This window comes from Clostridium thermosuccinogenes, assembly GCF_002896855.1.
GTDB classification, from domain to species: Bacteria; Bacillota; Clostridia; order Acetivibrionales; family DSM-5807; genus Pseudoclostridium; species Pseudoclostridium thermosuccinogenes.
Map to the genome: position 1 here is coordinate 922744 of NZ_CP021850.1, position 230686 is coordinate 1153429.

Below are 230686 nucleotides of genomic sequence, written 5' to 3' on the forward strand. Positions count from 1 at the left end.
GCATACTTATGAATGAAGTCGAATGGTTTCTTGCCATACATAAAAGCGAAGTAGAAAATCTCTCAATACTGGCTGCCGGGGAGATATTAACTGAGCCTGTGGAGGCCCTCGCATCGGATCATATGAAATATCTTATTGAGGTACTGCGCAGAGAGTTTGACTATATAATCCTGGATACCCCACCTTTGAATCTTGTGACGGATGCCTGCGTCCTGTCGGAATACATCGATGGATATATCCTCGTGGTCTATTCCGGCAAATCGAGCAGATATAACACATTAAAAGCAAAAAAACTCCTGCAGTTTGCAGATGGTAAAATTCTTGGAATAGTATTGAACGGATCAAAAGAGGCGGACATTTGTAAAAAGTATAAAAAGCTGGCAAGGATTCAAAGAAGAAGGGCAGGAAAAAAGCATGTACCGGACGCTGGTGAGTATGATGTTAATGGCATGAACGAGCAGATTACGGTGTTCCCTTCCCCAAAAGCAAACGAAAGCTAGCAGGTCGGATTACCTAAAACTGTTAATATTGCCCGGACAACTTGCATAGATATAAGTAAATTCAGGAAGGCTGTCATTTGTGGGGGTATGTAAATGAGGGACAGCAAGAGAATATATTTATCTTCACCGCATATGGGCGGATTGGAGGAGCAATTTGTCAGGGAAGCCTTTAATACCAACTGGATAGCTCCCTTAGGTCCACATGTGGATATGTTTGAAAGGGAATTGGCCGAACTGGTAGGTATAAAACATGCTGCAGCGCTGTCTTCCGGTACTGCGGCAATCCATCTGGCTTTGAAATATCTAGGAGTAAAAAGAGGGGATAAGGTCTTTTGCTCATCCCTTACCTTTGCAGCCAGCTGTAATCCAATATTATATCAAGGTGCAGAACCGATATTCATAGATTCAGAACCTGAAAGCTGGAATATGTCTCCCAGAGCCCTCAAAAAGGCTTTCGAGGATAGCGCTGCTGAAGGAGTAATGCCCAAAGCGGTAATAGTGGTCAACCTTTATGGTCAAAGTGCTGATATGGACAAGATAAAGGAAATTTGCGCCTGCTACAACGTACCGGTGATAGAGGATGCGGCAGAATCCTTGGGAGCTACTTACCGGGGAAAATACAGCGGAACCCTTGGGTATTTCGGCATATATTCCTTCAATGGGAACAAAATCATTACGACAGCAGGTGGGGGCATGCTGGTATCCGACGATGAAGAGGCCATAAAGAAAGCCCGTTTCTGGGCGACCCAGGCCAGGGATGCTGCAAGACACTATCAGCATAGTGAAGTGGGATATAACTATAGGATGAGCAACGTGCTGGCAGGTATAGGCAGAGGACAGCTAAGGGTGCTTCACGAAAGAATCCGAAAGAAGAAGCATATTTATATGGCATACAAGGAAGGCCTGTCGGATTTGGAGGATATTGAATTTATGCCGATAGCCGCATATGGAGAGCCCAATTACTGGCTGACGGTGATCACTCTGAAGCAGGGATGTGGAGTTGAACCGCTGGACATACTCCAGGAGCTGGAGGACAACAACATCGAGTCGCGGCCGGTATGGAAGCCCATGCACCTGCAGCCTGTATTCAAGAGTTGCCGATTCTATCCTTTTAGCGATTCAGGTACAAGCATATCTGAAGATATCTTTAACCGGGGGCTATGTCTGCCTTCCGACACCAAAATGACGGATGAAGATTTAAACAGGGTTATGAGCGTAATCAGGAAGCTCTTTAAAAAATAGTTTAGGGTGGAAATACATATGCTTGCCAAAAGGTTTTTAGACATAGCCTTGAGCCTGGTGGCCGCAATACTGGGTATGCCATTGATTATCGCAATAACGGTGCTGGTTTTAGTCAAGCTGGGACGCCCTGTGCTGTTCACGCAGGAAAGGGTGGGCAGAAAAGGCAGGATATTCAGGATATATAAGTTCAGAACCATGGTGGATGCAAAAGACAGCAATGGAAATCCACTTCCGGATGCAGAAAGGCTGACGGGTTTTGGAAAATGGCTTAGAAGCACGAGTCTGGACGAACTGCCGGAGCTGCTCAATGTCATAAAGGGAGATATGAGTCTTGTGGGTCCGAGGCCTTTGCTGGTAGACTACCTGCCCCTTTACAACGAAAGGCAGATGAAGAGGCATGATGTCCTTCCCGGCATAACCGGCTGGGCACAGGTAAACGGGAGAAACCTCATCAGCTGGGAAAAGAAGTTTGAACTGGATTTGTGGTATGTGGACAATTGGTCGTTGTGGCTGGACATAAAGATTATTCTCATGACAGTTGTTAGGGTATTGAAGCGGGAAGGCATTAACCAATCCGGTATGGTTACGGTGGAAAGGTTTAATGGATATAACTGATTTGGAGGGCTGGAACGTGAAGGATTTGGTGATTATAGGAGCCGGAGGGGTAGGCAGGGAAACGGCAATGGTGGTGGAACAGATAAATCAGGCAGGCGCTGAATGGAACCTGCTGGGATTCATTGATGATGATGTACGGCTCCACGGAGCTTTGGTAAACCGGTACAAGGTTTTGGGAGGAATGGACCGGATTGATAGTTTCAAAGAGGCTTATGTAGTATGCGCAATAGCCAATTGTGCCGTCAGAAAAAGCATAATCTGCGCTGTCAGGCAAAAGGTTAAAGGATTCGCCAATATCATCCATCCGTCGGTATATCTATCCCCTGATAACTCCATTGGCGAGGGAAACATAATTTACCCCGGTGTGGTACTCTCAACAAACGTAACCATAGGAAACCATGTGATTATCAGCCCTAAGTGCGGGATAGGACATGACGCGGTAATCCGGGATTACTGCTCCCTGCTTTGGAATGTAAACGTTTCAGGTCATGTGGACATTGGTGAAGGAGTAACCATGGGAAGCGGATCTACCGTCATACAGAACCGGACAATAGGAGAAGGCACAATTGTTGGGGCCGGAGCAACCGTGATCCATGACCTTCCTCCATATTGCACCGCTGTAGGTGTACCGGCAAGGGTGATAAAAAATAACATAAAACCGGCATAAATCATCGGTGGGGAAACATAAATTTATTTATATGGAACCGGTATGAAAAATATGGAGGGGTAAATGCGTAAAAAAATTCTTTATTGCGCGACCGTGGACTATCATTTCAAGGCTTTTCACCTTCCGTACATGAAATGGTTTCAGGAGCAGGGCTGGGAGGTCCATGTCGCAGCCCGGGGAGATATGAAGCTTCCCTATTGCGACAGGAAGTACAACATCAGCATGGAAAGGTCTCCTATAAAGCTTGGAAATGTTAAGGCATACAGAGATCTAAAAAGGATCATGGACCAGAACGGATACGATATAGTCCACGCCCATACGCCGATGGGCGGGGTATTAGCCAGACTCGCCGCCAGGGACGCCAGAAAGTCCGGCACAAAAGTTCTTTACACTGCTCACGGTTTCCACTTCTACAAAGGATCTCCTCTAACCAACTGGATTGTATATTATCCGCTGGAGCGATGGCTGTCCCATTATACCGACTGCCTTATAACCATCAATTATGAAGATTACCGCCTGGCATCGAAACATAAATTCAAAGCGGGAAGCATAGAGCATGTGCACGGGGTGGGGGTTGACACCGTGCGCTTTAGCCCGGTAAGCCATAGTGAAAGAAACAGGCTTAGGGAAAGGCATGGATATAGAGAAGAAGACTTTTTGCTGTATTATGTGGCGGAGCTCAACAAAAACAAAAACCAGGGGCTGCTTATAAAAGCTGTGGCCAAAGCCAGGCATAAAATACCGACTATCCGGCTTTTGCTGGTTGGTGACGGCCATATGGGCAAATATTACAGGAAGCTGGCAGAAAAGCTTGGTGTCAATGATGTGGTTGATTTTCTGGGATTCAGGAAGGATGTGGATGAGTTCGCAAAAATGTGCAATGTGGCAGTGGCCGGCAGCTTGAGGGAGGGCTTACCGGTTAACATAATAGAGGCGATGGCCTGCGGCAGACCAGTCATAGCCAGGGACAACCGGGGACACAGGGAACTGGTTATGGATGGTGTGACCGGCCGACTGGTCTCGGAAAACTCTGCCGACAGGTTTTCCCAATATATTATAGAGCTTTATGAGCATAGGGATAAAATCGAGTTTATGGGCGAAAAGGCACGGGAGCGTGTATTGAACACATACAGCCTGGACAGCGCTGCAGGGGAAATGATCCGAATATATCAAAGATATGGGTGTGAAGCTGATGAAGCCGTTGGTCAGTGTGATAGTACCTGTGTACAATGTGGAGGAATATCTGCCGGAATGCCTGGACAGCATCCTGTCACAGACATTAAGAAAAATTGAAATTATTGCTGTTGACGACGGATCTACCGATAACAGCGGCAGCATTCTGGATGATTATGCAAGAAAAGATAAGAGGCTGAAAGTAATTCACAAGGAGAATGAAGGGGTTTCCGAAGCAAGAAATGAGGCATTAAAGCATGTGCGGGGCAGGTTTGTAGGGTTTGTGGATTCCGACGACTGGATAGACAGGGAAATGTATGAGGTCATGTACCGGATGGCGGCGGACAAAAAGATGGATATAGTTATGTGTGGCTATGTAAGGGAATTCGCCGGTCACTCCCGGGTGAAGAACATGGGCATTAAGGATGGTACCGTAATTAAAGGGAAAGACGGATGCAGGCAATTTTTGCGCAAAATGATAGGCCCTGCTGCTGGAGAAATACCGGTTACGGAGAGCCTTGACATGCACGGCGTAATATGGAACAAGCTTTACGATGCGCGTCTCTTAAAGGATATTGCATTTTGCTCCCTGAAAGAGATCGGCAGCTGCGAAGACCTGCTGTTCAATTTATATGCCTTTAATAATGCCGAATCCATCATGTTCATTGACATGCCTTATTATCATTATAGAAAAACTTCCCGGGTTTCTGTCACCGGCCGGTACAGGCCCAACCTGGTGGAGCAGAGAAAGAGATTGATAGATCTGATCCATGACTTTCTTTGTCAAAACGGCTATGCTCCAGTGTTTTATGAAGCCTTGAACAACAGGATCTGCCTGGGGGTAATGGGGCTGGGACTTAACATAATTGCCAAGGATAACAAAGCCGGCTGCATTAAAAAGGTCGGACAGATGAGGGAAATGCTTTCGGAGGAATATATTGCAAACGCCTTCAGCAAGTTTGATATTACAGAGCTTCCCCTGCACTGGAGAGTGTTCTACCGGTTTGCGAAAAACAAGAATGGCATGGGCTTTTATATCATGGTCAAGGCCATAAAGCTATTGATAAATATCGTAAGATGAGTCGGGGGTAATGTATGGAGCCGATAAGGGTATTGCAGGTGGTTACCGTCATGAACCGCGGGGGCGCTGAAACCATGCTTATGAACATATATAGGAACATTGACCGCAGTAAAGTTCAATTTGATTTTTTGACCCACAGGCTTGAGGAAGGAGCCTATGATCAGGAAATTCAGGAGTTGGGAGGAAGAATATTTAGATTTCCGCCCATCAGGCCTCAACGGTATGCAAGATATTTCAGAGAACTGGATGAAATTTTTTCCCATCATCCGGAATACAGGATTGTCCACTCGCATATAAATGAGAACAGCAGCTTTGTCCTACGGGCTGCAAAAAAGGCAGGAGTACCGGTAAGGATAGCTCATAGCCATACCAGCAATCTACCTTTGGATTACAAACTGCCTTTCAGATACTACGGCAGATTTTTTTTCAGGGAAAATGCCACCCATTGCTATGCCTGTTCGACTGAGGCAGGAAAGTGGCTGTTTAAAAGATATGCCGCACAAAACAGCGGAGTTGAGATATTAAAGAACGGAGTGGATTATGACACCTTCAAGTACGACCATGAGGTAAGAAGTAAACTGAGAAGGGAAATGGAGCTGGAGGATAAATTCGTGGTCGGGCACGTGGGACGGTTTGACAAGTCTAAAAATCACGCCTTTTTGCTGGAGGTATTTAAGGAGATTCATAACGTCAGGACGGATTCAGTTCTGCTGCTGGCAGGGGATGGATATCTGAGACCTAATATCCTAAAGAAAATCGAAAAGCTGGGGCTTACAGGTTCGGTAAGACTTCTGGGGATGCGCAGCGATGTTGCCCGGCTGTTGCAGGTCATGGACATTTTCTTATTTCCATCGATTTTCGAAGGCCTGCCGATGGCGTTGGTCGAAGCCCAGGCTGCCGGACTTGAGTGCATCGTTTCCGACGCAGTTTCCAAAGAGTCGGATATCGGGGCAGGCCTGGTCAGATTTGTGAGCCTTAAGGAGCCTCCTAAAGCTTGGGCTGAAAAAGCGCTGAACGTAAGCTTGAACCGTGTGGATTCAAAGGAAGCCTTGATAAAAAGCGGATTCGACATTGTCCATATATCACGGTCAATACAGGACTTCTATATACATAACGCGGAGAATTACGGTGAGCTCGGAGCAGTTGATGTGCTTCCGGGCAATGCGGGTGCATAGAGGTGGTCATGTATGAAGCCTACACTTACTGTTTTCACACCTACATATAATAGGGCGTATATCCTTGGACGCTGCTATGAGAGCATGAAAAGGCAGACTTGCAAGGATTTTGTCTGGCTCATTATAGATGACGGCTCCACGGATAATACAAAGGAGCTTGTGGATGGTTGGATTTCAGAAGGCAAGGTGCCAATACTGTACCATTACCAGGAAAACCAAGGCATGCACGGAGCTCACAACACTGCTTATGAGCTTATTGATACGGAGCTCAATATATGCGTTGATTCCGATGATTATTTAGCCGATGATGCGGTGGAGAAAATCGTAACCTTCTGGAAGAGATATGGAAGCGATAAAGTAAGCGGTATTATAGCTTTGGATGCCCGTACGGATGGAAGCATCATCGGGAGCCGTCTTCCGGAGCGGGTCAGAATGGCAACTCTTTTCAGCATATATAATGTTTATGGGGTCAAGGGAGACAAAAAGCTTATTTACAGGTCCGAACTTACCAAAAAGTATCCCTATCCTGTGTTCCCGGGGGAAAAGTATGTAAACCTGGCCTATAAATATGCCATGCTGGACAAGGAATATGAGCTGTTGATCATGAACGAGGTGGTCTGCTATGTAGAATACATGGATGACGGTTCCACAAAGAACATGCTGAAGCAATATCTTAAAAACCCTAAAGGTTTCGCCTTCTGGAGAAAGGAAGCGATGAAGCTGCCGTATGGAAGCATGTTCTACAAGTTCAGACAGGCCGTGCATTATGTATCCAGCAGTTTTATCTCAAAGAATCCGGCTTTCATTAAAGAGTCACCCTGCAAGCTCCTTACTATCCTGGCAATCCCTTGGGGCATGCTGCTGTATGCATATATCCTGTGGAAGGTAGACGGAATGAAAAAATCCTGTTGAAGGGATGATGAGGCAAAATGAGAAAAGAAAAAGGGAGAGCCTTAAGAGCTAAAAGATCCGAAATAGGCGGAATAACCGAAAAAGTGAGAGGACCCGGAATAACTGAACAGGAGGAGGGAGCCGGGATAAACGCAAAAACCGAAAGAACCGGAAGAAAAGTGAGGATTTTGCAGGTCACCGGAGGTATGAACATCGGTGGTGCGGAAACGATGCTGATGCATCTTTACAGGAAGATTGACAGGAGCAGGATCCAATTCGATTTTGTGTCCTTTACCACGAACAAATGCCACTATGATGATGAGATCAAGGCATTGGGCGGACGGATATTCTATGTTGCACCTCCCAATGTATCAAATCCGGTAAGGTTTGTAGCAGATATGAAGGATATAATCGAAAGATACGGTCCGTATCATGCTGTTCATGCCCACACCCTTTTCAATTCCGGTCTCGCCCTGCTGGCTGCAAGGCTGGCTGGAGTGAGGACGAGAATTTGCCACTCCCATAACACGCAAGGAGATCATGGACACATATTTATAAGAAAGATTTATTTTATACTGATGAGGATTCTGATAAAACTGAACGCCACCGAAAACGTAGCATGTACAAAAGCGGCAGGCCGGTTCCTGTTCGGAGAAAAATCCCTTATGAAAGGGAAGGTGGATATTTTATACAATGCTGTGGATCTGGCACCCTATAAATCCGTTAAAATTGATGAAATAAACGATTTGAAAGCGAAATTGGGTATTGGTGAGGGCACCCTGGTGCTAGGGCATGTGGGTAAGTTTGGAGAACAAAAAAACCACGCATTCTTGGTTAAATTAGCTGAATTCCTAGTCGGCAGAGGACTGGACTTTAAGCTTGTGCTGATAGGAGAGGGAGATTTAAGGGAGCGCATTGAAAAGGAAGTAATGGATAAAGGGCTGGATGGATATGTAAAATTCTTGGGAGTTCAGAGAAACATCCACCTGTACATGCGCATGTTTGACATATTCGTCTTTCCATCGTTGTATGAAGGGCTGGGGATAGTTCTCATAGAAGCACAGGCAGCAGGCACTCCCTGTGTCATATCCGATACCATACCTGATGAGTGCGATATGGGGTTGGGACTCATAAAAAAGGTTAGCCTTGGGGACAGTCTGGATTCATGGTACGAAGCAATAATCAGCAGCCTGAAAAGGGAAAGGATTCCTCCGGAGGCTACCACAAAGGCCATATCAGAAAATGGATACGATTTGAGGACTACCGTAAAGACTCTTTACAATATCTATGGCTTGCAAATGTGATGGGGCAAAAGCACAGCTAAACCAAGGCGCACATGGATAGAGTAAAACCGGCCCAGCTATGTAGTTGTGGATTGGCATCGGCTGATATCAAGTGCTAAGAGTAAAGTTCAGCAGCATGTTATCTGCAGTCATTTATCCTATATAATTTAGGAATGAATTCAGCTAATAATGGATGCATTGATTGTGTAGAAAGGATTCATACTTAAGAGCATAGCTGCAAGGCACCAAAGTACGTATAAACGACTGGAAATGACCTGTGAGACAAGACTTCACAGTGTACAGGCAAACTCGGTGATTTTAGGCAATACCGTATGTGCTTTGAATCCTTTCGGAACAACAATCATCCATTTCAATTAGCTGAATTCAAACTGATTTTATATAAATCATATATGATGCATGTGCTCAAAATGCTCATGAAAGAGTGCCACACACTTCAGAAGAAAGGTGCATATATGATATACGTTTATTATGGAGCTTTAGCTATAACCTATGTGATTGCTTACCTGGGAGCTAACAGTAAATATAACTCGCCGGTATTGTCAAGGGTGAGCAAGCTTTTGATATTTGCTGTACTTGTGATAGTATCGGGATTCAGATCAGAATACAGCATCGGGGATACATCAGCCTATGCCCACTCCTACAGGCTGCTGGCATCAAACCCTGAGATCGATATCCGATCCAGAGATGCAGGTTTTGGCCTTTTGATGCTTGCTTTGCTTAAAATATCAGACAACCCTCAGATTCTCATATTTACTACAGCCTTTATTACAAATCTTTTTATTGTTTTGACGCTCTATAAATATGCAAAACCCTTTGAGCTTGGCATATTTTTGTATTTCGGAACAGTGCTTTATTATGTCAGTATGAATGGAATCCGGCAGTCGATGGCAGGAGCCATATGTTTTTGGGCTGTAAAATTCATATTGAAAAGGGATGGTTTAAAATATTTTCTTGCGATATTGGTGGCATCCACGTTCCATCAGTCGGCTCTTTTGCTGCTGCCGGTTTATTTTCTGGCCGGGAAAAAAGCTTGGAGCAAAACTTTTTGGGCTATTGTGGGGATTTCCACAGGGTTGGTGGTGGTATTCAGGCCTTTCATAGAATTTTTTGTAAAGCTGGTGGAGAAAACATCCTATGCCGGCTATGGCCAGGATATACTCAATAACAGCGCTTCCACCAATATACTCAGGATTTTTGTAGCGCTGATACCCATAGTTATGGCTTTCATTGTCCGGGACCGGCTGCAGAAGGAATGGCCGGAAAGCAGCATCTTCATTTTTATGTCCCTGTTCAACCTGATATTTTATATGTTCAGCACCCAATACCTGTATTTTTACAGGCTTTGCATATATTTTGATCTGTTTAACCTGGTGCTCATACCACGGTTGCTGGCTTTCTACCCGCGGAAAAAGAGCGTTGTGATCTATGCCGGAATCATCGTCTTCTATCTGGCTTTCAGTGGGTACCAGGTTGTCGGTTGGAGCGACTATTATAGGAATGTCCTGTTTAATTAGTACTGCATTGCTGCGATGGAAAACAATCACGATAGCAAAATTAGGTTGATGTATGCGAATATTGCTTACATTCCTGTATAAAGTTGATTCTTCAATTTAAGCAGTAGATTTGCGGTTGTGCTATTACACGAGCAGCTTGGGACAACAATAGCTGTATGCTGGTTTCTTCCTGCATTAACTGAAAGAGCAAGATAGTTATTTTATATATGATCGGAGGACAGTATGGTGCAAATTCTGATATCTGCTTTCGATATGGAGATAGGCGGGGTTGAAAGAAGCCTTATAAGCTTGCTGGAGAGCTTTGATTACGGCAGATTTGATGTCGATCTTATGCTTTTCAGGCATCATGGGGAATTTATGGACTTACTGCCGGAAGGCCCCAACTTGCTTCCTGAAATACCGCAATATGCCTCTTTCAGAAAGCCTGTATCCGAAGTGCTGAGAAGCGGACATCCGGCAATTGCTCTCTCCCGGATAGCGGCTAAATATTTGGGACATTTGGCTGCCATCCGGAAGGGTTACAAGGAGTCAGGCCTTATTCCGATGCAGCTGGGATGGAAATTTTCCCTCCCGGTGCTTCCGCGGCTTAAAAAGCAATACGATGTCGCCATCAGTTATTTATGGCCTCATTATTTTATTGCACAAAAGGTCAATGCCAGGAAAAAGATAGCGTGGGTGCACACGGATTATTCATGCCTGGAGATTGACAACAAACTGGATGCGGAAATGTGGGGAAAGTTTGACCGGATAGCAGCTGTTTCTGACGGGTGCAGGACAGCATTTCTAAAAAGGTATCCCCAGTTTGAGGAGCGCACGGTGGTCATTGAAAATATAACCTCTCCGGATTATATAAGAAAAATGGCCAAGGAGGATGTATCCGGAGAGATAAATGATAATGACCGGGACATCAAGCTGGTAACGGTGGCAAGGCTTGCCTTTGCCAAGGGGATTGACGACGCTGTAAGGGCATGCAGAGTGCTGCTGGATCAAGGATATAAGGTTAAATGGTATGTTGTCGGATATGGATGCGAGGAAGCTTGCATCAGGGACTTGATCAGAAACCTCGGCCTGGAGGATAAATTTATTTTGCTGGGTAAAAAGCTCAATCCCTATCCGTATATAAAAGCCTGTGACATATATGTTCAGCCGTCCCGTTACGAGGGAAAGGCCGTAACCGTAACCGAAGCCCAGGTGCTGGGGAAGCCAGTTTTGATCACCAACTATCCCACAGCTGCCAGCCAGGTGAGAGATGGCTTTGATGGAATCATCACAGAGCAGGGAGTTGACGGCATTGTGAAGGGGATAAAGCTTCTGATTGACAATCCCGGAATGAGAAGGAAGCTGGAGGAAAATACCTTGAGTACAAGTTATTTCAATGTCTATGAAATAGAGAAATTATATGGATTGATGGAAGCATGACGGTATAGGATCACCGACATTTTGACAAAGGCATTCTGTGAAAAATGTGATATGGAGCTATCATAAGGCAAGCCGGGAGGAAATACCCATGGAAAAGGCAAAAAAGATAGTAAAAGGACTGCTTGATGAATGCAGGCAGAGGGGAGCGTATTACTTTTTCATAATGTATCTTACAAACAGCATAGCGATTTTCAGAGCTTTGATATACAAGATGCTTTATTTCAGAAATATAAAAGGAGGCCTTTACTTTTTGGGGGCGAGAAGCAGGATGGATGTATACTGCAAAAAATCAAAGATTACCATAAATCCCTTTGTATTCATAAGAAAGAATGTCACCATCCGGGTGGATTTCGACAGCGAGCTGGTTCTGGGGGAGAAGGTTTTTATCAATGATAACTGCAATATAAACTGTGTAAGAAGGATATCCATCGGCAGTTATACAAAAATAGGGCAGAATGTTTGCATATACGATCATGATCACAATTACCGGAAAGAGACAACTGACAGGCTGCTTACCGGTGAAGTGGTAATAGGAAGCAATGTGTGGATCGGTTCCAACGTTGTCATCCTTAGGAACACCCATATAGGAGACAATGCGGTGATTGCTGCGGGCAGCATAGTTAAAGGGGATGTGCCGCCCAACTCTGTTTTTCTTAATAAAAGGCAAAGGGAGATCATCCCATATGAATGAGATAAAAGATTCACCTTTTGATGGGCAGATGCAATCCAATCAAGGACTTCCTTATCCGCAACGATGGCTTTTTCTGGTTTTTCAGCGTCGATTAAGTCACAACTCAATGGAATTTATCGGTACATGTCCGCATATTATAGCATATGTATTGAAATGTTATCTGCGGCACAGTTAAGGTGGTTTATGAAAAAAAGATTATTGTTTGCAATGAACAATCTCGGGTGCGGTGGAGCTGAAAAAAGCCTGGTTACACTGCTGAACTGCATTGATTACTCCTCCTTTGAAGTGGATTTGTTCCTGTTTGATGCCGATGGATTGTTCCTGGAGCTGGTGCCGCCGGAGATTAACCTCCTTCCGGGCCCTGAGTATTGGAAGGTAATGAACAGTTCCTTTGCGAGTTCCATGAAGACTCTGGCAAGGCAAGGAAGGCCTGACCTCATGTTGTGCAGGGTGATGCAGGCAGCATTGTGCAGGACATTCAGTTCCCCGGAGCGGGTGGAGCAGCACTTGTGGAGGTATGTCCGGAGAGCTTTGCCGGCATTGGATCATCAGTATTATGCCGCCATAGGGTATATGGAAAAGAACCCGGTTTATTTTATCGCAGACAAGGTGAAGGCCAGCAAAAAAATCGGATGGGTCCATACAAACTATTCCCGGCTTGATATAAATAAAAGGATTGAAGACAGGTATTTTTGCAAGCTGGATTATATAGTTACCGTTTCGGAGGAATGCGCCAGGGTGCTGAAAGACATGTTTCCTGCCCATAAGGACAAGGTGATGATAATTGAGAACATCCTGCTGCCGGAACTGATCAGAAGGATGGCGGGTATAAAGGAGATGGATGAAATAAAAGAAACAGAGGAGCTCAATGGAGTGAAAGGGGAGAAAGAGCCACAGGAAGCCGAAGGGGAAGCAGAAGTAAAAGAGATAAGGACAGAAGAAGCAGAAAATGCTAAAGGGACAGCAGAGATAGAGGTAATAAAAGAAACAGGGAAGGAAGTAGAAGATAATGAGGCAAAGAGGGTAAAAGAAGGGAAGAAAGGAATGGCAGCCCAAGCTGCCCTCAAAAAACCGGTGAAGCTGGTTACTGTTGCCCGGTTGGCTTATCCCAAAGGAATAGATATGGCGCTGGAGGCCTGCCGACTGCTGATAAACGGTGGACATGAGGTTATCTGGAGAGTTATTGGTGAAGGTCCCCTTAGGGCAGAGCTGGAGAAAAAGATAAAGGAATACAATCTGGAGAAATACTTCCTGCTGGAAGGCTCAATGCAAAATCCTTATCCTTGCATGAAAAATGCGGATATATATGTGCAGCCTTCGAGGTATGAGGGCAAATCCATTGCCGTTGAAGAAGCCAAGGTGCTTTGCAGGCCTGTTGTGGTTACCTGCTATGGTACAGTTAAAGACCAGATCAAGGATAAGGTTAACGGGCTCGTGTCGGATATGAGCCCGGAGGGGCTCTGTGAAAGCATAAAGCTTTTAATGGGCAGCAAAGCCTTGAGGGATTCGCTTGTATCCAATTTGCAAAAGGAGAGCAGCGGAAACAGGAGTGAAATTAACAAGCTTTACAGGTTGATAGAGGGGTAGAAACCAGTGGTTGACGTTAAGAGGAAAAATATAAAAGTGAGCGTTGTTATGCCGGTTTTTAATGCCGAAAGATATTTGCCTGAAGCGGTGGATTCCCTGCTAAACCAGACGTTGGAGGGTATGGAAATAATACTGGTAAATGACGGCTCCACCGATGGCAGCGGCAGAATTGCGGAGGAATATGCTTCCCGGCATGAAAATGTGACTGTTATACATCAACAAAACCAGGGTGTCAGCGTAGCCCGCAATGCCGGTATAGCAAGAGCAAGGGGTGAATACATAGGTTTTGCGGATGCGGATGACTGGTTGGAACCAAATGCCTATGAGAGAATGTATGAAGCGGCAAAAGCATATAATTGTGACATAATATCCTGTGACTTTTTCACGGTAAATCCCGGAGCAATGTCCCGGAAAGTCAATACCTTTCCATTTGATAAAGGCAGATGCATATATACGGATGGAATACGGAAGGAGATCCTGCCCTTTTTTATCAGGAGCGATGCCTTTGCTTCCCCGTTTAATAAAATATACCGGCTTGATTTCATAAAGAAAAACGGGACTCTGTTCCCTGAAGGCATCCGGATTGGTGAGGATTATCTGTTCAACATGATGGCTTTTACCAGGGCATCGACTTTTTTTCACATACCTGAGGCTCTGTATAACTATCGCATTGTTGAAGGAAGCGCAACAAACAATATCAGAAACATTGGCATAGATAACTATATCAGTTTATTTTCTCTAAAGAACTCCATCATTAGAGAATGGGATTTTATCAGTTTTGAAGCCAAGAGGGAGCTGGCAGCTCAATGGTTTGTCAACGCAGCTCTTACACTTATCTGCCGGAAAATCTACTACGGAGGAATGTCAGGAATTATTGAAGCTCGCCGCCTTACGGGCGATAGGTTCATAAGAGACAGGATAAAAGAGCTGAGTCGGCCTTTATTCTATGAGAGCCGCTTTATGAACTATGTTTTTCATGCTCTCTACAGCAAGTCATGCCTGAAAATTGCTTTAGCTGTATATTATGTAAAGTATATAAGCCCATTGGTGGCGAAGATGAGAGGTAATGGTGATGAAAAAAAGGCTGCTGTTTGTAATAGATAGCCTGGGTTTGGGAGGAGCGGAAAAAAGTCTGATAAACCTGCTTCACAGCCTGGATTATGAACAGTATGAGGTTGACCTGTTCCTCTTTTATAAAAAGGGCATGTTTTTAGATCTGCTTCCGTCCCAGGTAAAGGTGCTGGAACATACAAGGGAATGGGCGGCTTTCCAACTGCCATTTTTAAAATCCCTGGCAAGCTTGGCGGCATATTTAAGGTTTGACCTCGCTTATCATAGGGCTATGCTTTCTATAAAGTCAAAACTGTGCCGCATGACCCAGCCCAGGCAGCAAAAACTCTGGAATCATTTATCTCCGGCTGCTCCCTTCATTTATGATGAGTATGACGCGGCAATAGGATACCTGGAAAAATACCCGGACTATTTTATTGCGGAAAAAGTCAATGCGAAAAAAAAGATTGGATGGATACATATAGATTACATAGCTTACGGTCTGAATTCTGAGTATGACAGACCCTACTTTGAAAAGCTGGATTACATAGCCGCTGTGTCCGACTCCTGTGTTGAGGCTTTAAAGCAGTGCTTTCCGGATATGGAAGATAAATTTGTATTGGTGGAGAACATTTCATGTCCCAAGCTGATAAAGGAGATGGCGAATCATGCGGCAGACATCGATGCAAAGGATACCTTGATTGTTACGGCGGCAAGGCTGGCAGAACAGAAAGGGATAGACTTATCTATCGAGGCTGCGCGGCTTTTGCAAAAGGATGGCTATGAATTCCGGTGGATTATATTGGGGGACGGACCTCTCAAGGAGGAGTATTCCAAAAGGATTATCAAATATGGCCTGGAAGGAAAATTCATCCTGAAAGGTGCGGTTCCCAATCCATATCCGTATATGAAGGCTGCGGATATTTACGTGCAGACTTCGCGCTTTGAAGGCAAATCCCTATCCATAGACGAGGCTAAAATACTGGGAAAACCCATAGTGGCAACCCGGTTTCCTACCGTATATGACCAGATTCATGACGGTTTGACGGGAATCTTGTCCGATATCGATGCAATAAGCATATATGAAAAAATCAGGTTTTTGATAGACAACCCAGATGCAAGGCAAGCATTGCAGAATAACCTTTCAAAAGAGAAGACCGATTATGAGAGTAAAGTGAAGGGGTTTTACCGCCTCATCGGGTAACAGGAACAAAGGATGGTGGAATCAGTGAGCAAAACCAGGATATTGATGTTTGGACACGGGGGATATGGCAACCGCGGATGCGAAGCAATCGTCAGAAGCACAGCAAAAATGATAGCCGACAGCTTCGAATACCGGGAGATTAAATTAGCCTCTCATGATTTTGAGAAGGATTCGCAATCAAATCCGGCTCAAATTGATATGCATATTCCCCATAATACGGCAATTGACAGGTATACATGGCCATGGCTCAAATATGTGTTCTATAACCGGGTGCTGAAAGACTATGAGGCCTCCTTTGAGATTTCCCAAAGGGAAGTCATAGATGCGGCAGCTTCCAGTGACATATGCCTTTCGGTCGGAGGAGACAATTACTGCTATGGAGAACCACTGCATCTGTATGCCCTGGATCGGGCAATAAAGAGGATGGGAAAAAGACTGGTATTGTGGGGAGCTTCCATAGAGCCTGGCAGTGTAAGCGAGCGGATGAAGGAGGATCTGGGGCAGTTTGATGCTTTGTTTGCAAGGGAGTCGGTTACATATCATGAACTAAAGAGGCTGAATATAAGTAAAAACATATTTCTATACCCGGACCCGGCATTTAGTATGGAAAAGGAAGACGTACCGCTACCGGCAGGATGGAAAAGCGGCAAAATGGTGGGAGTGAATTTAAGCCCCCTTATTATGAATTATGAGAGCCGGAAAGGAATGGCTTTTGCATCGGTTTCAAAGCTGATTGATGAAATCATACATCTCACGGATTTTAACATCGCCCTTATTCCCCATGTGGTCACTGAAAAAAGCAGTGATTATGCTGTGTTGAAGATGCTGTATGACAGATACAGGGACAGCGGGAGGTTGGTTCTTGTGGGTGACGGCTACACAGCTCCCCAATTGAAAGGCTTGATTTCCAAGTGCAGGATTTTTGTGGGGGCGAGAACCCATTCCACCATAGCAGCATATTCCTCTTGCGTGCCTGCCCTTGTACTGGGATACAGCGTTAAGTCCAGAGGGATAGCCCGGGACATTTTTGGTGGGGAGCAGAACTATGTGCTGCCGGTGCAGGAGATGAGCAAGCCGGAACAGCTTTGCAAGGCTTTCAGGTATTTTTTAAAAAACGAGCACAACATCCGAAAACATTTGGAAAAGGTCATGCCCGCATACATAAAAAATGCAGGTGAAGCGGCCGTAATGCTGAAACAGGTAGCAGCAGGAAGGGGCAGGTTGTAAGCATGAAGAGCAGACTTTCCGTCAATATGATGGCGAACATGGCATCCTTTGCCATATCACTGCTGATATCCATGTGGCTTACTCCGTATATCATCAACTCCCTGGGAGCTGAGGCATATGGATTCATACCTCTGACACAGCAGCTGGTAAATTACATGTCGGTGATGACTGTCGCTTTAAACGGTATGGCTTCACGCTTTTTCACCTATGCGGTAAAATCCGGGGATAGAGGTTTAGCGGAACAGTATTTTAATACCTCCCTGGTATCCTCCTCCGTATTGGCTGCTTTTATCGTGATTCCTCTGGCTTTAATGACTTGCTTTATAGATAAAATAATGAATGTGCCGGATTACCTGCTTTCCGACGTGCAAACAAGCCTTGTCCTTTACGGTGCCGTATTTATCCTTTCTTTGATGGGCACGGCCTTTGGAATGGCGATGTTCTGTGAAAACAGGCTTGACATAAGCGGTATACTGAGCAGTGGTAATACGGTGCTGAGGTCTTTGGCCATACTCCTGCTCCTTTATATGTTTGCACCGAAAATGTGGTTTGTAGCCCTGGGAACGCTTATAGCCTCGGCAATTTTTTTTGTCCAGAATATATATTTTTTCAGAAAGCTGCTGCCGGACATATCTTTTCGCCCATCCAGGTTCGACTTGGCCAGGCTTATGGAGCTGTTGTCCTCCGGAATATGGAATTCGGTAAACTTCGTCGGGGCCACCCTTTTTTTGCAGATCGATCTTTTGGTGGCAAACTGGGCTTTGGGAGCCAAAGCGGCAGGGGAATACTCGGCGCTGCTCCAGCTTTCAAACCTTCTCAGGGGGTTTGTGGCTTCGGTGATTGTAGTATTCAACCCTACCATGGTGGATCTGTATGCACGTAAAGATATACATGGCCTGGTGGAGTACTCCAACAAAGCGGTTAAAATCACGGGAATTATGATGGCTCTGCCTGTCGGCCTCGCCTGTGGTTTTGGCGGCCAGCTCCTGGCTTTGTGGCTGGGGGAAGGATTCAGGGATTATGGCTTCCTTTTCGGCCTCATGACGCTGCACCTTTCCGTCAACCTTTCTGTTCAGTCTCTTTTTGGCATATTTTCTGCCGCCAACCGGGTGAAGATACCGGCTATCGTCACTTTGGCAATGGGCATGGTCAATTTTACCCTGGCAGTGGCTCTCAGCATGGCCTTGGACATGGGAGCCTTCGGGATCGTCATTGCCGGCATGACTGTATTGACTGCAAAGAACCTGGTATTTACCCCTATATACAGCTCAATTATTACTAAGCAGCCGCTGACTGCCTATTATAAGGGAATATTAATGCCAGCTGCCGGAGCAGCTTTTGTTGTTTTGACAGGGGCAATATTACAGAGGATGTTTCCTGTGGAAAGTTGGTTTGGGCTTTTTTCATTATCGGGGGTTGTATCAGCCATATATTGCATAATGATATTTTCTGTAGTACTGGAGGAAGGCGAACGCAGGAAAGTGAAATCCATCATGCTGCAAATGTTCAATGTTCACCGGAAGGAGGTATAGGTGTTGATCATAAGTTTTAAATCAGCAATGGAAATTGTGCTTTATGCGCTGCTTTTCTTGCTTGCAGCCGCAGGATTGCTGCTTATCCTGGTGAAGGGGTATGATTATTATCTGATAAAGAAGGAAGTCCTATCAAGAAAAGGTATAGGGGATTTCGCCAGCTTTGAGGAATGGAAATCTGCGGTTAGGAATAAGGTTTTGCAATGGATTGCCCATATGCCTGCGGTTCAGGTCAGCGATAATATGAGATTTGTCCTGCTGGAGAAGATGTCCGGAAAATATTCATACAATGCGCTCCAGGCATGGCAGAGGGGAGGCTTGCTCCTGGGCTTGAGTTATTATCTTGAGGAGCGGCCGGAGGATAAAAAAGCATCGGACGCTGCCAGCTATGCGATAAAGGAGCTGTTTGACAGAAAAAACGACTGGAAAACAGTCCCCGGCAATATCGACTACGGCCTTTTAGCCTATGCGGTAATGAGGCTTCCCCATTATAATAACCGTCTTTATTATGACGGAATGAAGAAGGTGGCGGATCTCATTACGGAGCATACAGGCGAAGATGGCACTGTTTTTTACAGAAAAGCAATTGCAAATTACCGGCTGGTGGATACGGTAGGCTTGATTTGTCCCTTTCTGATACGGTTTGGAACGGTTTATAACAAGCCGGAGCTGGTGGATCTGGCTTTACAGCAGATAGAAAATTATTCTGCCTTTGGCCTTCATCCGTCCACCGGCATTCCGGCCCATGCCTATCATATAAAAAACAAAGTGCCCCTGGGCATTTATGGATGGGGGAGAGGTGTGGGTTGGTATGCGCTGGGGTTGATAGATTCCTACGAAGAGCTGCCCCAAAACCATCCCCGAAAGGAGTTTTTGGGCAAAAGCATCATGCTGTTGGCGCAATCCTTTATCAGATTTCAGAGGCCGGATGGTGGCTGGGGCCATTCCTTTTTCATGGATGACAACCAGTTTGATTCATCGGTGACGGCAATGCTCCTCTATTTTATAAAAAAATCCCTGAAGCATGGCATCATTGGTGGGGATGTATACCTGAAAGCAATCGAAAAGGGGATGCAGAAGCTCAAAATGTCCACAAGGAAAGACGGCACAATAGACTTCTCCCAGGGAGACACCAAGGGGATCGGAATCTATTCGACGGTATTTAGAGAGTTTCCTTTCACTCAGGGAATCGCCCTGGCTGTCTTGATGATGCCATAGCAGAGGGATTTTATTTTATGTAAAGGTATCAATCATCAACAGGAGGGGTACCCAGGGATGAAAAAAAAGAAAGTTCTGTATATACTGCATGGCCTGGCACCTGGTGGAATAGAGTCCTTTGCCATCAATGTGGTGGACAATATAGACCGGGAGAGGGTGGAAATAAGCTTTGCCCTGGCAACGGAAGGAAAGCAGTTTTATGAAGACAGGGTGATCAATGCGGGATGTAAGGTATATAAGACGAGCGACCTGAATGGATTGAAAAATATAGTCAGGCATTTTACAAAGCTGGTGGAATTGCTGAAAAAAGAAGGCCCCTTTGATGTTGTACACAGCAATATTGATTTCTTTAACGGAGTCAATCTGCTGGCCGCTTTTATCGCAGGAGTTCCGGTAAGAATAAGCCATGCCCACAGCACGCACAGTGTGAATGCCACCAGTGTGCATGCAACTCTGTCTACGAAATTTTACCGCCTGCTGATGAAATCACTGATACGATTGTTTGCAACCCATCTCTTAGGTTGTTCCAAACAAGCTAACGATTATATGCATAAGTGGGGCCGGGTTGATCGGAGAGACAGCAAAGTGATTTTCAACGGTATAAATGTAGATAAGTATCGCATGGAAGAACACGATAAAAAGCTATGTCGAGAAAGTTTGGGCCTGCCCCGGGACAAGATATGCTTTTTGACTGTGGGAAGGATGTGTGAAGCAAAAAACTCTCTGTTTATAGCTGACGTGGTAAAGGAGCTTTTAGAGATTAGGAAGGATATCCACTTTATCTGGGTAGGTACCGGGAGGTTGGAGCAGCAAATCAAAGAACGAATAGAAAAATATGGCATTAACGAAGCCTTTTCCTTCCTTGGGAACCGGACCGACATCCCCCAGATCATCGCTGCAGCCGATTACTTCTTGTTTCCGTCGCTGTGGGAAGGTTTGCCGGTTGCTTTGATAGAAGCTCAGGCTGGTGGCCTCCATTGCTTTATTTCCGATGCCATTACTGAGGAGGCGGATATTGGTCTATGTACGGCAATTTCCCTGAAAAAGGATGCGAAAGCATGGGCAGAGGAAATTTGTGAGCATATGGTCAATAAATTCGGAAAAAGGCCTGTTGACTGTCGAAGGTTGAAAAGATTTGACATAAAAGAGACGGTTAGAACACTGGAAAATATCTATTGCTCCGGATAGGCAGGAATATTGGCCTTTAACACTATTGAGAACTTCAGGGAAATGGCGGAAGGAAAGGGAGAAGGTACGTTGGTCATCAACGGCTGTATAGGGAAAGCAAGAAGGAAAGCAAGAAGAAAAGCATTGAGAAAAACATGAAGAAAAGCAAGCTATCAAACTTTGAGTTTTGTTGTCTTCAAGCATAACTTGAATCGGCTTCTTTTCCTGTCATATAAACATAAGGCATGAAATATAATTTATATGTAAATTTACAGGGAAAGCTTAATACGAAAAACAGGATATCCGGTATAGCACCGGTATCCATTTTGGAATTACGGTATGGTTATCAGCCATGGAGAAAAAGAGTATGGATAATGTACAGGCTCAGTTTGTAGAACTGTTATCCTGTGCCATAAGAGGCAAAAAGGTTGATGAAAGGGCCTTGGGCAAATACGATTGGAAAGAGCTTCTAGAGTACGCAGATGTCCATCATGTGATAGGCTTGGTCTATTCAGCCCTTCCTAAAAGCAGAGAATTCACAGGCGCAGATGAAAGATTGCTTGAACAATTTAAGAAAGAAACTGCCCTCACCATTGTGGGACAAATACAGCATATAAGGCAGGTAGCCTATGTCCTTGGAAAATTCAAAGAAGTCAACATACCTGTGATTTTGCTAAAAGGCCTTGTTGTAAGAGGGCTATATCCACTGCCGGAACTCAGGACCATGTGCGATGCAGACATATTAGTCAAAGAATCCGACCTGGGTAAGGTGGATGAATTGATGAAGAACATAGGATATGCCGAAGGGGAAAAATCACCGGTGCACGTCTCCTATTTTAATAAGGACTACAATCGCATAGAAGTGCATTGGACCATCGAAGACCGCCGATTCTTCAATGACGAGTATGGTCTGGAAGAGGACATGTGGCAAAGGGCGGAAAAAACAAAAATTGGCGAAATTGAAGCCCTTTCCTTTGCGCCGGAGGACCTGGCATTGCATTTGTGCATACATATGGCCGTCCACATTATAACCGGCGGTTTTGGGATACGCCAGTTATGCGATCTGGTTTTGCTGGTGGAGAAAAAGGGCTACTCAATAAATTGGCAATCTTTTTGCGAGAAAATGGAGAAATGGGGGATTGAGAAGTTTGTCTCAGCATTATTTATGCTCTGCAACCAGCTGTTTCATATGCCCATACCGGATGAAATAGAAAAAAACACTTCCCGCATTGATATGGACATAGTGGACAATCTGGCTGAGGACATAATATCCGGTGGAGTATACGGCAAAAAAGACCTGCCTTACATATTTGCCAATGAAATGGCGTACGATCACGAAGGAAGGCATGCCGGAAGCACAACAGGAGTCATGATGCGTTTGTTGAAACTCCTGTTTCCGCCCTGGGACAGACTGTCAGACCAATATGCCTATGCCAGGAAATATAAAATATTGCTGCCGGTGGCATGGCTTCATCATATCATATCCGGCATAAGGAGAAGGGAATATGGATGGAATGAGAAAATCAGGTTCCTTAAATCAATAATATTCATTTCTAGAAAACGGCATAAGCTGCTTAAACGGCTGGAACTGTAATGAGGCTATCAGATGTCCCCACCTCTATAGGCGGTGGACATATGTTATTTTTTGCATGAAGTAAGCAAATCTTTTGCTTATTGAGTGTGTTATTTCTATGAAAAAATACTTTATTATTGAAAAATACTCAGGGGTGGTCTTGTGAGCGCCATATGGGGAGTAATATACAGGAATGGAAAAAGGGTTTCGGAAGAAGCAAAAAGATCTTTAGTTGATAGGTTGAGCTTATATAAGGTTGATTCAATAAATACCTGGGAGAAAGGCAGCATATATCTTGGCTGCGGACTTCAGTACATAACTCAGGAATCGCTGCAGGTAATTCTACCCTTTTATGATCGGGACAAGGGACTGGCTATTACTGCAGATGCGATCATAGACAACAGGAGTGAGCTTTTCAAACAGTTGAAAATTCCGAAGGAAGCCCAGCCCTGCATTACCGACAGCGAGCTGATACTTTTGTCCTATGAAAAATGGGGTGCTGACTGCCCCAGGTATTTGATCGGCGATTTTTCCTTTGTCATATGGGATGAGAAGAAGGACGAATTGTTTTGTGTCAGGGATCATGTGGGCAAGAGAACGTTTTACTACTACTGTGATGATAACACTTTTGCCTTCGGCACCCTTATAAAGCCTATATTTGACTTGGTTGGAAAAAAGCCGGATTTGAATGACAAATGGATTGCTGACTTTCTGGTGTTGAAAGGGCCTGTACTAAGTGTTGAATACGCTGAGAGCCCATATGAGGGTATATATCAGCTGGAGCCTGGCCATTCCTTGACAGTGGATAAAAAAGGCCGGACCAAAAGGAGATATTGGGACCCCTTAAAAGAGGTTAAACCCTTAAAATTAAAATCTGATGAAGAATATATAGAGGAGTTTAAAAAAGTTTTTTTTGAAGCAGTTCGCTGCCGTCTAAGAAGCATTTCCGATGTTGGGATTATGATGAGCGGAGGGCTGGATTCGGGGTCGATAGCGTGCGTTGCAGCGCAAGAGCTGTCGGGTGAAGGAAAAAGGCTTAGGGCATTCAGCTCAATCCCCATGGAAGGGTATGAATTTAATGATAAGAAGTACCGGCATTTCATCCCCGACGAGAGGGAGTACATAAGGACTATTGGAGAAAAATACGACAACGTGGATATTGAGTACTGCAGAAATGAGGGGAAAGATTCCGTAAAAGATATGGATAAATATATTGACATTTTAGAGCAGCCCTATAAAACCATCGAAAACTCCTTTTGGGTTTTTTCTATGGCAGAAAAAGCTGCTAAAAAAGGATGCCGGGTTTTGCTCTCAGGCCAGTCCGGGAACACTACAATATCCTTTGGAGATTTTGATGTGCATATTAAAACACTGTTTGGCAAAGGCAAATTAATAAAAATGAAAAGGGAAATAGACAGCCTGGCCAAGTTGTATAACCTCCCCAAAAAACGCGTTATAATGGAAGTTATCAGGGTGTTGCTGCCCTATGGCCTAAGAAAAGTCGTAAGCAATCGGGTACGAAAAAATATCAAAGATTATGAAGCATTCCCGGTGAACCCTGAGCTGGTGGAAAAATGGAATGTCAAAAAACGACTGGAGAAAAAGGGGTATAACCTAAAGCCGGAAAAGTTCTATAATTTGAAAGACATACATAAGTATATTGTTGATAATGTTTCCTTCTCTCAGGTAGCCATACCTGAAACAAAAGCTTCCCTGGCTTATGGAATAGTAGAGAGGGATCCTTCCAGGGATAAGAGGGTAATAGAATTCTGCCTCAGTCTTCCCAGCGATCAGTTTGTGAGAAATGGAGTGGAAAGACGGTTGATCCGGGAAGCGATGAAAGGCATACTGCCGGAAAAAATAAGGAGCAATTGTACCAAAAGAGGATTGCAGGCTGCGGATTGGATACAGAGACTTAAACCGTCATGGCAGGATATATGTGTTGATATCGAACGAGCTCTGGAAAATGAGCATATCAAGAGATATATTGACACCAGTAGGCTGGAAAAAGAACTGGAGTTATTGAAATACGGCCCGGACGAGGATAAAGGACGGTGGATAAAGATGCTTTTGATTGCCCTTGTACTGTCGAAGTTTCTTGAAAAGCACTATTCCGCAGATACCATACGGATTTGATTACCAAATATAGCTTGCTTTGCTGTGCTGAGGCAGCAAGTTGTATATAATTGCATCAAGAATTTAAAGTAAAGGTCTCAAAACAGTTGTTTAGACTGTAGCTCCAGAGGAAGGGGGGTGCTGTATGGAAAAGAAAGTGTGGCGTAAACCGGAAATATTCCAGTTGGATATCCAAAACACAGAAGCTTATGTTTTACACTCAGAAAACTGTGATAAAGAATGGATAGGAGAAGATAATGTAAAACACAGGACCTATTCTTGAACCAAACCGGTTTGCATAAAAAATATCCCAGGAGCAAAACTTCTGGGATATTTAAATGCATGAAGATGCATATCTTTCCTCAACAGTTTCCGGCATGCTGTTATCTGAGTATATTTCATACAGCATACCTTTCTCCAGCTTGAAGATCCTATTGCATAGGGCGAGGGCCGAAGGCCTGTGGGTAATTATTATGCAAGTGGGTTTATGCTTTAAATCCCGTATTGATCTTAGTATTTTGGCTTCTGTTTCAGTATTCAGGGAAGAGGTGGCTTCATCCAGAACCAGTATGGGTTTTTTCCTTAAAAAAGCTCTGGCGATAGCCAGTCTTTGGGCCTGGCCTTCCGACAGCCCTGATCCCTTTTCTCCTATAACTGTCTCATACTTATCCTTAAGCTGCTCTATGAAATCTGCGGAGCAGGAGGATACGGCAGCTTCATGGATATCCCAATCCGAAGCCGTCAAGTTCCCATGGAGCAGGTTGCTCTTGACGGTGCCGGAAAAGAGGGTGTTGCCCTGGGGGACATAGGAAATAAACCTGCGGCTGGACGGACTGACCTGGTATTTTCGGCCTTTGTATTTTATGAATATATGTCCTTTATCAGGAGTGACTAGTGCAAGCAACAGCCGAACTATAGTAGTTTTGCCTTCGCCGGAGGCTCCGATAAGCCCTACGATTTCCCCGGCTTTTACCGTAAAGGACAGATTTTTCAGCAAGGATTCATTCTTTTTGTATGAAAAGCACACATTTCTGAATTCTATGTCCAGGAGGGAATTGTCCGGGATAGGGCAGCAGGATTCCATATCAGTGTTGTCCTCCACCTCTTTAGGTATGCTTGTCAATTCCATAAGCCTTTCGGCAGACCCGACCGATGCCACCAGCTCCGGAACGGACGAAGCAAGGCCATAAAAAGGTGCTTGTATGCCGGATATCAGCTGAAGCAGAGCTGTTAATGTGCCAAAAGCGGCTACCCCACCGGAAAGGTTATTAGCCCCCCAGCAGAATATGATAAAGAAAGTCGACCATGATCCTAAGCGTATCACCGTGTTGGATAGGGTATTTATATATCCTTTCTTTACAGCCAGGCTGATTTTTTTGTCCTGGAGCCGGGACAAACCGGCATAATTCTCCCTTTCCAGACAAAAGGTTTTCAATATGAGAATGTTCTGCACGGACTCCTGCAGGAAGGAACGACATAGGGCATCGGCTTCCTGGGAATCCTTATAAACACCTTTCAGTTTGCTTCCATAGAGCTTGCTGAAAAATATGCAAACCGGGGAAATGATTATAGCAGCCAAGGCTACTGCAGGCTCCAAGTATAAAAGGGCTGTAAAGGAGGATGCCAGCAGTACGATTAATGTAAAAAGGTGTGGCATGGTATTTGTTACTGCGTTGGCGACTGCATCCGCATCATTGCAGAGGCGGGTCGACAGGCTGCTGCTGTGATATCCGGACAGCTCCATCCACTGGCAGTTCAATATATGGTCGTAAATTCTTTTTTGAATACTGGCGCTCAGCTTTGACCGGCATCTTGCCGACAGGATGGAGTTAGTGGAGCTTAAGCATATCTCCGCAATGATCAGGATTGCGAGAAGTATCAGCAGTGTGGTTGTTTGAGGTTTGCTGCCTAAGATGGCGGTGTCAACCAGCTTCTTTGATGCAATTGCCCTGTAAACGCCCAATATCGACAGTAAGCCGCCTATCAGCATTAAAATAAAAGTATATTTGAGATATCCCCTGCTCTGTGTCAATATCCACCTAAAGGTGCCGATCGGTTTTTTCAAAATTATCTTCCTTTCCAAAAAAAGTGCAAGGATATCGCATAACAATGCAGTGCAGCGCTTTAGTCCAGCATCAAAAAAAATCGAAAGGTTATGGTAATAGAAGATGCTGCTTATACATAGATATGAATGTAATAAAAAATAATGATTATTTTTACCGGAGATTTGCATGATATACGCAAAGGATAAGAAACAGGAATATGTCTACAGCATTTATGGATTGAATATAGCCTCGGAGATTCCGATGCCTGAGCTGCCCGCTATAGACAAAAAGACAATGGAAGGCATAGATGCCTCCGTTGCCTTGGGCAAAGCAAACGGGAACATCGAGGATGGGGTGGTAATAAACGAATTCTTGAAAGTTTCCGGAAGGGAATTTTACCTTCATATAGAGGGAACCGCCCGTTACTATGTAGCCGATGGCAGCAGGATTATCGTGGAGCCTGAAACCTGGGACGACATGGATGAGCTTAAGACTTTTCTTCTTGGAAGCTGTCTGGGGATGCTGATGTATCAAAGAGATATTGTGGCAATGCATGGAAGCGGGGTAATGGTAGATGGGCAAGGCATCATAATTACCGGACATACGGGAGCGGGGAAATCCACATTGACGTCGGCGCTAAGAAAGGAAGGATGTAAATTCCTGGCTGACGACATATCTGCCTTGACAATGGATGATGACGGCAGCATCTTAATGCATCCCGCCTGCCCCCAGGCAAAGCTTTGCAGGGATGCGATGGTAAGGATGGGCTATAACCCGGATGAGTACAAAAAAACCGATAACTTCAGGGACAAGTACATAATTCCTTTAAAAAAGCATTTTTTGGGAAATCCTGTACCTTTGGACGGAATTTTTGAAATAAAAACCGGAGATGTTGACAGGATGGAGGTAATGGAAGTAACAGGGATCGAAAAGATCCGGCTTGTATTGAGGAATATATACCGTATAGAAATTATCCGTTATCTGGGCCTGAAGCCCTCGTATTTCCAAAAATGCCTGGTGTTAGCCAGCCGGGTACCTATGTACAGCATAACGAGACCCAAATCCTGTTTTACGGTTGACGAGCAGGCAAGGCTGATTAGAAGCACTTTGGCAGGCTTGAAAGGAAGCCGGAGTAAAAATGTATAGAACGATGAAGGTGTAAATTTGGAAAGACAGAGTTATAAAATAGCTTTGTGGGAAATGAAAACGGAATTTCCATAAAAATAGAATGAATAAAGCGGTACATGGAGGCATATGAAAAGCAAAAAATTGCGTTGTAAAATAGAAAAACAAAGGAGTGATACTCATGAAATATACGAAAACCATCAGTATCGACTCGTTGGTCAGGCGGGCGGAATATATAGATGCTGCCGACTTGAACGGAGAGAAAGTGATGATGAACCTCGACAAAGGCCGATATTTTGCACTCAATGAAGTGGGAAGCAGGATATGGGATATGATGGATAGGCCTTTGACGGTCAGGGATATAGTTGATGCAATGACAAGGGAATATGAAATTGATGAGCAATCATGCGCAAAGGAAGTTTTGGCATTTCTGGGCAAGATGTATGATGAGGAACTCATTAGCGTTGGTTAGGAAAATCATAGCCTTTACCTGCACAAAGCGGAGCGACAGGCTGATGCTGATGGAAGCATTTGTCCTTACAGGCATATACAGGACTATGATCTTCCTGCTTCCTTTTAGTAAATATAAAAGGCATATTGGTATACATAATATGGAAACTCCCTTCCAAATCGGTACAAAGGAGTATGCGGTTGTGAAAAAAGTTTCCTGGGCTGTAGAAACTGTGAGCAGATATACGCCCTGGAAGAGCAAGTGCTTTGTTCAGGCCCTTGCAGCCCAGAGAATGTTGAAGAGGCGGGATATTGACAGCACTATGTATCTGGGTGTAAGCAGGAATGGCGACGACGGCATGAAAGCTCATGCGTGGCTTAGGTGCGGGAATGTATATGTGACCGGAGGAAATGGCAGCAGGGAGTTTACAGAGGTGGCCAGGTTTGCCAGCAGGCGCTTTTGACGTGCTTTTCCGGTGCCTAATGCTCCTTTTCATTGAGCTTCTGCTCTTTTTGCAGGTTCATATAGTACTTTTTAGGAGAAGAGCCAAACATCTTTTTAAATGCTCTCACAAAGCTTGAGTAATCTCCAAACCCGCATTCAATGCTGGTTTCCATTGCAGGTACTCCCTTTTTTATGAGTTCATTGGCTGCAATCAGCCTCTTTTGCAATATATAATTGTACAATGAATAACCGGTCTGGTTTTTAAATTTGTGCATGAGATAGTATTTGCTCATGAAGAACCTGGATGCTATATGCTCTATGGACAAGTCTTTTCCTAAATTTTCATTGATATAGTCCAGTATGCTGCTTATGCTTTCGTCAAACTCGATATCGCTGGATTCGATATTTTTCCGGGTGCTTATGAGTTTTCTGTTTATTTGGACGATAAACTGCATGAACAATGAATTCTTTAGGATGTGGCTCCCAAACTCGTTGCTCTTGCATGCTTCTTCCATATGGGAGAGTATGGTTCTTATATCTTTAAGTTCTGAAGGATCAAATCTTATCAGGTTGAATTTTTCATTGTATGCTCTATCGAAGCAGCTGGACAGGTCGCAGTCAGGGTTGCTGTGCCTTGTCAAAAAGTCTGTGTTAACCCATAAAACTATGCGTTCGTACACTTCTTCAGCATCGATAATAGGCTTATGAACTTCCCTGCTGCTTATGAGAAGGACATCCCAAGGCTTAAGCCTGTATGCCTTGCCTTCGATTAGATATGTAACCTTGCCGGATATGAATATGATTATCTTGTTAAAGTCATGGTAGTGAAATTCAAACTGGAGGTTTTTCTGGTCCTTAATATGAAAAAGCTCAAAATCCCTGTTTAGATATCCTCTCTTATTGTGCGTGTTTCCTGCTTCATTTTTCACAATATCACCTCCCTTGATCTACATCCATTATTCTATAGCAGTTTTTGCAATATATCAAGCAGTATTAACAATAAATATAGGAAATGTTATGAGTATAATATAAACGGACGCAAAAAAGGATACCGGTGAGGCAAATTGGATTTAAATTTATGCCTGTGTTTTGCAATTCATGCCAAGTGGTCTTTGATTATTTGGATCGGTATCGTTTTTTAGGTTAACTCATTAACACGAAATAAGTGATGTTATTTTCATTATTGCTTGCATCATGCGAACATGGGTGGTTGTGCCGGCATTTTCTATAGAAGAGCTCCAACGCTGTCTCTATTTAGCTGGCACGGCAAATTAAGTTTAAATGCTAAGAAAGCACATGAAAAAGAAAGATGGGAGAGGATATGATGGGTTTTGTAAGAAAGAATAAAGCTACGTTTTTCCTTTTGATAAATGCGTTTTTATGGGGGTCATCATATATTTGGTCCAAGATGCTGCTAGGTTATTTGCCCAGGTTTGCCATACTTTTTATATGCTCGCTGGGAGGTCTGGTTTCTACAGCATTGTTTTTCTTTCCTTCCATAAGAGAGATGAAAAAAAGCGCTATTTTGCCCAGCATGCTTGTGAGCGTTTTTTCAATTATCAGCAATACCCTGTCCATGTTTGCGCTTCAGTATACCAGCAGTTCAAATGCGGCCTTTATTGTCCAGATGTCTGTTGTCATCACTCCTTTGATAATGGCCCTTCTGGAAAGAAAGATACCCAAAATGGGAACAGTTGCCGGTGTTGCTGCCGCAATGACAGGGGTCTTTATGCTCACTTGCGATTTTAGAGCATTCTGTTTTAATACAGGGGATGTATTTGCTCTTGGAAATGCGCTTTTCTTCTCTCTTTTCCTGGTGGGACAAAAGGTTTTTTCAGGAAAGGTTAAGACCATACACTTTGCGTTTATATACCATATGACCAATACGACAGCCTTCTTTATACTGTCCTTTGCCTTTGAGAGGCATATTATCGATTTTGGAAGGATGGCATCACCTGTTTTCGGACTTTTGGCTTTAGCCGGCATATTTGTTTCGGTAGTAACCGCTTTGCTGCAAACTGCCGCAATAAAGCATGCAAGTCCGGAAAAGGCAGCACTTGTCTATACGGTAGAGCCTGTTACCACCCTCATATTAGGCCATCTTCTTCTGGGAGAAACAATTAACGGTATAAAGCCCGCTGTTGGATGCTTACTGATACTGATTTCCGTATTGTGCTCCGGCTTCGGTACGAAATCAGGGGAAATGGAACCAAAGTCCCGGGAAAATCCTACCGTGACCGTAAGCTGAACCATTGAGCAGGCAGGATATCTGTAAACAGCATAAGACAAAACAGAATTAGGATGAATATACTGTGAATCAGGATAAAATATACAGTCGAAGCCTTATGCTTAAGAATTGATATCAGCTGCTAAGCCTCAATGCTTTTGCCCGAAGGTCCGGAGAGGCTCCTGCGGCTTCCTCCCTGCGCACCACAGTCAAAATTTATCCCGGTTTTCCAACCTCTTTCTTGAGAGAGAGGTTTTTTATTTTGCAGAAATATTAATGTCTTGTCAATTAGTGTTGAGTATTTTTAAAATTCCACTTATAATGTAATAGTAATAATTTTCATGATATTATTTTTATGGATAAAAAGGTTGTTTTCACTAAATTAGCCGGAGCAGGCCTGTCTACCGGCACTGGTTTGTGGCTTTGGAAGGGCATCGTTATACCATCCGGCTTTTCCAGAAAAGATGGTCTATGAGTAAGGTGATAGTATGAGTATACAGGAAATGGAAAAGTATTTATGCCAGGTCAGATCTGTCCATTCTTGCAAGATACTGCAGGATGACAGTGGGGAGATCCAGGAAGTACATATCATATCTGATACCGGCAGAAGTCCCAAGCAAATTTCAAGGGATATACAATCCGTATTCATGACAAAATTCGGGGTAAACCTTGATCACAAAAAAATCAGCATTGCCCAGATAAAATCTGAGGACATGGAATATGGGGACTTCCGCTTGAAATTCAAAGCTCTTGAGTGCTTGATCGACGATAGGAGATCGGAAGTCAAGGTGATTTTGGAAAAAGATGATGAGCTGTATGAGGGCATTGTCTCCGGACCTAATACTGCCGGCAATGCATTGAGAATGCCAGCCAGGGCAACCCTTCATGCTGTGGAGAATTTTTTCGGTTTGGAGGATAGCTTTATTCTGGAGGATATAAAAATAATATCCCTTTCAGGCAGGGATACTGTCGTTGTTGCCGTAGCTTCCGTGCTGGGTGACAAAGAACAGATGCTCTCAGGCTCTGCCGTAGTTGAAGGTGACATGAAAGAGGCTGCCGTAAAAGCTGCTTTAAGCGCAGTAAACAGGATTATATGCAAGTTTTCGCGTTGATATCAAAGCCGGTCTGAAAATCAGTTAAATCAATTCCAGCGTAGCGGATATAGCGTGCTGTCATAGCGAGATGGCATAGAAACCTGAAAAGGAGGCTATATTCGATGAAAAGAATTATAATGTTGGTTGCAAGCTTGATTTCTCTTATTCTTGCTGCAGGAGCTAATTACTCCTGGCGTTAATTAACGACAGACCGGCTTGATATATATTAGGGGGTCTCATAGTGGATATTCCAAAAAAAGCAATAGTATACATAATAGCAATCCTATTAATTGCAGTTCCTGTAACATACTACCTCGCAACAACATGGAGCATTGACAGCTGGCAGGCGTTAGTCTTCTGGGCCGCCCTTGCAGTTGTGTCGGAATCACTGGGGATAACCTTACCTAATGGCATGGGTATATCAGTTGGCTTTGCCATCACCATTGCTTCCCTTATAGTGGGTGGGCCGTTGATGTCAGCTGTTGTAACAGCTTCCGGTTTAACCTTCATGATAATACACAGGCAAGGCAATGAATATGCGCATATATTTAATACTCCCATTTATAAAACTCTGTTCAATGCCGCGTTGGGAATCCTGTCGGCAGGTATATCCGGCATGGTTTATACGGCTGTCGGAGGCGAAATTGCAAAGTTTTCCGTTATACCGGTCATAATTTCCCTGATAACATATATTTTTCTAAATAGCACTATTATAGTGGGATTGATGTCGCTGCTGAACCATCAGAGTTTTATCAATATGTGGACAGGCAGCATCAAAGGAACCCTGCCCAGTTCTCTGGCAGTGGGTACAATCGGCATTATAATCGCTCTTGCGTGCATAAGCTACGGGCATGTGGCTGTGCTGCTGTTTTTCGGACCGCTGCTGCTGGCCCGTTATTCGTTTAAGCAGTATGTCAACATGCGCGACATTTACATGGAGACCATTCACGCCCTTAATAAAACAATGGAGGCCAAGGATTCCTATACCAGTGGTCATGCCGCGAGAGTCGAGGAATATGCTGTTAAGCTCGCAAAAGCATTGAAAATTCCTCATCAAAAGGTCGAGAACATTAAAACGGCGGCGATTCTTCATGACATAGGAAAAATAGGCATAGATGACAGCATATTGAGGAAGCCGCTGCCCCTTACCCAGGCCGAGTATGAGGAAATACAGCGCCATCCGGTAATCGGAGCGGAAATCATAAAGGATGTAGCTTTCTTAAAGGATGTGGCCGACATCATAAGGCACCATCATGAGAGATATGACGGCAAGGGATATCCCGATGGGCTTAAGGGAAGCGAGATATCTTATGAAGCATCGATATTGGCCATTGCCGACGTTTTTGATGCCATGACATCAAAACGCCCATATAGGGAGCCATTGTCAAAGGAAGCTGCTCTCGAGGAGATACGGTTGAACGCCGGAACCCAATTTAATCCTGAGCTGGCATGTAAATTTATTGAAATAATGAAATAGATTTTGATCCCTCAAAGGCTTTTCCCAAATTCCCAGAATAAAGCATAAATTTTTATTGACTAAATATGTTATTATTAGTAAAATAATAAATGAATATTGAAAATGATATTTATTATCAATATCTATGGAGTCGGTCAGATTTATGTTGATGAGGAGGGGTAGAAATGCCTTTAACGATGTTGACACCAGGTAAGGAAGCGATTGTAAACATCTGCAGAGCTAAGGAATCAACCAAAAAATTCCTGGAGGGACTGGGGATTATTCCTGGAGCGCCCATATCGGTAATATCGGAAGTAAACGGAAATCTCATAGTATGTGTAAAAGGAGCCAGACTGGCCTTGAATAAAGGAATTGCCCAGCAGCTGCTGGTGCAGGTATAGGGAAGAAAGGAGCGATGTATTTTGGAGAGGTCTTTAAAGCTGCTGAAACCAGGTGAAAAAGGCATCATTGTAAAGATTAACGGTGAAGGAGCGGTGAAGAGGAGACTGATGGACATGGGTGTTACCCGTGGAGCGGAAGTTTTGGTAAGAAAGGTAGCACCTTTGGGAGATCCTATAGAGGTGAATATCCGCGGGTATGAGCTGACTTTCAGAAAATCGGAAGCAGAAAACATATTGGTGAAATAAACAGAGCTACTTAAATTCGTAAAGTAGCGTTTTTTTGGACAATCAGTTGATAATGATTATCAAAATCAAGAAAAGGGGATGTCAAATGCAATATAGGTTTGCTCTGGTGGGAAACCCCAATTGTGGTAAAACCACGATGTTTAATGAAATTACCGGAAGCACCCAGTATGTCGGAAACTGGCCCGGAGTAACCATTGAGAAAAAAGAGGGCAAAGCAAGAAAATTCAAAGAAGATATAAGAATCATAGATTTGCCGGGGATTTATTCCCTGTCTCCCTATTCAATGGAGGAAATCATAGCCAGGGACTATATCATCGATGAAAAACCGGATGTGATTATCAATATTTTGGATGCCACCAATATCGAAAGAAATCTGTACCTTACCACCCAGGTTATAGAGCTGGGAATACCAGTGGTGGTAGTGCTGAATATTATGGATGAAGTGGAGGCAAGAGGAGATAGCATAGATACAAAGGAGTTGGAAAAATTCCTTGGTACCCCTGTTTTGTGCACATCCGCCAACAAAGGCAAAGGGGTTAGCGATGTGGTGCAAAAAGCACTGGAACTAGCTCAGACAGCAGCTGTAAAGGCAGCTAATGAGCGTGTATGCATATTTGATGAAAAAATTGAAAAATGTATTACTGAAGTAGAAGGAAAGATTTCTTCCTATCTTAAGGAGAAGCATTATTCCAGGTGGGCGGCTATAAAGCTTCTGGAAGGGGATGAAAAAGCAAAGGAGAAGCTCAACATTCCTTCAGAGTTATTGACTGAAATAGACGAGTATAAAGATAGGCTTGAAAAAGAATACGACAATGACATGGAAACGATGGTCGCCGACAACAGGTACAGATTCATATCCCATATTGTCGGGAAAACGGTTAAAAAGAAATCCGGCAGGGGAGAGCTTACCCTTTCCGATAAGATCGACCGGGTGGTAACCAACAAGTTTCTGGCCATACCTCTGTTTCTTGCGGTCATGTTTGCCGTATTCCAGGTGACTTTCGGAGCCATCGGATCTTTTACCATCGACTGGGTGGATGCTCTCATCAATGATTCCCTGGCAGGATTGGTATCCGGCTGGCTGGAAGCTGCCGGTGCATCGGAATGGCTGCATGAATTGATTGTTGGCGGAATCATCGGTGGAATGGGAAGCATGCTGGTGTTTGTCCCTCAGATCATGATACTGTTCTTTTTCATATCGTTACTGGAAGACAGTGGTTATATGGCCAGAGCAGCCTTCGTCATGGACCGCCTTCTGAGAAAGTTTGGCCTTAGCGGAAAATCCTTTATACCTATGTTTATGGGTTTTGGATGTACTACACCAGCCGTCATGGCTACCAGAACGCTGGAGAATGAAAAGGATAGAAAGCTTACCATCATGCTCACCCCCTTCATGTCCTGCGGTGCCAGGCTTCCGGTTTATGTGCTGTTTGCTGCTGCCTTCTTTGCTAAAAACCAGAGTATTGTAATATTTTCCATCTATGTGCTGGGTATTGTAGTGGCAGTGTTGTCGGGAATCATACTCAAAAATACAATTTTAAAAGGCGATGCGGAACCATTCGTTATGGAGCTTCCTCCTTACAGGATTCCTACCCTCAAGGGTATCTCAATACATATGTGGGATAGGGGAAAGGCATTTATAAAGAAAGCAGGAACGGTGATATTCGCAGCATCGGTGGTCATCTGGTTTTTGCAGTCCTTCAGCTTCAACCTCCAAATGGTGGAAGACCCCGCAGACAGCATATTCGGATATATAGGAAAAGCCATTGCACCGTTGTTTGCTCCTTTGGGTTTTGGTGACTGGAAGTCTTCCGTTGCCCTCCTCACAGGACTGGTGGCTAAGGAAGTAGTGGTTGCCACCATGGGCATACTGCATGGGATAGGAGAAGTAGCCGAAGATTCGGTGGAATTGGCTGCAGCTTTGCAGGCTAGCTTCACTCCTTTAAAAGCATACGCCTTCATGGCTTTCACATTGCTTTATGTACCATGCGTAGCTGCATTTGCCGCTATTAAGAGGGAAATGAACTCATGGAAATGGACGTTGATGGCTGTCGGATATCAGACGGGAGTAGCGTGGATTGTTGCTTTCATAATCTACCAGGGAGGAAGATTGTTGGGATTGAACTAACAGGAAGAAAAACAACAGTATTGAAATAGAAAAACATGACTGGTTTCAGATGGCGACTGTAGGAAGAGGTGGCTATCGAAGCAAATGATTGGAAACAGGAATGAAGTGAATTTTAAAAGGAGGTGCCGGAATGATAGACTGGATTATAGGTGGCATCATAGTAGCTTTGACTGTTTATATAATAGTGCGGACGGTTATACGCATGCGAAAGGGTGAAAACTGCTGCAGCGGATGCAGTGGATGCAGCGTTGGCGAACAAAGCCGATGTGGCTGTAATACTAAGCCGTGAATAAAGGGGACACTCCCGGTTACTCGGGAATGCCCCCTTTATATAATATTCTTATCAAGCTGCCGTACATTTGGAGGTATGTATGGCGTTTTTGAAGGTAGGCAGAGGAAAAATCGCCTGCTTTTTGATTCCTTTAAAGCTGCCTCTCAAGGATTATTCCTTTGAAGCATCCTCTGACTCAGCCTTTTTTGCGTACAACTCCACGATTTTTACAATCACTTGAACAGCCTTTTCCATGGATTCTACAGGTATATATTCAAACCTTCCGTGAAAGTTGTGCCCACCGGTAAATAGGTTTGGTGTAGGCAATCCCATATAGGATAACCGGGCACCGTCGGTACCTCCCCGTATCGGCCTTATTAAAGGAGTGATGCCCAATTCCTCCATGGCTTTTTTTGCCGTTTCCACTATATGCATCACCGGCTCAATCTTTTCCTTCATGTTGTAGTATTGATCTTTCATTTCCAATGTTACGGTATTCTTGCCGTATTTATCATTGAGATATTCTGCTATTTTCTCCAGTTTGTTTTTTCTCTCTACGAACTTTTTCTTGTCATGATCCCTTATGATATATTGCAATGTGGTTTTTTCAACGGTTCCGTTGATCCGGGTCAGATGGAAGAAACCTTCATAGCCTTCGGTATGCTCCGGAGTTTCATGGGGAGGTAGCATTGAGTTGAACTCCATTCCTATCAGGGTCGAATTGATCATTTTATTTTTGGCAGTTCCGGGATGTATATTGATTCCATTTATATTCACATTGGCTAAAGCGGCATTAAAGTTTTCATATTCCAGTTCTCCCAGTTCCCCTCCATCCACTGTGTAGGCGAAATCAGCGCCAAATCTTACTGTATCAAAAAGATTTGCGCCATTGCCGATTTCCTCATCGGGGGTAAAGCATACTTTTATTGTGCCGTGCTTTATATGGGGATTATTTACAAGATATTCCATTGCAGTGATGATTTCTGCTATCCCGGCCTTATCATCGGCTCCCAAAAGAGTGGTTCCATCCGTGGTAATGATGGTTTGCCCGGCATAATCCAGAAGTTTTGGATATACGGAAGGGGACAGCACTATGTTTTTTTCCTTGTTCAGGATTATATCTTTTCCGTTGTAATTTTCTACCACTTTAGGCTGAACATTAGCTCCGCTCATATCCGGACTTGTGTCCATATGTGCTATGAAACCTATGACAGGAGCTCCGCTGCAGTTGGCGGGCAAGGATGCCATTACATAACCGTTTTCATCAATGTTTGCGTCTTCAAGTCCAACTTTCTTTAGTTCGTCTACCAGGTGAAGCCCAAAATCGTATTGCTTTCTGGTACTTGGGCAGGTACTTGAGCTCTCGCCGGACTGAGTGTCATACCTAACATAATCTAAAAATTTTTCGACAACTTTACTCATAAATACATCTCCTCATAGAATATGCAATAGCAAGCGAAGTCTAATCTATTTTTCTTTCTATATGTGCGCTTCGCCAATTTCGATGGCAGCTATTGCTGTTAATTGTTAATGCCCGTCGTCAGGCAACAATATTAGTGTATACCAATTTTCCTTATTTTTCAAGGCCTGTAGTGACAAACGGGCAAATAGCGTGATAAAATCAAATTATGGGAAATACATCTTTAGGGCAACAGCAATATAATATAATTATTAGTCGAATGTGGGTAAAGAATACCGATGTCACGGCAATTCACAAAAAAATACGGCTTGTAAATGATAACGTGTCATCGCGCATGGCTTGCCGACGGAGAGTTTAATCCAGGAGGTATCAAAAATGATCAGGTTGTGGGAAAAGGAAATTCCGGGTTTTATGAGTGAGTTAAACGGTGAGATACCCTGTATGGTTCCCTATTTATTAAAGACCGCCAACAAAAACGGAGCAATTATAGTTGTACCGGGAGGCGGATATGAACATAGGGCTCCCCATGAGGCGGAACCGGTAGCATTATGGCTTAACAGTATAGGATTGTCAGCTTTTGTTCTTCACTACAGGGTTGCGCCATACAGGCATCCCTATCCGATGCTGGACGCACAAAGAGCTATAAGGCTTGTGCGATATAATGCGGAAAAATGGAATGTGGATAGTGAAAAAATAGGCATATTGGGTTTTTCTGCCGGTGGACACCTGGCCTCAACGGTGGGAACCCATTTTGACGAAGGAGATGAAAATTCCGAAGACCCTGTGGACAGGATGAGTTCAAGGCCGGATGCCATGATCCTTTGCTATCCTGTAATAAGCTTTGGTGACTACCGCCATGACGGTTCGATGATAAACCTTATAGGTCCGAATCCTCCGGAAGACCTTCGCATAAGCCTTTCCAATGAGATGCAGGTATCCGGCAACACACCTCCGACATTCCTGTGGCATACAGCGGATGATGCCGGCGTGCCGGTGGAAAACAGCCTGATGTTTGCTTCTGCCCTGAGCAGGCATAAAGTGGATTATGAGCTGCATGTATTTCCTAGTGGCGCCCATGGCCTTGGCCTGGCAGAAAGCCATCCTGTAGTATCCGCATGGACTGGGCTTTGCGAAAAGTGGTTGATAAGCATAGGTTTTTTGAAGCAACCTCAGGATGTTGATTATGTAGATTATTAATATAAATTTATAGATGCTATTAATATGGTTAGTCCTTTATGGAGTTTGGCTTAAAGCAAAGGTTTGATTAAGTAAACAAGGGTAATGGATTGATTTTATTCTGCATAGCAGGATAATTGTCATTAAGAGCTAAAAGAGCCCAAAGGGTCTGGCGGGTATTAAAAGACTAAAGAGCCTGAAGCCCTTAAGCGCTAAATACCAAAAGAATGAATAAAAAATAAAAGAGTTAGAAGAAATAAAAAGTTAATAGAGCCTGAATACCCTAAAGAGTCTAGAAAATCCAAGGAAGATAAAGACTTAAAGACTCATAAATCATCCTATGCGCTGAAATGTTGCATGTAAAAAGGTGAAGTACATATGAAAAAGACCAACGCGGCAAGAATTCTTGATGGATTGAAGATCAAATATGAGCTACGGGAATATGAAGTGGATGAATCCGATTTGGGAGCAAAGAATGTGGCTGAAAAAGTTGGCATGCCCATAGATCAGGTCTTTAAGACGCTGGTCGCACGAGGTGATAAAACCGGTATATTGATGGCTTGCATTCCAGGCTCCGGAGAGTTGAATTTAAAAGCCTTGGCAGCTGCCAGCGGTAATAAAAAGGTTGAGATGGTACATCTGAAAGAAGTGCAGCCTCTGACCGGATATATTAGAGGAGGAGTATCTCCTGTCGGGACAAAAAAGCCCTATCCGGTTTATATTGACGAAAGCTGCATGAATTTCGGACAAATATCGGTAAGTGCAGGTATGAGGGGACTCCAGATGATTATTGATCCCCAGGACCTGGTGAAGGCTGTGTCAGCTGTGATAGTACCAGGCTTGTCCACGGTTCCTGTATAAAAGGGGCGGTCATGCAAATGGCCGCCCTATACAATATTCATCTCAATACCTGCAGTAGATCGGTGTCTGTCCGGATGCCTACCATAAATCAATATTCACTCTGCTGTTTGACACATATCAATGACCGTCACAGGAATTTTTCGAGCTTTTCCGGTCCGGCGACTACTTCTCTGGTTACCCGCAGCACGCCGTAATGGTCTGTTGCTACAAACCAGCTAATAAGTGCAATTTCCCCTTCCTGAATTTCAATACCGGTAATGAAGTTCGGATGGACGCAGCATCCGGCATTAAAATAAGGAGCATCTCCATCCCGGGGAAACATCGGGCGGTGAGTATGCCCTGCGATTACCATTCTTTGATTGCTTTTTATCCAGTTTATTATATTTCTCTCAATAGTACCTTTTCTGGTATGATTCCTTGCAGGGCTGGTGGGGTTCTTTATGCCTATCGTTTCCAGAGGCTTCCACACATACCTTACCAAAAACCTGGCCAGCCGCCACAGGCGGTCATTAATCAGATCACCCTGATGGCCATGAACCACCAATATATCCTTGTTGGTGGGGGTATGCTTTAAAACCAATCCTTCATGAACTTCAGGATTTTCAAACAGGTTTACATATTCTTTGTCCCGATAGCTGTAATACCGGTAAAATCTGCTTCGCCTGTACTTTGGACCGGATTTTGCCGCATCATGGTTTCCATATATCATATATAACCTGTTATCGAGGTGGAATTTATGCATGATCCGGAAAGTGTCTTCATGGCTTTGTATTATTTCTGCCATACTCCTGTTCTCCCAGAGCTCGTCCCCGTCCCCGACCTCTATATATGTGAAACCGCGATCGTAGTAATAGTTTAGTGCATGGTTAAACAGGTTCTTATTGCTTATAAAGTTGTCTGCCCAGCTTCCGTTGCCCCGGTGGCAGTCGCTGAAAAATATTATTTTTGAATTATTGTCAAAAGGTATCACTTTGGACTTTTTATAGACTGTGGTGAGACGTTTCGCTGTGGACATTCATAGCCACCTCCTTATAGCAGATGAATAGATTGAATTTGTGAGCTCCGGCATAAATTCTTCAATTTTTGCTACTACCAAAATATGTGGGGAAATGGTGTTTTGCCACAGAAGAATGGCTTTGCCGGCATAAGGATAAAATTAGAGGAATTTTTTTGATTTAACACTTTACTAATTTAGTTAACTAAATTATAATAGTCTTATCCATAATCCTTTGATGATGAAAAATCACGTATAAAAAACGCAGTTTATTGCTGTCAAGGGAAGAAGAAATGAACTTTTACGGGGGGCTTTTTTTATGAGGAAAAAACTAGTTATGTTTTTAACGATTGCAGTGATCGCAGGAATATTGATTTCCGGATGCACCTCAGCCAACAGTGGATCCGGTAAAGATGAATCATGGGAGTACATAAAAAATAAGGGAGAGTTCATAGTAGGCTTGGATGATGCTTTTCCGCCGATGGGTTTTAAAGATGAAAACGGAGAAATAGTGGGCTTTGATATTGACCTTGCCCGGGAAGCTGCGAAAATACTCGGCGTAGAAGTGAAGTTCCAGCCGGTTATATGGGAAAACATAGCATCAGAGCTCAGCAATAAAAATGTGGATGTTATCTGGAACGGGCTTTCGGTAAAGGAAGAAAGAAAAAAGAACATGCTGTTCACAGATCCTTACATGGAAGACCGTCAGATGATCGTAGTGGCCAAAGGCTCCAGCATTAAAGGAAAGGCAGACCTGGCAGGTAAAACCGTCGGACTTCAGGCCGGCAGCAGCAGTGAGGATGCTTTGAATGCCGACACAAAGACAAAGGAATCCCTGAAGGAGATTGTGCCTTACACGAGCAATGACCAGGCATTGATGGACCTTAAAAACGGCAGAGTGGATGCGGTCGTGGTGGATGAGGTTGTCGGCAGGTACTACATTTCCAAGTATATGGATGACTATACTATACTCGAGGATCATTTCGGAGTCGAAGATTTTGCGGTAGGCCTAAGAAAAGGAGATAAGGCTTTTGCCGCAGAACTGAACAAAGCGCTTAAGCAGCTGAAGGAAAACGGCAAAGCTGAAGAAATATCAATCAAATGGTTTGGAGAAAACGTAATAAAGTAATATAAGGGCTTTAATATTAGTTTAATTTGTTGTGTGCTGGCTAATTTGAGATAGCTCTCTAACTCAGAACTTTGCTATCGAAATGGCTGGCACAATGAGTTAACTTATATTCTAATTTTATTTAGTATTTTATAAGAAAAATAATATTCGATATAGCATTTATTAAAATAATATTTTAAAATAGTAAACAGGCTGATGGCGAGTGGTCACTAGCCTATATTTTTTTGAATGAGGGAGAACCGGATGCAATATTTGATAAATATTACGAGAGCTATTCTGGAAGGCAGCTTAGTAACGGTTAAGCTTTTTTTCATCACCCTTGTCTTCTCCATACCATTAGGGCTTCTGGTAGCCTTGATACGGGTTTCGAATCAAAAACTGGTGAAGTATATAACGGATGTATATATATGGCTGGCTAGAGGGACTCCCCTTTTGCTGCAGATATTCTTTGTCTATTATGGCCTGCCCAGCTTCGGGATAGTCCTGGACAGGTTCCCTGCTGCAATTTTCGCCTTTATCCTTAACTATACGGCATACTTTGCCGAGATTTTCAGGGCGGGGATACAGTCCATAGACAAAGGACAGTATGAAGGGGCCGATGTTTTGGGCATGACCTATTGGCAGACCATGTTGCGCATCATCCTGCCTCAGATGACGAAACGCGTCCTGCCTCCGGTGAGCAATGAGGTAATAACCCTTGTCAAAGACACTGCCCTTGTTAATGCCATAGGGCTTGTGGATCTTCTCAGGGCTGCCAATATTGCGGTGGTGCGGGACTTCAACATACTTCCCTTTGGTATTGCAGCAGTATTCTACCTGCTGATGACCCTGGTGCTCACCAGAATTTTTGGCAAGCTGGAACAAAAATTCGCTCTGCATGAATAGGAGATCTATGGTATGAATATGATTAGAGCCTTGAACATATATAAGAGATTCAAAAACCTGGAAGTACTGAAAGGTATATCCCTTGAAGTTGAAAAAGGTGAGGTTGTGGCTATTATAGGTCCTTCCGGATCAGGCAAGAGCACATTTCTCCGGTGCATTGACCGTCTGGAGATAATAGATGGGGGAAGCATAGAGATAGAAGGAGAGGCCATGGTAACTATGGATAGCTCCGGAAAAAGCCGTTATGCAAAGGAAAGCGACATCAGGAGAATACGCAAAAAGATGGGCATGGTATTCCAGAGCTTCAACCTGTTTCCGCACCGCACCGTGCTGGGCAATATCATAGAAGCCCCGATCATAGTAAATGGTGAAAAAAAGGAGGAAGCCATACGGAAGGCTGAAATGCTTCTTCGCAAGGTGGGGCTTATAGATAAGAAAGACTGTTACCCTTCCCAGCTTTCCGGAGGACAAAAGCAGCGTGTTGCAATAGCCCGAGCTCTGGCTATGAATCCCGATATCATGCTTTTCGACGAACCTACATCAGCCTTAGACCCTGAGCTTACCGGTGAGGTGCTGAAGGTGATGAGGGATTTGGCCCAGGAGCATATGACCATGCTGGTGGTGACTCATGAGATGGGTTTTGCCAGAGAAGTGGCCGATAGGGTTGTGTTTATGGATAACGGAGAAATCATCGAGGAAGGCAAACCGGAAGAAATTTTTCAAAATCCGAGGCATGAGAGGACCAAAGCCTTTTTAAGCCAGGTGCTGCAGTTGTAAATAAGCAGAGGATGGCAGTGGTAAAAGGATTATAATAGGTAGGCAGCCTGTCATTCAGTTTGCCATCCGGGTGAATGCCCCGAAAAAGCCATTTTGACGGTTCAAAACCGCCAAAGCAATGTGGAAGTACACCGGGAGCAGGTTATTTCCCGGCTCTGCACTCATGCTGCATGCATTTTCAGGGGAAGATATTGCCGGGATTCAGGCTATGTGGTAGAATTTTCTTGTATTTGTTGGAATGCCTGTGTGAGGGTTAAGCAAGGTGTTCTTGTATCTATTTGAATGGCAAGGCTATAAAGGAAGAAGGAGTGCATTTAAATGTTCGAAGCTTTAAAAGGTCTTAATTTTACAGACCCGGGATTTTTGATTCCCCTGGTGGTAGTGGCGGTTGTTTTGCTGATTGTTGTAAGTGTGGCTAAAAAACTGATAAAGCTGGCTATTTTTATATGCATTGCAATATTGGCCATAACTGTATATTTGAACATGCCATCCTTTAAGATTGAAGACTCAAAGGCAGTTTTAAAGATCCAGGGCAATGAGTATACTCTGGATGCCAAAGATATAAAAATAGAGAGTGAGAAGCAGGGCGATTCTGACAAGGTATTTCTTGTTTCCGGTTCCACCAGGATTGAACTGCCTTTTAGCAAGGAGTTTGCCGAAAAATTCATAATGGATAAATTGAAAGAGCGTCGTTAGAGGCTCTTTATTTTGATTTATTGCGGCTTTGTCAATCCACATCAATATTGTTGACGATATCCCATACTTTGTTGTATTATTAACAATAATAATCCGGATAAAATTTCTATCAATTCTTAAAATTTGGTTATAAAGGAGCAGGACATATGGAAAAAATCAAAATGCGAGTTCCGCTGGTGGAGATGGACGGGGATGAAATGACCCGGATCATCTGGAAGATGATAAAGGATATTTTGCTTATACCTTATATAGAGCTTAATACGGAGTATTATGATCTCGGGCTTGTAAAAAGGAATGAGACCGATGATCAGATAACCGTAGATGCAGCTTTGGCGACAAAGAAATATGGTGTGGCTGTGAAATGTGCCACCATTACCCCAAATGCGCAAAGGGTGGAGGAATATGGCTTAAAGCAGATGTGGAAAAGCCCCAATGCAACCATCAGAGCCATGCTCGACGGCACGGTTTTCAGGGCTCCCATAATCGTAAACAGCATAAAACCCTTTGTAAAGACGTGGAAGAAACCCATCACCATAGCAAGGCATGCTTACGGGGATGTTTATAAAAATGTTGAGTACCGTGTGGAAGGTGCCGGAAAAGCGGAGTTGGTTTTCACATCGGAAAGCGGAGAAACAGCAAGGCAGACTATTTTCGATTTTAAAGGGCCTGGAGTAATTCAGGGTATACATAATACCGACAAGTCAATAGAGAGTTTTGCCAGAGCTTGTTTCAATTATGCCCTGGATGTAAAACAGGATCTTTGGTTTGCCACTAAGGATACGATATCCAAGACCTATGACCACAGGTTCAAAGATATTTTCCAGGAAATTTTCGATTCGGAATACAAGGATAAATTCAATGCAGCAGGGATAGAGTACTTCTATACGCTGATAGATGATGCCGTAGCCCGCATAATCAGATCTGAAGGCGGCATGATTTGGGCATGCAAGAATTATGACGGTGATGTAATGTCCGATATGGTAGCCACCGCTTTCGGAAGCCTTGCCATGATGACTTCTGTATTGGTTTCTCCTGAAGGCTATTATGAGTATGAGGCTGCTCATGGTACTGTTACACGGCACTATTACAAGTACTTAAAAGGCGAGCAAACATCCACCAACCCTATGGCCACATTGTTTGCCTGGACAGGGGCTTTGAGAAAGCGTGGAGAACTGGATGGCCTGAAGGACCTTGTAGAGTTTGCAGACAAGCTGGAGGCCGCTTCCATCAATACTATTGAAGCTGGAGTAATGACCGGGGACTTGGCCGGACTTTCCGAATTAGAGAACAAAAAGATAGTCAATACCGAAGACTTTTTAAAGGAAATTGCAAAGAATTTGGAGCAAACCCTTTGATAGGGAGCGCTGAAGATGGTACGGGGCTTTTCTGCAAGAGATGACGGCAGAAAAGCCCCATACTTTTTGGGAAGATAATGGCTATGTTATGCAATTATATGCAATTTCTTGGATGCTATCTGTGTATAGAAAAGGCTCGAATAAAAAATAATAATAATTTACCCCGATTATCAATAAAAATATATTGTATATTTATACATAATAAATTATAATATCACTTGTACTAAACATAAATAACGGAGATGAGGCAAAATGAAAAAAGTAACAGCGCTTTGCTTAATGTTGATTATGGCAGTATCCCTGCTGGCAGGTTGTGGCACGGAAAGCAACAAGATTGTAATGGCAACCAATGCTCAGTTCCCACCTTTTGAATATAAGGATGGTTCTGAGATTGTAGGCATTGATGTCGAAATAGCCAAGGAGATAGCCAAAGATCTCGGAAAAGAACTTAAGATTGATGATATGGAATTTGAAGCAATAATAACAGCAGTATCCAGCGGTAAAGCAGATATGGGTATTGCTGGTATGTCGGTTGATGAAGAACGTCTTAAGAATGTTGACTTTTCCGACACCTATTTTGATGCTAGCCAGGTGGTAATTGTAAAGAAAGGAAGCGACATAACGGTGGATAATCTGGACGGTCTCACGATAGGTGTACAGAGTGGGACAACCGGAGATGATTATGTGGTAGAAAACCTTACGTCATCCAAGGTAAGCAGATTTGCATCAGCAATTGACGCAGTAATGGCTCTGAAAAGCGACAAAATCGATGCCGTAATAATTGACAGCTTTACTGCTAATGCACTGCAGAAGGAAAATGCTGACGCTGTAACCATCCTGGATAAAGAGCTTACATCAGAAAAATATGCGATTGCAGTAAAGAAGGGCAATAAGAAGCTCCTCGAATCAATAAACAAGACACTGGCGAGGATAAAGGAAGACGGAAGCCTGGACAAGTTTATCAGTGAGCACATGTCGGAAGAGTAAATCCTGCATGATATGAACGGTGGCCGGACTGGTCAAAAATTAATGGTTAAAGAATAAAGGTTATTTGAATGTATCAGTAGCAATTAGTTTTTGCAACTTAATTGACTTTAGCGTATACAGTATCTAATACGGCAGATATTATTATCTGCCGTATTTAAAGTATGGGGGATAAGATGGGTTTTTTTGGAGAACTTCAAAGAAAGTTTATTGATGATTTCATAGTAAAAGACAGATATATGGAGTTGGTTACCGGCCTTAGAAACACGGTCATAATCACCATATTTTCTCTCATATTGGGAGTTGCGATAGGACTCATCCTGGCGCTGTTTAAGATTGTGGCAAGGCAAAACAGGAAGTTCAAGGTGCTGGATATCATAGCCGATGTGTATATCACTGTTATTAGAGGCACTCCGGTTGTCCTGCAGCTGATGATATGGTTTTATGTGGTGCTGTTTTTTGTCAGTGAGCCTATTCCTGTGGCTATTTTGGGTTTTGGTATAAACAGTGGTGCATATGTGGCCGAGATATTCCGGGCGGGTATACAATCTATTGATAAGGGACAAATGGAAGCAGGCCGCTCTCTGGGCCTTTCCTATTGGGCTACAATGCGCTACATCATACTGCCCCAGGCGTTTAAGAACGTGCTCCCTGCATTGGGAAATGAGTTCATAGCGCTGCTCAAGGAAACCTCCGTAGCAGGTTATATTTCGGTGCATGACCTCACCAGAGGAGCTTACAATATTCGAAATATGACATATGATTCATTTCTTCCGCTTATTGCTTCGGCAACGATATATCTGATAATGGTAATGATAATATCTTCATTGCTGTCTGTTCTTGAAAGGAGGTTGAGGCAGGGTGATAGAAGTTAAAAAACTCGTGAAGGATTTTGGAGGTCACAGGGTTTTGGATGGTATTGACCAGTCGGTAGAAAAAGGGGAGAAAATAGTTGTTATAGGTCCTTCCGGTTCAGGAAAAAGCACATTTTTAAGGTGCCTCAATCTGCTGGAAACTCCCACAAGCGGAGAAATCCTCTTTGAAGGTGAGAATATTACCGATCCAAAGGTTGATATAAATAGAGTTCGCAGAAAAATGGGAATGGTGTTTCAGCATTTCAACCTGTTTCCGCATATGAGTGTTATGGACAATATAATTTTTGCCCCTACTCATCTTAAGCTGATGAGCAAGGACGAAGCCCAGGCGAAAGCGGAAGCCTTGCTGAAACGTGTAGGTTTGCAGGATAAAGCCAAAGCTTATCCAAATCAGCTGTCGGGTGGACAGAAGCAGAGGATTGCCATAGTCAGAGCCCTTGCCATGTCACCGGATTTAATGCTTTTTGACGAGCCTACTTCAGCTCTCGACCCGGAAATGGTCGGGGAGGTTCTGGAGGTTATGAAGGAGCTGGCGCAAGAGGGCATGACTATGATCGTCGTCACCCATGAAATGGGGTTTGCCAAAGAAGTGGGAACCCGGGTATTGTTCATGGATGAGGGTAAAATCGTTGAAGATGCGCCGCCGGAGGAGCTGTTTGGAAATCCTAGAACCGAAAGGGCAAAAGAGTTTTTGAGCAAGGTTCTGTAATGCTGATGCTTGTAATATATGCATCTTTTATAATCGGATTAGAATGCTGAAAGAGAGTGAAGTGCTTAGACGGCCGGACTATTATTTTCCGGCCGTTGTATTTTTCTCTAAAGCATATTAAAATGACAATAATAAAAGATAATGACAGCATATGAATGCAAAATTAAAGTCTTATGCTTTCTAAGAAAAATAACTGACTTTCATGCTCTTTTGCAGGCTTGCTATTTAACGTGTTTTATCATATAAATATCATTATTATCAGCAAAGCTATCAAGAAATATCGTGGGTATATTTCCAGCTTTTTGCCGATAAGGTTCATTATATGTATTTTGGAGGAATATATGAAAATTTTGATTATAGGTGATGGGAAAGTCGGATATAGTCTTGCCGAGAACCTATCAAAGGAGGATAATGACGTTACAATTATTGATAAGAATGCCGAAGCCTTAAAAAAGGCGGAAGAGAATCTTGACGTCATGTGCATAAAAGGAAATGGTATAAGTGTAAACACTCTTCTGGAGGCAGGAGTGGATGATACTGATCTCCTTATTGCGGTGACAGCCAGCGATGAGCTCAACATGGTATGCTGCCTTACGGGCAAAAAGCTGGGAGCTGCCAGGACGATAGCCAGGATAAGGGATCATGAATATGCCAGCGAGCTTGCACTCCTCAAGGAGAGAATAGGTCTTGACATGGTTATAAATCCTGAGCAAGCTGCCGCTGACGAAATAGCCCGCATATTCAGGTATCCGTCGGCCATCAGTGTCGACAGCTTTTCCAGAAGAAAAGTCGATATGGTGGAAGTAAAGATTACAAGCGATACACCGGCTGTGGGTCTCAAGCTTAAGGATCTGCCCTCAAAAGTTGCCGGCTCGATACTCATATGCGCGGTAGTGAGAAATGATGAGGTTTTCATTCCCAATGGAGATTTCAGAATAGAAAACGATGATATCCTATGTATCATAGGAAAACCGTCTAATGTGTATGGCTTTTATAAATATCTGGGGAAATGCACCCAGAAGATAAAAAATGTCATGATGGTAGGTGGCGGACGTATAGCTTACTATCTGGCCAATTTATTGAAGGAAATGGATATCAGGGTGAAGGTAATTGAAAGCGACAGGGAAAGATGTGAGGAGCTGTCCGAACTGCTGCCGGATACCTTGATAATCCATGGCGACGGCACTGAAGAAGACCTGCTGAAATCGGAGAATATCGGTGAAATGGGTGGTTTTATAGCAATAACCGGAAGAGACGAGGATAATCTTATGTCTTCTCTTTTGGCAAAGCAGTACGGGGTTCAGACGGTTGTAACCAAGATAACAAGAATGAATTACTCCTCAATACTGAAAACTCTCCATCTGGATAATATTGTAAGCCCAAAACATATTACGGCAGATATCATCCTAAGATATGTAAGGTCTCTAAAGAACGCCAGAGGAAGCAAGATAGAATCCCTGCACAGAATAATAAACGGACAGGCGGAGATTGTGGAGTTTATTGCTAACGATTCCACAAGCTATTTAAACATCCCGTTAAAGGACATCAAATTTGCAAGGGACACATTGATTGCGGTCATAGTCAGAAAAAATGAGATTATCATACCCCATGGTAATGATGTCATCAAAAAGGACGACAGAGTTATTATAGTAACAAAAAATAAAGCGGTATTGGATTTGAACCAATTAGCTTCAACAGGAGGTTTACAGAATGAATTACAGAATAGTCTTAAGAACATTGGGCATACTCCTGTTGTGTGAGGCGGCAGCTATGCTGCCGTCACTGGTGACTGCCATTTACTACCGGGGTAACGATATTGGTGCTTTTGCTGTAACCATATTACTTTTACTGCTTTTTGGAGTATCCATGGTAAAAGTCAAGCCAAAAGTGAAAGAGATATATGCACGGGATGGTTTTGCAATTGTCGGCATAGGTTGGATACTGATATCGGTATTTGGCGCCATGCCCTTTTATTTCAGCGGCGCGATCCCAACAGTGATAGATAGTTTTTTTGAATCAGTTTCAGGATTTACGACCACGGGAGCGACTATCCTAAAGCAGGTTGAAGACCTGCCCAGGGGCATTTTATTTTGGAGAAGCTTTACCCACTGGATAGGCGGAATGGGTGTGCTGGTGCTGACTCTCGCCATTTTGCCATCGGTAGGAGCACGCACTTTGCATATTATGAAAGCTGAAAGCCCGGGCCCTGCTCCTGGAAAGCTTGTTCCCAGGATTGGACAAACTGCTAAGATTCTGTATGCTATATACTCCTTGATGACTATTGTACTGGCCATACTGCTCTTACTGGCGGGCATGCCTTTGTATGATTCTCTGATACATGCCTTCGGTACGGCAGGTACCGGTGGTTTTTCCATCAAAAATACCAGTATTGGGGCTTATAATAATATATATATTGATGTAATAATCACAATCTTCATGTTGATGTCCGGAGTGAATTTCTCGGTTTACTACTTTATATTTAAAGGCAGCCTGAAGGCGGCGTTGAAAAATGGAGAGCTGCTGCTCTATTTAGGAATAGCTGCGGTTTCAACGGTCTTTATTGCAATAAATATACATGGCAGCATGTTTGACTCAGTAGGTCAGTCATTGAGACATGCAGCCTTTCAGGTATCCTCCATTCTTACCACTACAGGATACAGCACCACTGATTTTAACCAGTGGCCAGAACTTAGCAAAATGATACTTTTAGTTTTGATGTTTATAGGAGGTTGTGCCGGTTCCACTGCCGGTGGAATCAAAAATATAAGGCTCCTGATATTGGGTAAGACCATAAAAAGGGAAATGGTAAGGATTGTGCATCCTAAAGCAGTCTATACGATTAAGGTTGATGGGAAAGTGGTTGATGAAGAAACGGTATCCGGGGTAATGACCTTTTACTTTGCATTTATGGCTATATTCACAGTTTCCCTTATACTTGTTTCCATAGATGGAAAGGATATGGTGACTACCATTTCGAGCGTTGCCACATGTATAGGAAATGTCGGCCCTGGACTGGGTATGGTAGGTCCTTTGGGTAGCTTTGCGGATTATTCGGTTTTCAGCAAGATCGTTTTAAGCTTTTGCATGATTGTCGGAAGGCTTGAAATATTCCCGGTTTTGCTCTTATTGATGCCGCATTTTTGGAAGAAAGTCAGTATTTGACTAAGTTTGTGCCTATTTGGTGACATATGCAGAATGTGTGAAAAATTATTTACATGTAAGTATTGTTTCACTTATAAGAGTGTTATATAATAGAAATAGACAGTCGTTTGCTGCCTGCATGTCCAAGCTTATCCCGGCAGCTCAAATAAAAAGAAGAGGTTTCTTATCATTTTACGTGATAATGACGAATAAGAGTGATGAAAGTGATAACAAAGCGTATTTTTGAACAAGTCAGAGAGTTAATTGAAGCAGAAGCTCGAGATAAAAAGCCCGGAGAACCGATCGATACCGAGGCTAATTATGCGCGGCGTTTTGGAGTGAGCCGTCCTACGGTTCGAAAAGCTGTTGAGGATCTGATTCGCATAGGAATGATAAAGCGTGTTCCGGGAAAAGGTCTTGTTATGGCAAGATTGGACGAGGTTCCCTACCGGGGTAAGCTTTTGATAGCTCTGCCTCACGATGTGGGAGACGGATTCCTTTTTCGCGTTATGCTTGGTTGTGTTGAACAGGCCAACTTGCTGGGCTTTGATTATAAGATTCTGAGCCTCAAGGATTCCAAAGCTCGTCTGGAACAAGTAAAGAAGGAATATCTTGATGATTTTGTCGCGGCTATCACGTGCTGCTATGAGGTGGACTATGAATATGAGCTGTTGGAATATCTTCAGAATGCAGGATTGCCGGTAATGCTGATAGATAATCCTCCCAAAATGTCCGATGTTCCCTGTGTCACCTGTGATGACTATGACGGCGGATACAAAATGGGAGCGTATCTGGCTAAAAAAGGCCACCGCAACATCATAAACATATCCACATTAAGGCCCGTGCAAACTGTCGACCGGCGTGATCGGGGTTTTGTGCAGGCTTTGAGGGATGCCGGTATAGATTATGATACTTCTCTGATATTAAAAGGCCATAATTATACTTCAGAATTTATATCCCGGTTTACACCGGAGGATTTTAAATCCGGCAGATATACGGCAATATGCAGTCATACCAGTCTTGCTATTGTCGAAATAAGTCGCTGGCTTTATGAAAATGATCTGAGGATTTATGATGATGTATCAATCATCGGTTACGGAGATCATCCGTATCTACCCATGCAAAACATGCCATTTACGGCTATTGGAGTTCCGAGCATAGAGATGGGAAAGAGTGCGGTGGATGAAATAAGTTCAGCTCTGCTGGAGAAGCGGCCGATGAACAGCATACAGCATGAAGTGTGGCTCGAGAAAAGGCATACTGTTAAAAGTATAGTATAGATCCATAGCAAGAAACTCCAGAAAACATCGAATTCAATATCCAGAGATATCAAATATATGATTGATATCTCTGGCAAACTGGTACAAAATTATACAGTTAGAGACATTTACACATAAAGAAAATTTACATGTAAAAAAAGTTGACTTTTTCTTAATGTTCACATATAATATATTATATAAAACGACATCGTACACGATACAGCACAAGTTACTGCAGCTTAAGCAATGCTACTCTTTTTATACAAAGTACTTCAAAGAAATTCAAACTTTTTGGTATTATTTATTTTAATATATTAAATAATAGAAGTTGTTGTGATCATAGCAGCGTCCAATGTCAATAACTTGAAAAAAAGGAGCATGTTTTATGTTGATGGAGAAAACCCAACCGATCAAACGTCGTATGACTTTTCGCAAGCTGTTATCAAAGTATGGGCCTTTTTATTTATTTCTAATTCCGGCAATTGTATGGTATGCAATTTTCGCGTACTATCCTATGAGTGGTATATTGATTGCTTTTAAGAAGTTCCAGTATTCATTGGGGATTTTCGGAAGCCGTTGGGTAGGGCTCCGTTATTTCAAGGATTTTCTTAGTGATCCGCATTTCTATGAAATTATACGAAATACCGTAGTAATCAGCCTTTCAAAACTGATTATAAACTTTCCGGCACCGATTATACTGGCCCTTATGTTTAATGCCGTGCGCAAGCAGTTTTTCAAGAGAACCATACAGACAGTTTCTTACCTTCCGTATTTCGTTTCCTGGGTTGTTGTGGCAGCCTTAATACATAAGTTCTTCTCACCTACCAGTGGATTGCTCAACGATATAAGGATTGCCAATGGATTAGAGCCTATATACTACCTGGGGAAAAGGGAATTGTTCCTTCCATTCATAGTTCTTTCCGACATGTGGAAAGGTGTGGGTTATGGTTCAATTATATATTTAGCAGCATTAACATCAATTGATCCAACATTGTATGAAGCAGCAGATATAGATGGAGCAAATGGCCTCCGCAAGCTCTGGCATATCACGCTGCCTGGAATCAAGCCAACTGTGGGCATCATGTTCCTGCTCAGCCTGGGAGGGTTGTTTGGTGCCAACATGGAACAGATACTTCTTTTGCAAACCCCTGCTACCTTTGACGTATCTGAGGTAATTGACACATATGTTTTAAAACGTGGTCTGAACATGAACCAATTCGATTACGCTACGGCTGTCGGACTTTTTAGAAGTGTGATCAGCCTTGTATTAGTGGTTTGTACGAACTATATGTCTAAGAAGCTTACAGAAATATCGTTGTGGTAGGGGGTGAGAATAATGACAACAAATGCAAAGCAGCTAGAAAGTAAACATTATAAACCTAAAAAAATCAAGAGATCCCTTTCATACAAGATCGGGCAGGGCATAAACTATACAGTGCTGACTTTATTAGGCATAATTACACTTTACCCATTTTATTACTGTTTGGTTCTATCCTTTAATAATGGATTAGATACGCTAAAAGGAGGAGTTTACTTTTTCCCGAGGATGTTCACTCTGGAAAATTACGTAAAAGCCTTTCAGCATCCGCTCATATATAATTCCTTTATAATTTCGGTTGAAAGAACAGCGCTTTCTGTCGTGCTTTCCTGCTTCTTTACGGCACTGATGGCTTATGCGCTGACAAAAAAGGATCTTCCGGGACGTTCAGCGATAATATTCTATTTTTACTTCACCACATTGTTTTCCGGAGGACTAATACCGACATATATAATGTACCGTCAGATAGGATTGCTCAATAACTTCTGGGTATATATACTGCCAGGCATCTACAGCTTTTTCAATGCGATCATACTGAGGACATTCTTCTATAGCATACCGGACAGCTTGCAGGAATCAGCGAGAATTGACGGATGTTCTGAATTGGGAATATTCTTCAGAATCATGCTTCCGCTGTCACTGCCGGCAATGGCAACAGTTGCCCTGTTTGTCGGTGTTGGTAACTGGAATGACTGGTTCACAGGAGCTTATTTCGTTTCCCGTAGAAGGGAGCTGCATCCTGCGGCTACATTGCTGCATGATCTTCTCTCCCAGGCCCTATTTGAGAATTCGCTCAGCTCTACAGGAGAAAAAGGACAGATAAATGAGCAGCTTATGAGCAGCGTTATGCAGTCCACTACGCCGGAATCCCTTAAAATGGCTTTTCTTATAATACTGACCACACCTATAATGTGCATATATCCTTTCTTGCAGAAGTACTTTGTTAAAGGTGTTATGATTGGCTCCATTAAGGAGTAAAATCCTTATTTGAGATATCAAATAATAAAAAAGGAGGATCTTACATGATTAAGAAGATCATTGCAGTCATGGTTGCTCTCGCGTTGCTTTTTTCCGTAGCAGCCTGCGGTGGCAGCTCAAAGTCTTCAGATGATTCAACAACAAAGACTTCAACAGGCTCGACTTCCGGCGGAGATTCAACCACAGGTGAAAATACTGCTCCCAAGGACATAATCGAGTATACCTTCCTCAACTGCTGGAACGGCGGTGGCGGAGATTTTCCTGACGGATTTGAAAACTCTGAGCTTGTACAAAAGCTGACAGAAATAACCGGAGTTAAGCTGAAAGTTGAAGTAATCACCAGCTCCGAGAGAGAAAAGCTAGCAACAGTGTTTGCCAGCGGCGACCTGCCGGACATCACCAACGCTCCTCACTGGAACACCAACCCCGGCGGTGAAGGTGAGTTGATCAAGAATGCTGCTGTTGAAGGATTGCTTCTGCCTCTCAAGAATCTGATACAGAAATATCCCAACATCATGCGCTTGTATGAAATAGGGGCTATTTCTCAGATTTACAAGGAAAGGGATATCGAACATCCTGATTATAACGGCGAGATTTATGTAATACCCACTCAGACCGGACGTACTAAGGAAGACGTAACTAACTGGGCTTACAATCTCTTTGCTCGTTCCGACATCCTTGAAGCTCTGAACATAAAACCCGAAGAGGTTAACTCCACAGAGGCAATTTATGATCTTCTGGTTAAGATCAAGAACGGTAACTTTACAGACATCAACGGCAAACCGGTTATTCCTGGTGGAACATGGCACAATGGTTGGAGCTATGGCGAATTCCAGCGTGGTTTCCAGACCGGAAACGTTACAGGCTGGGTAATGCAGGATGGCAAGCTCATAAATGGAATATTCACCCAGAATGAAATAGACAAGGCATTGTTCATGCGCAAGCTGGTAGCAGAAGGTCTTTTTGACCCTGAATGCTTCACTCAGACAGATACTATGGCAAAAGAAAAGATGATCACCGGCCGTGTTGCAGTGTTTGGATGCCACTATCCTAACCAGTATGGTTTCTTTAAGGGAACATTGTATCAGACAAATCCTGAGATGAAGTATGTTCCGTTAGGACCTATTCTCAACCAGAAGGGCGAAGCACCGGCTCAGATAGAGCGTGTTGGTAGAACAGGTTCACCGGTTCTCTTCTTCTCCAAGAACATAAAAGATCCTGACAGAGCTTTGGCATTCGTAGATTACATCAACTCTGATGAAGGTCTCGAACTGGTTACTTTCGGTATAGAAGGTAAGCACTACACTAAAGAAAATGGTGTACCTAAGTACACTGAAGAATGGAAGAACATAAAGAATACCGACAGTAACAAGTTCAAGCTCGAAGGTTTCGGACTCGGTGGTTCTTTCATAGGAGCTGACCCACGTAAAGGTTGGGGTTGGGAAGAGGAGTACATGGAAGAAGGCTATGTAAAAGCTAGAGAAATCAACCCACTCAAGTTCATAGATTACAAGACTGCTGATGACGTAGTAGATACTTGGCCGGGTAAAGCAGCTTATGATGAGAAGATGTCCACCACCAACTGGGGTGATGAGCTGAAGAAAGCTTATCTCGCTAAGAGCGATGAGGAAGCTATAGCTATCATAGAAGCTCAGAGGAAGCGTATGATCGATGCAGGATATCTGGAAATGGAAAAATTCCTGAACGAAGAATATGCAAAAGATCCTAAGATAATTTACTAATCTTGACGGAATTTGCTTAACATTCTAAAATATTAAGAGGTTCGCAGCTATTGCGAACCTCTTAATACATATCGCCATATTAAGTAGTGCATATCGTCGATATGAATCATTACAGCTTGATCGCTGGCTTCTTTCGAAGCTGATTAAGCTTTTGAGCGAAATATGCATATGTAGTAACATTTCGAAGTAAAATTGAGAATTGTGGGAGGAGACAACTTATATGTCCAAAGAGACGCTTGAGAGCTTTAAAGAGCTCGAAAGAAAGGCTAAAGCTGTGGTTTATAAGCCATTAGCGGATCTGGATGCAGAAATGTGGTGGAGTGAGGAGCCATTATCCTTTGCAGATAGGATGAAAGGCAAATACTCCAAGCTGAAAGTAGGAGATTGTTGGGGAAAGCTTTGGGACTGTGCATGGTTCCGATTCACAGGGGTTGTACCGGCTGAAGCGGCAGGCAGCAAAGTGGTTCTGCTTATCGATGTAGGCGGTGAAGGCTGTGTTTTTGATGAAGAAGGTACTCCCCTTAGAGGCTTGACCTGTGTAAATTCAGAATTCGATCTTTCCCTGGGGCTGCCTGGAAAAAGAGTTCTGCAGTTTCTGCCTTGTGCTGCCGGGGGAGAAAAGGTAGATATATGGGTTGAAGCCGGAATGAATGATCTTTTCGGTAAATATAAAAATGACGGCAAGCTGGTGGAGGCTTCCATTGCTACCTGTAATGATGCTGCACGTGCGTTGTACTATGACATCCATGTTTTGGTGGATTTGTATGGTTCATTGGATGACGGCTATCGTAAGGATGAATTGGCGGGAATTCTTGGCCGTGTCAATGCAATACTGGATGAATTCACACCGGAAAAGATGGAAGCTGCCAGGAAAGTGCTTGATTATGCATTGGAGCAGAAAAATTCCGATGCCATTACTTTTTCAGCGATAGGCCATGCCCATATTGACCTGGCCTGGTTATGGCCGATAAGGGAAACCATACGTAAAGGCGGACGCACGTTTTCCACTGTCCTGGAACTGATGGAGCGTTATCCCGAATATAAGTTTGGCGCCAGCCAGGCTCAGCTTTATCAGTGGATGAAGGAAAGGTATCCCAAGCTTTATGAGAAAGTAAAGAAAAGGGTTGCCGACGGCCGCTGGGAGGTACAGGGAGCATTATGGGTAGAGTGTGATACGAATGTGTCAGGAGCTGAAGCGATGGTAAGGCAGATCCTGTATGGTAAGAAGTTCTTCCGGGAGGAATTCGGAGTAGACGTAAAAACCTTCTGGCTGCCGGATGCTTTCGGATTTTCAGCTGCAATACCACAACTAATGAAGCTCAGCGGCACTGACTACTTCACGACAATCAAGATGACCTGGAACTATGTGAACATCTTCCCCTACAACACCTTCATATGGAAAGGGCTGGATGGTTCGTACGTGTTGGCTCATATTCCACCTGAGGGAACATATAACAGCTCCGCTAGGCCATCGGCCTTAAGAAAGGCAGAAAAGGAGTTTAAACAGAAGGACATCAGTTCCAATGCTCTTATGCTTTTTGGTATAGGTGACGGAGGAGGAGGTCCGGGTCCTGAACATCTGGAACGTATAGCCCGGGAACACGATCTTGACGGAGTACCTCGTGTGTGCTATGAACACGCTGTTGACTTCTTCAAGCGCCTCGATCCTATACGCCCGAATTTGCCGGTTTGGAGAGGAGAAATGTATCTTGAAAATCATCAGGGTACTTTCACATCCCAAGCTAAAAACAAATATTACAACCGAAAACTGGAGCTGGCACTTCGTCAAGCAGAGGCAGCCTGCCGGATGGCAGAGCTTGTGACTGGACTTAAATATCCTGAGGATGAACTGGTGAGGATATGGAAAGAAGTGCTGTTGTATCAGTTCCATGATATACTGCCTGGTTCCTCAATAAAACGGGTATATGATGAGTCCTGCGAGCGCTACGCAGTAATGCTTGAAGAAGTAAATAAGATAAGCTCCGGTGCTCTTACTGCTTTGGCTGATTGCATCGATACCGGTGAGACTTCAGCGCCGGCTATAGCTTTCAACAACACTTCTTGGGAACGTACCGAGTGGATAAAGGCTGAAAATGGCTGGATGAAAGTAAACATGCCATCGACGGGATATTCAGTATTCTCTAGAGAGGCTGTTGAAAACGGCAGCTATTCGGTAAGCATCCAGGATGGCGTGGTTGAAAATGACAAGGTGAAGGTTGTTCTAAATGACAATGGTTTCATCGACAGTGTTCTGTTGAAATCCAACGGAATGGAGATGTTGAGGGAAGGATGCCAGGGTAATGTGATGACGGTACATCAGGACAGTGGAGATGCTTGGAACATAGATCCCAAATATCTGAAGCTGCCGATAGAGCATCCGAAGCTGGTTTCCCGCAGTACTTACATCGACGGACCTAAAGCCGTGGTAAGACAGACCTTTGAGTATGGTGCATCCCGTATAGAACAGGATATGGTTCTGGTTGACGGAAGCGCCCGGATAGATTTCGTAACTAGGGTTGATTGGCATGAGAACAAAAAAATGCTGAGAGTCAGGTTCCCTGCTTCCATTGATGTTCCTGAAGCAGCCTGTGAGATACAGTTCGGGCATGTAATGCGCCCAACTCACAGCAATACTAGCTGGGATCTGGCTAAGTTCGAGGTGCCCCATCACCGTTTTGCGGACGTTTCTACACCAACAGCCGGGCTTGCTTTGTTGAATAACTGCAAGTATGGTATTAGAGTTCATGATTGCGTGCTGGATTTGAATTTGATCCGCAGTACCGAATATCCTGGCGTGGAAGCCGATTTAGGAGCTCATGAGTTTACCTACGCGCTTTACCCACATGAAGGGGACCTTGTGGCAGGAGGAGTGGTTCGGGAAGGATATTTCCTGAATGTGCCGGTGGAGATAATGACGGTCAATCCTCATGGCGGTTGCCTGCCGGTAAGGAACAGCCTTGTTGCTGTATCTGATGAAAATGTGGTAGTGGAATCGGTAAAACGGAGCGAAGACGGTAAAGCTACAGTAATCCGACTTTATGAAGCGTCCGGAGCATACCGTAAATCGACTGTGAAGTTAGGAATTCCTGCCGCAGAGGTGAAGGAAGTCAACCTGATGGAGGAGAACCCGATACCTGTGGAGATAAATAAGGATTCTGTGGAATTGCAATTCCATCCTTTTGAGATAAAAACTTTGTATGTGAAAAAGCCATAAAGTAAATTTTATGGCGGAACGAAAAAGATCTGAAAAAGAATTGATATAAAAAAGTGAACAAGCTGAAACATAAGCTCTATGTCTAATAAATTAATCGACTTGAGCTTATGTTTTTTTTTCATATTATGGTATACTTTTATTATCAATATTTTATAAATAATTCATTTTTACTTGACCATTAGGGAGGACTCTTTCTACAAATGAAAAGACAAAATACTAATGCTTACGGAATGGATAGAGCAAAAAAGACGAAAAAAAATTATTTGAGTAAACTTAATGCGCTGGTAGTTTTTACTGTGGTGTTATGGATTCTGACAGCCGCTATTTTTTCCTTTATCAATTCCCGGGGATTTATTATAACTCTTTTGATGGAATTGCCGATAGCCGTTGGTTTTTTTGTGCTGCTTTCGTATTTGATGTCTTTACGGACAACAAAGTCAGCAACAGGAAAAAGAAAGTCCCAGATGTCGGCGCAAGCTGGAAAGCAAAAAACATCGGGACAGGCAAAAATGTCAAAAACCCTCGTAACAACAGGAAAAATAAGGAAGGAAGGAAAACATCAGCTGCATACAGTAGGTAAAGTGACTTCACAAGAAAGAACAGGCAATTTTGGTTACAGATCGGCGAGAAGGGAATGCAGGCCGATAAAAAAGAATTATAATTGGGTTTTGGTGGACAGCGATAAAAGCGGTCTGAAAGCATCCAGCAGTTTTAAGGAGCATAAGGAAGAGGCGGCTCCTAAGAAGTTTACACCTTATAGATCGCCTTTTGTCAGCACTGTCCCACCTGCCAAAAACGATGAAGCAAAGGTAGTATATAGGGATTCATCCATCGGTGCAGCCAATCCTGAAAAAAAAGACGGTATATTAGAAAAGGCAGGCAGCGTTGATGTCGCAAAGGGAGCAGAACCGAACACAAATCTAGATGAAAAAGCAGCAGCTTCGGAAAACGCGAGGGACGCTGAGTATGCAGTTGGTATGGAAAATAGCGTTAGTATGGACGGCAAGATTAGCACAGGGAGCACTTGTGATTTAGACAACATAGAGAATGCAAGCAGCACATATGCTTCAGGCATCATGGATAAGGAAGGCGGCGCAGAGGACATAGGCAGCACATATACCTCAGGCATCATGGATGAACCAAGCAACATAGAGAACATAAGCAATACATATGCCTCAGGTATGATAGATGACCCAGGCAGCATAGAGAACATAAGCCGTACATATACCTCAGGTATGATAGATAACCCAGGCAGCATAGAGAACATAAGCAATACATATACCACAGATGTAATAGAAGGCCCAGGTAGTATGGAGAGCACAAGCAGCACGTATGCCACAGGTATAATAGATGACCCAGGAAACATACAGGATACAGGCAGTACCTATGCCTCTGATATAGATAACATAGACTACATAGATAGCATAAACAGCATTGATGACTTGACTAATGCAAATGAAATGAACGTGGACACTAACATGCGCAACACTGGGGACGCTCCGATTCCTGCGGATTGGACAAATACGGATGATGCTGTTTATATGGGAAACATATTGAACACGGAACATTCAGGAGATACGGAAAACACAAATGATGTTGGCTTTCAGGCTTACTCCAATGCCGATGATGCCGATTATATAGAATACATGGAAGATCTGGCATATATGACCGATGAAGATACTACGGCATATGGAGGAGATATCGACAATATTGGTGATGTGGAAAATTTCGAAATTTCGGAAGGCTTGGGAAATCTGAAGGTTATAAGCGGTTCTGACAAAATTGATGCAGAATCGGATGATTATAGCCTATATGGGATTTCTGCGGATGCTGAAGCCGATGAAAAAGCATTCTATTCTGGCATGGACAGGCTTCAGGAAAAGTCTGGCATACGGCATATTCCGGAAATTTCTAGCGATTCCGAGGCTCAGTATTTGCATATGCCGCAAGTTTCAAAAGGTTCTGTGAGTCAGCATAGGTATGTCACGGAAGCTTCAAATTCCTCTGGGAGTCAGTATGGGTATGCTTTGGAAGCCTCAAAAGGTTATGAGACTCAGCAAGGGAATGCTACAGGAATCTCAAAAGATTCAGAGATTCGGTATGAAAATACTCCGGAAGTTTCAAAAGTTTCTGAGGTCCAACATAGGCATGCCATGGAAGCTTCAAAAGCACCTGGTGTTCATCATAGTTACACCACAGAACTCTCAAAAGGCTCTGGGATTCCATATGGGCATGGTGCGGAATCCTTAAAAGATTCTGTAACTCAAAAAGGCTATGATACCGAAGCATTAAAAGCTCCTGGAGTTCAGCACGGTTACTTCACGGAAGCTTCAAGAGCTCCTGGGACTCTATACGGGCATGCCACGGAAATTTCTAAAAATGCCGGACCTCAGCATGTTATGAAAGCTGCAGTAAAGCTTAATGATTATGCGCTCCCTCCTCTGGACCTGCTGGAAAGCAATAATATAAAGCCGGACGAAAGAGCAACCCATACCCAGGTGGAGCAGAATGCCAAGAAGCTTGTGGACACCCTGGCAAGCTTCGGAGTTGGTGCCAAAGTTGTGAACATCAGCAAAGGCCCGGCGGTTACAAGGTACGAGCTGCAGCCCAATGTAGGGGTCAAGGTAAGCAAGATAGTAAACCTTGCGGATGATATAGCATTGAACCTGGCTGCGACCGGTGTCAGGATAGAGGCTCCCATACCGGGGAAAGCGGCAGTCGGGATTGAAGTGCCCAATAAGGAAGTGACACCGGTATTCTTAAGGGAGGTAGTGGAATCCGACGAGTTTATCAGGCACCCCTCCAGGCTATCCTTTGCAGTGGGAAAGGACATTGCGGGCAAAACTGTGGTGGCGGATATAGCAAAGATGCCCCACTTGTTGATTGCAGGTGCAACAGGTTCCGGTAAGAGTGTGTGTATAAATACATTGATTGCCAGCATACTTTATAAAGCCTCACCTGCGGAAGTGAAGCTGCTTATGGTTGACCCCAAGGTGGTAGAGCTGAGCATATACAACGGGATACCACATCTTTTGATACCTGTGGTGACTGACCCTAAAAAAGCGGCAGGAGCCTTGAATTGGGCGGTGGTGGAGATGACGAACCGTTACAAGATGTTTGCGGAGAATAATGTGAGGGACCTGAAGGGATACAATTCGTTGCTGGCGCAAAGAGGAGAAAGCACCTTGCCCCAGATAGTCATAATCATCGATGAGCTGGCCGACCTCATGATGGCAGCTCCCAACGATGTTGAGGACTGCATCTGCCGTTTGGCCCAGATGGCCAGAGCAGCGGGAATGCATCTTGTCATCGCTACCCAGAGGCCGTCTGTAGATGTAATAACCGGGGTGATCAAGGCAAATATTCCATCGAGGATATCCTTTGCCGTCTCATCCCAAATTGATTCCCGTACGATCCTGGATATGGCAGGTGCCGAAAAACTGCTGGGCAGGGGCGATATGCTGTTCTGCCCCATAAGCGCGCCTAAGCCTATCAGGGTGCAGGGAGCCTTCATATCCGACAGGGAGGTGGAGAGTATCGTTTCCTATATCAAATCCAGGTATGATATGACGGAAGGATATGATGATGAAATACTGGCAAGAATTGAAAGCCAGACCGAATCCCGTGCACAAAATGAATCAGATGACGAAGATGAGCTGCTTACCCAAGCAATTGATATAGTCATAGAGCAGGGCCATGCTTCCACATCCCTCATACAGAGAAAGCTGAAAGTAGGTTATGCCCGAGCCGCCAGAATTGTAGACCAGATGGAAGCCTTGGGCATAGTGGGGCCCCCGGAAGGGAGCAAACCAAGACAGCTTAAGATAACGAAGCAGGAGTGGCAGGAGATGAATTCCTAAGCTCCTGCCTTTCATTTTCTGTATGAAATTGCTCAGAAAGCGAGAGGAAATAGATGGTTTCATCGGCGTAAATAACCATGTGGACGGCAGACATGAACAAATGATATAATGTCGATGGGTTCATTATTTCAAAAGATGGGGCGATTTGCATTAAAAGAATTCTTGATAAATTTTTTAGCCAGTTTTGTTCAGGTCAATACAAGAAGAGCCAAATATTGCTGATTATTGACGGAATTCTCATAAACGCAGCCACTGTGTTGACCAACGGTGTATTCCTTTCAGGATACATAGTTTATCTTAAGGGTTCGGATTTCCTTGTGGGCCTTTTGAACAATTCGGCCGCATGGGCATCTATTATCGCTATTCTTTCATCCTTCATTTATGAAAGGATGAATAAAAGGAAAAAGTTCCTCATATCCCTTAATATAATTTCACGAGCCTTGATTTGCTCTATAGTTTTTTTACCCCTGATTTCCAATAACCGTACCTTCGTCTTAAGTGCCGTTTCCTTCATGGTTATCCTGGGGAACGTATTGTGGTGCTTTTATGGCATTGGTTCTACCGTCTGGATGATGAACCTTGTTTCAAAAAGAGCCCGAAATGAATATATCAATATACGCATGCTTTTCTTAAGGATTTCCTTTACCCTTGCATCGTTTCTGATGGGTATTGTACTGGATTTGTTTAATAAAAGCTATATGGGATTTTTAGTTGTATTCACCGTCAGCCTGGTATTTTCCATAACGGATGTCATTGTGTTATCCAAAGTTGAAGAACCTGAAAACAGGGTGGCAGAGAAAGGCAGAATCTCCCTTTCCGGATCATCCGAGCCGCTTCGTAATGCAAAATACAGAGCATTCCTGGTGTTCATATTTTTCTATTACTTGAGTCTTACCATGTCGTCCGCCTATACTTCCTTATATCAGATAAAGTATGTGAAGCTGGACTATTCCTTTATTTCTGTCGTAAACGTTATAGCCAATATAATGATGGTTACCTGCACCCGGTTGTGGTCAAGGGTTGAGCGCAGCCGGGGATTGTGGTTTGTGCTGAGGGTTTCATCCATTTTTGCGGCCGGTGAATTTCTCATATACAGCTTCTTGACGGAAAGGACATACTATATACTGTTCTTTGCTCCCATACTTGCGGGGATAGGCAACAGTGGCTTTAATATTGCCATTCTTTCATACAGGTATGAGCTTATGCCTGAAAACAACAGGACTGCTTATGAAGGCTGGTATGGCGCGACTTATGGGCTAAGCACGCTTTTGGCTCCGGTCATAGGCAGCTTTCTGATGGGCAAGCTCCCTGAAATCAACAACATCATATATCAATACGGCAAATTTCAACTGCTCTACCTGATATCTTTCACCTCCTGCATTCTGGTAATCTTTATGATGTTTTACAGGCCCAGAAAGACAGCGGATGTTGGCGGGGAAAGTGCCGGCATTTAGCATCCGGTGGATTAATGTTGCTTATTATGCCAGTGTGGCAAAATCGCACAAAGTATAAAAAGGTTTATACTGACGGAGTGTTTTAAGATGGCAGGGAATAACGCCTGGTCCGGTAATATGGCGGGATATGGGTATGGTGTCCTTTTTAGAGTATTTTAGGATAAATGTGGTATAATAATAGTAGGTAGAGCAGAATAACTGAGATATGGCCGGATGGGGTGGAATAAATGCCGTTTGTTACTACAATATCATATATTGCTCGGGAATTTGTAACCAGTTTTCTGGCCGGTTATTTATTTCTGCCCGTTTACGTGATTATACTTTTTATTATAAAAAAGCACTATGAGAAGTATAAGGGATTCCAGGCGGATATCGCTGAGCGCATCCGCAAACCTATAAAGGAGCTTCTCAAAGAAGCTGTTTTTTATGGATTGGTTTCAGGCTTTGCAGGCAGTATCGGTGCTGTCCATGCGGGGGTTGCGATGAGCTCCCAGGTTCCATTATACTTGTTTGTCATAATGGTAGGATTGTCTATAATAAACGTCAGATTTATGTGTATTTCCTATGCTGCCGGTATTTTGATCCTGTCGAAATTTCTTTTGGGTATGCCGGATTTGGACTCGACCCAACTGTTGATTATTATCGGAATAGTTCATGCGGCAGAGAGCATGCTGATATTTTTCAACGGAGCCAAAGACAGTATACCGGTATATATCAGACATAAGGAAAACATCACAGGAGCATTTCTCATGCAAAAGTATTGGCCTCTGCCAATAGTATTCCTCAGTTTTATACCGGAGGCCGGCGGAGGTGGCCTGGAGAGGTTGGCTGTATTTGACTGGTGGCCGGCTTTCAAGCCGGAAATATTGGGAGCAGGTGCTCTGGCTTTAGCTATGAACAGCATTATTGCCGTTTCAGGCTATTCAGGTATCGCGATAACCCGGCAGCCGGAACGCAAAGCGCGGGAAATGGCCTGCCAGACCTTCTTATACAGCCTTGCAATGCTGGCTATCGGGATTCTGTCCGCCCGTATTTATGCTTTTAAAGTGATAGGAGCGGTATTTGCAATAGCCGCCCATGAAGCCATGATGCTTTACAATTATTATAAGGAAAAGCATGGTGAGCCCCTATTTGTCTCCGTCAGGAGGGGGATCAGGGTTTTTGACGTCCTGGAGGGTAGTCATGCTGAAAAGATGGGGATCAAGCGAGGAGATATAATACTGAGCATCAATGGCAGGGATGTTCAGACCGAGGATGGTATGGACCATGTCCTGAGCAATTTTCCGACATTCCTATGGATAAATGTGCTGGGAGCCGACGGAACCACGAGGGTATGCGAACTCAAATGCTATCCTTTCGGCGCAAGGGAATTAGGAATACTGATTGTACCCAGGGAAAGGGAAGTTACTTACAACATAGATCACTTGGAGAATTTCGCAATACTAAGGAACCTGGTGGCTCGGTTTAAAAACGGGTGAGAAATATTTAAAAATATGACTGGTCAATTATATTTAGCATTGTAAAGGTATTTACCGGATACGTTTATGCATAGGTATCCCTTCTTCGGGGATGCCTATATTAATATCTAAACATAGTCCTATCATGATTAAGTTTCAATAATTCAGAGGATTAGCCAATACTGCTACTCCTTGGTTAAAATTAACCTATTTTAGAGCATCATTTCAGAAAACACTTATAAACTTATAAACCTTTCGGTGATTATTAAACAACTCTGTAAAGAGCTTATTAGTATTCATTTAACATGTCTAACACTTGCTGATAAAAGTAAAGAAAAATATAAAAGCATATGCAACTACTATGAATAATCCATGTATAAATATATCAACGGCCTGGTATTCTCAGGCTTCCAGGTATTGCTGGAGCGAAATGATAAATGATGTTGACATGTTGATTTATAAGTGGTAAATTATAGATGACATAGCAAATAAGTGAATATATTACAAAGATAACATGGTGTATTCTGCTAGTATTCACCTTAGACATAACAGTTATATATTATAATTATACTCTCGTAGAAACTAAATAGGTATTTTTTATAAGAAGGAGGAGCTGTAATGAAATTAAATGCAGCTCAAATTGATTTGCAAAATTATTTTAAAATAAATGCATGTAGCAAGAATATGGTAATTAATCTTGGACATTTTGCTAGCAAAGAAACTAAATGTTTCTGATATTTCATTTGGTTGGATGGCGCCGTTAGGACGTGGTAGGGTATCTTTTGAAAAAATAGGGATTGATGAAAATCATTATTTTCAGGTATACAAAGAAGTTGATAGAATTTATAAACTGTATGAAGGACCAGATTTTAAGATTGGTCATATGGAGCTTCCCAACTGTTGTCCAATCATTTCTAACGAAGGGTTTATTGATTTGAATATACGAATTGATGTATTTGGTAACGTTTTTCTTTGTGAACGCATGTCAACATTAGATTTTTCATTAGGTAATAAAGGAGCAGCTGTTTACGATCAGACTTGGCCTATTCATGCTATCATTTTTCTTCATAGAGATCCGATTTATATAACACCTACTTTTTATGAGTTATCTAAATCGAAAGGCATGGCTAATTTGATGAAAAGATTCATTTATACGCCAGTTACAGAAGTGCCAAGTCTTTCTATGAATTTGGTAAAAGAATTTCCAGTCTATGAATTGTGTTATGCTGGAATTGAATCAATTAAATCTATACTCCATCTGTTTTACGATATAATATAAATACTATGGAGGCATGTCTTTATGAGACAGAATCATACTAAACTCAAAGCTTTTATTTGGACATTGAAACAGAGCATAAAATCTGCAGGATTCCTTTTAATAGCTATGGCTGTCATAAGTATGTTCAACTCAGTAATGTTTCCGCTTAGCAGTATCTTGTTGCGAAATATGACTGATCATGTTGCCAATATATATGCTACAGGTGTTTGGAAGAGCGATTTTGTATGGATGGCTAGCTTGTATGTAGCATTGTTTTTTTTGCAAAATACCATTCCCTTTTCTAACGCTTTTGTTTATTTCCGTACACAGTTTGCTCTTGAAAAACATTTTGAGGGAATGTTCGCTTTCAACATAAGGCATATACCCTATATAAAGTTTTTGGATGCCTCATTCATGCAGAATTATACTTTGGTACATAATAATGTCCTGAATATTTGCCGAGGTATACTTGATCTGATACCACTTATATTCTTTTCATGTTTTCAGTTAATTTTTACTCTCGTTATATTTATTCAAAATACTCCATGGTTGTGTTTCTATTTGATAATTGTCTTTGTTGTCCAATACAGCGTGTCAAAATACATTGCCAAAAAAAAGTATTTGTTATCAAAGGAACAAATCAAAGAAGAGAGATACCAAACGTATTATAAGACGTTGCTTACCAGCAAAGAATTTGCAAGGGAGTTGCGCATATTTTCAGCGCAGAACAGGTTGTTTAAAAAATGGAGGCATTATTACGAATTGCTAAAGGAAAAAAGGCTACATTTGGCTTTAAAAGATATAAATTACACTGCACTTGCAGATCTGACGGGAATTGTTTTGGAGATTGCAACGATTTTAATTTTGTTTTTGCTTGCGTTATCAGGCAGAATTTCAGTGGGTGTATTTGTAATGCTATATGGCCTTTTGGGCCATGTGCGAGAGCAGGCAGGTAGCATTAGCCAGCGACTATCTGGAATTTACACCAGTATGTTATATATGCAAGATTTTGCTGACTTTATCTCTGAATATGAAGGGATTCAGAAAAATTCAGATTCCAGACCTAATGTGCAAGAAACAGCCTTGCCTTATGGGAAGTTTCAAACTTTAACTTTTGAAAATGTTTCATTTTGCTATCCAAATTCAAAGCAAAACGCACTGAAAAACGTTTCTTTTACAATAAAGAAAGGGGAAATTGTAAGTATCCTAGGATATAATGGAAGCGGAAAAACTACATTGTCCAAAATTGCATGTGGTTTATTAATGCCGACTGAGGGTACTGTTCATTTAAACGGCAAAAGTGCAGCTGATGATCCATGGGCTTATTCTCGTTATTTTGGAATAGGATTTCAGGATTATGCTAAAATTTCAGTTTCTTTGAAAGAAAATATTGCAATAGGTTGCAGTGAATATATAAATGACAACGAAAAGATTCATACTGCAGTAGAAAACGCAAATTTAGGTCCTCTTGTTGACAAGTTGCCGATGGGACTGGATACTCTATTAGGTAAAGATTATGATGATTTTGGGACTGATTTATCTGGCGGCGAATGGCAAAAAGTAATACTGGCTAGAGCCTATATGGGAGAACCTCAAGTTTTAATTTTGGACGAGCCTACAGCATCCATTGATCCACTTGAGGAATTAAATATGCTGTCAAACATAAGAAAAATAATATCAGGGAGAACTGCTATTCTAATATCTCATCGTATAGGATTTGCTCGTTTGGCAGACCGCATAATCATGATTCGGGATGGCAGAATTATAGAACAAGGCAGCCATGATGAGCTATTGAAAAAGCAAGGTTACTATGCTGAGTTATTCGAGGCTCAGAAGAATCTTTATCTTGAAAGAAGAGCGGGGTGAAAATGATGAGCAAGAAAGATAAAAGTGAAAATAAAAGCCGGATTGAGAGCTTCCTTTCGTGGTTTGATCTCAAACAAACCATAGTTATACATAGTCGTGTCCTTCGTTCATTATTACAATCGCATAAGCGTAGTACAATATTGATACTCTTTCTGCTTTGTTTGCTGGTTTTACAGGATTTTATTATACTTAAGATTATACAATTTATAACCAATACAATTGTCGATTATGTTGGGAGATCAAATATACTAGATATAAAAATACTATATATTCTAGGTTTGCTTTTACTTACTTTAGTAGGTTCCCACGTACTCCAATGGTTGTACAATCGTGTGAATTCCAATTATAAAGAAGAAGTACGGCAAAGTGTTGAAGAAACCTTTATTAAAAAACTCAGTTGTATTTCCTATACTCATTTTGAAAATAATGATTTTCATCAACGTGTAAATCGCGCACAATCTGCCGGTGCTCAATATGGAGATGCTATATATGCGATTAGCACTATATTTCGTATTGTTATAACCACTATCATGTATGGTATACTTCTTTCTAAAATCAGCATCCTTTTTCCACCGATTGTTATTGTATCAATATTGTTTTCACTGGGCTTTTCAGGCTATATAACTGATAAACAGCTGGATTACTGGAGGTCGGAGGTGGCGCCTCATGGATTGCGATATAATTATTTTCAAAAGATGTGGGAAGATCGGATTAATGTTCAAAATATCAAAGCAAACCGGCTGTATGATTATTTCTATGAAAAATTTTCAAGTATAAACAAGAAGTATCGTAATGCAACGATGAAATTAAATTTGCTTTCCCTGGGTAGTGAAATTATTCCGGCAATATTACAAACTATTGTATTTACGGCAACGGTATTATATGTTGCAGTTCAGGTCATGAACCACCGTGTTGATGTGGGGTATTTTGCCATGACCCTAACACTCCTGGCTAATTTTTATTCAATGATGAAAAGTAACTCGTATTTTTTCTTGCAGGAAAATATGTATGTAAAAATATTAAGTGATTATTTTACCGTAATTGATCAAAAAGAGACTTATCTTTTGGAAGCCAGCAGAATAAGTAATAGACATATATGCCAAATCAGATATATTGATGTAAAATATACATATCCCCAGTCAGAACGCATGGCATTAGCAGGAGTTAATGCCTGTGCAAAAGTCGGTCAGATAGTAGGTATTGTTGGATCAAACGGAAGCGGAAAGACGACGTTAATGAATATAACCATGGGATTGTTGGAAGGCTATGCCGGTCAAGTCATTTTTGAGGATGATGATGGGAATTGTCTGTCACCTGAACATATGCAAAACGCTATAGGTATGCTTACACAGGACTTCGGCAAATATCAGATGACCATCCGGGAAAATATCTTATATGGTCAGCACCTTGAAATAATGAATGATGATCAGCTCTACAAATTACTGGAAATGGTTGGAATGAAATCTACCGTGCAAAAACTTGAAAAGGGGCTGGATACACCGTTAGGACAACTGGAAAATGGAATTGAATTTTCCATGGGGCAGTGGCAACGCATTGGAATAGCACGGTTGCTGGCCAATCCGGAACGAAAAATATGGATTCTTGATGAACCTACTGCTTATCTGGATCCGATAGCCGAAATTGAGATTTACTCACTGATAAAATCTTTGGCGGGAGGAAGACTGGTATTTTTCATATCGCATCGCCTGGGCTATATGCGAAATGTAGATGTAATTTGGGTTCTTAAAAATGGCTACATTGTTGAAAAAGGAACACATGAACAATTATTACAAGATAAAGGATATTATTCAGATATGTATATAGCACAAGCAGATTGGTATACTTAATTATTTTAAAGATAATGCGAACCAGTAACAATTGTTTATCCAATTTTAGGAACAAATGAAAACATAGAGTTTGTAGAGATAAGAGGTTAACTATGAAGAAAATAATATCATTTTTTCATAACATAAAGGAAATTATTCGCATTTTGTGGGAAGCAAGCAAAATCATGACGCTGCTGCTTCTGTTTAATAATATTATAAGAAATGCATTATGGCCATTAAGAGGGTTAGTGGTAAAGCAAATAATTGACATGATCACATTATCGCTAGAAAAAGGCATTGAATCATATCAAAGACCACTTGCACTATACATATTATTATTTTTTCTATTCTTTTGGTTGAACAGGATATGGTGGCCATTAAACAGTTTTACACAAGCATTAATGTTGTCCAAAATCGGACACGGTACTAGAATGCGAATAATAAAAGTGATGGAGAATATAGAATTATCCTTTTTCGATAAATCAGAAAATTATGATACTTACCACAAGGCGCTTGAACTAACAAATGGCAGGCAACCTATAAATGTCGTAAATAATATACTAGGTCTTATCTCATTAATTATAAGCTTTGTATCAGCGTTTACTGTAATGATTTCAATAAATATTCCTGTTTCCATTATTCTTATTATCAGCTCAATCCCATCATTAGTTTGGGAAAACAGATTCAATCAAAAGCTGTATAATTTTGAACAGGAAACAACCCGGGAAAAACGGCTGTTGAATTATATATTCAAGCTTTTCACTGACAAAAAATCAGCCAAGGAAATCAGAACATTTAGGTTTGAAAAGTATTTATCGGACAAACATGAGGCGACATTAAAAGATTATAACAGTAAATATTTCAGGCTCATTACATCCAAAATCAAAATTGATTCATTGTTTTGGATTCTTATGCAAATTTCTCTGATGGCCTCATATTTCATAATAATAGCTTCTGCATCAGAGGGCAGAATACCCCTGGGAGATTTGAGCTTTTTCTTATCGGTTTCCATTGGTTTGCAGAATGCAATAAAAAATATTGAATCATCATTTAATAATGTAATTCAATCTTCCAGGTATATCGATAATCTCACCAGTTTTGAGAAATCATATCTGAATATATCAACAAAACATGGCTATAAGCCTATTCCTGAAACTGTTGAAAGCATAGAATTCAGGAATGTTTCATTTTCATATCCCAATTCTGAAAAAGCGGTATTAAAGAATGTCAGTTTTAAACTTAGCGTTCCTCAAAATGTTATCTTGTTAGGAGAAAATGGTTCAGGAAAAACAACGCTAATTAAACTGTTATTAGGGTTTTATAAACCTTCCAAAGGTGAAATTCTACTTAACGGGTGTAACATATCTGATTTTGACATAAGAGATTACCATAAACTGTTTAGTGTCTGTTTCCAAGACTACATTAAGTATGGCTTTTCTTTAAAGGATAACATCATAATGGCAAATTCAAATATTGATGATATAACCTTTGAACAAATCATTGGTAAAGTACAGCTTTTAGATTTAGTTCGAAAATTGCCATATCAGGAGCAAACATATCTTTCTAAAGAGTATGATGAAAAAGGCGTAGAATTGTCAGGTGGTCAATATAATAAGATAGCTATTGCGCGTGCTTTGGCAAAAAACTCCAAAATAGTTGTTTTTGACGAACCAAATGCTTCATTGGATGCAAAAGCTGAGCAAAATTTATTTAATCTTTACTCGGAGCTAACAAAGGATAAACTCGGAATCATGATAACCCATAGGCTTTCCACAGCTGTTTGTGCGGATATGATTCTTGTGCTGAAAGATGGCAAATTGGTTGAGCATGGCACGCATGATCAGCTAATGAAGCTCAATCAGGAGTATGCATTTCTATTTAACATGCAATCTAAACAGTATATAAGTGAGGTAAGCTGACATGAAGAAAATAACGCGCTATATCAATTTGCTGATAAGTAATTCGCCTGCTTTAGTGATTTTTCTTGCTATGTTGATTGTTTGCTCTTTTGTGTTGTCTCCATTGCATTCTTTGCTCGATAAGCTGCTGTTTGATACCGTGCAGCAAGAATATGGGAAAGCTCTTAATTGGAGCAGTATATTATTTATCGTGTTCCTGTACTTTGCATATAACCTTGGTGTCTACGTAATTTTTAGGGCAAAGGATTTTATAAGTGATTATACTCAGATAAAGCTGAATGCGTCAATTCAAAAAAAGGTAATGGCAAAAATCAACCAAATTACCTATGATAAGTACGAAGACAATAACTTTTACAACTACCTGACAGCTATAGAACGTGAGATAAACGATGGGAATGTTTTAAGTATATTTGTTAACACGATGTCACTGTTTGGTGCATTACTGTCAATAGTATACTTGTCATGTATTATGTTGAGTTTAGGGATAATCCCTATGCTTTTATCATCGGTGTGTTGCATTCCTGGCTTCATACATCAGGCAACCTTCGGAAAGAAGAATTGGGAATTTAACACCTCAAAAATACCTTTGCAGAGAAAAACACTATATATATTTTCTCTTTTATCATCGATTGATTCATATAAAGAAAATCGCATGTACGACACCTTTGACCATTACAAGAAAAAATACTCTCATTTGTTCAACGAATACTATGAAGAACTTAAGAGCTTCAATTTAAAAAATTGCTGGAAAGGAATAATAATGGCAACCATCCATTCTCTGGGGACTGTTTCAGTTATTGCTTATGCATATTTCCAGGCTGCGAATAACAGGATCACACTGGGAGATGCCGTGCTGTTTGTCGGAGTAACACAGAGTATTTACAACTATATTCAAAACGTTATATATTATATTGGCAATTTAAATGAAACGGTTCATTCAGTAGATAATTTGCTTTCATTTATTTCTGATATGGAAGATGAAAATACAAGCAAACCGGTCGAAAAGCAATGCGCAGATGTCTTTATTGAGCTTAAGAATGTTAAATATGCATACCCCAATATGGAAAACAATATTCTTGACGGAATAGACTTAACAATTCATCAAAACGAAAAGATTGCCATCGTCGGTGAAAATGGCTGTGGTAAAACAACGCTTGCCAAAATAATACTGGGTCTGTATCATCCCAAAGAAGGTACGGTTAAGCTAAACGGTGTTGACCTGAATGAGGTGAAACAGGAAACAAGGTATGCAACGGTATGCTTTCAGGACTATTTTACATATTCCTTCACTGTAAGAGAAAATGTTGCCTTTGGAAATATAGAAAAGCTATACGATGACAATAGTATTTTAAATGCTATCAAGATGAGCCAGCTTGAGTTTGATATTTTCAATCATGATATGGAAAAATATATCAATAAGGAATTCGATACAAAGGGAATTGTTTTGTCGGGTGGCCAAGCACAGAAATTATCACTTTCCAGAGCCTTTCTGTTTGATAAGGGATTGATTATTCTTGATGAGCCAAGCGCTTCCCTTGATGTTATCACAGAGAATGAGATATTTGAATCTACATTGGCACTTATGAAGGATAGGGCAGCAATAGTTATCACACATAGATTGGCTAACGTGATAAATTGTGACACTATTATATATCTGGAAAATGGGAAGGTATGTGAAAAAGGCACCCATGATGAGCTTATGAAGTTAAAAGGAAAGTATTATAATTTGTTTAGCATTCAGGCTAATAAATATAAGGCTAAGGCGTGAAATATCATGTTCAATAAAAGTAGGTTGTTTATGTGAAAATGAAAGCAATATTTAAACAATGTTTAATGAGCTTTCATCAATATCAATAAAGAGAGTATCATGAATTTATTAATATATATTTTAAATTTAGAGTAAATACGAAGGTAAGATTTGGATTTTCGTGTTTACTCTATCTATACTGCTTATTTTATGTTTTGTTTGTCTTAATTATTGGTATCACAATAATCAGGTAGAGATTGTTTTCCCTTTATCTATGATAAATAAGGTACAATTAATTGCACAAATTCATTAAAGGGTAAAAATAGACATGCCCTAAGCTGTTTGATAAAATATAATAAATTAATATAAATCAGGAGGAAAATGATCTATGAATATAATAAAGCCTTATTTCATAATCGAGTCGGAGGTGAACGGAGAGCAGGCGTTAAAGCTCATTGAGAAAGCCGGAAGGACATGCTACAAGAGTGAGGATAAAGCCACCGAGGGTTCGGCTGCCGATTTTGTAAGAAGGATCATAAAGGGCAAGCATGAATCGGTCATTGAGCATTATTCCATAACTGTCAGAGTAATCTGCGACAGAGGGGTGACTCATGAGATAGTAAGGCACCGCCTGGCTTCGTACTCCCAGGAGAGCACAAGGTACTGCAACTACAGCAAGGATAAATATTCCAATCAGATCACGTACATAGAGCCTTGCTTTTGGGATGTGAACACCGAGGAAGGCAGAAAAAAATATGAGATATGGAAAAGTGTCATGGAGTTTACGGAAAAGAAGTATATGGAGTTGATTGAAAACGGTGCTACACCACAGGAAGCCCGCAGCGTTCTGCCCAATTCCCTTAAAACTGAGCTGGTGATGACTATGAATTTAAGGGAATGGAGGCATTTCTTCAAGCTGAGGACCGATGCTGCCGCCCATCCGCAGATAAGGGAAATTGCCGTGCCGATGCTGAAGAAATTCAAAGAAATGATTCCCGTAGTCTTTGACGATATAGAGGCCGAATTATGAGGTTGTTTGCAGTTTGGAGCCGGATATTCCAACCAATCGGATAATGCCGGTAAGCTTAGGGGTGAGTCAGCATGATATCGATGATTGCCGCCGTGGGAGCTAATGGCGTTATAGGAAGGAACAATGCACTTCCCTGGCATTTGCCGGCTGATCTGGCTTATTTTAAGAAGGTCACCATGGGGCATGCCGTTGTCATGGGGAGGAAAACCTTTGAATCCATAGGAAAGCCCTTGCCCGGCAGGTACAATATAATCCTCACGAGGGACAAGAGCTACCGCTCTGAGAATTGCATCATCATGCACACGGTGGAGGAGATACTTGAATACAGCCGGAACCGGGATGTTTTCATAATCGGAGGGGCCGAAGTTTATAAAAGCTTTATCGACCATGCCGACAAGCTGTATATCACATGGATTGACGAAAGCTTTGATGGGGATGCTTTTTTCCCGGAAATAGATGAAAATAAATGGTATATTATCTCCCGCTCGGAATGGGAAAGGGATGCTTCGAACGGGCTCAGGTTTTGCTTTATGGTATATCGGAACAGGCATTCCCATGGCGCTGATACAACGAAGGAATTACTGTGAACTTAAATTTAAAGTATTGTGCCTGTATCAAATTAATGACTGGTTTCATAATGTATAAAGGCAGGATCATAATGCACAAAAGTTGGTTACATAATATATTAAAAGATGTTTTACTTCGAGATTAAGGATTAAGGTATCTTGCCGCCGGATTTTGCTTAAAATGCAAGTTATAGATTAAAAATTTCATACGGATTAAAACAGGACTTGAGATACAAAATAACAGCGCATTACATGGATTTTTGAGTTTATAATTTCGTATAATTTTCATAAAGCAGTTAATCGAAAAACATAAAACATAAAAATAAGATTTGACAAACAGTTTGGCATATGTTATCATATAGAAGCAAATAAAGTAGAAGGTATCCACTTCTCACCTTACAGCTCAGGTTGGTAAGGTTAATAGGGAAAGTTTTAAATTCTAGGTTATAACTTTGCTTAAGAAGTGGATTGATTTATTCAATTCACTTTTTTGTGTTGCATGAAGTTTCCAGCTTCTTGCCCAAATTTTACGCGGAGGTGTTCTATTATTAGCAAAAACGAATTAATGGTTAATGAGGAAATAAGGGATAAGGAGATTCGACTCATTGATGTTGATGGTACCATGTTGGGTATTATGTCGTCCAAAGAGGCGCAGAAACTGGCCAACTCAAAGAACCTTGATCTTGTAAAGATTGCACCGCAGGCAGTACCACCTGTTTGCAGAATAATGGATTATGGCAAGTATATGTTTGAGCTTGCGAAAAAAGAGAAGGAAGCCAGAAAAAACCAAAAAGTTATAAGCATCAAGGAGGTAAGAATTTCTCCCTCCATAGAAGATCATGATTTCGGTTTTAAGGTAAAAAATGCAGCTAAGTTCTTGAAAGATGGAGATAAGGTCAAAGTCAGCGTTAGATTCAGAGGAAGAGAAATGAACTATACCTCATTGGGGGAAGAAGTACTGGAGAAGTTTGCAGAATCGCTTAAAGATGTGGGTACTGTTGAGAAAAAGCCCAAGCTTGAAGGCAGAAGCATGATAATGATATTAAATCCTAAGCAATAAGATATTGGAAAGAACAGAGCCCGTGTTCTCATGGCTTTGGGCATGGGTAAGGACACGTAGGGCAGGAACTGTCCGAATTAACGCCTGTGGAGATACTAGGTTGCGAGGTTGATGAAGCAGGAAACCTACGGTTTTGTCGTGGGAGGTTCACATTTATTCAGGATATGTAGGAGGAGAGTAAAATGCCAAAATTAAAGACACATAGCGCGTCAAAAAAGAGATTTAGGAAAACCGCATCTGGAAAGATAAAAATGAGCCATGCATGGAGAAGTCATAGGCTGGTTTCAAAGGATAGAAAGGCTAAAAAGCATCACAGGCTTACAGCTTATGTATCACCTGCTAATGAAGCTACTGTTAAGAAACTTATTCCATATGCATAATAAAGGAGGATTCATTGTATGTCAAGAGTAAAAGGTGCGGTTAGAACCCGTGCAAGACATAAAAAGATATTAAAACTGGCCAAAGGTTATTTTGGTGCTAAGAGCAAGCTTTTCAGGACTGCAAATCAAGCAGTTATGAAGTCTCTGGTATATGCTTACAGGGACAGAAGGGCTAAGAAGAGAGATTTCAGGAAACTCTGGATTGCCAGGATAAATGCGGCAGCAAGGATTAACGGACTTTCATACAGCCGCTTCATGAATGGACTGAAAAAGGCCAATATAACATTGAACAGGAAAGTGCTTGCCGACATGGCCGTAAACGATGCGGAAGCTTTTGCACAGCTGGTTGAGAAAGCTAAGCAGGCGCTTTAATAATCAATAAATGGGGGCTCTTAACGAGTCCTTTATTTATGCCTGAAAAAGGAGTGGATCTATGAACATCATCACCAGCAGCCAAAACCCTGTGGTGAAAGAGGTAAAATCGCTGAAAATCAGGAAGCACAGAGATGAAAAAGGCCTTTTCTTTATTGAGGGCACAAGGTTTGTGGAAGAGGCCCTTAAAGAAAAGGCTGGAATATGCAAAATTGTGATTACGGATGCGTTCCATGCCAATCCTGCTAATGGTGAGCTGTTAAACCGCATAAAATCAGCCGGATATGAAACTTATATACTGTCCGACCGCTTGTTCAGGGAAATATCCGATACGGAAAACCCCCAGGGGATACTTGCCGTAATCAGAAGGAAGACTTATAGCCTTGAGGATATATTATCCGGAAGCAGTTTTCTTCTTATTTTGGATTCCCTGCAGGACCCCGGCAATCTGGGTACCATAATAAGGACGGCGGATGCGGCAGGAATCGACGGGGTTATCCTATCCAAAGGCTCTGTTGATTTATATAACCCGAAAGTGCTCCGGTCAACCATGGGATCGGTGTTTCATGTCCCAGCGCTCTATACCGATGACCTGATGAAAGCTATTGGCATTGTAAAATCCGCAGGTTTTAAGGTTTATGCCGCCCATCTCAAGGGCAAGACCAGCTATTTCGATGTGGATTTGAAAAAGAATATTGCCGTCATAATAGGCAATGAAGCCAACGGAATCAGGGAGGAAGTTGCAGAACAGGCGGATATGCTGGTTAAGATACCTATGTCCGGAAAGGCAGAGTCCCTGAATGCTTCCGTGGCTGCCGGCCTGCTTATGTATGAGGTTGTGCGCAGCCGGTTAAAGGGGGATTCGTAATATCTTCTGCATCATACCGAAACTAACATAGTTTCAAAGAATAGAGGAAATTCTGTCGCATTTGGGAATTCAGAGCCTTCCAAACCCTATTTTCCAAAAAAGTGCATTTCCAATACTAATACCGCTTATCCAATCATATATAAATATGGATGCATTTTATTTGCAGAAATATTTGAAGAAAGAGTTGAGTTTTATATGGGGTTGGATATCGTCGGTTTGATTTTAAGCCTTGCCATCATATTAATCTTTTGTGAGGTATTTACCAACGGCATTGAATGGCTTGGAAAAAAGCTCAGAGTAGGGGATGGGGTTGTAGGCAGCATTTTTTCCGCAGTGGGAACATGTCTTCCTGAGACTACCATACCTGTTGTGGCTCTTCTGTTTTCAAAGGATATGTCCCCGTCCACCGATATAGGGGTCGGGGCGATAATAGGAGCGCCTTTCATGCTTTGTACCCTTGCCTTTTTCATCACCGGGATGAGCGTCCTCATCTTCGCCAAAAAGAGAAGATATGGAGTTTCGATGAATGTGAACGGTAAAATATTCAAGCGGGACATGGGCTTTTTTATTGTGAACTACAGCCTCGGAGTGCTGGCATCGTTTATCAGCATAGCATATGTCAGAAAGCTTGTTGGTATTTTGCTTATCGCATGTTATTTTTATTACATAATTCTTACGGTAAAGAATGATAAACATGAGCACGGCAAGCTTGAAAAGCTTTATTTCCAGAAGTACTTGAATCTGAAGCCATCTCTTTTGGTGATTTCGCTGCAGGTGCTGGCGGCGCTCACAGGTATTGTCTTTGGCGCCGACCTGTTTATAGATAACATCCGGACCTTATCGGATTATCTGGGTATATCTCCTCTGGTGCTATCCCTTGTGATAACCCCTGTGGCAACAGAGCTTCCGGAGAAGTTCAACAGCGTCATATGGATAAGAAAAGGCAAAGATACGCTGGCTATTGGCAACATAACCGGAGCTATGGTGTTCCAGAGCTGCATACCTGTTTCCATCGGCATATTTGTCACTCCCTGGCAGCTGGATATGAAATTGATCATAAACGCTTTACTGGCGATATTATCCGGAACTATGAATTTCCTGTGGATGGCTGTAAAAAGGAAAACCAGCCCTGCTCCGCTGATTTTCAGCGGTTTTTTCTATGCGGTGTTTGTCTGCTTCCTGCTGTTTATAAGGTTAGGAGGATGATGTATAACCCTTTGGGTGCCATAGCAAGCAGCAAGATGCCTTCGTCTCTGTTATAAGATATTTTTAAGAGTAAGAGCTTCCTTTTCAGGTATATGCCTTATATACAGCCTTAATGTTTCTATTTCAGCCAGAGCGGGGGAAATATCGCGGTTTTCGATGTACTGGGACATCCTGGCTATAGTGGAGTCGATGTTGTCCACTTCCTGATGGTCAAGAAGCATGGACCAGCTGGTTTCGGCTTTTTCCCAATCCTCTGTGAGAGCTTTCAGCTTATTTAACGCATCCTCCCACATGCCATCTTTCATGCTTTTTTCAATGGCAGAGATTTGGCTGTCCAGGTGTTTCGATGTTGAAGCGAGAGAGTTCTGTGCGCAAGTGCCGGCAATGAAGACGGCGGCAACAATGAGTGCAATTGACGAGATGATTTTTAAAGTATGCATTCTATCGCTCCTTTCGTTGTAAAAACAGATTGCCGGAAGAATCCAGGCTGGCAAAAAGTACATCCCTGGCATCGCTGATTCCGTGTTTTGCCAACTCGGATTTCAGCCAGTTTTCGTCCACACCTGCTTTATCCAGATCTTTTTTGCTTACATAACCATCGTTGATTAAAACCAGGGGCAAACCTTCATATTGTGCCGGTATATTCATATCCTGAAGGGTTAACGGACGTTTCTGAGCTTTTGGCAGTACACTCAGCTGACCGTTGGTTTCCAGGATGGCATACTCCACATCGGCAATATTATAGATATCCTTGCTTCTCAGCTGTTCCAACAGGTCATTTATGGTATACATTTCCCTTCTTAAAACCGATTCGTTGATTTTACCCTTTTCTATGAGGATGCTGGGCTTTCCGCATATTATTCCTCTCGCTTTGACGCTTTTTAGTGAAATCAGTGACATCGCAAGCTGTGCGATCAGAAGCGTAAAAATTGGTATTATTCCATTGACTAGAGGAATTCCGGTATTCTGCATAGGCACGGCAGCGAGGTCGGAAATCAATATGGCAACCACCAGTTCAAAAGGCTGAAGCTCGCCAATTTGCCTCTTGCCCATCAATCTCATAACCACGATGACTACTGCATATAGAATTAGCGTCCTTACAAAGACTACCAGCACATAATCATCCTTTCTTACTATATGAACAGTAATATTGTTTCATTTTATTTTTGCAAAATTCCCGGAGTATTATTCCAAGCACTGATGGCCTGTCAAAACTCATTTCAACAGAGCTTATTAGCAACTGCAGATTTTGGGCATAATATGTTCGGACGGTTTTAAATTGCGGCAGGGAGAGATTATGCAGGTTATTATCATCGGATGTGGAAAGGTTGGCGCAAGGCTTGCAAAGGTTATGTATGAAAAAGGGCACGATGTCGTAATTGTGGACAAAGACAGCAGATATTTTGACCGGCTGGGTCCGGAATTCGACGGTGTGACCGTTACAGGTGTGCCCATAGACCAGGATGTGTTGAAACAGGCCGGGATTGAAACTGCTGATGCCCTGGTGGCAGTCACACCGGATGATAACACAAATATCATGGTATGCCAGGTGGCAAAGGAGATTTTCAGGGTGCCGAAGGTTATAGCCAGAATTTACAGCCCTGAGAGGGAAGGAGTTTTCCAAGAGTTTGGTTTGGAGACCATATGCCCCACAAATATTACTGTAGACTTCATCTGTTCAATGGTTTTTAAGGAGAATGAAGTTTCAACCCATACCATAGGAAAGGATTTGATTGCTTTCAGAAGCTATAGGATTGAAAGCGAAGGAGATATAAAAAAAATCAACCAATCGGGTACAATGGGCAATACTTTATTATTTGGGATCATAAGAGATGGAAAATTCCTGTTTCCCAATGGGAGCACAAAAATAGCCCGGGGCGACATTGCCATCATGGCGGAAAAAACAGATTAAAAAGGTTGGAGTTCAAGCATGCATATAATAATTGCCGGTGGAGGGAAGATCGGGTATTATCTCTCAAAGACCCTACTGTCATTCAAACACAAGGTGAGTGTGATTGAACGGAATGAGGATTTATGCGTAAAACTGGCCAATGAGTTGAATATACCGGTGATAAAGGGTGATGCTACCAATATTGCTGGTTTGCAGGATGTGGGTACGGATAGGGCTGATATATTCATAGCAGTCACCGGAAGGGATGAGGACAATTTGATAGCATGCCAGCTGGCTAAAAGGAATTTCAAAGTGAGAAGAACGATTGCCCGGGTGAATAATCCCAAAAATATAGAGGTGTTTGAACGGCTGGGGGTTGATACTGCGGTAAGCAGCACATCGATAATAGCCGACTTGATCGAACAGGAAGTGGACTATGTAGGAATGAAAACCTTGATGAAGCTGAGAAACGGCAAGGTGGTATTGAATGAAATCCAGATTACCGGAAAAAGCCCTGTGTGCAACAAGAGGCTAAAGGATATAAATATACCGAAAGACTGCATAGTCATATCTATAATAAGGGATGATGGTATCATCATACCTGGCGAACATACTATAATTCGAGATTCGGATGTGATAATTGCCGTATCCTCCGAGGAGGCCCAGCAGGATTTGAAGGATTACTTTTTGGGGGTATAAATGGATATTGACTTTTGAAGTGAAAGTCATTATATTTATTAATAAGTTTACTTATGTGAAGAATAGGCCTATGTGAAAACCAAATATTTTATAGCGATGAAGAATACAGTAGCGCTTCATGGTTACAAGAACAATTCCGACGAGGCATGACAGCCGGGATGATGTTCATGAGAGAGCAGGTTGGTAGGTGAAAAACCTGCAGCACATGAAGTGGTGAATTACAATTTCGAGCAGTGCATTAAAAGATGCACCGGGTAAGACCGTTATATCCTGTTGAGGCACTTTTTTTTAAAGTGTAAAGTAAGGTGGTACCACGAGCCGTTTCGTCCTTATAGGGGTGAAACGGCTTTTTGATTAGCATGGAATATAGGGCTTGTCGGTAAAAGGCCTTATAGGTAAATGCGTTTTGAAGTATAGCTTGATATTTTGGCTTATCAGAGATGAGCAGCCTTTGATATTATTGACGGAGCCGATATATATTTCATGCGTATCTATATAGTTTTTGGAATAATTGATTTTAAATAAGGAGTGTATTGTTATGGGTAATGTTTATGATGTTCTAAAGGAAAGGGGTTTTATACAGCAGGTAACTCACGAAGAGCCGGTGAGGGAACTCCTGGGCAAGGAAAAAGTGACCTTTTACATCGGTTTTGATGCTACTGCCGACAGCTTGCATGTGGGACACTTCCTTCAGCTGATGGTAATGGCCCATATGCAGAAAGCCGGACACAGGCCTATTGCGCTGATAGGCGGCGGTACGACAATGGTGGGCGACCCCACTGGCAAGACCGACATGAGAAAAATGCTGACCAGGGAAGAAATCCAGGCAAACAGCGAGAAATTTAAGGCACAGATTTCAAAATTCATTGATTTCAGCGACGGAAAGGCAATAATGGTGGATAATGCCGACTGGCTGCTTAATTTGAACTATATAGAGTTTTTAAGGGAGATAGGCGTCCACTTTTCAGTAAACAGAATGCTCACCGCTGAGTGCTTCAAGAGCAGGCTGGAGGGAAAAGGACTTTCCTTTATTGAATTCAACTACATGTTGATGCAGAGCTATGACTTCCTGGTTTTGTACAGGAAATACGGCTGTGTGCTTGAGCTGGGAGGCGACGATCAATGGTCCAACATTATTGGCGGTGTGGAGCTGATAAGAAGGGTGGAAGGTAAGGATGCCTACGGAATGACCTTCACTCTTCTGACCAACTCGGAAGGCAAAAAGATGGGCAAAACCGAAAAGGGCGCATTGTGGCTCGATCCCAACAAGACTTCTCCCTATGATTTCTACCAGTACTGGAGAAATGTCCCGGACAGCGATGTGGAAAAATGCCTGGCTCTGCTGACATTCCTTCCTATGGATGAGGTGAGAAGGCTGGGTTCACTGAAGGATGCGGAAATAAACGAAGCTAAGAAGGTACTGGCCTATGAGGTAACCAGGATTGTGCATGGGGAAGAGGAGGCTATCAAAGCTCAAAAGGCAGCCGAAGCACTTTTTGGCGGGGCTGGAGATATGAGCAGCATCCCGTCGGTGGAAGTTTCCGAGAAAGACTTAGAACAGGGTATAAAGCTGATTGATCTGGCAGTTATTGCTGGGCTCACCCCTTCCAAGAGCGAAGCAAGAAGAGCAATACAGCAGGGTGGAATGAGTGTAAACGGCAAAAAAGTGACAGACATTGATACCGTAGTAGGAAAAGCTGATCTTGAGGATGGCCATATATTGCTGCAGAGGGGCAAAAAGAGCTTCTGCAGAGTTGTGGTGAAATAACTTAAATTAAAAAACAACCAGGCATATAAGTTGCCTGGTTGTTTTTGTACTGATATCACTCCTGTTGTAGCAAATAATCAATCATCCCACCATGATTTTCCCTTCAGGATATACCATATCGGCATCCTTCCTGTTCGCCTTTATGCTTAAAGCTATTGCAAAGCTTAAGGGTCCGACCCTTCCAAAAAACATTGTGAGCATAAACAATGCCTTGGTAATGTCGTGGGAGACTGGAGTGATGCCTGTGGACATCCCTGCCGTGCTAAAACAGGAAACGACTTCGAAAAGGATATCTATAAAGCTGGCATCTTCCAGCACCATGAGAAAAGCAGCAGCTATCACTATTATACCAATACTAAGGACGACAATGGTCAGAGCTTTGTTTACGATATTCTGGGATATCCTGCGCCTTAAAATGACGGTATTACTCAGCCCTCTGACCTGGGATATGACCGCCGCCCATAAAACGCTAATGGTGGTGACCTTCACGCCCCCGCCGGTGGAACCCGGAGCGGCACCTATAAACATAAGCATTATGGTGGCAGCTTTTGTTATATCCCTCATACCATTAAGGGGCAGGGAGTTGAATCCCGCCGTCCTTGCGGAGATCGAATGGAATAGAGCCGCATTTATTTTTTCCGGCAGGCTCAGAGCGCCCATTGTCAACGGGTTATCGTGCTCAAATATGAAGAAAAATATGGCTCCGAAAGCTGTTAAAAAACCGCTCATCATCAGAACCACCTTGGTGTGCAGGTAAAGGTTCCTGGTTTTCCTGAAATCATACAGGTCCTTCCAGACTATGAACCCCAATCCTCCTATAAAAATCAATATTGCAATTGTATACAGGACCATGGGGTTATCATTATATTCAACGAGGTTTTTATATCCGCCTATTATGTCCATTCCCGCATTGCAAAAGGCAGACACGGAATGGAATATTCCCATGTATATTCCCCTTGGGCCATATTCCGGCACAAAACTTACAGAAAGCAGAACAGCTCCGACAAGTTCTATTCCGAGGGCGGCCAGTATCACATTTTTAACCATGTTTGTAACACCTTCAAAGGTGAAATAGTTCAATGACTCCTGAGCCAGCAGCATTCCCTTCAGGCTTAATTTTTTTCCCATTATTGAGTAAAGAAATGTGGTCAGAGTTACTATCCCAAGGCCCCCTGCCTGGATTAAGCATAAAATTACTATCTGTCCGAACAGGGACCAATGAGTCCCGGTATCTACTACTATAAGCCCGGTTACACAGGATGCCGCAGTTGCCGTAAAAAGCGCATCAACATAGCGGACGCTCTGTCCGTCGCTGGAAGATACAGGAAGCCACAGCAAAAGAGAGCCTATGAGCACTAAAGCCGCAAAGCTCGAAACTATCAGGCTTGTTGGTGAAAACCTCACAATCTTGTTGTTCTTCCTTTTATATAGAATTTCTGCCATCGCAAACCCGCCTTTGCCCAATGTTATCGAATTTGAAATGCAATAGGGATATAGAGGCGAAAGACTTCCTGACACCTTGTTATAATGCCGGCAACATAAAAATATTATATGGATGCGATGCGGATTATATAATATAAAACCAGAATTTTGCGATAAATGGCTGGACAGCCAAGTTCAGGATTTGTGATATTTCGATAAAATTAGATGAATATAATCGTTGATTAAGCAAAACATAGGTATTATAGCGGATAAGAAAAATCATTGTGGTAGATCATTCTATTGAGGGAGGTATGATGCATGCAATGTAAAGACTGCAGCAAATTTAAGCCACTGGACAGGATGGAAGCAGGATCGGAGATTTCTCCCGATCTAAAAGCGGTCAAGGGAAAATGCACTGTTAGTAACAAGAATTGCTCATCTAATGACAACTGCGGTTGCGGTAGTTTTTCAAAAAAATAAAAGAACGGAAGAAGCGATAGGAGAAATATCTCCTACCGCTTCTATTTTTGTTCAATTATACAGGCTTTAAGCTGCGTTTTTAAAAGCACAGCATTGATTAATGTTTCCATTAGACAAACTGTGAGTTTCATCGATAACTGCCATTGCTGCAATGATACGGTATTAGTTATCGGCATTGCCAGCTGATAAAGCCTGATAATTGTTTTATATTACCTGCTGGTATCTCCTCTACGTTCTGTAGGGTAGCTGTTTCCAGTGTAAGCCTGGAATACCTTTCTTACGATGTTTCCACCTATCTTACCTGCTTCCCTAGCTGATATATCTCCGTTGTAACCCTGTTTGAGGTTAACACCAACTTCTCTTGCTATTTCGTATTTCATGTTTTCGAATGCAGTTTTGCTGTTGTTGTTTGCCATGATATCACCTCCTTGTTATTTATTGTTTCTAAATCATACCGTATTATGAGTAGAAAGATTTGCCTGCAAAAGCTGGCTTTGGTGCAGGATTTTTCGATCAATAATTTCGTTGTCACATTGGGAGCTTCATCAGTAAATATTGCATGCAAATATAATATAAGCTTTGATGAAACAGCTTATACAGCCTTTATTTTAGATAATTCCAAATAGAATCAATAAAGTATCGGTGAAATCTCTTTCCTTTGTGACCGGATTGACATATGCAAATGATATAAATCACAGCAATAACTTTTGGCGGATGGTATGATATAGACAGAAGAAAGATGAAAGCGGTGTAGTTAACATACAGGGAGGATTTTATTATGGCAGTAAGAAAGATAATTCATATTGATGAGGAAAAATGCAATGGTTGTGGCTTATGTGTTCCGAATTGCGCAGAAGGCGCTATACAGATAATTGACGGCAAAGCAAGGCTTGTCAAGGATTCATATTGTGATGGCCTTGGTGCATGTCTGGGACATTGCCCTCAGGATGCTCTCCATATTATAGAGAGAGAAGCTGATGACTTCGATGAGGAGGAAGTGGCAAAGCATTTGGCAAAGAACAGGAAAGACCATGATTTGCATAAAAATGACAGGCCTTCTCCAGCTAAGTTCCACCACCACGGAGGCGGATGCCCGGGAAGCAGGATGATGATGCTGGGGGATGATGAGGGCAGAAAGAGCAATTCTCCTGGGGTGAAGGTAAATAGCGGTGATGTGGAAATTAGAATAAAGTCCCAGCTCAGACAATGGCCTGTGCAGCTTAACCTGGTTCCCGTGAATGCTCCGTATTTTGAGGATGCAGATTTGCTGGTTACAGCTGACTGTGTACCCTTTGCATATCCAAACTACCATCTGGATTTGCTCAAGGGCAAGGCAGTAGTGGTAGGGTGCCCGAAGCTTGACGATGTCGAATATTATGTTGATAAGCTGACGGATATATTCATGAGCAACAACATAAAAAGTGTTACCGTAGCCCATATGGAAGTGCCATGCTGCTCAGGAATTGTCAGGGCGGTTGAAATAGCGGTAATGCAGTCGGGCAAAACAATACCCGTCAAAAAGGTAAGGATAGGCATAAACGGAGATGCCGAACAGAGATAAAACAAAACGCAGCAAAGATAAAAAAACGCCTGGTTATTCCAGGCGTTTTTCATAGGCATTTATTTTGATACAGCTTTGCATTAAAACCACAATACTATACCCAGTGGTGAACAAGCTGAAATTGCATGCCGTCAGGTGGATGCAACAGCGTTCATAAATACTGGCAACTCAGCAAGGGGCTAACGGCCTGTATTGCCGGTATTTTCCATGCATAAGCTACGGACGCTGCAGCAGGGTTAACCTTCTGGCTATCTGCGGCCTGCTCTTCTGTTTCTCCTAAAGCCTAAGCTGTTTCTTCTCATATTTATGCTGGCACGGATGGATCTGAACCTGTCCAGCCGGATTATTTTCTTTGATATTTCGGGGATCTGAACTCCTTCACGTTTTTCAATGCTCAGGATAAAATCGACTATTTTTTGTGCAATATCAGGATCCCTGAATTCCCGCTGCGATCTTTTAATTTGGTTGAGCTTTTCCGCATTGTTATCCAAGAGCTCGCTCACCATATCCTTAAGTTTTCTTATATCTTCACATACAATACCCAGATTGTATTTTTCAGCAAAAGCGGGATTTCCTTCTTCCTGTCCGGGCAGTGCGCCGGTTATCACCAGCGGAGTATTGCATGAGACTGCTTCCATCATTACATTAGGGCTTCCGCGAGTGAAGGCAATATCCGATGAAAGCATGAGATCCTGCACATTTTGGGTAAAACCATAAATCTCTACCCTATCACCGAATTTTTCCTTCAACGAAGCTTCCAGCCTTCTTTTCAAGGAAGCATTACGGCCGGCTATGATCTTAACCCGGCAGTTGAAATTCTTGAGCAGGATTTCCGCTATATGTCTCATATTTCCGACCCCTTCACCACCACTCATTATCAGGCATTCCAGGGGTCTGTCGCTGGTATAGTCATTGTTTTTGTCTCCGGAATCCTTGATGTGCTGGGTAAACCTGGAACGAACAGGGAAACCTATAACCTTAAGCTTGGACTCGGGTACCCCGAACTCCAGGCATTTGAGTTTTGATTCGACGGTGGGACAAATTATATAGTCCACCCTCGGATCAGCCCAAAGCGGCGAGATACTCACAAGATCAGCTATCAATGTTACAAAAGGAATATTTATTTTATATTCTTCCAGTATGTTAATTACCGAACCATTGAAGTCAGGATGAACAGACAAAATAAGGTCGGGGCGAACTTTGCTCAGCACCTCCAGAAATTTGTCGCGGATGGCCAATTCAGTGAATTCCGCTATAAGGGACGGCCTTTTTAAGGATATTTCCCAGGCCAGTTTCCATAGGTCTGTGGCATTTCTTGTCACAGAGCCATAGGCTTTTCCGATACTGATTCCCAGGCTTCCGGCCAGAGCAAATCCGTCTATGACATGCACATTTACATCTGGATGCTTTACAAATTGCTCATTCAACGATTCAGTTATGCTTTTGTGGCCATGGCCTGTGTAATCTGATGAAATAATCAGTATGTTTTTCACAAAATTTCCTCCTCCAAAAGGTAGAAATACGAGTGTTCTACTTTATTTTCATAAACACTATTAAATATTATACTACCTGCTATAAAAATTTTCCACTTGCTCCGCATATGTATGCGGTAGTTGTCTACTACCGATCTATTATACGCAGAAGGCTTCGTGTTTGTCTGAAAGACATGGTGGATAAATACGGTTCGATTAATCTAAAAGATAGCTATAACGAGGCTGTGAGTGCTTTGAGTCTTGCCGGAACGGCATTTTGGATTTGCATGTCCCCCTCCTTCGGAAATCTCCTGCGCTGTTATAAACTTTCCCGTTAGTTCATATATTATTAAAAAATAACGAACAAAAGGGGTAGAAGTGATACTATTGAAAAAGAACAAGAAGCTTGCAGCCTGGAGTCTTTTGCTGTTTATATTAATAATACCAATGGGGGCTTTTGCTGACGATATATACGAAGGGACTTCCAACATTCCCGTTTTTTCTGAGAGTGTCGAAGCATCTGTTCCTGTCGAGCCGCCCAAGATAGATGCGGGATCTGCAATCGTCATGGATGCGATGACTGGAAGGGTTCTCTATGAAAAGGATGCTTATTCTAAAAAGCCAATGGCCAGCACAACCAAAATAATGACAGCGATACTTGCCATAGAACACGGCAACCTTGACGACATGGTCACTGTAAGCAAACGGGCCGCCGCCATAGGAGGGTCTACCATACATCTCCGGGCGGGAGAAAAGCTTAGCCTGAGGGATTTGCTGTATGGGCTGATGCTGAACTCGGGGAATGATGCTGCCATAGCAATAGCTGAGCACATCGGAGGAACGGTGGAACGCTTTGCAGAGATGATGACGGAAAAAGCAAGGCAATTAGGCGCAAAAAATACTAATTTTAAAACACCTCATGGGCTTGATAATCCGGATCACTACTCAACGGCTTACGATCTCGCCCTTATTACAAGATATGCCCTGGGAAATGAAACCTTCAATCAGATTGTCAGGACACAAACGGCTCAGATTCAGGGCAGGAGCCTCTACAATACCAACGAGATGCTCGATCTGTATCCTGGAGCTGACGGCGTTAAAACCGGATATACCAGCAAAGCTGGAAGATGCCTCGTTACTTCGGCTACCAGGGGAAACCGAAGATATATATCCGTTGTGTTGAACTGTTCCAGTAGGACAGCCAGGGCTAAAAGCTCCAGAAGCATTCTGGATTATGCTTTTGATAACTATAAAATGTATACGCTGGTTAAAACAAATGATGTTTTGGCGAGGGTTCCTGTAATTAAGGGTATCAGAAAAGATATTTCGATACTTCCTGTGGATGAGATTCATCTGCCTTTAAGAGAGGATGAAGTCGAAAACCTGAAAGCCAAAATAGATTTGCCGGATCAGTTTCATGCACCGGTGGATTCAGGCATTGAAGTAGGCAGCATAAAATATGTGGTAAATGGAAAAGTCATTGCCTCAACCAGCCTTAAAACAGGCCCGGGAGTAAGGCGCAAAGAGTTTTTCGATTATTTTTTGCAGGTGATAGAACAATGGGTAAAATCTGTGAGAATCAGCGGGTAGATAACGGAGAAAAAGGATTTTACCTATAGTTTTGACCTTTATAAATAAAAGGCAGCAAAATACAAAGCTCAGAGTTTCCTTTGCTGATTTATGTACGGAAGAACTGTTCTAATGAGCTTCTTAATTAGCTCTATTTCCGTCTTTGAGCACTTTTTCAGCAAAGCCTCTATTTCGTCCATATTCTCATATGCTTGGGCATTGCTTCCCAAAACCAGATAATCCAATGAGAGGTGAAGTTTTTCGCAGACCTTTACCAGCAAGGGCAGACTCATTTGTCTTTCTCCCCGCTCCAATTGTCCAAGGTAATAGCCGGATATGTCCAGCAGCTCTGACAACTGATCCCGTGTAAGTCCTAGGGCTTCCCTTCCAAGGCGCAGTCTGTTGCCGATTGCTAAGTTATCAAGAGAAATATATTTTGCATCATGCCCTATTTATAAGTCACCTCTTTTCCATCCTCCTAAATAATGGTATAGGATATTGCCGATAAACAAAATAGGCAGCGTGCAAACAAAATATACTTGCAAGCTGCTTATTGCCACCGTATAATATTTTGTGTATATTTTGGGATTGTATGGAATTGATGGAACATACGATAAAATGTCAATTTTTTTTACAAAGGAGTAATATAATGATATACTATGAAGCTTTTCAGACAAAAGAAGGCAAAATTTTATATGCGCTTTTTATTGTGATTACTCTCATTCTCTTTGTGATAGATAGGTTTATTGACAAAAAAAAGAAAAAGGATCTTTGAGAATTATGACCGGGAGTCGGAGCGGATATTGACAAGTGCAATCCTTGGGTTAATGAAGTGTAAAATAACCAGTCGATAAACCTTGTTATGCATTAGCAACGAGTTTGGCAAATATGCCGGAATCGTATGGGTATGCCATGGACTTTCTGAAAATACCAAGACATCAGTAAAAAGAAGCAAGCCTGTTCTATGAGAGTAAATTCCTATCAAAAATAATTTATAAACAGGCAGCGACAAATTTTACTTGAGTCAGATTATAATCGGTTTCGGCAAAATTCAATGCCGGTTTTCATTCCAGATGCGGCAGTTCTATAACGATATGGTGACTGTGATATGATGATGAAGCTTATATAGGAAATAGTGAAGTAAAAGCCCTGCAACAAGGGCTTTTTTCTTTGGAACAAACTTGCTGAAGATGCTGTTTGTGTATCTTTTGCTAAACTAATGGTCATAATGTAAAATGGGTGATAATGAAATGGGTGGAAGGACAAACAAGCAAAATAATGGGGATAACCAGAACACTAACAATGACAATACCTACATTGATTCATACGAACCCATACCGCGAGCAATTGATGAAGTAATTGCAAGACTCAATGAAGTTTTTTCGGAATGCAGCGATTTTACTTATCGAGAAATTGCATGTGGAGAAGAAGGCTGCATCAGGGTAGTGGTGGCTTATATCAGCGGTTTCGTTGATAAAAGAGCGCTAAACCAGGATGTGGTACGTCCGATTCTTGAATATTTTTCAAAGGCAAAATTCCAGAAAGACAAACCCTCCGCATACGAGCAGTTGAAAGAGTGTGTCGTCAACAACAGCGATTTAAAAGAAACAGTATATATGCGGCAAGCAGTGAACAATATCTTGTCGGGAGAAGCTTTGCTTTTTATTGATGGAGAGAATAAAGCTTTGATTATAGGGGTGAAGGACCCACAGGGCAGACAGGTGTCAGAACCCGACACAGAAGTTTCGATAAGAGGATCAAGAGAAGGCTTTGTAGAGAGCCTGCATACAAATATCGTTCTCATCCGCAAGAGGATTAAGAACGCCAACCTTAAAACGGAAATAGTGCATTTAGGAAAACAGACCAAAACCGAGGTTTGTATATGCTATATCAAGGGAGTTGCCAATGAAAAGATCGTCAACGAAGTAAAAACAAGACTTAAAAAGATCAAAGCCGATGCTATACTTGATAGCGGGGTCATCGAGCAGTACATTTCCGACAGCAGCTTATCCCTTTTCCCCACGGTGGGGAATAGTGAAAAATGCGACAAGCTGGCTGGGAAGCTGCTGGAAGGGCGTATAGCCATATTCTGCGACGGAACGCCTTATGTACTTACGGTCCCGTATCTTTACATAGAATCCATTCAGACCACGGATGATTATTATGACCATGCTTATTTCGCAACCTTTATGCGCCTGCTGCGCTTTATGGCACTCGTAGTATCAAATCTGCTGCCGGCAGTGTATGTGGCACTGGTGAGCTTCCATCATACGTTAATCCCATTCAAGCTGATGATTACGCTGGCAGCTTCACGGCAGGGAATCCCTTTTTCTCCTTTTATTGAGGCAGTATTGATGATTTTGGCTTTTGAACTTCTGCGTGAGGCGGGCGTCCGGATGCCAAGGACCATCGGACAGGCGCTGAGCATTGTAGGTGCGATTGTGCTGGGTGAGGCTTCGGTGGCGGCAGGCATTGCCAGCAACCTGATGGTGATTATCGTAGCTATCACAGCCATTTGCAGCTTCGTCGTACCCCCGCTTATCAGGGCAACCATGCTGCTGCGCTTTGCATTTTTGATTGCAGCCAATCTTTTAGGCTTCCTTGGAATTTCCATTGTGGCTGTGGCTATTTTTATTCATCTCTGCAGACTTCGCTCTTTTGGGGTCCCCTATATGGCACCTGTTTCTCCGCTTTCGGTTTCCGACCTCAAGGATTCTTTCCTGGTGCTGCCCATCTGGGCTATGGTGACAAGGCCGGGAACACTGCGGCAGGAAAAGGCGAAAGACGGTAAAGGGACAAAACGCCAGGAGGTGAAAATAAAACCATGATGTGCGGGAAGAGTAAAAGACGGACTGGTGTATTCTTGGCCGTATTTCTTATATTACCTTTGCTTGTAACCGGCTGCTGGAACAATAGGGATTTAACCGAAATAAACTTAGTGGCAGGTCTTGGACTGGACCGTACAGACGACGGTAAAATTCTTTTGACCGTCCAGGTGGTGGAGCCTGCAGCAATCCAATCGGTATCCTCCGGAAAGGGAAAAGGTGGAGGTACACAGCCAATGCCTGTGTTTGTCGAGTCCTTTGAAGGGGAAACAGTTTTTGAAGCTATAAGAGGAATGCTGTCCCTTATTGATAAAAAGTTGTTTTTTAGTACAGCTCAGGTTCTAATCCTCGGTGAAAATCTTTCGAAGGATGGCATAGTAGAAGTCCTGGACTTTTTCCAGAGGGATCATGAAATAGATTATACAATGGATGTTCTTACAGCAAAAGGTGCAACCCCTAAGGAAATCCTTGAAATAGAAACCGATATGGAATCCATACCGGCATTGTATATAAAAGGGACGGCAGAAAACACCATTTCACGGGGAACTGTGAAGAGGACCCGGTTGATTGATTTGATTAAAGATATGGACTGCATCGGAAAGCAACCTACCATTGGACAAATTTCAAAAGCGGGAGAAAAAGAAGTCAGAACGGAAGGTGTTGCCGTTTTTAAGGAAGGAAAGCTGGTAGGCTGGCTGGATTCACGGGAAACGAGGGGATTTTTGTTTGCCATAGGTAAAATAAAAAGCACTATTGTGAATATTCCTGCAGAAAAGGGCAAAATATCTATGGAAATTATAAGGTCAAAAGGGAATGTCAAGGTGGCGTTTGAAAACAGCAAACCAGTCGCGCTCATCGTCAAGGTAGAGCTTGAGGCAAATGTGGGAGGGCATGAAGGAAGAGGCAGATTGGACTCGCCGGAAGATTTGCATATACTGGAGAAAAGATTGGAAGAAGAAATAAAAAATGAAATCATGTTGGCACTGCATAAGACCCAGATGGAATATTCCAGCGATATATTTGGTTTTGGAACATATGTGCATAAGCATAATCCCCGGTATTGGAAAAATGCAGAAAAAAACTGGAATGACATTTTCAGCAAGCTTCCGGTAGATATCCGGGTAGATGCCAGAATAATGAGGACAGGTATTGTCAAAAGTCCGGTAAAGAAGGAAGAATGACATAAATGGCAATAGTTTTAGCAGTGTTTGCTATTCTGATTTTTTATGATGTTCAAAAATTTATACGGGAAAAGGAAAGGGCGAGGGTATTTTTGCTATATGGTTTCTTTATGGCAACGAGCCTCACGGTCAGCTTGCTTCTGGCAGCAGGGAGAAGGCCTTCCAGCCCCGCCCAATGGATAGAGGCTGTATTAAAGATGATGGGAGTATTGAAGTGATGGAAAAGGCACGGATATCAAGCTTTCAGCTGTTTCTGCTTGTATCAGGCTTTCTTTTTGGAAGCACGGTGATATTGGCTCCTGCCCAGGGAGCAAAAAATGATGCATGGCTGGCCATACTCCTTGGAGGAGCAGGTGGTACTTTACTTATGGTGGTTTATGCGTCTATAGCATTGTTGAACCCATCAAAAACCCTGGTGGACATTTTAAGGGAAAAGTTAGGAAAAGTTATAGGCAATATTTTTGCCATTCTGTATATATGGTATTTCATCCACCTGGCTTCCTTGGTGTTCAGGAATTTTGGGGAGTTTATCTGCACGGTGACTTATCCGGAAACTCCTATTGTTGTGGTGATAGGGTTTTTTGCGGTTGTTTTGGCATATACTGTCAACGGTGGGATAGAGGTGATGGGAAGATTGAGCGAGCTTTTGGTGCCTGTTATACCTTTATTATTTTTCATTATCGGTTTGTCGATACTAACTGTCCATGATTTCACAGCTTTCCTTCCTATATTGGAGAACGGAATTAAGCCTGTGCTCAGCGCAGCTTTTGACTATATATCCTTTCCCTTTGGAGAAACCGTAGCATTCCTTATGATATTTCTTCATTTAAACAAAAAGGAAAAATTAAAAAAAGTTGTGTTTACATCGTCAGCAGTTTCAATCTTATTGGCAGTTATGGTGTTTTTCAGAGATATATTTGCTTTGGGGGCTGATTTGATGTCTCGCGCTACCTTTAACCCCCATTTGACATCACTGCTCATTCCGGGGCTTAATGTGGAATCCCTCGTAGACATAAACCTGCTGATAGGCGGGGGAGTAAAAATCTCGGTTTGTGTTTATGCAGCTGCAAACGCTTTGAGCCAGATAGCGGGAATTGACGACTACAGGAAGCTGACCAGGGCGATCGTCACCTTCTGTGTCGTTCTTTCAGTATGGGTGTATGAAAATATTCTTGAGATGTTCAGCTGGGCTGAAAAGGTATGGCCTTACTACTCCATTCCCTTTCAGATTGCTATTCCCCTGCTGTTGCTTTTGCTATCTTTATGGAAAAAAGGCAAGACTTCAAAGGCAAAAGCTGGAAGTAGAAAAGGTTAACAAGCAGGATGCAGCATGCAGTTTTAAGAAGAAACAATAAAAATTAAAGCGTTTTACAAGCGTGACTTGTCACAATAAACCTTAAGCAATTTTGAAAGTTACTCATAGACCGTTTCCAAATTGTCACATCATGTATCAATATCCCTTATGCTGTTATGCGCATAAATCCGTACTTGTCAATACTTTTTAATGGAGGAGCGAGCCTCTTAACCATAAAAAGCGCCCGTATGATATAATGGGAAGGATGGCAGCCTTAAACTTCAAAAAAAGGCTGTACCGGGGTAAAAGGCTATTATTGTTTTATGCAGAAAGCCTTAAGCCCTTGATAAGGGGTATATTTTCCAATAAAATAACGAAATTGGTTAACACGAAAATATAAATATCATTTTCATTATCGGTTGCGCATTACAAGCATGAGTGATTTTATTATAAGATGGCGAGGTATTTTATGAAAACACTGATTGTATCCTTGAACTCTAAATATATCCATTCTTCCCTGGCGGCATGGTACCTGAAAGCATACTGTGAGGATTGCTGTGATGATGTGAAAGTTTTGGAGTCGACAATAAATGATTCCCCGGATTCCGTATTATCGGCTATCTATCTTGAAAAAGCCGATGTAGTGGGCTTTAGCTGCTATATTTGGAATATCGAGGCGGTGCTCAAGCTTGCCGGAAATTTGAAAAAGGTCTCTCCGGATGTCAGGATTGTGCTGGGTGGACCGGAGGTATCCTTTGATGCAAAAAAAATGATGGAGGAAAATGGCTTTATAGATTTCATCATATCCGGAGAAGGGGAAATCCCCTTTCGAAAATTGCTGGAGCAACTGGCTTCCGGGGTTTGGAAACCTGATGAAATAGATGGTCTTACCTATAGAGATTCGGCAAGGATTATTTCAAATAAACCTGGAAGTTGGATAGAAAATTTGGACAGCATACCTTCACCGTATACCGATGAAATGCTGGATGCCGTAGGCAAAAGGATAATGTATTTCGAAGCTTCAAGGGGATGCCCTTTTTCCTGCGCCTACTGCCTTTCATCGACTTTTGAAGGGGTTAGGAATTTTTCGGTGGAGAGAGTCAAAGAGGACCTCAGGAAACTTATGAAAGCAGGAGTAAAGCTGGTCAAGTTTGTGGACAGGACTTTCAACTGCAACAGAAAAAGAGCAAAGGAGATTTTCCGTTTCATCATAAAGGAGTCCGAGGACACGGTTTTTCATTTTGAGGCTGCCGCGGACCTCTTCGATGATGAAATGATAGAGATACTCTCTCAGGCCCCTCCCGGAAGGATACAGTTTGAGATAGGAGTGCAGACCACAAATGCGGTTACCCTTGAGCTTATTGACAGGAAGACCAATCTGGATATTGTTTTTGATAATGTAAGGAAACTACGTGCTTTAGGAAACATACACATCCATCTGGATTTGATTGCGGGGCTGCCGAAAGAAGATTTCAGGTCTTTTATGTATTCTTTCGATGATGTGTACAGGCTTAAACCCCATCAGCTCCAGCTGGGATTCCTGAAAATGCTCAAAGGCTCCGGCATACGGCAAAATGCCGGTAAATACGGTTATGGCTACAGGGATTACCCGCCTTACGAGGTTTTGTACAGCGACAGCATGAGCTTTGATGAGATATTGGTGCTGAAAGGAATTGAAGATCTGGTGGACCGATATTATAACTCGGGAAGATTCCAGGTTTCTCTGGAATATCTGACAGAGACATGCTATAGCTCGCCCTTCTCCTTTTATTGGGAATTTTACAAATTCTGCAGGGATGAAGGGTATGCGGGGAAGGCCCTGTCAGGCAGGGATACCTATACGGTGCTTTTAGAATTCCTTCGGAAGGTTCTGCCCCAAGAGAAGGTAGAGCTTTTAAAGGATTTGATGAAACTGGATTATCTTTCATCGGACAACTCCAACAATCTTCCCGAAGGAATTGAAAGGGAAATCCAACCGGGTTTCAAGGAGCGATGCTTTGAGTTCCTGAAAGATGAGGGCAATTTGAAAAAATACCTTCCGGAACTGTTTGATATGCCTGCAAAGCAGATATATAAGCAGGTGCATTTTGAAACCTTTCGCCATGATGTGGTGCAGGGGATTAAAGCAGGCAGCTTTGAAAGAAAAAGGACGGTAGTTCTTTTCAAATATTATGAAAGGGACCGGGTGACGGGGCAGTACCGATATATCAGATGTGATGAGGATTTTCCTCCCGAAGGTCATGGGTAAAGGGATGAGCTATTTTTGCCACATAAATTTGCATAAAATAGAATGCTTATGGCTTCCGGGGCGAATCCCTACGGCATTGCAAAGGGGGATTTCGAGAGAAAATCTTAATTTTACTTACAAGGATTTAACTGTTTAATTTATGTAGATTAGGAATGAATTCAGCTAATAATGGATGTATTGATTGTTATGTGCTTTGAATCTTTTCGGAACAGCAATCATTCATTTCAATTAGCTGAATTCAAACCGATTTTATATAACCGCATGTACAAAGGTAAAAGCGGATTGACTACTGCTTTTACCTTTGTTGCATTTTACAAGAATTTTTTACAATTTATATTTAATTTTCCTGTGAAATGATGTAAAATATGTAATATAACCACATATGATGGCATATAATACAAAATTTCGTAGTTTATAAATGATAAACATATTCATGGAAATTTCCGCATGGGCTGTGCATGGATATGGGCGCAGCAGAAAAAGATGCTCCGTAATTAATTCTGTTTACCATGCAGATGGGGGTGATATGCCTTTGCCAACAGAGGATAGTAGGGGAAGCATTACTGTAGAAGCTGCAATTATAGTGCCTTTTATATTTATAGTGTTAATAGTGGTAATTCTGACATTTCTTTTAATGTATCAGCAAGCGCTGCTCACTCAAACAGCATCCATGGCAGCAAAGCAGGCAGCCGAAAGCTGGATGGAAACCGGCATGTCGCTGGACATGGAGGAGCCGGCCAAGAAGGACAAGCTTTCCGTCGGTGATTTGTATTCAGGATTTCTAAGCATCTTTGATTCAGGCTTCGAATATTCCGAAGTGCTTAAAAAGGCACAGGAAGCGGATATTCCGCAAGGCACGCAGGAAGAAAGAATCCGGGATATCCGCGCTCTTGTCATATCAAGGATGAGAACGGCAGTTATAAAGGCGGATTTGACAAAAATGAACATCCGGTTCTCCAACGGTATTATGCAAAAAAAGCTGGTAGTTGAGCTCACGCAGAATTTCAAGCTGCCTATGGGAAAACTGATTTCCCTCTTTACAGGCAGTGAAAGTATCAAGCTTACAGCTTGCGGTACGGCTGTGATAGAACAGCCTGCGGAATATATACGCAATGTGGACCTTGTGCTGGAATATATGGACCGGTTTGGTCCTAAGCTTGAGCTGGACGGTATTTTCGACAGCTTGAAGGAAAAGATACTGGGGAGATTCAGCAAGTAAAAAAACTATAGTTTGGGCAGTGTGTGAAAATGGGGTGAAAATGTGAGGTTGATTAAAGACTGCAGGGGGGCAATTTCAGTATATCTGTGCATAATCTTTATAGCGCTGCTTCTGCTGGCGGGAGTGATAATTGATGCCTCCAGAATCATGGTTGCCGAACGCAAGGTTGAGAATGCGCTAAATGCGGCGGCAAGGTCGGTTCTTGCAGACTACAGCGCCGATATGGTCGGAGACTACGGAATATTTGGCGTTGATACCATGTCCGGTGCAAATACAGCAGAGGAGGACTTCTTATATTACCTTAAGCAAAATTTATCGGAAAGGAATCCGCGCTTCAGGTTTATCCGTTATGAAATATGCCAGGAAAGCGGAGAAACATCTTTGGTAGGCTCAGGAAGCCTTCTTCGGGGATACGATTTCAGAAATCAGATACTCCAGCATATGAAATATAAAGCACCCATTGCCTCTATCCAGAATATAGTCAGCAAGTTCAAGGCCTCCGGATTGTCAGGCAAGCTGAGCTTTGCCAAGAGCGAAAAGGAAGTACGCTCTAAATGGAAAGCCGTCAAAAAGCAAAGGGATTCTGTGAACAAGCTGATTTCAGAAGCAAAGGAGTTTACAGGACATGATTTGGAAGCTTTTTTGGGTATACGGCAAAAACTGCAGGAAGCCATGGAGCTAAACGACGGCATTGCAGGAAGCTTGCAGGCTTATGAGGAGGAAAAGGAAAAATCGGATGCGGTTGCCTTGGCGGTCAACAGCAGCAATTCCGATGTCAACGGGATGCAAATATCTACGGCTCGGACATCTTTTGATGGGCTCAAGGAAGCGAGCAGCGCTCTGAAAGATCAAATAGCGGCCAATATAAGCAATCTGGACAATATAATCGACCAAGTGGAGAAAATGCAGGCTGAACTGGCCGGATTAAATACGGAAGCTGCAGTTTTGAGGGATAAAATACAGGAGCTTCAAAGGATTGTAGATAGCAGCAGGGGAAACGGTGGTGACAAAGAGTCGGAAGATGGCAGCGAGGAAGGCAAGGGAGGAAGCAAAAGCCAAGGGCACAAAGAAAGCCGGTCAGGAGAGGATCAAGCTGATAAAGCAGAAAAGGAACTGGCGGAGCTAAATAATAGATTGGAAAGCCTGGAAGGACAGATTGAAGGCTTGAACTCCCGGATAAGGGACATGCAGAGCAATTTTCAGCTGGCCGAAATGAGGCTGCTTCCGGAAGAAGATACTGACACCCCAAGGAAAGAACTCAATTCGGAACTGGAGAAATCTGCAAAAGGCCTGATCAAAAAGCTGGTAGAGGATATAGGCTTATATCGGGCGGATATGGACCAAGAAAGGATGATAGATGCCAGATATCTTGAAGGCGGCAGTGATGCATACGAACAGAAGGAGCTGGTGAACGGTTTGGAAGGCCGGGATGGAATTTTAGAGGAGAATGAAGCCGAAGCTGAAAATATGAATGTGCTGGGCATAATGAGTCAGCTGGTGAATGCCTTGACGGATGTAGGAGAAAGCGCTCTTGAAAAAATATATATAACTGAGTACATAATGGACAGATATTCCTATCTTTCTTCAAAGGCAGAGAGAAAGCATTTCTTTGAAAATGGGGAAGTGGAGTACATACTTTGGGGTGACGTCAACTGGTCCCGGAATGTAACAAAAACGGTGGGAACCATATGGACCATAAGGTTTGCCATAAATACAATAGATACCTTTGCCACCAGCCCGGTGCCCGAACCCGTAACACGCCTTATTAATGCGCTGACGGAAGGTTTTTTGCTTTCCTGCAAGGATATGATGGATCTTTGTCAGGGCAAGGAAATCGGCATATGCCCGTCGGTGAAGAATGGCATCAAGCTAAACTATGCCGACCATTTGAGAATCTGCCTGCTTCTATCCTCCTCGACGGAAAAGGGTGAAATAAACAGGTTAAACAATATGAGGCAGCTCATGCAGATAAATATAAAAGAGCTGGATGACGGCTTTGCCCTTAAGAATTACAGCACCATGCTTCACGGCAAGGTTAAAGTGAAAATAAACCTTTGGTTTCTGCCGGTTTTCAATCTTGACCGCATGGGGTTTAAGAATTTTGAGGGTGGCAGCTATGTAATTGAAAAGGAAACCCATATAGGGTATTGAGGTGGGAAATATGAACTGTTTGCCACAGAACAAAAGAAGAGGCTCCGTAACAATCGAAGCTGCTATTGCATTCCCGGTTTTTCTGAGTTTTTTTCTGCTTCTGGCTTTCTTTGTAAAAATCGCATGCATCAACATAACCCTCGACCATGCAGTTAACGAAACGGCCAAGCAATTGGCAGCGTCCTGCTATCCCATAACCTTTTTAAATGATTTAGAGGATGATTTGCTGCAGGAAGGCATTGAGTTCCAGATGCCTTCAATTGAAGAGGAATTAAAAAAAATAGGCGAATACGTCAAAAGCGGCATAGATGAGGAGGATATCTTTGCCAAGCTGATAACCGGGGAGTTTACAGCCAAGGATGTCAAAGAGCTTGTAAATAACGTAATAGAGAGGATCAAAGAGGATTACAAAGACGGGCTGAGAAGTTACCTGAGCAGCAGGTATTCCGGGGATTATTTCAGCCTCAAAACAAAAGTAAAATATGCAGTGGTAACACATCTTATGGAAAAATTCCTGCAGGAAGGAATGGTTGATGCCGGGAAAATAGAACTGAAAATGATTGAACTTCCCCAGGGAATAGTGGAATATGAGTTGAAAAGCAGGAATGAAGCAAACCGGAGGATATATGAGGAATGGGGTTTAGTCCCTGATCCGGACAATATTGTAATAGCAGTAGAATACAGTATCAAAGTTCCCATACCTTTTTTCCCGGAAAAAGGGATTGTCACAAGGCATGTGGCGGTGGAAAGAGCATGGCTCCATGGAAGCAGCGGAGTATATGAAGCCTGGAGCAGCGGTGAAGATGATGAAAAAGGTAAAGATTCCGAAGATGGCAGCAAGGACAATGGAGACAGCGGAGATGACATTGTGTATGTCACCAATTATGGCAAAAAATATCATGCGGATGGCTGCGAATATCTTAAGAAAAGTAGAAAACCGATAAGCCGTGAATATGCTGTTCAAAAGGGCTATTCACCCTGCAAGGTATGCATATTGAAAACAGCTGAATATGTATGGAAAAAGAAATAAGGCAACCCGAAGAATTCACGGGTTGTCTGATACAAGTAAAACGATGGGATATCAAAACTCCATGTTCCAAGATCGATCGCCAATACATGAAGGCATAACCGCCGGGACTGATATGGTCTGAAGGCTGGTAAGCTCTTTTAGCAGGCTCTTCAAACCAATAAAATATTTGATTTATCAGAGCTGCTTGACACCGGAAGCAGACCGGTTATGGCGTCGGTCATAAAAACTTTAGGCGAACCGACTAAGTTTTTGACTATGCTATTATGGTTCTGCCAGCCTTATTGTGTATCTGGCTATTGAGCCTTGTGCTGCGGTTACTTCAAAAGGAGAGGGAGTGACGTAGCTTTTGATTAGTCCTGGCTCGGTAAAGGATGCGCTGTATGTCCCCGGAGCAACCTTGAATACGGCAATGCCTTCCGAATTTGTATAAGAGAAGACATTATACCGGGTGTCATTCTCCAGGCCCAGGACAACCTCCCCCAAAGTGAGCTCGAGACCTTCCAAGGGCTTGTTATCCTTGTCCAGCACTTCTATCTCTATGATTCCCATGCCATCCTGAACAAGTACAGGTTGCCGCTCCAGTCTTATTGTGATTATGGTTGTGCCTGCCGTTTTCATTTCGAAAAAGAAGGGCGAAGGCATCTGATATTCCCTTGGAAAATCCGTACTAACGAAGCTTGCCTTGAAATTTCCCTTGTCGACCGTGAATCTGGCTGTGCCGGTTTCATCCGTTATTGAGGTCAGATCATACTTTTTACCGGAGGAAGCAGATTCTCCATTTATGTCAACCATAATGCCTGGAACCGGTTCTTCCGTTTCCTTGTCTATTAGCTTTATGTTGACCGTATATATGGCTTCATCCTTGGCAGATATAACCTGGGTGATTTTGTTGGAATTTTTCATTTTTTCAACGGCAGAGGCAAAATTGTTGGCTTCATAGTCCCTTTTGAAGGATTGAAGCTTCAGGCTTATGAATGAAACAATAAGCAGGCATAGGAATACATAAGCCGTTAGTTTCAGGGTTTGCAGCACATTATTATTCAAGACGACTACTTTTTGCGGCATCTTGCTTTTTCCGGAGAATACCGATGGTAAAACTGAGGGAGCATAATGCAGGACGATCGATATAATGCAAAAAATAAGCCCGGAAGCCAAGGTAAATACGGAGGAAGGAAGCATGCATTCCCGAATGTATGACACGATCACTTCACCTTCCAGAGGAAGAGAAGCGGTAAGAGGGTATGCCGCTCCCTTCATAAAAATGTATATATACAGAATCAACCCGCTTCCCGATAAGAAACCTGCAATACCACAGGAAGCGGAAAGGATGGATGCCCAACGGCTGATATCTGCGGGTTTCCGGGACAATATCAAACTGATAAAAAACAGCAGCAATGCTATGAGCAACAAAATGCCCGGAGCGGTATTAAATACATAATAGATGAATTTTATGAACAAAAATAAATCTGAAATATCGTTTCTATTTAAATAAAGCAGGACAGCGCTCAGATTGATCCTGTCTATTTTGGAAAATGCTTGCACTGCCATATCCAATTGATTATTAGTTTGCACCCGGTTTTCAGTGTATAGGCTGGGGTTTATTTCAAAATATATCTCGGGAAGAAACATGCTTTGGCCGCTAAAATACTGGAATAAACCATCCCTAAGCGAGTCCAGGTTGGTTTTTACCATATCGGAAGTAACGGAGCTTTCTAACATGCCGGCAAGATCCACCTGCTGTTTGACATCATCCGGCAAGCTCTTTTCCAAGTCCTTAAGAAAGCCAGGCATCGAAGCATTTATGACTTCATATACATGGCCGTAAATGTCGTTTTTTTCAAACAGATACCTGTGAAACTCCATATTCAAAACCGTACGGTTAATGCTGAATATAAATATGGTTAAAAACAGGCAAAGACCTGCCAGGACAGCTGCAAGAAGGTATGAAGTTTTTCTGATGAAATCCGATAAAGCATGTGGCTTCATATATGTTCCCTCCCTGTGCAATCTATGTTTTACGGCTATAAATAAATTATACCATTAGATTTTCTGCGGATTTATGAGTAAATTATGGAATATATTTATCTGAAATATTGACGGGAGCTCCGGGGACATCCCTGGACGTTCCGACTGCAAGCATGGATATAATGAAATGGATGGGGTTAACAAAGAGCTTAACCGAAAGCCAATGGCTTTTGTCACCGGGATGAAATCTTATATTTAGTAAAGCTCATATTCAGGAAACTTTTCCCTGGAATTTCAATGCTCATAAAAAAGCATGGTATTTCAAATATTAGATTATAATGGTATAATAACTGCAGCGATAAAAATATTGACCGGTTGTTATATGAATTAATGTCCGTGCAGTTTTCTTTTTAATAGGCGCATGGAAAGCCTTGTATCATGAATTGCTTTTCTTTCATGATATAATACTATATATTTATTAGGAGGATATGGCAGCAATGGATGATCTTTATAGAAAAGCGGCGGAAAGCGCGGAATATATACAGAAACGGTTGACTACCAAGCCTCAGATAGGAATTGTTTTAGGGTCGGGTCTAGGACCGTTGGTTAATGAAGTTAAAGAGCAAATTGAGATTGACTACGGAGATATCCCTAATTTCCCCATACCCACAGTTGAAGGGCATGCCGGAAAGCTCATTGCCGGAGAGATCGGAGGGAAGCCGGTTCTTGTCATGAAAGGCCGTTTCCATTTTTATGAGGGTTACGACATATCTCAGGTTGTTTTTCATATCAGGGTGTTTAAGCTTTTAGGCATAAGCCATATTCTGGTCACCAACGCAGCAGGGGGTGTAAACAGGGATTTCAGTCCGGGGGATCTTATGCTCATAACCGATCACATCAGCTTTTTTGCTCCATCGCCCTTGAGGGGTAAGAATGTGGATGAATTTGGGGTTAGGTTCCCCGATATGAGCGAGGCATACAACAAAGAGCTGATCGCCATGGCAGAAAAAACAGCCGGTGAACTGGGCATCAAGCTGCAGAAGGGGGTTTACGCTTTTACCCAGGGGCCCATGTATGAAACCCCGGCGGAAATAAGGGCTTTGAGAATACTGGGAGCCGATGCCGTAGGCATGTCCACCGTTCCGGAGGTTATTGCAGCCAGGCATGCCGGAATGAAAGTCCTGGGTATTTCATGCATAACCAATATGGCAGCCGGCATTTTGGAGCAGCCCCTGTCCCATGAGGAAGTTATGGAAACAGCAAAAAAGGTGGAGGCCAGGTTTGTTTCCCTGGTAAACAAGCTTATAAGCAATTGGAATGTATGAGGCTTGATTATCACTGATTGACCTTCCGCCATTTTTGTTAATATGGCTGTGACTTTAGATGTTGCTTTCTGGAGCCCTCTCTGGAGCTTTTATTGAAGCAAATTTAATATAACAAGGCAAATTTGAGCGAATATTGATTTTTATAACGAAAATAAATTTTAGATATTTTATATAATAATGGATTTTATATTTATATTAAAAAACGTATTGGATGCGGGAAAAGGCATCAAAAAGAATCAAATGCTTGGAGGATTGTACTATGAAGAGTGTTATTCGCGACATAAACCTGGCAGAATCAGGAAGGCAGAAGATTGAGTGGGTAAGAAAGAACATGCCGCTGTTGAGAAGTTTGGAAGATGAGTTCAGTAAAACTCAGCCTTTTAAAGGCGTGAGGGTGACAATATCAGTCCATCTGGAAGCTAAAACCGCTTATCTGGCAAAGGTGATCGCTGCCGGCGGAGGTGAGGTGTCGGTTACAGGAAGCAACCCCCTTTCGACTCAGGATGACGTGGCAGCAGCTCTTGCAGCCGACGGACTTGATGTATATGCATGGCACAATGCAACCAGTGAAGAGTATATGGAGCACCTGAATATGGCTTTGGGATACAAGCCCAATATAATAATAGATGACGGCGGAGATCTGGTTCATATGCTGCATACGAAAAGAAGAGAACTGCTTCCTCATATAATGGGTGGCTGCGAAGAAACGACTACGGGCGTTATCAGGCTCAAAGCCATGGAAAGAGAAGGTTCTCTTATGTTCCCGATGATAGCGGTAAACAATGCTTACTGCAAATACCTTTTTGACAACCGTTATGGCACAGGACAATCCGTCTGGGACGGCATCAACAGAACTACAAACCTGATTGTTGCAGGAAAAAATGTGGTAGTCATCGGATATGGATGGTGCGGCAAAGGAGTGGCTATGAGAGCCAAAGGGCTTGGTGCCAGCGTGATCGTCTGTGAAGTAGATCCGGTGAAAGCAGCCGAAGCAGTCATGGATGGCTTTAAAGTCATGAAGATGAATGATGCGGCTAAGGTGGGCGATATATTCATCACTGTAACCGGATGCAAAAGGGTGATTAGCGAGGAACACTTTAAAGTGATGAAGGACGGAGCTATAATGTGCAATGCCGGACACTTCGATGTGGAAATATGCATTCCGGAAATGGAAGCCCTGGCTGTAGAGAAAAAAGTACAGAGGCAAAATATAACAGGCTACAGGATGAGCGACGGAAGATGGCTTAACCTGTTGGCGGAAGGAAGGCTTGTAAACCTCGCCGCAGGGGATGGACATCCTGCCGAGATAATGGATATGAGCTTTGCTCTGCAGGCTTTGAGTGCGCAATATATGCTGAATAATTACAGCAAGATGGGAAACAAAGTGGTGGATGTGCCTGCGGACATTGACAACCGCGTTGCCGAGATGAAGCTCAAGTCCTGGGGAATTGAGATAGATAAGCTTACCGACGACCAGAAAAAGTATCTGGAAAGCTGGGCGGTGTAAAGAACCATATTTATAAAATACGTGCGGCTTGGAGTGGGATGGTTGGATAAGGAAATACTTACAATGGAGGAAGCGGCCGAACTTTTCGGAGTGAGTGTAAAGACATTTATCAAGCTCCTTAAAGAGGAAAAGGTTCCGGCCAGAAAGATCGGGCGGGAATGGAGATTCAGCAGGAAAGCTTTGATTGACTGGCTTTCTTCCGGAGATTCGCAGTCTTACTCTCTCAGTGAGGTGGACGCCAAAGATTTTTTTGATGAGGTTGCCCCCAAATGGGAGGAACTGAGCAGGAGTTACTATGGCGAATCCATTAAGAATAAGCTCATAGAAATGAACATATTTAATAAAGATATGATTGTTATGGATCTCGGCTGCGGAGACGGATATATAGCAAGGGGCATTTCAAAGCTGGTAAAAAAGGTTATAGCTGTGGATATATCCGGAGAAATGCTGAAAGAGCTCAGAAAAAAAGCTGAAAAAAGCGGGATAACGAATGTGGAGACTCTCCAGACCCAGGCCGAGGATGTTCCGGTGGAGGATTCTAGCGTTGATGCGGTATGTGCCAACATGTTCCTGCATCATATGGAGGATCCTGAGGTTCAAATAAGGGAGATGTACAGAATCGTAAAGCCCGGTGGAATAGCTGTGGTATCGGACTATGTGGAACATTCCGACAGGGAGCTCAAAGAGAAGATGCATGATGTATGGATGGGTTTTAATAAAAACGAGATGAAAAAATGGTTCATGGCTGCCGGGTTTAAAGGGATTAAAACCCAGATGGTTCAGGACGCCAGAAATATAGGGATATTTATAATGATCGCAAACAAATGATTTGCTGTACACTGTTTCAACCTGATTCCACCTGCTCCTTCTTAACCTGTTTCTTAACCGGGTTTGTACAGTATATGCATTATGCAGTAAAATAAAGAATGCCGGAGGAAAGGCAATCCTATGAACATATTGATAAAAAACGTAGATGTTATTATATCCGGATCGGAGCAAAATATAATCAGAAACGGAAATATCGGAATACAGGGGGATACCATCCTCTTTGTGAACGCCGGGGGGAATACTCCTCCAGGTTTTAACCCGGATAAAGTTATAGACGGTAAAAACCGGCTGGCAATGCCGGGTTTGGTCAATGCTCATACCCATAGTTCCATGACTCTGTTGAGGAATTTTGCTGATGACCTCGCTCTGGAAGAGTGGCTTTTTAACAGGATAATTCCCCTGGAGGCAAAGCTTGGCCCAGAGGACATTTATTGGGGTACCATGCTGGCTATAGCCGAGATGATAAAGTCGGGAACAACTTGCTTTGCCGATATGTATCTTCATATGGATGAAGTGGCCCGTGCCGTGTTGGAATCGGGAATCAGGGCGAATATTTCAAAAGGGCCCCTGGTATCCAATCTCAGGGGAAAGCCTGGTATAAGCGTTGATTCCGAAGGCTGCATGGAATATTTCAAGACATGGAATAATCAAGGCAATGGAAGAATAAAAACCTGTGTGGAAATACATTCCGTATACCTGTATGATGAAATGTCACTTAGGGAAGCTGCGGAGCTTGCAAAAAAGCTAAACGCCGGAATACACATTCATGTGCTGGAAACTGAGGCGGAGCGCAATAACAGCATTAGGATGTACGGCATGAATCCTGCAGAAGCATGTCTGGAGTTCGGCATCTTTGATGTGCCGGTCATAGCTGCTCATTGTGTGCACCTTAGCGACAGTGACATGGAAATATTAAAAAGCAGAAATGTCAATGCGGTGCACAATCCCGGCAGCAATCTGAAGCTGGGCAGCGGAATTGCAAGAGTGCCTGATATGCTGGATAGGGGAATCAATGTCTGTCTTGGCACCGACGGAGCCGCCAGCAATAACAATCTTAACATGTTTGAGGAGATGCACCTGGCAGCTCTTCTTCATAAAGGGGTCCAGTGTAACCCCACGCTTATGAATGCAAAGCAGGTACTGAAAATGGCTACCGCAAATGGAGCTTCGGCTCTGGGATTTGGCGACGATACCGGTTATATAGACGAGGGTATGAAAGCTGACATCATTCTGCTGGATATCGATAAGCCTCATCTGTGCCCGGTGAATAATCCCATATCGGCAGTTGTGTATTCGGCACAAGGCTCCGATGTGGATACGGTTATCATTAACGGTGAGGTTGTGATGGAAAACAGGAAGCTGCTGACAATAGATGAGGAAAAGGTGAAATACAAGGTGAAGGAAATCGCCGCCAGGCTAAGCGGTTTACGGTAAGCTTCAGGGGTTTGAGGATACCGGAATGGTAGATTAATTCTTATTGGAGCAGGCTTCATGGGGAAGGCAGGTTTATCCGATGCTTTAAGATGTACTTTATGTCATGTCTTGGCAGGAGAATATCGGCGGTGATGGCCTAAAAACAGGAATGTAGAGTCAATAATCCGGAGCTGGGAGGAAGTGGGTCCCATGAGAATGTATGATATCATTGCAAAAAAACGCGATGGCAGAGAGCTGACAAAAGAAGAAATAGATTTTTTCATAAAGGGTTATGTTTCCGGCAGCATCCCTGATTATCAGGTGTCGGCGCTGCTCATGGCGATCTATATTAAAGGCTTGAATAAAAGGGAAACGGCGGATTTGACGATATCGATGGCGAATTCCGGCGATATGGTGGACCTTTCAGCCATTCCGGGCATAAAGGTTGACAAGCACAGCACCGGAGGTGTGGGGGACACCACAACCCTTATAACAGCACCCCTTGTTGCTGCCTGTGGTGTGCCTGTGGTTAAAATGTCGGGAAGAGGACTGGGGCATACCGGAGGAACCATTGATAAGCTGGAGGCCATCCCCGGCTTCAATGTAAATTTGTCCATAGACCATTTCACAAGCATTGTCAACAGGATCGGGCTGGCCGTCATGAGCCAGACTCAAAACCTGGTGCCGGCGGATAAGCTGCTCTATGCCCTGAGGGATGTCACTGCCACCGTTGAAAGCATGCCCCTGATCGCCAGCAGCATAATGAGCAAAAAAATCGCTGCGGGAGCTGATGCAATAGTCCTCGATGTAAAGGCGGGAAGCGGTGCCTTCATGCAGAATATTGACGATGCTTTTATGCTGGCAAAAGAGATGGTGGATATAGGGAACAGCGTTGGACGCAAAACAACAGCTATTGTCACCGATATGAACCAGCCTCTGGGATTGGCTGTAGGCAACGCACTGGAGGTTAGGGAAGCTGTGGATGTGCTCAAGGGGAGAGTGACCGGTAGGCTTCGGGATGTATCTGTATTGCTGGCGGCATATATGCTATATACAGCCGGAAAGTGCGGCACTGTGGACGAGGCCCGCAGGCTTGCGGAAAATGCTCTTATCAGCGGGCAGGGAGCGAGGAAGTTAAAAGAGATGATAAGAGCCCAGGGTGGAGATGAAAGGATTGTTGAAGATACCTCCCTTTTACCTCAGCCTCGAAAAATAATACCCTTTAAGGCAGACCGGGAAGGTTACATCAGCACGATAAAAACGCAGGAAATAGGCATAAGCGCACAGCTTCTGGGCGCGGGCAGAACAACAAAGGAAGACAGTATTGATCCTGCGGTGGGAATCGTCATGAATAAACAGCTTGGGGATTATGTAAATAAAGGGGACACAATTGCAGAATTTTATGTAAATGAAGAGGGCCGCTTGGCAGAAGCATTGGACATATTTCATGGAGCAGTGAGCATCACCAGTGAAAAGCCTGAAAGAAAGCCTCTGGTTTATGGGGTTGTAACTTCTGACAAAATTGAGAGATGGCAGTGAGCTTCGGTTATACCGGCAGAGATTTTCGTTGTTTTGTAAGCATATCTCTTGAAAAGTCTGGCATTTTCTGAGAAAATATATGGGGTAAAATGTATTTAGTTAAGTAAGCAGCTGGGGGGAGTAGAATGATTGATGGCAACTTAACCGGAATTATTATTGTGGGAATTCTCGCTTTAATACCGGTCAGTATTGTGACTGTGGTTAAAATAACGGAAATGAAGTTGAAAATTGAACAAATAAGGGCCCAGACAGCAATCAGGACGGAAGAGATACAGGCTAAGAACAGGTTGGATATAGAAAAACTTTTGATGAAGGATGACACATCTACAAAGGATAGCTCCATGGCTACAGAAGGTTCTGGGGTTGAGAACAGCTATCCGAAGAAGCAGGAAGGGCAAAGGAAGAACTTCCCCCTATCGGAAGACGTAGAGGATAGGGAGACCAAAGCTCACAGAAGAAAGGCGGATGCATAAAAGCCCCTATGAGGTTGTTTATAGAATCAGCACATTTTTCATTTTTGGTCATAAATGCGGTATTGACAAAACACTAATTAGGGGCTAATATTTTTATTGTGTTCATAAATGCCGCTGTGGCTCAGAGGTAGAGCAGCTCACTCGTAATGAGCAGGTCGTGGGTTCGATTCCCACCAGCGGCTCCATAGTGAAATTTGCAGTAATAGGGATTTGAATCTTCGTGATTCAAATCCTTTTGCATTTCCTTTGCTTAATTCTCTCACAATCTAACTTTAGTGAATTAAAAAAATCAAAAATCTAACATAAGAAGCCGATTTCAAATAGGAATGATCAGCTTCTTTTTTTTATGGTAAAATTAGGGCGGTTTACTTATATAAACGAGCATTTATGATATCTCCGGCAAAGACCCATAGTGATTTTAAAAGTATATTATAACGGTATGAATATGGGGAACATCAATGGCTTGAGGAGCATATTGCCAAAGCAAATGTTGGAGGCTTTCATTCATTCAAACTCTTTATGGCTATAAAGCCAATTTCTGCATAGCAGTAATTGCTATAAGCAAGACTGAGCACCAGTATATTAATTAAGAAAATAATGCATAGTTTTATGCAAAAACTGAAGAAATTGACTGGCTGGCAGTAAAAGAAGAATGGGATATCCTGCTTTGTTTAATAAATTTTTACTAATTTTATGGAATAAAGGCAGTTGAAATAGTATTATTGTGTAAAAGGGAAAAAATAAGGGGGACCAAAATATGCTGGATGTTGATATCGAAAAGTTCTGGGAGGATGATGCTTTAGCCCATGAGGATAACTGCTTCAGCCCAAAGGCACCGCAGGTTGCTCTGGGTATCCGCATGAGCGAGGAATGCGTGTTTGCGGAACTGGGAGAGGAAGGCAACCCCTGGGGCTATACGCCAGTGGAGAGGCGGATTGAGTTAAATAAGCGATATAATGAAAAAGCGCTGAAAATCGTCGGAAGAAAACTGCTGCCCGAGGAATTTCCTCCGCCGGATTCGGTTTTTCCTCCCATACGCAGGATAGGGGAGGTGTTTGAAGGAAAATATGTGCATAACGGAGTTGCAGAGTGGCTGGAAGGGTCGTGCAAAACCCCCAGGGAACTGGAAGCAATGCTGGATAGGGTGGAAAAGCTCGATTTGCGGGAATTTATACTTCCTCCCAACTGGGAAGCCGAAAAGAAGAGAATTTATGAAACCTACGGCAAAAAACCGGACATAGTGCGTCATGTCCGGGGACCTGTCACTTTGGCCATGTCCATATACGGCACTGAGAATCTCATTTTTCTTATCCTTGATGAACCGGATTTAGCTAGAAGATTCAGTCAGGTAATATCGGATGTCATCTTCAAAATAGCCAGCATTATGGATGAGGAAGCCGGTTATAACAGTGAGAATAAACCAGGTGGCTTTAGATTTGCCGATGACAACTGCTGCCTTTTGACACCGGAAATGTATGAATTATTCGGGTATCCCATCCTAAAGAGGATTTTCGATCATTGGTGTCCAAATCCGGAAGATAACAGGTATCAGCATTCGGATTCCGATATGGCTCATCTGCTTCCCATTCTAGGCCGGTTAAAACTGACGGGGTGTAATTTCGGGCCAACCGTTCTTGTGGATGAGATCCGCAAATATATGCCCCGGACGCGTATTGACGGATGCCTTGCACCTTTTACTTTCATGAGCAATGATGAGAAAAAGATAATAGAGGAAGTTAAAAGGGATTGTGAAATGGCTAGAGAATGCAGGGGGCTAAACCTTTCTACAGCCGGATCCATCAATAATGGCAGCCTGTTGACCAGCATGCGTGCTGTAATGTATGCCATTCAGAATTTTGGCAGGTATTGATTGTGTGGGTCTAACCGAACCATCCATAATCAAAATTTCCTGCCGGCAGGAATATGAAAATCACCTTTTGTATTCCTGCTTTTTAATTTATATAAAGGTGCATACTTTTACTTCATCCAGAAGGAGTATTTTACAGAGATTAATTTGTTAACATGAAAATAGGAATGCTGTTTCCAGTATAGGTTGCGCTTTGATAGCATGACTGGTTATGCCAGCAAATTTGAGACAAGCTTAATATCTCTTTAATTCGGAACTTATGCTTAGAAAATGCCAGCACAGCAAATTAATTTAGTAATAATTGCATACTATAAATAAATGATGTATAATAAGTACAACATGTATGCACAAGTTAGTTTGATGTAGGGAGAATTCGATGACAAACGAAAGGAAAGAAGCCAAATATTACAAGCTTAAAGAGTATCTCAAAGATGAAATCCTGATGGGGAGGATCAAACCGGGAGAGCAGATCCCTTCCGAGAGCACGCTGGCAGAAATGTTCTCCATAAGCAGGCATACGGTGAGAAAAGCCATATCCATGCTTATAAATGAAGGATATTTGCAGTCAGAGCACGGGCGCGGCACCTATTGCCTGGATAGAAGCAAAAAAAGAAGTGACTCGAGAATTATCGGAGTGGTAACCACATACATATCAGAATATATTTTCCCAAAAGTCATACAAGGAATAGACAGCGTCCTTTCCAAAAACGGATACAGCCTCATACTGAAAAATACGAATAATGACACTGTCAAGGAACGCAGCTGCCTTGAGGATATGCTTGAGAGAAACGTTGAAGGGCTAATTATAGAGCCTACCAAAAGCGCTTTGTTCTCTCCTAATCTTGAGCTGTATAATGCGCTGGACAAGCACAACATACCTTATGTTTTTATACACGGATATTATCAAAAGCTGGAGGACAAACCCCGTGTCATATTGGACGATGCCGCGGGAATGTATGCTGCGGTTAGATACCTGGCGGAGCTCGGACATAAGAACATCGCCGGAATATTTAAGGCAGATGACATTCAGGGGCTGAACAGGCATAAGGGTTACGCCAGAGCCCTGGCTGACTCCGGACTCCGGTACAATCCTGACTGGGTCGTATGGTTCCATACGGAGGACAAGGAAATTAAGCCGGTGAATGAAATAAAAGCTCTGATACGGCCGGACTTTGGAATAGACGCGGTGGCGTGTTATAACGATGAGATCGCGTTTATGGTGTTTCAACTGGTTGAGGGCATGGGACTGAAGGTGCCGGATGACATATCTATCACAGGGTTTGATGATTCATACCTTTCGGCTAACTGTCCGGTGAAGCTTACAACGGTAACCCATCCCAAGGAAAAACTGGGGGAGATGGCGGCGGAGCTCTTGCTGCAAATGCTTAAAAATAACGGACAAGGCGAGCTTTCTACCCGGAATGAAATAATGCCGGAGCTTGTTATTAAGGAATCCTGCAAAAAAAGATAAATAACTGAGAATCGACGGACAGACTACCAACAGGAGAGAAACAAAGCAATCTTTTTTATCATAACTTGTATGCATAAGCATACCAATATTAATCGGATGACCATTCCATATATGGCATGTAGCCAAAACTTAGGAGGGAAAAGATGAGCACTGCATTCAATGATGTCAGAAATGCCATTATCAATGGCAAAACAGTAATCGGGATTGAGTTGGGATCGACTCGAATTAAAACAATCCTGATGGGAGAGGATTATGCCCCGATCGCTTCGGGCAGCCACGACTGGGAGAATAGTTATATCAACAACATATGGACCTACAGCCTGGATGAGATCTGGAAGGGTGTCCAGGATAGCTATCAAAAGATGGCTGAAAATGTCAGGGAAAAATTCGGAGTAGCTGTCCAGAAAGTAGGGGCAATTGGTTTTAGCGGCATGATGCACGGTTATATGGTTTTTGACAGGAACGGAAATCTTTTGACTCCCTTCAGAACCTGGCGCAACAATATAACGGCGAAGGCTTCCGAAGAGCTGACAAAGCTATTTAATTTTCCCATACCTCAAAGATGGAGCATCGCCCATCTTTATCAAGCCATACTGAATTGTGAAAAGCACATATCCGATATTGCCTACATGACGACATTGGCAGGTTACATACACTGGAAGCTGACCGGGAGGAAAGTCCTGGGAGTTGGAGAGGCCTCGGGGGTTTTTCCCATCGATCCGAAGACCGGAGGCTTCAACCGGCAGATGATACAGAAATTCAATGAGCTGATAGGTCCTTTAAATCTCCCGTGGCGCTTGGAGGATATCCTGCCGGATGTTCTTACGGCCGGAGAAAAAGCCGGTGAACTCACAGCCGAAGGAGCGCAGCTTTTGGATGTCACAGGACAGCTGCAGCCTGGAATTCCCTTCTGCCCGCCTGAGGGGGACGCAGGAACCGGAATGGTGGCCACTAACAGCGTAGCAGCTCGTACCGGCAATGTTTCCGCGGGAACATCGGTATTTGCCATGATTGTCCTTGAGAAGGAACTGTCAAGGGTGTATCCCGAGATCGACCTGGTAACTACCCCCGACGGTAAACCGGTGGCAATGGTCCATTCCAACAACTGCACATCGGATTATGATGCGTGGATAGGTCTGTTTGCCGAAGCTGTCAAAGCGCTGGGCATGGATGTAAGCAAGCCGAAACTTTATGACACTTTGCTGGGCATGGCTCTCCAAGGCGACCCGGACTGCGGAGGTTTACTGGCTTATGGTTACATTTCCGGGGAGCACATCACCCATTTTGAAGAAGGACGTCCCATGTTTGTCCGTTCCTCCAACAGCAAATTCAATCTCTCCAATTTCATGCGCGTCCATTTGTTTACATCATTGGGTGCCCTGAAAACAGGTCTGGACATTCTATTCAAACAAGAAGACGTCAAAGTGGATGAAATCCTCGGGCACGGCGGGTTCTTCAAAACCAGGGAAGTGGGCCAGAAAATCATGGCAGCTGCCATGAATGTTCCCGTAACCGTTATGGAGACTGCTGGAGAGGGAGGTGCCTGGGGCATTGCCCTGCTGGCTTCCTACATGCTTCACCGGGGAGAGAAGGAGTCCCTTGAGGAATTCCTAAGGGAGAAGGTTTTTGCCGGGAAGCAGGGAAGCTCTGTTGCTCCCCATCCTTCTGATGTCGCCGGATTCAACGAATTCATGAAGCGTTATACCCGGGGACTGGCCATTGAAAGGGCAGCTGTCGACAATCTGAGGTGAAACTGGAAGAAGCGGACTTAAAGAAATATGGATGAAAAGTAAAAACTAGCGGGCTAAGTCAAAGAATTAGAGGATTAAATCAAAATTAGGTCAATAAATCAAAAATCAGCGACGGAGTTTATCTCGTCGATCAGAAAGGAAGGGAAAAAGCATGGCTCGTCTGATTGTGAATACGGATATCAGAAAAGGAAAAATCAATAAGAACATATACGGGCATTTTTCAGAACATCTCGGAAGATGCATCTACGAAGGGATATGGGTCGGAAAGGATTCACCGATACCCAATACCGACGGAATCCGCAATGATGTGGTTAAGGCGCTGCGGGAGATTAAGATTCCGGTTCTGAGATGGCCGGGAGGCTGCTTTGCCGATGAGTACCACTGGATGGACGGAATCGGGCCTTATGAGCAGCGGCCTAAGATGATCAATACTCACTGGGGAGGAGTTGTGGAGAACAACCATTTCGGAACCCATGAATTTTTCAGGCTGTGTGAGCTTATTGGCGCCGAGCCGTATATCTGCGGAAATGTGGGAAGCGGCACCGTCCGTGAAATGCAGCAGTGGATTGAATACATAACCTTTGACGGTGAGTCCCCCATGTCCAGCTTGAGAAAGGCCAACGGCAGGGAAGAACCCTGGAAGCTGACTTATTTCGGTGTAGGCAACGAAAACTGGGGCTGCGGTGGAAATATGCGGGCGGAATACTATGCCGATGAGTATCGCAGATATGCTACATATATCAGGAACTTCGGCGGGAACAACGTGTATAAGATAGCCTGCGGTCCGAACTCAGATGATTACCACTGGACCGAAGTGATGATGAGGGAAGTGGGCACCAGGATGCAGGGATTGAGCCTGCACTATTACACGGTTCCGGGAGACTGGAATAACAAAGGTTCATCCACCGAGTTTGATGAGATGGAATGGTTTACTACCATGAAAAAGACTCTATATATGGAAGAATTGGTAACCCGTCATTCCACCATCATGGACCGGTATGACCCCGACAAAAAGGTAGGACTGATTGTGGATGAATGGGGCACATGGTATGATGTCGAGCCGGGAACCAATCCGGGATTCCTTTACCAGCAGAACACTCTGAGGGATGCTCTGGTGGCCGGGGTAAACTTAAATATCTTCAACAACCATTGCGACAGGGTGAAGATGGCAAATATAGCCCAGACCGTCAACGTATTGCAGGCCGTCATACTGACCGAAGGGGAGAAAATGCTTCTCACTCCTACATATCATGTGTTCAATATGTACAAAGTGCATCAGGATGCGGAGCTGCTGCCGGTATCTCTTGAGTGCGGCGAATACCGTGTTGGCAAAGAAACCATTCCGCAGGTCAGCGCTTCGGCTTCGGTGGACGGTGACGGAAAAATCCATATCTCCTTATGCAATCTGAGCCATGAGGATGGTGTGGACATTGACTGCCTGTTAAGGGGCAGCACGGCATCTACGGTAAGCGGAACCCTTTTAACCGCATCAGCCATGAACGCTCACAATACCTTTGAAAAACCTGAAAATGTAAAACCGGAAGCCTTCGACGGTGCAAGTATTAAAGACGGAAATCTGCAGGTGTCGATGCCTCCGATGTCTGTGGTCGTTCTGACCATTGCCTGATTTTACGGATGGACATATCGTATGGATGTGTCTGTCCGGAAATCCTATTCATGAGAGAGGGGGATGCGGGATGCCGCCAATAGAAAAATGCAAAGGATGCCGGGAGAAGGTCCGTCTTTCGGAGCAGGAAACGAAGCAAATTCTTGAGAAGGCCATAAAAGCAGGCGATGAAGAGCTGGCTGACGAAGAAACCTACAAAACAAGGTTGGAAAAATGCAATGAATGCAGTGCGCTTCAATACGGCACTACCTGCAAGTATTGCGGATGTATAGTGCGGGTGAAGGCCAAGTTTATAAATGCCAAGTGCCCTTATCCCTATGAACCGAGATGGTGATTTTATGAGCCGGCGCTTTCACCAAAACAACATTTTTAGGCTGCATAAAACATAGCATGTTTTTCCGGATAAAAAAATCCGGCTGAATGCCGGATATAGAAAATCAATGAAGCTTGTCCTTATAGCTGAGTATCCCTTTTGCAATGGCGTTTGCCATTTTTTTTTGTCCGTCTTTGGAGGCCAGAAATCTGGTATCGGATTCATTGCTGAGAAAGCCCAGTTCAACGAGTACGGCGACGGCATCGGTGTTTTTGATGACATAAAGCTCACCATCCGATGAATACTTGATTCCTCTGTCCTTGGAATATCCCAGATCCGCCAGCTCCTTCTGTATGGCCTTAGCCAGCACATCTCCCCTGGCGCCTGGAACCATGCACCAGGTTTCTATTCCCCTGGTATTTTTGCTTACCTTATCAAAATTGCTGTGTATTGATACGAATATATCTGCACCGGCATTGTTTGAAATATCACACCGCGCTTGAAGATCGGCTTTTTGGGATGAAGGGTCAAGGGCCTTGTCCTCGGTGCGGGTGTATACTACCTTAATATTTTCTTTTTTTTCAAGCAGCTTTCCAAGCTCGAGGGCCACATTCAGATTTATGTCCTTTTCCAGCTCGCCGTTTATGCCTATAGTTCCACTATCATCACCACCATGCCCCGGGTCGATGACGACAGTAAATACATTGTCATCATCTATATATGATGTATTGTTTGATTCATCTGCGAAGGCAGGGGCATCCTGACCTAGATTAATCTTTGCATTTTTAATAATGAATGTCCCGATTATAGTTAACAATATTATGCCTACAAAAACATAAAACCTCTTTGACGGTTTTTTTCTGCTTCTTTTGGTTCTTCTTCCCATATTGTCCTGGTACCTTTCTATAAATTGATTCTGCTAAAGTTTGCTGCCTATCCTGAAAATACTATCGGCAAAACATGCAAACGGCGTTTACAAGGAAAGTGGCAAATGACTTCTCCTGTTAACGTTTCATAAAGAGGATGCCTTTCCTGTCAGTGTTGTTATTAAAACAGATTTTATAAAAATTAATGTCATAATTATTATAAGATAAACGACATACCATTATAATATATCACAGATTTGTTTACAAAATTTTAAAAAAATATGAACGAATTATAAAATTAGAGCGGCAGAAAAATCCAAAAAGTCGAATAATGACCAAAAAGCCTTATTTTATGTACCTTTCAGCCCATCATACCTGCGTAACAGAATATTAAATGTTTATTAAAAAAATGTTCATAACTTCTACACAAATTCTTAATAACATTTTTTTATTATTATATCATAAACAGATTGTAAAATAATAATAACATAAGTAAATAATAGGTATGAGAGGTGTTAATGTATGGATGATTTCAAAGGATATTTCCATTACGATAGCGAACATAACAACAATGATGAAAGAAAGGGTGTTGATTATCCTTCGCTCCCGGTTGTATACGGTGAGCCTCCTAAAAAGAAGAGGAGAAAGTCAAACTTGCTCAGGTATGTGGCAGTTGCTTTAGTTGCATCGGTTATAAGCAGTGCGGCGGTGGGAGGAATACTGTACTCCAGCTTCTCAAAGGACCTGGAGCAGCAGACGGCTCTCATCGAAAGAATTAATGCCGCCACAACTATAAACGATGCAGAAAAGAAAGGCGGCTCCATGACTGTATCGGAAACGCCTAAAATCAGCACAGCTTTAAAGAGCGGTACTCAATCCAATACTTATTCCATAACGGAAATAGCAAAAAATGTAGGACCTTCAGTGGTCGGAGTAAGAATAACCACCGTGGCAACATCCGGCTACAGCCGCTATCCATGGAGTCAGGCAATTGAAACTCCTTCGGAAGGTTCTGGCGTTATAATAAGCAAAGATGGATACATCATGACCAATTACCACGTAGTGGAGAATGCCGATCCGAAGAAAGGCAATGGCAATAACACGACACTGGAAGTGTTCCTGCCCGACGGAAGGGAGGCGGAAGCCAAATTCATCGGAGGGGATGAAAAAACCGATCTGGCGGTTATAAAAATCGATTTGGACAACCTTCCGGTAGCGAAGCTGGGGAATTCCTCCGAGCTTGAGGTGGGCGAACTGGCTGTAGCAATAGGCAACCCGCTGGGCATGGAATTTGCCGGGTCAGTAACTGCCGGTGTGATCAGTGCTTTAGACCGTAAGGTTAATACAGGAACCACCGTACTTAGCCTAATCCAGACAGATGCAGCAATCAACCCGGGAAACAGCGGTGGTGCCCTTGTAAATTCCAAAGGCCAGGTCATAGGAATAAATACTGCAAAGATTTCTGTAACAGGTGTTGAGGGCCTTGGATTTGCGATACCGATAGACGATGCAAAACCGATAATACAAGACCTGATAAAATATGGATATGTTAAGGGAAGACCTTCGATAGGCATATCAGGTTATCCGATAACCGAAACTGTTTCACGCCGATATGGAATACCGGTAGGAATATATGTAGCGGAAGTATTTTCCGGAGGCGGTGCTGAAAACGCGGGTATAAAAGCAGGAGATATCATCACCAGCCTGGATGGCAAGAAAGTAACCACGATGGACGAAGTGGAAGAAATAAAAAAGGAACATAAAGCAGGCGACACAGTAAGCGTGACAATCGTAAGAAACAACAAGGAATTAACTTTGAAGCTGACGTTTTCAGAAGAACGCTGACGCATAGTGATAAATCCAGCTTAAACTTCAAGGTATAAAAGACGGAACAACAAGTGAGTACTGCATTATCATACATTAAACACCATGATAATATAGCAGTATTAGCTTAAAAAGCTAATTGCCATAACTCCTTAAAAGTGAAAGCCGGGATAAAATCTCTCATAAAACGAGAGTTTTTTCCCGGCCTTTTGCTTGTTATGAGCAATATTTATGCCATGCGCTTTAGATACTCAGAGGGTGAGATGCCCGTTATATTTTTAAAGGTCCTGCTGAAGGACTGCAATGTTTCATAATTCAGCAGTGACGCTATTTCTGTGATGTTGCGCTGCCCCTCATGCATCAACTCTATGCTTTTTTCAATTTTTTTGGTTATAAGATAATGCTGAGTGGTTATACCGGTTTTTTCCCGGAACAGGTGCGAGATATAAGTCGGAGAATAACCAATATTGCGGGCTATATCCTCTATCTTGACAATGTCATAAAGATGATTGTCGATATAGTTTATAACCTTATAGAGCACATTTCCGGCAGAGGCCTCATCCTTGGGCAGCTTTATTATTTTGCTTTCCTTATTGACATAGCTTCTGTAGACATCAATAATAATCTGCTTCAGCATGTTCTCGATCACAAACTCGGAAAGCTCCCCGCCATTATAAAACTCGTTGATAAGTCTCGACATCATTGAGATGGTGATATCATATTTGCAATGGCATATAGGCTGATCATGATGAGTTGAATAGAACTCGAACATTTTTATGAGATCTTGCTTTTCGGAAATCATGCCGGAGTCGATGGAAAAGCCCATATAAAAGTAACGGAGGTTGTCTTGCTTCGAAGCCTTGATTCTGTGCTGTTCACCAAAGCAGTTGATAAATAAGTCTCCGGCGTTAACCTCATATTCCTTTCCATTTACATAAAATTTTCCACTGCCGGATATGATATAACTGATTTCACTGCACAACTGCTCATGAAGCGGGACTTCATAATCGTGGCAGCTGAACAGCTCTCCGACCTGGAATAAGTTGATATAGTCATATTTTCTGGGCTTTGCAAAAAAATCGTTTTCATATTGAAAAAGCTTGCCATCTCTATAGTTGACCATAACATCTCCTCTCGCAATCCCCGCGCTTTATCTCATATCCATTTCCTTTTCTATGCACTCCCTCGCAATTTGTATCCACCTTGTGAATCGCTCCGGCTGGTTGCGGCAGGTGTGCGTATCCCGTAAGATCAATTCTATAATGCCTCCCCGGGATTTCGCAAGTCCGGTGGACAATTCATTTCTTATGCTTTCCTCATCCATCTTGTCAAAAGCGATATAAGCCGGTTGAGGTTTCCATGTCATAATGTAGTTTTTTTGAAGCCGTGGGGTGAAGTTTGATATGTCAGCCCAAGGACAGACTGCTATACGGCGGATGTTTTTGATTTTTAGCACTCCGTCCAGCTTTTTGCTCAAGTCATCGCAGCATCCGTAGCCGTTCAGTCCGAAAAACTCAAGAATCTCCCTTTCATAAGACAGGACGAAGTTTTCATGCATTTCCGGGGAAACCGATGAAAATTCCTGGGCTTCCGCTGCACCCCAGACATCACAAAGGCGAACTTTTTCGGGATTAAATCCGGGAGCAGGAAGCTCATCAGTATAACCTACCCCTCCGGTGTAATGGAAGGTCTCATCATTATTGAGAGAAATCAAATTCAGCTTTTCGTACTGGTGGAGCATGGATTTGACGCCTTCGGTAAAAAATCTCATTACATCATGCACCATTTCCGGCTCCATGACAAGATCGATCAGCATATTTTCCAATCCACGGTAATCACAATACCAATGCATCAAATGGAAGCTGAAATTTGTGACACCCGCCAATTCAACCGGCAAAATGTCCCCAAGGATTTCCTGTGTAGCATTGAAGCGTTTCTCAGTTTCTTGATCGTCGTAGCTTATGACAGGTTCTTTAAGGATTTTCCAATCGGAAGGTTCATTTATGATGGGTTTGAAATGCCATGCGCCGGAAGCTTCCGATGATGGCTCTCGCTGTGGTTCCACACCCCACATGGTGTTATGTATGACTTTCTTTACCTGCAGCCGGGCTTCGATGGGAACATCGTCCGGCAGGTACTGATGGCGTATTAGCCGCCTTTTCAGTTCATATTCTATCTGCTTTGCATAATCTGTCTCACAGCATAGCGACTCCAACGGTAAAAGCTCTCTCCATGAGCCATCCGGATGCACGAAAACCATTGGAAAGTCACTTTTCAGGGAATTGTGCAACTTCCACTTTTCCCGTTTCTGCTGCTGTTCGGGAAGCAAAGATATTTCTTTAACTTGCTTGGCGAGGGTCCTTAAAAGCTTCTCATCATTTTTGGTAAACACTTATCCCACCTCCGGATAAATTGCGACTTGTTTGCTGAAGAACATTTTAAATATGATAATGCATTTTAAAAAACTGGCACAATTTAATTTGCTGGCACAGCAAATTAAGTTAATTCATTATAATCGTATAACTGAGCTTTTTAAAAGTCAAGTTTATGACTCTTTGCAGACATGTGTCGTTTTTGAAATTCAGGTAAATTACCATCGCTTTCAATCCCAAGTCTACCAGGGGTTTTGGAGCTTTGCATCAGTTTGCTGATCGGACAAGTATAAAAAATGACAAAGTAAGATAACAAAGATATCATTTTTTGCTAACCTGATAAAAATTTAAGGTGATAGAATTAAAAATGGTATCAGTTACCTGACAAAAATAAAAAAATGGAGGGACTATTATGAAAAAGACAAGAATTGCAAGACTGCTCTCTATCATTTTATCAGTTCTACTTGTTGTTTCCTTTGTTGGTTGTAACAGCAAAGATGCTGAATCCTCAAAAGATGCTGACAAAGAAACAACAGCTAAAACAGGATCATCTGATTCGAGTAGCTCAGTGAAGGAAAAAGAAAAGGTTGTTCTTTGGTATCTGTGGACCGGTGCGGAAGGTGAAGTAGTTGATTCCATAGCAGCAGACTTCAATGCCCAAAGCGATAAATATGTGGTGGAACCCCTCTCGGTACCTGATATGCAAAAGGTAGTGGTAGCAATTTCTTCCGGAGAAGGCCCTGACATCACTGACGACTTTTCCAGCAATGTGGCTCCTTATGCATCGAAAGGTATAGTTGAACCTCTGGACGACTATATTGCAAAAAGCAGTTACGATATATCAGATTTTGCCGAGGCTTCAATAGAAACCTGCAAATGGAATGGCAAAATTTACGCACTTCCTATAGCAGCTAATACCGACGCATTATTCTACAATAAAACCTTGTTGGCGGAAGCTGGGTATAACGAACCTCCAAAGACAATGGAAGAACTGATGGAAATGGCTATAGCTACAACTAAGACCAATGCTGATGGAAGTATAGATGTCCTTGGCTTCCCGATGTTCCCGGCAAATTCTACCGATGCATTTATTATAGCATGGGGTGGAGGATGGCTTAAGGGAACTGAAATGAACGCCGAAGATCCGGCAAACCTGGAAGCTTTGAAGTACATAATCCAATATCGTGAGAAATATGGTGTGGATAATGTATCCGCATTCCAGACGGCAGGAAAAGCTCATGATCCGGCAGATCCCTTCTTCAAAGGCAAACAGGTATTCCGTATAAGTGGATCATGGCTTCCTACCATGATTGAAAAGACCTTCGCCGTAGACATTGATTATGGTATCTGTGAGATTCCTTATCCTGCAGCTCATCCCGAACTTAAAGGAAGAACCTTGATCAACTCTTCAACCTTCTATATTCCTTCAACAGCAAAGAACAAAGATGGTGCATGGGAATTCCTGGCATATATTTGCAGTCCCGAAGGTCAGAAGAAATTCTCAGTAGGTTTGGGCAATATACCTACCCTTAAATCATTAATGAATGAAGATCTTTATTCTAAGATGCCTGGATCAGAGTTCTTCGGGCCCTATACTATAAACAAAAATGCAGTGCCTAACATGAGTATACCTCAAGGCTCCGAATATTCTACAATAATTAACGAAGAAGTAGAGCTGGCTCTTAACTTGAAAAAATCTCCTGAAGATGCAATAAAGAGCATTGTAGAAAGATCCAAAGACCTGTTCTAGTATCTGGTCCAACTTTGTAGCTTAAGGTTATAAGGCAGCCATACAATATTGTCATATGCAATACTGTATGGCTGCTGTGGATAATATCTGCAGATATGTCTGATCTGAAAGGAGAAAATATGATGAAGGTAAAAACCAAGCGGAATATTTCAGGCGCTATTTTTGCCCTTCCGTGGATTATAGGCTTTATATGCTTCAGCGCATATCCTATATTCACGTCGATGTATTACAGCTTTACTGAGTTCAACATGTTTCAGGCTCCTAAGTTCGTTGGGCTGGATAATTACGAGCTGCTATTTAAAGAAGCAAAATTCTGGAAAAGCTTGTATAATACAATATATATGACTGTGTTGGGAACTCCGCTCAACCTGGCTTTTGGTCTTTTTATGGCCAATCTTCTGAATAAAAAGCTAAAAGGCATGTCGGTCTACAGAACGATTTTTTACATGCCAACCATTGTTCCGGCAGTGGCTTCCACCTTATTATGGATATGGATTTTGAATCCTACTCAGGGTTTGCTGAATAATGCGCTGAAATCCATAGGCTTGCCGGGTCCCAATTGGCTGGGGGACCCACAAATGACGAAACCTGCCCTGCTTCTCATGGGACTTTGGGGAACAGGTGGCATAATGTTAATTTTTCTTGCTGCATTACAAGATGTACCTAAATCATTGTATGAAGCTGCTGAAATTGACGGGGCGAATTCCGTTAGGCGCTTTTTTTCAATAACATTGCCCAGTATAAGCCCGGTTATTTTTTTTCAGCTGATAATGAGCGTAATAAACAACTTCCAATATTTCACCCAAGCATATCTGATGACTAACGCCAACAATACCGGTGCATTCAATATGGCATCAGGGGGACCGGAAAACTCCCTGCTGTTTTATGCCCTGTATCTGTATCAGAACGCTTTTGCCTTCTTCAAGATGGGAAAAGCGTCAGCTATGGCCTGGATATTGTTTATAATCGTAGCTGCAGTAACATATGCTCTTTTCAAAACGCAAAGAAAGTGGGTGACATATGGTGAGTAATATTGTTGCAAATACGAAAGCTCGTAAAAGCATGATCGGACATGCTCAGCAAAGAAGGAACTGGATGAGGAAGCTCAGGAGGTTTCTGTCCCACGCAGTAGTTATATTATTTTGTGGAATTTTTATAGTTCCTTTTGTATGGATGCTGTTGACTTCCTTCAAATCGCAGCAGGAAATATATGCAAATCCGCCTACTATCTTTCCGAAGGAATTTTACTGGCATAATTATGTCGATGTTTTTACAAAAATACCGTATATGAAGTATGTAGGGAATACTTTGATAATTTCCTTATCTGCTGTTTTAGGGCAGATCATATCTTCGACAATGGTTGCTTATTCCATGTCAAAGATCGAATGGTTTGGCAAAAAGTATTTCTTCCCGTTGATTATTGGAACCATGATGATACCTTATCAGGTAACCATGATTCCTCTTTATATGATTTTCAAAAACCTGGAGTTTACCGGAACTTATTGGCCCCTTATCCTTCCTAACTTTTTTGGAAGCGCTTATTATATTTTTCTGCTAAGGCAGTTTTTTATAACCATACCCAACTCACTGATAGAGTCGGCTACAATTGATGGAGCCAGCGATGCGAGGGTGTACTTCCAGATAATGATTCCACTCTGCAAGCCTGCAATTACAACTGTTGCTATATTCACCTTTATGGGTAACTGGTCGGATTTCATGGGTCCATTGCTCTATTTGAACAAAGCTGAGATGTATACGATTTCCATTGGACTGCAGGCTTTTGTGCAGACCCATTATATAGAATGGGGTTTGCTTTTGGCAGCATCCGCAATTTTCACAGTACCAATAATCATATTGTTCTTTATGGCACAGAGGTACTTTATTGAAGGTATTACTATAACAGGTATAAAAGGATAGAAAATTGTTCCAGAGTTTGCTGCAGTGTTTTCATTTACAAAACTGTTGAAAATAAATATAGGAGGCGATTTAGTGTGAAAATAAAAAAGACCCGCGAAGGCCGCAACAAAGCAAGCCCTTAAGGAATACCTAGGACTGTGGATGAAACTGGAATTACACTATTAGTTTGTTATTGCCACTAGATCAGAAATATTCACAGTATACCCATTGGCTTGCAAAAATGCGATGGCCTGCTCAATACTTAGAGAATCCTGCTGATTACGCTTCTTAGATTTCGCATTGTCATCATACAGCAATGGATTGAATGGCTCATTTTTAGAGAGCATGTGATAGATGCAGGTTAAAATCATTCTTGCGGTAGCAATAATAGCACGTTTGTGACCACGACGTTTTTTAATCGCTTCATAGCGGTTTTTGAAAACAGTGCAGGACTTGTCCTTTACAGCGGCATTAGCACACTGGACAAGTAAAGGTTTAATGTAGACACCGGCGCGGCTAATACGGACACTTTTCTTCTTACCGGCACTTTCATTACTCTGGGGTGTAAGGCCAGCCCAGGAACAAAGATGCTTGTCCGAGGTGAAGACGGACATATCGGTTCCGATTTCTGAAAGAATAGCTGTAGCCGATGCCTGCTTAATACCAGGTAAAGTAGCGATGATGTCAATTTGTTCTTTGAAAGGTAAAGATAGCTCGAGTATTGTAGCTTCCAGTATTTCGATGCATTTTTCAACGCTGTTATAGTGCTCATAGCATACAGACAATTTTGCCGCTTGCTCCTTAGAGAATTTACCAGCAACGGCTTGTTCAATTTCATCCGATTTTTTCTTCAGACTTTTGTGGAGCATTGAAGAATAATCAAAGTCGATGATATCAGGATTCTCTATCATGTGCTTAATAATTGAGGAAGCAGACTTGCCGAAGGTGTCGGAAACAACATTGGCAAGCATGATGTTTGAAACTGTAAGCGAATTTTGCACCCGGTTTTTCTCACTGGAAGAGACGTTGGTAAGTTTAGACTTGTACCGAATTAAATCCCGCAACTCCCGTATAGGCTTAGATGGGATAAAGCTACCTTTTACCAATGCATGCTTGTGTAAGTCAGCAAGCCAAATTGAATCTCGCTTATCGGTTTTCTTACCTGGGATATTTTTAACGTATCTCGGGTTTGCAAGGGTAATAGTGCAGAAATCCTCGAGCACGTTAAAAACAGGAATCCAGTACTTTCCGGTGGATTCCATACAGACATCTTTGCACTTGTTTTCTACTAACCAGTTGTTGAGAGCGATTAGATCATTTTTGAAAGTATTAAAACGACGTGTTTGATAGGAAGTAACATTTTTATCATTGGTGGTGGCAATAGTGGCAATTACAAACTTTTTGTGGACATCAATTCCACAACAGATGGGATAGACAATCTTAAGCATCAACCTCACCCTTGTAAATATTTAGGGATGCAGGCATTGACTGTCCACTCAATATAAACAAGAGCTTTGTTTAAAACAAAGATTAGTGTTCGTGCTCGATGGCACACTTATTTGTACTTGAGAGAGCGAACGGCACATGTTAATATACGGACAACTCAAAGTTTGGTTGTCACACTCACCTCCCCGTGCTCTGTAGTATACCTGCATACCCACTTATATTTTACTACAGAGGGTGGCTTAAGTAAAAATTTTTCATTCTATTTTGTGCCTTGAGCACAGCGAAAGGAATGTGATGTTAATATGGGAAAAATCAAAGTTGGAATTATAGGCTGCGGTACTATTGCCAACAGTGCACACATCCCGAACTATATGGCAAACAAGGATGTGGAAATCAAATATTTCTGCGATATCATACCGGAGAGGGCTGAGGACGCCGTCAAGAAATATGGATGCGGAAAGGCGGTAACCGACTATCATGAAGTTCTGGCCGACGATGAGGTGGATGCGATATCGGTTTGCACTCCGAACAACATGCACAGCATTATCGCCATAGACGCTCTTAATGCCAACAAGCATGTGCTTTGTGAGAAGCCTGCGGCAAGAACCTATGATGAAGCCTTGAAAATGAAGGAAGCGCAGAATAGAACAGGAAAAATTCTTAATATTGGTGTAGTAAACCGGTTCAATGACGGTGTAAATGTGATCAAGAGAATGATCGACAGCGGTGAGCTGGGAGAAGTGTTCCATGTATATGTGAGCTTTAGGTCCCACCGTTCCATACCCGGCCTGGGAGGTGCTTTTACGACAAAGGCGATAGCCGGTGGAGGAGCCTTGATTGACTGGGGAGTGCATTTCCTGGACATAGTGATGTATTGCTGCGGAGACCCCAAACCGAGAACTGTAACCGGAGAGACCTTCTGCAAGCTGGGAAAGGATATGCCGAACTATGTGTATACCAACATGTGGGCAGGTCCGCCGGACTATAGCGGCACTTATGATGTGGAAGATTCCGTGACTGCCCTCATCCGCAGCGATGGCCCGGTTATTACGGTAAACGGAGCATGGGCTCAGAATATTTTTGAAGATGAAATGTTTATAGATTTTATGGGTACAAAGGGAGGAATCCGGCTGTACTACGGGAGAGAGTTCAAATTCTACACTGCAAAAAACGGTGCATTGATGGAGACTACCCCGGTTTACAGGACAAGGGATCATTTCGCCAATGAAATCGATGCGTTCGTAAGATGCATCAAGACGGGTGAAAAGCTTCCGTCCCATATAGATACCGTCATCATTACGGCAAAGATCATGCAGGCAATTTATGACTCTGCTGAGCAGCACAGGGAGATTGTGCTGGACTAAGCTTATATCTTACCCAACAATATAGATGTATTATGCCGCGATCCTCCTGGTAAAAGGTTTATATATGTGAGCTTATTCGCTTCTGCGGCAAGTCCGCGAAAGAAGGCTTGTGCAAAAAAGGATAACTACTTTCTGTGTGATAAGGGATAGCAGATATCAGGAGGCTTTCGCGGCATAATTGCTTGTATGAGGTATCTTGCCTATGAAGATATTTATTTAATAGAAGAAAGTTAAATTTTTCTTGATGCATACGGGCATACTATATAAAATCGGGTTGAATTCAGCTAATAATGTATTGATTGATATGCGCTTTGAAGCCTTTCGGAACAACCATCGCCATTTCAATCAGCAGAATTCATTCCTAAAGTAAATAGATCTGAAGAATGTTTGTTCTTTCGGCTTAATTTAAAGCTTAATACAATCATATACGGACATGAATTTTAAAGGCTGCCATCAAGCAGGTATATGCAAAATAAACTGTTTTACATAAAGAGAAAGGGGAAAGTAAAGGATGAAAGTGCTATATGTTCCTTTGGATGAGAGGCCATGCAATTATCGATACCCCCAGTTTCTTTCCGAACTGGCGGAAGGGGTTGAGCTTATAGCACCTCCCAGAGAGTATATGGGGAGAATGAAAAAACCCAGCAACATTGATGAAATATGGAGATGGATTTTTGAAAACATCAGAGATTGCAGCTATGCAATACTGTCGGTGGATGCGTTGATTTACGGTAATATCGTTAATTCGAGAATACATTACAAGACCATTGAAGAATGCAGCAAATACTTGGAATATTTCGGAAAGCTCAAACAGATAAACAGAAACGTGGAAATTCATGCCTTCAATTTGGTGGCTAGGGTTGCGGCATATGACAGCGACGCTGAGGACCCTTTCTACTGGAAGGATTACGGGTACAAAATCTGGAGATACTGTTATCTCACCGATAAGATCGGCCGGGGTGAAGGCACTAAAGAGGAGATCGGGGAGCTGGATGCCGTAAAAGAGGAAATTCCGCAGGAGTACCTAAGAGATTTTCTTGACAGGAGGAAAGTAAACCTCTTTGTAAATCAAAAATGTCTGGAACTGGTCAAAGAAGGGTTGATTGATTTTCTTGTTATTCCTAAGGATGACTGCGCTGAGTATGGATTTGCAGCCATGGACCAACATCTGATATCTCGAAGAATCAAGGAGCTCAGGATCATGGACCGGGTAATGGTTTACCCCGGTGCTGATGAGGTTGGAAGCGTGCTGTTTGCCCGGGTATTTAACAAGCACAAGGGATATGTGCCGAGAGTTTACATAAGATACTCATCGACTCTGGGACCTACGATTATTCCAAAATATGAGGACAGGCCTTTAAACGAGAGCATAAAGCACCAGATCATCTCTGCAGGAGGAATTGTGGCAGGTTCCGCCGAAGAGTCGGATCTGCTTCTGGCTGTCCATTCACCCGGTACACGCACCCTGGAGGCAATTGAACAGTATTCGGAGAGCTTCAGGTTTTCCAGCTATTCCAACTACTCCAATGCAGAGGAGCTGATAAAGTACGCCATATATTATTCGGAGAAATACGGCAAGCCTTTTGCAGTGGCGGATGTGGCCTTTTGCAACGGTGCGGATGACCATTTTATGATGATGGCTGTAAAGAACAAGCTTTTTGACAGGTTGTGCGCCTATGCGGGATGGAATACCTCCCAGAATACCATAGGATCAGTTCTTGCCCACGGCGTATTGTGCAGCTACTACAAAGGGTTTGCGGATGATCCGGAAAAATATGATGCATCCATGAGACTGCTGTTAAGAGCGATCATAACCGACTGGCTTATGCAGTCCAAAGGCACTTTCCGGTTGACGAAGCTAAAAGATAATTATCCGGATTTAAATCCATATAGTCTGGGTGAGTATAGCGCGCTGGCTGCCAAAAAAGTAAAAGACCTGCTCATTGAATTGATACAGGAAGAGCTGGGAGGAAAATTCAATGGAAGAAGGATTGAACTTACTGAATTAAGTTTCCCATGGGACCGCTTTTTTGAAATTGATCTTGAACTAAAATTGGAAAAATGCTAGAACCATATAACCGGATTGCGAAAGATATGGCTTGACATGAAAAGGTCGGATGATTACTATTTATCTAAAGAAATTGTTTACTACACTCACAAAATAATGCAATATACGAAGGAAGGTCTTAGGGATGGAAAAGGTAATACCGACGAGAGAACAGGCTTTTGAGCTTCTGAAGGAATTCAACAAAAGCGAAAGCCTTATAAAACATGCCCTGTCCGTTGAGGCGGTTATGAGGCATTTTGCAGAGCTTTTCAATGAAAAAGATGTGGAAAAGTGGGGAATTATCGGCCTGGTGCACGATCTCGATTATGAGATGTACCCGGAGCAGCACTGCAAAAAAGTCAGAGAGATTTTAACCGAAAGGGGCTGGCCCGAAGATTACATAAGAGCTATTGAGAGCCATGGATGGGGAATCTGCTCCGACGTAAAACCGGAGGAGAGGATGGAAAAGGTCCTGTATACCATAGATGAACTGACCGGCCTTATAACGGCAACCGTTCTTCTCCGTCCGACTAAAAGCATTTTGGATCTGGAAACTAAATCGGTTAAGAAGAAATGGAAACAAAAGGGCTTTGCGGCAGGAGTCAACAGGGAAGTCATCGAAAAGGGAGGCGAGCTGCTGGGCATGGAGATGGATGCCATCATTGTTGAGACTATAAAAGGAATGAGAAAGGTAGCCGAGGAGATCGGCCTCAAGGGCGAAGTTCAATAGGATGAAAGTATGTTAAACTATCCTTGTTATGGATGATTTATATAATTTAGGAATGAATTCGGCTAATGATGGATGTATTGATTGTGCAGAAAGGATTCACTACTTAAGGGCATAGCTGCAAGGAACCACCTTTCGGAGCAACAATCATCCATTTCAATTAGCTGAATTCAAACCAATAATTTTCTATAGTGCTTTGTAATAGCACCAGTAGGGTATGGAGCCTTCAAGTTATGCCGATGAGCTGCGGATCATCCTTTTAGCCGGATCTGAACCACTGGCAAAATTACTGCTGTTTTAATTTGCATAATCCTTTACTTAATCAAATTTGAATATTATAATATATGTGCAGATAATATGACAACAGTATTTGCCAATATTTGATAGTGTTCAGGAGGCGAGGATGTCTACTATAGAATATGAAGAAAATCAGGTTCCCAGTATTCCGGTCGGACCTCTGGGTATCATATCAATGAAGAGCAGCGAGGAATTGGGTGACCTTGTCAACAAGCATTTGACTGAGTACAGGAAAAGCATACCGGAATGTCGTTTCGATCATCTGCTTTATCCCGGCTACAAAAGAGATTCTTATCTTATATCGGTTGACTGCCCCAGGTTCAGCTCCGGCGAAGGAAAAGCTGTCATAAAGGAATCCATCAGGGGCTATGATCTGTATATCTTGTGTGATGTAGGAAATTACAGCTGCAAGTACAAGATGTTTGGAATGGAAAATTCCATGAGTCCTGACGACCACTTTCAGGATATAAAGAGAATTATTTCGGCAATAGGTGGAAAGGCAAGGCGTGTAAATGTGATAATGCCTTTGCTGTATCAGGGAAGGCAGCATAAAAGGGTATCGAGGGAATCCCTGGATTGTGCTGTTGCCCTTCAGGAGTTGGAACGCCTTGGAGTGGAGAATATCCTCACTTTTGATGCCCATGATCCTCGGGTGCAAAATGCTATTCCGATAAAGGGATTTGAGAATATTCAGCCGGCATACCAGATTATTAAGGCTTTGCTTAACTCTGAAAAGGACTTGGAGATAAGCAAAAGCAAAATGATGGTGGTCAGCCCCGATGAGGGTGGAATAAACAGGAATATCTATTATGCAAACATACTCGGGCTGGATCTCGGATTGTTTTATAAGCGCAGGGATCTCAGCAGGATAGTAAACGGCAAGAATCCCATAATAGCCCATGAGTTCCTGGGGGATTCGGTGGAAGGCAAGGATGTACTCATCGTTGATGATATTATTTCATCGGGAGATTCAATGCTGGACATAGCGATGGAATTGAAGCAGAGAAAAGCCAATAGAATTTATATGGCGGTGACCTTCGGATTGTTTACGGAAGGCATTGAGAAATTTAATGAGTTCTACAGGAACGGAATAATCACCAAGGTTTTTTCCACTAACCTGACTTATAGAAGTGAAGCGCTCAAAAAGGCGCCTTGGTATGTAGAGGTTGATGTATCAAAGTTTATAGCGCTGCTTATAGATACTCTCAATCACGATCATTCTTTAAGCGCATTGCTGGATCCGTCTACAAAGATCAGGGCATTGCTGGAAGAACATAAAAAATAAATGATGTAAAAGCAAACCGCAGAATATTGCCCAGGCAATAATTCTGCGGTTTATATATTAATAGGCGCTATTTATTCATGTTCCGTCTGATGGTGAAAGGCGCTTTCTTTGTTTTATAAAGAATTATCCGATATCGATGTCCTATTACATATTTGACACATTTATGCAATGTAGTTATAATTATTAGGGAATAGCAAATAATATAGGTAAACTGAATATTGAACCTATATGCTGAATTTCTGCAGCGATGTTTCTGCAGAATACGGGGGAACCAATTTTTGGGGTGAATCCATACCAGGTGTCGGCAGGTGATTGTCAGGTCTGAATTAATGTTACGCCTGAATCCTTGATTTGGGCTAATATTACAAACTTCATATCTCTGATTTAAGTCTCTGACTGCCGGTATGGTAGGGCAAAACTTTCTGTCCGAATCCGTCAGCTAACCTCGGAAGCTTTGAAAGGGAGTGATGGTTTGACTGTGCCTTTTGAAGCGGTTTTCACATAGGGTTAGGTGATAAACCGTTTTTATTTTTCAAATTTTTTATCTGGAGCAGCTTAGAACACTATTATTTGCCGTCCGGATTAAAACCCTGAAAAATAAAGGAACTACTTCTTAGGGGGACAAAATAATCCTTTTGGATGAGGAAATATCCCTTTAGATGATAAGGAGATTTTATGAGTAAGGACGAACTTATAGGATGGATTAAAAAAAGTGGAATATGGATTGATAAAAGCAGAGCATGGCTTAGTAAAAGCAAGCCGTGGATCATAAAAAACAGAAAATGGATTTTAGCCGGTGTAGCGTTTGTCACCGCTGTTTCGGTGACAGGCTTTAGCGTTTTCACAAAGCGTTATTATGCAGTTGAAGTAAACAGCAAGGTTATAGCTATGGTAAACGACAAAAGCCAGATTGATGAAATTATCCAGGAGATAGAAAAGAAGACGGAGACTGCTACCGGCCTAAATATTATCATTCCCACCAAGGTTGATTATAAGGAAGTATTTGCCTTTGGCAACAAGTTGACTCCTGAAAGCGCTATCGAGGAAACGCTGGAGAGCAATTTGGAGCTGCTGGCGGAGGCCTATTCCATCAATGTTGACGGCCGTGATATCGCTTATCTCAAGGATAAGAGCACAGCAGAATCCATTTTGACCCGGATTAAGGACGAATATATGAAAAACAACGGTAGGAGCGATCCGGAAAGCGTAGATTTTATCGAAGACATAAATATTATCAAAAAGACTGTAAACATAGGCAGCGTTCAGGATGAAAAAACCGTTTTTGAACTGCTGTCTGAAAGCACCGAGGAGTCAAAGGTATATGTGGTAAAAAAAGGCGATACGGTATCTGAAATTGCCGAAGCACATAAAATTAAACAGTCTGAAATTGAGAAAATGAATCCTGGATTGGATGTGGATAAAATTCAAATCGGCCAGGAGATCATTCTCAGCGTACCAAAGTATGTAATAAACATAAAGAGCATTGAAACGAAAAATTATGAGGAAAGCATTCCTTACCAGGTTGAATATGTAGAGACTGCCGACCTTTACAAAGGCCAGACAAAGGTGAAGGTTGAAGGCAAGGAAGGTAAAAAATCCGTTGCGGCAGAGGTTATAAAAATAAACGGCATAGTTTCGGAAGAGAAAGTTGTGGAAGAGAAGGTTATAGAAGAGCCTCAAAACAAAGTGGTGCTCAGCGGCACAAAAGAAAGGCCGAGTACTCTTGCATACGGAGTTTTTACTAAACCAAGCGGAGGAAGTCTTACTTCACGTTTTGGACAGAGATGGGGGAAACTGCATACGGGAATTGACATCGGCTGTTCCTCAGGCACCTCCGTCAAAGCTGCAGACGGCGGCAAAGTAACCTTTGCCGGATGGCAGGGCAATTACGGCAAGCTCGTCATCATAGACCATGAAAACGGATACACAACCTATTACGGGCATTTGAGCTCGATAAAGGTTAAAGCCGGCCAGAGGGTGGCAAGGGGAGAAGTCATCGCATTATCCGGAGCGACGGGAAATGTGACCGGGCCTCACCTGCATTTTGAAGTAAGGAAAAATGGCGTTCCTCAAAACCCGCTTAAATATGTGAACTATTGATGACTGAAAAAACTTGATCCATTGGTGTAAGGCTGTATTATAGCACCTGTCCCAATTATAGCTGGATGGGTGCTTTTTGTGTAGTCAGTTTTCTTTTCACAACCGATTTCATGTGCTTCTTTAACAGTGCAGGGCGCACTAGAAATGAAATCAAGCCAAAGCATACAAAAGTTTACACAACTATTTCTAATTATGGTATACTGTTAATATGTTGCATTGACAAAATGTGGTTGTGCACCTTGTCCGAAAAGCGATATATGGAGCGGAGAGCATTATTATATTAAAACACGAGAAATTAAGAGGGCAAAATGATAAAAAATGTTGCATTAACCAATAAGCAGGCACGAAGGTTCATGCTTTTGAAGCAAGGCTTAATAGGTGATTACAAATTCTCAGGCAAACAGGGAGTGCTTGATTTTGTCCGTCAAGCAGGCTGTATTCAGTTTGACCCGATCGATGTATGCGGCAAGAATCCGGAACTGGTTTTGCAATCGAGGGTTGAAGGCTTCACAAAGCAAATGCTGTATTCACTTTTGTATGAGGATAGAAAGCTGCTGGACTATTTCGACAAAAACCTTTCGATTATTGAAACCACAGACTGGCCTTATTTCCGGCGGTATCGCGAAGCTTATAAAACCGGCGGCAGGAGCCACGACGAGGTCAATGCCGTATGTGAGGAAATCAAGAACATCATACGGGAAAAGGGTGCCGTATCGTCAGCGGATATCGGTTTTAGTGATACGGTGGACTGGTATTGGAGTAATGCAAAGCTCTCCCGTGCTGCGCTGGAAACCATGTATTTCCGTGGAGAATTGGTAGTGCACCACAAGAAAGGTACAACCAAGTATTACGACCTTGCGGAGAACTGCATTGATGCTGAGCTGTTGAACGCACCGGAGCCGTATCCCGATGAACTCGAGCATCAAAAATGGCGTGTGCTGCGCCGTATAGGTGCGGTGGGACTTATGTGGAACAAGCCTTCCGATGCATGGTTGAACATCTGGGAGTTAAAATCTGCTCAAAGAAACGAGATTTTCAGGCAGTTGCTTTCCGAGGAAAAAATTATGGAAGTTACGGTGGACGGCATTAAGGACAAGCTATATTGCCTTTCGACCGACCGGAGTTTACTCGAAGCAGTCCTGCAGGAGACTGAATTAAGAGACCGTTGTGAGCTGATTGCTCCGCTGGACAATATGCTTTGGGATAGAAGACTTATCAAAACATTGTTTGATTTTGACTACAAATGGGAGATATACACCCCTAAGGAGCAGCGCAAATACGGCTACTATGTCCTGCCGCTGCTTTATGGCGACAGATTTATCGGTAGAGTCGAGGCAATCCGTGATAGCAAGGCAAAAACGCTGGTTGTGAAAAATATATGGTATGAAAGGGATGTAAAACGGACCAAGGAGCTTCAAACCGCCATTGATGACTGCCTGCACAAATTTGCGGTCTTTAATGAGTGCAAAAAAGTCAGCGTAACAAATTTATCGTAATAAATTTGTTATGAAGCATTATGAAAATTATGATATGGCTTTACAAAGAATAAATATTTGATTAAACTAAAAACATTAACAGTATTTATTCAGGAGGCAGTAATTAATGGAAAAGGATATAGCTAAAATTCTGATATCAGAAGATGAAATTAGAAGCAGAGTTCGGGATATGGGAAAGCAGATAACTGCAGACTACCAGGGAAGCAGCCTGATTATGGTGGGCATATTGCGGGGAGCTGTCTTATTTTTCGGTGATCTTGCCAAGGAAATAAAGGTTCCGTTAAGCATGGATTTTATGGCTGTATCAAGCTATGGCGACAGCACAAAGACTTCCGGAGTGGTCAGGATCATTCATGATCTTCATCAGAACATAGAAGGAAAAGATGTATTGATCGTGGAGGATATAATTGATACTGGTCTTACGTTGCATTATCTGATAGAGAACTTGAGGTCGAGAAATCCGAAAAGCATAAAAACCTGCTGTCTGTTGGACAAACCAAGCCGCAGGAGAGCGAATGTAACACCGGATTATGTGGGATTTGAGGTGCCTGATGAATTTGTGGTAGGTTATGGCCTGGATTACAAGGAACTATACCGCAATCTGCCATACATAGGAGTACTGAAACCTGATATATATGCCAAGTAGCATTTCATCGTGCCTATTGGTTCACCCAGGATATGTATTAGAATAAAAGCAGGATTATCCGTCTTTTTCCGGTTTATCCTGCTTTTCTTGTTTGCTGTATTTTTGCTTGATGAACTCTATGTACTCGGATATCTGTTCTATCACTTGCTCGGGAAGCCCAGATAAATCAAAGGTGTAGCAAAACTCTCCGGGCCTCTTGGCAGGAGGTTCTTTCTCCATGGAGTCAGTTATTCCAAGAAGGTAATCGGTAGATACATTGAAGTATTCGGCAATGTTTTTCAATATTTCATAATCCGGCCTACGGGTACCCAGTTCATATTGCGAAAGGGTAGTATTGCTGATATTAAGGTACTTGGCCAGCTTCATCTGTGTGATATTGTTCTGAAGTCTCAAATTTTTTATCCTTGAGCCGGGAATATTGCTATCCATTGTTTACCTCACTTTGATAAACCAACTATTACTCAATGCTATTTAGCTATCATATCAATTATATTTAAAAAGCGAACAAGCATAAACGGATTCCTCAAAACGTGGAACTAAATATTGACATATGCTACAAATAAATGTAAAATTAAGTTAATATTTTCATTATGTGAAATTACTGAATTAATTACATAATATACCATAAATGTTATTATGCGCAAACGGAAGTATTTCTATCAGGGAAATATATATCCTGTCTGGGAAATATATATGCCCTTTGTGGGGTGGTGCAATGGAAAATTTGATAAAATCCATAGTACTTATGAAGCTTTACAGGAAATACGGACAGCATGTGCCAATAGCAGAGAAAGAATGGCAGGATGCAATTAAGGATGCCCTTAATGATGTTTACACCAATAATCTATGTTTTGGCAAAGGGGTTTCGGCAGAGCATTTTTCAGACCTGGTGGTGAATATTCTGTCCTTAAGATGGAGATAGCAGCCGGCTGCTGTACAGAAGCTGTTTGATCCCCGTTAATCTTTAATCTAATAGAGCAATAGCTGTTACGAATGCAGTTAATTCAAGTAAAAATATCTGCTCCGAATAAGGTTAATTTAAGTGAAAAAATAGTGGGTTCGATTTGGGTTAATTTAAGGTGAAAAATAATTATTCCGAATAAAATTAACTCAAGTGAAATTATTACTCTAAATATCGGATAATCTAATCGAAGGATGCTTGTTCCAAGGATTAACCAAAACATATGGATTATCAGCAGAGCCTACCGATAAAGCCATGCTTTTATAGTTAAATATTCGCTGATTATATCTGTATCATAAAGGATCATATCATAAAAAATCATTAATTCACGGTCAATATAAAAAACGAAAGGAGAATGCGGCCACACATTCTCCTCTGTTTTTTTGTTTCCGATATCGGAAAAAAGCTCAATACAGCTATGCATAATCTGTAGGTTATTATATTGTGCAGATAACATGTTTTTTATGCATAAACCATGCGATAAAGATAAATAATTGCAGTGTACGAATTTTTCAGTTAATCCAAACTTGATAAATGAGCAAATAAATATCCATTGATTTGCCCTAAACAAATTGACATTTAAGAATCAAATCCTGTAAAATAGGCTTGTTGGATATTTGTTCCGGAAATTTGGAAAGAAGAATGAGGGATAATTCAGATGACTGACAATGCAGGAAAAATTTGTTTATTAAATGATGAAACGAAACCAGCAGATGAAATCAATGATGTTGGAGTTCAAAAAGACAGAGTTGTTTATGAAGTCATACGAATAATAGATGGCGTGCCTCTGTTTATGGAAGACCATTATTTACGCATGAAGAATTCTTTAAGCATGCTGGGCATGGAGTTAAAAACCCATCAGAAGGATATGAGCTTGCAGGTTAGAAAGGTTGCAAGCTTGAACAACCAGAAGAACTGCAACGTCAAGATTACAATATTTGAGGAAGATGGCAGGCAGAATTGCCTTATGTATGTCAGCAAGAGTTATTACCCTGTAAAGGAAGAGATTGAGAAGGGTGTAAAGGTTGCCTTGATGCATTGGGAGAGGAATAACCCCAATGCAAAAGTAGTAAACAACGCTTACAAGGAAAAGGCAAGGCAGACAATAGAAGAAAACAATGTGTTTGAAGTGCTTCTGGTAAGCGGACAGGGCAAGATAACGGAAGGCAGCAGATCAAACGTATTTTTTGTCAGGGGGAACAAGGTGTTTACAGCCCCGGATGAATATGTGCTGAAAGGCGTTACGAGAAAATACATAATTGATGCCTGCAGGAAATCCGGTTTTGAGGTGATAGAAACCCTCATAAGTGTGGATTCCCTTAATGAGATTGAAGGCATGTTTATTTCGGGAACTTCAATAAAAGTGCTCCCTGTATCCGATGTTGACGGTAAAACGTTTGCCTCCAGCACCCATCCAACAATTACTACGATACGCGATCAGTATGATTGTATAGTCAAGGACTATATAAGAAGAAATATATAATGTATGTAATGGTAGGGCACAAAAAACAGGAGGTGTAGTTTTATGCTTACACAATTATTGGCTGAGATCAAGGACAGAAGCACCAACTACTGGGCCGGCAGGATACTATCCCAATTGGAGTATGCAGACAAGTTATCCATGGTGAAGGAAGGGAAATACGACCAACTGATAAGCTCGGTTTGCAGCTTCATAAAGGAAAGATATGAAGCCGACGGTACAATCACATCCAAAACTGCTTTAGAAGCCGAAGGCATGTTGAAGGAAATGGCTGAGGAAGCCAAGAAGTACAAAATGTTGTGCGCCGCTCATGCTCATATCGATATGAACTGGATGTGGTCGTATGACGAGACTGTATCCATCACAATTGAGACTTTCAGGACAATGCTGGATCTCATGAACGAATACCCGGATTTCAAATTTTCCCAATCCCAGGCCTCAGTTTATAAGATCGTGGAAACCCATGATCCGGAGATGCTGGAAGAAATAAAAATGAGGGTAAAAGAAGGCCGGTGGGAAGTAACAGCATCCACTTGGGTTGAAAATGATAAAAACATACCAAATGGTGAAAGCCTTTCAAGGCACATTCTTTATACTAAAAGGTACCTGTCGGAGCTTTTGGACATCGAACCCGACAGGTTAAATATTGACTTTGAACCCGATACCTTCGGACACAGCGTAAATGTTCCGGAAGTACTGACAAAAGGTAATGTTAAATACTACTATCATTGCAGGGGATATGACGGGCACGTTGTTTACAGATGGGTTGCGCCGTCGGGAGCTTCGGTTATTGTATACAGGGAACCGCTGTGGTATAACGGCCATATTGATCCTTCCATGGTTATGTATATACCTGAATTCTGCACCAGCAACGGTATCGATGTCATGATGAAGGTTTACGGAGTGGGAGATCATGGCGGTGGACCTACCAGAAGAGACATTGAGAGAATTATGGATATGGATACCTGGCCGGTATTTCCTCAAATTAAGTTTGGGACCTTCGGGGAGTTTTTCTCCGTGCTGGAAGCTAATTCGTCAAAACTGCCTGTTGTAAACGGCGAACTGAATTTTGTGTTTGACGGCTGCTACACTAGCCAGAGCCGTATTAAAAGAGGCAACAGAAGAAGTGAAGTCATGCTTAATGAAGCTGAGCTTTTCAACAGTATGTCCTCTCTTAACTTAGGCACTAAGTATCCTGCGGAGAGCTTCAATAAAGCATGGCAGAATGTGCTTTTTAACCACTTCCATGACATAATCCCAGGTTCGGGAGTTGTAGACACAAGGGAGCATGCTATGGGCTTGTATCAGGAGGCACTGGCAGTTGCTAACACCAGCAGAACCGATGCACTCCGGAAAATTTCAAGAAATATTGACACCTCAAAGCTGATTGTGAAGGAAGAGGTAATAAAAGAGACGGTTTCCGAAGGTGCCGGAGTAGGGTTTGATGTGTCAAAAGGCAAAATAAGCCAGACTGGGCGTGGCTCGGGTAAGACCAGGATATTCCATTTCTTCAACCCATCCATGCATGACCGGGAAGAGGTAACTGAGCTCATCGTATGGGATTGGGACGGAGATATTCAGCGCATAAGCTTCAAGGATTCGGAAGGCGAAGCTACCCTTCATCAGGTAGTGAGCAAGGGCTTTAATCATTATTGGGGCCACAGCTATATAAAGCTGCTGGTAAATGTAAAGGTACCTGCCTGCGGATATTCCACATATGTCATGACCGAAACCCAGGACAGGGTTGCTCTGTCATTCCCGCGCGATCCCAGGGTGCAGAGGCCTTATGAGAATGTTATGGAGAATGATAAAATAAGAGTTACCTTTGATACCCGAAATGGCATAATTACTTCAATAATAGATAAAGCCAGCGGAGAGGAACTGATTGATGCCAGCCGGAAGGGATGCATGTTCCGCCTGATTGAAGAGGAAGCCGGCAGAAGTGGTACTGCTTGGGTTGTAGGCAGATATATGAATGTAACTCCTTTGGACAGGGATGTGACCCTCAAAAAAGCAGATTGCTCAAAGGGCAACCTGCGCCAGTCCATCTGTTATGAAGTTCAGTTTATGAACTCGAAAATGGAAGTGGAAGTATGGCTTGACAAGGACAGCTCCTTTGTAAATTACAGAGTCAAGTGCGACTGGAGGGAGCTCGGTGTTCCCGGTAAGCTTGTTCAGCAGCTGAGCTTCTACGTTCCTACAGTTTTCAAGGGTGAATCCTATAGATATGACGTACCTTTCGGAGCGATAGACAGACATGGTATGAATATTGATGTTCCTGCAAACAGCTGGGCTGCATGCCGGAGGAGCGATTCGGGCAAGAAGACGCTTATGTTGGTTACAGATTCGAAAAATGGATTTAGGTGCGTAGATCAGTCGGCATCTGTTACACTTATCAGAAGCACTTTCGATCCGGACCCATATCCGGAAGTCGGCCTCCACGAGTTTGCTTTCGCAATAGGCGTTGTTGATAATTCCGCTTCCAACAGGGAACTGATTGATCTGGCTTATGACTACAACCATCCCTTCAGTGTGCTTTCAGGCAGGGCCCATGACGGACATATGAGCCTGTGCGGCAGTTTCATATCGCTGCGGGAAGGCAGCATAGCGGTTTCCGCAGTTAAGAAGCCTGAGGCGGCATCGGGTAACAGCATTGTGGTAAGGGTGTATGAGACTGACGGAATACGGGGGAAAGCAGCATTGAGCTTTGCTCAGAAGCCTGTAAAGGCATACTTTGTTGATATAAACGAGGTTAGAATCGATAATGATGAGTTATCCGTAACCATTGAAAATAATAAGGTAACCTTTGACATGGCACCCTATAGTGTTGCAAACCTGGTCGTGGAATTTTAAGCGCCGATCGATCGGGTGGGCAGCATAGCAATTTATGACTGATGTGACATTTAAATAATCATAATAGAAGAGAGGGAAAACAGGACAGGAACTTTGTATGTTTTCCCTCTAATCTTTTTTTTTGCAATCATTCAGGTTTTTTACGCTGCTTCTTTCTATAAGTGTTGTGTTCATTTGAATGTTTAAAAAGGGCTCGTCGGGATGCTTGATGCGGTACAAAAGCTGCTGCATAGCCCTTTCTCCCATGGCTTTCTGAGGTACATCAATAGTGGTTAAAAACGGTTCATAAATACTGGAAATATTATCAAATCCAATTATGCTGATTTCATCGGGCACTTTAATTCCTATTTCCTTAAGAGCATTGTAAAATGCCAGGGCAGTGTTGTCATTTACGCATACCCATGCCGTGGGGAAGTTCGAAAGATGGCGCAGTGCTTTAACTTTTTGGATATAATACTGCGTATCCACATATACTGCGTCATGCCAGATAAAGCGCTCATCCACCGGCAATTTAAAAAACTCCATATATTTAAGGAATGCTTTGTAACGCTGATTGAAGGTATAGGCTCCTTCCTTGTTGTTGATAAAACCAATGCGGTTGTGGTTATTCTGCCACAGGTATTTTACAGACTTGTAAATACCGCTGTCATTGGCAGAGTTGATATAATCACAGTCCACATCATTGCTATAGTAATCCACAACTACTGTTGGAGTTTTAGTGGATATGATTTTCTTCAGCAATTCATCATGGATTGTTCCTATTACTATATAGCCATGGCTGGGTACGCCGGTAATAACCGACATATTCAACGCATCATTTTCATCGCTGGGATCGATAGGAACAGTCCGGATGCTTATGTTGTTTTGACCGGAAAAATTCCATATGCCGTATAATACATGGGACCAGAAGGTGGGCTCATCAAAAAAGGACTTTCTGCATATCAGACTGATGCTGATGGCAGAAGAGTTATTGCTGCCCACATTGGGAACATTCTTTTTATATCCCATTTCCTGCGCCAGTTGAATGATTTTTTCTCTCATTTCTTCACTGACTCCCGGCATTCCTCTCAGCGCTTTAGAAACAGTGTTATTTGATACATTCAATTGGCTAGCTATAGTTTTTAGAGTTATTTTACTCATAATTATCACCTAAGAATAACCTGTCCTAGCAAAAAAATATTGCCTATAATATATTACCATTTCCCTGGCTATTTTGCAATAAATAAATGATTTATGGCAATGAAAGTTGTTATTTTTTTTAAAGAAATTAAATTGACACTAGGTTATGGTTGTGATATATTTAAACTGTAAAAAATATTCATCATTAGGTTATGCAGGGTTAAATTAATGTTTATTTTAACTCTGCTCACTTCATGTCAAGTTCAGTTCAAACCTATTAAAAAGGAGGAGTTTCAATGATGATCAAAAAAGCTATTGCACTGCTGCTGGTTTTCTGTCTGTCCCTCGGTTTACTGACCGCATGCGGCGGCTCAAAATCAAAAGATACTACGGCCGACAATAGCAGCACTACTACTGCTTCTGATCAGACAACAACTTCAAACGAAGAGACGTCTGAGCCGACAGAAGAAGATCCATTTCCGGGTGCCGACCTTGGCGGCGTAACCATCAAGGTAGCAGGGTTGCAGAATCCTGAGACAGCAGATGAAGCCAAGAAAGAAATGTGGGAAGAAAGACGTAAGTATGTCGAGGAAAAGTTCAACTGTAAGATTCAGTTTGACTGCCTGGAAGGTGTAGAATGGAATGACGTTCCAAACGCAATCATAACTTCCATTGCGTCAGGAGATCCAATCATTGATATTGGAGATATGTCAAGGTATTACATAAGCGACTTGATGACTAATGATGCCATTCTCGACATCACCGACACAGTTAAAGCTTACAATTTGCCGGAAGCATACTGGAAAGGTGGTTGCCAGTGGGCAGGCAAAATAGTAGGGTTTAACAGAAATCCTATATTCCCATGGAGTGCTATCGTTTACAACAGGGATATGATCAAGACTGCTGGTATGGAAAAAACTCCGGGAGAAATGTTTAAAGAAGGAAAATGGAGCTTGAACGATTTCTATGATTATCTGAAAGAACTGAAATCCAAGCTTCCTGAAGGCGTAAACACATTTGGTATTCATGCTTTGAACTGGGCTCGTGGAGCAGCTTATGCCAATGGAGTATACATGATGGATCCTGATACATATGTGCCTTCATATACTTCCGACGGTTTTTATGAAATTGTAGAATTCTTCCAGAAGTTAGTAGCAGAAGGACTCGCTGTTAATGCTACACCTGTAACCCGTGATGACGGAACCACCGGATATGACTGGAATCCGGCTCAAGCAGGCTTTGACGAAGGAAAGCTGGCTTTGGCTCATGGTGATGAGTGGAATTTCGAAAGTTACGCATCCAAATTTGATTATGGTATAGTTCCATTCCCATGGGGATCTAACGTTACCATTCAGAATAACGATTATACAACCCTCAGCGATAATTACACCAACTACGTTAAAGACTGTGGTGTGTTCGTAGTTGTCAAAGGGGCAGAGAAGAAAGCAACTCCTAAGCAATATATGGATCTCGTATTCTCATATTGCCAGGATGAGGCAGAAACCCTCCTCAAGAACCGTGAAAAGGCAGCTAAGGGTGAAAAGATTTTACCTAGCAATGCAGGAACACCAAGGAACTTCACATCTGATCTGGATATAGAGCTTTGGGACTGGTACATTTCCAGAACTAAGTTCGAGCCTACAGATACAACTGCACAATCCAATGTATTCTTCAGAGCATTGTATGAGGTTTGTGCAACAAATAAAAATGCAAGATCTGCTTTTGAAGCTGTTATAGGACAGGATACCTATTCTCTTGTTGAAGCTGGTCTTGTAGATGAAAGCCTGCTTAGCCCTGAGCTGAAACAGAAACTGGACGAGTATGCTGCAACCGCCACACCCAATGAATAAAATTGCACAGTAAAGTTTAAGTGATCAGTTGAATTCATATTGCGGCAAAAGCAAAGCAAATGAATATTTGTATTGACTTTTGCCGCAATAGATTTATTTATTTACCGTATTAGTAGACAAGAGGTGTGATAATGGTGCGAGCAATTGTGAAATTTTCGGCTAAATATGTCTCTATGCTGTTATGCATAAGCTTGGTATTGTTTTTTATTTTATGTCCTGTGCATGATTCGGTTGTTATTGCAGCAGAGGAAGAAGCATATAAGGACTATATCAGCGAACACAGTCAAGCTTCCATCGGGAAAACCCCGGTGACTTTGAAAGCTGTCCAATATGATAAAGAAATCGATACATCTGTTTCTGACGGTTTTTTACTGGCCGGGAGCAATTCTACCGTCACATACCACTTTAATTTACCTGAAGAAGGGCTTTACCACATTGCCCTGAATTACAAGCCTGTAGCCGGTGGTAGTGAAATTATAAGAAAAATACGCATAAATGGTGAATATCCTTTTGAGGAAGCGGAATATATTACCCTCAAACGATATTATCGTGACAAGGATCAGGAATATAAAAAGCAAAAAGGAAACCAGACTTTCCCCACCCAGATAGAAGTGGAGGACTGGGTTCAGACTCTTTTGTTTGCTTCTAATGGCTATATTACAGATCCCCTTGCATTCTTTTTCGAAAAGGGAGAAAACACGTTAACAATAGAAGCGCTTGAAGGCGACATATGGTTGGATACAATATCTCTGATCCCAGCTGAACCGCTGCCAAGCTATGAAACATACATTGAAAATTGCCGTGCAAACGGATATATGGAATATACCGGAGAACCAATAAAAATACAGGGTGAGGATGCTGCGCTGAAGACAAGCCCGAGCCTTTACCCGATTAATGATCGTACTTCGCCCCTGACAGAGCCATACCATCCGTCCTATATAGTGCTTAATGCTATAGGCGGAAATGCATGGCGAATCCCAGGGCAGACGATTATCTGGGAAGTAGATGTGCCTGAAGCAGGATTGTATAAGCTTGCCTTTAAATATAAGCAGTCGTATACCCGGGGGACATTTTCCACGAGAAAATTGGCAATAAACGGTTCCGTTCCTTTTGCCGAGGCAAATGACCTCCGTTTTAATTATAAGACGAAATTTTCGCTTTCATACCTGGCTGACCGAACAACGGGAGAAGAATATTATTTTTATCTGAAGGAAGGCAAAAACACAATTTCCATGGAGGTTAGCCTTGGAGTATTCGGTGAACTGGCATCGAGAGTTGAAGATTCCCTCACCAACCTTAACAAGCTTTATCAGGATATTATTGTTATCACCAGCACATCTCCGGATAAGTACAGGGATTATAAACTGACTACGCTTATCCCCGACTTGAGGCAGAGGCTGACAACAGAAAGGAACAACCTGAAAGGCATTGTGGAAGACATAAACAACATAAGTGGTTCTTTTACCAGTTCTACTTCCATCATCAACATGCTGATTGTAAACTTAAACAAGATGATAGATAAGCCGAATGAAATCGGCAGATACCTCTCCAGTTTCAAAACCAGCATGTCGGCCCTTGGAGACTGGATAGTTTCCATACAGCAGCAGCCTCTGGAAATAGATTACTTTATACTGGCGCCGGACGGATACAAGCTGCCAAGAGCTGAAGGAAACTTCTTTGAGAATTTGATACATAAAGTGCGTGCTTTTATTGGTTCGTTCACCACAAATTTTGACGAGCAGTCGGGAAGAGCTGGGGACGAAGCCAATAAAACCATCGAGGTTTGGGTTTCAACGGGCAGGGACCAGTATGATATACTGCGCCGGATGATAACCGAATCCTTCTGTAAGGATTATGGCATAAATGTAGACTTAAAACTGGTAAATGCCGATGCGATTTTCCCGGCCACATTGTCAGGAAACGGTCCCGATATAAATATTCAGGTAGCTGCCAGCACTCCGATAAACTTTGGTTTCAGGGACGGAGCTTATGACCTTACTCAATTCAGTGATTTTGAGGAAGTGGCTGCGAGATTTTCACCGGCAGCGGTGGATACATTTAGATTTAAAGATGCGTGCTATGCGCTGCCCGACCAGATGAGCTTCAACATGATGTTTTATAGAAAGGATATTCTGGCAGAGCTGGGCCTTAGTGTGCCGAAGACCATGGATGAGTTCCTCTCCCTTGTGCCTATATTGCAGAAAAACAATATGGACATATATTTTACAACAGGTGCTCAAACCACTCTTGGAGCGGCCGCAAGCTCCGGCAGTACAAAAAATATAAATCCGGTATATCTGTCCCTGTTGTATCAAAAGGGAGGAAAGCTCTATCAGAATGACGGTGAATTTGCGGATATCACCAGCAGTGTTGGAATTGATGCATTTAAATTCTGGACTGAGTTGTATACGAAGCATAATTTTGTTGTAACGACAGACTTTGCTACCCGTTTCAGAATGGGTGAAATTCCTATAGGCATAGTGGACTTTACGACCTTTAACACGTTGTCCGTAGCTGCGCCGGAAATCAAAGGCGACTGGGCTATGGCTCAGATACCCGGAACAGTACGCGAAGATGGTTCTGTTTCATATGAGACACCGGTTACGGTGAGCGGGTCCCTGATTGTAAAGAATATAGTAGAAAAGAAGGGAACTGTTGATGAAAGTTGGGAGTTCCTGAAATGGTGGACATCTGCGGATACTCAATATACTTTTGCAACAGAAATGGAATCGGTTCTTGGCTTGGCCGGAAGATACCCTGTTGCCAATCTTGAGGCTTTCCAAAAGATTGCCTGGGGCAAGGAGAATCTCGAAGTGCTGAATGAAAGCCTGAAATGGATCCGTGCCGTACCTCAAGTTCCTGGAAGCTATATTACCGGACGTGTTATAGAAAACGCATTTTACTCCGTTGTGACCGAGACGAGCAACATAAACCCTGTAGATGCTATTTATAAAGCGGTTGACGAGATCAATGCCGAACTGAAGAGCAAGAGGAAAGAGTTTCATTTAGAATAGAGGGGGAAGGAGAGTACGCCATGGGTGACAAAATACGAGCAAACGGAAAATACAACTTCAGAAGAAATAAAAACTTGTATTTGATGATGCTTCCGTTTCTGATTTTGTTTTTTACATTTAATATTTTACCGGTGCTTAGTTCCGTTGTGCTCAGTTTTACCAATTTTAATGTGCTTCAAAAGCCTGATTTCGTGGGCCTTGACAACTATAGAAAGCTGTTTTTGGTTGACAGTATTTTTACCACGGCAATCAAGAATACCTTTGTTATTGCTGTAATTACCGGTCCCATAGGTTACCTGCTGTCTTTTCTGATGGCGTGGCTTATAAATGAGCTTCCCACAAAAATCAGGGCCATACTTACAATTGTGTTTTATGCTCCCAGTATTTCGGGAAACGTATATTTGATATTTGCTTTAATCTTTTCAGGAGACCCCTATGGGTACTTAAATGCCAACCTGCTGAACTGGGGTTTTATTGACAAGGCGATTTTGTGGTTGCAGGACACCCGGTACATGATACCGATTGTCGTACTGGTTTCACTATGGATGAGCCTTGGGTTTGGTTTTCTATCTTTTATTGCAGGATTGCAAACTATTGACAAAGCTCAATATGAAGCCGCAGCTATCGATGGGATCAAGAATCGCTGGCAGGAGCTCTGGTATGTCACTTTGCCCAACATGAAACCACAGTTGATGTTTGGTGCGGTTATGTCCATCACCACCGCCCTTGGAGTCGGGGATATAACCGTTGCCCTGACAGGATTCCCCAGCACCAGTTACGCTGCACATACGATTGTGAACCACCTCAATGACTATGGAAGCATCCGTATGGAAATGGGTTACGCTTCATCCATTGCAGTTGTGCTGTTCGCTATAATGGTGATTTCTAACCAGCTTGTGCAAAAGTTTTTGAAGAGGGTGGGAACTTAATATGGCTATTACGAAATTAAATCAACCGTCTATCGGTATACAGAGGCAGAAAATCAAGGTAAAGCGTAGACCCCAAAATGCTTTTATCAGATTTTTCACCGATAAAAAGAGTACTCGTTCTGTCGGCGGAAATATAGTGCTCGTTATTTCCCTTGCTTTGCTGGCATTTCTGTTCCTGTTTCCTGTAATTTTTATGTTCAGCAATGCCTTTAAGCCACTTAATGAGCTTTTGAAATTTCCACCGGATCTTATAGTAAAAAATCCGACATTGGATAACTTTTTTGATCTGGGAGCGATATATTCCAATTCCCTTGTGCCGCTTTCCAGATATATATTTAACACTATTTTCATTGTTTTTGTCGGGACAGCCGGGCAAATATTATTTTCCTCCATGGCAGCCTACCCTCTGGCAAAATATGAGTTCTTTGGCAGTGAATTTATTTCGAAGCTTATCGTCTTGGCCCTCATGTTTTCCACTGCGGTTACTGCCGTACCCAATTACATAATAATTTCAAAATTGGGCTTGATCGACACATACTGGGCGATTATTTTGCCTGCTTGCTCATCAACATTGGGATTATACCTTATGAAGAACTTTATGGAACAGATACCGTCATCCCTCATCGAGTCTGCCAGCCTTGACGGTGCCAATGAGTTTATTACACTCTGGGTGGTGATCATGCCATCGGTGAAGCCTGCGTGGATCACACTGTTTATAATATCTTTCCAATCCATGTGGGGTGTGACAGGAGGGACATATATTTATAGTGAAGAGTTAAAAACTTTGAGCTATGCCCTGGGTCAGATTGCAAGCTCTGGTATTGCCAGACAAGGCGTTATGGCAGCAGTTTCCATCATAATGTTCTTAATTCCCACTGTAATATTCATTTTTATGCAAAGTAATGTCATGCAGACCATGACTACATCTGGAATGAAGGATTAGGCGGTGATATATATGAAGAAAAAAGAAACAGGCGCTCGACGTAATTTGGGATTAATAAAGCTAAATAGGATGCTGGCCTTGCTTGTGGCTATTTTTGCATTGCTATCCGTAACCTTCATGGAACAGGAAGTGTCTGCTTCGGGAATAAACAGTTATACCTATTACCGGCATGGAGAAGGGTCGAAAGATTTTTATCCCGTTCCCGCTCCCAGTCCTTATAATTATGTAAAAAGCATATATGCCGAGGATATTGGTGCGGATAGCCTTTATAAGGCAAACAGCATGTTTGTATCGGAAAAGTATATTTATATTTCTTCCGGAAACAGCATTATCATAACCGATCATGATTTCAACAGGAAGCATGTGATAAAAAGCATTGATGATGGTAACGGCGTTCAGGAGCTGACGGATATCAACGGTTTGTTCGTGACGAAGGACGAAGAGCTGTACGCTTGCGAGCCTCAAAAGGGCCGTGTGCTGCATTTCAACAGCGATTGGACTTTAAAGCGCATCCTGGGCAGACCGGAAGGAATCGTGATCAATGAGAATGTGGCCTATCAACCGCTGAAAATTGTCGTAGACAGTGTAGGGAGGATGTATATAGTTGCCAACAATGTTTATGAAGGCTTGGTGGAGCTTAATGTAGACGGTACATTTTCGCGGTATTTTGGAGTTGTGGAAGTAAATTATACACCTATCGAGCTTTTCTGGAGATCGCTGCAGACGGAAGCACAGCGTGCCCGGTCGGCAGAGTGGCTTCCTGTGAATTTCAGCAACATAGCCATAGATAATGACGACTTTGTGTATGCAACGGTGGCCGCTTCCGGTGAAGATGAGAAGGAGCCGATAAGGAAGCTGAACGCAAAAGGAAAAAATATTCTGCGTTATCCCAGCTCAACAGGAATTTATCCCCAGGGGGATTTACATGTAAACCAATACGGACAGAACATACCTAAAGGAAAATCCTTGCTTACTGCGGTGGATATAAATGACTACGGTGTGTACGCAGTATTGGATTCAAAGCGCTCAAGAATTTTTGCCTATGATGATGATGGATATATGCTTTATGCCATAGGGGAATCCGGGACCACCGAAGGACGTTTCAAGATGCCGGTGGACATAAAGTTTTTAGGTGATGATAAGCTTTTAGTTCTTGATCGTGGCAATATGTCAATTGAAGTTTTGGAATTGAACAATTATGGCCGGAGCATCCATAATGCGGTTAAATACCAGGCAGAGTCCGACTACCGTGCCGCAGCTGAAGAGTGGAAAAAGGTAATAGATTATAATCCTTCGTTCCAATATGCTTATGTAGGTATCGGTAAGGCTCTCTATCGTGACGGCGATCATGAATTGGCTCAGAAATATTTCCGCCTTGGTCAGGATGTGGATTACTATTCCGAAGCTTACAAAAAGACAAGGCAGGACTTCATAAGTGATAATTTCGGAACGTTCGTCCTGGTTATCGCAGTGCTGGCTGTTATTTCAATGGCAGTAAAGATGATCAGACAACAGATGAGAGCCAATAAAAAGCTGGATGGAGGTATAAATGGATGAGTGCTTTGATTCAAAAACTAAAAGCGGTTAATTTCAAAGAGGATTTCATCAACTTTCCATTGTATATTATTTCACGGCCGTTTAAGGGATTTGGCGATTTGAAGTATGAAGACCGCGGCAATCCATACTTTGCCTTTGCAATGATGGTGCTTTTGTGCCTTTTTAATATCTGTGACTCAACCTACAAAGGTTTTATTATCACAGGTTATTATTCGGAAAATATGGTTGTTAATACACCTTATATTCTGATAATGACCATTGCTCCGGTTATACTCTTTGTCCTTGGCAACTGGAGCGTTACGACGATTACAAATGGCAGTGGCTCCCTTAAACAGATTTTCATGGTATATGCATATGCCTCCTTTCCCAAGCTTATCCTCGATGTGATAGGATTGGTACTTTCCAATGTTGTTACTGCTGAGGAAGCAGCGTTTTCAACCTTCTTTTATGCTTTTGGCACAGTGGCATTTATGCTTTATCTGTTTATTGGTTTAGTCATGATACATGAATATACCTTTACAAAATCACTGCTGATGGTTATATTAACAATATTAGCCATGTGTATAATAGTGTTCGTGCTGTCATTGTTCATTACGCTTACCAACGAAGTATTTGTCTTTTTCAGTACGGTATTTAAGGAAATAGCTATGAGATTTTAGAAGGAGGCAGGTGATATGGCAATGAAAAAACTGTTGGCTCTTCTGCTTGTATTTATATTACTTGTCCAGATACAGGTGCCCACTTTTGCAGATGAGGAAAAAGCTGCGGAAAGTGCAGAAGAAACTATAGAGAGTGTTGAAGAAACTGATGAAGCTGTAGAGAGTGAGGTAGAAGCTGTAGACAGTGCACAAGCAACTGCAGACAGCGTGGAACAACCTACGGAAGGTGTTTCATTAGAGGATGTCAAACAAGTTGAGGACTATAAGTTTTCCTTTGAAACTGTGGCAAAAAACAGTGAAGCCGAACTGCTCATTGATAAATCGGTGAACGCCCTTAGACTTGTTTCGCTTAAGACCGGTAATTACTATGATACAAAAATTATGAACGGTCAGCTTGGCAATGATGTGATAAAGAATTTGCAAAAATCGGATTTTTCTCTGACATATTATACCGACAAGGTAAGAGCGACTATAGAGACGATGGATAGCTACACCAAGAGCATCAAGTTAGGCCAGGTGGAATATAGTCCTATTGAAAATGGAATCCGGTGCAGCTTTACCTTGGGTGACAAGTCGGCAGTGAATCTTTCCATGTTTCCCATGTTTATCAACAAGGAGAGAATGGAACAGCTGGTGCTGCAGTATCTGGATGAAAACCAGCGGAAAGAACTGCTTGGCAAGGATGGATATTATACCGAGCAAAAAGAAAGGTATGTCCGAAACTGGGCAGCCAAAAAGAAGGATGGCACTCCTACACAGGTAGCTATTCCTAAACTTAAGAGAATGTATAACTTCTTCTACGAGATTGGAAAATACAATGAGGAAGAATTGGCAAAGGATAATGCCGAATGGGGCCAGGAAGAGGCAAGTACCAATATCACACTGAAGGTTGATGTGGAATATATACTGGATGGAAAAGATCTGATAGTCCGTATTCCAGTGGGAAATATAGTGACGGATGAAAAGCACCCTGTTTCCGAACTGACGCTGGCGCCATATCTGCTTTCCGGTGATATATATGACGAGGGATACATTTTTGTTCCCGATGGCTCCGGTGGGATCATAAATTTTAACAGTGGAAAAACTTATACCGATGTGCTTTCCATACCGATTTACGGCAAGAATTTGCTGAACAGCCCCTATTTTTACACTGAGGATTTTGTGCAATCCACCCTCCCGGTTATCGGAATAAAGAAAAACGATACCGCAATATTGGGAATTATTGAAGAGGGTGCGGAGCTGGCTACGGTCAGCGCAGACGTATCAGGCAAGGTAGACGAATTTAATAAGGTATATGCGAAGTTCGACCTGCTTTACATGGAAAAGGTCGCCATGACCGTCAAAGACGGCGGCTTTGTGGTAAAGTATGCCAAGAACGGATACAAGGGCAACATTACCATGAGATATAAGCTGCTGGAAGGAGAAAATGCAAATTATACCGGCATGGCCAAGGAGTACAAGAGCTATTTGAAGGAGAAGGGCGCTTTAAAGGAAAACCCTGTACCGGAAAATGCTCCGTTATTCTTGGAATTGCTGGCATCGGTGCCTACGGAAAAAATGTTCCTGGGTATTCCATACACATCCTATACAAGCATGACATCTACCGATGAGGCTCAGAAAATACTAGAAATGCTAAAAGCAGACGGTGTGGAAAATATCGTTTTGCAATATACGGATTGGGCAAATGGAGGAATGAAAAATTCCATCTATAAGAACTTGAAAGTCATCAGAAGCATTGGGGGAATGAAAGGTTTTAAAGAACTGGTTTCCTTCGCCAAGAAGGAAGGTGTCGCCTTATTTCCTGAGATAAAGATGCTTACTACATACTCCACATGGGGAGTAAGAGATAATAGGGATATTTCAAGGCTGTTGGACAATACAAAAGCAATAATGCCCAATTTCAACATTGTTACCCGGCAGACGAACAAGATCAGGGAATGGCTGCTTTCTCCAAGCTTCCTGCCAAAGTATGCCTCCAGCATACAGAAATGGGTGAAAAAGCTGGAAATTGACGGATTGGGATTGAGCAATTCAGCACTTTTGCTGTATGGTGATTTTAATACAAAAAAGGAGCTTCTGCGTACAGATGCCAGACCTCTTATTGAGGAAGCCTTTAATACTCTGAACCAGGATACAAAGCTGATGTTTTCAAACGCCAACAGCTATGCTTTTGGTTATGCCAGCTATATAACCGATCTTCCTACAAGTAACAGCGGCCGCCGGATAGTGGATTACAGCGTGCCCTTTGTGCAGATGGTACTGGAAAATGACGTGCCTTATTCCATGGAGGACTACAACCAGTACAGTTTGGAAGGCTTTGAAAAGTATCTGTTAAAGGCTATTGAAACAAAAAGCAGCTTGAAATGGATTATGACTCATGAAAATGAGAGCAAATTGACTGAAGCCTATATATCCAAGAATTTTAATATGAAGCCTTATTTCCAGACTCAATTCAGCCGTTGGGAAGGCAAGATAGGTGACTATTACGACCAGTATAATGAGTTTTACCAGAAGGTCAAGGACGCTGAGATGAAAAACCACGAGGTTATAAGCAGCGATCTTGTCAAAGTTGAGTATACCAATGGGTTGACGGTGTTTATAAACTATGGCAAAGAAGAGAAGACAATAGATGGAGTTAAAATTGAGCCTCTTTCATACACAATCAAAGGATAGCGAGGTGGAATAACATGGTAAAATCCAGGACAGTAAAACAAAAAAGCGGAGGATGGTATTACCATCTTGGACTTACAAGAAAAAAGTCCTTATGGGGAGTCATATTTCTGATGCCATGGCTGTTAGGGTTCCTCATTTTTTTCCTGAAGCCTCTTGTGGAGTCGATTATATACAGCTTTAATAAAGTAAAAGTGGTTGAGGGAGGAATAACCAAAAGCTTTGTCGGATTCAGCAATTATGTGCAGGCTTTCACAGTGGACACCATATTTAACAGGCTGATGCTGACAATGCTTCAAAAGACATTTCCCCAGGTGCTGGTGGTGATCATTTTTTCGATGCTGGCAGCTGTTCTGATAAACGGCAAATATCCCGGGCGCAGTGTAGCCCGTACGATATTTTTAATCCCCATCATTATGGGTACGGATATAGCTAGTGCAAGTCTTGTGGGAAGTGATGTCATAAGCAAGGAGATTGCGACGACTTCAGGTATGGCAGACTTTGGTTCCAGGTTTATCCTTGATGTTCTTACCAATACCGGACTGCCTACTTTCATCACCGGCTTTGTTTCTGCGGCGGTCAGCAATATCTTCGGAGTACTGGCAAATTCAGGACTTCCAACGCTTATATTCCTGGCTGGACTGCAGACAATTTCTCCGGCGCTGTATGAAGTGGCAAAAATTGAAGGGGCAACCACTTATGAAACTTTCTGGAAAGTTACATTACCCATGCTTTCTCCTATGGTGCTGGTGTCTACGGTATACAGCATAATAGATGGATTTTTCCGTCACACTACGACGATAAGCGGTACAACATACGGAATTATCAAGCGTATGTATGATGTGGCTTTCGTACAGGCCAATTATGGCCTTAGCGCAGCTATGACGACGGTGTATATGCTGGTCAGTGTGATTGTAGTAAGTTTAGTTTCATTTCTGATATCGAGGGTGGTGTTCTATTATGACTAATATGGCAGGTTTGCAGCAAAAGCATGTTGCCGTCGGAGAAAAACTCAATACGAAAAAAAGTATGACCAGGATAACCCGCGCCAAGGTGGAAAAAAGCGTCAAGAAAACTATATTCGTAGTTTTCAGATATGCGCTTATAATATCCCTGTCCTATATGATTTTATACCCTCTATTGAGGATGATCGCGCAATCATTTACCCATCCCTATGATATTGGTTCGATGGGTTCCATATGGGTTCCGGAGATGCCGGTCTTCGATAATATTATTGTGGCGTCCACTATAATGAATTATCCAAAAGGAGTGGTATTTACAACCCTTTCTACCCTTGTGGTAGTGGTGCTCCAAATTTTCAACGCAGCTTTTGCCGGATATTCTTTTGCCCGATTGAAGTTTAGAGGAAGCAAGCTCCTTTTTGCGTTGGTGATTTTTACAATAGTTGTTCCGCCATCCTCAGTCATGCTTCCTCAGTATGTATATCTGCGCAACTTTGACATTTTGGGTATCTTTCAGTTGATAACCGGACACAAGCTGAATTTGCTGGGCAAGCCGGCTTCGATGTGGCTGTTGGCAGCCATGGGGCAAGGGTTGAACTCCGGATTATTTGTGTACATTTTCCGCCAGTTCTTTAAGGGACTTCCGAAAGAACTGGAAGAAGCGGCATATGTGGATGGTGCGGGATTGCTGCGCATCTTCTTAAGAATTGTTCTTCCGATTTCCAAGCCTGGCATACTAACAGTTGGAGTCCTGAGCTTTGTTTGGAACTGGAACGACACATATTTTCCACGCCTGTTCAATCCAACAAACGACTATCTGCGCATCCGCTTGAGCGGATTAAGTGCAGCAAGCGGTGGTACAAGCAATGTGCAGCTTGCCATAGGCAATGTGGTTTCAAAGCTGCCGCCGGATATTTTAAAGCTCACTTCGGATGCTTATGATAAGATGATATTGACGGTTTGCTCCCTTCTTATCATCCTGCCTCTGATCGTATTCTTCCTCATAGTGCAAAAGCACTTTGTTGAGGGTATAGAAAGATCGGGTATAGTAGGCTAGGATCATATATATATAGAAGGATAGAAGTATAGCAGGATAGAAATATAGAAGTATAGCAGGATAGAAATATAGTAGGATGATAGAGGCATAGTAAGATAAAAGTCTACAGAGACTAGGAATTTATGGAGCGGACATACCGGCAAAAAGCGGGAAATTTGTGCCATCTTCTCGTGATTTTAGCCATAAAGACCTGCACCACTTTCATGTGACTTTGGATTATGAGGAAGGACACAATGGAACGGAAATTGTCTGAACTTAATCCTCAGGGACAGAAGGTGGCCAGGTTGATGAAGCAGGAAGCCTGGGATTTTTATCCCAGGATATTTCCTTATTATATAAAAAATGAAATACTGTATTCGGAGGTAGTGTGATATGGCGGACAAGGTAAACCAGGGAGTGCATAATTATACCGATAAATACGATTACATTGCACCGGAAGATCCACTGGTAAGGGAAAGGTTGGAGTGGTTCAAGGATCAGAAGCTTGGACTTATGATGCATTGGGGACCTTATTGCCAGCTGGGAGTTGTTGAATCCTGGGCATTATCCGATAAGGACGGCAGTTGGTCGCGAAACGGCATCGACTGGGTAGACGGGGATATGGAGCTGTTCAAACAGCAATATATCGATCTGAACAAGACCTTCAACCCGGTTCGTTTCATGCCTGACCAGTGGGCGAAAATCGCCAAGGAAGGCGGCTTTAAGTATCTCATATTCACCACAAAGCACCATGATGGTTTTTGCATGTGGGATACCAAGACGACGGATTATAAAATAACCGGGAAGGATTGCCCCTACCGGAACAACAAATATGCGGATATAGTAAAGCATTTGTTCAATGCGTTCAGGAATGAAGGCTTGGGTATAGCTGCCTATTTTTCCAAAGCGGACTGGCATAGTGAGTACTACTGGGCGGAAGGGCATGAGCACAGCCATTTCAAGAACAGGAATACCACCTATAACACGAAGGAGTATCCCGAGCTTTGGAATAAATTCGTTGAGTATACCCACGAGCAGTTAAGAGAGCTTCTGACTGATTACGGGAAAGTGGATATTTTGTGGCTGGATGCCGGATGGGTTTGTCCTCAAAACAACCAGGATATCCGCTTGTATGATATTATTGAGGAAATAAGACGAACTACTCAGCCAGGCTTAATCGTAGCCGACAGAACTGTGGGTGGGGTGTATGAGAATTATGTAACTCCCGAACAGACTGTGCCCGACGAACCCATGGATATACCGTGGGAAAGCTGCATCACCCTCGGAACTTCTTTCTCTTTTGCTTACGGTGATGATTACAAGCCATTGCGGCAGGTAGCGCATTTGCTTATTGACATAGTGGCAAAAGGAGGAAATCTGGCTCTGAATGTCGGCCCTCAGCCTGACGGAAGGCTGCCAAGACAGGCGCTGCGCTCCATTCATGATCTCGGGCAGTGGCTGAAGGTGTATGGCGACGCCATTTATGGCACGAGGCCATGTGCACCATATCGTACAGGTAATTTTGCCTTCACAAAAAAAGGTGGTAAAGTGTATGCCTTCTATTTGTACTCCGATGAAAATCAGGAGCTCATAACGGAAACCACCATACCTGTGGATTTTGACTGCAAATCAGTTACTTTGATGGGCTCTGGTGAAAGGATTTCCTTTAAACGGACATCTGAAGGCATAAAGGTGACAGTGCCGCATAGAGAGGGCAAGACTCCCGTATGCGATGTATTTGTCTTATCTGATGAAGAAGGCTAAGTTTGACAATGTGTTGATATAAGAATGGCAATATAAAAGAAGGGAAGGCATTTATGTTTACGGCGAAAACGATAGAAAAGATTGAAAAAGCTTTTAAACGTGTGGAAGCTGACGTAGCCAGATATAAGGAAGTTTTTGACAGCGCTACGGATGTTGAACGCATATGCCTGAAATATTATTATGCCTACATGCCGGTAAGTGACCTGGCAACTTATGATGCCTCGCTTTTCCTGAAAATTATCAGGCAGACATTGAAGGTCCATGAGATGAACATATTCAACGTGGACATCCCGGAAGATATTTTTCTCAACTATGTTTTGCAGTATCGCGTCAATAATGAGAATATTGAGTATAACCGGGAGTTGTTTTTTAATGAGCTGTACGGGCGCATAAAAGGCAAGACTATGTATGATGCTGCTCTGGAGGTAAATTACTGGTGCCTCGAAAAGGCAACGTACAAAGCTACAAATCCCAGGACGGTTTCACCGCTGACGCTTATCAGGAATGCTAAAGGGCGCTGTGGAGAGGAATCCACATTTACCGTGACTGCTATGAGAAGTGTAGGCATACCTGCGCGGCAGATTTATACTCCGCGATGGGCGCATTGTGACAGCAACCATGCTTGGGTGGAAGTGTATATAGATGGAAGATGGAGGTTTTTGGGTGCATGCGAGCCGGAGCCTGCTCTCGACCGTGGATGGTTTACCGGTCCGGCTTCCAGGGGAATGTTGATCCATACCCGGGCGTTTTCCGGCATATTTTACAGCAATGAAGAAATTACTTATGGGAACGAAATATATAATGAGTTGAATTTGACAAGAAATTATGCCGAAGCTAAAAAACTTACCGTCAAAGTGAAAAACACCGGTGCTAGAAAAATAAAAATACGGTTTGAAATACCAAACTCCTGTGAGCTGTCCCCTATTGCAGTGCTGGAAGCGGATAGCAATGGCGAAGTTTCCTTTACCACCGGTCTCGGTGATTTGCAAATCCATGCCACCGACGGGGAAAGGTTCCTGACACATAAGGTGGATGTCCGCATGCAGGACACCGTTATCTTGGATTTTAACAACGCCGTATTGAAGGAAACAGGAACCAGCACGATGAAATTTGTGCCACCTGCCGGCAAAGCAGAAGACAAGGATATGCCCGGAGACCCTTCTGTCCATGCGGCACGGATACAGCATTGCAATGAGGTCCGTACGGCATATGAAAACACCTTTATCACAGAAGAAAGAGGCAGGGAAATAGCTAAAAGCTATGAAGGTTTCCATACTGATATTGTCCACCTTCTGATGGAATCCAAAGGCAATCATGAAGAGATCATTAAATTTCTTGATGGGGATAACGGAATACCTTTCAAGTATAAAATATTGCTTTTAAAGGCGCTGCCTGAAAAGGATTTAACAGACAGCACCTGCGAGATGCTGAACGATCATTTGGTATATGCATACCCTTACAGGGATTGCTATTATGAGGATGTTTTTGCTAAGTATGTATTAAACCCGCGGATACTTACGGAGATGCTTTATCCCTACAGAGCTTTTATAAACAGCTATTTTAATGAAGAGACCAAAAAAGCTTTTGCAGAAAACCCTCGCAGGATTTACGATTTTATAAATGAAGAAATTCAGGATGCGACAGAGATGGACTACAAGACTTTAATAGCTTCGGCTAAAGGGACTTTGCAATTGAAACGGGGTTCCAAGGTCTCAAGGGACGTGCTGTTTGTATCCATCTGCCGGAGTCTGGGCATACCAGCCCGTTTCAACCCTGTTGACGGGGAACTGGAGTATTATAAAGACGGAGAATTTGTGCGTTTAGTGTCCCGCAAGGCAAAAGAAACGTCCAAGCTGACGCTGAACTGTGAAGAAAAGCTTCGGTACGCAAGGAATTTTACAATCGCCCGTTTGGTGGGAGGGGAGTATCAAACTCTGTCCCTCTGGAGGCACGAAACCTCTGAATTTGATCTGGAGGAAGGCTGCTATCGGGTTCTGACGGGGCAAAGGCTGACAGACGGCTCCATGCTTCTGAATGCATATTATTTGGAAATGAAAAAGGGAGAAGATGTTGTTCTGGAAGTTTCCATACCTAAGGAGAGAAATCAAATGGAATGGATAACCCTGCCGGATGACAATATACCTGCCCAACCGGTAGATATCGGATTATCTTCTGCCCTATACCGGGAATACAACATTCTGGCTTACATAGAGCCTGCCAAGGAGCCGACGGAGCATTTCCTCAGGGAACTGATGAATGCTTCAGAGACAATTAAGGGCAGACAGGTGGGAATTGTATTGATTGCTGCCGGAAGAAACCATACTCTGGAGCAGGTTTTGAAAGAATTTCCGGACATCAGGCTCATTGAGACGGAAGACACAACCTTTGCAGAGAAACTGCTTGCCCGGCTTGGACTCCCAGCAGGAAACTATCCAGTACAGACCATGATTCGTAAGACGACGGAAGGCATGGCAGCATTATATTATTGCAGCGGATACTGTGTGGGTTCCGTTGACCTGATGCTAAAGTGCATATAGTGAATTTTATAGATATAAGAATTAAGAATAAAGAATACACACTTAAGAGGGTGGTATAATCTGCCCTCTTTTTCGTTTGCCTATGAAAGTGAGAGAAAAAAACCTTAAAAAATGCATCCTACTAAAAAATCCCGTTCATATTATCACTACTTAATATATATCCTTCATGGAAAAATCGGGATAAGCAATGCAAAACCCATAGCATCAAGGAAAAGCTAATGTGAAATATGGATGTAAAAGTGAGTTTAAGTACCTATATAAATTAAAGAAGATGCTCTTAAAAAATGATGAACTTTCACTATACTTGTGATATACTCTAATCTGTATGCGAGATGCAGGAAGCATTTTCATGTCGTTCTAAGTATAACCCCTGCGTTATGCATGCTGCGAATAAAAGATAGGTGGGAATGAAAATAGATATATGGTGGGGAACTCTAAAAAGCACATCATCAGAAAAATGAGAGTGTTTATGTTTGTATATTGGGCGATGATGCTCAGCGTGACGGGAATGTATACCATGTACCTTGGAGATATAGGCTTTACCAAAGGAGAAATAGGGATTGCGGTCACTATTTATATGGTATCGGCCTTAATAGGCCAGAATGTTTTTGGATATCTGGCAGATAAAACCGGGAACATAAAAAAGGTTTTTACATTATCAACCGCTACGGGAATATTGATTGCCACATTGCTGGCTTTTGCAAAATCAAGCATTCAGATTTATGTTTTGATATTTTTATGGGGTTTCTTTATATGTGGAACAGTACCTCTTTCCGATGTGTGGTGTATAAATAGCCTGAAGGCCAGCAATGAACTAAATGATTACGGGAAAATCCGGGGCTTCGGATCTATCGGATATGGCATTTCGGGAGTTTTATTAGGGCTGACTCTCCAGTTCTTTGGATGGAAAGCATATTATTGGTATATCGCAGCATGTGTTTGTCTGACCTTGCTGGCAATATTCGCTATAGGTGATAAGGAAGAAAAGGCAGGTATAAAGGGGACTAAGGATAATAAAAGGACTTCAAAAGAGGTTTCTGCAATTGATGCCTTAAAAGAGATAATAAAGATAAAGCCTCTGGTTTCGATGGTAATTCTGATATTCATATACAGCTTTGTAGTGAAAGGAATATACAATTACCTGGGAGTTTTGATAGGCGATTATGGCGGAGGACCACTCAATCTGGGTTTTACCTATTTTTTTGATGCATCTCCTGAGATAGTGACATTTTTCCTTACGACAAGGCTTTTGAGAAGATTCCATAGCAAAAAGCTTGTGTTTGTGGCATTTTTGCTGCAGACGTTGAGATTGACCTTCATTTTGATATTCAACAGTGCTCTTGCAGTAACTCTATTGGGCACATTATCCGGTTTTGCTTATGGACTGCTCTCATCTTCATATAAGACTTATTTATATGAACTGGCTCCCGAAAAATATAAAGCCAGTTGTATGAGTCTATGTGAGACAACAATCGGGATGTCGGCAGTTTTTAGTGCTCCGGTGTTTGGATTTTTGTTTGACAAGTTTGGAGCTAATTTTACCATAACCTTTGGACTGGTCATATACATTATTTCAGTGATCATGCTTTTGTGGAATTTCCGTATGGATAGAAAAGCAAATGTCATGAATACAGGAACAGTTCTCAGGCAGTAGAGGTTATACTCGCAACTCTAAATTATTTAATTTGCATACACCTTTTACTTTATCTACACTGTTAAAATATTAACATTATATAAAATGTAGGTTTTCAAGTTTTTATAATTAATCTTTTGATTGATATGTTCTATAGCTTTTATTATTTAATAATTCTTCTTTACCGCATAGATTACAATTGGGACACTATCTGTAAATTGTATGATTTTGGCTCACCATATACATAGTAGTCGAATAGTTGACTTCCACGTCAGTCTATTTAAAGAGTAATTGAAAAATTTACAGTAGGAAACTTGATTTGCTAATATATAGCATAGCTTAATGTATGTCATGTTATACTGATACTATCCCTTAAGTGTTTTTCTAACTTTCTTTCTATATATGTTTAACAAAACATAACGTCTAGAACATAGTGTTATGAAAAAAGAACATACACATGTATTAACAGATTATTCTAATTATGATATATTATTACTATACTTCAATATATTTATTTGTGATGAAAGGAATGATATCATGCCACATGTAAGATCTCCTGATCTAGCAATAAGGCTCTCGCATATATCCATATCCTGACTATAGAACAGTGTTTTGATTTTGGATATAGTTAAGAGCCTATTATAAAGATTCATCAAAAAAGCTATTGGTGTAAATATCAACTATTTTACAAAAGAAAAAGTATATTCTTTATATGGAATGAATGTTTATATTATGGACAATTTTTTAAAAAGGTTACTCTCTGGTATACTCTGTAATTTATTAATAGTATTATCGTTTAGCAGTGGAGTTATGGCCACACCTAAAGATAAAGATGCAGCGGAAGATACTATATTATTAGAGGAAAAATATAAGAAAGATGTTGATTTTGTCAAAGCTCAAATGGAAAAAGCAAAATCAGAGGTAAGTCTAGATGACGTAGTTATAACATCAGAACTTAATAAATTAGGTGAGGAGTACAATACCTTCATAGAAGAAAAGATTAAAAAAGATAAAAAAGATCCAAATGATTTTGCAGTAAGAGAAGAGTATGCTAAAAAATATATAATAGAGTTTTCCAACAATGTAATACAGAAAGGTTCATTTATATTTGATTCTATATCTGGTGGTACATCTGCTATAGTGCCAGATCCAAATTTAACCAAAAATTTTGTTAGATCACAGTGGATAATAGGAGCAGGAATTCTTAATGCCGCAGGATACCCAATAGCTGCTCAGTGCTTATATAATTCTTTACAAGATAACCCTCCTACGCTTACTAGTGAGGTAGGAGGAAATGCATCAAATCAAGTTAAGAATACTAAAGCGTGCGAGAAATTGCTTTCCGATTTTAAGAGTAAACTTGAAAAGCAAACTGGTAAATATTACAGTGAATCGGGCAGTATGACTTTGACTGAGGATAATGCTACTAAAGATTTATTCTTAGCTTTGCACAAAGTAGGGACATTAACAGCTGCAGAAAAGATTAATGGTACATGGAATATCTATTTATGGGTATACGATACGTATGATTTTGAATGGTCTAATTATAGTGATATAACTAATGAGTTTGTATTGCTGGTTAACAATTATGCAACTATTTCTCAAGCTATTGGTGCAATAGTTCCATATCCTATAAATATTTACATACAAGATTCTAAATAGTTAAGAATTTTATAATAAAATAATGTTGCAGTTAATTTGCAGCATTATTTTTTGTGAAGAAAAGTAAACAACATACCAGGCAAATGGAATAAAAAGGCCTATGCTTTTGAAGTAAAAGCCTCTTAATTGTACAAGGAGTATGTTAAATGCAAATTATAAAATATAAAAGATGGATATTTTTAATTTTAATTGTATTAGCTATTTACTCAACTATAATATTTATATTTGTAAAAAACTTTCCTTTGATAGCGCATAACCTTATTGAATGGTTTGTATCTGAAGCTGCAGAAGAATATAATGGTAGAGTTGAGATGCCTAATGATTATGCGTTATATAGAGTTTATCCTGGAAAAAACATTATAGTGCAAGAAAGTAGTGAATATATTTATAAAACTTACATTGGTGCAGACATCAAAGAAGTTGGCTGGAATGAAAGGTATATTATTTATAAAAGAATAACTCCAAATAATGCTTTAGAAATAGGGTTAATAGATACTAAGGAAAATGAAATATCCCATCTGTCCGAAAATGAAGTTGATGAAAAAATACTTGAATTACAAGGATACGGAAATATCGAGATTAAAAAGGTTGAATCCTTATTTCCGAAAGCTAGATAAGAAAAATGTCAAACTAATGATATGAACATTACATGCAGGTATTTGGTGTTTTCCTCCCCAATAATACAGAATCATATTGAGGTATAAGTGTCGCTGTTCGGCCTCTTTGACCGCAATCTGCTCATTCTTTTTGACCGCTAGTTTTGCTCATTAGCCCTGTCCGCAGATGTATACGGACAGGGCATATTAACTACCAGTTCAATTCTTCCTCAACAATAAGCCTTACCACATGATCGTCTATGATTTTTTTCTGTACCTGTGCCCCATGTAAAAGGCAAGCTGTACACGCCCGGTTGATTTTTCGCGGTACTCCATGAGAATATTCATATATCTCGTCTACCGCCATATCCGTAAATATCTCCCGGCTTTCTCCTGCATACTCCAGGTGCTTTCTTATGTATTCACCGGTTCTTTGCCGATCATATGGCATCATATGATATCGGATATCTATTCGCTGGCATATTGCCTCATATATCTGCTTCTTCAGGATGTCCTTCAACTCACTCTGGCCTACCAGGATTAAACTCATTGGGTTATACGAATCCATCCTGAAGTTTAGTAAAAACCGGATTTCCTCCAGCATCTCCCTTGAAAGTAGGTGTGCCTCATCTGTGATGATTATAGGAATACGTCTCTGTATTTCAATCAGGTTGCTGATCTCTCTCGTTAGTTGTCGTTTTGCATCGCTCCTGTAGAATTTCGCTTCACATCCCAGCTGGTTCAATACTTCCCAGTAAAAATTCCTCGGTGTCAACGCCGAATCGCTTATGTACATTACCTTGTACCGGTTGCTGTCCAGCGCCCCAACAAACTTCCTTATGGCTGTGGTCTTTCCTGTACCAACATCTCCCGTTATCACTGCAAACAACCGGTTCCGGGCCGCATACTCAAGCCTGCTGCAGACCTCTTCCAGCTCCGGATTGCTATACAAATGCTTCTCCGGTATATCCCGGGTGAACGGCGTGTGCAGAAAGTTGTAGTACTGCTCAAACATTTCTGTCACCGCCCTTCATGCTCCTGAAGGTTAATGCTCCGGTCTGCCGTTTTTGCCTCTTTTCATTCTCGCTCTCATATATTTTTAATAGCCGTGAATGAGTCGCCGATTTCGTTGCTGGTGTTTTTTCAACCTTTGAGCAGTATTCCCCAACCTTCAGCGGGGTTGCTGTCTTTCGGCGCTCACCATTGTACCATATCTCCAGAAGGCTCATATCAAAAGGATCATACCGCACATCCACTTTTTTGCCTATGTATTCGATTCCGGCTTCATATTCTATCCCTTGCAGCTTGAAACAGCCTGTGTTGTCAACTTTCCTTGTATCTTCCCATAAAAATGCGTCCCGGCATTCTTCAGGAGTTGCAAACCGCACCTTCTTTGGATCACTTGCATACGCCTGCGATGGAGAAACCCCTTTTAAACTGCTATGAGGCTTCCCGTTGTACCCTTCATCCAGCCATACCCGAAATTTGCGGTTAAGTTCCTCCAGGCTTTTTGCTTTCTCCAGCGATATCTCCTGGAAAAACTCTTCAACTGTGGCATTGAACCTCTCAATCTTGCCTTTGCTCTCCGGAGAATACGCCTTTGTGTTCATGTGACGGATTCCCAGCTTTGCACATGCTACTCTGAACCATTTCGAGATAAATACCTTGCCATTGTCAACGTATACTGCCTCCGGCTTGCCGTATTTCAATATTGCCTTGCGAAAACTGTCTTCCAATATCGGAAGCCTCTGATTGTCGTAAAATTCTGCATGACACACCAGCCTCGTCGCATCGTCAATAAATGCCACCATGTATGTCCGTTTCTTACCGCCGTCGGCAGTCGGTATGTACGGACCGTATTTGATATCTGCCTGCCACAATGTGTTCCTTCCGTTTTTGACGAACCGGCGGGCTGTCGTTCCTTCTATACGAACATTTCTGAAGTCTTTTGCACCAAAGCCCATCTTCAAAAGATGCCTGGACAAGGTGCTTCTGGAGACACTTCCTTTTTTGACAATCCCTTCGCCTTCAAGGATCTTTATGATCCTCCTGACACTTCTCTCCGGCAGTTCCTGTTTTATTTCGATTGCCCGATCTAATATTTCCTGAGATATCGCTCTTTGTTGCCCTGTATCTTTTCGTATCTTTGGTAATAGCCCTTCGTAACCATTCTCCCGGTACGCTGCAAGATACCTCCGAAGTGTCCTTTCCGAAATTCCTTCCCTCTCAAGTATCTCCTGCCGTATTCTCCGCTTTTCCGCCTCATCCAGATCCGGCTGCAATAGCGGCGATATGATCTCATGTTTCTTTAATGCTTTTTCCAATACTTCATTGTTTATCATTTCGATCCCTCCTGTGCTTTTTCCTAAAGCCTATCAGAAGGGAACTCCGGACAGCTACGCAAACTATGTGGGAATTTTCTATACAAATACTCCTGCCAGATGATTTGTTAGCCACATATTCGTTTCACCTATGGCAAGATGGCTGCTTTCTATCTGCGGCAGTAACCCAAGCAGCCGCTCAATCATGTGGAATACCTTTGTTTCTATCATCTCCAGCTCATTGACAAACTTGCCATAATACCTGTACAGTATAGCTCTTAATGCTCCTGCAGCTTGCCGCCCCCGTTGCCTGAATTCTTCTACCCACCGCCTTAATGTGGATATGCTGGCGGCAGTCTCAATCTCCTCAAGAGGTATACCGTCCTCCTGGTCCCGAAGGACCAGCTCGCTATCACAAGCCGAGTAATGCTTATACGGCCTGATGAAATCCGGTATGATTGCATGTGTCTTCCCACACTTGCTACAGATTACACGGAATATGTTAATCCATTCAATTTCCTCGCCCATATGCACATGACGTGCATATCTGTCATGAAAGGTTGTTTTCCCGCCGCATTTCGGGCATATCAACTCCAGCCTTTCCAAAAATTTTAAACAATTTCTGCGATACTCCTTAACATTCCGCCCCAGATATGCTATTATCATATTACAAATGTGTTAAAGGGCTTTGAGGGTTAGGTGCTGGAACACTTAACATATATATTCAAAGCTCTTATCATATCCTCCTTTTTTTCTTCCAGGAAGATATTAGCATACGTGCAAACGGTCACGCAACTTGAGCAACTCCGGGACATTTATCCGGGGCAGAAACAGTATAAGGAGATGCAGCAGGAAAGAAGGCATAAGCTGACCGCAACATGATTATAGGTGTAAGCAACTATTGAAAGTCTATATTGAAAACCCAAGTCATACCTGACAACTAGAATGGGAAAACATACAAAACCGTATCAGGTCAAAATAAACAGTATATAATATAAAAGCATAACAGATATATATGAAAAAGCATGTATAAGCCTTCAAAGGAAGAATCCGACGTAAATCTATCTATGATAGATGAAAAGATAGTATTGAGATAACGGTTTAGTTCCGGAGGGAATAAAATTTGACCGATGCGCAAATAATATACAAGGAAAACTATATATAAATTATATATAGTGGACATAGATTTTATACTGGAGACATAAACATTATACCGGAATGATAAAGTAAAAGTGCAGCCGTATGTAAAAAGGTTATTTTATAACTGTGACCTCGAATCTTTCAGAATGCAAATTGGGGATATCGCAGTAAACTGCCTTTGATCCGGCCGGCATGGAGCAAACGTAGAATGGCTTAATGCTATAACTGCAGCAAATTTACTAAACCTACTTGACAGAAATATCATTCCTATGATATTATGTAAAAGCTGTTTCCGATGAACACAGCATAAGGAACTGAGATTCAATCAATAGAGATTGGCAATAAGTTCTAGAAAAAAGTTGTTGACATCGGCAAAACAGCATGATATAATAATCAAGCCGCTTCGGTGAGGCGGCAAAAAAATTGGACTTTGAAAAGTAAACAGTGTAAAGACAAAGGGAACTCGAAAATGAATTTGAGTTACGTGCTTATAAAAGCTAGTAAGTAAACAGAGCCAAAAGGCTTTTGAATAAAAGAAATCTTTTATTTGAGAGTTTGATCCTGGCTCAGGACGAACGCTGGCGGCGTGCCTAACACATGCAAGTCGAGCGGAGTAGAGTTCAACACTGAGTATTCGAGCGTTGGCAAAAGTTAAGCCAGCGTCATGCACAAACTACCTTGTTGATAGACATATTTAAAAGAAAGTTTTGTGCATCACGCTAAATTAAGTGCCTGACACAATGCTATGACTAAAACAAGTCAAAATAGTATTGATAAGAAACGCCACACTTGAGTGCTGAGTGTTGGACTCTACTTAGCGGCGGACGGGTGAGTAACGCGTGGGCAACCTGCCTTGCACAGGGGGATAACACAGGGAAACTTGTGCTAATACCGCATAACATCACGGGGAGGCATCTTCCTGTGATCAAAGGAGAAATCCGGTGCAAGATGGGCCCGCGTCCGATTAGCTAGTTGGCGGTGTAACGGACCACCAAGGCGACGATCGGTAGCCGAACTGAGAGGTTGATCGGCCACATTGGGACTGAGACACGGCCCAGACTCCTACGGGAGGCAGCAGTGGGGAATATTGCGCAATGGAGGAAACTCTGACGCAGCAACGCCGCGTGAAGGATGAAGGTCTTCGGATTGTAAACTTCTTTGATGAGGGACGAAGGAAGTGACGGTACCTCAAAAACAAGCCACGGCTAACTACGTGCCAGCAGCCGCGGTAATACGTAGGTGGCGAGCGTTGTCCGGAATTACTGGGTGTAAAGGGCGCGTAGGCGGGGATGTAAGTCAGATGTGAAATACCATGGCTCAACCGTGGGGCTGCATCTGAAACTATGTTTCTTGAGTGCTGGAGAGGAAAGCGGAATTCCTAGTGTAGCGGTGAAATGCGTAGATATTAGGAGGAACACCAGTGGCGAAGGCGGCTTTCTGGACAGTAACTGACGCTGAGGCGCGAAAGCGTGGGGAGCGAACAGGATTAGATACCCTGGTAGTCCACGCCGTAAACGATGGATACTAGGTGTAGGAGGTATCGACCCCTTCTGTGCCGGAGTAAACACAATAAGTATCCCACCTGGGGAGTACGGCCGCAAGGTTGAAACTCAAAGGAATTGACGGGGGCCCGCACAAGCAGTGGAGTATGTGGTTTAATTCGAAGCAACGCGAAGAACCTTACCAGGGCTTGACATACAGAGGGATATGTCAGAGATGGCATAGCTCTTCGGAGCCTCTGTACAGGTGGTGCATGGTTGTCGTCAGCTCGTGTCGTGAGATGTTGGGTTAAGTCCCGCAACGAGCGCAACCCTTGTTGTTAGTTGGTAACACGTAAAGGTGACCACTCTAACGAGACTGCCGGTGACAAATCGGAGGAAGGTGGGGACGACGTCAAATCATCATGCCCCTTATGTCCTGGGCTACACACGTACTACAATGGCTACAACAAAGGGAAGCGAAGCCGTAAGGCGGAGCAAATCCCCAAAAGTAGTCCCAGTTCGGATTGTGGGCTGCAACCCGCCCACATGAAGTCGGAATTGCTAGTAATGGCAGGTCAGCATACTGCCGTGAATACGTTCCCGGGCCTTGTACACACCGCCCGTCACACCATGAGAGTCAGCAACACCCGAAGTCAGTAGCTTAACCGCAAGGAGGGCGCTGCCGAAGGTGGGGCCGATGATTGGGGTGAAGTCGTAACAAGGTAGCCGTATCGGAAGGTGCGGCTGGATCACCTCCTTTCTAAGGAGAACGGTCCGAATCTGATGGATAGCATCAGGTGAGGACGAGTCTTCTGGTCGATACCGGATAACAGAAATGTTACCGGTTAAAGAGTTCCTTGTCTACACTGTTTAGTTTTCAAAGCCCAATGAGGTTTTGAAAAAAAAGAAAAAGTACTGGTTGACATTTAAACGGCAACCATGTATAATAGTAAATCCACAGTTGATACTTGACTCACTAAGCTGTCAAAGGTCAACTGATTTAACGTGGGGGTATAGCTCAGTTGGGAGAGCACCTGCCTTGCAAGCAGGGGGTCATGAGTTCGAATCTCATTATCTCCACCACAGCGCCTAAAAGGCGCATAAAACTTGCACTTTGAAAACTATATAATGTAAGTTGAAAATTGTTAGAACCGAGCAGTAATGCGAAGGTTATAGCAGTTTTCAGAAGATGAGAAGACAAGAAAAAATAAGGGTAACAAGTATCGAAAGGTATGCGTGACTCTTAGGAAGTCTTCACAAGATGGTTAAAAGACAATCACTTGAAGAGAACCGAAAGATATCGAGAGATCGTATCTAAGAAGGTCAAGCTATTAAGAGCATAGGGTGAATGCCTTGGCACCAGAAGCCGATGAAGGACGTGATAAGCTGCGAAAAGCTGCGGAGAGGCGCAAATAGCCATTGACCCGCAGATGTCCGAATGGGGGAACCCACCTGGGGTAAATGCCCAGGTACATGTATGTGAATACATAGCATACATGGGGGAGACGTAGGGAACTGAAACATCTAAGTACCTACAGGAAAAGAAAACAAAAGTGATTCCGTAAGTAGTGGCGAGCGAAAGCGGATTAGCCCAAACCGGGGTACAGCAATGTAGCCCGGGGTTGAGGACCGGCGGAATGATTCGGAGTATCTAGCAGAATGAGGCACTGGAACGTGCAGACCATAGAGGGTAAAAGTCCCGTATGCGAAAGATATGAAGACAGGCCGGGATCCAGAGTACCACAAGGCACGTGAAACCTGGTGGGAAGCAGGGAGGACCACCTTCCAAGGCTAAATACTAACTGGTGACCGATAGTGGAGCAGTACCGTGAGGGAAAGGTGAAAAGAACCCCGGGAGGGGAGTGAAAGAGAACCTGAAACCCTATGTTTACAAGCAGTTGGAGAGCGTTAAGGCTCGACAGCGTACTTTTTGTAGAACGGTCCGGCGAGTTATAGTATGTGGCAAGGTTAAGTACTAGAGGTACGGAGCCGAAGGGAAACCGAGTCTTAACAGGGCGACAAAGTCACATGCCATAGACCCGAAACCGGGTGACCTATCCATGGACAGGTTGAAGCGGGAGTAAAATCCCGTGGAGGACCGAACCACGTGACCGTTGAAAAGGTCTGGGATGAGCTGTGGATAGCGGAGAAATTCCAATCGAACTCGGAGATAGCTGGTTCTCCCCGAAATAGCTTTAGGGCTAGCCTCTAATGAAAGTCTAGCGGAGGTAAAGCACTGAATGGGCTAGGGGCCTTACCAGGTTACCGAACCCTATCAAACTCAGAATGCCGTATAGACGATGTTAGGGAGTCAGACTACGGGAGATAAGTTTCGTAGTCAAAAGGGAAACAGCCCAGACCATCAGCTAAGGTCCCAAAATCACAGTTAAGTGGAAAAGGATGTGGGTTTGCTAAGACAACTAGGATGTTGGCTTAGAAGCAGCCATTCATTCAAAGAGTGCGTAATAGCTCACTAGTCGAGTGAGCCTGCGCCGAAAATTACCGGGGCTAAACTGTGTACCGAAGCTATGGACTCAGAAATGGGTGGTAGGGGAGCTTACTGTCGTAGGCCGAAGCACGATCGTGAGGACGTGTGGACGAAACAGTAGTGAGAATGCCGGAATAAGTAGCGAGAGTAAAGTGAGAATCTTTACCGTCGAAAACCTAAGGTTTCCTGGGGAAGGCTCGTCCGCCCAGGGTAAGTCGGGACCTAAGCCGAGGCCGAAAGGCGTAGGCGATGGACAACAGGTTGAAATTCCTGTACTACCGTCTCTTGTTTGAGAGAGGTGGGGACGCAGGAGGATAGGCTAAGCGAGTAACTGGAAAAGCTCGTCCAAGGGAGGTAGATAGTCCGGTAGGCAAATCCGCCGGACGTTTCGAAGGCCTGATGGGGAGGGAAAATAGAGTACCGAAGTAGCCGATTCCACACTGACGAGAAAAGCCACTATCGAGAGAGAAGGTACCCGTACCGCAAACCGACACAGGTAGGTGAGGAGAGAATCCTAAGACGAGCGGGAGAAGCGTTGTTAAGGAACTCGGCAAATTGACCCCGTAAGTTCGCGAGAAGGGGTGCCTGTAGGAATACAGGCCGCAGTGAAAAGGCCCAAGCAACTGTTTATCAAAAACACAGGTCTCTGCTAAATCGAAAGATGACGTATAGGGGCTGACGCCTGCCCGGTGCTGGAAGGTTACGGGGAATGCTTAGCGCAAGCGAAGGCATGAACTTAAGCCCCAGTAAACGGCGGCCGTAACTATAACGGTCCTAAGGTAGCGAAATTCCTTGTCAGGTAAGTTCTGACCCGCACGAATGGCGTAATGATTTGGGCACTGTCTCGACAACGCACCCGGTGAAATTGTAGTACTTGTGAAGATGCAAGTTACCCGCGACTAGACGGAAAGACCCCATGGAGCTTTACTGTAGCCTGATACTGGGTTTCGGTATTCTTTGTATAGGATAGGTGGGAGGCAGAGAAGTAGCGGCGCCAGCCGCTATGGAGCCGACGTTGGAATACCACTCTAAGAGTACTGGAACTCTAACCAGAGTCCATAAGCTGGACTTGGGACACTGTCAGGTGGGCAGTTTGACTGGGGCGGTCGCCTCCCAAAAGGTAACGGAGGCGTCCAAAGGTTACCTCAGCGCGGTTGGAAACCGCGCAACGAGTGCAAAGGCATAAGGTAGCCTGACTGTGAGAGAGACACCTCGAGCAGGTACGAAAGTAGGGCTTAGTGATCCGGTGGTATGAAAGTGGAATTGCCATCGCTCAACGGATAAAAGCTACCCTGGGGATAACAGGCTTATCTCCCCCAAGAGTCCACATCGACGGGGAGGTTTGGCACCTCGATGTCGGCTCATCGCATCCTGGAGCTGTAGCAGGTTCCAAGGGTTTGGCTGTTCGCCAATTAAAGCGGTACGCGAGCTGGGTTCAGAACGTCGTGAGACAGTTCGGTCCCTATCTGTCGCGGGCGCAGGATATTTGAGGGGATCTGTCCTTAGTACGAGAGGACCGGGATGGACGAACCTCTGGTGCACCAGTTGCATTGCCAAGTGCAGAGCTGGGTAGCCAAGTTCGGCAGGGATAAACGCTGAAGGCATCTAAGCGTGAAACCCACCCCAAGATGAGATATCCCATTCGAAAGAAGTAAGACCCCATGAAGACTACATGGTAGATAGGCCGGATGTGGAAGTGCAGTAATGTACGAAGCTGACCGGTACTAATAGGTCGAGGGCTTGACCAAGAAAAGAAGGTCTTTTAATAGTCTGAAAGTGAAGACAAGTCTTCGAAGAAAGCTTACATTATATAGTTTTGAGAGTGCAAGAAATTGCACAAAGTTTATAAAATTGTCAGATGCAAGTAGTGCAAGGAAGCCGACTGCTGAGGAACGGAATTTATGAAAGATAAATGAGTACCGGAGGCAGGAAGGCTGACGCAGCAATACGAAGCATATCACAATTTTAGATATCTGGTGGCAATAACGAGAAGGAAACACCCGTACCCATTCCGAACACGGCAGTTAAGCTTCTCAGTGCCGATGATACTTGGACGGAGACGTCCTGGGAAAGTAGGTCGCTGCCAGATTTATATCAGAACCCTGAGGTTATTCATCTCAGGGTTTTGTTGTATTTATGAAAGTCATCTTCATGTCCAGTCAAACTATTAGTCCTTCCTGACTGCGAAAAACAGCAAATTATGATAAAATATTAAACGATTATAAAACGGTGGAGTATAAGCTCATGCTTCATGGACATCTTTTCCGAAAGGATGATATTGTTGGGCTGTGAAGGAGATATGATGACTCAGGAAAAAGGGATAAAGGGAGACACGGTTGAAAGAGTCTTAAAAGTGTTAAGAAATATCCGTACCGGTGTAACTATTGAAGAATACAGCTTGCAGGATGCAATTGCCCATCTTTTAATGGCATCGGGAATACCCTTCAAAAAAGAATACAAGCTGGCTCCGAGAAACAGAATTGATTTTTTTGTTGAGGGAGGAGTCGGAATTGAAGTTAAAAAAGGGAAGCCCAATCGCACGGATGTTGTAAGACAGCTTGAAAGATATGCGTCTTTTGGCGATATTAATACTATAATACTGGTGGTGGAAAGAAGCGTTAACATACCGGCAAGGATTAACGGCAAAAGGTGCATACTGTTTGGATTAAACCGACTATGGGGAGTTGCTTTATAATGATAAATCAAAAGGAAATGGGTCAGGATTCGGAGGAAGAGGTTTTTCTTCCTGACTATATGAAGGATGTAGGTCCTGCCAATTATTATTATGGCACATTAAAATATGATAAACGAACAAACAAGTGGGTTATAAAGGGAGAGCCCTGTGTTTGCCAGATGGCAAAAAGGCTGTTTCCCGGCTGCGATACCAAAAGGCGAGGTACTGCAAGATTTACCGCAAATAAGAGAATCATAGGTGACCTTAACTGGCTTATGATGCGTTATCCACTGGAAATAAAGAACAGGGATAAGTGGGACAGGGACATAGAAGAAGCAAGGCAGTATGTTTTGAAAAGGGAATGGTCAAATAAATACCCATTAAAAGCAGAAGTTCCAAAACTCACCTTCAATGGCGAACTAATGGAATTCCAGAAGGAAGGCTTAGGTTTTCTCCTTAGGAACAACAGAGCTTTGTTGGCTGATGAAATGGGTCTGGGAAAGACCGTTCAGGCTTTGGCGTATCTGGCCTCTATCAACAGCTATCCCGTGCTGCTTGTTGTTCCTCCTCATCTTGTCAGGTATTGGCAGAGGGAGATCGATCGTTTTTTAAGGCTGCCTCCGGTGGAGAAAAACGATGAAGGCGTCAGCCTTGCAGGTAACCCGGAGAATAATTTCTGTGCGGGAGCTACTTGTCTTGAAGGCATGAAACTTGATGGTATGGAAAAGGAGTTTAATGCTTGGGGGAAAAATTCCTTTGATTCCGATATGAAAGAAAATCCTGAGGCTGACGTAGTAAAATCTGAGATCGACAGGATAAAATCTCCGGGGAAAGACGGTGGAAATGCTCCTAAGGTGCATGTAATAAAGGGAATAAAACCATACAGGCTGCCGGAGGCTCATATTTACATAATACATTACCTCCTCCTGAGAGGATGGAAGAATGTGCTGCCGGAAGCAGGCTTTCAAACGGTTATTTTTGATGAAATCCAGGAACTGAGGCATGCAGGTACGGAAAAATACAGTTCAGCCAGTTTGATTGCCGATAACTGTAAAAATGTCATCGGACTTTCCGGAACTCCTATATATAATAGGGGCGGAGAGATATGGAATGTAATGAACATATTGGATTACCATTGTCTCGGGGATTGGGACAGCTTTACCAGGGAATGGTGTTACGGCTATGGCAATGGAGTGGTTATTAATCCGACACTGCTGGGTGAGCATCTGAGAAGGGAAGGCTTGCTTTTTAGGAGAACAAAGGATGCCGTGTTGGAAGAGCTTCCGCCCAAAAGGCGTCTTGTACAGGAAATAGATTCGGACGAGGGCATATATGAAAACCTGATACAGAGCGCTGTGGAAAAAGTTAAAAAGCTGGACATGCTGGAAGAAGGATTTGAAAAGGAGAGTCTTATTCTGCAGATTTCCCAGGAGGAACGCCAGGCAACAGGTGTTGCCAAAGCCCCCTATGTATGTGCCTTTGTAAAGGCTTTGCTGGAGGCTGAAGAAAAAGTCCTTCTCTTCGCGCATCACCACAGTGTCATGGATATATACAGAAAGGAGTTAAAGCACTTTAAGCCGGTTTTTATAACAGGAAGGGAAAACGATAAGCAGAAGGATGCGGCTGTCAACGCATTTATGGAGGGACGCACCAATATTTGCTGTGTTTCTCTGAGAGCTGCGGCAGGATTAAACCTGCAGAGGGCCAGCTGCATAGTTTTCGGTGAACTGGACTGGTCGCCTGCCGTCCATAGTCAGGCGGAAGACAGAGCCCATCGTATCGGGCAACAGGATTCGGTTTTATGCTACTATCTCGTCAGCTCCAGAGGCGCAGACCAGGATATTCAGGAAGCATTGGGCCTTAAAGTGAGCCAGTTTATAGGCATCATGGGAGATGCTGCAGAATCTGAGGAGGATAGGCTCCTGGCCCAAAGTAAAGCGAAAGAACACATAGAAAAGGTTATAGAAAGGTTAAAGGAAAAAGCGGCATTGCTTCAAGATGAGAAACCGGCTTTGTGACTGCCTGGAGAGTAACTGCTGCTTATAGAATGTAAGTCAAAAGCTGTTGTAAGCATAAGGAAGATAAACTAAAAAGCTGCACCGTAGTTAAAACGGGCAGCTTTATATATACATGCCTGTATCATGTCTGGTTAAAGAGTTCCTGATCCACTTTTATGTTCATATTTTAATTTTATAAACAGGTCTCCCGGTTTATACAGGTTTTTGATTTCTGCAACTTAGTCATACCGAGGTGGTGTAGTGGACATGTATCATTCAAAGCTTAAAACGGCGCCATCCTTCAGCATGAATCCATAGTTGGATTTTATGTAGTCAAAAATCTTTGATGCTATCAATTTATGGCCTTCTTCATTGGGATGAATGCCATCAATGCATAAAAGGCGCGTGAAATCAGCAGTCTGCAAGAAAGCACCCCGGATGTCTATCCATTTGGTTTTTGTTTCTTCAGCAATGTTTACAATGACCGAGTTGTACATCTCGTGCCACCAATAAATTTTGTTCACGCTTCCCAGCCATTCCAGGATGCTATTGGCTATTGCCGCGCTGTTTTTGCTTATCCATTTGAAGTACCTGTCGGCATCCAATGGAGGAAGTGTCATAAGTACAGGAATTATGCCTTTGCTCTTTAAAGCACTTACCTCATTATAGAGCATCTGCCTGAACAATTTTACATCAGTTTTAGGACTGTGGGCTGCTTTTGGGTTTCTGGCTATATCTTCCCAGTCAAAATCACAGTCGTTGCCTCCATATTCAATCAGGACGATATCGGGATTATTTTTTGCTATTTCGCTTTGCAGCTTGCTTATCCCTTTTATAATGGTGCTTCCAAACTTGGCTGCATTGCATACTATACCTTTAATCTTATCCTGTATCAATGATACATAATTATTGCTGGTAATAGTGTACTTTCCGGTATCTTCATTATATATAACACCTTTTGATATGGAATCTCCAGAAACGACAATTTTGTAAATGTCCTTTGGAATTATCTCCTTCATTATACAACACCCGGCTTAACTACTTAATTTATACCTTATTTCTAGTATAATGAACTGATGGTTGAAAATCAACATATCCTATTATTCCCCATTATAAATTTTTATATACCATGCAATATTTTTTTAAAAATTTTATTTGATGTTTATTTTATTTAAAGTATGGATATTATGTGCTAATATATATACAGTATCGATTAAGAGTTTTATTGCTCAGTAAGCGGCGGTTTGCTATCGCAGCGTGACATTCTTAGAGCAAAAGATTTGCCGGTTGCTTGATGTATAAAGCCCACCTATTGAGATGGAGGACATTGCTGGCTTCCTAATAGATTTGAACCAGGGCAAGTAGTTGAAAAGTCAAGTTATATAATAAAAGATGGAACAGGAGGAATGTGCATTGGAAATCCGATCGCTTAAACAGGAGGAACTGGAACAATGGTTTGACCACTGCGTGTATGTTTTTAATAATGGTGAGTTTTCTGCTTCCTACAGGCAATATTTCGCAAACCATTGGTATAACGATCCATGGAGGGACCTGGATGGAATATTGGTAGCAGTGGAAAATGAAAAAATTTTGAGCACGGTCAGAATATTTTTCCGCAAAATATATATCAATGGCGAGAAGGTAAGCATGGGAGGCATAGGTGAAGTCAGCACAAGGCCGGAAGCCCAGGGAAGGGGCTTATCGACCCGGCTCCTGCAAGCTGCGATTAAAAAGATGGAAGATAAGGGCATTCAGGTTTCAATGCTGGCAGCGAATATACAGGACTATTACAGGAAATTTGGCTGGGAGACCCTCTGCATGCACAGCAAGATATCGGATTTGGTAGGCTCCGATGATTCCCGGTACGCTGTCAGGCCTGTAAATCCGGATATGGATATGGAAAGCATTCGCAGGATACACTCCCACTATGCAAAGAGCTATAATGGGATAATTATAAGAGATAATGACGAGTATTGGGAAAAGTGGTTTAAAACAGAGCAAAAAAGTGTTTTTGTTGCCCAGGATGCCCAGGGAACGGTAGTTTCCTATATATGCGCAGACGTAGGGGATGACAGGATCAGAATTAGGGAATTTGGGGCTCTGTCAGGCTTTGAAGATGCCTTTTCAAGTTTAGCTTCAAAAGCAGCACATATGCTGGAAAGAGCAAACTGCGAAATTCATTATAAGGGAGTGAAAAACCCCGGGATGAGCATAAAAAGGGTTGCAGAGGAAAACTATCACATGATCAGGCTTATTACACCTTTTGAGATAAACGGAGAGCCAATAGAGACAACCCGGAAGCTTGTCAGCGTTATGGAAGGAAGCAGAGGTAAGGGTCAGGACTCGGAATTTGTTTTCTGGGATACGGATGGTTACTGATAACGGGTTGAAAAAAAGGCACGGTTAAAGTACAATTAAAAAGTACAATCAATTTAATTGCTGCATACGCTACATTATAGTATCAATAAAATTAAGGGATGTATATGATGGTGCAGAAGCAGGGGAAGGAAAACGCTTTTACCCGGCGGGGATGCAAAAATACTAAATCCAGAAAGGCGATTATAAGCCTTCTGGAAAAAGCTGAGACACCTCTATCAGCGGAGGAAATATTTCTACAGTTGAAGGAAGCGGGAGTTTCCGCAAACCTTTCGACGGTATATAGAAATCTTGAGTTGATGGAGAGCTTAGGGCTTGCCGGAAAAATGGTCATGAATGACGGAAAGGCCAGGTTTGAAATAACAGGCGAAGGTCATAAGCATCATCTCATTTGCACAAGCTGCCATAAGATGATAGCTATAGATTTTTGTCCGATGGAATCCCTTCAAAAGGATGTAATTGATAAAACCAATTTCGATATAACCGGTCATAAGCTTGAACTTTATGGTGTCTGTCCTGAGTGCAGAAAGACTGAGTAAAAATATCCTTTAAAAGGTATTTAATATTTCACTTGCTTAAAAACTGAAGCAATATTGCATTGCTTTGGTTTTTTTATGCATGGAGAGATACCTCACATACCGATGCTGTACAATACTTCAAGCATAATTACATGTGCTTTAGAGGCTTTCTTAGAGGCTTTCTTAAAATATTTCCATAGATATAAACATGAGCCATTTTATATCACCTCGTATGAGGCAGGCTTTCCAGCAATTGTTTTCACATTATGGCGCGACAAAAAGAACAAGCTTCTGAAAAATTTAAATAAAGTCTGTGTAAAGCTTACATAAAGCCTAAATAAAGCTTATATAAAGCTTTCATGGATCAAATATCGGATTGGCGGCAGGATATTGCCGAAATCTTGCTGCTTTATCTGTCTTTAGTTTATTTGATTTCTACCTGTATTGACTAAATCATGGCAGACTGTATATAATTGTATATAGCAAATGCAAATCATTTGCATTTGCATGAATAAATTGCATCTCTATGGTTATATTAGGTAATGAAAGGAATGGAGAGAATGAAAAGGAAGCTTAACATATTTTTATGCGCTTTGCTGATGATATCAACAATATCCCTTGCGGCCTGCAGTAGTGGGACTTCCGGCAGCAAGGCTGAAGATGAATCCGGAAAGATATCGGTGTTTACCAGCATTTATCCCATGTATGATTTTGCAGGCAAAATAGGCGGAGATAAGATCGATTTATATAATATGGTGCCTGCAGGTACTGAGCCTCATGACTGGGAGCCTTCGCCCAAAGACATGGCTAGGCTCGAAAAGGCGGATGTGTTTATATATAATGGTTCCGGTATGGAAGGATGGGTTGAAAAGGTACTGAACTCCATAAACAAAGAGGACATGATTGTTGTAGAAGCCTCAGAAGGTGTGGATATCATTGAAAACAAGCCGGATGATGATGAGCATATTAGCGATCCCCATGTCTGGCTTGACCCCATGAGAGCGGGAAAGCAGATGGAAAACATCATGAATGCCCTGTCGAAGGCGGATCCGGACAATGCCAAGTTCTATGAAGAAAACTTCAGAAAATATTCGGTGGAGCTGGAAAAGCTGGATAAGGAGTACAGAGATACCTTGGAAAAATGCGAAAAGAAGGATATAATAGTAAGCCACCAGGCCTTTGGTTATCTGTGCGATGCCTATGGTCTAAATCAGATTGCCATAGGAGGTCTTGAGGCAGATACGGAACCCAGTGCCGGCAAAATAGCTGAAATATCTGACTTTGTTAAAGAAAAAAATATTAAGGTGATCTTTTTTGAGGAACTGGTAAGCCCCAAAATAGCGGGTGTGATAGCTGGTGAAACGGGAGCGGAAACAATGGTTTTAAATCCTCTGGAAGGGCTTGGCGATGAGGATATCAAGGCAGGCAGAGATTATTTCTCCGTAATGAGGGATAACCTAAAAGCCCTGGAAAAAGCTCTGAGATAAGAAAAAGATACTGTTTGAGGAGGGCTTAAAAGTACAATGGGCAAGGTAATAGAAGTGAATAATTTGAGTTTTGGTTATGATGGAAGACTGACAATCAAGGATGTCAGTTTTTCCGTTGATAAAGGGGATTTCGTAGGGATAATAGGGCCTAACGGCTCCGGAAAGAGCACCCTGGTCAAGCTTTTGCTTGGCATCCTGCGTCCTTCCGGAGGCCAGATCAGGATTCTGGGTGAAAATATCGAAAAATTCAACTGTTGGGATAAGATAGGTTATGTATCTCAAAAAGCAAATGCGTATAACACGGCTTTTCCTGCTACGGTAGAGGAGGTTGTAAGTGCCAATCTCTTTTCCCGTATCGGCCTTTTCAAGCCTATTGGAAGGAAGCACCGGGATGTGGTGTACAATGCGTTGAAGCTTGTCGGAATGCAGGATTATGGGAAAAGCCTGATCGGGAATCTTTCCGGAGGTCAGCAGCAGCGGGTGTTTATAGCGAGGGTTCTGGTGAGCGAGCCGGAGATAATGTTCCTGGATGAACCTACCGTCGGAATTGACGTAAAATCGGAAGAAGAGCTGTATTGCATGCTGGCAAGGCTTAACAATGAACTGGGGATTACGATTATGATGGTCACCCATGACATAAGCGCAGTAACCGTGCATGCAAATAAGCTTGCCTGCATGGCGGACAAGGGTCTGGTCATGCATGATCCCAAAGAAGAGGATGCAAAAAAGTATATCTCACAGCTTTACGGATATGAGGTTAACCTGCATATCCACCAGCATAACTGTGATAACGTGATGAAAGGTGATGAAGATAATGTTTGAGGTATTTCAATATGCTTTTATGCAAAGGGCGTTTATCACGGGAACTCTAATCGCTCTGATAACACCGGCTATAGGTGTAATTGTCGTACTGAGGGGATTTTCCATGATAGGGGATTCCTTGTCCCATAGTTCCCTTGCGGGAGTGGCCGCAGGACTTGTGGCAGGCGTCAATCCCGTTGCCGGGGCGGTGTTTTTTTCTGTTTTTGCCGCTCTTGGAATAGAAAAAGTAAGAAAGTCGTTTCCGCAGTATTCTGAAATAGCGATAGCTGTTATAATGTCTGCAGGGATTGGCTTGGCCGGAGTTTTTTCCGGTTTTGTTAGGAACAGTGCCAATTTTAGCAGCTTCCTGTTCGGCAGTATCGTGGCTATAAGCGATTTCGAGCTTATGCTGGTGGTGGTTCTCAGCGTGATAGTTTTGCTGTTTTTGCTGCTTTTATACAAGGAGCTGTTTTACATAACCTTTGATGAGCAATCAGCCAGACTTGCCGGGATACCGGTGAGAGTGATAAACTTTATTTTTACGATAATGATAGCTGTTTCCATTTCAGTTTCATCAAGAACAGTGGGCACTCTGGTGGTGTCATCCATGATGGTGCTGCCTGTGGCATCGGCCTTGCAGGTTGCCAAAAGCTATAAGCAGACATGCATATATTCCATGTTATTTGGTCTGATCTCCACTCTTTCCGGAATTTACATATCCTATTATGCGGAAACGGCGCCAGGAGGTACAATAGTACTGGTAAGCGTATTGATTCTTATATTTGTGCTGGTCTATAACAACACGGTGCGAAAGCTGCTGCTTAAAAATTCAGCGAGAGCCAGTGCGGAGTAAAGTCTTTAGTTAGTTCATTTTTTACATTGCTACGAAAGGCAGTTAGATATATAATATAATGAAGAAATTTTTTGCCTATGCAATTAACAAATTGAAACATCTAATATGTTGTGTTATTTATGGGGGAAAGAGGAGCTGCTCTTCGAAGCCGGACTTGGAAGCATCCTGGTGCATATCTGGGTACATATCCTGTGGGTGCATATGAACGATGGAGGAACAGCTTCCTGGCGGAATTTCGAAGCATACGGCCGAATTCTGCTTTATAGGCAATATAATGTGGGGTTTATCCTTCCGAATCAAAAATCCCTATTTCATTAGATGCTTCAAGCAAAATCTTTAGTTTAAGCGGTGTGGAGCAAATCTTTACACGGCTGCTTTTGCTGTTATAAGCTTTATATTACTGTTGTTATAAGTTTCATACTACTTTTAAAGGAGACTGGAATGGCTGTAAATACTGTAATCAACCAGATAATTGTTTTGTTTTTAATGATATTTGCGGGTTTTCTTGCCAAAAAGAAAGGTATTATTAGTGGGGCGTCAAGGAAAAAGCTCTCCGAGCTTCTTCTCAATATAACAAATCCATTGTTGATTATTTCCTCGTTTCAATTTGAGTTTTCCAGGGAGATACTTCAAAATGTGCTTATAGTGTTGGTATTTGCCATAGTTGCCCATGCTTTGCAGATCCTGCTGGGTAAACTTCTCTTCATAAAAAGCGATGGAGGTACAAAGCAGGTCGGCGAGCTTTCGGCCATATACACCAACTGTGGATTTATGGGTTTTCCCGTGCTGGAGAGCCTCTACGGAAAGATAGGCATTTTATATGGATCGGTTTATTCTGCTGTGTTTAATGTTTACCTTTGGACCCATGGAGTCATGGTATTGAACGGAAAAGGGGGAGCAAAGTCTGTCAAAAAAATCCTTCTGAATCCTGGTATTATATCGGTGGTTATAGGTTTGCTGATATTTTTCTTTTCCATAAAGCTTCCCTATCCTGTAGCTCAGGCAATGGAACTGTTAGGCGACATGACAATACCCCTTTCCATGCTGATTGTGGGTGCCACTCTGGCGGATGCCGATTTCAAGAAGCTTTTCAGTGGCTTTAATCTATATTATATAACCGGAATCAGGCTTATACTGATGCCGCTTTTGGCAATCATGATACTGAAGCTTTTCAGCCTTTCGGAGGTTCTGATGGGCACATGCGTTTTGTTTATTGCCATGCCTGTGGCCACCACCGTTTCGATATTTGCGGAAATGTACAACGGGGATACGGAGCTGGCTTCAAGGGTTGTGGTGTTTTCTACGCTTTTATCCGCTTTTACCATACCGCTTATGATTGCCTTGCTGTAATATGAATCATGCTTGTGAGGAATCCGTTACAGATGCAGTAAACAGTATCACATGGTGTACGGAAATTACTTGAAGTATTATTAGCACTCTTGCCAAGAGAGTGCTAAAATCCTCTTGACATTCTTAAATCATAAGTTGTAAGATAATATATGTCATAAATCCGGACAAGGTAGGCCAATCCACAATTTGGCCGGCTGAGTCAAGCTCATTATCAAACTGGAATAGGAGGTTTTTGGAATGAATCGTGAAAGCGGGAGCATTTCAATAAACACTGAAAATATTTTTCCTATTATAAAAAAATGGCTGTATTCAGATAAGGATATTTTCATACGAGAACTGGTATCCAACAGCAGCGATGCCATAAGCAAGCTTAAGAAGCTGGTTTCCATCGGGGAAGCTGAGGTGGAGGACGGCACTGTATACCAGATTAAAGTTGTTGTTGACAAAGATAACAAAACCATAAAAGTGATAGATAACGGAATAGGCATGACCGGGGAAGAAGTAAAAAAATACATAAACCAGATTGCGTTTTCCGGTGCCAAGGATTTTATAGAGAAGTACAAGGATAAAACCGACGAAGGTCAAATCATAGGGCATTTCGGTCTGGGCTTTTATTCGGCTTTCATGGTATCGGACAAGGTTCAGATTGATACATTGTCATACCAGAAGGGCGCAGAAGCTGTGCGATGGACAAGCACAGGAGGCACAGAATATGAGCTGGAAGCTTCCGACCGTACAGAACGCGGTACTACAGTTACTTTATATGTTGCGGAAGACAGCCAGGAATTCCTGGATCAATGGAAGATGAGGGAGATACTTCAAAAGTATTTTTCTTTCCTTCCCTATGAGTTGTATATTGAGGATGCGGCTTCCGAAAAGGAAGAAGCCAAGTCGGAGGATAAAGGCAAGGATGATGGCGAGTCAAAGAAGAGGGAACCCAAACCGATTAACGATACCTCTCCCTTGTGGCTTAAAAATCCAAGAGACTGCACGGAGGATGAGTATAAGGAGTTTTACCGCAAGGTGTTCCATGATTTTGAGGATCCCCTGTTCTGGATCCATTTGAACATGGATTATCCTTTTAACCTTAAGGGCATATTGTATTTTCCGAAGCTGAAGCATGAGTTTGAGACGATGGAAGGTCAGATTAAGCTCTATTATAACCAGGTTTTTGTTGCTGATAACATCAAGGAGATAATACCCGAGTTTCTCATGCTTCTGAAGGGTACCATCGACTGTCCGGATCTGCCTTTAAACGTGTCCAGAAGCTTCCTGCAGAATGACGGCTATGTAAAAAAGATTTCTGCGCATATAACTAAAAAGGTAGCGGATAAACTGGTATCGCTCTTTGAAAACGAGAGGGATAATTATAACAAATACTGGGATGACATCAACCCCTTTGTTAAATACGGCTGCATGAGGGAAGAAAAGTTCTTTGAAAGGGTAAAGGACATAATCATATTTAAAACCACCAATGGTGATTATGTGACTTTGAAGGATTATCTGGAGAGGAACAAGGAGAAGCATGAAAACAAGGTTTTCTATACCAATGACGAAAATCAGCAGGCGCAGTATATAAGGCTTTTCAAAGAGCAGGGGATAGAGGTTGCCATACTGCCGTCCATGATTGATTCCCACTTTATTCAGTTTATGGAGATTAAAGAAAGCGGCATCAAGTTTACCCGGGTTGACTCCGATCTGTCGGACAGCATGAAGGAAGACGGCGCGGTGGTGGACAAGGATATCCAGGATAAGCTGGAAAAATTGTTTAAAGACAATCTCAGCAACGATAAGCTAAACATTAAGGTGGAAGCGTTGAAGGCAGAATCGATACCAGGCATGATACTGGCTTCCGAACACTCCCGCAGAATGCAGGAAATGAGCCGCATGTTCGGAGGTGCAGATATGAGCCATATGTTCCCTAAAGAAGAGACCCTGGTGCTCAACAGGAACAACTCTCTGATCAAGGCCGTTGTGAAGCTTATGGACAGGGAGGATAAAAAAGAGGATGTTAAACTCATATGTGAACAGGTATATGACCTGTCCATGATGGGCCACAGGCAGTTGGAACCGGAAGCCATGGCAAAGTTCATTGAAAGGAGCAGCACCATACTGGCTAAGCTTGCGGAAATGAGCGCATGAGTAAAATTGGACATAGGGAAGTTGAACATAGGAAAGCTGGACATAGGACAACTTAACATGGGAAAATTACACAAAAGGAACTACACGTAAGAAAACTAGACATTGAAATATGCTAGACAAGGGATGAAGCGATAGCTGTTAAAAAGGATTGGGCTTTTTATGCAAAGCTCAATCCTTTTTAATAAACATTATATAAATTTTTATTCTTTTGATGAATTTATATACTTTTTTTCTAATGAAGTAAACTGCCAGGTTTTAATTAAAACCTTATATCATCCTTACTTATCCCTTTCCCTTATTTCAACCCTGCGGATTTTTCCGCTTATCGTTTTAGGGAGTTCGTCTACAAATTCTATTATTCTTGGATATTTGTATGGAGCGGTGACGGTTTTTACATGTTCCTGAAGCTCTTTTACCAGGGCGTCGCTGGGCTTATAATTCTTTGTCAGCACAACCGTGGCTTTTACAATCTGGCCTCGGATCGGATCAGGAACTGCCGTGATGGCGCACTCGAGAACTGCAGGATGCTCGAGAAGGGCGCTCTCAACTTCAAAGGGCCCTATACGGTATCCAGAGCTCTTGATCACATCATCAGCCCTGCCTACAAACCAGAAGTATCCGTCTTCATCCCGCCATGCGATATCTCCGGTATAATAAACATCATTGTTCCATACTTTTTTAGTGAGGGCTTCATCCCTGTAATATCCCCCAAACATTCCGGCGGGTTTTAGTTTATCCGTACGAATAACTATCTGGCCTTCCTCACCTATGTCCACCGAATTCCCGTCTTCATCCACCAGGTCAACCTCATATCCCGGTGCCGGCTTGCCCATGGAACCCGGCTTTGGTTCCATCCACGGGAAGGTGCCCAGGACGACGGTCAACTCCGTCTGACCATATGCTTCCATCAGTTTTATGCCGGTTGCCTTGTAAAATTGGTTGTATACTTCCGGATTAAGCGGTTCGCCGGCAACGACACAATATTTTAACTTGCTTAAATCATATTTGGTGAGGTCTTCCTTTATGAAAAACCTGTAGATGGTCGGCGGCGCACAGAAAGTTGTTACGCCATGCTTGGAAATTACGTTCAGCAGATCGCTGGGGACAAATTTATCATAATCATATACAAAAACTGCGCTTCCGCATATCCACTGGCCGTATAATTTGCCCCACATCGCTTTTGCCCAGCCGGTATCAGCTACAGTAAGATGGAGGCCCCCATCCTGGACATTCTGCCAGTACTTGGCTGTAAGTATATGTCCAAGGGGATATGTAAAGTTGTGCTGTACCATTTTTGGCATTCCTGTCGTACCCGATGTGAAATACAGCAGGGAGATGTCGTCATTAGTTGTATATTCACTCCCGGAAGGCTTTGTGAACTCTGCCGGGGAATTCTCCATTTCCTTGTTGAAGTCGATCCAGCCTTCCTTGCTGCCGCCTACGAGAACTTTATACTTAAGGGTAGGAGATTCTGCCTCCGAGTCCTCCACATGCTTTATAACTTCAGGCTCATTGACGCAAACAATCATTTTGACATCGGCGGCATTGTTTCTGTAAACGAGGTCTTTTTTAGTAAGCATGTGAGTGGCGGGGATGCATATTGCACCTATTTTGTGGAGGGCAAGGATGCAAAACCAGAATTCATAACGCCGTTTTAGAATAAGCATTACCGGGTCGCCTTTTTTTATGCCTACTGACCTGAAAAAGTTGGCCGCCTTATCGGAATAATATTTCATCTGACCAAAATTAAATACCGCTTCATTCCCTTTTTCGTCACACCAAACCATGGCTGTTTTGTCAGGGGTTTCGGTAGCTATCACATCAACTACGTCGTATGCGAAATTGAAATTTTCCGGTACCTTTATCTTGAAATTTCTTACTATATCTTCATATGAAGTGAACTCTACTTGTTGGAGAAATCTTTCAACCATTGACATTGCCTATTACCTCTATTCTTGTATAATTTACATTTATCAACTGTTGATCATAGATTTTTAAATATGTATTGTATATGTTGGATTAGTGTTCAACAACTAAAATCCTGCATCAGATTATATGATTATTGCCAGAAACTTGGCCGGTTTGTTGTCCAAGGCTCTCATTGCATGATTTATGCCGGAATCAAAATACAAAGAATCCCCTTCATTGAGAACAACCTCGTGGCCATCGATTATTACTTTCATCCTGCCTTCAAGAACATAATTGAATTCCTGTCCTGTGTGGGAATTATACCTTACTTCCGTGCTTTCATCTTCAGGCTCCACTGTTACCAGGAAAGGCTCTGCCTTTTTATTGGCAAAGTTGTATGCAAGGCTCTGATACTTATATTCCTTCCTTCTCTCTATGCTTACACCTTTGCCTGCCCTGACCAGAGAATAGGTGTGCAGCTTTGGTCCTTCTCCGGTCAATAATGCCGTAAGCTCCACATTAAACATGCTTGCTACCTTGTAAAGAAAACTTACCGGTATGTCTACCTCTCCACTTTCATATTCCTTGTAGGTATCAACCGGTATTTTGAGCTGTGCCGCCAGATCTTCCGGAGAAAGACCTGCTATATTCCTCAGCTCTTTCAACCTTTCGGCAATCTGCCTTATCTGTTCCGACATAAAACCATCCCTTTCGTATATATTTGGATAGAATATGTTGCTAAATTAGAGACAATTTTATAATTTATCATAACATAATGGAAATTCTAAATAAAGCGTTATAAGACCTAGGCTTATCATTTCATAAGAATGCGTAAAAAAATTTATGGAATCCGACAGAAGGGAGCAAAGGGTAATAATGTAATCATATTGAAGAGAATGATAAGATAACGGGAGATGGTATCGAAAAAGGTAAGCCTTCCGGTATCTTACGACATGCAATCAGCTTCAGTTTTCATATTCCTGGCGCAAAATATGGATGAACTCGGACGCGGCCTTGCACAGGGGGACATCCTTTACGGTGGCGATGCCTAATTTTCTCATGGGAGGCTTTTCCTCCAGTTGTATTTCAAAAAGCTCGCCGCTTTTAATGGCTTCTATCGCACTTTTTCTTAAGACATGAGCTATGCCAAGGCCCATTTTTGCAAACTCCAGCAGCAGATCTATGCTTTCCGATTCTATTTCCGGATGCAGCTCAATTCCCTTGTCATTAAAGTAATTGTCAACGCATCTTCGGGTTGAACTGGCCTTTTCCAGCAACAGGAGCGGATATTTTAAAAGCTCTTCGGGCGATAATATCCTGTCTTTTAAATTTTCGAATTTTTTCGATGCCACAAAAACATCCTCCAGTTCCAAAAACTCTGTCACACAGATGCTTTTGTCCTCTACCGGCATAGTGACTATGCCGAGGTCGGCAGAACCGCTTTTCAGATTTTCTATGATTTGAGCCGAGGTTCTGTTGATGATCCGTATGTGGACATTGGGGTATAAGCTGTTGAATTTTCTAAGGCAGGGCATGAGATAATACTTGCATATGGTGTCTCCGACTCCTATGCGCATTTCCCCGGATTTCAGATTTTGCATTTCTTCTATTTTATTCTCTGCTCCTTTTAAAAAGTTGTATGCCTGTTCGACATGCTTGAACAAGAGCTCTCCATCCTTGGTCAGCTTGATGCTGCGGGTTTTCCTGTAGAAAAGCTGCGTTCCCATTTTTTCTTCCAGACTTTTTATTGACTGGCTCACCGCCGACTGAGATATGAAAAGCCTTCGGGCTGCTGCCGAAAAGCTGCCTGTTTTGGCGGTGTGGTAGAATATCTTATATAGCTCAAAATTTATATCCATAAGCACTCCTAATTACAAGCATTAGTATTATTAATTTTACTTATTAATAATAGCATATTATAATGAAAGCAGACAAGATAGGATGATAAAGCTTGGGACAAATTTGAATATAGTTGTGGACATTTATTAAAGTTTTGATATTGAGGTATTCTATAAGGAAAATTACTTTTGCATTAGTTGTAGTATGTGTTTAATTACATTGATTTAGAACTTTAATTTAACCTGTTGTGCTAGCTAATTTGAGATAGCGTTGTGAAGAGTTATTAGAGATAGTTGGTGAAGTGGAGGATAAGGCAAATCACCTGAACGAAGTGAATTGCTTAATCTTTTATCAAGCTTGTAATTCGCTAATTTTCAATTAGCGAATTATATCGATAGCTACCTTAATTTATTATAGATATTATTGGAGTTATCGATTCTAGCTCTTTAACTCGGAACTCCGCTATCGAGAATGCTGGCACAACGAGTTAATTTAATACATTAATTTTAAGGCTTGATCCAAAAGCTGTGGATCGGGCGTTGATAATGGAGGTATAGTAGATCATGGGACAGGTGAGGCGGATTTTTGTTGAAAAGAAAAAGGGTTTTGATATAGAGGCCGGTGGGCTTTACAGAGATTTAAGGGACAATCTGGGCATAAAAGGGCTGAAATCGTTAAGAATAATCAACCGGTACGATATTGAGGGAGTATCCGACGACGAATATGCCAGATCCAGGGATATGATATTTTCTGAACCTCCGGTGGATTTGGTTTATGAGGAAGAAATTCCGATAAGCCCGGATTCAAGGGTTATAGCGATAGAATACCTACCCGGTCAGTATGACCAAAGGGCTGATTCGGCATCCCAGTGCGTCCAGATGCTTACCGGGGGGGAAAGACCGTCGGTAAAGACTGCAAAGCTCATAATCTTAGAGGGTGAAATTTCCGACTTTGAGTACGAAAAGATAAAATCCTACTGCATTAACCCGGTGGAAAGCCGGGAGGCTTCCATGGAAAAACCGGCCACTCTGGAAGATGTTCCGGATATGCCGGAGGATATTGAAACTATCAACGGTTTTATAAAAATGACGGATGAAGAGATGGCAGAGCTTATGGAAAGCATGGGACTGGCCATGTCCTTTGAGGACCTCGCATTCTGCCGTGATTATTTTAAAAATACCGAAAAAAGAGATCCTACCGTAACGGAGATAAGGGTAATCGACACTTACTGGTCGGATCACTGCAGGCATACTACGTTTCTGACATCTATAGATGGGGAGGAAATTGAATCGGGACATTATTCCGATGCCATAAGGAATGCCTATTCAGGCTACTTGAAGTCAAGAGCAGTAATCCACCTTGGAAAAGACAAGGATATGTGCCTGATGGATCTGGCGACGATAGCCATGAAGGAGCTGAGAAGGCAGGGAAAACTGGATGACCTGGATATATCCGATGAGATAAACGCCTGCAGCATAGTTGTCAATGTGGAGGTGGATGGTTTTGAAGAGGAATGGCTTGTCATGTTTAAAAACGAGACCCACAACCATCCCACAGAAATAGAACCTTTTGGTGGTGCCGCAACATGCCTTGGCGGTGCCATAAGAGATCCTCTGTCAGGCAGGGCTTATGTCTACCAGGCTATGCGTGTCACCGGCAGCGGTGATCCAAGGACGAGAATCGAAGACACCATCCCGGGCAAGCTCCCGCAGCGCAAGATAACCACAGGAGCTGCTGCCGGATACAGCTCTTACGGAAATCAGATAGGCTTGGCCACAGGGCAGGTAACAGAGATCTACGATGAGGGCTTTGTGGCAAAAAGGATGGAGATCGGAGCCGTTATAGGGGCCGCACCAAAAAGGAATGTGGTGAGATCAAAGCCGGAAGCAGGGGATGTGATAATCCTTTTAGGCGGAAGGACAGGCCGGGACGGATGCGGCGGAGCAACCGGATCTTCCAAGGAGCATACGGAGGATTCGCTGCTCACATGCGGTTCAGAAGTCCAGAAGGGAAATCCTCCCACTGAAAGAAAAATACAAAGGCTTTTCCGAAATCCTGAAGTAAGCCGCATGATCAAAAAATGCAATGATTTTGGAGCCGGAGGTGTTTCTGTTGCCATCGGCGAGCTGGCCGACGGTCTTGAAATAAACCTTGATGCGGTACCTAAAAAGTATGAGGGGTTGGATGGCACCGAACTGGCGATATCCGAATCCCAGGAGAGAATGGCTGTCATGGTGGCTCCGGATGATGCTGAAGCGTTCATTTCAGCAGCAAGGGAAGAAAACCTTGAAGCAGTGAAGGTGGCTGTTGTGACTTCGGAAGGAAGGCTCAAAATGTTCTGGAGAGGAAGATCCATCGTCGATATCAGCAGAAGCTTTCTGAATACCAACGGAGCAAAGCAGAGCACCAGGGTAGTGGTTTCAATTCCGGATAAAAGCGGCAGTCCTTTCAGTGTCCTGCCGGCAGAAATCGAGAATAATTCCGACAACCTTGAAAAGGCATGGATTAGCAATCTGCAGAGACTGAATGTATGCAGCCAAAAAGGTTTGGTGGAGCGGTTCGATAGCACAATAGGCGCCGGTACTGTTCTGATGCCCTTCGGAGGAGAACACCAGCTTAGTCCTGCTGAAGGCATGGCAGCCAAGATTCCTGTGCTGAAAGGGGATACAGTAACCGGTACTGTTATGACTTTTGGATACAATCCTTCCATAGCAAAATGGAGCCCCTTCCATGGAGCGCTGTACGCAATAATTGAGGCGGTGGCCAAGGTTGCTGCCATGGGCGGCGATTACAGGAGAGCCCGTCTTACCCTGCAGGAGTATTTCGAAAAGCTGGGCAAGGACCCCAAGAAATGGGGAAAACCGTTTGCCGCGCTGCTGGGAGCCTATTATGCCCAGATGAGGCTGGGTATACCGGCAATAGGTGGTAAGGACAGCATGTCCGGTACCTTCAAGGATATGACGGTACCTCCAACCCTTGTGGCTTTTGCAGTGGATACAATAGATGTTCGCAGGGTTATTTCCACAGAGTTTAAAAAGGCAGGCAGCCAGGTGGTTTTATTGCCCTTGAGAAGGGACGAATACGATATTCCGGACTTTCACCAGTTGGACAGGAACTATTCAAAGGTATATGAACTGGTACAAGCCGGAAAGGTGCTGGCCGCTCATTCAGTACGCTATGGTGGAATAGCAGAGGCCATCAGCAAGATGTGCTTTGGCAACAAGATCGGATTTGTTTTTGAAGGAAGTTTTGGCATCAAAGAGCTGTTTTCTCCGGAATATGGTTCCATAATACTGGAAATACCAGAGAAGGAAGATGTGGAAAATCTGTTTAAAGGATACGAATATGAACTCCTCGGCCGCACCCAGACGGATGAAGCGATTGATGTGAACGGAACCAGGATCATGCTGGATGTGGCAATACAGAAATGGCAGGAGCCTCTTGAAACAGTTTTCCCCACAAAGGTGGAAGAGAGGAAGGAAACTCCGGTACATTACTATTTTGACAGGTTCAGGGCGATAAAGTCCGCCACGGTATATGCAAAACCAAGGGTATTTATCCCTGTGTTTCCCGGCACCAACTGTGAGTACGACACTGCCAGGGCTTTTGAAAAGGCGGGAGGAACCGTGGATATGATGGTCATTAAAAACCTGTCCGCCCGCGATATTGAAGAATCCATTGAGACTATGGTAAAAAAGATAGAAAATTCCCAGATAATCGCTCTGCCGGGAGGGTTCAGCGCCGGAGACGAGCCTGACGGCTCGGGCAAATTCATTGCCACGGCTTTCAGAAATCCATATATCAAGGATGCGGTAATGCGCTTCCTGAAACAGAGGGATGGGCTGATGCTCGGAATATGCAACGGATTCCAGGCTCTCATTAAACTTGGACTGGTACCCTATGGAGAGATAAGAGATATGGATGAAGACCAGCCTACCCTTACTTTCAATACTATAGGACGCCATGTATCCTGCATGGTGTCGACCAAGCTGGTGTCCACCCTGTCGCCGTGGTTTAGCAACCTCCAGATCGGCGAAATCCATAAAGTGGCTGTATCCCATGGAGAGGGAAGGTTTGTGGCCAGCCCTGAGGTGCTGGAAAGCATGGCAAAAAACGGGCAGATTGCCACCCAGTATGTGGATCCGGATGGCAATCCCACTTATGATATCCGGTACAACCCCAACGGATCCATCAACGCTATTGAAGGGATTACAAGCCCTGACGGAAGAATTCTGGGTAAAATGGGGCATTCGGAAAGGGTTGGCTCCAATGTGGCGGTAAATATCCCCGGCGAAAAAGATCAGAGGATATTTGAAGCCGGAATAAGCTATTTCCGATGATGAAATAAAGCTTTTCATGGCGAGTATTTCCGGATGTGAAGCGAAAATCTTCCATGGCAAGTGTTTCCGGTGATGGTATAAATCTCTTCATGGAAGTCTTTGCGGTGGTGAAATAAAACTTTCTACATGGAAAGAATTTTTGGGATAAATAAATGCTTGTCAGAGCAAGTATTTCCGGAGGCGAAGCAAATAACCGTTCCCGGTAAGTATTTCCGGTGTTGAAATGAAACTGTCCAAAGCAAACAAAAGCTCATTACGGATTGGTTGAAAAATCCGGGAGAATATAAAAAAATATTATGCAAACAATAATATAAGCATGACCGACTAAATTTAATTGGCTAGGGAAGGAGAAATCTGCTTATGGACAGAACTATTGCGGTAGAAAAGGAATTGACGCCGGTTATCCAGTATCTTTCTGAAAAGGGATATAAAGTTGAGAGCATAGAGTTTGGTAGCGATTACAGTAAAAATATTGACAAATATGACGCTGTAGTTGTTACAGGCATGAACAAGGATTTTCTCGGGATGCAGGATGTTGTGTCAAAAATACCGGTTATTGAAGCAAGAGGCATGACTGCGGAACAGGTATACTGGCAGTTGAATACAAGTCTTAAGCAGTGATGTTTGAATATCTCTTCCTAAGAAAGTAAGGCAAGTTGGTCATACTTCAGCAATTTTGATCAGACAGCCGGAAGGACAGGAGCGATTTCATATCCAGCTTCTGCTTTTCCGGCTGTTGCTATAGCTGTTACTATTTTGTATTATAAGAGGTTCTGCTATATGAATTTAAATAAAAATGCAAATCATAGCCTGTATGGACTCTATACTATGCTTATTTTAAAGCTTCGCATCCACAGGTCAATCTGTATCAGATAAGCCGCAAGCTGTGGCCCTGCCATCAACTGCCCAAACCATGGTCTGCCGTAATCCGATTTTCCGTTCAGCAGGGGCAGTACCTTATCCTTTTGGATAAGACGCAGCAGAGGGGAAGCGCTGTCGTTAAGTATTTCAATGAGCATTTCGTTGACGATTTTTTCAAAGTATGGGTCATGGGTTTTGGGGTATGGACTTTTACGTCTCTTAATTACATCATCCGGGAGAATCCCTTTCGCTGCCTGGCGGAGGAGCCCTTTTTCCCGGTCACCGTAAGTTTTGATATCCCAGGGAATGTTCCAGACATATTGCACCAGGCGGTGGTCGCAGAATGGCACTCTTACCTCCAGCCCCGATGCCATGCTCATGCGGTCTTTACGGTCCAGAAGGGTGGACATGAACCATGTAATGTTAAGATAGAAAATTTCCCGCCTCCTTGCTTCCGTCGGATCTTCCCCTTTCAGCGCCGGTACTTCGCTTATGGTTTCCCGGTATCTTCTTTCCACATATTCGTGGGGCTTTATATAGTCTTTTACTTCCGGTTTCAGCAGCGTGCTGCGCACATCCGACGGATGAATCCATGGGAAGCTGTCGCGGCTGAACATTTCCTCCCTGTGAAACCATGGGTATCCGCCGAATATCTCATCGGAGCACTCTCCTGAAAGGGCTACGGTGGAGTGCTTTTTGACCTCCCGGGAAAACAGCCATAGGGATGAATCGATATCGGCCATGCCGGGAAGATCTCTGGAATACAGAGCATCCTTAAGGGCATCGGCTATTTCCTGGGAGTTGAAAGTGATGTAATGGTGCTCAGTGCCTGCCACATCGGACATGCGTTTGACCCAGGGAGCATCGGCATCCGGCTGGAAGCTGCTGGGAGTGAAGAATTGATCGTTGCCGGTGTAGTCGATGGAGAAGCTGTGTAGCCGCCCTTTTCCCGTATCACGAAATTCCTGTGCCGCTACGGCAGTTATTATGCTTGAGTCAAGCCCTCCGGACAAAAAGGTGCATACCGGGACATCGGAAACCAACTGGCGGACTATTGAATCTGTAAGCAGGTTCCTTACATTGGTTATGGTGTCTTCGAGGCTGTCGGTGTGGGGATGGCTTTCCAGTTTCCAGTACCTGGTCATACGAAGGCCTTGATGGTTGTAAAGGATATGATGGGAAGGCTTTACTTCGTACACATTTTTAAACACCCCATGCCCGGGCGTTCTGGAAGGCCCCAAAGCAAAAATTTCAGCTAGCCCTTCATTATCAATTTCCGGTTGTATTTCCGGGTGAGCAAGCAGTGCCTTAAGCTCCGATGCAAAAATCAAGGAGGTTCCCCTCAGTGCATAGAAAAGAGGCTTTACACCGAATCTGTCCCTGCAGAGGAAAAGGCTTTGCTCTTTTTCATTCCATATACCAAAGGCATATATACCGTTGAGACGCTCAGCACAACCGCTTCCCCACTCTATGTAGGAGATGAGAAGCACTTCCGTATCCGAGTTGCTTTCGAAGATATAACCTTTTGCTTTAAGCTCCTCACGGAGTTCAACAGTGTTGTAGAGCTCTCCGTTATAGGTGATTGTGTAATCATAGCCTCCAAAGCGCCTTACCATCGGCTGGCATCCCCCGGCAGGATCAACAACTATAAGACGTTTATGGGCGATAAGGGCATGGTCCGATGTCCACAAGCCTTCAGCATCCGGCCCGCGGTGTGATAATGCCTGTGACATTTGCTCCAGGATCTTTTCCTGGCCATGCAGATTGTTTTTCAAATCTATCCATCCTGCTATTCCACACATTATTATCAACTCCTTTAACCCAAAAAGTGCCCTCTTAAGACAGGGCACCTTTGCCAAATGATAATTGATCTCATTTAGTTTTTCACTATAGCATATGCTGCCATCGCCACAGTGTTACATTATTTCAGGCAGTATAAAGAATTTACGTACATTTATTGTGGCATTCCTTTGGTGATTATTGTATGGTAACTTATAATTTCTACCAAACGGTCACTGATATGTCATTTTTTATAAAACCGTTATGAATTTTCGAAAAATATTATGCTTTATCCGGCGGAGAATAGGGAAATCATCTGAGCCAAGGCGATCTGCGGCTTATATAACATAAAAAACACGCTGACTGAAAATCAGCGTGTTTTATGATAACTACAAATAATATTTAAAATAAATAATAATGTATAAATATTACTTGATACGTATACAAAATGTTATCTGATCTATTTTTAACTTATGTTCATCAGCATGTAACTTGAGCCAATGTTGATACCGCAACAACTTGATCAATCAAAATAAATAGTTTTGCCGGTTTTTGCGGACTCATAGATCGCTTCAATAATCTCTGAGACCACGCAGGCCTCTTCCGGTTTTGTTAGAGGCGGAAGGTCGTTTACCACGCTGTAAATCCACTGTTTGGCTTCATATTCCTCGGCGGTCAGGTTCTCGCCCTTAAAGAGTTCTCTGGCAGTGTTGTTGGGTTTTACATCATTGATATACAGGGAACCGTTTTTCTCTCCGTTAATCCGGACGATATCCCCGCGTATTTCAAGGCCACCCTTGGTTCCGCAGATGGTCATATGTCCACCGTTTTCCACATTGAGCAGCCAGGAAGCTTCTACAACCATGGTAGCTCCGTTCTTAAACTTGACAAATCCCATGGCTGAATCTTCTACCTGGAAATCCTTGGGGTCCCAAATGCCCCATTCATTGGAGTACATGGCTGTATCAGCCAGCTTGCGATATACGGAGCCAGTTACGCTGGCTACTTCGTAATTGCCTATGAGATAGAGGGCTGCATCTATGGAATGGGTTCCGATGTCGATCATCGGGCCGCCGCCCTGCTTCTCCTTATCCAAAAATACGCCCCAAAGCGGTGCACCTCTCCTGCGGACTGCCGGTGCTTTTACATAGTAAACTTCACCCAGTTCACCATCCTGAATCAGTTTGCGGGCATATTGATATGTTCTGGTGCTTCTGCTCTGATAGCCTATTGTCAGCTTTTTACCGGTGCGCTTAGCGGCTTCGACCATAGCCCTTGCGTCTTTGGAGGAAGCAGCCATGGGCTTTTCACACATGACATGCTTGCCGGCTTCCAGCGCGGCAATGGATATTTCAGCATGGGATACGTTAGGGGTCAGTACATGAACCACTTCTATATCCGGTATCTTCAAAAGCTCCCTGTAATCAGTGCAAACAAAAGCGTCTTCCGTGCCATAATCCTTCTTTGCTTTTTGGGCCCTTTCTTCTATAATATCACAAAAGGCCACCATCTTTACGTTTTCCAGCTTTTTGAGGCTGGGCATATGCTTTCCGTTGGCGATTCCGCCACATCCTATGATACCGACCTTTACTTCCCTCATGGGGCCGGATTTGGTTTCAGTGATTATAGCAATTGACATAAATATACTCCTTTCTTAAATGGACCGCCTCATTCTGCAATAAGCAGATGAACCCTTATAGAGTAACTATGCGATTTTCCCGGTTGGATATATATGCGTTTTCAAGAAGACGGGTAAGATCAATGCCGTCCTGTACTCCGAAGCCTTCCGGTGAGCCGGTTTTGTTTATGCAAGCGTCTACAAACATTTCAACAGGCATAGGGAGTGCTTCGGGGAGAGTAGGAACAATATACTCGTTGGTGTACTTGCCGAGAGATTTTGTTTTGAGCTTCACATCTCTGCCATAAGCCAGCAGTGTGGCATCAGAACCATATATTTCAACAGCACCCGGAGTGTTGTAAGTGACAAAGCTTGTTTCACATGTACAAACGGCACCGTTTTCAAATTCTATGGAAGCAGTGGCACTTTCGTCAACTTTAGTGCCGAAAGGAGATGTCAGAAGGGATGTAATCCTGACCGGTTTACCCAGGAGGTAGCAGGAAGTGTACATCGGATGGCAGCCAAGGTCCATGAGGGCTCCTCCGCCAGTCTTGGATTCATCAAACCAGTACTCAGGCAGCCAACCACCGCTGACTCCATCATGACCATTGCGTATACGAACCAGGGAGATCTTTCCGAACTCGCCGTTTTTGATCATTTTTCTTGCCAGCTGAATAACAGGCGTTGTTCTCTGAGGAAGGGAAATAACAAAGGTTACACCGGTTTTTTCCACTGCGCGAGCTATATCTTCACATTCTGCAACAGTAGGAGCCATGGCTTTTTCAGTAAAGATGTGCTTTCCGGCAAGAGCTGCTTTTACCATTACATCGCGATGCATGGTGGTTGGAGCGTCACATACTACTGCGTCTACATCATCCCTGGACAAAAGGGCGTCCAGATCCTTTTCAAAAGAGCATCCTAGCTGCGCTGCCCACTGGGAGCCTCTGTCTGCATCTTCATCCCAGACAGCTGTAATTCTGGCTTTGCCGGTTTTTAATACCTGGTTGGCATAACCTTCAGCGTGGACATGCCATTTGCTTAACATTGCAACATTTAACATATCAACCACTCCTTTGCTAAAACTTGTGACATGCAGGTAATTATAAATGCTGTTATTTTATAATTATCTATTTTGCATTATATATAATGCTTTCCCAAAAAACAATTTCCATTCTTATATTCGAGATGGATAATCTTATGTTTAGTTAGTATTATTTTATCTTTTATATTGACATATAAGCATGAGAAGTTGACACAGTAAGGTATACTGTTTATAATTTAAGCGAGTGAAGAGGAAACCATCAGGATTTAAGGTATATTGTTAAAAGTCTGGCATGAAGCAGGCTTGACTATTTATAATCGAATCGATGTACTTCTAAGTAAACAGAAACGTTGATGTACTTCGAATCAAAAAGAAATGTTAATGAAGAACATTTTTTGGTATGTATTTTATGTATTTATTGCATGTTTAAATTCCCCGATATACAAGTGAATAATGATTTGCTTTATGAACATCATAGGCTTATCGCTTATTTTATAAAGTTATCAGAAAGGGTGTTTTATAGTGGCATATATACGCGATAAAAAGGAAGAATTGACTGGCTATCAGGAGCATGCCCCATATAATCCCAACATTGATGTGCAGTGCGATTTTGTTATGGTGTATGGCATCGATGAATCCATGCCCCAGAGGATTGCAGAATTCAAAAAACAGGGATACGTGGTGCATTTAATGACGGGTATTGCCTGGGGTGAATATCAGGATTACCTGTATGGCCGCTGGGATGGACGTGAACACTGGGATGAGGCCCAGAAAGCCCGCGACGGCAGGCTGATCCTCCATGGCAAAGATGTGCCGTATATGGTGCCTACCATTGCCTTTGCCGACTATCTGACTGAAAAATTGAAAGTGGCAGTGGATGCAGGCGTGGAAGCAATCCATCTGGAGGAGCCGGAATTTTGGGATTATGGCGGCTACTCCGAGGCTTTCAAACGGGAGTACGAATTATATTACAGAGAGCCATGGAGACCGATGGACGAAGACCTTGATGTTCGTTACAAGGCTTCAAGGCTTAAAGCATACCTTTATGCCCGTGCTCTGGACCGTATTTGCGGAGCATTAAGGGAATATGCAAAGGTCAAGCACAACCGGGTTGTGCGTTTTTACGTGCCTACCCACAGTCTTCTTAATTATACCCAGTGGAAGATTATGAGCCCGGAAGGGGCGCTGATCGACCTGCCTGTGCTGGACGGATACATAGCTCAGGTCTGGACGGGTACCAGCAGAAGTGAAAATGTATACCAGGGTGTCCTGAAAGAAAGGACTTTTGAAACTGCCTATCTGGAATATGGAATCATGCAGGAATTGACAAAAGGAACCGGTAGAAAAATGTGGTTTTTACAGGACCCCATTGAAGACAATCCGGAGTATCCTTGGGAAGACTATGAATATAATTATCTTAAGACAGTTACGGCATCTCTTTTGCATCCCAATGTCCATAATTATGAAATATGTCCCTGGCCGAACAGGGTGTTCAACGGGAAATATCCTTTCTCCCGCAAGGAAAGACGCCCTATGGAAAATGCAAAAACCATACCTCCTGAATATTGCACACTGCTTAACAATATTTTTAATACTCTGGGAGATATGGATCAGGATGATTTCAGCTTTGACGGTGTAAATTCGGGAGTGGGAATTATCATGTCCGACACGGGACTGTTCCAGAGAACTTACCCGGATGGTATAATAAAGAGCCCTCGCAGGTTAGGAGAGCACCAAAAGCGCATTCAGTCAGGAGGAATTGCGCAGATTCCGGAGGAGATGGAGCTGGATGAAGATATGCTGAAGGAATTCATCGAAAGCGGTTCCTTCCCGAACTTTTACGGCATGGCACTGCCCCTCTTGAAATACGGATTGCCGGTACGTCCGGTCCAGATGGACAATATCCGGAGGTTCCCTGCATATCTTGACGACTACAAGAATTTGATACTCAGCTATGAATACATTAAGCCTCTGTCTCCGGACATCAACAATGCCTTTGCTACCTGGACGAGAGAAGGGGGTACTCTGATTTATATAGGAGACGGTTCCGATCCCTATCATGGCATACAAGGATGGTGGAACCGGCCAGGCAGAACTTCTTATGACAATCCGGCCCAGCATTTATTCGAGATGATGGGGCTCCCGAGAGAACTGGAAGACGGGGTATATACTGTTGGAAAAGGAGTTCTGGCAGTATATAACATATGCCCGGCCAAGCTATGCCTTAATAAAAAGATAGCAGACCAATACCGCAGCTTTGTCAAGGATGTGCTGGAAAGAACCGGAAGCCGTTGGGATTATACCAACCACATAACTCTGAGGCGCGGATACTATATTATTTCTGCTGTGATGGATGAAAGCGTTGATGACAGTCCTCAGATTTTTGAAGGTGTATTTGCCGATATGTATACGCCTGATTTCAAAATAGTGACTCGAAAGGTGCTGCACCCGGATGAAAATACCCTGCTGATGGATCTGAGCAAGGTTAAGCATCAAAACTGCATCATAGGAACATCTGTAAGGATATTCAAATTTGAATGCGGAGACAATGCCTTTGAACTAACGGCCAGGGGAGCGGCTTCTCTGAGAGCTAATATCCGTCTGAAGCTTGCAAAACCGATAGAAGAGGTTGCTGCAGTGGACGAAGATGGCAATGAAATTCCTGTGGAACATCTGTGGGATGAGCTTTCTAATACAGTATTGCTTTCCTATGACAGCTGTGGGAAGCAGGTGGTTATAAAAGGAATAATGCAGCAAAAGTAAGACCGGCTCGCGTTGTCGAGGCAATGATTTCTGCAAAAGGGACTTGAGAGAGGGTGCCATATTATGGAAGCAAAAGGTATCATATTTAATATACAGCAATTTTCGACCTATGACGGGCCGGGGATAAGAACCACAGTCTTTTTTAAAGGATGCAACCTGCGTTGCATTTGGTGTCACAACCCTGAATCCTATGCTCTTAAGCGTCAATTGATGTTTTATGAAGAAAAATGTGCCGGTTGCGGTAATTGCTTCAGGGTATGTCCGGTTCATGCCCACTCTGTGACGGATGAAGGGAAGCATTTTATAGACCGCAATGCATGCACCGGTTGCGGAATCTGCTGTGATTCGTGCTATGCCGGTGCTCTGGCCATTGCCGGCAAGGAGGTGACGGCAGCTGAAATATTCAGGGTTGTGGAGAGAGATATACTGTATTATAAGAATTCCGGAGGTGGTGTGACGTTTTCAGGAGGAGAGTGCATGCTCCAGCCTGAGCTTCTGAAAGACCTGCTGCTCATGTGCCGTGAAAGGAGCATACACACGGCGATTGACACTGCAGGAAATGTTCCTTTTGAAGCCTTTGAAAAAGTCATCCCTTTAACTGATCTGTTTTTGTATGATGTTAAGGCAGCCGATGACAATGTTCATAAGAAATTGACCGGAGTATCCAATCAACTTATTTTAAGCAACCTTAAGGCTTTATCCGAGAGAAAATGCGAGATTTGCGTACGCATACCCTATATTCCCGGCTGCAATGAAGGCGAAATGGAAGGGATCGCCGAGATTTTGAGTCCGTTGAATATTGGCAAGGTGGAGATTTTGCCTTACCATAGGCTTGGGGAAAGCAAAAGGGCAGCCTTGGGCATGGAAAAGGAAGAATTTTTTGCAACCCCATCCAACGAAGAACTGGACAAAGTGTGCAAAATTTTTGCGGAAAAGGGCCTTTCGGCAACTTACTCCAAAATAAAATAGAAAAGGCGGTGTTTTGGTATGGTAAACAGTGAAAAAACCAAGCTTTCTCCATTATACGAAAAAAGAATTGAAGATATGCGCCAGGCAAAACTCTACTACAACAAAGAGAAGCTGAAGAGATACGGTGGTTCCTACGACACGGATGATCATGGCTTTATCTGCTTTGATGAGATGGATTTCACACCGGAATACAACGAAGATAATATGATATACGGATGTAAGTTAATCGGAAGGAACCTTAGGAGGTTTTTCAATTCCTTCCCAGCGTATATACATCCATCCAGCGCATTAGCCGGATGCTGGGCAGGGGCCATAGCCAGGTTCGCCAAGATTGGACTTCGCCCCTCCGACCAACCCGTCCATTTAAAGCCCATACACGAAAAGTATGGTATTACTCAGAGCGGTATTGGAGCAATGAACCATCTGGGGCCGGATATGACTATCGGATTGCAGCTGGGGTGGAAAGGCCTTCTGGAAAAAGTGCGGTATTATCGAAGCTTCAATGCTCCGAAAGACACGGATTTTTATGATGGTGAAGAAGAACTGCTCCTGGGCATTTTGGAGTATATCGAGCGTCATGTGAAATATGCCTACAGCATGGCAGAAAAGGAAGAGGACCCGATAGTCCGTCAGAATTATCTGGAGATTGCTAAAGTAAATGAGAATCTTCTTAATTCGCCGCCCAAGACTTTCCGGGAAGCATGCCAGTTCCTGGCCCATTTCCAGAGCATAGACCGCACCTATTATCTTGGCGGAGCATTAGGACAGATTGATGAACTGCTGCGGCCTTATTATGAAAAGGATGTTAAGGATGGAATCCTCACCGATGAAATGGCCGTATGGATTCTGGCCAGCCTTTTCTATAACGATACCCATTATTCCCAGATAGGAGGGGTCACTCCCGACGGAAGCCGTGACTTGACCAGACGATTGTCTTTCTTGGTGCTGGATGCGGTTCACTATCTTCGTATACCTTCCAACATAGCGGTAAGAGTTTGGGAGGGTATGAATGAGGATCTGCTGAGAAGGGCTGTGGAGTACATTCTGGAGGATGGGTCCGGTGTATGCTTCTCCCTGTCCAAAGGTATTGAGGAGGGATTTGCCCGTAACGGACATCCTATCGAGCTGGCACGGATGAGAGCTAAAGTAGGGTGTAACTGGGTAGCTTTACCGGGCATTGAATACCCACTGCAGGACGTGAGCAGAGTGAATATGGCTTTTGCCTTGGTCCATGCCATGGACGATGTGATGAACGGCGATGAGGAGCCGAGCCTGGAAGCTTTATGGGAAAGATTCTCCCATCATCTTTCCATCATGGTGGATTGCATTAAGGAAGGATATGACTGGCATTATGAGGTGGTATCAAGAAATACTCCTGAAATCGTGCTGAATTTGTTCTGCCATGGTCCTATTGAGCGGGGATTGAACTGCGCCCAGGGAGGCGTGGACATCATCGGGCTAAACCTGGACGGCATAGCTCTGGCTACAGTGGCGGATTCTTTTGCAGCAATTGAACAAAGAGTTGTGCGGGAGAAAAGGATTAGCTGGCAGGAATTGTATAATGCTTTGAAAAAAGATTTCGAAGGGGAAGAAAACATACGCCTCATGCTGAAAAGCATTCCTCGCTTTGGAAATCCTGATTCCCTCGCCGAGGGATGGGCAACTCGCATTAGAGATGAGTTTGTGTACCAAGTGAAAAAGAGCCGCACCCCAAAACATCATCTGGAAGTAATCCCCGGATTGTTTTCCCATGGGGACATATATGCTTATGGCAGAAATCTGCCGGCCACACCCAACGGCCGCAAGAAGGGAGATCCCATCTCTCATTCCAGTGAGCCTGACCCTGGTTTTGCCAAAGGGTTAAACAGCTTTTCTCCTACTTTGAAAGCCAATGCTGTGGCACTGGTGCAGGCAGGATATGGTAATTCTGCGCCTCTGCATCTGGATATAGATTCAGATATGCTGAAAAGAGAAGGAGGAGTGGATTGCTTAATGGCTCTCATCCACACTCATAATCAGATGGGAGGTACTCTTATCAACTTAAACTGCATAACCAAGGAGCAAATTCTGAAAGCTCATGAGGATCCAGACAGCTATCCTGATTTGGTGGTAAGGGTCACCGGCTATTCCGCATTCTTTGCATCTTTATCCAAGCAGTATCGCCAGCAGATTGTGGACCGGTATTTAACCGATGATAAATAACGGCTGTGTTTTAACAGCCTCAAATCTCTGGTCATTCATGCAGAATGGAGGAGCGGTGCCTTCTAGAATATCCGACTCCGAACGATTTTAGAGCAGCCGGCAATCCCATGCCGGACACGGAATATTTAAATAGACGGCTCATTCCATTTATGAACGTTTACCTATTTTGATTGATGGAGCAGGTTGTGGAACCACCATAGCCTGCCTTTATTTTGTCATTGGTATTATTACAAATATAAGCGGTCGTATCCTGATGCCACAAAACAAAAGCACAATATATGCATATCTCCGTTTCTGCAAAAATAATATTAATAAGAAGTTAATATTAATAAGAGGAGATTTGCAATGATTATATATGCAATCCGGTTGAGAAGGCTTGTCAGGTATTTGATCATCATAGTGGCAGCGGTTGTGGCGGGCGTCCTGTTAGGCACAGCAGGCAAAGGTGCAATAGAGGTGTTTTCCCAGAAAAGGGAACTGCCCATATATTCTGTTGAAAGCACTGAAAAGAAAGTTGCCATAACCTTTGATTGTGCGTGGGGTGCTGATGATATTCCGGATATTCTGAGCACCCTGAGGAAGGAAGATGTAAAAGCCACATTCTTTATTGTGGGGCAGTGGGCTGAAAAATTCCCCGACAAGGTAAAAATGATGGCGGAAGATGGGCATGACATAGCAAATCACTCCTATTCCCATTTGAGGATGGGAGTGCTGGATAAAAGCCGGATTTCCAAGGAGATTTCTTTATGCGGTGAAAAGCTCGCGGAGATAACCGGCAATAAAATTGAGCTTTTCAGGCCACCTTACGGAGAGTATAATAACGATGTGATACTGGAAGCAAAGGCGCTGGGATATTATACAATCCAATGGGATGTCGATTCCTTGGACTGGAAACCTGAAATGAGCAGCGATGCAATTTTAAGCAGGGTGACGGAAAAGGTCAAGCCAGGATCAATAATACTCTTTCACAATGATACAAAACATACTTCCAAAATACTTCCTTCGATAATTAAGGCTCTTAAAGAGGACGGTTACACGTTCGAGCCTGTTTCGAGGCTAATATTGCGGGAAAATTACTACATCGATTATGATGGAAAGCAGAAAATGAAAAAATAACAATAAATTTTGTGTAACTCTGCTGTATTTTGATATTATGATTTCGCCCGATATAGCCGATGTTTTAATGTGGGAGATAAAGATTTTGGCGTTGCTCCTATTGCGAGGTATTTTTGTGAACTTATTGCTGAGATACGGAGATTTTATGATTTTTTGGACAAATTATATATTAGCAGGTATGTTCAAGTAGAAATTTATAATATATAATAAATGGTACTTGAAGAAGTTAATTGTAATGTGTCTGTATGCAAGTATGGTACCGTGTTTTCGGTTGTTTGTCGAAATGCGGTATGTCAGATCTGCTTAAAGCCCGATCAGGCATGTGTTTATGGCTTTGGAGTTCGTTTTCTATATATTTTTTTTATTCTAAAGTTTGGCTTATATGAATAAACATTACATTAGATAAACAATAGACATACAAGAGCCTAAGAGAGGAGAGTGGGGGTCGGATGGTCGGAAACATACTGGAGAACAACATGGTGACCATTTCCGGTAAGATAGTTTCTAATGCTGAGTTCAGCCATGAGGTCTACGGAGAAGGGTTTTATTGCTTTATGCTTGAGGTGCCGAGGCTTAGCGACAGCTATGATTATATACCGGTAACTGTTTCGGAACGCCTGGTAAATAAAGATGAATTGAGTATAGGTAAGAATATAGAGGTGGAGGGTCAGTTCCGTTCATACAACAGTTTCAATAATACTCAGGGCAACAAGCTGATATTGACTGTCTTTGCCAGAGATATAAACTTTCTGGAAGATGATTTGAAAGTAAAGAATCCTAACCAGATTTACCTTAATGGTTACATATGCAAAAAGCCCATTTTCAGAGTCACACCCTTCGGGCGGGAGATAACCGATATACTGATGGCGGTAAACAGGCCGTACAATAAGTCTGATTATATACCCTGCATTGCATGGGGCAGAAATGCAAGATACTCTGAAAATCTTGCTGTTGGGACAAATATAAAAATCTGGGGAAGAATCCAGAGCAGAGCTTACCAGAAAAAGCTGGATTCAGGAGAAGTTGTCACAAAAACTGCTTATGAGGTTTCTATTTCCAAGATGGAAGTGGCTGCCGTCAGGGAAAGCGAGAAGAAAGATTATGTGGAGCAGGATGAAGAGAATCTCGTTTCTAAAGCAAAGGAATAAGCATACACAGCTGATTGTGAGTGTCTACTGGCAGCAAGCATATTTCAGTATAATCAAAACCCTCTGCAAAACAGTCAATGACTTATTTTGCAGAGGGTTTTCAATTATATGCGGCTTGCAGAAAGTTACAACTGCAAACCTTTAATCTTCCTGTTACATGTCAGCATTATCTCAGCCAGAGTTTTATCTTTCTGTTTCTTACGAAATATCTCCACTGTTTCATCAGATAAGGCATAAGATAATGGTCTACGCCAAAAGCTCTTCCTGCTCCTCCCAGTAAGCAGAGGGCTGCTGGAATGAACCACCAGTCGTATTCATACATGCCGGTGGAAAGAAGGAAGTTTACATTCAATGCCAGTGAGCCAAGAGCCGCTATGAAAGTAAAGGTTCCTGACAACAGGGCAAGGCCTATGCCTATCTCAGCAAGAACTATCAGCACCTGGAACAGGATTGCGTTAGGTATTACTATATTGGTGGCAATCCAAGCATACCATCCCGGCGTGTGCTCGGATATTATTCTGAATACTGTTTCGCCAGTGTCGGTCACAGATGCGCTGGAACCGGCATCTGCTCCGGGCAGACCTGCCAGCAATGCTTTTGTAAACCAGCCTTGCTGAACCTTCTCAATACCCTCCATAAGCCATTTATATCCAAGGAACAAACGGATGGGTACAAGCCAGAATGCCGGGGTCATTACTGAGTAGTGCTTTTCCAGAAGGAACTTGTCCTGCTGTTTAAATAGCAGTTCGTCTTTTATATATCTGAAAACCAGTTCAAAACCACCTATTCCGAAAAGATAGTGGATATTCACCATGTATTTCATGAGTATGGAGAGCCAGGTGGGAAGTTCACGTCCCATTATATTTGACTGGGCAAAAAAGGCTCCCACAGATACCATGACACCGTGAAGCTTAGGTTTGATCTTTTCTTTTTCCTTTCCCCGGATGTCCGCGAGAATATTCAAGGCAGCGCCCTTACCAGTCTGCATGGCTGACTCGACCAAGGCAGGGAGAATCTGATTTTCACCGGTGGAAAACGCTGAAATATCACCCACCGAATACACATTTTTATACTGGGTTTGTGCATACTCGTTTACAACAATCCTGCTGGCACGGCTCCTGTTGATATCCAGTTTTTCCGCAAGGCTGTTTGCTTTGACTCCGGCTGTCCATATGAGGGTTTTGGTAGGAATGACCCTGCCGGTCTTGATCTCCACATGGTCAGCAGTAACACTGGAAACAGCACTGTTTAGCAGCACTTCTACTCCCAGCTTGTTGACGAGGTAATCCATGGATTTTTTGGCGCCTCGTTCCTTAAGGTTGGTAAGGATGCTTCCCAAGGCTTCCACCAATATAAGCTTGACTTCATTCCTGTCAACGCCGTATTCCCTGCACAACTGTTTTACCCAATTGGCGATTTCACCTATCGTTTCAACTCCGGTGAATCCGCCTCCACCGACTACGAAGCACAGCAGCTGTTCTCTTTTGGCCTTATCCTGTTCCTGGGATGCCTTAACAAAACATTTTCTGATATGTTCCCGTATCCTTATAGCCTGTTCATAAGACCATATGGTAAAAGCATGTTCCTGTATTCCGGGGATACCGAAAAAGTTGGGTTCACTGCCTGCCGCAAGAATCAGATAGTCATAGTGGTATTCACGAGAAGATGAAAGGAGCTTGTTATTTTCAAAGTCTATGCCATTAATTTCGTCCTGGACAATCTTTACGTCAGAATATTTGAAAATATCCCTCAAAGGCACAATTACGCCTTCTTCCCTGATTCTGTTGCCGGCAACTTCATGCAATTCGGTCAACAGGGTATGATAGGTGTTTTTGTCGATAATTGTGATTTCAATATCGTCTTCTTTTTTCTTCTTTTTTTGGAGCGTGAGTGCAGCTTCTATCCCTGCATACCCTGCCCCGAGCACAATTACTTTTTTTGACATGTAAATGTCCCCCTTGCTTAATTTCTGATTTGATTTAATATAAGTATGTACTAAATTTATGTATAATAATATATTACCAAATTATATTACCACCGGTATCATGTCGGAAAACTAAATATTTTAGAAAAAAGTGAATAAGCTGTTGGTAAATCAGATATATTATACATAGCCGCAATGCCTTAATTATATCATATACGCGGTATGTTTGCTAAATGTTAATTTTGATAAATTTTATGAACTAATATATATTTTTTATATTCAACTTATATATATTTTTGCAGCATTACGTGTTTTAATCCGGAACGTCCTTTCTTAAGACATGAACTTGTGACTGGGAAAACTGATAAAATAGTATAATTTGAGCAAGATATCTTCATTTGACATAGCAATTTCTTATAATATATAATATGCATATAAGTATAATATTCAAATGAAAGTTTTCAGATTGGCTACCTAGCGCTCCGGGGACTACCAGGGGCTTTATTTTATTGGATGTTGGAGATATATGAGAAGGAAAATCTTATTGCTATTAATGATATATGTTTCATTCATTCTGGCATCATGCCAGCAAAATACACCTGCTGAACGCATTGGCTCTTATATGGGAACTGTGATAACTGAAAAGGTATATGGGAAAAACGCCCAAAAGGCAGCAGATGAGGTAATGGAGAAAATAGCTGAGCTTGAGGCAATGATGACTATCAAGGACGCCGATAAGCAAAGCGAGATCGATAAACTTAACGACATGGCAGGCGTCGGAGAAGTCAAACTGAGCAGGGATTCCATTTCTGTCCTGGGCAAGGCAATCGAATATGCCGAGCTGAGCGAAGGTGCTTTTGATGTTACAATAGGTCCGCTGGCCAATGCCTGGGGGATATTTACCGACAATCCCAGGGTGCCCTCAAAGGACGAGATAGATAATCTTAAGAGTTTAGTAAATTACAGGGATATAAGCATCAACAATGCCGATTCCAGCGCATACCTTGCACGCAAGGGCCAAATAGTGGATCTTGGCGGTATCGCCAAAGGATATGCGGGAGATGTGGCAGTTGAGATACTAAAAGCAAAGGGTGTAAAATCTGCCCTGATAAACCTTGGAGGCAATGTGGTGGCTCTGGGGAGCAAACCTGATGGCAATCCCTGGTCCATAGGAATACAGAATCCGAGAGCACCTACAGGGGAGTATATAGGCATAGTAAAAGTAAGAGATAAGGCAGTGGTAAGCTCAGGAGATTATGAGAGGTTTTTTGAGAAGGACGGCGTGAGATACCATCATATTCTGGACCCCAGAACAGGGTATCCGGCGGATTCCGGGCTTATTGCAACTACGATAGTGGCCGATAGTTCGACCGATGCCGATGCTCTGTCCACTTCAGTTTTTGTTCTTGGCCTTGAAAAAGGAATGCAGTTGGTGGAAAGGCTTGACGGAGTGGATGCGATCTTTATTACCGAGGACAAGAAGGTATATATTACCGAAGGATTGAAAGAATCATTTACATTTAAGGATGAAAGCAAGGAATTTACTTATGTTGAAGAAAGGTGACATAGCTCTTGTCATATTGCTGGTTGTCGCCGTAATTGCGGGTCTTGCAGGCATCAGATTTTATAGAGGCGGCATGAAGGGCGATAGAATAGCTGTTATAAAGCAGGAGAATAAAGTGATCCGGGAGATCAACCTTGATGAGGTGCAGGAAGCGGAACGCTTGTCTTTGACAGGAGATTACAATAATATAATACTCATTGAGAAGGGGCGCATAAGGTTTGAAGAGTCCGACTGTCCGGACCTGGTATGCGTGCATACCGGCTGGCTGGATAAAACCGGAAGCTTTGCCGCTTGCCTTCCTAATAAATCGCTTATCATGATCAAAGGTGAAGGCGAAGAGGTTGATGGAGCAACGTATTGAAGCAAATGTACACAACCGGTATGTTTTGCTATAAAAGAGCGGAAAGATAATGGGTATAATACAAAGGAGCGTCCCTAAGAAGGCTGATGATGAGTAAAAATAAGAAGATGGTTTTGCTGGCATTGTTTGTAGCACAAGCGCTGGTATTATCCATAGTTGAATCATTTATACCTGTACCGGTGGGAATACCGGGGGTCAAACTTGGTTTAGCCAACATCATAACTATGGTGGTTATAATGTTCTTTGGGCTAAAGGAAGGCCTGGTAGTTGTTATAATCCGCTGTCTGCTTTCATCTCTTTTCGCAGGCGGACCGATGATTTTCTTGTTCAGCGTTGCGGGAGGAGTCTTAAGCGCGTTGGTCATGTATTTTTTGCACAGCAGATTGTCCAGGCTTTTCAGCACCATTGGAATAAGCATTGCCGGAGCAGTTGCCCATAATATAGGCCAGATATTGATTGCTTTGGTAACGCTGCAAACACTGTCGGTTCTGTCCTACTTGCCTGTGTTAATGATATCTGGTATTATTATGGGGTGTTTTGTCGGTTTGTGCAGCATGTTTTTAAGCAGGACTCTGAAAAAGCTGAACATATTAAATTAACATTGAGTATTGGGGTTGATTTCATTGTGGACTAAGTGCCCTGACGTGCTGGAAGAATTGAGGAGGGTGGAGGAGTATATAAAAAAGAACATCTCTTCCAAAAATGAGCTGCTGTCTACTATAGTGACTGATCTTGTAGATGCCGGCGGGAAACGGATAAGACCCGCCTTTGTTATCATATCCTCAAAATTTGGTAGATATAACAGAAAAAAGACGGTGCCTGCAGCCGGAGCTTTGGAGATACTCCATACTGCAACCCTTGTACATGATGATATAATCGACCGTTCAAAGATGAGAAGGGGAAAGCTGACCGTTGCTGAAGAATATGGGAATGACATCGCCTTATATACAGGGGATTTTTTGTTTACAAAAGCTGTACTGATGCTTTCCAAGGGCATTTCAGCCGAGAAGCTGGAAATCATAGCAAAGACGATAAAGGCCATATGTGAGGGTGAAGTTTATCAGTTTAACGACAGGTTCAATGTAGACTCCACCGTTTTTTCATATTTGAAGCGCATAAGCAGAAAGACGGCGATTTTGTTTGCCTCTGCTTGTTTGCTAGGAGCATATACAGGAAAATGCTCCAGGAATGTGGAAAAAAGCCTTGCCAAGTACGGCTTTTATTACGGCATGGCCTTTCAGATAAGGGATGATTTGTATGACTATATTGCCGACCCTGAAAGAGTGGGCAAGCCGGTGGGTGGTGACATAGCCAAGGGTATAGTTACCATACCTGCCATTTATGCAATGAGAAACAACCCTGCCTTTAAAGAGATAGTATCCCGCTTCTTTGCCAAAAAGGCAATCCTGGCGGATGATGAGGTTGATGTAATCATAAGCGGTGTAAAGAAGAATGGAGGTATTGATGACGCAAAAATGATGCTGAATACCTATATAGAAAGAGGGATGCGGGAACTCATGAAATTGCCCTCCAACAACTACAGAAAATTGCTGGAGGAGCTGCTGCTTTCTCTCAGGATATAGAATACTTGAGGGATAAGGGTTGGACTGATACCGGCTAAATGTGGCTGTGAAGATGCGCTGCGCCTTCATTTAGGCGCTCATAACCGAATATATGAGCCGGAATCAAATATTAATGCAAGTATATGAGGTAGGAAGGATTCCATATGGGTGATATTGCTTCGGTAGTTTTAAGTAATTCCACAAGAGAGTTCGACAGGGAATACCATTACTCCATACCCGACAATATGAAGGGCATGGTTGTGCCGGGGGTAAGGGTTATAGTACCCTTCGGCAAGGCAAACAGGTCCATGGAAGCCTATGTGTTGGATGTGATAGATAAAACCGAATTCAATGAGTTGAAAGAGATCCGGAAAGTCCTGGATGACAGCCCGGTCCTGGGAAAACAGATGATTAAGCTGGCTTGCTGGATGAAGGACAAATATATTTGCACCTATTCCGATGCAATAAAGTGTATGGTTCCTCCTGGAATCGGCGTAAAAAGCTTTTGTATCGTAAAGCTGATAAAACAGGACCCCGATGTCGGGAAAAGCCAGAAAAAATTGCTGGACATATTGTCCGAAAATAACGGCGAGTGCGAGCTGGAAGAGCTGAAAAGCCGCGCCAATATAAAGGGTTTTTCAAAACAGCTGGATTTGCTGGAGAAAGCCGGACTGGTCGAAATATGCGAGGAGTATACCAGCCGGGTGAAGGAAAAGACAGTAAGAGTTGCAAGCCTTGCACTGCCCAGAGATGAAATAATTGAGGATATTGAAAGCGGCCGCATTAAAAGAATTCAGCAGATAAGAATTCTGGAGCTGCTTTTGGATAATGAGTACATAGCTGTACCTGATATTGTAAGGTTCTCCGGGGCATCAGCCGGTGTTCTGGACACCTTGAGAAAATATGGGTACATTTTTTATAAAGATATCAATGTAAACAGAGACCCCTTGGGAAACAAGGTTGTGGAGCGTGCTGAGCCACTGACGCCGACTCCTCAGCAGGAGGCGGTATTAAACAGGGTAAAAGCCATGATGGACAGGGGCAAATTTGCCGAGGCTCTGATTCATGGGGTTACAGGCAGTGGTAAGACAGAAGTATACATGCAGCTTATCCAGCACTGTTTAAATTCAGGAAAGCAGGCAATAGTCCTGGTGCCTGAAATATCCCTTACTCCGCAGACCGTTTACAGATTCAAAAGCAGATTTGGAAATGATGTGGCAGTACAGCACAGCAGGCTGTCCCTGGGGGAGAGGTTTGACCAGTGGAGGCTGATAAAGGACGGTAAAATCAAGGTGGTTGTAGGTACCAGGTCTGCAGTTTTTGCACCTCTGGATAAGCTTGGCCTGATCGTTATAGATGAAGAACATGAAAATTCCTACAAATCGGAGATAACTCCCAAGTATCATGCCCGGGAAGTAGCACGGGAGAGGTGCATGCAGGAAGATGCCGTATTGCTTTATGGCTCAGCTACCCCTTCAATCGATACATACTACAGGGCAAAAAACGGAGAGATGGAGTTTCTGGAAATGAGCAGCAGGGCAAATAATATGCTGCTTCCCACAGTGGAGATAATTGATATGAGGAATGAGCTGGATGAGGGCAACAGATCCATATTCAGCAGAAGGTTGGCAGCAGAGATTGCCAGGAACATTGAAAGCGGGCAGCAGACCATCCTTTTTTTAAACAGGAGGGGACATGCCTCCTTTGTCCTGTGCAGGAGCTGCGGGCATACTATTAAGTGCACCAACTGCAATGTCTCTCTCACATACCATTCCCATGATGAAAGACTGATATGCCATTACTGCGGATACACCGTGAAAAACCCTTCTACCTGCCCGAAATGCGGAAGCAATTACATAAGGCATTTTGGTACCGGGACACAGCGGGTGGAGGAGGAGTTGAAAAAGCAATTTCCCGGCTGCAGCGTTATTCGTATGGACGCTGACACCACAACCTATAAGAACTCCCATGAGGAGATTTTAAGGGCTTTCAGGGAAAAAAACATAAACATAATGGTGGGAACCCAGATGATCGCAAAAGGCCATGATTTTCCCAATGTAACTCTGGTTGGAGTTCTTGCCGCAGACAGTTTGCTGAATTCCGGGGATTATAATTCTTCCGAAAGGACTTTCCAATTGATAACGCAGGTGGCAGGAAGGGCAGGAAGGGGAAAAATACCCGGAAAGGTGATAATACAGACATATAATACTGAAGATTTCAGCATCCTGGCAGCCTGCAACCATGACTATAACTCGTTTTACAGCCAGGAGATAATAATGAGGAATGCTTTATATTATCCGCCTTTTACCAATATATCGACGGTTATATTAAGCGGCCCTAATGACAAGCTTGTCTTTAGCAGGGCAAAGGAGCTGAAAGACTTTATTGCAGGAAGGCTTGCCAATGCCGGTGACGGAGTGAGCGTGCTCGGTCCGGCAAGAGCACCCCTTACAAAGATTAAGAACAAGTATAGATGGAGAATAGTCATAAAGCAAAGGGATATGGATATGCTTACTGCCCTGTTGAGAGAAGTCTCGGATGCTTTTTACTCAAAAAGACAGAACAGCGGAGTCGATTTGAATATAGATATAAATCCTGCAAATATGTTATAATAAATAAATAGATGTTAACCTACGGGTTAAATTTTTATATTATAGATAGTAAAGATGAAGTTATGTTAAGTCTATTTTGATGAAATTTGTGGAGAACAATCACTGGAAGGCTTGTTCCGCCCGAAGTGCCATATACTGGACTATAAATTGGCATTTACATTTTCACGGAATATAGGGACCGATTATGTGTCGCCGGGGAATTTTGAAGCAGCCTTAAAGCCATTGTTTTCCAATGTGACAATGGGGTATCAATATAATATCAGGATAATGAATGCATTGTGTTGGCTTATGCCAGGTAATGAAAGAATAGGAAGGCTACGGATTTGATGTAGCTTAACAGATGGAGGTATAAAATAATGGCTATTAGAAATATAAGGCTTGAGGGCGAAGAAGTGTTAAGAAAGGTCTCCAGGGAAGTAGACGTGATAGATGAAAAGATACTTACCCTGTTAAAGGATATGGCGGAGACCATGTATAAGGCGGATGGCGTTGGATTGGCTGCGCCCCAAGTGGGAATACTGAAAAGAGTGGTTGTAATAGATGTGGGTGATGGGTTGCTTGAACTCATAAACCCCAAGATTGTCGAGCAGGAAGGCGAACAGATAGAGGTTGAAGGCTGCCTTAGCATTCCCAATTTGGTGGGAGAGGTTAAACGCCCGGCAAGAGTTGTCGTAGAGGCACTGGATCCAAGAGGTGAAAAAGTGGTCATTAATGCCGACGGTTTGCTGGCAATAGCCTTGTGCCATGAAATTGATCATCTCGATGGAATTTTGTTCAAGGATAAGGCCATTAGGCTGATTGACAAAAACGATTATAAATAAGCAGGTTACTGGAAATATCCGCTCTGTGCTGGAAGTCAATAGGTTAAGGAGTGACTTTTATTGAGGATAGTTTTTATGGGTACCCCGGATTTTGCGGTTCCCAGCTTGAAAATGTTGATAGATGAAGGTTATGAAGTTGCAGCGGTAGTAACTCAGCCGGATAAACCAAAGGGAAGGGGAAAAAAGCTTGCAGCACCTCCCGTCAAGGAGTATGCAGTGGAAAAAGGCATAAAAGTGCTGCAGCCAGCCAGCGCAAAGACTGAGGATTTTATCCAACAGTTGAGGGAGTTAGCTCCTGATATGTTGATAACAGCAGCATATGGCAAAATACTGCCTAAAGAGGTCCTTGATATACCCCCTTTGGGGTGTATAAATGTTCATGGCTCACTGCTTCCCAAGTATCGTGGAGCGGCGCCAATTCAATGGGCTGTAATAAATGGAGATAAAACCACCGGTATAACTACCATGTATACGGATATTGGCATGGATACTGGAGACATGCTGGTAAAAAGGGAAATCCCCATACCTGAAGATATTACTTCCGGAGAGCTTTACCTTCAGTTGGCGGATCTTGGGGCGGAAGTCCTGAAAGAAACGCTTTTAAGGGTTAAAAACAATACATTGGAAAGAATCCCCCAGAAGGACGAGGAGGCAACCTATGCTCCTATGCTAAAAAAAGAGATAGGTCTTATTGACTGGAATAAAAGTGCGTGGGAGATACACAACCTGGTGCGGGGTACCAATCCGTGGCCGGGGGCTTATACATATTACAAGGGTGAAAGGCTTCGTATCTGGAAGACGGAAAGAACCACCGAAAGTGCTGAGGGTGTCTTGCCAGGGAGATTATACAAGGTATCCAGGGATGGCGTTTTTGTGTCAACCGGGCAAGGAGTCTTGAAAATAAAAGAGATCCAGTTTGATTCCAGCAGAAAAATGACGGTGGAGGAGTGCTGGCATAACATTACTGAAGGTGAAATACTTGGACAGTAAACTTAAATACTTTTATTCAGGCACCGTTTTTACTGTTGTCGCTCTGGTATTTACAATTTTTACATTGGTGGCTTTTTATACTTATCAGAATATAAGGGCTTACAATTATATTTTGTTGGCCCTATTAGCTATAATTATATTTGTGACCTTGATGTTTGTAGCTGCAGTTCTGATGGTTATGCATGTTTACCGTCATAAACGTGTAGATCGCAGGCTGCTGCGATTTACACGTATGTCTCTGCATTTTTCCCTCCCTTTAGTGTATCTGGCGTCAAGAATTTCCAAAGTAAGCAAAGATGTGATGAGAGGTTTTTATATAGATGTCAACAATATAATAGTGGAATCCACAGGCACCAGATACATGCCCGGGGATGTGCTTTTGCTGCTGCCTCATTGCCTTCAGGACTCCCGCTGCCAACACAAAATTACCAATGATATAGGAAACTGCAGAAGATGCGGAAATTGCTGCATAGGCGAGCTGGCTGAACTGAGCGAGAAGCTGGGAGTGAAGATTTTTGTGGCAACCGGGGGAACGGCCGCAAGGAATATAATTTGCAGGAGCAATCCTGGCTTTGTTTTTTCTGTGGCATGTGAAAGGGATTTGTTCAGCGGAATCAGGGATATGAAAAACGTACCTGTTATAGGAATGTTGAACGAAAGACCGAAGGGTCCATGCAATAATACGGTTGTCAATGTGCGGGAATTGGAAAAAAAGTTGAGAAAAATGCTGCTTGACGATATTGACTGATGTCAGAACGAAATTATGTTAATTACTGCTATAAGCCAACTCCGGTAACTTTTTGAATGTTTCTAAGGCATTATTGGCACAGAACATTAGCTTTTTATTCTGTAAACAAGACTTTTATTGGCATAGCAGGTTGACTTTTAATTCTATTAAAGTAAGGGAGGTTTTTGGAATGTTGGGATATTATGGATTTGACCAGTATTATATTTTTCTAGTTATGCCGGCATTATTGCTTTCGTTGTATGCTCAATACAAAGTTAAAAGCACCTTTAATGATTTTAGGAGAGTTGGAAACAGGAAAGGATTGACCGGAGCGGAGGTTTCCAGAAGAATTCTGGACAGCAACGGATTGTATGATGTGGTAGTTCAACCGGTAAGAGGGGAATTGACAGATCATTATGATCCAAGAACAAAAGTGGTCAGGTTGTCCGACTCTGTATATAACAGCACTTCAGTTGCCGCTATAGGAGTTGCTGCCCATGAAACCGGTCATGCCATACAGCATAAGGTGGGCTATGCTCCCCTGGCATTGAGAAGCACACTGGTGCCCGTTGCCAATATAGGTTCGTCCGCAGGCCCATATCTGGCTATACTGGGATTGTTCATAGGCTGGCCGACTTTGGTGAATGCAGGTATTATTCTTTTTACCGCTGCGGTCGCTTTTTACCTTGTCACCCTGCCTGTTGAGTTCAATGCCAGCAAAAGAGCTATTGCATTATTGGAAGAGACCGGAATGTTGTATGGAGATGAGCTGGCTTCTGCAAAAAAAGTTTTGCGGGCAGCGGCAATGACCTACGTGGCTTCGGCTGCAGTGGCGATGGCCAGCTTGCTGAGACTCATCCTGCTGACAAGCAACAGGAGAAGGAACGACTAGGTTGCCCGGCAGACAGAGGACGACGGATGGTTGAAATCCGGTTATAAAATATGTGGAGCAGTCAGAAAGGTATGGGGATACGTCAGAATAAATCGACGGATGAATTTACGGACAAGCATGGGAAATATACTGCGGAGGATGAGCAATGGCAGTGGATTTGGCCAGGGAGACAGCCCTGAAAACTCTATATGATATAATGGAAAAGGGTGCTTATTCAAATATTGCTTTAAACAAGCACCTTGAGCAACCGGAAATGAACAGCATGGACAGGGCGTTCATAACAGAGTTGGTATATGGAACGGTAAAGTGGAAGCTGTCTATAGACTGGATAATACAGCAGTTTTCAAAGGTCAAGCTTAAAAAAATATCACCCTGGGTGCTTAACATTTTAAGGCTGGGGGTATACCAGATAATGTATACCGACCGCATCCCGGAGTCGGCCGCTTGCAACGAGAGTGTAAAGCTGGCGAAGAAATACGGGCATTCAGCATCCAGCGGGTATGTAAATGCAGTCCTGAGAAACATTGTACGGAATAGGGACCAAATACCATACCCCGACGGGAATAAGGAATATGAGCGCTATCTTTCCATAAAATACTCCCATCCGGAATGGATGGTGAGGCAGTGGGTGAGCAGGTACGGAAGGGATTTCACGGAAAGCTTGCTTGTAAGCAATAATGAAATTCCGGATTTCACCGTTCGGGTAAACACTCTAAAGGTGAGCAGAGATCAGTTGATAGATGAACTGGAGGCAAATTCCGTTAAAGCCCGAAAGGGGAGATATGCCGATGAAGCTGTCATCCTGGAAAATCCCTCCTCCATTACCAAGCTGGATGCCTTTAAAAAGGGATATTTTCAGGTCCAGGACGAAAGCTCCATGCTTGTAGGAATCGTCCTGGACCCGCAGCCTGGTGAACTGGTTATGGATGTTTGCAGCGCTCCGGGAGGAAAGGCTACTCATTTGGCCCAGAGGATGCAGGATAAAGGGACTGTTATAGCCAGGGACATCCATGAGCACAAGGTGGCATTGATAAAAGAAGCGGCTGACAGACTTGGTCTGGCAATAATTAAACCTGAGGTGTTTGATGCGCTGGAAATTGACAATAATTATATAGGGAAAGCTGACAGGGTTTTGGTGGACGCGCCCTGTACCGGCCTGGGAATTATAAGGAAAAAACCGGATATCAAGTGGGCAAGGAATGAAAAGGATAAGACGGAAATTGTAAAGCTGCAGACCGAAATAATCAATGCGGCATCGAAATATGTAAAACCGGGAGGAGTGCTGGTATACAGTACCTGCACCATAGAACCGGAAGAAAACGAAGAAGTTGTCAGGAGGTTTGTTGAAAACAACAGGGATTTTAAAACTGTGGACATTTCAGATGTGCTTCCGAAGGAATTGGATAAAAAAAGTGCAAAAGAGGGATATATCCAGCTATATCCCAACATAGACGGTGTGGATGGATTTTTTATTGCAAAACTGGTAAAAGGAGATAAATAAATATGGAGGGAAAAGTCAACCTTCTTGACTTAAGTATTGAAGATCTGGAAAAGCTGTTCGCCGAAATGGGAGAGCAGAAATTCAGAGCAAAGCAGGTGTTTGAATGGCTTGGCAGGGGCATAAAGGACATTGATCAGATGACCAACCTGTCAAAGGCTTTGAGGGAGAAATTAAAAGAATTATGTTATATAGGCAAGCTTAAAATTATAAATAAATATGTATCTGCAATAGACGGCACTGCCAAGTACCTATTTGAATTGGAAGACGGCAATGTCATAGAAAGCGTGCTTATGGAGTATAAGCATGGTTTCTCCGTATGTGTTTCTTCCCAGGTGGGCTGCAAGATGGGATGTAAATTCTGTGCTTCTACCGGGATAGGTTTTATGAGGAATTTGTCCCCGGGGGAAATACTGGATCAGGTGCTGTCTATACAGGAAGATGCGGGCAAGCGCATAGGTCATATAGTGATGATGGGGATCGGAGAGCCTCTTGATAACTACGATAATGTGATAAAATTCCTCAGGTTGGTTAACCATCCGGATGGACTTAATATCGGCTTCAGGAATATCTCCCTTTCTACCAGTGGCATAATTCCCGGAATTATAAAGCTTTCAAAGGAAGGCATTCCTCTGACTCTTTCCATATCCCTTCATGCACCCAATGACGAGATCAGGAACAAGCTTATGCCTGTCAATAAGAAGTATTCTATTGACAAATTACTTGAGGCATGTAATATATATACAGAGGTGACAAAAAGGAGGATCACCTTCGAATATGCTTTGATTTCAGGAGTCAATGATTCCGACGACAATGCTTTGGAACTGGCGCGTAAGATTAAAGGCATGCTGTGTCATGTGAATCTGATACCCGTAAATACGGTTGCCGGTGTTGATTTTAGGAAAAGTGGCCGGGAGAGGATAGAGCATTTTAAAAATCTGCTTCAAAGGCATGGCATTGAGGCGACGGTCAGGCGTGAACTGGGCAGTGATATAAACGCCGCTTGTGGTCAACTGCGCAGAAGCATAATGGAAGAAAGAAACAAAAATTGATTTTCACATAGAGTAAACAGCTATAACCAACAGGAAAAACATCAGAAAAATTCCATACAGGTACGAATAATATAAATATATATCAATTATTGCAGAGTTTGCACAAAAGGACGTGCTATTCCACTCATCATAAGTTTAATGATATATGCCCGTTTATGCGTGCCTATTTGAAAATTTTGCTTCCAGAATTTCCTAGTGTATAGCTTTTTGGAGAGTGGTAAAATGAGGTTTGCTGTAAAAACAGATAAAGGCATGGTTAGAGAGATTAATGAGGACAGCTACAATATTATAGCAGGTTACTCCGATATACCGGATACCTTTATTGTTGCCGATGGCATGGGTGGTCATAATTCCGGTGAAGTGGCCAGCAAAATGGCTGTTGATTTTGTAAGCGGCGAGGTTATGAAATTTTCCAGCGCCTTGAAAGAAAAAGAGGATATCCTGAATTACATCACAAGCATAATGGAAAAGGCAAATTCCGTAGTTTACGCATCTTCGCTGCAAAATGAAATGAATTCCGGAATGGGTACCACATTGATCATGGCTGTTATACATAATGGCATGCTTTATGTCGGACATATAGGAGATAGCAGAGTGTATCTGTTAAGAAAGGATGAAATGCGGCAGATAACCACCGATCATTCCTACATAGAGGAGCTCATAAAAACAGGGTCTCTCACCAGGGAGGAAGCCCAGTATCATCCGAAAAAGAATGTAATAACGAGAGCTTTGGGATGTTCGGAATACATAAAAGTCGATACATATTTGTCGGATATACAGGAAGGCGATACTTTAATTATTTGCACCGACGGCCTGACAAATATGTTGAATGAAGATGAGATTAAGAGGATAGTTACAAGCACCGACGATATAGATGCAGCATGTGATGAGCTTGTCAGAAAAACAAATGAGTACGGAGGCATTGATAATGTCACCGTTATTCTGATCAAAAACATATGAGCGAAAGGCTGGAAGAAAGCAACATATTTCAGGTTAAATTGAAAATGAAGGTTAGGTGTTTTTATGGAAAGTCAAATCCTGGGAAATAGATATGAACTGATAGAAAAATTGGGCGGAGGCGGTATGTCCGTTGTATACAAGGCCAGATGCAGCTTGCTTAACAGGTTTGTTGCTGTTAAAATCCTGAGGCCTGATTTCACAAACGACGAGGAGTTTGTAAAAAGGTTCAGAATAGAAGCACAATCGGCTGCCAGCCTGTCCCATCCTAATATTGTGCCGATATATGATGTCGGAAATGAGGGAGATATATATTACATCATCATGGAATGTGTGGATGGCATCACCCTCAAGGAGTATATTAATGAAAAGGGAAGGCTGCCCTGGGAAGAAGCGGTGAACATTGCCATCCAGATATGTTCAGCTATTAAGCATGCCCATAAAAGTCATATTGTCCACCGGGATATAAAACCTCATAATATCCTGCTTACAAAAGAGGGAATAGCAAAGGTTACGGATTTCGGCATAGCGAGAGCCGTTACTTCTTCTACAATAACCATGTCCGGGAACACCATCGGATCGGTGCACTATTTTTCACCGGAGCAGGCCAGGGGAGGATATACGGATGAAAAATCCGATTTGTATTCCCTAGGGGTGGTATTATATGAGATGGTGACAGGAAGGGTGCCCTTTGATGGAGACATCCCTATAGCTGTAGCATTGAAGCATATCCAGGAAAAGCCCAAACCTCCTATAGAGATAAATACCGGTATTCCGGCCGGATTAAATGATATTATCATGAGAGCCATGGAGAAGGACCAGAACCTTAGATATCAGACCGCGCATGAGTTCCTGCAGGATCTATACATGATAGCTAATGACCCAAGCAAGAGATTTGCGGGTGCAGGCGCAGTCGGGGATAGCCCTACAATAAGGGTAAAGGCTGTTAGTGAGGAGGATGTTATGAGCGCCCAAAGGACTACCAAAAAGAATGATGCCAAAAAAGGCAAGGACAACAAGGATAGGGCAACTTATTGGGCTGCCGGCATTATTTCGGTCATCATAATCGCCATATTTGCTTATATTGGATACAGGATTGTGATGCCTTCCTTGATGACGGAGAAAAAAGATTTTATAGTAGGCAATTATGTGGGAAAGAATATAGAAGAAGTTGAGGAAGAACTGACGCTGGCAGGAATCTATTATGAGACCAAGGAAGAATACAGCGATACCGTAGATAAAGGAATAATAATAGACCAGAGCATAGATGAGGGTAAGCCTCTCAATCCCGGGAATTATACTCCCCTTGTGCTTACGGTGAGCAAGGGAGAAGAGCTTATAGAAATACAGAACCTGAGAAACAAGGAGCGTCGTGAAGCGGAAGCGATAATAAGGGATCTTGACCTGGTGCCGGAAATACAGGAACAGTTTGATGAGGATGTTCCTATTGACAGAGTTATAAAGACAGACCCCGGTCCGGACAATAAAGTAAAAAAAGGAACCACTGTAATGATTTATGTCAGTAAGGGACCGGAGATAAAAATGACTAAAGTGCCTAAGCTTATAGGGAAGACGATGATGGAAGCAAAGAAGCTCCTGACGGATGCCAACCTGAAGATGGGAAAGATACTGCCGGAAGAGAGCAGCAATTACGTGGATAAAATAGTTGATCAATTCCCGGCTGCAGGTGAGGAAGTAAAAGAAGGTACTGCTGTGGATATCACCTTCGAAGAGAAGAAACCTGCTGAACCGGTGGCGAAAACGTTGACCGTGCCCTTAGCCGATCCTGACGATTACGGTGATGTGATCAAGGTGTACATAGAAGCGATACCTTCGGATACTAATAAGGCACAGGTTGTTATGAACAAGAATGTTAACAAAGAGGAGTTTCCTCTGAATATTGAGATACCTGTACCGGAGGGTGGTTATACCAAAATACGGATTTATTTTGATGACATCCTTTATAATGTTATAGATTATCCATATCAGGGTGTAATTCAGCCTCAAGGCCATTCAGAAGATCAGACTCAGGATCAGGAACAGGAACAGGATCAGGATCAGGAGGGAGCACATTAATTTGTCTACGGGCACTATAATAAGGGGAATTGGCGGTTTTTACTATGTAAAAGCCAATGGGAAAGTTTATGAGTGCAAGGCAAGGGGTGTTTTCCGGAAAAATGAAGTGACGCCCCTTCCAGGAGACAGAGTTGTAATATCGGTTATTGATGAATCAAAACTGACGGCTTCCATTGATGAGATACTGGCAAGGAGTTCGCAGCTTATAAGGCCTGCAGTTGCCAATGTGGACCAGCTTGTTGCAGTTATAGCTGCCAAATCACCTTCTCCGGATTTCATGCTGCTGGACAAACTGCTTGTAACTGCCGAAGCGAAAGGTATCGTACCGGTCATTTGCATAAATAAGATCGACCTGGACGCAGAAAATAATTATGTCAGGATAATCGAAGCCTATGAGAAAACAGGGTATAAGATTATTGCCCTGAGTTCCAAGCTCAATATTGGGATCGATAACTTAAGGGAAGTTTTATGTGGGCATCTGACCACTTTTGCGGGCCAGTCGGGGGTAGGCAAGTCAACCATACTTAACAATATAATGAAATATAGTGTCATGCAAACAGGAGAGATAAGCGAAAAGATAGAAAGAGGCAGGCATACCACCAGGCATGCGGAGCTGGTAGAGCTGGACAGCGGTGGTTACATTGTGGATACGCCTGGCTTCAGCTCTTTCGAGCTGGCAGATATTAAATATAACGAGCTCCCGTACTTGTATCCCGAATTTGCTGAACACATGGATAAATGTAAGTTTACAGGCTGCAGCCATATCAGCGAGCCGGGGTGCGGTGTGAAGGATGCGGTAGAAAGAGGACTTGTAAGCAGGGAAAGGTATGGAAGGTATGTCCGGTTATACAATGAGTTAAAATCCATAGATCCCTATAAGGATAAGGGTAAAAAGCAAAAAAAAGAAGCTAAAGAAGCAAAATAAGATAAAAAAGATAAGGCCAGGTAAAGCATGGTCTATCAATATGGCTTTATACATAGTGATTTATGCAACAGAATTAAATTTGATTGTAAGGAAGTGGGCTGAGTGATAAAAATTGCTCCCTCCCTGCTGTCATCAGATTTTTCAAAGCTGGGAGAGGAAATACTTAAGGTAGAAAAATCAGGTGCGGACCTCATACACATAGACGTAATGGATGGACATTTTGTACCAAATATTACCATAGGGCCGCCGGTTATAAAGATGCTGAGGAAGGTGACAACCCTTCCTTTTGATGTACACCTCATGATAGATAATGCAGAAAAGTATATCGATGATTTTATAGATGCAGGAGCGGACATAATATCCGTTCATGTGGAGGCAAATCCTCATTTGAACCGCGTCATTCAGAAAATCAAGCAAAGGAATAAAAAAGCAGCAGCTGTGCTTAATCCGGCTACATCCCTGTCGTCACTGGATTGGATTCTGGAGGATTTGGACATGGTGCTGCTGATGACAGTGAATCCTGGCTTCGGAGGTCAGAAATACATAGAATCGAGCACGAGAAAGATAAGGAAGCTTAAGGAAATTATAACATCGAGACATCTGGACATTGATATAGAAGTGGACGGAGGAATCAGTCCGGATAATGTATATGAAGTGACAGAAGCCGGCGCCAATGTAATTGTTGCGGGATCGGCGGTGTTTGATGCTCCGGACGTGTCGGAGGTTATAAGCCAGCTGAGGCAGAAAGCAGCCCGATAGCTGGTGAAAAGTAAAAAGCTTTTCAGCGGTTTGATTTAAATTAGGAAGAAACAGATATCAAAGGGTAGAAGAAAGCCGGTGCTTTTGGGGATATTGGCATCGTAGTTGTCTGAACTGTGAGGCAGCGGTGCATCTTCGTGCATTTTTAGCAAACAACCATCACAGGGGGAATCTAAGATATCAAAAGCTGTAATAATATGCAACGGAAGCATTGAGGACTATTCATACTATAAAAAACATCTGGAGGCTGCCCAATTCATTATATGTGCCGACGGCGGCGCCACCCATGCTCTGAAATTCGGCATAAA

181 protein-coding genes, 2 tRNA genes, 3 rRNA genes, 1 pseudogene and 1 riboswitch (2 of these 188 running past the window's edge) are annotated in these 230686 nt (G+C 42.9%); of the genes and pseudogenes, 159 read left to right on the top strand and 28 right to left on the bottom strand.

Going from position 1 to position 230686, the window contains the following annotated elements; translation table 11 throughout:
• From CDO33_RS04120 to CDO33_RS20750, 23 genes are all read left to right on the top strand, one after another.
• Window positions 1-500, top strand: partial view of a polysaccharide biosynthesis tyrosine autokinase gene (locus CDO33_RS04120; protein WP_161496419.1) — the final stretch only. The gene continues 1351 nt to the left of window position 1, outside the view; only the last 500 of its 1851 coding nucleotides appear in the window; its start codon lies off the left edge, out of view; it ends in the stop codon at window positions 498-500.
• A gap of 93 nt (window positions 501-593) precedes the next feature.
• Window positions 594-1742: a DegT/DnrJ/EryC1/StrS family aminotransferase gene (locus CDO33_RS04125; RefSeq protein ID WP_103102770.1), complete on the top strand. Its 1149-nt coding sequence runs from the start codon at window positions 594-596 to the stop codon at window positions 1740-1742.
• Window positions 1743-1760: 18 nt separating this feature from the next.
• The gene (locus tag CDO33_RS04130) at window positions 1761-2357 is read left to right on the top strand and encodes a sugar transferase (RefSeq protein ID WP_103102771.1); all 597 of its coding nucleotides are present in this window, start codon (window positions 1761-1763) and stop codon (window positions 2355-2357) included.
• 16 nt (window positions 2358-2373) lie between these two features.
• Window positions 2374-3024 (top strand): acetyltransferase, encoded by a 651-nt coding sequence (locus tag CDO33_RS04135; protein ID WP_103080010.1) that lies wholly within the window; start codon window positions 2374-2376, stop codon window positions 3022-3024.
• A gap of 63 nt (window positions 3025-3087) precedes the next feature.
• Entirely contained in the window at window positions 3088-4317 is a 1230-nt protein-coding gene (locus tag CDO33_RS04140; protein WP_103079968.1) for a glycosyltransferase family 4 protein, read from the top strand.
• Window positions 4217-5278 carry a glycosyltransferase family 2 protein gene (locus tag CDO33_RS04145; RefSeq protein WP_161496418.1) on the top strand — a complete coding sequence of 354 codons (1062 nt, stop codon included), beginning with the start codon at window positions 4217-4219 and terminating at the stop codon, window positions 5276-5278. Before CDO33_RS04140 ends, CDO33_RS04145 begins: the two co-directional genes overlap by 101 nt.
• Window positions 5279-5292: 14 nt before the next feature.
• Window positions 5293-6453: a glycosyltransferase family 1 protein gene (locus tag CDO33_RS04150; RefSeq protein WP_103079966.1), complete on the top strand. Its 1161-nt coding sequence runs from the start codon at window positions 5293-5295 to the stop codon at window positions 6451-6453.
• 12 nt (window positions 6454-6465) lie between these two features.
• On the top strand, window positions 6466-7365 hold the full coding sequence (locus tag CDO33_RS04155) for a glycosyltransferase family 2 protein (RefSeq protein WP_103079965.1): 900 nt from the start codon (window positions 6466-6468) through the stop codon (window positions 7363-7365).
• Between the two features lie 17 nt (window positions 7366-7382).
• On the top strand, window positions 7383-8648 hold the full coding sequence (locus CDO33_RS04160) for a glycosyltransferase family 1 protein (RefSeq protein ID WP_103079964.1): 1266 nt from the start codon (window positions 7383-7385) through the stop codon (window positions 8646-8648).
• A 389-nt stretch (window positions 8649-9037) separates the two neighbouring features.
• A complete protein-coding gene (locus CDO33_RS04165) occupies window positions 9038-10162 on the top strand; it encodes an EpsG family protein (RefSeq protein WP_161496685.1) in 1125 nt (374 codons plus the stop codon).
• 222 nt (window positions 10163-10384) lie between these two features.
• On the top strand, window positions 10385-11581 hold the full coding sequence (locus CDO33_RS04170) for a glycosyltransferase (RefSeq protein ID WP_103079962.1): 1197 nt from the start codon (window positions 10385-10387) through the stop codon (window positions 11579-11581).
• Between the two features lie 88 nt (window positions 11582-11669).
• On the top strand, window positions 11670-12272 hold the full coding sequence (locus tag CDO33_RS04175; protein ID WP_202849464.1) for an acyltransferase: 603 nt from the start codon (window positions 11670-11672) through the stop codon (window positions 12270-12272).
• A 183-nt stretch (window positions 12273-12455) separates the two neighbouring features.
• Window positions 12456-13859, top strand: a complete 1404-nt coding sequence (locus tag CDO33_RS04180; RefSeq protein ID WP_161496416.1) for a glycosyltransferase — start codon at window positions 12456-12458, stop codon at window positions 13857-13859.
• 6 nt (window positions 13860-13865) lie between these two features.
• Window positions 13866-14963, top strand: coding sequence for a glycosyltransferase (locus tag CDO33_RS04185; protein WP_103079960.1), 1098 nt, complete (start codon window positions 13866-13868; stop codon window positions 14961-14963).
• Window positions 14932-16113, top strand: a complete 1182-nt coding sequence (locus tag CDO33_RS04190) for a glycosyltransferase (protein WP_161496415.1) — start codon at window positions 14932-14934, stop codon at window positions 16111-16113. The genes CDO33_RS04185 and CDO33_RS04190 overlap by 32 nt, the downstream gene beginning before the upstream one ends.
• Window positions 16114-16137: 24 nt before the next feature.
• On the top strand, window positions 16138-17340 hold the full coding sequence (locus CDO33_RS04195) for a polysaccharide pyruvyl transferase family protein (protein WP_161496414.1): 1203 nt from the start codon (window positions 16138-16140) through the stop codon (window positions 17338-17340).
• A 2-nt stretch (window positions 17341-17342) separates the two neighbouring features.
• Window positions 17343-18872, top strand: a complete 1530-nt coding sequence (locus tag CDO33_RS04200) for an MATE family efflux transporter (RefSeq protein ID WP_103079957.1) — start codon at window positions 17343-17345, stop codon at window positions 18870-18872.
• Window positions 18873-18875: 3 nt separating this feature from the next.
• Window positions 18876-20090, top strand: coding sequence for a glycoside hydrolase family 88 protein (locus tag CDO33_RS04205; RefSeq protein ID WP_133158670.1), 1215 nt, complete (start codon window positions 18876-18878; stop codon window positions 20088-20090).
• Window positions 20091-20147: 57 nt separating this feature from the next.
• Complete coding sequence (locus CDO33_RS04210; protein WP_103079955.1) at window positions 20148-21278, top strand: glycosyltransferase; 1131 nt, start codon at window positions 20148-20150, stop codon at window positions 21276-21278.
• A gap of 9 nt (window positions 21279-21287) precedes the next feature.
• A complete protein-coding gene (locus CDO33_RS21425) occupies window positions 21288-21416 on the top strand; it encodes a hypothetical protein (RefSeq protein ID WP_274540073.1) in 129 nt (42 codons plus the stop codon).
• 208 nt (window positions 21417-21624) lie between these two features.
• Window positions 21625-22851: a nucleotidyltransferase domain-containing protein gene (locus CDO33_RS04215; protein ID WP_161496413.1), complete on the top strand. Its 1227-nt coding sequence runs from the start codon at window positions 21625-21627 to the stop codon at window positions 22849-22851.
• A gap of 141 nt (window positions 22852-22992) precedes the next feature.
• Window positions 22993-24966 carry an asparagine synthase-related protein gene (locus tag CDO33_RS04220; RefSeq protein ID WP_103079953.1) on the top strand — a complete coding sequence of 658 codons (1974 nt, stop codon included), beginning with the start codon at window positions 22993-22995 and terminating at the stop codon, window positions 24964-24966.
• A gap of 124 nt (window positions 24967-25090) precedes the next feature.
• On the top strand, window positions 25091-25228 hold the full coding sequence (locus CDO33_RS20750; RefSeq protein WP_161496412.1) for a hypothetical protein: 138 nt from the start codon (window positions 25091-25093) through the stop codon (window positions 25226-25228).
• A gap of 51 nt (window positions 25229-25279) precedes the next feature.
• Here the strand turns inward: CDO33_RS20750 and CDO33_RS04225 are convergent, their stop codons facing one another.
• Window positions 25280-27010 (bottom strand): ABC transporter ATP-binding protein, encoded by a 1731-nt coding sequence (locus CDO33_RS04225; protein WP_161496411.1) that lies wholly within the window; start codon window positions 27008-27010, stop codon window positions 25280-25282.
• A gap of 166 nt (window positions 27011-27176) precedes the next feature.
• Between CDO33_RS04225 and CDO33_RS04230 the strand changes: the two genes are divergently transcribed.
• The 3 genes from CDO33_RS04230 (at window position 27177) to CDO33_RS04240 (ending at window position 29029) form a co-directional block, all read left to right on the top strand.
• The gene (locus CDO33_RS04230) at window positions 27177-28136 is read left to right on the top strand and encodes a phosphoenolpyruvate carboxykinase (ATP) (RefSeq protein ID WP_103079951.1); all 960 of its coding nucleotides are present in this window, start codon (window positions 27177-27179) and stop codon (window positions 28134-28136) included.
• A 160-nt stretch (window positions 28137-28296) separates the two neighbouring features.
• Window positions 28297-28587 (top strand): lasso peptide biosynthesis PqqD family chaperone, encoded by a 291-nt coding sequence (locus tag CDO33_RS04235; RefSeq protein ID WP_103079950.1) that lies wholly within the window; start codon window positions 28297-28299, stop codon window positions 28585-28587.
• A complete protein-coding gene (locus CDO33_RS04240; RefSeq protein WP_161496410.1) occupies window positions 28580-29029 on the top strand; it encodes a lasso peptide biosynthesis B2 protein in 450 nt (149 codons plus the stop codon). Before CDO33_RS04235 ends, CDO33_RS04240 begins: the two co-directional genes overlap by 8 nt.
• 16 nt (window positions 29030-29045) lie before the next feature.
• Here CDO33_RS04240 and CDO33_RS04245 read toward each other — a convergent pair whose 3' ends face one another.
• Window positions 29046-29942, bottom strand: coding sequence for an AraC family transcriptional regulator (locus CDO33_RS04245; protein WP_422678789.1), 897 nt, complete (start codon window positions 29940-29942; stop codon window positions 29046-29048).
• A 377-nt stretch (window positions 29943-30319) separates the two neighbouring features.
• Between CDO33_RS04245 and CDO33_RS04250 the strand changes: the two genes are divergently transcribed.
• From CDO33_RS04250 to CDO33_RS04280, 7 genes are all read left to right on the top strand, one after another.
• A complete protein-coding gene (locus CDO33_RS04250; RefSeq protein WP_103079947.1) occupies window positions 30320-31258 on the top strand; it encodes a DMT family transporter in 939 nt (312 codons plus the stop codon).
• A gap of 467 nt (window positions 31259-31725) precedes the next feature.
• Entirely contained in the window at window positions 31726-32349 is a 624-nt protein-coding gene (locus tag CDO33_RS04255; protein WP_103079946.1) for a hypothetical protein, read from the top strand.
• A gap of 223 nt (window positions 32350-32572) precedes the next feature.
• Window positions 32573-33808 carry an HD-GYP domain-containing protein gene (locus CDO33_RS04260; RefSeq protein ID WP_103079945.1) on the top strand — a complete coding sequence of 412 codons (1236 nt, stop codon included), beginning with the start codon at window positions 32573-32575 and terminating at the stop codon, window positions 33806-33808.
• Between the two features lie 164 nt (window positions 33809-33972).
• On the top strand, window positions 33973-34188 hold the full coding sequence (locus CDO33_RS04265; protein WP_103102772.1) for a FeoA family protein: 216 nt from the start codon (window positions 33973-33975) through the stop codon (window positions 34186-34188).
• Between the two features lie 21 nt (window positions 34189-34209).
• Window positions 34210-34434, top strand: coding sequence for a FeoA family protein (locus tag CDO33_RS04270; RefSeq protein ID WP_103102773.1), 225 nt, complete (start codon window positions 34210-34212; stop codon window positions 34432-34434).
• Between the two features lie 85 nt (window positions 34435-34519).
• Complete coding sequence (feoB, locus tag CDO33_RS04275) at window positions 34520-36562, top strand: ferrous iron transport protein B (protein ID WP_103079944.1); 2043 nt, start codon at window positions 34520-34522, stop codon at window positions 36560-36562.
• 130 nt (window positions 36563-36692) lie between these two features.
• Window positions 36693-36851 (top strand): FeoB-associated Cys-rich membrane protein, encoded by a 159-nt coding sequence (locus CDO33_RS04280; protein WP_103079943.1) that lies wholly within the window; start codon window positions 36693-36695, stop codon window positions 36849-36851.
• A 153-nt stretch (window positions 36852-37004) separates the two neighbouring features.
• Here the strand turns inward: CDO33_RS04280 and pepT are convergent, their stop codons facing one another.
• Window positions 37005-38255, bottom strand: coding sequence for a peptidase T (gene pepT, locus CDO33_RS04285; protein WP_103079942.1), 1251 nt, complete (start codon window positions 38253-38255; stop codon window positions 37005-37007).
• 373 nt (window positions 38256-38628) lie between these two features.
• Here pepT and CDO33_RS04290 point away from each other — a divergent pair, with 373 nt between their 5' ends.
• A complete protein-coding gene (locus tag CDO33_RS04290; RefSeq protein WP_103079941.1) occupies window positions 38629-39450 on the top strand; it encodes an alpha/beta hydrolase in 822 nt (273 codons plus the stop codon).
• A gap of 357 nt (window positions 39451-39807) precedes the next feature.
• Window positions 39808-40290 carry a Cys-tRNA(Pro) deacylase gene (gene ybaK, locus CDO33_RS04295; RefSeq protein WP_103079940.1) on the top strand — a complete coding sequence of 161 codons (483 nt, stop codon included), beginning with the start codon at window positions 39808-39810 and terminating at the stop codon, window positions 40288-40290.
• A gap of 127 nt (window positions 40291-40417) precedes the next feature.
• Here the strand turns inward: ybaK and CDO33_RS04300 are convergent, their stop codons facing one another.
• Window positions 40418-41305 (bottom strand): metallophosphoesterase, encoded by an 888-nt coding sequence (locus CDO33_RS04300; protein WP_103079939.1) that lies wholly within the window; start codon window positions 41303-41305, stop codon window positions 40418-40420.
• Window positions 41306-41603: 298 nt separating this feature from the next.
• Here CDO33_RS04300 and CDO33_RS04305 point away from each other — a divergent pair, with 298 nt between their 5' ends.
• From CDO33_RS04305 to CDO33_RS04450, 30 genes and pseudogenes are all read left to right on the top strand, one after another.
• The gene (locus tag CDO33_RS04305) at window positions 41604-42413 is read left to right on the top strand and encodes an amino acid ABC transporter substrate-binding protein (RefSeq protein ID WP_103079938.1); all 810 of its coding nucleotides are present in this window, start codon (window positions 41604-41606) and stop codon (window positions 42411-42413) included.
• 243 nt (window positions 42414-42656) lie between these two features.
• On the top strand, window positions 42657-43298 hold the full coding sequence (locus tag CDO33_RS04310) for an amino acid ABC transporter permease (RefSeq protein ID WP_103079937.1): 642 nt from the start codon (window positions 42657-42659) through the stop codon (window positions 43296-43298).
• A 12-nt stretch (window positions 43299-43310) separates the two neighbouring features.
• Entirely contained in the window at window positions 43311-44075 is a 765-nt protein-coding gene (ehuA, locus tag CDO33_RS04315; protein WP_103079936.1) for an ectoine/hydroxyectoine ABC transporter ATP-binding protein EhuA, read from the top strand.
• Between the two features lie 318 nt (window positions 44076-44393).
• Window positions 44394-44771, top strand: coding sequence for a hypothetical protein (locus CDO33_RS04320; RefSeq protein ID WP_103079935.1), 378 nt, complete (start codon window positions 44394-44396; stop codon window positions 44769-44771).
• Window positions 44772-44917: 146 nt separating this feature from the next.
• On the top strand, window positions 44918-46126 hold the full coding sequence (locus tag CDO33_RS04325; protein WP_103079934.1) for an NADP-dependent isocitrate dehydrogenase: 1209 nt from the start codon (window positions 44918-44920) through the stop codon (window positions 46124-46126).
• A 252-nt stretch (window positions 46127-46378) separates the two neighbouring features.
• Window positions 46379-47113 carry a basic amino acid ABC transporter substrate-binding protein gene (locus tag CDO33_RS04330; RefSeq protein ID WP_103079933.1) on the top strand — a complete coding sequence of 245 codons (735 nt, stop codon included), beginning with the start codon at window positions 46379-46381 and terminating at the stop codon, window positions 47111-47113.
• A gap of 161 nt (window positions 47114-47274) precedes the next feature.
• Window positions 47275-47985 carry an amino acid ABC transporter permease gene (locus CDO33_RS04335; protein WP_242974842.1) on the top strand — a complete coding sequence of 237 codons (711 nt, stop codon included), beginning with the start codon at window positions 47275-47277 and terminating at the stop codon, window positions 47983-47985.
• A complete protein-coding gene (locus tag CDO33_RS04340) occupies window positions 47972-48694 on the top strand; it encodes an amino acid ABC transporter ATP-binding protein (RefSeq protein ID WP_103079931.1) in 723 nt (240 codons plus the stop codon). Before CDO33_RS04335 ends, CDO33_RS04340 begins: the two co-directional genes overlap by 14 nt.
• A gap of 341 nt (window positions 48695-49035) precedes the next feature.
• The gene (gene trkA, locus CDO33_RS04345) at window positions 49036-50454 is read left to right on the top strand and encodes a Trk system potassium transporter TrkA (protein ID WP_103080008.1); all 1419 of its coding nucleotides are present in this window, start codon (window positions 49036-49038) and stop codon (window positions 50452-50454) included.
• Entirely contained in the window at window positions 50405-51856 is a 1452-nt protein-coding gene (locus tag CDO33_RS04350; protein WP_103079930.1) for a TrkH family potassium uptake protein, read from the top strand. Before trkA ends, CDO33_RS04350 begins: the two co-directional genes overlap by 50 nt.
• A 197-nt stretch (window positions 51857-52053) precedes the next feature.
• Window positions 52054-53115, top strand: a complete 1062-nt coding sequence (locus CDO33_RS04355; protein ID WP_103079929.1) for a GntR family transcriptional regulator — start codon at window positions 52054-52056, stop codon at window positions 53113-53115.
• 364 nt (window positions 53116-53479) lie between these two features.
• On the top strand, window positions 53480-54418 hold the full coding sequence (locus CDO33_RS04360) for an ABC transporter permease (protein ID WP_103079928.1): 939 nt from the start codon (window positions 53480-53482) through the stop codon (window positions 54416-54418).
• A gap of 12 nt (window positions 54419-54430) precedes the next feature.
• Window positions 54431-55390: a carbohydrate ABC transporter permease gene (locus CDO33_RS04365; protein WP_103079927.1), complete on the top strand. Its 960-nt coding sequence runs from the start codon at window positions 54431-54433 to the stop codon at window positions 55388-55390.
• Window positions 55391-55434: 44 nt separating this feature from the next.
• Entirely contained in the window at window positions 55435-57132 is a 1698-nt protein-coding gene (locus CDO33_RS04370; protein WP_103079926.1) for an extracellular solute-binding protein, read from the top strand.
• A 220-nt stretch (window positions 57133-57352) separates the two neighbouring features.
• Entirely contained in the window at window positions 57353-60346 is a 2994-nt protein-coding gene (locus tag CDO33_RS04375; RefSeq protein ID WP_103079925.1) for an alpha-mannosidase, read from the top strand.
• A 2306-nt stretch (window positions 60347-62652) separates the two neighbouring features.
• A pseudogene (locus CDO33_RS21215) lies at window positions 62653-64206 on the top strand (DNA translocase FtsK); the annotation flags it as partial.
• A 215-nt stretch (window positions 64207-64421) separates the two neighbouring features.
• On the top strand, window positions 64422-65660 hold the full coding sequence (locus CDO33_RS04385) for an MFS transporter (RefSeq protein WP_103079924.1): 1239 nt from the start codon (window positions 64422-64424) through the stop codon (window positions 65658-65660).
• 227 nt (window positions 65661-65887) lie between these two features.
• Complete coding sequence (locus tag CDO33_RS04390) at window positions 65888-67138, top strand: PDZ domain-containing protein (RefSeq protein ID WP_103079923.1); 1251 nt, start codon at window positions 65888-65890, stop codon at window positions 67136-67138.
• 676 nt (window positions 67139-67814) lie between these two features.
• Window positions 67815-68396, top strand: a complete 582-nt coding sequence (locus tag CDO33_RS04395) for a hypothetical protein (RefSeq protein ID WP_133158668.1) — start codon at window positions 67815-67817, stop codon at window positions 68394-68396.
• Between the two features lie 21 nt (window positions 68397-68417).
• On the top strand, window positions 68418-70241 hold the full coding sequence (locus tag CDO33_RS04400) for an ABC transporter ATP-binding protein (protein WP_103079921.1): 1824 nt from the start codon (window positions 68418-68420) through the stop codon (window positions 70239-70241).
• 2 nt (window positions 70242-70243) lie between these two features.
• Window positions 70244-72088 (top strand): ABC transporter ATP-binding protein, encoded by a 1845-nt coding sequence (locus CDO33_RS04405; RefSeq protein WP_103079920.1) that lies wholly within the window; start codon window positions 70244-70246, stop codon window positions 72086-72088.
• A 92-nt stretch (window positions 72089-72180) separates the two neighbouring features.
• Entirely contained in the window at window positions 72181-73986 is a 1806-nt protein-coding gene (locus tag CDO33_RS04410; RefSeq protein ID WP_103079919.1) for an ABC transporter ATP-binding protein, read from the top strand.
• Window position 73987: 1 nt separating this feature from the next.
• Complete coding sequence (locus CDO33_RS04415) at window positions 73988-75754, top strand: ABC transporter ATP-binding protein (RefSeq protein ID WP_103079918.1); 1767 nt, start codon at window positions 73988-73990, stop codon at window positions 75752-75754.
• A gap of 367 nt (window positions 75755-76121) precedes the next feature.
• Entirely contained in the window at window positions 76122-76763 is a 642-nt protein-coding gene (gene thyX / locus CDO33_RS04420) for an FAD-dependent thymidylate synthase (protein ID WP_103079917.1), read from the top strand.
• Window positions 76764-76834: 71 nt separating this feature from the next.
• Complete coding sequence (locus CDO33_RS04425; protein ID WP_103079916.1) at window positions 76835-77350, top strand: dihydrofolate reductase; 516 nt, start codon at window positions 76835-76837, stop codon at window positions 77348-77350.
• A 544-nt stretch (window positions 77351-77894) separates the two neighbouring features.
• Window positions 77895-78389, top strand: a complete 495-nt coding sequence (gene infC / locus CDO33_RS04430) for a translation initiation factor IF-3 (RefSeq protein ID WP_242973392.1) — start codon at window positions 77895-77897, stop codon at window positions 78387-78389.
• Between the two features lie 182 nt (window positions 78390-78571).
• Complete coding sequence (gene rpmI, locus CDO33_RS04435; RefSeq protein ID WP_103079914.1) at window positions 78572-78769, top strand: 50S ribosomal protein L35; 198 nt, start codon at window positions 78572-78574, stop codon at window positions 78767-78769.
• 18 nt (window positions 78770-78787) lie between these two features.
• Complete coding sequence (gene rplT / locus CDO33_RS04440; protein WP_103079913.1) at window positions 78788-79141, top strand: 50S ribosomal protein L20; 354 nt, start codon at window positions 78788-78790, stop codon at window positions 79139-79141.
• Between the two features lie 61 nt (window positions 79142-79202).
• Window positions 79203-80009 carry a 23S rRNA (guanosine(2251)-2'-O)-methyltransferase RlmB gene (rlmB, locus tag CDO33_RS04445; protein ID WP_103079912.1) on the top strand — a complete coding sequence of 269 codons (807 nt, stop codon included), beginning with the start codon at window positions 79203-79205 and terminating at the stop codon, window positions 80007-80009.
• A 195-nt stretch (window positions 80010-80204) separates the two neighbouring features.
• A complete protein-coding gene (locus CDO33_RS04450; RefSeq protein ID WP_103079911.1) occupies window positions 80205-81215 on the top strand; it encodes a sodium:calcium antiporter in 1011 nt (336 codons plus the stop codon).
• 50 nt (window positions 81216-81265) lie between these two features.
• Here the strand turns inward: CDO33_RS04450 and CDO33_RS04455 are convergent, their stop codons facing one another.
• Both CDO33_RS04455 and CDO33_RS04460 read right to left on the bottom strand, forming a co-directional pair.
• Complete coding sequence (locus CDO33_RS04455) at window positions 81266-81655, bottom strand: DUF4363 family protein (RefSeq protein WP_161496407.1); 390 nt, start codon at window positions 81653-81655, stop codon at window positions 81266-81268.
• Between the two features lies 1 nt (window position 81656).
• Entirely contained in the window at window positions 81657-82331 is a 675-nt protein-coding gene (locus tag CDO33_RS04460; RefSeq protein WP_103079909.1) for a YetF domain-containing protein, read from the bottom strand.
• A gap of 181 nt (window positions 82332-82512) precedes the next feature.
• Between CDO33_RS04460 and CDO33_RS04465 the strand changes: the two genes are divergently transcribed.
• From CDO33_RS04465 to tyrS, 3 genes are all read left to right on the top strand, one after another.
• A complete protein-coding gene (locus CDO33_RS04465; RefSeq protein ID WP_103079908.1) occupies window positions 82513-83127 on the top strand; it encodes a potassium channel family protein in 615 nt (204 codons plus the stop codon).
• A gap of 18 nt (window positions 83128-83145) precedes the next feature.
• Window positions 83146-83805, top strand: coding sequence for a potassium channel family protein (locus CDO33_RS04470; RefSeq protein ID WP_103079907.1), 660 nt, complete (start codon window positions 83146-83148; stop codon window positions 83803-83805).
• Window positions 83806-84343: 538 nt separating this feature from the next.
• Complete coding sequence (gene tyrS, locus CDO33_RS04475) at window positions 84344-85573, top strand: tyrosine--tRNA ligase (protein WP_103079906.1); 1230 nt, start codon at window positions 84344-84346, stop codon at window positions 85571-85573.
• A gap of 81 nt (window positions 85574-85654) precedes the next feature.
• On the opposite strand, the gene CDO33_RS04480 is transcribed toward tyrS, so the two are convergent.
• Window positions 85655-87016 (bottom strand): TrkH family potassium uptake protein, encoded by a 1362-nt coding sequence (locus CDO33_RS04480; RefSeq protein WP_103079905.1) that lies wholly within the window; start codon window positions 87014-87016, stop codon window positions 85655-85657.
• Between the two features lie 297 nt (window positions 87017-87313).
• Here CDO33_RS04480 and CDO33_RS20755 point away from each other — a divergent pair, with 297 nt between their 5' ends.
• Window positions 87314-87475 carry a hypothetical protein gene (locus CDO33_RS20755; RefSeq protein WP_161496406.1) on the top strand — a complete coding sequence of 54 codons (162 nt, stop codon included), beginning with the start codon at window positions 87314-87316 and terminating at the stop codon, window positions 87473-87475.
• 209 nt (window positions 87476-87684) lie between these two features.
• Here the strand turns inward: CDO33_RS20755 and CDO33_RS04485 are convergent, their stop codons facing one another.
• Window positions 87685-87891, bottom strand: a complete 207-nt coding sequence (locus CDO33_RS04485; protein WP_103079904.1) for an alpha/beta-type small acid-soluble spore protein — start codon at window positions 87889-87891, stop codon at window positions 87685-87687.
• 45 nt (window positions 87892-87936) lie between these two features.
• Here CDO33_RS04485 and CDO33_RS20760 point away from each other — a divergent pair, with 45 nt between their 5' ends.
• Complete coding sequence (locus CDO33_RS20760) at window positions 87937-88101, top strand: hypothetical protein (protein WP_161496686.1); 165 nt, start codon at window positions 87937-87939, stop codon at window positions 88099-88101.
• Window positions 88102-88253: 152 nt separating this feature from the next.
• The gene (locus CDO33_RS04495) at window positions 88254-89036 is read left to right on the top strand and encodes an ATP-binding protein (protein WP_103079902.1); all 783 of its coding nucleotides are present in this window, start codon (window positions 88254-88256) and stop codon (window positions 89034-89036) included.
• Between the two features lie 248 nt (window positions 89037-89284).
• Here CDO33_RS04495 and CDO33_RS04500 read toward each other — a convergent pair whose 3' ends face one another.
• A complete protein-coding gene (locus tag CDO33_RS04500) occupies window positions 89285-90529 on the bottom strand; it encodes an MGDG synthase family glycosyltransferase (protein ID WP_103079901.1) in 1245 nt (414 codons plus the stop codon).
• A 107-nt stretch (window positions 90530-90636) separates the two neighbouring features.
• Between CDO33_RS04500 and CDO33_RS20575 the strand changes: the two genes are divergently transcribed.
• Together CDO33_RS20575 and CDO33_RS04505 are read left to right on the top strand one after the other, a co-directional pair.
• Window positions 90637-90846, top strand: coding sequence for a hypothetical protein (locus tag CDO33_RS20575; protein WP_151898646.1), 210 nt, complete (start codon window positions 90637-90639; stop codon window positions 90844-90846).
• Window positions 90847-90886: 40 nt separating this feature from the next.
• A complete protein-coding gene (locus CDO33_RS04505; RefSeq protein ID WP_242973809.1) occupies window positions 90887-92098 on the top strand; it encodes a D-alanyl-D-alanine carboxypeptidase family protein in 1212 nt (403 codons plus the stop codon).
• 68 nt (window positions 92099-92166) lie between these two features.
• Here CDO33_RS04505 and CDO33_RS04510 read toward each other — a convergent pair whose 3' ends face one another.
• Window positions 92167-92529, bottom strand: coding sequence for a helix-turn-helix domain-containing protein (locus CDO33_RS04510; protein ID WP_338053260.1), 363 nt, complete (start codon window positions 92527-92529; stop codon window positions 92167-92169).
• A 783-nt stretch (window positions 92530-93312) separates the two neighbouring features.
• Between CDO33_RS04510 and CDO33_RS04515 the strand changes: the two genes are divergently transcribed.
• From CDO33_RS04515 to CDO33_RS04545, 8 genes are all read left to right on the top strand, one after another.
• Window positions 93313-94905, top strand: coding sequence for a spore germination protein (locus CDO33_RS04515; protein WP_103079899.1), 1593 nt, complete (start codon window positions 93313-93315; stop codon window positions 94903-94905).
• Window positions 94902-96083, top strand: coding sequence for a Ger(x)C family spore germination protein (locus CDO33_RS04520; RefSeq protein WP_103079898.1), 1182 nt, complete (start codon window positions 94902-94904; stop codon window positions 96081-96083). Before CDO33_RS04515 ends, CDO33_RS04520 begins: the two co-directional genes overlap by 4 nt.
• A gap of 5 nt (window positions 96084-96088) precedes the next feature.
• Window positions 96089-96301, top strand: a complete 213-nt coding sequence (locus CDO33_RS20580; protein ID WP_103079897.1) for a hypothetical protein — start codon at window positions 96089-96091, stop codon at window positions 96299-96301.
• Window positions 96301-97398, top strand: coding sequence for a GerAB/ArcD/ProY family transporter (locus CDO33_RS04525; RefSeq protein ID WP_161496404.1), 1098 nt, complete (start codon window positions 96301-96303; stop codon window positions 97396-97398). The genes CDO33_RS20580 and CDO33_RS04525 overlap by 1 nt, the downstream gene beginning before the upstream one ends.
• Window positions 97399-97846: 448 nt before the next feature.
• On the top strand, window positions 97847-99625 hold the full coding sequence (locus CDO33_RS04530) for a B12-binding domain-containing radical SAM protein (protein WP_103079895.1): 1779 nt from the start codon (window positions 97847-97849) through the stop codon (window positions 99623-99625).
• Window positions 99626-100043: 418 nt separating this feature from the next.
• Window positions 100044-100844, top strand: a complete 801-nt coding sequence (locus CDO33_RS04535; RefSeq protein WP_103079894.1) for a TadE/TadG family type IV pilus assembly protein — start codon at window positions 100044-100046, stop codon at window positions 100842-100844.
• A gap of 42 nt (window positions 100845-100886) precedes the next feature.
• Entirely contained in the window at window positions 100887-102995 is a 2109-nt protein-coding gene (locus CDO33_RS04540) for a TadE/TadG family type IV pilus assembly protein (protein WP_103079893.1), read from the top strand.
• A 10-nt stretch (window positions 102996-103005) separates the two neighbouring features.
• Window positions 103006-104025, top strand: a complete 1020-nt coding sequence (locus CDO33_RS04545; protein ID WP_103079892.1) for a TadE/TadG family type IV pilus assembly protein — start codon at window positions 103006-103008, stop codon at window positions 104023-104025.
• A gap of 261 nt (window positions 104026-104286) precedes the next feature.
• On the opposite strand, the gene CDO33_RS04550 is transcribed toward CDO33_RS04545, so the two are convergent.
• Window positions 104287-106011 (bottom strand): MSCRAMM family protein, encoded by a 1725-nt coding sequence (locus CDO33_RS04550; protein WP_103079891.1) that lies wholly within the window; start codon window positions 106009-106011, stop codon window positions 104287-104289.
• A 467-nt stretch (window positions 106012-106478) separates the two neighbouring features.
• On the opposite strand from CDO33_RS04550, the gene CDO33_RS04555 reads away from it, so the two are divergent.
• The 12 genes from CDO33_RS04555 (at window position 106479) to CDO33_RS04610 (ending at window position 120125) form a co-directional block, all read left to right on the top strand.
• Window positions 106479-107315 (top strand): purine-nucleoside phosphorylase, encoded by an 837-nt coding sequence (locus CDO33_RS04555; RefSeq protein WP_479690667.1) that lies wholly within the window; start codon window positions 106479-106481, stop codon window positions 107313-107315.
• 259 nt (window positions 107316-107574) lie between these two features.
• The gene (locus CDO33_RS04560; protein ID WP_103079890.1) at window positions 107575-108822 is read left to right on the top strand and encodes an adenosylhomocysteinase; all 1248 of its coding nucleotides are present in this window, start codon (window positions 107575-107577) and stop codon (window positions 108820-108822) included.
• Window positions 108823-108864: 42 nt separating this feature from the next.
• Complete coding sequence (locus tag CDO33_RS04565) at window positions 108865-109650, top strand: methyltransferase domain-containing protein (RefSeq protein ID WP_103079889.1); 786 nt, start codon at window positions 108865-108867, stop codon at window positions 109648-109650.
• Between the two features lie 120 nt (window positions 109651-109770).
• A complete protein-coding gene (locus CDO33_RS04570; protein WP_103079888.1) occupies window positions 109771-111084 on the top strand; it encodes an amidohydrolase in 1314 nt (437 codons plus the stop codon).
• 189 nt (window positions 111085-111273) lie between these two features.
• Window positions 111274-112602: a pyrimidine-nucleoside phosphorylase gene (locus CDO33_RS04575; RefSeq protein WP_103079887.1), complete on the top strand. Its 1329-nt coding sequence runs from the start codon at window positions 111274-111276 to the stop codon at window positions 112600-112602.
• Window positions 112603-112727: 125 nt separating this feature from the next.
• Window positions 112728-113075 carry a hypothetical protein gene (locus tag CDO33_RS04580; protein WP_103079886.1) on the top strand — a complete coding sequence of 116 codons (348 nt, stop codon included), beginning with the start codon at window positions 112728-112730 and terminating at the stop codon, window positions 113073-113075.
• A 110-nt stretch (window positions 113076-113185) separates the two neighbouring features.
• Window positions 113186-113260, top strand: a tRNA-Thr gene (locus CDO33_RS04585).
• Between the two features lie 572 nt (window positions 113261-113832).
• A complete protein-coding gene (locus CDO33_RS04590; protein ID WP_103079885.1) occupies window positions 113833-114945 on the top strand; it encodes a uroporphyrinogen decarboxylase family protein in 1113 nt (370 codons plus the stop codon).
• 373 nt (window positions 114946-115318) lie between these two features.
• Window positions 115319-116413, top strand: a complete 1095-nt coding sequence (locus CDO33_RS04595) for a GntR family transcriptional regulator (RefSeq protein WP_103079884.1) — start codon at window positions 115319-115321, stop codon at window positions 116411-116413.
• A gap of 143 nt (window positions 116414-116556) precedes the next feature.
• Window positions 116557-118164, top strand: coding sequence for a xylulokinase (locus CDO33_RS04600; protein ID WP_103079883.1), 1608 nt, complete (start codon window positions 116557-116559; stop codon window positions 118162-118164).
• Window positions 118165-118315: 151 nt separating this feature from the next.
• Window positions 118316-119791 (top strand): alpha-N-arabinofuranosidase, encoded by a 1476-nt coding sequence (locus tag CDO33_RS04605; protein ID WP_103079882.1) that lies wholly within the window; start codon window positions 118316-118318, stop codon window positions 119789-119791.
• Window positions 119792-119861: 70 nt separating this feature from the next.
• On the top strand, window positions 119862-120125 hold the full coding sequence (locus CDO33_RS04610; RefSeq protein ID WP_103079881.1) for a DUF6171 family protein: 264 nt from the start codon (window positions 119862-119864) through the stop codon (window positions 120123-120125).
• A 103-nt stretch (window positions 120126-120228) separates the two neighbouring features.
• Here the strand turns inward: CDO33_RS04610 and CDO33_RS04615 are convergent, their stop codons facing one another.
• Window positions 120229-120990 (bottom strand): N-acetylmuramoyl-L-alanine amidase family protein, encoded by a 762-nt coding sequence (locus CDO33_RS04615; protein ID WP_103079880.1) that lies wholly within the window; start codon window positions 120988-120990, stop codon window positions 120229-120231.
• Window positions 120991-121492: 502 nt separating this feature from the next.
• Between CDO33_RS04615 and CDO33_RS04620 the strand changes: the two genes are divergently transcribed.
• Entirely contained in the window at window positions 121493-122815 is a 1323-nt protein-coding gene (locus CDO33_RS04620; protein WP_103079879.1) for a trypsin-like peptidase domain-containing protein, read from the top strand.
• Window positions 122816-123023: 208 nt separating this feature from the next.
• Here CDO33_RS04620 and CDO33_RS04625 read toward each other — a convergent pair whose 3' ends face one another.
• Window positions 123024-123917, bottom strand: coding sequence for an AraC family transcriptional regulator (locus tag CDO33_RS04625; RefSeq protein ID WP_103079878.1), 894 nt, complete (start codon window positions 123915-123917; stop codon window positions 123024-123026).
• A gap of 27 nt (window positions 123918-123944) precedes the next feature.
• A complete protein-coding gene (locus CDO33_RS04630; RefSeq protein WP_103079877.1) occupies window positions 123945-125186 on the bottom strand; it encodes a hypothetical protein in 1242 nt (413 codons plus the stop codon).
• A gap of 392 nt (window positions 125187-125578) precedes the next feature.
• On the opposite strand from CDO33_RS04630, the gene CDO33_RS04635 reads away from it, so the two are divergent.
• From CDO33_RS04635 to CDO33_RS04645, 3 genes are all read left to right on the top strand, one after another.
• A complete protein-coding gene (locus CDO33_RS04635; protein WP_103079876.1) occupies window positions 125579-126916 on the top strand; it encodes an ABC transporter substrate-binding protein in 1338 nt (445 codons plus the stop codon).
• Between the two features lie 95 nt (window positions 126917-127011).
• A complete protein-coding gene (locus CDO33_RS04640) occupies window positions 127012-127947 on the top strand; it encodes a carbohydrate ABC transporter permease (RefSeq protein WP_103079875.1) in 936 nt (311 codons plus the stop codon).
• The gene (locus tag CDO33_RS04645; RefSeq protein WP_242973802.1) at window positions 127937-128833 is read left to right on the top strand and encodes a carbohydrate ABC transporter permease; all 897 of its coding nucleotides are present in this window, start codon (window positions 127937-127939) and stop codon (window positions 128831-128833) included. The genes CDO33_RS04640 and CDO33_RS04645 overlap by 11 nt, the downstream gene beginning before the upstream one ends.
• Window positions 128834-128994: 161 nt before the next feature.
• Here CDO33_RS04645 and CDO33_RS04650 read toward each other — a convergent pair whose 3' ends face one another.
• On the bottom strand, window positions 128995-130260 hold the full coding sequence (locus CDO33_RS04650) for an IS110 family RNA-guided transposase (protein WP_103083332.1): 1266 nt from the start codon (window positions 130258-130260) through the stop codon (window positions 128995-128997).
• A 300-nt stretch (window positions 130261-130560) separates the two neighbouring features.
• Between CDO33_RS04650 and CDO33_RS04655 the strand changes: the two genes are divergently transcribed.
• From CDO33_RS04655 to hpt, 8 genes are all read left to right on the top strand, one after another.
• A complete protein-coding gene (locus CDO33_RS04655) occupies window positions 130561-131622 on the top strand; it encodes a Gfo/Idh/MocA family protein (RefSeq protein WP_103082354.1) in 1062 nt (353 codons plus the stop codon).
• Between the two features lie 511 nt (window positions 131623-132133).
• Window positions 132134-133690, top strand: coding sequence for a DUF4127 family protein (locus CDO33_RS04660; RefSeq protein WP_103082355.1), 1557 nt, complete (start codon window positions 132134-132136; stop codon window positions 133688-133690).
• 36 nt (window positions 133691-133726) lie between these two features.
• Window positions 133727-133852, top strand: a complete 126-nt coding sequence (locus CDO33_RS21430; RefSeq protein WP_274540228.1) for a hypothetical protein — start codon at window positions 133727-133729, stop codon at window positions 133850-133852.
• The gene (locus tag CDO33_RS04665) at window positions 133815-134399 is read left to right on the top strand and encodes an HDIG domain-containing metalloprotein (protein WP_103082356.1); all 585 of its coding nucleotides are present in this window, start codon (window positions 133815-133817) and stop codon (window positions 134397-134399) included. Before CDO33_RS21430 ends, CDO33_RS04665 begins: the two co-directional genes overlap by 38 nt.
• A gap of 409 nt (window positions 134400-134808) precedes the next feature.
• A complete protein-coding gene (locus tag CDO33_RS04670; protein WP_103082380.1) occupies window positions 134809-135978 on the top strand; it encodes a ribose-phosphate pyrophosphokinase in 1170 nt (389 codons plus the stop codon).
• A 219-nt stretch (window positions 135979-136197) separates the two neighbouring features.
• Window positions 136198-136447, top strand: a riboswitch (cyclic di-AMP (ydaO/yuaA leader).
• Between the two features lie 206 nt (window positions 136448-136653).
• Window positions 136654-138078, top strand: a complete 1425-nt coding sequence (locus CDO33_RS04675; protein WP_103082357.1) for a peptidoglycan DD-metalloendopeptidase family protein — start codon at window positions 136654-136656, stop codon at window positions 138076-138078.
• A gap of 308 nt (window positions 138079-138386) precedes the next feature.
• On the top strand, window positions 138387-139574 hold the full coding sequence (locus CDO33_RS04680; RefSeq protein WP_103082358.1) for a winged helix-turn-helix domain-containing protein: 1188 nt from the start codon (window positions 138387-138389) through the stop codon (window positions 139572-139574).
• Between the two features lie 106 nt (window positions 139575-139680).
• Window positions 139681-140220, top strand: coding sequence for a hypoxanthine phosphoribosyltransferase (gene hpt / locus CDO33_RS04685; RefSeq protein ID WP_103082359.1), 540 nt, complete (start codon window positions 139681-139683; stop codon window positions 140218-140220).
• Between the two features lie 54 nt (window positions 140221-140274).
• Here the strand turns inward: hpt and CDO33_RS04690 are convergent, their stop codons facing one another.
• Window positions 140275-140649: a helix-turn-helix domain-containing protein gene (locus tag CDO33_RS04690; RefSeq protein WP_103082360.1), complete on the bottom strand. Its 375-nt coding sequence runs from the start codon at window positions 140647-140649 to the stop codon at window positions 140275-140277.
• 286 nt (window positions 140650-140935) lie between these two features.
• Between CDO33_RS04690 and CDO33_RS04695 the strand changes: the two genes are divergently transcribed.
• From CDO33_RS04695 to CDO33_RS04710, 3 genes are all read left to right on the top strand, one after another.
• Window positions 140936-141142, top strand: coding sequence for a hypothetical protein (locus tag CDO33_RS04695; RefSeq protein ID WP_103082361.1), 207 nt, complete (start codon window positions 140936-140938; stop codon window positions 141140-141142).
• Window positions 141143-141839: 697 nt separating this feature from the next.
• Window positions 141840-142664 (top strand): aminotransferase class IV, encoded by an 825-nt coding sequence (locus CDO33_RS04705; protein WP_103082363.1) that lies wholly within the window; start codon window positions 141840-141842, stop codon window positions 142662-142664.
• A 42-nt stretch (window positions 142665-142706) separates the two neighbouring features.
• On the top strand, window positions 142707-145514 hold the full coding sequence (locus CDO33_RS04710) for an alpha-mannosidase (protein WP_103082364.1): 2808 nt from the start codon (window positions 142707-142709) through the stop codon (window positions 145512-145514).
• Between the two features lie 108 nt (window positions 145515-145622).
• Here the strand turns inward: CDO33_RS04710 and CDO33_RS04715 are convergent, their stop codons facing one another.
• Window positions 145623-146654 carry a LacI family DNA-binding transcriptional regulator gene (locus tag CDO33_RS04715; protein WP_103082365.1) on the bottom strand — a complete coding sequence of 344 codons (1032 nt, stop codon included), beginning with the start codon at window positions 146652-146654 and terminating at the stop codon, window positions 145623-145625.
• A 275-nt stretch (window positions 146655-146929) separates the two neighbouring features.
• Between CDO33_RS04715 and CDO33_RS04720 the strand changes: the two genes are divergently transcribed.
• From CDO33_RS04720 to CDO33_RS04785, 15 genes are all read left to right on the top strand, one after another.
• Window positions 146930-148483 (top strand): ABC transporter substrate-binding protein, encoded by a 1554-nt coding sequence (locus CDO33_RS04720; RefSeq protein ID WP_103082366.1) that lies wholly within the window; start codon window positions 146930-146932, stop codon window positions 148481-148483.
• A gap of 131 nt (window positions 148484-148614) precedes the next feature.
• Entirely contained in the window at window positions 148615-151497 is a 2883-nt protein-coding gene (locus CDO33_RS04725) for an extracellular solute-binding protein (protein WP_103082367.1), read from the top strand.
• A 20-nt stretch (window positions 151498-151517) separates the two neighbouring features.
• A complete protein-coding gene (locus CDO33_RS04730) occupies window positions 151518-152426 on the top strand; it encodes a carbohydrate ABC transporter permease (RefSeq protein WP_103082368.1) in 909 nt (302 codons plus the stop codon).
• 1 nt (window position 152427) lies between these two features.
• Complete coding sequence (locus CDO33_RS04735) at window positions 152428-153369, top strand: carbohydrate ABC transporter permease (protein ID WP_103082369.1); 942 nt, start codon at window positions 152428-152430, stop codon at window positions 153367-153369.
• 12 nt (window positions 153370-153381) lie between these two features.
• Window positions 153382-154926 (top strand): hypothetical protein, encoded by a 1545-nt coding sequence (locus CDO33_RS04740; RefSeq protein ID WP_103082370.1) that lies wholly within the window; start codon window positions 153382-153384, stop codon window positions 154924-154926.
• On the top strand, window positions 154923-155585 hold the full coding sequence (locus CDO33_RS04745) for a YIP1 family protein (protein ID WP_103082371.1): 663 nt from the start codon (window positions 154923-154925) through the stop codon (window positions 155583-155585). The genes CDO33_RS04740 and CDO33_RS04745 overlap by 4 nt, the downstream gene beginning before the upstream one ends.
• Before the next feature lie 15 nt (window positions 155586-155600).
• Window positions 155601-158258, top strand: a complete 2658-nt coding sequence (locus tag CDO33_RS04750) for a DUF5696 domain-containing protein (RefSeq protein WP_103082372.1) — start codon at window positions 155601-155603, stop codon at window positions 158256-158258.
• Window positions 158259-158272: 14 nt separating this feature from the next.
• Window positions 158273-159223, top strand: a complete 951-nt coding sequence (locus CDO33_RS04755) for a carbohydrate ABC transporter permease (RefSeq protein WP_103082373.1) — start codon at window positions 158273-158275, stop codon at window positions 159221-159223.
• Complete coding sequence (locus CDO33_RS04760) at window positions 159216-160274, top strand: carbohydrate ABC transporter permease (RefSeq protein ID WP_103082374.1); 1059 nt, start codon at window positions 159216-159218, stop codon at window positions 160272-160274. The genes CDO33_RS04755 and CDO33_RS04760 overlap by 8 nt, the downstream gene beginning before the upstream one ends.
• Before the next feature lie 233 nt (window positions 160275-160507).
• Entirely contained in the window at window positions 160508-160645 is a 138-nt protein-coding gene (locus CDO33_RS20765; protein ID WP_161496561.1) for a hypothetical protein, read from the top strand.
• Window position 160646: 1 nt separating this feature from the next.
• The gene (locus CDO33_RS04765; protein WP_103082375.1) at window positions 160647-162017 is read left to right on the top strand and encodes an alpha-L-fucosidase; all 1371 of its coding nucleotides are present in this window, start codon (window positions 160647-160649) and stop codon (window positions 162015-162017) included.
• 53 nt (window positions 162018-162070) lie between these two features.
• Complete coding sequence (locus tag CDO33_RS04770) at window positions 162071-164554, top strand: transglutaminase domain-containing protein (protein ID WP_103082376.1); 2484 nt, start codon at window positions 162071-162073, stop codon at window positions 164552-164554.
• Between the two features lie 457 nt (window positions 164555-165011).
• Window positions 165012-166208: an MFS transporter gene (locus CDO33_RS04775; protein WP_161496687.1), complete on the top strand. Its 1197-nt coding sequence runs from the start codon at window positions 165012-165014 to the stop codon at window positions 166206-166208.
• 789 nt (window positions 166209-166997) lie between these two features.
• Window positions 166998-167849, top strand: a complete 852-nt coding sequence (locus CDO33_RS04780; protein ID WP_103082378.1) for a hypothetical protein — start codon at window positions 166998-167000, stop codon at window positions 167847-167849.
• Window positions 167850-167995: 146 nt separating this feature from the next.
• A complete protein-coding gene (locus tag CDO33_RS04785) occupies window positions 167996-168466 on the top strand; it encodes a hypothetical protein (protein WP_103082379.1) in 471 nt (156 codons plus the stop codon).
• Window positions 168467-168656: 190 nt separating this feature from the next.
• Here CDO33_RS04785 and CDO33_RS04790 read toward each other — a convergent pair whose 3' ends face one another.
• From CDO33_RS04790 to CDO33_RS04800, 3 genes are all read right to left on the bottom strand, one after another.
• Window positions 168657-169460, bottom strand: a complete 804-nt coding sequence (locus CDO33_RS04790; RefSeq protein ID WP_103083289.1) for an ExeA family protein — start codon at window positions 169458-169460, stop codon at window positions 168657-168659.
• Window positions 169453-170787 (bottom strand): DDE-type integrase/transposase/recombinase, encoded by a 1335-nt coding sequence (locus CDO33_RS04795; RefSeq protein WP_103083290.1) that lies wholly within the window; start codon window positions 170785-170787, stop codon window positions 169453-169455. The genes CDO33_RS04790 and CDO33_RS04795 overlap by 8 nt, the downstream gene beginning before the upstream one ends.
• A gap of 78 nt (window positions 170788-170865) precedes the next feature.
• A complete protein-coding gene (locus tag CDO33_RS04800; protein WP_103083291.1) occupies window positions 170866-171432 on the bottom strand; it encodes a DUF6431 domain-containing protein in 567 nt (188 codons plus the stop codon).
• Between the two features lie 1017 nt (window positions 171433-172449).
• Here CDO33_RS04800 and CDO33_RS04810 point away from each other — a divergent pair.
• The 6 genes from CDO33_RS04810 (at window position 172450) to CDO33_RS04835 (ending at window position 180567) form a co-directional block, all read left to right on the top strand.
• Window positions 172450-174147, top strand: a 16S ribosomal RNA gene (locus CDO33_RS04810).
• Between the two features lie 247 nt (window positions 174148-174394).
• Window positions 174395-174470, top strand: a tRNA-Ala gene (locus CDO33_RS04815).
• Between the two features lie 238 nt (window positions 174471-174708).
• Window positions 174709-177623: ribosomal RNA gene (locus CDO33_RS04820) — 23S ribosomal RNA — on the top strand.
• Window positions 177624-177847: 224 nt separating this feature from the next.
• Window positions 177848-177964 (top strand): 5S ribosomal RNA (gene rrf, locus CDO33_RS04825).
• The 16S, 23S and 5S rRNA genes sit together here with 1 tRNA gene alongside, the layout of an rRNA operon.
• Before the next feature lie 162 nt (window positions 177965-178126).
• Window positions 178127-178570: a hypothetical protein gene (locus CDO33_RS04830; RefSeq protein WP_103080903.1), complete on the top strand. Its 444-nt coding sequence runs from the start codon at window positions 178127-178129 to the stop codon at window positions 178568-178570.
• Window positions 178570-180567: a DEAD/DEAH box helicase gene (locus CDO33_RS04835; protein ID WP_242973865.1), complete on the top strand. Its 1998-nt coding sequence runs from the start codon at window positions 178570-178572 to the stop codon at window positions 180565-180567. The genes CDO33_RS04830 and CDO33_RS04835 overlap by 1 nt, the downstream gene beginning before the upstream one ends.
• A gap of 251 nt (window positions 180568-180818) precedes the next feature.
• Here the strand turns inward: CDO33_RS04835 and CDO33_RS04840 are convergent, their stop codons facing one another.
• Window positions 180819-181565 (bottom strand): SGNH/GDSL hydrolase family protein, encoded by a 747-nt coding sequence (locus tag CDO33_RS04840; RefSeq protein ID WP_103080902.1) that lies wholly within the window; start codon window positions 181563-181565, stop codon window positions 180819-180821.
• Window positions 181566-181959: 394 nt separating this feature from the next.
• Here CDO33_RS04840 and CDO33_RS04845 point away from each other — a divergent pair, with 394 nt between their 5' ends.
• The 7 genes from CDO33_RS04845 (at window position 181960) to htpG (ending at window position 190073) form a co-directional block, all read left to right on the top strand.
• The gene (locus tag CDO33_RS04845; protein WP_161496463.1) at window positions 181960-182925 is read left to right on the top strand and encodes a GNAT family N-acetyltransferase; all 966 of its coding nucleotides are present in this window, start codon (window positions 181960-181962) and stop codon (window positions 182923-182925) included.
• A 98-nt stretch (window positions 182926-183023) separates the two neighbouring features.
• Complete coding sequence (locus CDO33_RS04850; RefSeq protein ID WP_242973387.1) at window positions 183024-183461, top strand: Fur family transcriptional regulator; 438 nt, start codon at window positions 183024-183026, stop codon at window positions 183459-183461.
• Between the two features lie 521 nt (window positions 183462-183982).
• Window positions 183983-184927 carry a metal ABC transporter solute-binding protein, Zn/Mn family gene (locus tag CDO33_RS04860; protein WP_338053246.1) on the top strand — a complete coding sequence of 315 codons (945 nt, stop codon included), beginning with the start codon at window positions 183983-183985 and terminating at the stop codon, window positions 184925-184927.
• Window positions 184928-184963: 36 nt separating this feature from the next.
• A complete protein-coding gene (locus CDO33_RS04865) occupies window positions 184964-185749 on the top strand; it encodes a metal ABC transporter ATP-binding protein (RefSeq protein ID WP_103080899.1) in 786 nt (261 codons plus the stop codon).
• Window positions 185742-186581 carry a metal ABC transporter permease gene (locus tag CDO33_RS04870; protein ID WP_103080898.1) on the top strand — a complete coding sequence of 280 codons (840 nt, stop codon included), beginning with the start codon at window positions 185742-185744 and terminating at the stop codon, window positions 186579-186581. The genes CDO33_RS04865 and CDO33_RS04870 overlap by 8 nt, the downstream gene beginning before the upstream one ends.
• Before the next feature lie 441 nt (window positions 186582-187022).
• The gene (locus CDO33_RS04880; RefSeq protein ID WP_103080896.1) at window positions 187023-187931 is read left to right on the top strand and encodes an AEC family transporter; all 909 of its coding nucleotides are present in this window, start codon (window positions 187023-187025) and stop codon (window positions 187929-187931) included.
• Between the two features lie 237 nt (window positions 187932-188168).
• Window positions 188169-190073 carry a molecular chaperone HtpG gene (gene htpG, locus CDO33_RS04885; protein ID WP_103080895.1) on the top strand — a complete coding sequence of 635 codons (1905 nt, stop codon included), beginning with the start codon at window positions 188169-188171 and terminating at the stop codon, window positions 190071-190073.
• Between the two features lie 278 nt (window positions 190074-190351).
• Here the strand turns inward: htpG and CDO33_RS04890 are convergent, their stop codons facing one another.
• The 3 genes from CDO33_RS04890 to CDO33_RS04900 all read right to left on the bottom strand — a co-directional run bounded on the left by CDO33_RS04890 (window position 190352) and on the right by CDO33_RS04900 (window position 193840).
• Window positions 190352-192010 (bottom strand): AMP-binding protein, encoded by a 1659-nt coding sequence (locus CDO33_RS04890; protein WP_479690672.1) that lies wholly within the window; start codon window positions 192008-192010, stop codon window positions 190352-190354.
• 114 nt (window positions 192011-192124) lie between these two features.
• A complete protein-coding gene (locus CDO33_RS04895; protein ID WP_103080894.1) occupies window positions 192125-192679 on the bottom strand; it encodes a helix-turn-helix domain-containing protein in 555 nt (184 codons plus the stop codon).
• A 267-nt stretch (window positions 192680-192946) separates the two neighbouring features.
• Entirely contained in the window at window positions 192947-193840 is an 894-nt protein-coding gene (locus CDO33_RS04900; protein ID WP_103080893.1) for a LysR family transcriptional regulator, read from the bottom strand.
• Between the two features lie 543 nt (window positions 193841-194383).
• On the opposite strand from CDO33_RS04900, the gene CDO33_RS04905 reads away from it, so the two are divergent.
• Window positions 194384-198160 (top strand): phosphoribosylformylglycinamidine synthase, encoded by a 3777-nt coding sequence (locus CDO33_RS04905; protein ID WP_103080892.1) that lies wholly within the window; start codon window positions 194384-194386, stop codon window positions 198158-198160.
• Window positions 198161-198520: 360 nt separating this feature from the next.
• Entirely contained in the window at window positions 198521-198781 is a 261-nt protein-coding gene (locus tag CDO33_RS04910) for a YkuS family protein (protein ID WP_103080891.1), read from the top strand.
• A 200-nt stretch (window positions 198782-198981) separates the two neighbouring features.
• Here the strand turns inward: CDO33_RS04910 and asnB are convergent, their stop codons facing one another.
• From asnB to CDO33_RS04925, 3 genes are all read right to left on the bottom strand, one after another.
• The gene (gene asnB, locus CDO33_RS04915) at window positions 198982-200823 is read right to left on the bottom strand and encodes an asparagine synthase (glutamine-hydrolyzing) (RefSeq protein WP_103080890.1); all 1842 of its coding nucleotides are present in this window, start codon (window positions 200821-200823) and stop codon (window positions 198982-198984) included.
• Window positions 200824-201323: 500 nt separating this feature from the next.
• Window positions 201324-202439: a Gfo/Idh/MocA family protein gene (locus tag CDO33_RS04920; protein WP_242973386.1), complete on the bottom strand. Its 1116-nt coding sequence runs from the start codon at window positions 202437-202439 to the stop codon at window positions 201324-201326.
• 55 nt (window positions 202440-202494) lie between these two features.
• Window positions 202495-203478 (bottom strand): Gfo/Idh/MocA family protein, encoded by a 984-nt coding sequence (locus tag CDO33_RS04925; RefSeq protein ID WP_103080889.1) that lies wholly within the window; start codon window positions 203476-203478, stop codon window positions 202495-202497.
• 504 nt (window positions 203479-203982) lie between these two features.
• On the opposite strand from CDO33_RS04925, the gene CDO33_RS04930 reads away from it, so the two are divergent.
• From CDO33_RS04930 to CDO33_RS04950, 5 genes are all read left to right on the top strand, one after another.
• Window positions 203983-206223 carry a hypothetical protein gene (locus tag CDO33_RS04930; protein WP_202849484.1) on the top strand — a complete coding sequence of 747 codons (2241 nt, stop codon included), beginning with the start codon at window positions 203983-203985 and terminating at the stop codon, window positions 206221-206223.
• 63 nt (window positions 206224-206286) lie between these two features.
• Window positions 206287-207192: a glycyl-radical enzyme activating protein gene (locus CDO33_RS04935; protein WP_103080888.1), complete on the top strand. Its 906-nt coding sequence runs from the start codon at window positions 206287-206289 to the stop codon at window positions 207190-207192.
• An 18-nt stretch (window positions 207193-207210) separates the two neighbouring features.
• On the top strand, window positions 207211-209394 hold the full coding sequence (locus CDO33_RS04940) for a pyruvate formate lyase family protein (protein WP_103080887.1): 2184 nt from the start codon (window positions 207211-207213) through the stop codon (window positions 209392-209394).
• Window positions 209395-209739: 345 nt separating this feature from the next.
• Window positions 209740-210510 carry a polysaccharide deacetylase family protein gene (locus tag CDO33_RS04945; RefSeq protein WP_103080886.1) on the top strand — a complete coding sequence of 257 codons (771 nt, stop codon included), beginning with the start codon at window positions 209740-209742 and terminating at the stop codon, window positions 210508-210510.
• Between the two features lie 449 nt (window positions 210511-210959).
• Window positions 210960-211658: a single-stranded DNA-binding protein gene (locus CDO33_RS04950; RefSeq protein WP_103080885.1), complete on the top strand. Its 699-nt coding sequence runs from the start codon at window positions 210960-210962 to the stop codon at window positions 211656-211658.
• 166 nt (window positions 211659-211824) lie between these two features.
• On the opposite strand, the gene CDO33_RS04955 is transcribed toward CDO33_RS04950, so the two are convergent.
• Entirely contained in the window at window positions 211825-213603 is a 1779-nt protein-coding gene (locus CDO33_RS04955; protein WP_103080884.1) for an NAD(P)/FAD-dependent oxidoreductase, read from the bottom strand.
• A gap of 505 nt (window positions 213604-214108) precedes the next feature.
• Here CDO33_RS04955 and CDO33_RS04960 point away from each other — a divergent pair.
• From CDO33_RS04960 to CDO33_RS05035, 16 genes are all read left to right on the top strand, one after another.
• Window positions 214109-215146, top strand: a complete 1038-nt coding sequence (locus CDO33_RS04960) for an FAD:protein FMN transferase (protein ID WP_103080883.1) — start codon at window positions 214109-214111, stop codon at window positions 215144-215146.
• Window positions 215130-215507: a NusG domain II-containing protein gene (locus CDO33_RS04965; protein WP_103080882.1), complete on the top strand. Its 378-nt coding sequence runs from the start codon at window positions 215130-215132 to the stop codon at window positions 215505-215507. Before CDO33_RS04960 ends, CDO33_RS04965 begins: the two co-directional genes overlap by 17 nt.
• A gap of 86 nt (window positions 215508-215593) precedes the next feature.
• Window positions 215594-216106: a Gx transporter family protein gene (locus CDO33_RS04970; protein ID WP_242974843.1), complete on the top strand. Its 513-nt coding sequence runs from the start codon at window positions 215594-215596 to the stop codon at window positions 216104-216106.
• 9 nt (window positions 216107-216115) lie between these two features.
• On the top strand, window positions 216116-217090 hold the full coding sequence (locus tag CDO33_RS04975; RefSeq protein ID WP_103080880.1) for a polyprenyl synthetase family protein: 975 nt from the start codon (window positions 216116-216118) through the stop codon (window positions 217088-217090).
• Between the two features lie 143 nt (window positions 217091-217233).
• A complete protein-coding gene (gene priA / locus CDO33_RS04980; RefSeq protein ID WP_103080879.1) occupies window positions 217234-219681 on the top strand; it encodes a primosomal protein N' in 2448 nt (815 codons plus the stop codon).
• Window positions 219682-220037: 356 nt separating this feature from the next.
• Window positions 220038-220502 carry a peptide deformylase gene (gene def / locus CDO33_RS04985; RefSeq protein WP_103080878.1) on the top strand — a complete coding sequence of 155 codons (465 nt, stop codon included), beginning with the start codon at window positions 220038-220040 and terminating at the stop codon, window positions 220500-220502.
• Between the two features lie 60 nt (window positions 220503-220562).
• Entirely contained in the window at window positions 220563-221492 is a 930-nt protein-coding gene (gene fmt / locus CDO33_RS04990; protein WP_242973385.1) for a methionyl-tRNA formyltransferase, read from the top strand.
• Entirely contained in the window at window positions 221482-222240 is a 759-nt protein-coding gene (locus tag CDO33_RS04995) for a DUF116 domain-containing protein (protein ID WP_103080877.1), read from the top strand. Before fmt ends, CDO33_RS04995 begins: the two co-directional genes overlap by 11 nt.
• Window positions 222241-222409: 169 nt before the next feature.
• Entirely contained in the window at window positions 222410-223111 is a 702-nt protein-coding gene (locus CDO33_RS05000; RefSeq protein WP_192875001.1) for a zinc metallopeptidase, read from the top strand.
• 145 nt (window positions 223112-223256) lie between these two features.
• Entirely contained in the window at window positions 223257-224612 is a 1356-nt protein-coding gene (gene rsmB, locus CDO33_RS05005) for a 16S rRNA (cytosine(967)-C(5))-methyltransferase RsmB (RefSeq protein WP_103080876.1), read from the top strand.
• Window positions 224613-224614: 2 nt separating this feature from the next.
• The gene (rlmN, locus tag CDO33_RS05010; protein WP_103080875.1) at window positions 224615-225661 is read left to right on the top strand and encodes a dual-specificity RNA methyltransferase RlmN; all 1047 of its coding nucleotides are present in this window, start codon (window positions 224615-224617) and stop codon (window positions 225659-225661) included.
• A 222-nt stretch (window positions 225662-225883) separates the two neighbouring features.
• Window positions 225884-226621, top strand: coding sequence for a Stp1/IreP family PP2C-type Ser/Thr phosphatase (locus CDO33_RS05015; RefSeq protein ID WP_103080874.1), 738 nt, complete (start codon window positions 225884-225886; stop codon window positions 226619-226621).
• Between the two features lie 63 nt (window positions 226622-226684).
• The gene (gene pknB / locus CDO33_RS05020; protein WP_103080873.1) at window positions 226685-228694 is read left to right on the top strand and encodes a Stk1 family PASTA domain-containing Ser/Thr kinase; all 2010 of its coding nucleotides are present in this window, start codon (window positions 226685-226687) and stop codon (window positions 228692-228694) included.
• 1 nt (window position 228695) lies between these two features.
• Window positions 228696-229619, top strand: a complete 924-nt coding sequence (rsgA, locus tag CDO33_RS05025) for a ribosome small subunit-dependent GTPase A (protein ID WP_103080872.1) — start codon at window positions 228696-228698, stop codon at window positions 229617-229619.
• A gap of 102 nt (window positions 229620-229721) precedes the next feature.
• Entirely contained in the window at window positions 229722-230378 is a 657-nt protein-coding gene (gene rpe, locus CDO33_RS05030; protein WP_103080871.1) for a ribulose-phosphate 3-epimerase, read from the top strand.
• Window positions 230379-230573: 195 nt separating this feature from the next.
• Window positions 230574-230686 carry the beginning of a thiamine diphosphokinase gene (locus CDO33_RS05035; RefSeq protein ID WP_274540083.1) on the top strand. 508 nt of this gene lie beyond the right edge of the window, so only the first 113 of its 621 coding nucleotides appear in the window; the start codon lies at window positions 230574-230576; the stop codon falls past the right edge of the window.

Coding starts and splice junctions, on each gene's coding strand:
- CDO33_RS04125 (WP_103102770.1), top strand. CDS start 594: ATGAGGGACAGCAAGAGAATATATTTATCTTCACCGCATATGGGCGGA.
- CDO33_RS04130 (WP_103102771.1), top strand. CDS start 1,761: ATGCTTGCCAAAAGGTTTTTAGACATAGCCTTGAGCCTGGTGGCCGCA.
- CDO33_RS04140 (WP_103079968.1), top strand. CDS start 3,088: ATGCGTAAAAAAATTCTTTATTGCGCGACCGTGGACTATCATTTCAAG.
- CDO33_RS04145 (WP_161496418.1), top strand. CDS start 4,217: ATGAAGCCGTTGGTCAGTGTGATAGTACCTGTGTACAATGTGGAGGAA.
- CDO33_RS04150 (WP_103079966.1), top strand. CDS start 5,293: ATGGAGCCGATAAGGGTATTGCAGGTGGTTACCGTCATGAACCGCGGG.
- CDO33_RS04155 (WP_103079965.1), top strand. CDS start 6,466: ATGAAGCCTACACTTACTGTTTTCACACCTACATATAATAGGGCGTAT.
- CDO33_RS04160 (WP_103079964.1), top strand. CDS start 7,383: ATGAGAAAAGAAAAAGGGAGAGCCTTAAGAGCTAAAAGATCCGAAATA.
- CDO33_RS04165 (WP_161496685.1), top strand. CDS start 9,038: ATGATGCATGTGCTCAAAATGCTCATGAAAGAGTGCCACACACTTCAG.
- CDO33_RS04170 (WP_103079962.1), top strand. CDS start 10,385: ATGGTGCAAATTCTGATATCTGCTTTCGATATGGAGATAGGCGGGGTT.
- CDO33_RS04175 (WP_202849464.1), top strand. CDS start 11,670: ATGGAAAAGGCAAAAAAGATAGTAAAAGGACTGCTTGATGAATGCAGG.
- CDO33_RS04180 (WP_161496416.1), top strand. CDS start 12,456: ATGAAAAAAAGATTATTGTTTGCAATGAACAATCTCGGGTGCGGTGGA.
- CDO33_RS04190 (WP_161496415.1), top strand. CDS start 14,932: ATGAAAAAAAGGCTGCTGTTTGTAATAGATAGCCTGGGTTTGGGAGGA.
- CDO33_RS04200 (WP_103079957.1), top strand. CDS start 17,343: ATGAAGAGCAGACTTTCCGTCAATATGATGGCGAACATGGCATCCTTT.
- CDO33_RS04210 (WP_103079955.1), top strand. CDS start 20,148: ATGAAAAAAAAGAAAGTTCTGTATATACTGCATGGCCTGGCACCTGGT.
- CDO33_RS04215 (WP_161496413.1), top strand. CDS start 21,625: ATGGATAATGTACAGGCTCAGTTTGTAGAACTGTTATCCTGTGCCATA.
- CDO33_RS20750 (WP_161496412.1), top strand. CDS start 25,091: ATGGAAAAGAAAGTGTGGCGTAAACCGGAAATATTCCAGTTGGATATC.
- CDO33_RS04230 (WP_103079951.1), top strand. CDS start 27,177: ATGATATACGCAAAGGATAAGAAACAGGAATATGTCTACAGCATTTAT.
- CDO33_RS04235 (WP_103079950.1), top strand. CDS start 28,297: ATGAAATATACGAAAACCATCAGTATCGACTCGTTGGTCAGGCGGGCG.
- CDO33_RS04250 (WP_103079947.1), top strand. CDS start 30,320: ATGGGAGAGGATATGATGGGTTTTGTAAGAAAGAATAAAGCTACGTTT.
- CDO33_RS04255 (WP_103079946.1), top strand. CDS start 31,726: ATGAGTATACAGGAAATGGAAAAGTATTTATGCCAGGTCAGATCTGTC.
- CDO33_RS04265 (WP_103102772.1), top strand. CDS start 33,973: ATGCCTTTAACGATGTTGACACCAGGTAAGGAAGCGATTGTAAACATC.
- feoB (WP_103079944.1), top strand. CDS start 34,520: ATGCAATATAGGTTTGCTCTGGTGGGAAACCCCAATTGTGGTAAAACC.
- CDO33_RS04280 (WP_103079943.1), top strand. CDS start 36,693: ATGATAGACTGGATTATAGGTGGCATCATAGTAGCTTTGACTGTTTAT.
- pepT (WP_103079942.1), bottom strand. CDS start 38,255: ATGAGTAAAGTTGTCGAAAAATTTTTAGATTATGTTAGGTATGACACT.
- CDO33_RS04290 (WP_103079941.1), top strand. CDS start 38,629: ATGATCAGGTTGTGGGAAAAGGAAATTCCGGGTTTTATGAGTGAGTTA.
- ybaK (WP_103079940.1), top strand. CDS start 39,808: ATGAAAAAGACCAACGCGGCAAGAATTCTTGATGGATTGAAGATCAAA.
- CDO33_RS04300 (WP_103079939.1), bottom strand. CDS start 41,305: ATGTCCACAGCGAAACGTCTCACCACAGTCTATAAAAAGTCCAAAGTG.
- CDO33_RS04305 (WP_103079938.1), top strand. CDS start 41,604: ATGAGGAAAAAACTAGTTATGTTTTTAACGATTGCAGTGATCGCAGGA.
- CDO33_RS04310 (WP_103079937.1), top strand. CDS start 42,657: ATGCAATATTTGATAAATATTACGAGAGCTATTCTGGAAGGCAGCTTA.
- ehuA (WP_103079936.1), top strand. CDS start 43,311: ATGAATATGATTAGAGCCTTGAACATATATAAGAGATTCAAAAACCTG.
- CDO33_RS04320 (WP_103079935.1), top strand. CDS start 44,394: ATGTTCGAAGCTTTAAAAGGTCTTAATTTTACAGACCCGGGATTTTTG.
- CDO33_RS04325 (WP_103079934.1), top strand. CDS start 44,918: ATGGAAAAAATCAAAATGCGAGTTCCGCTGGTGGAGATGGACGGGGAT.
- CDO33_RS04330 (WP_103079933.1), top strand. CDS start 46,379: ATGAAAAAAGTAACAGCGCTTTGCTTAATGTTGATTATGGCAGTATCC.
- CDO33_RS04335 (WP_242974842.1), top strand. CDS start 47,275: ATGGGGGATAAGATGGGTTTTTTTGGAGAACTTCAAAGAAAGTTTATT.
- trkA (WP_103080008.1), top strand. CDS start 49,036: ATGAAAATTTTGATTATAGGTGATGGGAAAGTCGGATATAGTCTTGCC.
- CDO33_RS04350 (WP_103079930.1), top strand. CDS start 50,405: ATGAATTACAGAATAGTCTTAAGAACATTGGGCATACTCCTGTTGTGT.
- CDO33_RS04355 (WP_103079929.1), top strand. CDS start 52,054: ATGAAAGTGATAACAAAGCGTATTTTTGAACAAGTCAGAGAGTTAATT.
- CDO33_RS04360 (WP_103079928.1), top strand. CDS start 53,480: ATGTTGATGGAGAAAACCCAACCGATCAAACGTCGTATGACTTTTCGC.
- CDO33_RS04365 (WP_103079927.1), top strand. CDS start 54,431: ATGACAACAAATGCAAAGCAGCTAGAAAGTAAACATTATAAACCTAAA.
- CDO33_RS04370 (WP_103079926.1), top strand. CDS start 55,435: ATGATTAAGAAGATCATTGCAGTCATGGTTGCTCTCGCGTTGCTTTTT.
- CDO33_RS04375 (WP_103079925.1), top strand. CDS start 57,353: ATGTCCAAAGAGACGCTTGAGAGCTTTAAAGAGCTCGAAAGAAAGGCT.
- CDO33_RS04390 (WP_103079923.1), top strand. CDS start 65,888: ATGCCGTTTGTTACTACAATATCATATATTGCTCGGGAATTTGTAACC.
- CDO33_RS04400 (WP_103079921.1), top strand. CDS start 68,418: ATGAGACAGAATCATACTAAACTCAAAGCTTTTATTTGGACATTGAAA.
- CDO33_RS04405 (WP_103079920.1), top strand. CDS start 70,244: ATGATGAGCAAGAAAGATAAAAGTGAAAATAAAAGCCGGATTGAGAGC.
- CDO33_RS04410 (WP_103079919.1), top strand. CDS start 72,181: ATGAAGAAAATAATATCATTTTTTCATAACATAAAGGAAATTATTCGC.
- CDO33_RS04415 (WP_103079918.1), top strand. CDS start 73,988: ATGAAGAAAATAACGCGCTATATCAATTTGCTGATAAGTAATTCGCCT.
- thyX (WP_103079917.1), top strand. CDS start 76,122: ATGAATATAATAAAGCCTTATTTCATAATCGAGTCGGAGGTGAACGGA.
- CDO33_RS04425 (WP_103079916.1), top strand. CDS start 76,835: ATGATATCGATGATTGCCGCCGTGGGAGCTAATGGCGTTATAGGAAGG.
- infC (WP_242973392.1), top strand. CDS start 77,895: ATGGTTAATGAGGAAATAAGGGATAAGGAGATTCGACTCATTGATGTT.
- rpmI (WP_103079914.1), top strand. CDS start 78,572: ATGCCAAAATTAAAGACACATAGCGCGTCAAAAAAGAGATTTAGGAAA.
- rplT (WP_103079913.1), top strand. CDS start 78,788: ATGTCAAGAGTAAAAGGTGCGGTTAGAACCCGTGCAAGACATAAAAAG.
- rlmB (WP_103079912.1), top strand. CDS start 79,203: ATGAACATCATCACCAGCAGCCAAAACCCTGTGGTGAAAGAGGTAAAA.
- CDO33_RS04450 (WP_103079911.1), top strand. CDS start 80,205: ATGGGGTTGGATATCGTCGGTTTGATTTTAAGCCTTGCCATCATATTA.
- CDO33_RS04455 (WP_161496407.1), bottom strand. CDS start 81,655: ATGCATACTTTAAAAATCATCTCGTCAATTGCACTCATTGTTGCCGCC.
- CDO33_RS04465 (WP_103079908.1), top strand. CDS start 82,513: ATGCAGGTTATTATCATCGGATGTGGAAAGGTTGGCGCAAGGCTTGCA.
- CDO33_RS04470 (WP_103079907.1), top strand. CDS start 83,146: ATGCATATAATAATTGCCGGTGGAGGGAAGATCGGGTATTATCTCTCA.
- tyrS (WP_103079906.1), top strand. CDS start 84,344: ATGGGTAATGTTTATGATGTTCTAAAGGAAAGGGGTTTTATACAGCAG.
- CDO33_RS04480 (WP_103079905.1), bottom strand. CDS start 87,016: ATGGCAGAAATTCTATATAAAAGGAAGAACAACAAGATTGTGAGGTTT.
- CDO33_RS20755 (WP_161496406.1), top strand. CDS start 87,314: ATGCAATGTAAAGACTGCAGCAAATTTAAGCCACTGGACAGGATGGAA.
- CDO33_RS04485 (WP_103079904.1), bottom strand. CDS start 87,891: ATGGCAAACAACAACAGCAAAACTGCATTCGAAAACATGAAATACGAA.
- CDO33_RS20760 (WP_161496686.1), top strand. CDS start 87,937: ATGAGTAGAAAGATTTGCCTGCAAAAGCTGGCTTTGGTGCAGGATTTT.
- CDO33_RS04495 (WP_103079902.1), top strand. CDS start 88,254: ATGGCAGTAAGAAAGATAATTCATATTGATGAGGAAAAATGCAATGGT.
- CDO33_RS20575 (WP_151898646.1), top strand. CDS start 90,637: ATGTATGCGGTAGTTGTCTACTACCGATCTATTATACGCAGAAGGCTT.
- CDO33_RS04515 (WP_103079899.1), top strand. CDS start 93,313: ATGGGTGATAATGAAATGGGTGGAAGGACAAACAAGCAAAATAATGGG.
- CDO33_RS04520 (WP_103079898.1), top strand. CDS start 94,902: ATGATGTGCGGGAAGAGTAAAAGACGGACTGGTGTATTCTTGGCCGTA.
- CDO33_RS20580 (WP_103079897.1), top strand. CDS start 96,089: ATGGCAATAGTTTTAGCAGTGTTTGCTATTCTGATTTTTTATGATGTT.
- CDO33_RS04525 (WP_161496404.1), top strand. CDS start 96,301: ATGGAAAAGGCACGGATATCAAGCTTTCAGCTGTTTCTGCTTGTATCA.
- CDO33_RS04530 (WP_103079895.1), top strand. CDS start 97,847: ATGAAAACACTGATTGTATCCTTGAACTCTAAATATATCCATTCTTCC.
- CDO33_RS04535 (WP_103079894.1), top strand. CDS start 100,044: ATGATAAACATATTCATGGAAATTTCCGCATGGGCTGTGCATGGATAT.
- CDO33_RS04545 (WP_103079892.1), top strand. CDS start 103,006: ATGAACTGTTTGCCACAGAACAAAAGAAGAGGCTCCGTAACAATCGAA.
- CDO33_RS04550 (WP_103079891.1), bottom strand. CDS start 106,011: ATGAAGCCACATGCTTTATCGGATTTCATCAGAAAAACTTCATACCTT.
- CDO33_RS04555 (WP_479690667.1), top strand. CDS start 106,479: ATGGCAGCAATGGATGATCTTTATAGAAAAGCGGCGGAAAGCGCGGAA.
- CDO33_RS04560 (WP_103079890.1), top strand. CDS start 107,575: ATGAAGAGTGTTATTCGCGACATAAACCTGGCAGAATCAGGAAGGCAG.
- CDO33_RS04570 (WP_103079888.1), top strand. CDS start 109,771: ATGAACATATTGATAAAAAACGTAGATGTTATTATATCCGGATCGGAG.
- CDO33_RS04575 (WP_103079887.1), top strand. CDS start 111,274: ATGAGAATGTATGATATCATTGCAAAAAAACGCGATGGCAGAGAGCTG.
- CDO33_RS04580 (WP_103079886.1), top strand. CDS start 112,728: ATGATTGATGGCAACTTAACCGGAATTATTATTGTGGGAATTCTCGCT.
- CDO33_RS04590 (WP_103079885.1), top strand. CDS start 113,833: ATGCTGGATGTTGATATCGAAAAGTTCTGGGAGGATGATGCTTTAGCC.
- CDO33_RS04595 (WP_103079884.1), top strand. CDS start 115,319: ATGACAAACGAAAGGAAAGAAGCCAAATATTACAAGCTTAAAGAGTAT.
- CDO33_RS04600 (WP_103079883.1), top strand. CDS start 116,557: ATGAGCACTGCATTCAATGATGTCAGAAATGCCATTATCAATGGCAAA.
- CDO33_RS04605 (WP_103079882.1), top strand. CDS start 118,316: ATGGCTCGTCTGATTGTGAATACGGATATCAGAAAAGGAAAAATCAAT.
- CDO33_RS04610 (WP_103079881.1), top strand. CDS start 119,862: ATGCCGCCAATAGAAAAATGCAAAGGATGCCGGGAGAAGGTCCGTCTT.
- CDO33_RS04615 (WP_103079880.1), bottom strand. CDS start 120,990: ATGGGAAGAAGAACCAAAAGAAGCAGAAAAAAACCGTCAAAGAGGTTT.
- CDO33_RS04620 (WP_103079879.1), top strand. CDS start 121,493: ATGGATGATTTCAAAGGATATTTCCATTACGATAGCGAACATAACAAC.
- CDO33_RS04625 (WP_103079878.1), bottom strand. CDS start 123,917: ATGGTCAACTATAGAGATGGCAAGCTTTTTCAATATGAAAACGATTTT.
- CDO33_RS04635 (WP_103079876.1), top strand. CDS start 125,579: ATGAAAAAGACAAGAATTGCAAGACTGCTCTCTATCATTTTATCAGTT.
- CDO33_RS04640 (WP_103079875.1), top strand. CDS start 127,012: ATGTCTGATCTGAAAGGAGAAAATATGATGAAGGTAAAAACCAAGCGG.
- CDO33_RS04645 (WP_242973802.1), top strand. CDS start 127,937: ATGGTGAGTAATATTGTTGCAAATACGAAAGCTCGTAAAAGCATGATC.
- CDO33_RS04650 (WP_103083332.1), bottom strand. CDS start 130,260: ATGCTTAAGATTGTCTATCCCATCTGTTGTGGAATTGATGTCCACAAA.
- CDO33_RS04655 (WP_103082354.1), top strand. CDS start 130,561: ATGGGAAAAATCAAAGTTGGAATTATAGGCTGCGGTACTATTGCCAAC.
- CDO33_RS04660 (WP_103082355.1), top strand. CDS start 132,134: ATGAAAGTGCTATATGTTCCTTTGGATGAGAGGCCATGCAATTATCGA.
- CDO33_RS21430 (WP_274540228.1), top strand. CDS start 133,727: ATGAAAAGGTCGGATGATTACTATTTATCTAAAGAAATTGTTTACTAC.
- CDO33_RS04665 (WP_103082356.1), top strand. CDS start 133,815: ATGGAAAAGGTAATACCGACGAGAGAACAGGCTTTTGAGCTTCTGAAG.
- CDO33_RS04675 (WP_103082357.1), top strand. CDS start 136,654: ATGAGTAAGGACGAACTTATAGGATGGATTAAAAAAAGTGGAATATGG.
- CDO33_RS04680 (WP_103082358.1), top strand. CDS start 138,387: ATGATAAAAAATGTTGCATTAACCAATAAGCAGGCACGAAGGTTCATG.
- hpt (WP_103082359.1), top strand. CDS start 139,681: ATGGAAAAGGATATAGCTAAAATTCTGATATCAGAAGATGAAATTAGA.
- CDO33_RS04690 (WP_103082360.1), bottom strand. CDS start 140,649: ATGGATAGCAATATTCCCGGCTCAAGGATAAAAAATTTGAGACTTCAG.
- CDO33_RS04695 (WP_103082361.1), top strand. CDS start 140,936: ATGGAAAATTTGATAAAATCCATAGTACTTATGAAGCTTTACAGGAAA.
- CDO33_RS04705 (WP_103082363.1), top strand. CDS start 141,840: ATGACTGACAATGCAGGAAAAATTTGTTTATTAAATGATGAAACGAAA.
- CDO33_RS04710 (WP_103082364.1), top strand. CDS start 142,707: ATGCTTACACAATTATTGGCTGAGATCAAGGACAGAAGCACCAACTAC.
- CDO33_RS04715 (WP_103082365.1), bottom strand. CDS start 146,654: ATGAGTAAAATAACTCTAAAAACTATAGCTAGCCAATTGAATGTATCA.
- CDO33_RS04720 (WP_103082366.1), top strand. CDS start 146,930: ATGATGATCAAAAAAGCTATTGCACTGCTGCTGGTTTTCTGTCTGTCC.
- CDO33_RS04725 (WP_103082367.1), top strand. CDS start 148,615: ATGGTGCGAGCAATTGTGAAATTTTCGGCTAAATATGTCTCTATGCTG.
- CDO33_RS04730 (WP_103082368.1), top strand. CDS start 151,518: ATGGGTGACAAAATACGAGCAAACGGAAAATACAACTTCAGAAGAAAT.
- CDO33_RS04735 (WP_103082369.1), top strand. CDS start 152,428: ATGGCTATTACGAAATTAAATCAACCGTCTATCGGTATACAGAGGCAG.
- CDO33_RS04740 (WP_103082370.1), top strand. CDS start 153,382: ATGAAGAAAAAAGAAACAGGCGCTCGACGTAATTTGGGATTAATAAAG.
- CDO33_RS04745 (WP_103082371.1), top strand. CDS start 154,923: ATGAGTGCTTTGATTCAAAAACTAAAAGCGGTTAATTTCAAAGAGGAT.
- CDO33_RS04750 (WP_103082372.1), top strand. CDS start 155,601: ATGGCAATGAAAAAACTGTTGGCTCTTCTGCTTGTATTTATATTACTT.
- CDO33_RS04755 (WP_103082373.1), top strand. CDS start 158,273: ATGGTAAAATCCAGGACAGTAAAACAAAAAAGCGGAGGATGGTATTAC.
- CDO33_RS04760 (WP_103082374.1), top strand. CDS start 159,216: ATGACTAATATGGCAGGTTTGCAGCAAAAGCATGTTGCCGTCGGAGAA.
- CDO33_RS20765 (WP_161496561.1), top strand. CDS start 160,508: ATGGAACGGAAATTGTCTGAACTTAATCCTCAGGGACAGAAGGTGGCC.
- CDO33_RS04765 (WP_103082375.1), top strand. CDS start 160,647: ATGGCGGACAAGGTAAACCAGGGAGTGCATAATTATACCGATAAATAC.
- CDO33_RS04770 (WP_103082376.1), top strand. CDS start 162,071: ATGTTTACGGCGAAAACGATAGAAAAGATTGAAAAAGCTTTTAAACGT.
- CDO33_RS04775 (WP_161496687.1), top strand. CDS start 165,012: ATGAGAGTGTTTATGTTTGTATATTGGGCGATGATGCTCAGCGTGACG.
- CDO33_RS04780 (WP_103082378.1), top strand. CDS start 166,998: ATGGCCACACCTAAAGATAAAGATGCAGCGGAAGATACTATATTATTA.
- CDO33_RS04785 (WP_103082379.1), top strand. CDS start 167,996: ATGCAAATTATAAAATATAAAAGATGGATATTTTTAATTTTAATTGTA.
- CDO33_RS04790 (WP_103083289.1), bottom strand. CDS start 169,460: ATGTTTGAGCAGTACTACAACTTTCTGCACACGCCGTTCACCCGGGAT.
- CDO33_RS04795 (WP_103083290.1), bottom strand. CDS start 170,787: ATGATAAACAATGAAGTATTGGAAAAAGCATTAAAGAAACATGAGATC.
- CDO33_RS04800 (WP_103083291.1), bottom strand. CDS start 171,432: ATGATAATAGCATATCTGGGGCGGAATGTTAAGGAGTATCGCAGAAAT.
- CDO33_RS04830 (WP_103080903.1), top strand. CDS start 178,127: ATGGACATCTTTTCCGAAAGGATGATATTGTTGGGCTGTGAAGGAGAT.
- CDO33_RS04835 (WP_242973865.1), top strand. CDS start 178,570: ATGATAAATCAAAAGGAAATGGGTCAGGATTCGGAGGAAGAGGTTTTT.
- CDO33_RS04840 (WP_103080902.1), bottom strand. CDS start 181,565: ATGAAGGAGATAATTCCAAAGGACATTTACAAAATTGTCGTTTCTGGA.
- CDO33_RS04850 (WP_242973387.1), top strand. CDS start 183,024: ATGTATATGATGGTGCAGAAGCAGGGGAAGGAAAACGCTTTTACCCGG.
- CDO33_RS04860 (WP_338053246.1), top strand. CDS start 183,983: ATGAAAGGAATGGAGAGAATGAAAAGGAAGCTTAACATATTTTTATGC.
- CDO33_RS04865 (WP_103080899.1), top strand. CDS start 184,964: ATGGGCAAGGTAATAGAAGTGAATAATTTGAGTTTTGGTTATGATGGA.
- CDO33_RS04870 (WP_103080898.1), top strand. CDS start 185,742: ATGTTTGAGGTATTTCAATATGCTTTTATGCAAAGGGCGTTTATCACG.
- CDO33_RS04880 (WP_103080896.1), top strand. CDS start 187,023: ATGGCTGTAAATACTGTAATCAACCAGATAATTGTTTTGTTTTTAATG.
- htpG (WP_103080895.1), top strand. CDS start 188,169: ATGAATCGTGAAAGCGGGAGCATTTCAATAAACACTGAAAATATTTTT.
- CDO33_RS04890 (WP_479690672.1), bottom strand. CDS start 192,010: ATGTCAATGGTTGAAAGATTTCTCCAACAAGTAGAGTTCACTTCATAT.
- CDO33_RS04895 (WP_103080894.1), bottom strand. CDS start 192,679: ATGTCGGAACAGATAAGGCAGATTGCCGAAAGGTTGAAAGAGCTGAGG.
- CDO33_RS04900 (WP_103080893.1), bottom strand. CDS start 193,840: ATGGATATAAATTTTGAGCTATATAAGATATTCTACCACACCGCCAAA.
- CDO33_RS04905 (WP_103080892.1), top strand. CDS start 194,384: ATGGGACAGGTGAGGCGGATTTTTGTTGAAAAGAAAAAGGGTTTTGAT.
- CDO33_RS04910 (WP_103080891.1), top strand. CDS start 198,521: ATGGACAGAACTATTGCGGTAGAAAAGGAATTGACGCCGGTTATCCAG.
- asnB (WP_103080890.1), bottom strand. CDS start 200,823: ATGTGTGGAATAGCAGGATGGATAGATTTGAAAAACAATCTGCATGGC.
- CDO33_RS04920 (WP_242973386.1), bottom strand. CDS start 202,439: ATGTCAATTGCTATAATCACTGAAACCAAATCCGGCCCCATGAGGGAA.
- CDO33_RS04925 (WP_103080889.1), bottom strand. CDS start 203,478: ATGTTAAATGTTGCAATGTTAAGCAAATGGCATGTCCACGCTGAAGGT.
- CDO33_RS04935 (WP_103080888.1), top strand. CDS start 206,287: ATGGAAGCAAAAGGTATCATATTTAATATACAGCAATTTTCGACCTAT.
- CDO33_RS04940 (WP_103080887.1), top strand. CDS start 207,211: ATGGTAAACAGTGAAAAAACCAAGCTTTCTCCATTATACGAAAAAAGA.
- CDO33_RS04945 (WP_103080886.1), top strand. CDS start 209,740: ATGATTATATATGCAATCCGGTTGAGAAGGCTTGTCAGGTATTTGATC.
- CDO33_RS04950 (WP_103080885.1), top strand. CDS start 210,960: ATGGTCGGAAACATACTGGAGAACAACATGGTGACCATTTCCGGTAAG.
- CDO33_RS04955 (WP_103080884.1), bottom strand. CDS start 213,603: ATGTCAAAAAAAGTAATTGTGCTCGGGGCAGGGTATGCAGGGATAGAA.
- CDO33_RS04960 (WP_103080883.1), top strand. CDS start 214,109: ATGAGAAGGAAAATCTTATTGCTATTAATGATATATGTTTCATTCATT.
- CDO33_RS04965 (WP_103080882.1), top strand. CDS start 215,130: ATGTTGAAGAAAGGTGACATAGCTCTTGTCATATTGCTGGTTGTCGCC.
- CDO33_RS04970 (WP_242974843.1), top strand. CDS start 215,594: ATGATGAGTAAAAATAAGAAGATGGTTTTGCTGGCATTGTTTGTAGCA.
- priA (WP_103080879.1), top strand. CDS start 217,234: ATGGGTGATATTGCTTCGGTAGTTTTAAGTAATTCCACAAGAGAGTTC.
- def (WP_103080878.1), top strand. CDS start 220,038: ATGGCTATTAGAAATATAAGGCTTGAGGGCGAAGAAGTGTTAAGAAAG.
- CDO33_RS05000 (WP_192875001.1), top strand. CDS start 222,410: ATGTTGGGATATTATGGATTTGACCAGTATTATATTTTTCTAGTTATG.
- rsmB (WP_103080876.1), top strand. CDS start 223,257: ATGGCAGTGGATTTGGCCAGGGAGACAGCCCTGAAAACTCTATATGAT.
- rlmN (WP_103080875.1), top strand. CDS start 224,615: ATGGAGGGAAAAGTCAACCTTCTTGACTTAAGTATTGAAGATCTGGAA.
- CDO33_RS05015 (WP_103080874.1), top strand. CDS start 225,884: ATGAGGTTTGCTGTAAAAACAGATAAAGGCATGGTTAGAGAGATTAAT.
- pknB (WP_103080873.1), top strand. CDS start 226,685: ATGGAAAGTCAAATCCTGGGAAATAGATATGAACTGATAGAAAAATTG.